Raw genomic sequence first — 226,658 nt, 5'->3', positions numbered from 1 at the left:
GGCGGTCAGGCAGTCCTGTACTTCGGTGCCGTCATCGCGGCGGTGATCCAGTTCCTGCTCGTCGCCGTGGTCGTCTACTTCGCGCTCATCGTTCCGATCAACTACCTGAAGCGCCGCGCGTTCCGCAAGAAGGACGAGGCCAAGGCCGACCCTGCTCCCCCGACGGAGCTCGAACTTCTCGCGGAGATCCGCGATCTCCTCGCCACCAGGAACCCGGGCGGCGGCACGTCGGCTCGGTAGTACGGCGGCTCAGTAGTGCGGCGGCACGTCGCGTCGTAGCTGCTCGTCGTTCTCGTTCGACCGGTGCTTGGGCGGCTCGGGCATGGGGTTCGGGTCAGAGCCAGCTGGCGGTTCCGTTCGCACGCGACGGGGCTTGCGCTGTGCGCTCTCCCGGTCGATCGGGTCGTCGGAGCGGTGCTCAGCCACCGTGTCCTCAGCCAGCGGAGACAACTGTGACGGGCTCCGTGATGGGAGCAGGATTACCCCCGAGCATCGTCACCACCCGGGCAGCGACGCCATCCGGGTCGCTGAACAGTTCGAAGGCGTGCACGCGGAGGTAGTGCCATCCGAGTCGGCGAAGGATCTCGGGGCGCAGGCGCAGCGACTCGCGCAGGCTCGACTTGAGCAGCACCTCGTCAGTCTCGATCGCCACGCAGATACCGCCGCGGGATGCCACGAGCCCCAGCTTTCCGCGGTGCCCGAGCGCGACCCGCAGGCCGTGCGCCTCGAGGCGACGAGCCAGGTCCACGAGCATCGGATCACTGTCGTCGGGAATCGGCTCCTCGCTCTGGCGTGCACCGATCTCCGCGAGGATCTCGGCGAGGGCCACGGCGCCGTGCTTCATGCGGCCGTCATCGAGGTCGGCCGGCTTGAAGGAGCTGACGATCGCCATTGAGCGGCGCGCACGGGTCATCGCGACGGCGAGCAGCCGTTCACCGCCCGGGTGCCCGAGCGCACCGAAGTCGCTCAGCACACGACCGTGCGGGGTGCGTCCGAAGCCGATCGAGAAGATCACGCGGTCGCGACTCTGAGCGACGGCCTGGTCGATCGTGTACACCGCGAAGGGCTCAGCACGGTCGCCGATCACGTAGTCGACGAGCTCCGGGCGAGTGGTGAGCGCGGCGAGCACTGCCTGCATGACCTTCACGGCGTGCTTGTCACTCGCCGTGATGACCATGAGGGACTCGTGCGGCTTGCGCTCGGCGTGGTCGAGAACAAGATCGACGACGCGGTCGACCTCGGCCTGGGGGCTCTCCACGGCGCCGGAGTCCGGGTCGGGCATCCCCTGGCCGTCGGCGACATAGTCGAGCGCGATGCTGCCGTGCCCGAGGAAGCTGCCAGCCCACGGGAGCGACTGGATGCGACCACCGTAGAACCGGCGGTTGACGAGCTCCGCGAGGTCCTCGCCGCCGGGGCGGTAGCTGCGCGTGAGGGTGAGGGTCGGTACGAGTTCGCCGAGCTGCGCGAGAACTGATGCCCCGTGCGCCTCATCAACGTCGAAGTCCGGCACCACGGCGTTCTCGCCGACGGCGATCTCGAACGGCGCGGGAGTCTGGGTCACGGCGTCACCGACGGCGACCACCTGGCGGGCTCGGCGGATGCCACCGATGGCCTCCGCGACCGTCATCGCACCGGCATCCACGAGGAACACGGCGTCGAACGGCATGGTGTCGACGATCTGCGGGACCTCGTAGGGCGACGCGAGCCACACGGGCGCGATGGGACGCGAGAGGTGCGGGGCCGTCGTCTGGAGATCGAAGGAGGTGACATCCTGACGCTGCAGGAGGCGCTTGAGCAGGCTCGCCTCCTCCGGCCAGTCCACGAGCCCGATGCGCCACGTCTCGGCGAGCTGCCAGCCGAGCACCTGTGCGCTGCTCGCAGCGTGGGCCTCGTCCACGAGGCGGTAGTCGGCCTCGAGCCGGTCGAGCACGGAGGTGTTGGCGCCGAGCAGCGCGCGCTCGGACGCGAGCAGGCTCTCGAGTGCCGACTTCCACCAGGAGAGTTCGAGTTCGAGGGCGACGCGGTCCTCGGGGACGTGCCGACGGGCGAGGTCCTCAATGAGCGGGTCGAGGTCCAGTTCGCGCAGGGCACCCATGAGGGCGGTGCGGTCCTGGAGATTGTGGAGCACGTCGGACTCTGCGGCGAGGCCCTCGATGGTGCCGAGCAGGTCCACGATCGGGGCATCCTCGAGCTTCGTCTCGAGCCCGAGCGGGCCCTCGAGCGTCTCGAGGTCGTGCGTCACCTGCTGGTAGGCGGCCTGAACCTCGGCGAGGCCGACAGGAACCGCGGGGATGGCGCCCTCGGCAACATAGCGGTGCCAGAGCACGCGCTGCTGCTGGATACGGATGAGCGCGCTGTGCAGGTCGCCGATGCGCACACCGGGGCGCACGTACTCGAGCGCGAGCTTCTTGAGCCTGCGCCGGTTGCCACCACTCATGTCGGGGTGGTCCTTGCGGGGTGACGTCGCGGCGATGAGCTCGGTGAGCGGACGGTCGAAGACCATCGGCAGGAACTTGTCGAGAGTCTCGCGCAGGTCGACCAGCAGTCGGAGGTAGACGCCGAGCTCGGCGATCGTCTTGAACGGCCGCAGGTGCGTACCGGCGACCAGCCGGTTGCCGCTGTCGATGAGGTGCGGCAGCGCCTCAGTGTGGAGCCGCTTCGCGACGTCGTGGGCGCGAAGGGCGTCGTCGCCGCTGGAGAACTGCGCGCCGTACCAGGGTGAATCGCCCGGTCCGTAGCGGAACTCGCCGAGGGATGCCGCGGTCACCATGATCTCGGCAGCGCGAGCCCGACCGGCCGCGAGCCGCTCAACAGCCTTGCGGCTGAGCCGTGCGGTGGTGGTGGGAGACGTGGGGAGCAGGGCGAGACGGCTGAGCTCGGCAACGCAGTCGAGCACGGAGACGCCGATGCCGGGGTCCTTGCGCGAGAGCGCGGAGCGGTAGTCGATGAGCACCTTGCGCAGGCGCGTGAGGGCCTCGTCGATCTCCGCGACGGCCGGTTGCGTGGCCTTCTCACTGCGGGCGATGGAGCGGATCAGGTCACGACGCAGGCTGCCGGGCGACACGGCCACCCCGCCGAGCCCCACATCGCCGAAGCGCTGGCCGATGGCCTGGAGCGACGCCCGGCGCGGGCTCACGACGAGAACACGCTTGTTCTTGCCGACCAGGGCGCCGATCGCGTTCACGATCGTCTGGGTTCCGCCGGTTCCCGGCAGTGTCTTGAGCACGAGCGAGTTGCCCGCGGCAACCTGCGCGATGACGTTCTCCTGCTCGGCGTCCGCGTCCAGCAGCAGGGCGTCGGTCTCCGGCGTGCGCTGGTCGGCGGGGACGGCCTCGACCGGCGCGTAGGCCTCGCCGAGCATCCGTGCCGCCGTCTCGTTGCCGGCCAGCGCATCGAGCACCGGATGCTCGAGGTCGTGGGCGTCGGCGAGCATCGCCGTGGCGACCTCGGCGAACGACGAGACCACGAGTCGCGGGCTGACCTCGAAGTCCTTGAGGTGCGAGGTGAGCCCGCGGAGTCGATCGATGATGGCGTTGGGCTTGAACGTTCCGTCGTTGTCGGAGAGTGCCGCGAAGGCGTCCGGGTCGAGGACAACCTGGAACTGCTCAGCCAGGATGCGCGCGAGCGCGGGGTTCAGCTGGGCGCTGCCGCGCAGCTTGACCTCGAAGTCGGTGCCATGGCGACGGATGGCGAGCGGACGCAGGAGGATCGGGGCACGGTAGCTCCTACCCACCCAGGTCCATTCGGCGATGCCGATGCCGAGATGCACGGAGTCGATACCGCGCGCCGTCGCGAGGTCGAGGCTTCGGGCGGCGACGGCCGCAGCCGCGAGACGCGCACCGCGAAGGGCGATCTCGTCGCGGATGAGATTGGAGAGGAGAGTCGTCTTGCCCGTGATGAACTGTGCGAGACCACCCGGGTGGGTCGCGGAGAGTTCGATTCGCGAGCGGGGCGAATCGTCGAAGTGCAGGAGAGGGTTCGTGCCACCGATCTTCGCGAGATCGGTGCGCCACTCCAGCCAGATCGGCTCGGCGGCATTGCCGAGCGTGAGCCGCGGGTCACCGAGGCTCAGAACGTGGGGCGCCGTGACCTGCGTCTCGGCGCGCCCGAGCCCGTTGCCCTCGTCGGGCTCCTCGAGGTCCGGGATCGTCCGGTAGTCCTCGGAATGCTTATCGGCACGCCACACCCTGCCACTGTAGGAGGGCGTTCTCGCATTTCCCGGGAGATAAGCCCGAGTTTCGCGAAGCCGGGCGAGCTTAGGATGGGGCACCATGGACCTGCTCGCGGGCGCTTCCCTGGCGATCGGTACGTTCCTGGTGCTGGCGCTCATCATCGGAGTCGTCGCTTTCGCGGTACTTTTCGTGCGGCGCGGCGACAGTCGCACGGCTCGCGCCGGCTCGGGCATCGCCGAGCTCAGCAGGCGCGCCGGCACCCTTCTGGTGCGTCTCGATGACGCCGTGCGCGAGGCTGAGGACGAGGTGGGCTACGCCGTCGCGCAGTTCGGCACGGACCGGGCTCAGCCGTTCGCCGACTCCCTCGACGATGCGCAGCGCAAACTCGCCGAGGCCTTCCGGCTGCGCCAGGCGCTCGACGACGCGGTCCCGGATTCCGACCGCGAGCGCCGGGAGTGGACGCTGCAGATCATCGCGCTCTGCGAGCAGGCCGAAGAGCTACTCGCACGCCAGGACGACGCCTTCCGGCGGCTGCGTTCGGTCGAGGCGAATGCGGCCGGCAGCCTCGAGGACCTCCGCCGTCGCATCCGGGACTCCTCGGCGCGCGTGGTGGAGGCCCGCACTACGATCGCGACACTGCGCGACGGGTACGCCGATCGGGTGGTGCGGGATGTCGCAGGCAACGCCGAACGCGCGGAGCGACTCCTGGCGCTGGCCGCGGAGCACGCGGATGCCACGGCAGCCGACATCCACGAGTCCGGCGTGAACTCGGTCTCGGGCCGTCTCACCGAAGCCGCGCAGGCGGCACGGGAGGCGGACGGCCTCCTGGACGCGGTGGACCGGCGAGCGCGCGAACTCGAGGCCGCGGCATCCGCCCTCGCCGACCGGCGAACGACTGCGGCGGCGGATGTCGCCGAGGCCCGCCGCGAACTGGACAGCGCCCCGGATCCCGACTCGGGCGCGCGCATCCTCTCCGCCATCGAGCGAGTCACGGCCTTCGAGCCGCGCTCCCCCGCCGACCCGGTCGCCGACCTCGACGAACTCGGCGAGTCGATCGAGGACCTCGACCTCGCCCTCGCGAGCTCACGCAACCAGGCGCAGCGGCTCGCTCACGCCCGTGCCGCATACGAGGGCACCCTGGTCTCGGCACGCAGCCAGATCGCCGTCGCCCGCGACCTCGTGGCCCGAGGCCACACCGGTGTCGCCGCCCGAACGCGGCTCGCCGAGGCAGAGCGGCAGTTCGAGATCGCGCAGGCGGAGACTGATCCAGTCGAGGCGCTCGACGCCATCAGGCGGGCGGTCACCCACGCGCGCGACGCCGACGCTCTCGCACGCTACGACTCCCGATAGGACGCACCGCCATGACCGATCCCGATGGCCCCGACACGACCGGCTCCCTCACCCGCCACACGGACTACGGGCAGACCCCCCTCCTGGAGGCGGACATCGATCGCGACCCGATCGCCCAGTTCTCCCGTTGGCTCTCCGAGGCGGAACTCGCGGGTGTCTACGAACCGAACGCCATGGTGCTCTCCACGATCGACGCCGACCGTCGCCCGAGTAGCCGCACAGTGCTGCTGCGCACTGTCGACGAGAACGGATTCGAGTTCTTCACCAACTACGAGTCGGCCAAAGGCCAGGCGCTGATGGTCAACCCGGACGTCTCCGTGGTGTTCCCCTGGTACCTCATCCACCGCCAGGTGATCGTGCACGGCACCGCGGTGCCGACGAGCGCCGAGGTCTCCGACGCCTACTTCGCGAGTCGGCCGCACGGGTCGCAGGTCGCGGCGGTCGCGAGCGAGCAGTCCCGCGCGATCGCGAGCCGCGACATCCTGGAGCAGCGCGTGCGGGAGCTCGAGGAGCAGTATGCGGGCGTCGAGGTGCCCCGCCCGGCGAACTGGGGAGGGTTCCGCATCACTCCGAGGTACTTCGAGTTCTGGCAGGGACGCAGTTCGCGGATGCACGACCGCCTGGTGTTCGCGCGTGCGGCGGGCGGCGGCTGGAGCCTCGAGCGGCTCCAGCCCTAGCATCCGCCCCCGTGACTTGCCCACTTCGGACAGTGTTTAGCGCTCTGCACCGTCCGAAGTCGGCAACTCACGGGAGGGGCGCTCAGTACGCAGCGACTCCCCCGGGGCGGGCCGCGATGCGCTTGGGCGTCTTGCGCTGGCTCCGCGCGTACGTCGTCGCGCTGTGGCTCGAGAGGGCGAGCAGCAGCAGGATGTCGAGAGCGACCGGGATCAGGCTCGTGTCGATCGTGATGGCCGGGCCGCCGGATTCGAGGCTCACCACCTGGAGCGCGAGCCCGATCGCGTTGGCGGAGAGCGCAACGACCCTGGCCCAGTTGCTGCCGAGGAACACCTGCCAGGCGAGGAAGAGCTCCGCGAGCGCGACCAGCGCGAGGAAGGCGAACACGAACCAGAGCACCCATTCACCATCGTCGCCGTCGACATCGAGGGTCTTGAGCAGCTCCGGCCAGGCCGCGGCCACCGCGGCAGCGATGATCGCCGTCGAGAGCGCACCGAACACCATGAGCAGGGAGCCGACGATGATCGGCGCGGGGCGCTTCTCCCGGCTGTCGGTCGGCACCTCGCCGAGGGCGCCGGGTGGAGTCGGCAGCGCCCGCAGGTTGAGGATCGGCAGGTCGCCATCCGTCATGATCGAGTCGCCCCCGCCATTGCGCGAGTGGTAGCCGGTCGAGAAGTCCTTGATGACGCTCACGGATGCCGCGGGGTTCGCCCCGCGCACGGTCTCCACGATGTGGTCCCGCTCGTCGTCGGTGTGCTCGTCGATCTTGTGGGTGACCTGCAGGGTGAAGAGCGAGAATCCGACGCTCTTGTCGTAGGTGCCCGCGGCGAGCCATTCCGCACGATGGCCGCCGGGCAGCATCCATCCGGGTGGACACCGCCAGAAGCGCACGTGATGGCGCTTGCCCGGCGTGCCGTTGACCTCCTGCTGGTAGGCGAAGTCCTGCTTGCGCCCGAAGAGCATGAGCGGGCTGACGGGAGCCTCGTTGTAGCTGCGGCGCAGCACGGTCGACTTGACGATGGTGACGCCGGTCTGGAGCGAGAGGTCATCGGCGAGTGTCCAGCCTGCCCTGTTCATCGCCTCGTGGATCTGGGTCTCGTCGCCCAGGAGCGCGAGGTTGATCGGGTCGCCGAGGAGCCCGTCACTCGTCCGCGCTCGCCCGATGAAGTAGTCGGGAACGTAGATGCGCGTGAGGATGCGATGAAGTCGTGGAAGCACGAGGTAGGCGAGGAGCACCCAGTAGACCACCGCGAAGGCGATCTGCCACCATCCGAGCGTGAAGCTCTCACGCAGGAGGAGGTACGCGAGCCATACGGCCGCCACTCCCCCGAAGACGAAAAACACCCAGTCGAGCGCCCGGTCCACCTCGGGTTTGGGAACGAACTCCGGCAGCGGCACGGTGGGGATCGTGCGGCGCGCCATCAGTCCAGCTCCACGACGTAATGCGGTTGGAGGTCCACGGTCAGTCCTTTCGCCGGACGCGCTCGCTGAGGTACGAGACCACGATCGCCGAGGTTGTGCCGATGATGACGATGCCCCCGGCCATGAGAACGACGGCCCAGAATCGGCCGAGAACGGTCACCGGGTAGGTGTCGCCGTAGCCCACCGTGAAGAGCGTCACGCAGGCCCACCAGACGGCATTCCCGAAGCTCGTGATCGTCGCCCCCGGTGCGTAGCGCTCCGCCTGAAGAGTGGCCAGCGCGATGAAGTAGACGAAGAGGATGGCGTAGCCGGCCGCGTAGATGACCACGCGCGATCGGACCGCTGTTCCGCTCCTGCCCTGGAAGTACGGGATGCGGCCGAGCAGGCTCACGAGACGGAACGTGCGGAACAACGGGAAGAGCACCGAGAGCAGGTCGATCACGTTCTTGCGCACGAAGGCCCAGCGGAACCCGCTGGGAGTGATGATCAGCCTCGCGACGTAGTCGATGAAGAACAGGATCCAGATGAGAACGAGCACAACGAAGATCCCAGCGCGTACCTCGGGCGGGAACTCCACGAAGATCACGTAAGCCGAGTACGAGACGATGAACAGCCCACTCACGATGATGAGCGGGATCGTGCTCGCGGATTCCCACCGGTCGCGGAGTGCGAGCCGGTGCTGCACCCGCTGCTGCGCCGAGTCATCCATGCGCACAGCATAAAGGTGCGCCGCGCCACGGCCACGTAATGCGGGGTGCAGAGTAGGAGCATGATGTTCGAGAGTTACGTGGCAGTGGGCGACAGCTTCACGGAGGGCGTGGGCGACGAGACACCGGACGGCGGCGTGCGGGGATGGGCTGACCTCGTGGCGCTCGGCCTCGCGCTCGCGTCATCCGTTCCCGTGAGCTACGCCAACCTCGCGATCCGCGGCAGGCTGCTCTCCCCGATCGCGAACGAGCAGATGGATGCCGCGATCGCGCTGCGCCCCCAACTCATCAGCATCAACGGCGGGGGAAACGACATCATGCGGCCCCGGGTGTCGATCAACCGGATCGCCGACCAGCTTCTCGAATCGGTCGACCGGGCGGTCGCGGCTGGCAGCCACGTGCTGCTCGCGAGCGGCGCCAACCCGACGCGGCACATCCCGCTCGGAGCGCGCATCGAGGTGCGCGGCGATCACCTTGCCGCGGCCGTGCGCGGCCACCTCCCCCGCGAGAACGTCACATGGGTCGACAACTGGGGCGACAGCGAGCTGACCGATCTGCGCTACTGGTCACGGGACCAGCTGCATCTCGGACCGCTCGGGCACAGGAGGGTGGCATCCAACGTTCTCGCCGCGCTCGAGGTGCCCGTGCCGGACTTCGGCCCTGCGCCCGCCGACCCGGCACGCCCGCGCACCTCCGCCTACTGGCGTGAGTACGTGCTGCCGTGGATCGGGCGTCGACTGACCGGCCGGTCGTCTGGCGACAACCGTGAGCCGAAGATCGCCGAGCTGACCGTCGTCAGTGTTCCCGGATGACAGTGCGGACGCTTGTCAAGACCCCCGGAATCTCGACCGCATCGCCGCGGTCGATGACAGTATCTGTGTATGCGCTTCGCGGACTCGCCCCGATCCTCGGTGGGCATTGAGCTCGAGCTGTACTGCGCCGACCCGGAGACCTCGCTGCTCGTCGGCTCGGGGCCCGCGATCCTCGACCTCGCGAAGCACCCCGACATGCCGGAGCGCGCGCTGCAACGGGAGTACCTCACCAACACGGTGGAGATCACGAGTGAGCCCCGGATGCTCGTGAGCGAGGCGATCGACGACGTGCGCGCCCGAGCGGCCCTCCTCCTCGACGCCGCCGACTCCCTCGGACTCGAGCTCGGGACCTCCGGAACCCACCCCCTCGCCCACTGGCAGGACCAGGAGGTCGACGAGTCGGTCACCCACTACTCGGAACTCCTCGAGCGCACGGCCATGATCGGGCGGCAGATGCTCATCTGGGGCGTCCATGTTCACGTCGGCGTCGAGGACAGCGCGAAGGCGCTCCCGCTCATCTCACGACTGCAGCAGTACGTGCCGCTCTTCATCGCCCTGAGCGCCTCCAGCCCCTACTGGGCTGGCGAGGAGACGGGGTATGCGTCGTTCCGCACGCTCGTGTTCCAGCAGCTGCCCCAGGCGGGACCATCGCCGCACCTGAGCGAGTGGAGCGAGTTCGAGGCGCTCATCGCCTCCATGCAGCTTGCGGGGGTCATCGCAGAACCGAACGATCTCAAGTGGGACATCCGCCCGTCGCACCGCTACGGGACCATCGAGATCCGGGTCTGCGACTCGATGTCGCGCCTCGAGGAGGTCGCGGCGCTCACGGCTCTCATCCAGTGCACGGTCGAGTACCTCTCCCGTCAGCTGGACGAGGGGGTTCCATATTCCCCGCCGCCATCCTGGCTCTCCGACGAGAACCGCTGGAGTGCCGCGCGCTTCGGTCTCGGCGCGATCCTCCTGACACCCGACGGCACCGAGATGCGGGCGCTCACGGCCGAGCTCGATGACCTTATGGCCGTGGTGGGTCCGATAGCCGAGGAACTCGGGTGCTCCGAGGAACTCGCGGGGGTGGCATCCATCGTGCACAACGGTCCCGGCTACGTGCGGCAGCTCGCCGTCAACGACGCGCAGACCGCGGCCAGTCAGGTGCTGGGAGAATTCCGGGCAAGCCTCGGGCGAACCAACCGACTGAGTGAGGGGTAGGGAATGAGCGAATTCATCAATCCGACGGTGCCGCCGAGCGGACACACGTGCGTGGACTGCGACGCGATCGGCAGTTGGTGGGTGCACCTGCGGAGATGCGCGGAGTGCGGACACATCGGATGCTGCGACGACTCGCTCAACCATCATGCGACCGCGCACTGGAAGGAGACCGGGCATCGCGTCATCCGCAGTTTCGAGCCCGGCGAGGAGTGGTTCTGGGATTACGAGGCCGAGGAGACGATCGAGGGCCCGGAACTCGCGCCACCCCTCAGCTACTCACCGCCGCAGAAGTCCCCCGGGCCAGCCGACCGGCTGCCCACGGACTGGCGCGAGCAGCTCGCCTTCAGGGACTGAACCTCGCCGAGTGTTCCGAAAATGCCCTTGTGGCGCGCCGCATAACCGCATTTTCGGAATACTCGTCGTCAGGCAGGGGCAGGGAGGGCGTAGACGCGCTGGGCCGTGCCGCCCAGGATCGCGTCGCGTTCGTCCGCGGCGAGCGGCGCGAGGATGTCACTCATCGAGTCCCACGTGCGTGCGTAGCCGCCCGCCAGCACCGCGATCGGCCAATCCCCTCCGTACAGCAGGCGATCGGGGCCGAAGATCTCGAGCGCGTCCTCCACGAACGGCCGCACGAGGTCGATCGTCCACGAGTCGAGCGCTCCGGTCGCTGCGTACAGCCCGGATACCTTCGCAACCGTGCGGGGGTTGAGCGCGGCCGCCGAGATCAGCGACCGCCACTCGTCACGCTCATCGCGCGTTCCGCCGATCGGCGGCTTGCCGAGGTGATCGAGGACGATGCGCAGGTCGGGGTGGTGCGCACCGAGGCGCACCACGTCGGCGATCGCGTGGTGCGTGGCGGTCGGGAAGTCGAGCGGCAGCCCACTCGCGGCGAGCACGGCGAAACCCTCGCGAACCGCGGCGCGGTCGAGCCACTCGCGGGGGTGTTCGTGCACGAGATTGCGGATGCCAACGACCGGGAGCTCCGCGAAGCGCTCGAGGTCCGCAGCCAGCGTGGCCGCCTCGTCGAGGGGACTCCACGCGACGACACCCAGCACCTCGGGATGCTCGGCCGCGGCATCCAGCATCACCTGCGTGTCGGCCGCCTCATCGGAGGCCTGCACGAGCACCGCCCCGCCGATGCCTCGCTCCCGGAGCAGGGGCGCGACCTCCGCGAAGTCGATCGACCTGTCGAGCGGAGCCATGCCGGGCCCCAGCCAGGGGTACTCGGCCCGCGCCAGGTCCCAGATGTGGACATGGGAGTCGACGATCATGAGACGGGTCGGATGTAGCCGGACTCCTCGAGCTCGGCCCAGAGGTCTGCGGGTACCGTCGCCTCGTAGCGCTCGAGCCCCCCGACAGCCTGGCTCTCGTTGCGCGCGCCGAGCACGGCATTCACGACGGCGGGGTGTCGCAGGGGGAACTGCACGGCCACGTCGGGCAGCGTCACGCCGTAGCGCTCGCACGCCGCGGCGATCGCGCGGGCCCGCTCGACGAGCTCGCGCGGGGCGGCCCGGTAGTCGTAGTGCGCGTCATCCGGAACCACGGCACGGCTGAGCAGGCCGGAGTTGTAGACACCGGCCGCGACGATCCCGACGCCCCGCTCGAGCGCGAGGGGAAGCAGGTCGTCCTGCGCCGACTGGTCGAGCAGCGTGTAGCGTCCGGCCAGCATCATGAGGTCGACGTCGCACTCCGCGACGAAGCGCGCGAGCATCGCAGACTGGTTCATGCCTGCACCGATCGCCCTCACGACGCCCTGGTCGCGCAGTTCGATGAGGGTGGAGATGCCTGTCGTGGATGCCGCATCCCAGTGCTCGTCGGGGTCGTGCAGGTACAGCACATCCACCCGGTCGAGCCCGAGCCGCCCGAGGCTCTCCTCGACGGATCGGAGGATGCCGTCGCGGGAGAAGTCCCACTGCCTGCGGTACTCGGCTGGCACGACGAAGCCGTCGTCGTCGAGCTGCCCGGCGTTCTCGGGGGTGGGCACGAGCAGGCGCCCGACCTTGGTGGAGATCACGTACTCGTCGCGCGGTCGATCACGCAGGCCAGCACCGAGGCGCTTCTCGCCGAGGCCGAGGCCGTAGTGGGGCGCGGTGTCGAAGTAGCGAACCCCGCCATCCCAGGCGGCATCGACGGCAGCGGCGGTGTCCGCGTCCGTCGTTTCGCGGAAGAGGTTGCCGAACGGGGAGGTTCCCAATCCGATTTCGGTCAGTGCGGGCGCGCGGCCCAGGGTGCGAGTACGGATGACACAACCTCCTTGTCGGGACTACAATTCATCGTACATCACATGAATTCTGGAGCGATATGCGTACAGCGGCGTACACGGGAAACCATTCGATTGAAATCTCGGAGGCGGAGGTTCCCGCCCCCGGCCCCGGTGAGGTGCAGATAGCTGTCGCCTTCACGGGCCTGTGCGGCACCGACCTGCACATCCTCCACGGCAACATGGACGCGAGGGTGACCACCCCCCTCACGTTCGGCCACGAGATGAGCGGCACGATCGCCGCCCTCGGCGAGGGGGTCGCGGGCTGGGCGCCCGGCGATGCCGTCACCGTCATGCCGCTGGTGTGGGATGACACGTGCCCAGCCTGCCTCGCGGGCAACAACCACATCTGCCAGAACCTCGTGTTCGTGGGCATCGACTCCCCCGGCTCGCTCCAGGAGTACTGGAACGTGCCGGCCGAACTCCTCGTCGCGGTGCCGAGCGACCTCTCCCTCCGCACCGCCGCGCTCGCCGAGCCGGTCGCCGTCGCCGTGCACGACGTTCGCCGCTCCGAGCTGAAGAAGGGCGACAAGGTCGTTGTGCTCGGTGGCGGCCCCATCGGCGTCCTCATCGCGTCGGTCGCCCGTAGCGAAGGCGCGATCGTCGCGGTGAGCGAGCCCGAGCCCGAGCGCCGAGCCCAGATCGAGCGTCTCGGCTTCGAGGCCATCGACCCCCGCGCCGTGGATGCCACGGAGTGGGTCACCGAATGGACCGACGGCGCAGGCGCCGACGTAGTCTTCGAGGTCTCCGGTGCGCCCGCCGCGGTACTCGCGGCCACCGCGCTGGCCAAGGTGCGCGGCACCCTCGTGATCGTCGCGATCCACCCCACGCCGCGCGAGATCGACCTGCAGCGCGTGTTCTGGCGGGAGCTGCGCATCCTCGGGGCGCGGGTGTACCAGCGCACCGACTTCGAGCGTGCCGTCGAGCTGCTCCAGGACGGCACCATCCCCGTTGACGAGGTCATCAGCCGCGTCGTGCCGCTCGAGCAGATCAACGACGGCGTCTCCGACCTCGAGAATGGTCGGGCACTCAAGGTCCTCGTGGAGTTGGAGGCGGGCAAGTGAGCACCTCCTTCGACCTGACCGGACGCCTCGCCGTCGTCACCGGGGCCCGTCGTGGCATCGGCTACGCGATGGCGGATGCGCTCGCCGACGCGGGAGCGGACATCATCGGCGTGAGCGCCTCCCTCACCGACGAGAGCGAGATCGCCGCGGCAGTCCGAGCACGTGGACGCACCTTCGAGGCGATCTCGTGCGACTTCGCGGATGCCTCGGCCGTAGCATCCCTCGCCGACGAGCTCGCCGCCCGCCCCGTCGACATCCTCGTGAACAACGCGGGCACGATCCGGCGAGCGCCAGCGGTCGAGCACCCCCAGGAGTGGTGGGACGAAGTACTGCAGGTGGACCTGACGAGCCCCTTCGTGCTCACCCGCGCGATCGGTCGCGGAATGCTCGAGCGCGGCTACGGCAAGGTGATCTTCACGGCATCGCTCCTGTCGTTCCAGGGCGGCATCACGGTGCCAGGGTACGCAGCCGCGAAGTCGGGCATCGCCGGTCTGACGAAGGCCCTGGCCAACGAGTGGACGCAGGGCGGGGTGACCGTCAATGCGATCGCTCCCGGCTACATCGCCACCGACAACACGCAGGCGCTCCAGGACGACCCGGACCGCTCGCAGGCGATCCTCGCGCGCATCCCGGCCGGGCGGTGGGGCCAGGCGAGCGATCTTGCGGGAGCCACCGTGTTCCTCGCCTCCGCGGCATCCGACTACGTGTCGGGCATCACGCTGCCAGTCGACGGCGGATGGCTCGGCCGATGAGTTCGCTCGGGTCACTGGCCGGACACCGCATCGTGCCCGTCATCGTGATCGACGACGCGGCACAGGCGGCCGATCTGGCGCGTGCCCTCGCTGCGGGTGGCATCCTGTGCGCGGAGGTGACCTTCCGGACGCCTGCCGCCGCGGACGCGATCCGCGCGATGGCCGAGGTGGCGGGGTTCACGGTCGGCGCGGGAAGCGTTGTCCGGCCCGACCAGCTCGAGGCAGCGCACGACGCGGGGGCGAGCTTCATCGTGAGCCCCGGGTTCGACCGCGAGATCGTCGATCTCACGCGAGAGCGCGGCATGGGGTCGCTGCCGGGGATCGCCACCGCCACCGAGGCACTCGTGGCGATGCGGGCAGGTATCGACACCGTCAAGTTCTTCCCCGCCGACAAGCTCGGCGGCCTCGGGACGATCCGTGCACTTGCCGCACCGCTGCAGGGACTCGGGTTCGTGCCGAGCGGTGGCGTCACCGCACTCGATGCCCCCACCTACCTCGCGGATGCCGCCGTGCCCGCCGTCAGCGGATCCTGGATGGCCACGCGCTCCATGATCGCCTCGGGCGACTTCGCCACGATCGAGCGCGTGAGCACCGAATCCGTGCAGGCGATCGGCAGGGTCTGATGCCGGGCGTCGTCACACTCGGCGAGAGCATGGGCCTGTTCATCGCGAGCGCCGCTGGCCCACGACCCGAGACCTTCAGGCTCGGTTTCGGGGGCGCCGAGAGCAACGTGGCGATCGGCCTCGCGCGGCTCGGTTGCGAGGTCACCTGGATGGGACGGCTCGGCGCCGACAGCACCGGGGAGCTCATCCGGCGTGAGCTCCGGGCCGAGGGGGTACTCACCCGGATCGTGATCGATGATGGTGCGCCGACGGGTCTGATGGTGAAGTCACAGCCGCTCGCGGGAGTCACGCGCGTGGAGTACCACCGTGCCGGCAGCGCCGCCAGCCGGATGACCCCGGCAGACGTCGACGCCGAGGCGATCCGCAACGCGTCCGTGCTGCATGTCACGGGTATCACCCCGGCGATCTCGGAGTCGGCTGCGGCAACGATCGAACACGCACTCGACGTTGCGGAGGGGGCTGGCATCCCGATCTCCTTCGACGTCAACCACCGGCCCTCCCTGTGGCGCGGGAGAGATGGTGCGGAGGCGTACCGCGCTATCGCTCGCCGGGCATCCGTGGTCTTCGCCGGCCTCGATGAGGCGTCGCTCCTCGTCGAGGGCTCGACTCCCGGTGACCTTGCCGCGGCCATCGCAGAGCTCGGCCCAGCCCAGGTGCTCGTCAAGCTCGGCGGCGACGGATGCCTCGCGCTCATCGACAACGAGGTGCACCGTGTCGCTGCCCTCCCGATCATCCCGGCCGACACCGTGGGCGCGGGCGACGCGTTCGCGGCGGGGTACCTCGCCGAACTGCTCGCCGGGGAACCGGCTGCTGCGCGCCTCGCGACGGCCGTGCGCGCGGGTGCGTACGCGTGCCTCGGTCCGGGTGATTGGGAGAGTCTGCCGCGTCGATCGGATCTCGACCTGCTCGGCGGAAACGACCCCGTTCTCCGCTAGGGATTGATCCTACGTGTGATGTATGCTGTTTGAGCACGACTGATCGTCGTGTTCTCCGAGACCGTCAAGGGCGATGATGAAGATAACTGGATACCGCGCTCTCCGGACTTTCCGAGACTGGGGTCGGCCGGTTGGTGACGTGAACGGCTTCGTCAGCTCGGGAATCACCGAGGTCGCTATCGTCCTGCTCGACACCGACGAGGGCGTCACCGGCGTCGGCCTCGGCTCCCACCAGGACCTCGAGCAGCTGTTCCCCGCCCTCGAGGGCCAGGACCCGCGTGCCGTGGCGACCCTGTACGACAGGATGCTCGCCCGCGTGTTCAAGGCCGGCCATGCTGGCGCGACCTTCGCCGGCATCGGCACGTTCGACATGGCCCTGTGGGACATCAAGGCGAAACTCGCCGGCGAGCCCCTGTGGCGCCTCCTGGGCAGCGCAGACCGTTTTGTTGCCGGGTACGCATCGGGGCTCGACATCGCCCTCGATGACACCCAGCTCGCTGCCTTCTACACGACCATGGCCGAGCGCGGATTCAGTTCCGGCAAGCTCAAGGGCGGTCGCAGCGTCGACGACGACATCCGTCGCCTCGGTATCATCTCCGATTCCCTGCGACGCAATACACCGCACCCGGCGCTCATGCTCGACGCCAACGAATCCTGGAACCTCAAGCAGGCCGTGCGCCACATCGCCGCGGTCGAGGCCGTACACGACCTGACGTGGATCGAGGAGCCGCTGCGTCGCTGGGATGCCGCGGGCCACGCGCGCCTCACCCGCTCGATCCGCGCTGGCGTCGCGACGGGCGAGAATCTCACCGGGCTCGAGCAGTACACGCCGCTGTTCGACGCCGGCGCAGTCGACGTCGTGCAGGCCGGAAGCGTCTGGGGCATCACCCACTTCATCCGTGTCGCGCACGCGGCGAACAGTCGCGACCTGCCGATGAGCCCCGTTGGCCTCACCGCCAACCCCGCCGTCGCCCATGCGGCCGCAGCCATTCCCAACCATCTGTCCGCCGAGGTGCAGGATCTGGGTGCTCCGTTCGGCACCGCCATCGACGTCGAGTACGCGGACGGCGGCATCGTGCTCGGGGATGCTCCCGGCGTGGGCGTCTCCGTCGACGAGGAGGCCATCGCCCGCCGCGGCGATGCCGACGCGAGCTGGCTCATCAACGAAGGCCCCCACGTGCGTCCGGATCGCGCAGGTCTCCAACTCGTTGCAGAGCCCCCGTCGCTTCCCAGGGCCTGAGCCGTTCCGGCTCTACACTGAGACGCATGAGTGAGCACGCTTCCGATCCCGCACCGCTGAAGCGGTCGGTGCTGGCAGGCCCTCAGACCCGCATGCCCCCAGCTCGCTTGGGTGTCGCGGTCGTCGTTGATCTGGTTGCCGCGATCGTCACGGGCGAGCTCCAGCCGGGCGATGTGCTGCCGCCGGAAGGCACGCTCAGCCAGCGCTTCGGGGTGAGTCGCACGGTCATCCGTGAGTCCGTCAAACGCGTGGAGGAGAAGGGTCTCGTCGTGGTCGCCCAGGGGCGTGGCACGACCGTCAACCCGCCGAGCGCATGGAACGTGCTCGACCCCGTGGTGCTCTCGGCGCTCGTCGATCACGATGACACCCTCGGTGTGCTCGACGAGCTCACCATTGTTCGCGCGAGCCTTGAGGCGTCGATGGCCGCTGAGGCGGCTCGCCGCCAGAATCCTGAGTTCTCCGAGGAACTCCGCACGCTCTTCGAGCAGACCGAGCGTCACCTCGGCGACTTCGACTCGTACAACGACGCCGACGCCGCCTTCCACTACGCGATCATGGAGCAGTCGGGCATCCGCCTGGCCGCCAACATCACGCGCATCCTCTTCGCCCGGGCGCGGGAGAGCAGCCGCTTCACGGGCCACCACGGTGCCGACGCGATGGCGGTGACCCTCGAGGAGCATCGCTCGGTGCTCGACGCGATCACGCGCGGCGACGCCGATGCCGCCGCGAACGCCATGCACGACCACATCGCGAACGCCTGGGCTCGCCGTCGGCCGCAGGACCACGCGGGTCACTAGCCGGAGGTCCGCTCGAGAGCAGGGCGCGCCTCAGTCGAGGTGCCAGGCCTCGTCGAGCTCCTGCCAACGAGTGCCCTCCGGGGCATCCTCATCGAAACCGATCTGGCACGGGTCTGTGTAGGACCACCAGCGAACGGTCTCGGGATCCCTGGCCATCCTGGCCTGGTCTGCCTCGTAGTCGTCGCCCACGTACTCGTAGTAGCCGAAGAGGACGTCTCCACGGATGAAGATCGTGAAGTTGCGGATGCCGCATTCCGTGATCATCGCCTCGACCCCGGGCCACACAGCCGAGTGCAGCTCGAGGTACTCTGCGCGCTTCTCCGGGCGCACACGGCACACCATTCCGAACCTGCGAGTCATTCCTTCGTACCTCCTGCAGTCATTCCCGAGACCAGGAACCGCTGCGAGAAGAGGAAGATCAACAGCACGGGAGCTACTGCGAACAGCGTGGCGAGCGCCAGGGTGGGCAGGTCGATCGTCGTGGAGGACGCGTTCGTGGGATTGAACTGGGGCACGTTCGACAGCAGCTCCGCGATTCCCACCTGGATGGGCGCCTTACGACCCGGCACCATGACGTACGGCAGGAAGTAGTTGTTCCAGTTGCCCACGAAGCTGAAGAAGCCGACAAGAGCGATGACCGGGGTAGCCAGGGGCATTGCGACCTGCGCGAACACCCTGAATTCCCCCGCCCCGTCGATGCGTGCTGCGTTCAGCAGGTCACGTGACACCGTGGTCGAGAAGTAGATGTAGGTGAGGTAGACACCGAACGGGAAGAACGAGAAGGGAAGGATCACCGACAGCGGTGAACCCACGAGCTTCACGGCGCTCAACTCCAGGAAGATCGGAAGCACCAGCGCCGTGTTCGGGATGAGCATCACGATGAGCGTGATGGCCAACAGAAGCTGTCGACCCTTGAACTCGGTGAGTGCGAGCGCGTAGCCCGCAGGGATGCTGATCACCAGGGTGATCACGAGGGCCGCGAGCGAGTAGAACGCCGCATTGCCGAGCCAGACCCAGATCAGGCCGTTCTGGAAGCTCGTCAGGCTCTCCCAGTTGGCCGCGAACTGCTCGAACCCGCCGACCGAGAACGGTGCGTCGAGGAGCAGCTGGCGTGCATTCTTCGTGGGTGCGAGGAGGATCCAGAGGATGGGCGTGACGAAGAACAGCACGAACCCGACAACGATGATCCCTGCAACTCCGCGGCCCGTCCATTTCAGGGCGGTGCCGGCAGGACTAGTCGCGCTCAAAGAGACCTCCACGGAAGACGAAGAAGATGGACAGACCAAGGGCGACGACGAGCAGCACGAGCGAGATCGCCGCGGACCCGTTGAAGTCGTTCTGCTTGAACGCGTAGAGGAACGCGAGCTGGTTGAGCGAGTAGTCCTGCGGAACGACGCCGCGCGTGGCCTGGGAGAGCACGCGGGGTTCCACGAAAAGCTGCGTTCCCGCCGCAAGAGACAGAATGGCCATGTAGGCGATCCACTTGCGGAGCAGGGGAATCTGGATGTACCACGCCGTCGATACGGGTCCAGCGCCGTCGATGCGCGCGGCCTCCATGACATCCGTACTGATGTTGTTCAGGGCGCCGTACATGATGACGATCCATCCGCCGGCACCGGTCCAGAAGGCGATGATCGCGAGCACAACAGGAAGCTGGTCGAGTTGCACCGTGTCGACGAGTGTCTTGTTGCCGAGCGCTTCGAGGATGAAGGAGACGGGACTCACGGTCGGGTCGAGCACGAACAGCCAGAGCATGACGCTCGCGGCACCGGACAGCGCTCCCGGGATGTAGTAGATGAAGCGAGCCGTGTTGGACAACCAGCGCACTCGGATCGCATGGACGATCAGTGCGAGAAGCACGACGAAGAACAGCAATCCGATGAGCCAGACCACCACGTACAGGCCAACGTGGCCTACGGCGGGCCAGAAGCGGTAGTCGCTGAAGATCCTGACGAAGTTGTCGAACCCGACAAAGGCGTTCTGCTTGGTGAAGGCCAGGAAGATCGCGTACAGGGCGGGGAGGATCCCGAAGACGACGAGGAAAAGGGTGTAGCCACTCACGAAGACACGACCGATGGTGGCCTGCGTTCGGGTGACGCTGCCGGCGCGCTCGTGGCGAACGCCGGCTGGCTGCCGACCCGTCTCCGGATCGGCAGCCAGCTGGGTGTTTGTGCTCATGTGAGTTGTGTAATCAGTTTCGAGTAGGGAGTGTTACTGGATGGTGTAGCCGACGACCTGGGCTTCGTTCTCCATCTCGGTCTGCCACGCATCCGCGACATCCGCGATCGTCTGTCCGGCAGCGAGGGCCGGGATGACCACCTTGGAGTACGAGGTCTCAGCACTGAAGTTGGGGAAGCCCCAGCCACTCCACACGCTCGATGCCGCGGTGCCGATCGCTGTCTCGAAATCGCCGGCGAAGAATCCGCTGGACGCCTGGTCGGCGACCCACGTGTCTGCAGCTTCCTGGTACGCGGGGAGTCCACCGGTACCGGCGGTCTCCGGGTCGCTCACGATGTACTCGAGGAACGTCTTGACCGCCTCGAGGTTCTGCGAGTGGCTGGAGGCGAACCAGGTTCCACCACCGACGTTGCCGGTGACCTTCTCGTCACCGTCCCAGAACAGCGGCTCTGCCGAGCCCCACTGGCCCTCGGCGGCGTTGATGCTGTCGGGGTTCTGGAAGAGCGCACCCGCGTACCAGGCCGGACCGGGGATTCCGACGAGCTTGTCGGACTGGGCCACGAACTCGGCGCTGAAGACGCTGTCCTGGATGAGGCTGCCGTTGGCGACCATCGTGTCGAGCATGTCGGTCACACGCACCGAGTTGGGTGCGTTGACATCCGAGCTGAAGGTGTTGCCGTCGACCGTGAAGATCGGGGCAGCGCCCGCCCAGTAGTAGACGTACGGACCGACGAAGCTGTCACCGACGGAACCGAGGAAGTAGCCGGGGTGTTCCGTGGAGAGCTTCTCGCCGAGCGCCTCGTACTCCTCCCACGTGGTCGGAACCTCGTAGCCGAACTGGTCCATGAGCTCCTGGTTGTACCAGTAGAGGACCGGGGCCAGGTCGTTGCGCAGACCGTAGACGGTGCCGTCAACGGTCAGCGGGTCGAGGGCACCGGGGGTGAAGCCATCGAGGAAGTCCTCGTCGAAGTAGCCCTTGTTGAGCGGAGCTGCGAAGGCCTGGACACCATTGGCTTCCTTGGATGCCCACGAGGCGTCGTTGTTCTGCGTGGAGAACACGACGTCCGGCCATCCCTCGCCCGCCTGGTCGGCGAGGGCGATCTTGGTCTGGAAGGTCGCCGAGCCGCTGGCGGAGCCGTCGTCGACAACGAGGTTGACCTCGATCTCGGGATGCGCGGCCTGGAAGGCCTCGACGGCTGGCTGGCGCGTGGCATCCGCCCAGATGGTGATGGGGCTGTCCGCAACCTGCTCCGCGGTGGCGAAGCCGTAGTCGGAATTTACTTCGGAGGAACCGCCCGAGCACGCGGCAAGCAGACCAGCGACCGCTACAGCAGCGGTGGCGGCGAGAATGCGGCGGGATCGAATGAACGGTCGGCGATGCTGTGATGACATGTCGCGTGCCTTTCTGGGTCGACGTCGTTGACGACAAGCCCGCCGGTTGCGGCGGTATACGTAGTAGATCATACATGTGACGTATCCGCAATCGTCGAGAGCCAGTCTGGCACTTCAGGATCACTCCGCCCCTAGTCTGGGACCCCGTTCAGCAGCCAGTTGATGCCGAACCTGTCGACGAGCATCCCGAATCGATCACCCCACGGAGCGATCTCGAAGGGCGCGGTGATGGTCGCGCCGTCGGAGAGGCGATCCCAATAGCCGGTGAGTTCGGCATTGTCGTCGCCGTGGACGGAGACCGAAACGTTGTCCCCCGGGTTCAACTCCATGACGTTCGGCACGTCAGCAGCTTGCAGGATGAGTCCGGCAGGGGTCTCGAGCTGCGAGTGCATGACCTTCTCGAACTCCGCCGGATCCTCGCTCATCTGCATCTCCCCGAAGGTCATGATGCTGAGCTCTCCGCCGAATACGGTCTGGTAGAACTCCATCGCCTCGCGAGTGTTCTCGCGAAAGTTGAGGTAGGGGTTGAGGTGGGTTGCCATGGGAACTCCCTTGTTCGTGATGTCGGCTCGCACACTTGCTTGCCTCCAGAAAATACCGTGCCGGGGCGACACGGCAACCCCCGCAGACGAAACGAGCCCCGCCACACCGTGAGGTGGGCGGGGCTCGTCGCGCGCGGCGGGACGGCTACCGGATGGCGATCGTTCCTGCGCTGGTCTTGCTGACGGGGCTGTACCCGGTCTTACTTCCCGTCACGACGACGGTGATCAGCTTCCCGCGGTCGGCCGGTGTCACCTTGTACGTCTTCGCGGTAGCACCCGGGATGGAGACCCCGTCCCGCTTCCACTGGTAGGTGAAAGTGACGTTGGAGTCCCAGGTGCCGGGAACAACGGAGACTTTGGTGTCGACCTTGAACGTGCCGCTCGTGGTGGGTACGGGCGTCCTCACGAGTGAGGCGGGCGTGACGGCCACGCCGCCACTCGTCTTGGTGATCGTGGTGTAGCCCACTCGCGTCCCCGTCACGGTGACCTTGAGCGTCTGCCCCGCCTTCGCAAGGTCAGGCGTGTACGTGGCCGACGTGGCCCCGTTGATCGCAATACCGTTGGCGTACCAGCGGTACGTCAGCTGGGCGCCCGGATCCCACGCACCTGGCACAGCCGTGACGGGGACACCCACCTTGACGATTCCGCTGAACGTCGGGATGGAGGACGTGATGATGCCGGCCGCCACCTCCCGCGTCGCCGCGCTCCGCTTGGTGACCGGGACGTATCCCGCCTTCGTTCCCGTCACAGTGACCGTGAGGATGGCGCCCAGTCGTGAAGCCGTGGGCGTGTACGACGACTTGGTGGCTCCAACGATGGGGTCAGCGCCCGCGTACCACTGGTAGGCCAGTGCGGTGTTGGACGTCCACGTTCCGGGGACCGCAACGAGCTCCGAGCCCACCCGCACCACACCGGTGATGGTGGGGGCCGGGGTCAGCGCGAGAGTCGCCAGCGCTACAGCCACCGTGCTCTCACTCGTCTTGGTGATCGTCGTGTATCCGGTCTTCGTGCCGGTGACGGATACCGTGATCGTCGACCCCACCAGGGCAGCACCGGGCGTGAACGTCGAGCCTGTGGCGGATGCCACGGGCTGGCCGTTCGCGAACCACTGGTACGTGAGCACGGTCCCCTGGTCCCAGGTGCCGGGCACCGCAGTCAGCGGTGCGTCGACCTTCGGGGTGCCGGTGATCGTGGGCACAGGTGTCGTGGTCAGGTCGCCGGCGAGGACCGCCGCGGATCCTTCGCTCGTCTTCGTGACCGTCTCATACCCCGCCTTGGTGCCCGTGACCGAGACAGTCAGAACGGCCCCGTACTCTGCGGCGCCCGGCGTGAACTCCGCCGAGGTCGCAGAGGCGATCGGCTGGTCACCCGCGAACCATTGGTACGTGAGGGTGGTGTCGGCATCCCACGTTCCCGGGAGCGCCGAGAGCAGCACTCCCACCTGCGGTGTGCCGAGGATGGTCGGGACCGGGGTCGGGTTCAGGGTGCCAGCGATGACGGCTGCCGTCGCCTCGCTCGTCTTGGTGACGGGTGTGTACCCGGGCTTCGATCCCGTGACCGCGACCGTGATGACTGCACCCAGACGCGTCGGGCCGGGCGTGAACTCGGCGGCGATCGCGCCGTCGATGGCCTCGTCGTCCGCGTACCACTGGTAGGCGAGGTCGGTTCCCGAGTCCCACGTTCCCGAGGCCGCCGTCAGCGTGACGCCAACCTTCGCGGTGCCGGAGATCGTCGGAACGGGAGTCTCGGTCAGGTCACCAGCGGCGACCTCCTCCGTCGGCTCACTCGTCTTCGTCGTGGTGGCGTACCCCGTCTTCGTCGCGGTGGCCGAGAAGGTGATCTCGGTGCCGACCTCAGCCGCGCCGGGGGCGAAGGTGAGGGACGTGGCATCCGCAATCGGGGTTCCGTCGGCGTACCACTGGTAGGCCAGCGAAGTGCCAGAATCCCAGTCGCCGACGGTGGCCTCGAGCTCGAAGCCGACCTTCGGAGTACCCGAGACCGTGGGCACCGGAGCCAGCGTGAGGTCGCCTGCGGCGACCGCCGCCGTGGCAACACTGCTCTTCTTCACAGTGACGTAGTTCTCGCGAGTGCTCGTGACCTCTGCGGTGATGAAAGCACCGACGAGGCTCGGACCGGGCGTGAACGTCGTGCCCGTGACGCCCTCGAGGGGCTCATCGTTGGCGTACCACTGGTAGGTCTGGGCCGAGCCGGAATCCCACGTGCCGGGCACGAGGGTGAGCTCGTTGTCGACCTTGGCCGTGCCCGTGATCGTCGGCGTGGGCTGCAGCACCTGCGCGGCCTCGGTCACGGTGACCGGAGCGCTCGTCCTTGTTGTTGTCGGGAAACCGGCCTTGGTTCCGGTCACGGCAACAGTGATGGACGAGCCGATCTGGGCGATCGTCGGCGTGTACGTGGAGCTCGTGGCGCCCTGGATCGGGGTGCCGTTGGCCGACCACGCGTAGGTGAGGGCCGTTCCGTCATCCCACTGTCCGGGGACAGCGCCGAGCGCGGAGAGCGCGGAGAGCGTGCCGTTGATGGACGGGGTCGGAGTCAGCACGAACTCGCCAGCGGTGATCGCCTCAGTGGCCACACTCGTCTTGGAGACCGCGGTGGTACCGAACTTGTTACCGGTGACCGTCACGGTGACGGTCGTGCCGAGCTGGTTGGCCACGGCCGGCACGAAGGACGGACCGGTGCCGCCGTTGCCGGAACTCACGTTGGTGCTGACACCGCCGCTGACCGTCGCCCACTGGTAGGTGAGGTACGTGCCCGGCTCCCAGCCGGTGCTCACGGCTGTGAGGCGCTTGCCGAACTGCGGGGTTCCCGTGATCGTCGGGACCGCAGGATCCTGAACCCGACGCGTGACTGCGGCAGTTGCGGCGCTCACCGTCGTGACGGGTGAGAGGGCGCCGTTGGATCCGGTCACGGAGACCGAGATCGTGAGGCCCGCGCTGGCACCGTCGAGGGTGTAAGTGGAGGCGGTTGCGCCGGCGATGGGCGTGCCATCCGCGAGCCACTGGTACGCGAACGTCGTGCCAGAGGCCCAACCATCCGTGACGGCCGTCAGCGTCTGGCCGACGGTCGGCGTGCCCGTGATGGTCGGCAGGGCCGAGGGGCTGACCGGCTCGGAGCCGATGACGATGCTCGGGGCGCACATCACACATGTCGAACCGAGGGTGCTCGCCCTGGCGGTCGCGCTCAGCGTCGCGCCCGTCGTGCCCACGTTCGGAACGGCGGTGAAGGACACGGTGGAGGTAGCCGCGACCGCAGTGCTCGGCACCGTCCAGGTGAGCGTGTTGTCGGTGAGGACGAGCCCGGCCGGCAGGGTGCCCAGCACCGACTTGTCGAGGATGTTCGTGACATCCACGGTGACGATGCTTCCCGTCTGCGCGACCTTGCCCGTGTTGCGGCTCGTCAGCGTGAAGGTCGCAGTGTCACCCGGGTTGACCGGTGCGGTGGGGCCAGTCAACGAGAGGTTGAACTTGGCCGGCCACGGAGCCTTGGTGGTGCCGTAGAGCCAGGGCTGGAAGAACGCGGTCAGGCTGCGGCCGGAGATCTCCTCGGCGAGGGCGATGAAGTCGGCGGTGCGCTTGCTCGTGCCGCCGTAGCGGTGCTGCCACTCGTACATCACCTGGTTGAAGGCGGCGGAGCCGATGGCGGTGCGGAGCGCTTCGAGAGTCCACGAGCCGCGGGTGTACACCTGCTGGCCGAAGAGCTGCGATGCCTGCGTCATCCCTGCGGTCGGGGTCGTCCAGAGCGAGCCCGACCCGTTGCTGCTGTTCCACGAGGAGTAGTAGCTGTTCTCGTTGGTCGTGGTGCTGCTGCCGACGCTCTCGTACGCGACCAGGTTCTCGGCGTAGGTTGCGGGGCCCTCGTTGAGCCAGATGTCGTTCCAGTCGACGGGCGAGACGTTGTCACCCCACCACTGGTGCATGATCTCGTGGATGGTCGTGCCGCGGCTCGCGGAAGTCGGGAAGAACGAGCGATCCTGGGTCTCGAGTGCGTAGTTGATCGCGCTCGGAACCACGTCCGTGACGAGACCCGTGCTGTTGCCGGGGTAGGGCCCGAACTTGGACTCGAGGTAGTCGAGGATCTCCTTCATCTGGGCACGCGTGGTGAGAGTGGTGTTCTGGTTCGACGCCGAGATCGCCGGGTCGATGAACGTCCACTCCGGGATGGTGCGACCGCTGGCCAACGCGATCTGCGACTCGTACATGTCGTAGCGACCGATGGAGATGAGCGAGAGTTCGCTCGCCATGGGCTTGGCCTGGTTCCACACCCACGTGGTGCGCGTGCCGTCCTCGCTCGGGGTGCGGGAGACGAGTTCACCGTTGCTGACGGCCGCGGCATCCTTCAGTCCGGGGTTGGCCGAGACGGACTGATTCGAGGTCGTGAGCTTGCTCGGGATGTTGAGCTTGATCGTGTACGTCGCCTTGTCGCGCGGCGTGTTGTTGTTGGGGAACGCCGTCATCGCGCCGACGGGCTGGTTGACGAACGTCGCGCCGTCGGTCGTGGCGTTCCACCCCTCGGAGGAGCCGTCAGTGTCGGTGTGCGCGACCGGACGCCCGGAGTAGTTGACGACGGTGGTGAACTCACCCGACACCGGCACGGACGGCGTGACGATGAGCTTGTGCGAGTCAGTCGTCGCGTTGTTGGTCGTGGTGTTCTCGATGCGACTGAAGGTGGCTGGCTCGCCGTTGACCGTCACCGAGTTGACATTGAGCGTCGCGTTGGCGAGCGTGCTCGTCGACCCCTGGAAGTCGAACGAGTAGGACGAGAGGGGGGCGCCCGTGGTCTGGGCGAGGATCGTCGCGGTCGCTGCCGGGAACGTCGTCGTTGCCGCCGCGTTGTTGGTGCTCGACACCGCCACGTTGACGGTCAGGTCGATGTCGTAGTGGAGCGCGTCGTAGCCCGTGTTGCCCTGGTTGGGGAACAGGCTGTCGCCTGCACTGAGACCGCCGGCGATCGGAGCATCATCGGCGAGCGCCGCGGTGGCCAGCGGTATCTGCGCCGCGCCGAGCAGCGCGCTGATGGTGATCGCCGCGACGATGCGACTGGATCGCGCGTGCGTCTTCTTCGAACGCTGCGGCGCGACGGCGTGAGGGGGGAGTGACTCGTGCATGGCGTGGGGCTCCTGCTGTCCGGATACCTGAGAAGGGTGAGAGCTGGAGCATAGGGAGCGATTATTTCTTGCGTGTTTCCCCCAGGAGCTTGGTGGAAACTTGCACAAATCTTGCTAATCGAGCCACTTTTCGCTCATTTCACGAGCCAATTTCAAAGAACGTGCGTTGTGAAAGTGTCTATTCCTCAGCGACGAATCTGTCTACGGCGAGGCCATCCCCGACGATCCCATGACCCTCTCGACGTCCATGAGGATCGCCACTCGCTCGGGGTTCACCCGTGGCGGTCGGTAGCGCCCCGTGTACAGCTCGACCGCTTCGGCGACGGATGAGGCATCCCTCTCGATCCGCGCCGTGCCGACGAGCGTGATCCATCGCGCGCCCTCGACCTGGCTGATCGTGGCGTGGGAATTGCGTTCGATGTTCTTGACCTTCTGCGACCCACCACTGGTGATCACTCTGGCGACACCGTCGACCAGCGTGAAGCCGACGGGCACGACGTGAATGGTGCCATCCGGCCCGAACGTGGACAGGGTGGCGAGGTGGTAGTCGGTGACGAACTGCTGGGCTTCTGGAGTGAGGGTCACGCCGTCAAGCGTGCCACGACTCGGAGGGAACGCACGAACTAGCGATGTATCGTTAAGTATCGCTAGGTGTCGTCCGATGCTTGGCAGATATCGAGAAAGGGCACGGCATGCGCACTTCATCCTCTGCCGGATTCGACCTCTGGGAGGCCGTCGACGGGCTTCGCGAGGCCTTCGCACCACGCGTCGCCAGCCGTATGGGACGCGGCGACATCCGCACGGCGATCCTCGCCGTACTGACCGAGCAGCCCATGCACGGCTACCAGATCATCCAGGCCATCGAGACCCGCACCCGCGGCTCGTGGAAGCCGAGCCCCGGCTCGATCTACCCGACACTCCAGCTCCTGGCCGACGAAGGTCTCGTGAGCGCCGAGCAGGTCGGCGAGCGCAAGGTGTACTCGCTCACTGAGGCCGGCCGCGAGGCCGCGGCGGATGCGGCGAGCGGACCGCTCCCCTGGGAGTCGACCGGACGGTCGCACGACGCCGAAGCCAAGGTCGCGTTGCCCAAGGCGGGAGCCAAGCTCGCGCAGGCGGTGGCCCAGGTCGCCTCCAGCGGCAGCCCCGAGCAGGCGGAGCGCGCGGTCGCCGTCATCGACGAGGCTCGCCGCAAGGTCTACGCGATCCTCGCCGAGGACTGAGGGGATGCCGGATAACGGCACACGCCCCGAACCACCCGAGCGGATGCATCGCGCCCGCTACCGCCGCATCATGCGCTTCGCCTCGCGTGTGCTCGTGCAGTCGTGGTGGTTCGAGCTCGTGCTGCCGCGCTTCGGGCTGCGGGCCTTCGCCGCTCGTGGACGCATCAAGCGCCTCCAGAAACAGGCGCGACGCTTCCACACCCTCGCCGCCGACCTCGGTGGACTCATGATCAAGGTCGGGCAGTTCATGTCGTCCCGCCTCGACGTGCTGCCCCCCGAGATCACCCGCGAGCTCGAAGGACTCCAGGATGAGGTGGCGCCCGAGTCTTTCGAGAGGATTCGTGCGCAGACCGAAGCGGAACTGGGGATGCCACTTGAGCAGGCGTTCGCCGCGTTCGAGCCCGTACCCATTGCCGCGGCATCCCTCGGCCAGGCGCACCGCGCACGCCTCTCCCCCGGCATCGCCGCGGACATCGGCTTCGAGGACGTCGTCGTCAAGGTACAGCGACCCGGGATCGAGTCGATCGTCGCGGTGGACCTGGCCGCGCTGAGGCGGGTGGCCCGCTGGTTGTCGCGAGTGCGGATCGTGTCATCCCGCGCCGACGCGCCCGCTCTCGTGGAGGAGTTCGCCACGACGAGCCTCGAGGAGATCGACTACCTGCACGAAGGCGCCAGCGCCGAGCGTTTCGTCGCGGACTTCGGTGACGACGAGCGCGTACGCGCACCCGTCGTGGTCTGGGATCGCACCACCCTGCGAGTGCTCACCCTCTCGGATGTCACGGCCATCAAGATCACCGACACTGCGGGCCTTCTCGCTGCGGGCATCGAGCCGGCCGAGGTGGCGCAGGAACTCGCGCGTGCGACGTTCCAGCAGATCTTCGTCGCGGGGTTCTTCCACGCCGACCCGCATCCCGGCAACATCTTCGTGACGCCGGAGGCCGCGGGCGGCTGGCACCTCACCTATATCGACTTCGGGATGATGGGTGAGATCAGCGATTCGCTGCGTGCGGGGCTGCGCGACTTCATCCTCGCCGTCGTCTCGCGCGACTCCCGCGCGCTTGTCGCCTCACTCGAGCGCCTGGACGTGCTCCTGCCGACCACAGACACCGACGAGCTCGAACGCGCGATGGCCGCCCTGTTCGATCGCTTCGGCGGTATGGGTGTTGCGGAGCTGCAGACCATCGACCCGCGCGAACTCGAGGTCTTCGCGTCGCGCTTCGGTGAGACCATTCGCTCGCTGCCGTTCCAGCTCCCGGAGAACTTCCTGCTTCTGGTGCGCACGATCTCGCTCATCTCGGGTGTGACGAGCGCCCTCAACCGCGACTTCAACATGTGGGATGCCGTCGACCCGTTCGCGCGGACCGTGCTGAACAACAGCGGAGGGAACGCCCTCCGGGGCTTCGGCCAGCAGGCGCTGTCGCTCGCGAACACGGTAGCGCGACTTCCGAAGCGACTCGACGAGCTCACTGCGCGCTTGGATCGCGGGCAGGTGGCTGTGCGCACCCCCGAGCTGGATCTGCGCGTGCGACGGCTCGAACGTGCGGTCGGCAGGATCGGGTCGGCTGTGGTGTTCGCGGGGCTCCTGATTGCCGGGGTGCTGCTGCGGCCCACGGATGAGGTGCTGGGGTGGGTGCTCATGGGCGCGTCGGCGCTGCCACTGCTCCACGTGCTGCTGGGTGGGCGCGGGAGGTAGCTGCTGGCGCGGGTTGCGCGGGCCCTGCTTCGCCGAGTGTTCCGATATGGCTGTCATTTCAGTGGTTTTGGCAGCCATATCGGAACACTCGGGATGGCTGCACCGCGTCGAGTCAACGTTGCGGAGGATGGCGCGCCGCCGCGACCCGCGGACGCTCACGCGTTGCGGCGCGCCATCCTCCGCAACGTCAGCGCGCTCAGCCCTTCGCGAGCAGGGCGCGCAGCGTGTGCTCGACCCGCAGTGGTTCCCGCCCGGTGATGGACGCGAGTGCGGGATCGACGACGGTGAACTCGCCGCGGCGAGCGGCTTGGAACATCCCGAGGGAGAAGTCCGCGACGATGGGCGGCAGTCCTCGCCCGATCGCCGCTGCCCGCCACTCGTCGTCCCCGATCGTGACGCGCGTGATCGTGCGGCCGGTGAGTTCGCTCAGGATGCGCGACACCTCGCCGAGGTCGAGTGCGACAGAGGCGGTGAGGGGTGACGAGATGCCGGAGACCAGTGTCGGATCTGCGAGGACTCTGGCCGCGGCATCCGCGAGGTCCTCGTGCGCGGTCCAGGAGACCGGCCCGTCCTCGGGCACCACGATCTCGCCCGTGGCCAGCGCACTTTCGAGGTGGATGCCGAGAGCGTTGGCGTAGAAGCCGTTGCGCAGCGCGACGTAGGGCACCCCTGTGTTGGCCAAGTGCTGCTCCGTGGCCGCGTGAACTCGCTGGGGTGGAAACAGCGAGTCCGGCGAGGCAGCCTGATGGCTCGTGTACAGGATGCGCGAGGCTCCAGCCGCAACGGCTGCATCGATGGCCGCCGCATTCGCCTCGAAGGCTCCGCCTCCCCGAATCGCTGCGGACACCACGAGCACCTGGCCAGCTCCCTCGAAGGCGTGCTCAAGGGTCCCCGGGTCGGTGAAGTCGCCCGCGCGCACCCGCACCCCACGCGCGGCCAGCGGGGCTGCCTTGTCCACGTCCCGCACGCTGACTCCCACGGATGCCGCGGGCACAAGCTCCAGTAGGCGCTCGACGATCTGGCTCCCGAGGGTGCCCGTCGCTCCGGTCACAATTATCATCGATAACTCCTTTTTGTTTACGTTGATAACGCACGCTATCACAGTGTTTATCGGCGGTAACACAGTTCTGATATCGTCGTTTCATGGCTGAACCGAACGAAACGCGCGAGGACACCCGCACGCAGATCGTCGAGGCAGCAGCGGCACTACTCCGCGACCAGGGCGCCGCGGCGGTGACCACTCGCGGCGTGGCCGATGCCGCTGGAGTTCAAGCGCCGACGATCTACCGCCTCTTCGGCGACAAGGATGGGCTGCTCGACGCCGTAGCCGAGACCGTGATGGAACGGCACGTCCTTCTCAAGGAGAGCAGCACCGAGACGGACCCCATCGAGAGCCTGCGATCCGGATGGCGCGCGCAGATCGAGTTCAGTCTCGCCAACCCGGAGCTCATGAGGCTCCTCACGGCACGGGAGCACCGCTCCCCCGCGCTGGAGGCCGGCATCGAGGTTCTCCGTGACCGCATCCGAGGCATCGCTGCGGCAGGCCTGCTCACTGTGAGTCCCGAACGCGCACTCGGGATGATCCACGCCGCGGGAACGGGCGTGACGCAGACGCTGCTCGCCCTCCCGCCCGACGAGCGCGACTTCGGCATCTCCGACGCGCTGTTCGATGCGGTGATCGCAGCCATCACAGTCACGGATGCCACGCCACCAAGCTCCGCGATCCCACTCACCAACGCCCTCGCCGCCGCAGTACCCGACCTGCCCGGACTGAGCCAGAGCGAGCGCTCCCTCCTCGCGGAGTGGCTGAACCGTTCGGTGCGCAGCGCGGAGAGCTAGCGCGCAAGTACATCGCCGAGACTCCAGCCGTGGTGACTCTTGCCACGCGAGAACTCGCCACGCCTGGAGTCTCGAAGCGCCACCCTGTCGAATTCGCGCCACTTCGTTCGTCGTTCGTGCGAGGAGGCAACGATGGACGAAGAGCACAACACCGACGTGGAGACGCGGGAGCGCGACATCCGCTGGATCGACCAGATTCCGGCAGCGCTCGGAATTCGGGTGATGTGAGATGTCGAAAAGGCGTTCCCCCGTTCGTCGCCCTGTCGTAGCGTTTCACCGACGAAGGGACACCCCCGTGGAATACATGATGTTCGTGGCGACCGACCCCGAGGCCGAGGAGTACGACAAGGCCCAGGACAACATCGAGGAGTGGATCGCCGACGTGGTCGCCCGCGGCGCCCACCGCCACGGTGACCGCCTCCGGCCGGTCGAGGATGCCACGCTCGTGCGTGTGCGCGACGGCGAGGTTCTCGTCACCGACGGTCCCTTCACGGAGTCGAAGGAGTGGATCGCCGGCTACGACATCATCGAGGCGGCGGACCTCGACGAGGCGATCGAGATCGCGTCGAAGCATCCGATGGCGCGCTTCGGACGCATCGAGTTGCGGCCGGTGTGGCCGCTCTAGACGTTCGCGACGCGATCGCGGACGCGCACGGGTCGGAGTGGGCTCGCGTGGTGTCCACTTTGATCCGTGTCACCGGCGACTGGTCGCTCGCGGAGGATTGCACGGCGGAGGCGTTCGAGGCCGCACTCTCGACGTGGGAGCGCGACGGCATCCCCCGCAACACGGGCGCGTGGCTCACGACCGTGGCGAAGAATCGCGCACTCGACCGGTTGCGCCGCGCTGCTGTGCTCGACCGCAAGCTGGAGGAGGTGGCATCCATGACCGAGCTCGAGCACCTGGACCCGGAGCTGCCGGACTTTCCGGATGACCGCCTGCGCCTCATCTTCACGTGCTGCCATCCCGCCCTCCCCCTGGAGGCCCGTGTCGCGCTCACCCTGCGCACGGTCGGCGGACTCACGACGGAACAGATCGCGCGAGCGTTCCTCGTGCCCGAGGCGACTGTGGCGCAGCGCATCGTGCGCGCCAAACGCAAGATCACCGAGGCAGGCATCCCCTATCGGGTGCCCTCCCCCGACCTGCTGCCCGAGCGTCTTCCCGTCGTACTCGCCGTGCTCTACCTCGCCTTCAACGAGGGTTACACCGCGCGGAGTGAGGTCGCCGACGAGGCCGTTCGAGTGACCCGCTCACTGGCCCAGCTCATGCCCAACGAGCCGGAGGCCTCCGGGCTACTGGCGCTCGTGCTGCTGCAGCACTCCCGCCGCCACGCGCGCGAGCGTGACGGCGAACTGCTGACACTCGAAGAGCAGGACCGCTCACTCTGGGATGCCGACGCCATCGCCGAGGCCCGCGCGTTACTCGGTCGCCCCTCCCCCCTCGGCCGCTACCGCCTGCAGGCCGCCATCGCCGCCGTGCACGCGAGCGCACCGACCGCGGATGCCACGGACTGGCCCACCATCGTCGCCCTCTACGACCAGCTGCTTCTCGTGGCTCCCACGCCCGTCGTCTCGCTCAACCGCGCGATCGCCGTGGGCATGGACCGCGGTCCGGATGCCGGGCTCGCAGCCCTCGACGAGGTGGCGGGTTCGCTCGGCAGCTACCCGTTCCTGCCCGCAGCTCGTGCCGATCTGCTTCGGCGCAGCGGGAGGGTGGACGAGGCCGCGGAGCAGTACGCGGCGGCCCTTGCCGTGGCATCCGGGGACGCGGAGCGTCGCGCGCTCCAGCGAGCGCTCGACGGCCTTCCGCGCGGCGGGATTGTGTGATCGACTGTCAGCACAGCCGAAGGGATTGCGATGGACTGGACTCTGGAAGTCGTGCTGGTACCGGTGAGCGACGTCGATCGCGCGATCGCCTTCTACCGCGATGCCGTCGGCTTCGACCTCGACCACGAGACCACCATGGGCGAGATGCGGATGGCACAGCTGACGCCGCGCGGGTCCGGCTGCTCGATCGTCGTCGGCACTCTGCCAGCCCACCGCGAGATGGTGCCCGGCTCGCTGAGGGGCCTGCAACTCGTGGTCTCGGACGCATCGAAGGCCCGCGATGAGCTGATCTCCCGGGGCGTTGATGCAGCGCCGATCATGGTGCTGGACGAACGGGATGGCGGCACACTCTTCTCGTTCAGCGACCCGGACGGCAACACCTGGACGGTGCAGCAGCTCAAGGTTCGGGCCGAGAAGCCGCTCATCCCTCGGGGCTAGGCTCGCGCGGTCGAGGCGTCTACCCTCGGAGGCATGAGCAGGATCTTTCGTATGCCGGTCAGCAGGGTGTACCCGCTGTACATCGCGAAGCTCGAGCGCAAGGGTCGCACGCAGGCTGAGCTCGACGAGGTCATCCTCTGGCTCACCGGCTTCAGCGAGGCCGAACTGCAGAAGCACCTCGCGGAGGACACGACGTTCGAGGACTTCTTCGCCGCGGCTCATCTCAACCCTGCTGCGGGCCTCATCACCGGCGTGATCTGCGGCGTACGCGTCGAGGAGATCGAGGATCCCCTCATGCAGAAGATCCGCTACCTCGACAAGCTGGTCGACGAGCTCTACAAGGGCAAGGCGATGGAGAAAGTGCTGCGCGTGCCCATGGTGGGCACTGGGCTGTAGCGCGTCGTGTTCATCCCCAACAAGCGCTCGTCGTCCGGATCGGAACGAGGCTACCGCGGGCTCGTAGGTCAAAGAACAGTCGCCACGGCCGCTTGGTACGAGAGGTATCGCACGTAGTCCATCGGAATCCAGGCGAATCCGTCGATGCCCCAGTTCCGACCCCAGCTGTTCTTGAGCAGGAAGTACCTCATTCCGTTTGGGGCAGTGACCGCACCGGCGCAAACCACGGCGTGGACCCTCCCCTGGCGAATAGGCAAGAGAGGCAGATCAATTACCCCCTCCGTATCGGGGAAGTAGAACTCGTCGGTGACTTCGATCACGAGTAGGGGGGATCGACCGTTCTCAAGCGACTGTTCGAGGTCGTCCTCGACTCCGTCCCAATGGAGCAGGAGCGGCTCAAGGCTGGCGCGAAACCACGGATCGACCAAACTTCCGGCCGGAGGGAGCTGAGTGTTATCGCCCAGAGAGTCGTCGTAGGGCCAGCGCGACAGCGAAGGCTGACCAACATCGGAAAGAGCGATGTCGGCATCACTCACGCGCATCCCGTCCCCAGTAGCCACCCCTGCGGTTACGGCGTGTGCCCAGACTGCTTCCGGCGCCAGGTTCTCGACGAGCGCTCCTCCACTGGACCGCGCCGACTCGTGCGAGCCTGATGCAGCAAAAGCGACGCAAGTTGGCCGGTCACCCTGATCGAGCACGTCGGGACCCAATGAGTCGCGGAGATCAATATCCGCCCTAGGCACCGTCGAGGCTCTCCTCAAACTCTTCCAGGCGGAACTGCTCGAGCCGCCGACGCCTCTCCTCCTCGTCCGGCAGCGGACGGACGAGCGTATTCAACACGCGAGATGCAAGCACCTTCTCCGGGTCGAACGGGCGAACGTGCTTGAGCTCGACTTTCCAGCTCCCGGGATGTGCCGCGTTGAATCCAATTCGACGAACGCCCGATTGACCTACGGTCACAGGCGTTGCCACACTGCCATCGAAATCATCGGCCACGCGAGGCATCGGCTCGTCCACGGCGTGCACAAGCCGCTTGGCGCGCCTTGCCCAGTCAGGGTATCCCCCGGCCACCGGCAGAGGCGCCATCCGCGGCGGGAGGTGCGCAAGAAGTTCTGACTGCATCCAGCGATATCCGGTGCTCGGATTCTCAGCTAGCTCAAAGACAATCTCGTCGCCTCTGAATACCTCAAGTTGCTCGAGATCGTCCTGCTCCCCGATCACCCACACATCGCCCCTCGGATTCGAAGGCTTGCGTCCGTGCGTGAGTTCAATCTTTGACCTCTGCGGCGAGACTCGAAGAAGGGCTGTGCGCTCGGCGTCAGATATGAAGTGGCAATTGCCTAGCTGGTGGACTGCGGCGGTGTAGCTCACGTGCATATCCCGCGCCATGGAGTATGCGGTCACCGGATTGATCGCGCTGCCTTTGGTCACGCCGTGGTCTTCGGCAACGCGGTGGAGGAGGTCTAGCGGCATGAGGAAGTGTGAGGCGAAGGTCTGTGCGTTCCGCTCCCGCTGGGTCTTGGGCAGGCCTTCGACGGTCTCCTCTGTATCTAGCGCCAGATGATCCTGATCTAGATACCAGTGTCCGATTTCATGCGCGGCAGTGAACCGCTGTACAGATGCAGGGCGGAGACGATTGATCAGTACGCCCGACGGCGCGCCCGGAGCAATCACGCCGAGCAGATCGCCCAGGTCCCAGAAGAGAAGCTCGAGACCCAGGTTGTTGATGGCAAGGAAAGGATCGACCGGCTCACTCGGGTCAAACCCAAAGTCATCGAATGCTTCCGCTGCGGCCTGCGCAGCGGCAACTCGACCGATCCCCACTGCTTCTACTCTCCCGACTTCTCGGCCGATTGCGATCGCGTCATGCCGGCTGCCAGAAACTCGGCGAACCGAACTACTTGCTGACGATCTTCATCTGATAGCTCCCTTGTCGCTCGATGGAGCGCGCTGTCGGACTCGACTGGCTCCACGTCTTCTCCAAGCAACCACTCGATGTTTCGTCGGTACAAACGTGACAACCTTCGAAGTTCGAGAGCGGACACGCTGCGTTTCCCGGCTTCAAAGGCGTGCACGCTCGTTCTAGGAATACCTAGTGCGCCGCTGACTTCTTCTTGAGTGAAGCCGACCGCCTCTCTCGCGGCTTTCAGCCGACCTGCAACGATCTGGTTCTCGATAGGTTCGGCGTCCTGAGGCATTTCAATCTCCAAGCGTTGCAACGGCGACAGCCAGCGCCATGCCACCTTCATGGCTCATCGACACAGACCAACTCTCAACGTTCAATTCTGCCGCTCTTGCCTGTGCACTGCGCGACAGGAAGACAGAGGGCGCCCCTCGGTCGTCCACCCGTACCTCTATGTCGATTGGATCGACGGTGCCGATGCCCACGCCGAGTGCCTTCATCGTGGCTTCTTTCGCAGCCCACCTCGCCGCGAGACGGTCGGCGGCGTCCCCGCACGCAGTCCGCTCAGCGAGCGTCCATACGCTTTCAAGGAAGTCCCCGCCCGCATCCTCGATCATCAGAGCGAGGCGCCGCACATCGACTAGATCGACGCCAACTGCAGTCTTGCCCATTAGGACGCGACCGTCGCAGCCGCCACCGAAGGCTGAGATGCGAGTCGAGCCTTCGCGAGAAGACTATCGATGCCGCGCTTGCCTCCGTAGGTCTTCCGCTCCGCGTTTGCGTAACCCGCAATCACCACCAGCTCGCCGACCTCGGAACCCGTCTGCTGCGCCACGAAGGCGAGGAGCCTCGCCAAGCCCACGAGGTTTCCGTAGCCGCGAGTAACGAGATACCAATGGCGATAAATCGCCGTGAGGGAGAGCATCCCGTTGACGAGCGTGAAGTCGATGTGTACGAGACAGGGGAAACTGATTTGCCGGCGGTCGGTCGACGCATACTCCTGCAACCCGAAGGCAAGGTTCTCGTCCTGATCGATCTCCCCGTCTCCGGAGACTGTCATGTCATCCGCGTTGTGCGTCCGCTGACCAGCTAGGCGCGCCTTTCGCAGGTAATGGATTCGATCCGCCAGCTGATTCACTCCACCCGACTCCTTCCCAGGAAAGGTAACCATCCGCGAGAAGTAGGTACCTTGACGGTTGTCGCGGAACATCTTGAGCTCCGGCAGCATCTCGATGTACTCGGTATAGAGAGACTTGGCGGCCTCGTCCAGTTCGCGCGCCTTTTCGGGCGGCAGGTCGGGGCTCCAAGAGAAGCTCGGCGGCGTGTAAAGCGCCTCGGGAAAGATGGTGCTTGCGACAGTTCCAACTCCCCAACGCCCTTTGCCGACGAGGGTGTCGTCGACGCTCGCACGAACCTGGGCATCGTCGGCAGAGAGCGGGTCGGCCACGGTGACCATCACGTTCGTCAAGGTCCCGCTCGCGTCGGCCTGTACGACATCGAGAAGTGCGATCCACGCGTCGCTTATGGTTTCATGCGGTTGGATGAACGTACTCATGGCATCTCCGCAATGGCGTCGTGGACGAGAGCGCTGACGGCTCCGAGCGTGGACCACTGGCTGCGTGGGACGTTGGAGAGATCCAACACGGAGTGGCCGAAGGCGCGCTTCATCTTCGCGAGGAGCCAGATCACCTCGATCGAGTCGAGGGCCGACGTTCCGTCGGCGGATCCAGCCCCCCCTTTGAGCAACTCTGCAGGTGTCGTGCGCTTGAGATGGGCGAGGGCCTTACTCATAGCGGCCTGGAGGGTAGCGACGGGCATCATGCGTGCAGCATTTGGGGTAAGCGGCATGCCGAAGCGGTCGACGACTGGTGCGCCACCGTGTGAGGCATCGGGAGCTGCCTCTTCAAACTCGAGCTCTATTGCAGTAGCGCTCATTTTGATTTGCTGTGCCATACTCTGATTGTCGGATATTCCGACGTTCGGAGTCAAGAAAACAAACTTAGAGAATGCTGTTAAAACATCGGTTCTAGAACGCTGCGCCGAGGCTGACCAAGAACCTCCCCCTGCGGGAGTCGATGGTTGATCCCCCACTTCGGTGGGAAGAACAGCTGCATGGGGGTCGGCGACGACTCGAAGCGTGCCTTGATGCGCGACCGTGCGCTCGCGAGCTCGGGCACCGCTTCTCTGCAGTACTTGTCGGTCTCGCAGAAGAGCCCCTGTGCGTCGATGGCATGGAGTCGACGCCCCCAGAGTCCGTTGAACTCAAAGCCCAGGCGCTCAAACTCTCGCTCCTGGTTGTCGACCATCCACATGATGACCTCTTGCGGCGTGAGACCGCCCAGGTCCAAGAAGACCTTCTTGATGCCGCGAATGGCGCCGGGGCCTGGCTGCGTGAAGTCGTCCTCGGAGAAGTTGATGTGCGCGGAGTAGTTGAGGTCGATGGCCGTTTGGTACGACATGAAGTCGCCCATCAGCGGAAACGTATGCAGCAGGTCGTAGACCTCGCGGAGCGACTTCGCGGCCAGAATGTTTTCGGCGAGCCCTGACCGCACGAACATGTCACGGAACAGCTCGACGTGATTGAGGTGCTTGAACGAGCGACCATATGCATTCGTGGCGCACAGAATGAACGCTCCGGTGTACAAGCCGCCGTAGAGGTCCTTGGCCGCGTTGAGCGCCTCCTCGAATCGATCACTCTGGAGGTGATCGATTCGAGGAGAGCGCCCTAGGAATCGAGTCACTTCGTCCCAGGTACGGATATTGCTGAACGTCCTGAACGCGACAATCTGGAACATCCGATCAGCCGGCGTTGAGTCGTCGTCGCGATAGGCGACGTCACGAATCATGTATTGACTGACGCGATCCGCCGCGCGAAAGACGTTGCAAAACTTGAACTCTTGCAGGATTCGGTCCTGCGACCAGGGCCAAGGATGGCCTGCCAGCCGAGACTCGAAGGCTTTTTGTCGCTCCGCGGCGAACTTCCAGTACAACTCGTAGACGCCGGGCCGCGGGACGGGTGCCTTCATTCTGAATATTTCTCCGTTTACTTCTGTCTCAAGAATACGCCAGTCGCGTGGAGATTGAAGTACCGCACGTCCTCCACGAGAGGCCGTGCGGCCATACGCTCTCCAAGCGTGTACCGAAATCGGTCCACTCCTGTGTAATGGTCAAACACTATTGCGCCACCCACGACAGTTTCCTCAGCCACGACGGCCACCGCCGCTTGTGCCGACGAGAAGTTGTCGGTGTCGATGAAGGTCAGGACTAGCGGCGTGCCGGTCAGTCGGTTCGCCGTCTCAACGATGTCACCCTTAACGAGCTCGACGTTTACCGCCGACAGATAGCGTTCGACCGCCGCGAAGTCACGGAACTCAGCACCCGGGTGGTGATACATGTCGAGCGCGCTCCGCTTGGACGGGAAGCCGCCGAAGGTGTCGAACCCGATGAGTGGCCACTCCCTGCCGAGTTCGGCGGCAAGCCTCGCCAGGAACATTGTGGTACCGCCCTTGAAAACGCCGAACTCGGCGATGGAGCCCTCGAGTCCCAGCCTGTCTGCATTCACAAGGCACTGGTAGAGATGAACTAGCGTGTTCGGGTATCCGTTGGCAATTGAAGGAACCAACAGCTGCGAATGCAGATCCTCGAACCTATCGTCGCGGAAGTCGTAGTGCGCGTAGCCGGCAACGATGACCTTTGGAGCGTAAACGACGTGTGGAAGCGCGCGCTCGAGCACGCGCTCTTTCGACTCATCGACTGCAACTATCAAGACTGGCGGCTGGTCTACAGCGAGCGATGCGAGTGGTCGCTCACCCGGCGGCTCGTCGCCGTACACCGTCGCGATCGCCTGCGGCGCAGCCCACGAGAACCAGCGCTTAGCGCGACGCACCGTCGCCCCATTCCCGAGGAGACCGAAGTCGAACACGCCATGGTCGAGTTGCTCCTCGACATCTTCGACTAGCTTGGCGAAGTCCTCGTCTCGCATACCTAGAGCCCTTGACTCTCGATGAACTCGGCCGTCGTGAACGGTTCGACCTCAATGACAGCTAGAAGCAAATCCAATGCGTAACGAGTGAGCTGTTGCGCGAACGGGACTCGCGCGGACCAATCGTGCGGAAGTGCGGTTGGATAGTAAGCCTCGAGTTGGGCGAGACCATCAACCACCCTCATCGCAGCAGCAGCTACCGAGGGAACCTCCCCGTCGAGCGAGAACTCGAACTGCCCGATCGCCACTTCAAACCCGGAAGGTCCATCGCTGAACGGTGGGACTCCTCCACCAACCAGCGCAGGCGCGAGCGCTCCGTCCTGATCCGCCAAGTACGTCTGATACTTCAAGCAGTAGACGAAGAGGTCGATCGCCGTATCGAGAAGACTCTCGTCTCCAGGGTCGGCGCCGGCCGCGACGTGCTCGACCCGGTCAACTTTCCGCGCAATGTTGCTCGCGATACCCATCTGCTCACCGCGCTTCTTCCAGGCATTCTTGTAGCTCTCGTCCTTCGCCCGATGCAACCGGATGATCGCATCACGAAGCTTGGCACCGTTGATGACGGTAGCCTCTCCCCCGATACGCGGCAGATCGGCAGAGTTGCGGAAGACGTCTTCCGTCGCCGCAAACGCCAGGTCGGAGTGCCCAAGCCGATCGATTATCACCCGCAGATCAGCATCCGATGCGGCCGCCTTCTTGGCCCAATAGAGCTCGAGCATCTGGAGGAACTGGCGAAGAAGCGGATCGGGAAACTGGTCGATACGATCGCGCGGCGACTTGCCGGCGGCGATCTCAGCCTCAATCGCAAACCATTCATCGAACCGAGCTCCGAACTCATCCCATGCAGTCTGAAACGGAGTCTCGCACCAGCCCTTCTCGTAGCCGGTGCTCCCATTGGCGCCCTCGAGAATACGAATCGCCTGCTTATCACGGTCCGTGTACAGGTGGAGCGAGGAGATAAAGAAGGTTGCCTTTCCAACCTCCACGCCGAGCCAGAACGCCAGCATCTCGTGCAGCACGCTCCACTCGAACGTGTTGATGCCCGAGAAGCCCCAAATCACATCGTTGCTCCGAACGACGATGTTCAGGTCGAGCCGACCGTCCCGAATTAGAAAGTGCAACCAGTTGTTGCAGGGAACGTCGTTGGTGATCTCGATGAAGTCCTGTGCGGGGTCGAACAGCGCAATCACTGCACGGCGAGACGAGGGATCGCGGCGCAGCAGGTCGTACACCTCGCGAATCTGATCGACTGAATCTCCCGAGCTGGCGCCCCAGCGGCGCAGGCGAGGACCGTAGGCCGCCCGCCATGTCTTGCCTCCGTCGTCGGAGTAGTTAGGCGCCCGCTCCACGTAGCGGCTCAAGAATTCGAGGTCATTGCGACCCTGCAGCACCCACATCGTTTCCGCGATCGCGAGAGCGCAATCGTTGCGCCGCCCCGGAATCGTGATGCAGCGCTCAGTTGGCCTCGCAAGCGATACCGTACGGGCAAGCAACTCCCGAGTCGGCATGCCTCGTACCGTGACCTCGGCGCCGCGTCGCTTAATATCGCGAAGCTCCGCGATGAACGCCGTCGCAGCATTCCTGTAAGTCATTTCACTCCTAACGCTGTTATGAGTGAAATTCAAGTGCACGTTCGGCCCTGCGCATAGCCCAACTTTGAGGGTCAACAGCCATTTCACTCCGCACGGTCGATTGCTATCGCCCTGGAGTGGGCGAGACCGCTGAGTCTTTTCCGTGACAGAGGTCAAGCAGGCTGCTCGCGCAAGTAGACGCACACCTAGACAGCATCCTGACCACCGTTATCAGACGAACGAGACCTCCGGTTCTTCGCCGAATTGGCTGGGAAGCTGAGGATTCCCGAGAGGGCTTTCCTAAGTGAAAGAGGCCGGCCGCGGAACAAGTCGAGGATTGTAGTCACACTCGCTTGGTGCCCCTGGAGGGACTCGAACCCCCAACCTGCTCCTTAGGACGGAGTTGCTCTTCCATTGAGCTACAGAGGCGTGGTGCATCCAGTTTAGGGCCGGGACGCCACCCAAGGATGCGGCGAGTGTTCCGAAATGGCTGTCATATGGCGCGTTTTAGCAGCCATATCGGCACACTCGGCGCTGACGTGAAGAGAGTGGCGCCTATGTCGGCGGGTACAGGAACGACACCACGGACGACGCCGGGATCGTGCGCTGACTGTACATGCCGGGCACGTAGTTGTACTCCTCGAGCGTCACGGTGCCATCGTCGTTCACGCTCTTGACGTACGCAACGTGGTTGCCGCCCGTGTATGCGACGGAGCCAGCGATCGGGGTCTTGGAGACGGTGCGTCCCAGCGACTCCCAGTTGCTCTGCCACTGGCCACCGTTGCCGCCGAACGGGGTGAGGTTCGACCAGACCCACTTGAACGGTGCCTGGTAGTAGCCCTGGTCGCGGTTGATGCGCCACGCCACGAAGTCGACGCACTCGCGGTAGTAGTAGTTGAGGGGCGACAGCCCGCCGCCCTGGTCGTCGGTGAGCTCGTAGGGCCACGGGTAGTCGTCGCCCAGCTCACGTGCGCCCGACGCGAGATACGCCTCGTTGGCCGCTGCGCGAATCGCATCCTCGTTCGCCTCGGCCAGCTGCTCGGGCGTTGTGGCGTGGAAGCCGTCACGCACTGCGTCGACAGCCGAGACATCCGCCCCGACCTCGATGGTCTGGGAGAGGGGGGACGACAGGGACGTCGACGCGAGGGTGGCCGTGGTGGCGACCTCGTTCTCCTGGCTCGCATAGGCGGGCAGGGCTGCTACCGCAAACATGCCGCCGATGGCGAGCATGGTCGCGACCACGCTGATCGGGTTGCGCTTGTCAGACGCGGGGCGGGATGCCCGAACCAGAGCCACCTCGGAGGTCGTGAGCGACTTCTTCACAGCCGCAGCCTTCGGCCGGCGAACCGAGGCACGACGGCGCTCGGTGGCAGGTGCGGACGGGGTGAACGTGGGCACGGGCACGCTGGTCACGTTCGCCATCGCGGCTTCGCGAGCGGCGCGACGGGAGACGTGCTGGACCGGCTGGGGAGGGTTCGGGTCATCGACACCCCGCACTGAAGCGGGGTCGAACAGCGCATCCAAGTTGTTGGATGGCGTGCGGTCAACCACGAATGAAGTTCCCTCCGGGCCTAAGGACTCCTTCGAGGTTAGCGAGGTGCCTCGGCAAAGTCCATTTGTCGTAATGGATTCTCGGCTAAGCCGCAGGTGCGAGGTACTCTTCCCAATCCGGGAGAGCTCGCTCGACACCCCGAACCAACCACGACGTGCCGTGCGGCGGGCGGGGCTGCGTGCGCAGATTCCAGTTCATCTCGGCTGGGGTGCGGTCACCCTTGATGTTGTTGCACCGGAGGCAGCAGGCCACCAGGTTTTCCCAGCTGTCCTTGCCGCCGCGGGACCGCGGCATGACGTGGTCGATGGTGTTCGCAGATCCGCCGCAGTAGGCGCAGCGGTTGTTGTCGCGGCGGAGGACTCCGCGGCGCGACACGGGAACGTGGCGACCACTCGGGATTCGCACGTAGTTGCGGAGGATGATCACGGACGGCCTCTCCCACGCGCCATCCGCAGCCCAGACGGGGTGCTCCATATCGGCAGCAACGATGGTCGCCTTCTGATTCATGACGAGCACGATGGCCCGCTTGAAGGACACGACGGCGAGGGGCTCATAGCCCGCGTTCAGTACCAGGGTTCGCAACGCTCATCCTCTCGAAGGGCCTGCACGGCTTGCAGGCGAGTTCGACTACCCCGGACCAGCTACGCGCGGGGAGGATGTGCGGGCAACAAAAAAGGCACCGTCAACTAAGACGATGCCTCATTGGCGCGCGCGGCTGACCGCGCTCTGCCCGCTGTGCCGTATGTAGAAGCGGGCACGAGCATCCACGGTTTGGATGCTGGACCTGCTGCACATAGGGCTCTCCTCGTACGCAATTACTCCGAGGGCTACAGGCTAACGCAGAATCGCGAAACACCGGGTTCGCGACACAAACCGTGATCTTGCGGCGAAATGAACAACCGGAGAACGGCGGAACGAGCCAATCGTGCGCCGCAGGGGCGGCGGCGCACCAACCAGCTCAGATGCCGATACGAACGATGTAGTAGCCGCTGTCGTAGATCGGGCGGATGCGCACGACGTCACCGTAGTCCGGGGCGTCGATGAACATGCCGTTGCCGAGGTAGATGCCGTTGTGGCCCGGGAGCGTGACGATGTCACCGGGGAGGGCGGCGTCCGTCGAGATCGCGGTACCGCTCGCGGCGATGCCACTCACCGAGTGGGGCAGTGCGATGCCGAACTGCGCGTAGACGTAGGACACGAAGCCGGAGCAGTCGAAGCCCGCGGGGGTCGCGCCCCCGTAGACGTAGGGAACGCCCTGGTACTGCTGGGCCACCGCGGCGACGGCCGCGAGGTCGAAGTTCGGGTACGGCGGGTTGGCCAGAAGGTCGGAGATTGAGGGGCCGGATGCCGCGACTGCGGCAGCAGCGGCGGAGGCCGCTGCCTCCGCCTCGGCGGCGCGTGCGGCGGCGAGCTCCTCGGGCGTCGTGGCACTGAAGCCATCGCGCGAGGCGGTGAAGGACGATGAAGCACTCGCGACGGCGAGGTTCTGGGCATCCGTCGTCTTCATGGCCTGAAGCTGGGTGGTGGCTTCCTCGCCCGACTTGTCGACGGGGCTGATGGCGTAGGCCGGCAGCGCGACGGTGGCGAACAGGCCGGGCACGACGAGAGTCATGACGGCGGCGCTGAGAACGCTCGAGCGGAGCTTCGCCGACGACGGTCGGGCGAATCGGGAAGCGGGTGCGGGGAGGCTGGGGGTTGCCGTGGTCTGCACTACGAGTTCGGTACTGCGGTGGTTCTCGGGTCCTGCATTCGTCAAGAGATTTAGCCTCCTGGCGCCTCGGCAACTGTAGGTTGTTGCCCCATCCGTTTCGTATGTATCCACGTACCTGGATGAGACGGGCTAAAGCGAGGCGCTCAACTCAGGGTCCCGGGCCGGCATTTCTGGCCCCCGGGGACCTTGCGAGTGTACGCGAGGTTCGTTGGATTGTCACGGCGGGGTAACGCCGTCAAGCTGGGAAAACCCTGAGTCAGCTTCCGACGAAGATGTGCACGGCCACCTCGTTGGGCAGTTCCAGGCCGTCCTCGAAGCCGTCGACCTGCACGGCGACGTAGGAGCCAGCAGCGGAGAATGTGGCCGTCGCGCCCGGGAGGACTCCGGCGCTCTGGAGCTGCTGGAGGAGCTCCGGCTCGAACTGGACGGGCTCGCCGAGCCTGCGGATGACACCGCTGCGGACAGCCCCGTCGACCCCGATGAAGTCGACCAGGTTGATGACGCCGTCCATGAAGGCTGGGGCGGGTACTCCGCCGAGCTCCTCGAGCCCGGGGATCGGGTTGCCGTAGGGCGATTCAGTGGGATTGCCGAGCATGTCGAGGAGTCGGCGCTCGACCTGCTCGCTCATGACGTGCTCCCACCGGCACGCCTCGTCGTGCACGTAGGCCCAGTCGAGTCCGATGACATCCGCGAGCAGACGCTCGGCGAGACGATGCTTGCGCATCACGTGGATGGCGCGGGAGCGACCCTCGGCGGTGAGTTCCAGGTGACGGTCACCCTCGACGACGACGAGACCATCACGCTCCATGCGGGCGATCGTCTGGGACACCGTGGGGCCCGAGTGACCGAGGCGCTCGGAGATGCGGGCGCGCAGAGGCACGATGTGCTCCTCCTCGAGATCGAGGATTGTGCGCAGGTACATCTCGGTGGTGTCGACGAGGTCCGTCATGGAGTCAAGCCTAACGTTGCCGCGATCTAGGATTGTCCCCATGCCCAGCCTCACCATTCCCTTTGACCTGCTGCCCATCGACGGACGGTTCGGCTGCGGCCCCTCCAAGGTGCGCACTGAGCAACTCGAACATCTTGCGGCGAGCGCGACCATTCTCGGCACCTCGCACCGGCAGGCACCGGTCAAGAACCTGGTTGGTCGAGTGCGCGAGGGCCTCGGCGAGCTTTTCCGCATCCCGGACGGCTACGAGGTCGTGCTCGGCAACGGCGGATCGACGGCCTTCTGGGATGCCGCGGCCTACTCGCTCATCGCACAGCGCAGCGAGCACCTCACCTTCGGCGAGTTCGGTGCGAAGTTCGCGCAGGCCGCCACCGCGCCGCACCTCTCCGCTCCGCGCGTGATCAAGGCGGATGCCGGCACCCGCCCGTCGATCGAGATCGACGACGTGGATGTCTACGCGTGGCCGCAGAACGAGACATCCACGGGCGTCATGGCTCCCGTGACCCGTGTTCCCGGCGATGCGCTCACCGTGATCGACGCCACGTCGGCCGCTGGCGGCATCGACTTCGACGCCTCGCAGGCCGACGTCTACTACTTCGCCCCGCAGAAGAACTTCGCCTCCGATGGCGGCCTCTGGTTCGCCCTCTTCTCCCCCGCCGCCGTCGAGCGTGTGGAGACGATCGCAGCCTCGGACCGCTACATCCCCGAGTTCCTCTCGCTCAAGAACGCGATCGACAACTCGCGCCTCAACCAGACGCTCAACACCCCCGCGCTCAGCACGCTGCTGCTCCTCGAGGACCAGGTCAACTGGATCAACGCGAAGGGCGGCCTCGCGTGGGCCGACTCGCGCACGACCGAGTCGTCGTCGGCGCTGTACGAGTGGGCGGATGCATCCAGCTACGCGACCCCGTTCGTTGCAGACCCCGCCGACCGCTCGAAGGTCGTCGTCACCGTCGACTTCGATGAGTCGGTGGATGCCGCGGCCGTCGCCGCCACGCTCCGCGCCAACGGCATCGTCGACACCGAGCCCTACCGCAAGCTCGGACGCAACCAGCTGCGCGTGGCCACGTTCGTCGCGATCGACCCGTCCGACGTGCGTGCCCTCATCGCCTCGATCGAGTACGTGGTCGAGAACCTCTAGCCGTCATCGAACCCGGCGGGTGGTCGAAACGTGTTGACCTGCCTCACGAAACGGGTGATGCCGTGGCGCCCGCGACGGCGGAACGCTCCCGGGCCGAATACGTAGAACCACCACCGGGTGATGTCGCCGTTGCGGTCGAGCTCCAGTTCGGCGACGGGTTTGGGGGCACGGCCCGGCCGCAGGGCGACAACGTTGCTCCAGTCCACGACGAGGATCTCGCGCACCGCGTCATCCACGATCCGCATGCCGTGACCATCTACGATCAGGAACCCGGGTCCGAGCACAACGTCTGACGTACTTCCGACCGGCGTCCACAGTGGATCGAGCGTGATGCAGAACACCGCTTTGTCGTCCGCCGTCAGTTCGGCCACCCTCGCCCGAAGCGGCGCCCTGAAGAAGTAGAGCGTCAGGACCCACGAGCTGACGATCACGACCGTCCCGGCGTAGAGAATCGGGACGCCGACCAAGACCATCCACACGGCGGATGGACGGACTATCGTCCACGACACCAGCAGCCCGAAGCCCCAGGCAACGGTGGCGCAGAAGAACACGACACCGGCCACCCGGTACCTGCCGCGGAGCTTCGGCAGGTAGTCCCTCATCCAAGAAGCCTAGGCGCCCCTCATACCCCCGCGAAAAGCCACTTGTTGCGCTCAATCCGACCGAAATGGCGGATATGTGGCTTTTCGCGGGGGTTGGGCGGCGAGCGATACCCTGTACGCGTGCGACTGTGGCTGAAGGACTCCGAGCGGCGGCCCGATCCCGAGCCCGTGAAGACGGATGACCGCAAGGCTGTGCTCATCGGACTCGCACTGTGGCTCGTGGCGCTCGCCGTGCTGCTCCTGTTCCTCCCGCAGCTGACGGCATCAGGCATCGGTTGGTGGCTGTGGACCTGCGTCGCCGGTCTCGGCCTGGGCTTGATCGGCCTTCTCTACACCCACTGGCGAGGTAACCGCCGCTAGTCAGTAGGTACGCTCAGCGCCCTCGTCATCGGAATCGTCCGAATCATCGTCGGCATCGTCCGTGTCGTCGTCGTCTCCCTCGAGCGCGTCGATGTCGACGCCGTCGAGGTCACCGCCGTGGAGCACGTCGTTGCCGAGCACGTCGTCCTCGTCGAGTTCCTCATCGGACTCGTCGTCGTCGAGATCGTCATCCTCGGAGTCGCCGTCGACGTCGGAGTCCGTGGCATCCGCCTCGAGCGCCTCCTGCGCAGCCTTGTAGTCGGCAAGTCGCTCCGACCACGGCACCCAGTCGGGAGCGAGCAGTGCGCCATCGCCGGGCATGAGCTCGGCCTCGAGCACGGTCGCGGCCTCACCCTCGACCTCAGCGAGCGACACGGTCCACGCCCATCCGGGGTAGCCGGCGAGCGCGGAGGCGAAGCGGACCGTGATGGTGCCGTCGTCCTCGGTGACCTCACCCAGGGGCTCGCCGATCGTCTCGGCGCGCGTGATCTCGGTGAGGGCGGTGCGGGCGAGATCGGTGTGCTGGTCGGTCATTGCGGGGCGCTCAGGCATCCAGCTCGTCCGCGACCTTACGCAGCATGGCGGCGATCTTGGCGCCGTGAGCCTTGTCAGGGTAGCGGCCGCGCTTGAGGCCAGCGCCGATGCCATCCATGAGCTTGACGAGATCCTCGATGATGATCGCCATGTCGTCGGCAGGCTTGCGGTTGAGCTTCGTCATCGACGGAGGCGCGTCGAGCACTCGCACAGACAGAGCCTGCGCACCCTTCTTGCCGTCGGCGATGCCGAACTCGAGGCGGGCACCCGCCTTGATCGTGACGCCAGCGGGCAACGCCGACGCATGGAGGAAGACTTCTTGGCCATCATCGCTGGAGATGAAGCCGAAGCCCTTCTCTTCGTCGTAGAACTTGACCTTGCCGGTAGGCATGACGGAACTCCTTATGCTCGTGCCTCAAGACTAGAGGGTCTCGATCTGTCCCGTATCCTTAGCCCTGTGGCAAACGACATCCCGAACCCCCGTCCCGCGGAGCGCATCCTCGCCTACATGGTCGTGGCGGCGGTCGGGCTCTCGGTGCTCAGTTTCCTCGCACTCATCATCGCGACCGCCGTGGGCACGACGGGAGAGCAGTTCAGCGCCTTCCCATGGCCCACGATCATCGTGCTCCCGCTGGTCGGCCTGCCCATCGGGCTCGTGCTCATGATCGTTCTTCTCGTGCTCACTGCCGTTCGCCGGGGTCGTGAAGCGAAGGATGCCAGCAAGTAGCGACTCGGCGCTGCTGCTCGCGGGCCAGCTGCGATCGTCGAGCGACGACACCCTCCGCGAACTCCTGGATGCCAGGGGCGTGAAGCCCGCCGGAATCCGCGACTTCTTCGACCTCGCCGATGCCCTTCTTGACGCTGGTTCGGTGGAGGCAGCGCTCTCCCGCCTGGACCGCCCCACCCTCGCGACCCTCGCCGTGCTCGCCGAGCTCGGGTCAGCGACTCCCGAGGAGATCGCCCGCCGACTCGTCGAACTCGGCGGCCCCGGTGATCGCGTTCCGGCTGCGCTGGAGATTCTGGTCGCGCGAGGCCTGGCAGCGAGGTCGGAGGATGTCGCGACCAGCCTCACCCCGGTGAACGAGTACCTCGACTCCTGGCCAGCCCGCGGCCTGCCCGGACTCCGTGCCCTAGCAGCGGCACCGCGACCGGCGACCGTGATCCCCGTCGTGGGAGACGAGGTGTCCGCTGTGGACGCCCTCGCAGCAGAGCGTGCCTTCGAGACGACCTCCGCGATCGTCGAGCTCGTCATCTCGCTCCAGAACGAACCGGCTCATGAGCTGGCGCGCGGCGGCATTGCGCTGCCGGACAGCAAGCGCCTGGCGACGGCCGGCCGCGTGGAACTCACCGAAGTCCCCCGGCTCATCCAGATCGCGGATCGGGCAGGACTCATCGCGCGCCACAGCGGTCTCTGGACCCCCGAGGACGCCGCAACGCAGTGGCTCGCCGGGGGCCCGGGAGAGCGCTGGGCGAGACTGGCAGCGGCTTGGCTGGCGCAGGTGCCCGCCGACATCCGCGATGCCCTCGCAGCTCTTGCTCGCGCCCAGTGGGGCGAGCGCCTCGACGAGTACGTCTCGTGGCTCTACCCCGCTGGCGGAGACTGGATGCGGGAGCGGGTCGAGGCCTTCGAGTCTGATGCCGCCCTCCTCGGCATCACTGCGCGAGACCTGCCCAGCACCCCCGGCGCCGCCCTTCTCACGGACGGGATGGATGCCGCGGCCACCGCGATGACGTCGCTCTACCCGCCGATCGTGCGCCAGGTGTACCTCCAGCGTGACCTCACGATCGTCGCGCCCGGCCCGCTCGAACCCGCCGTCGAGCGACGGCTGCGGCTCATGGCCGACCTGGACGCACGCGCCCTCGCGACGACCTGGCGCATCTCGGCAGCCAGCCTCGACCGCGCCATGGCCGCGGGCGAGCACTCGGACGCGATCAGGGACTTCCTCACCGGCATCTCCCTGACGGGCATCCCGCAGCCGCTCGACTACCTCCTCCGCGAGACGGCGACGCGCTTCGGGCTCGTCCGGGTCGCTGCGTCCCCCAGCGGCGGGACTCGAGTGCATTCGGTGGATGCGTCGATACTGCGCGCTCTCGCGGTCGACCGGTCGGTGGCATCCCTCGGCCTCGCCTACGACGGGGGCGACCTCACGAGCCGTTTCGACCGCGACGTCGTGTTCTTCTCACTCGCCGACGCCCGCTACCCGGTGGCCGCGGAGGACGAGCACGGGGCGATCGTCGTGCCGACGCGACCGCGCCTGCGGTCCAGGCCGCCGGAGCACGCCGACACGACAGGAGAGTTCATCGCGCGCCTACGCACCACCGAAGTGCTGCCCGACGACTCCGGTGACGCGTGGATCGCGCGCCAGCTCGACATCGCGGCGCGCGGAAAGTTCCCGCTCGTGGTGAGCGTTCGGATGCCGAACGGCACCGTCGCGGACTACCTGCTCGAACCGGCCAGCGTCGCCGGAGGCAGGTTGCGTGCGCGCGACCGCGGCGCCGACCTGGAACGGACGCTCCCCCTCACGAGCATCGTCGCCGTCGCACCCGTCGCACAGTAACCGATCCTCCAGTGAACGCTGCCACCGGCAGTACTCTGGAGGGATGACTGATGGCCCCCTCATCGTGCAGAGCGACCGCACGGTGCTTCTCGAGGTGGCCCACCCGCAGGCTGAGGATGCCAGGCACGACCTCGCTGTCTTCGCCGAACTCGAGCGGGCTCCCGAGCACATCCACACCTATCGGATCACGCGGCTGGGGCTGTGGAACGCCCGGGCCGCCGGTCACGACGCCGCCGACATGCTCGCGACGCTCGAGCGGTACTCCAAGTTCCCGATCCCGCAGTCGGTGTCCGTGGACATCAGCGAGACCGTCGGTCGCTACGGTCGGCTCATCATCGAGCGCGACGAGCACGGCAACCTCGTGCTGACAGCGGTGGATGCCGCGGTGCTTAGCGAGATCACGCGAGCCCGCAAGGTCGCGGCACTGCTGCTCGACAAGGTCGGCGACCACTCCTACATCGTGCAGGCCTGGGCGCGGGGGCAGCTCAAGCAGGAACTCCTCAAGCTCGGCTGGCCCGCGGAGGACCACGCCGGCTACACCGACGGGTCTCCGCACGAGATCGATCTCGACGAGTCATCCTGGAATCTCCGCCCGTACCAGAATGCCGCGATCGAGGGCTTCGCCGCCCACGGCTCCGGCGTCGTGGTTCTGCCGTGTGGCGCGGGCAAGACGCTCGTGGGCCTGGGCGCGATGGCAGCCGAGAACCGCACGACGCTCATCCTCGTGACCAACACGGTCTCGGCGCGCCAGTGGAAGGCCGAGATCCTCAAGCGCACGACCCTCACCGACGACGAGGTCGGCGAGTACTCCGGGCAGGTCAAGGAGGTGCGTCCGGTCACGATCGCGACGTACCAGATCCTCACGGCCAAGCGGAAGGGCGAGTTCGCGCACCTCGCGCTGCTCGACGCGCTCGACTGGGGCCTCGTGATCTACGACGAGGTGCACCTGCTGCCCGCCCCCGTGTTCAAGCTCACCGCCGAACTGCAGGCACGTCGCCGCCTTGGCCTCACCGCGACCCTGGTGCGCGAGGACGGGCGGGAGGGCGACGTGTTCTCCCTCATCGGACCCAAGCGTTTCGACGCGCCGTGGAAGGAGATCGAGGCGCAGGGCTTCATCTCGCCCGCGGCCTGCTTCGAGGTGCGCGTGGACCTGCCGGAGCGCGAACGGCTCGAGTACGCGGCCTCTGCAGACGATGAGAGGTACCGGTTCGCGGCATCCGCACCCGAGAAGATCAAGGTCGTGCAGCAGCTCGTGGCACGGCACGAGGGCGAGCGCATCCTCGTGATCGGGCAGTACCTCGACCAGCTCGAGGGGCTCGCCGAAGTGCTCGGGGCGCCGTCGCTCACCGGGTCGACACCGATCGCCGAACGCGAGCGGCTGTACCAGGAGTTCCGGGATGGCACGACGAAAGTTCTCGTCGTCTCGAAGGTCGCGAACTTCTCCGTCGACCTGCCTGAGGCCACCGTCGCCATCCAGGTGTCTGGGTCGTTCGGCTCACGTCAGGAGGAGGCGCAGAGACTCGGACGCCTGTTGCGGCCCAAGGAGAGCGGCATCCCGGCGAGCTTCTACACGCTCGTAGCGCGCGACACCGTCGACCAGGACTTCGCCCAGAACCGCCAGCGCTTCCTCGCGGAGCAGGGCTACAGCTACACAATCCTCGATGCTGACGCGCTGGAGTCCGCTGCCGCGTAGTCGAAACTCCAGCTGTGGCGACTTCCTGACCTAGGGATCTCGCCACGAGTGGAGTCTCGAAGGCGAATGGATGCTAGGGCCGCCAGCCGCGCTGGACTAGTGCTGCGCGAACCAGCGCTACCGACCTTGCCTGCGAGTGCGTCTTGTTGAGGCGCACGACTCGCCATCCCGCCGCCATGATCGACTCGAGTCGGTCGATGTCGCGCTGGGATTGGTCTGCGGTGAAGTGGTGGTTTCCGTCGTACTCCGCGAGAACCCCGTGGTCGGGAAAGCTGAGGTCGCCAAAGCCAAGGAATGCGCCTCGTTCGTTCCTGATCGCGAGGTTGACGACCGGCTCAGGCAGTCCCGCCTTCACGAGCCATCGGCGCACTTGTGTCTCGCGCGCGGAGTCGGTGCGTGGCCGCACCTGCCGTAGCGCCTCGGCTAGGAGGCGGCACCCGCGGCGGCCACTGCTGGCCGCGACCGCCTGTTCGAGATCGGCCATGGTTGCCATCGGCTCCCACCGCCTCACGAGTCCATCCCCTAGGACGATCAGCGCTTCCAACGGCAGGTACTCGGCCAGCGCGACCCAGGTATCAACCGGTGAAGAAACAAGCAGTCCACCGATCTCAACTACGCGATCACGGCCCGCTGAGACCCGATGTCCGATAACACCGCGGGCGCGAGGCTCGCGCCTCGGCGCGATCGAGGTGACGTGCAGCTCGGCGGCCGGTTCGATCGGCAGTTCATGCAGATTGGCAGCGGTGTGATGGCTGAAGTACTGGTCCGGTGCCATCGTCGTTGCGTAGGCCTCACAGAGAGACCGCAGATCCCGAGAAGCGGCAGACATCCGCACGCCGCGAAACGGGCCGACAAGATCCTTCGCGCGCGTTCTGGATCGGGAGACGCCAGGTGCACCGTTCGCCGTGACGAGAAACGGCGCACCTCCGAAGGGCAGGGGTTCGGGCATCCGCACATGATGCCTCGCTCGCCGCGGCCAAGCCCTTCGCCGCTCACAGGGTGATCGAGACTCCAGAAATGGCGACTTGCCACCCGGTGAAAGTCACCACGCGTGGAGTCTCGAAGTGCTACCCCGCGAGGTCGAGGAGCTTGCGGATCGTGCGGAGGTTGCGGGCCGTGGCGGCCACGCCCAGGCGCTTCGCGAGCGCTTCCTGGCTCAGCACGGCCTGCCCGGCGCCATTCGCGTACCGCAGGTGGAGCTCGCGCCCGACGACCTGCCACTGGTCGTCGCCCGTGCGAACGGCGGATGCCGCGGCAACAGCCTCGGCGCTCGGCTCCCCCGACAACACCGAGACGTACGAGTACGCCTCATCGTCCACGTCGAACGGATGCGCATCGAGGGCAGCCTGCAACTCGGACGGGGTGCGCGTCATCACCTCGCGGAAGTACCCGTAGCGTTCCTGCACTGCGGCCTCCACGGCGCGCTCGAACGGCTCGGGCTCGCCATCGAGTTCGAGCACGGCGTTGCCTGACGCGATGTAAGTGCGCACATCCCGCGCGCCGAGCTCCTCGAGCAACGCCCGGAATTCGGCCATCGGAAGCTTCGCACCGCCGACATTGACGGCGCGAATGAGCAGGATGCGAGTGGTCACGGTGTCAGTATGGCGGTCCATACTGACGGTATGGCCGACATCATCCCGTTCACGATCGCCGTCCCGCAGGCCGACATCGACGACCTGCGGGCCCGCCTCCGCGCGACGCGGTGGACCGACGAGGTCACGGATGACTGGAGTCAGGGCACCCCGCAGGCTCCCCTGCGCCGCCTCGTCGACTACTGGGCGAACGACTACGACTGGCGCGCCGCGGAGGCACGCTGGAATGAGCGGGACCAGGTGATGGTCGACGGCGTGCACGCGGTTCGTGCGGGCACGAGGGGCGCGACGCCTCTGCTGCTGCTCCACGGCTGGCCCGACGGCATCGTGCGCTTCGAACGAGCGCTGCCGTTCCTCGCGCAACGGTTCGATCTGGTGATCCCGAGCATCCCCGGGTACGGGTTCAGCGCGCGGCCCACGGAGGTGTCCGGGCCCGCCGTGGTCGCAGACCAGATGGCCGGACTCATGGCGGCGTTGGGGTATGAGCGGTACGGGGTGCACGGCGCCGATATCGGCGCCCAGGTTGCCGAACAGGTTGTGCTGCGGCATCCCGAGCACGTGAGTGGCCTGCACCTCGGCAACGTGCCGCTACGTCGGATGCGCGGGCTCGACCCGTCCGAGATGAGCGATGCCGAACGCGCCTGGGCAGTGGCGGCTGCCGAGTGGGAGGCCGCCGAGGGTGCGTACGGTCACCAGCAGCGCACGAAACCGCAGACGATCGGGGCATCCCTCAACGACTCACCCACGGGTCTCGCCTCGTGGATGCTCGAGAAGTTCCACGCCTGGACCGACCTCGATGACGATGACGTGTTCGGGGTCTACACGCTCGACGAGATCGCGACCAACCTCTCCCTCTACTGGTTCACGCAGACGGCTGCCTCGGCCGCGCGGTACTACTTCTACTCGCGCAGCACTCCGCTGACCGACGGTTTCGTCGCAACGCCGACCGGCGTAGCGGAGTTCCCGCGGGAGATCCTGCACACTCCCCGCGAGTCAGCCGCCCGATGGTTCTCGATCGTGCGCTGGACGGACATGGAACACGGTGGCCACTTCGGTCCGTGGGAGGAGCCGGAGGCTTGGTCCAGCGAGATCTCGGCGTTCTTCAACCAGATCAGGGAGTGAGCAGGCATACTGCTGGCTCCAAAGTTTCACCCCAATTACTCCCAGACAACGTTCAGCCGACACGCAGATAATAGATTCATGACTGATGGACCGAAGATTCTGATCGTTGATGACGAGCCCAACATTCGCGACCTCCTCACCACGAGCCTGCGTTTCGCCGGATTCGCCGTGCGTGCCGTCGGCAACGGCGCCCAGGCGATCTCGGCCGTACTCGAGGAGGAGCCGGACCTCATCATCCTCGACGTCATGCTGCCCGACATGAACGGGTTCGGTGTCACCAAGCGCCTCCGCGCCTCCGGATACACCGCCCCCATCCTCTTCCTCACCGCGAAGGATGACACCGAGGACAAGATCACCGGTCTCACCGTCGGCGGCGACGACTACGTCACCAAGCCCTTCTCGCTCGACGAGATCGTGGCCCGCATCAAGGCGATCCTGCGTCGCACCATGCAGGACGACGAGGAGGCCATCATCCGTGCCGGCGAGCTCACCATGGACCAGGACACCCACGAGGTGACCGTGGGTGAGGATGCCGTCGAGCTCTCCCCCACCGAGTTCAAGCTGCTGCGCTACCTCATGCTGAACCCCAACCGCGTGCTGTCGAAGGCGCAGATCCTCGACCACGTGTGGGAGTACGACTTCAACGGTGACGCGGGAATCGTGGAGAGCTACATCTCCTACCTGCGTCGCAAGCTCGACCAGCTCACCCCCGAGCCCCTGATCCAGACCAAGCGCGGTTTCGGGTACATGCTCAAAGCTGGCAAGTAGTCTGTCGGGGTGCACGATCTCGCCGACTGGTGGAACAGGATCTCGCTGCGCACCAAGGTCACTGGTGTCACGGTCCTTCTGCTGACCGCTGGGCTGATCGTGGCCGGTGTTGGCACGATGGCTGTGCTCAGGGGGTTCCTGCAGGACGAGGTTGACGCGAAGATCGTGTCGGCCGCGTCGCAGCTCGGAGCCATCGAGCCGACAGGCTCGTCGAGCGATCCCCAGTGTCCCGTCTCGCAGCTCCCGAACGAGCTCTATCTCGCCGTTCTGGATGCGAACGGCCACATCGTCTGCAGCAACCGCCCCGCGGGATCGGCACGCCCCGAGGTCGAGAGCCTCGACCTCAAGACGGTCAGCCAGATCGAGGACGAGATCACGCTCCCGAGTACGGAGCCCGGTGGGGAGTGGCGTGTTGGGGCGTATCCCGCCACCGACAGCACCGGCATGGACTACTTCACGGTCGCCATCGCGCTCGACCTCAAGGACACCACGGTGATCGTGGCCCGTCTCGCCGCGATCTTCCTCTTCTTCGGGCTCACGGTGGTGATCGTCGGCGGTGCGTTGACGCGACTGCTCGTGACATCCACCTTCGCGCCGCTGCGGGATGTCGAGGCCACGGCGGCACGGTTCGCCGCTGGCGACTTCAACCAGCGCCTCTCCGGCGCCATCCCCAACACCGAGGTCGGACGCCTCAACGCCTCGCTCAACGCCATGCTGTCGCGCATCGATCGTGCCTTCGCCGATCGCGCACGCACCATCGACCAGATGCGGCGCTTCGTCGGCGACGCCAGCCACGAGCTGCGCACTCCCCTCGTGTCCGTGCGCGGCTACGCGGAGCTGTACCGCATGGGCGCATTGACGACCCCGGAGGATGTCGCGCAGGCCATGGAGCGCATCGAGAAGGAGGCGATCCGCATGGGCGGACTCGTCGAGGACCTTCTCGAACTCGCGCGCCTGGATGAGACGAAGCCGCTCGCCCTCACGGAGGTGGACCTCATCCCCCTCGCCAACGACGCGGCGCTCGATGCCATGGCGTCCTCGCCCGGACGCGTCGTCTCCGTCGTGGGACTCGATCTGGCACCCGCGGAGCCGTTCGTGGACGAGGCCGACCCGCCGACGAAGGCGCTCCCCCTGATCGATCCCGTGCCCCCCACCCCGTCGCGCGGCGTCACGGCGCTCGCGACGGGCCCGATTGCGTTCGCGAGCGCGCTCCGTCGCATCGCGCGCCGCACGGCGGCACCCAAGGCGACGACCCAGGAGATCGCGGTGCCCGAGCTGCCAAAGCCGTCGGCGGAGCTGCGGGCCGTCGTGATGGCCGAGGAGAACAAGATCCGGCAGGTGCTCACGAACCTCATCGGCAACGCCGTGCGCTTCACGCCAGACGGCAGCCCGATCGAGATCGGTGTGGGGGTGGATGCCACGAGCTCCCGCGCCGTCCTGGCCGTGATCGACCACGGCGAGGGCATTCCTCCCCAGGTGCGACAGAGGATCTTCGAACGCTTCTGGCGCGCGGACAACTCCCGCACCCGCGAGACCGGCGGTAGCGGGCTGGGACTCGCGATCGTGGCAGCCATCGTGGATGCGCACGGGGGCGAGGTCGAGGTTGTCGAGACGCCCGGAGGCGGAGCGACGTTCCGCGTGCTGCTTCCCCTCCTCCCCAGCGTGGCTCTGGATGCCGCGGCATCCACTCCCGCCTGAGCCGCCCCCACAGCGGCTCTCGCCGCCCTACCGTCGTGCCATGACTCGATACCAGGTAGACAGTGAAGCCGTCCTCAGTGCCACGGGCTCCGTGCGCAACACCATTGGCCGCATCCAGGCGGAAGTAGCGGGCCTCCACGGCCAGCTCACCAACCTCCAGGGCTCGTGGAGCGGTCAGGCCGCGACCGCGTTCGCCGGGGTGGTGACCGATTGGAAGGCCACCCAGCAACGGGTGGAGGAGAACCTCGCCTCGATCAACCAGGCGCTGACCCTCGCAGGCCAGCAGTACGCGGAGATCGAGAGCGCGAACACGCGGTTGTTCGTGCGGTAACGGTCGCTGAGGAGCGCCGAAGGCGCGTCTCGAAGCGCGGGATACACGAAAACGGCCGGCCCCGTGAGGGAGCCGGCCGTTTTACGTAGACCGGTGGTTGAGGAGCGTCCGCAGGTCGCGTCTCGAAACCTCCACCAACGAAACACGTTGGCGAGAGAGGCTTCGAGACGCGCCGCCTGGGCGGCGCTCCTCAGCCTTGATCCTTTGGTTGAGCCTTGACTGCGTCAAGCCTCAACCATCGGATCAACCTTTAGGTCAAAAATCCATGCCGCCGCTGGGGTCACCCATCGGAGCCGGGTTCTTCTCCGGCTTGTCCGCGACGACTGCCTCAGTCGTGAGGAACAGGCCAGCGATCGACGCGGCGTTCTGCAGCGCGGAGCGCGTGACCTTCACCGGGTCGTTGATGCCCGAGGCGAGCATGTCGACGTACTCGCCGGTGGCCGCGTTGAGGCCCTGGCCAGCAGGAAGGTTGCGCACCTTGTCGACGACAACACCGGGCTCGAGGCCCGCGTTGAGGGCGATCTGCTTGAGCGGGGCGTCGATCGCGACGCGCACGATGTTTGCACCCGTTGCCTCGTCACCGACCAGGCCCTGGACTGCCGAACCGTCGAAGGCGACCTTGCCAGCCTGGATGAGCGCGACGCCACCACCGGCGACGATGCCCTCCTCGACGGCTGCCTTGGCGTTGCGCACGGCGTCCTCGATGCGGTGCTTGCGCTCCTTGAGCTCGACCTCGGTCGCGGCACCCGCCTTGATGACGGCGACGCCACCGGCGAGCTTCGCGAGGCGCTCCTGGAGCTTCTCGCGGTCGTAGTCCGAGTCGGTGTTCTCGATCTCGGCGCGGATCTGCTTGACGCGACCGGCGATCGCCTCCTCGTCACCCGCACCCTCGATGATCGTGGTCTCGTCCTTGGTGATGACGACCTTGCGTGCGCGGCCGAGCAGGTCGAGCGTCGCGTTCTCGAGCTTGAGACCGACCTCCTCGGAGATCACCTGTCCGCCCGTGAGGATCGCGATGTCGGCGAGCTGTGCCTTGCGACGGTCACCGAAGCCGGGAGCCTTGACGGCAACCGACTTGAAGATGCCGCGGATCTTGTTGACGACGAGGGTCGCGAGGGCTTCGCCATCCACGTCCTCGGCGATGATGAGGAGCTGCTTGCCGCTCTGGATCACCTTGTCGACGATGGGCAGCAGGTCCTTGATGTTCGAGATCTTGCTGTTGGCGATGAGGATGTACGGGTCCTCGAAGACCGCCTCCTGGCGCTCCTGGTCGGTGACGAAGTACGCCGACAGGTAACCCTTGTCGAAGCGCATGCCCTCGGTCAGCTCGAGCTCGGTGCCGAAGGTGTTCGACTCCTCGACGGTGACGACACCCTCCTTGCCGACCTTGTCGATCGCCTCGGCGATCAGCGCGCCGATCTCGGGGTCACCAGCGGAGATGGATGCGGTTGCCGCGATCTCTTCCTTGGTCTCGATCTCCTTCGCACCAGCGACGAGGGCCTCGATGACGGCCGCGACGGCCTTCTCGATACCCTTCTTGAGGCTGATGGGGTCGGCGCCGGCCGCGACGTTGCGCAGTCCCTCGCGGACGAGTGCTTGGGCGAGGACGACAGAGGTGGTCGTACCGTCTCCGGCGACGTCATCCGTCTTCTTCGCGACCTCCTTGACGAGCTCGGCACCGATCTTCTCGTACGGGTCGTCCAGCTCGATCTCCTTGGCGATGGAGACACCATCGTTGGTGATCGTGGGGGCGCCCCACTTCTTCTCGAGGACGACGTTGCGTCCGCGCGGGCCGAGCGTGACCTTCACCGCGTCGGCCAGGATGTTGAGGCCGCGCTCGAGGCCGCGACGGGCCTCCTCATCGAAAGCAATGATCTTTGCCATGTGTGTTTCTCGTCCCTCCCGGACGTCGTACAAACGAATTCTCTAGCACTCGGAACATGCGAGTGCCAAAGGAGAAACTAGCACTCGACAGGGGTGAGTGCAAGCAAGGCGTGGCTAGCACGACGGCGGCGAAACCGAAATAACTAAGGCATACTCAATGTTCACCCGTAGCCTGAGACCATGACCGAGTCAACGCCGAGTCACAGCGACTCCCAGCCCTCCGGATCCTCCATCACAGAGTTCGCCATGAGCGCCGACGCCACAGCGCGCGTGCTGCGGATGAACCTCGTGTTCACTCTCGTTTCCATCGTGTTCTACATCGCCATATCGACGCTGCAGTTCCTCTCGGGGAACATCTGGGTCGGCTGGTTCATCGCGGGCTTGGGAGCGGCAGCGGTTCTCGGCGCTCCCCTCCTGTCGCGGCACACCACCAAACGGGCACGGCTCCGGTTCGGAGACGGTACGTACGAGATCCGCTCGGGCCTTGGGGTGCAACGCCTCACCGCAGCAGAGGTCGTTCAGGTGGTCAGAGTGGACAGCGTGCCGCTCGGCCTGACGCCCGCCGCCCCCCTCGTGATAATCGTGGGTGCCACGAAACGACTGGCCGTGGTGAGCGGCATTGTCTGGAACGCCGACCAGCTCGGCGCGCTGGCTCTCGACCTCGCGAATCGTGGGGTGCCTCTGCTCAGCTATTCCCAGAGGCTGACCCCCGCGGAGCTGCGCTCGATGGACCGACGATGGATGCACGTGTGGGAGGCGCATCCGATCGCCGTCGGCTTGATCCTGGGGTTCGCGGCGGTCCTGCTCGTGTCCGCCGTCGTGCTCGTCGCACTCGCCATCCTGCGCTGAGGCTCGAGCGCCGGCTGCCTCAGGGAGGCCGCGGATTGCCTAGGCCAGCTTGACCGATTCGGCCTGCGGGCCCTTCGAGCCGGTGCCGACCTCGAAGACGACCGCCTGGCCCTCCTCGAGGACCTTGTAGCCGGCCATGTCGATCGCCGAGTAGTGGACGAAGACGTCCTGGCCACCCTCGTCCATTGTGATGAATCCGTAGCCCTTTTCAGCGTTGAACCACTTGACGGTCCCGTTCGCCATGTCTTACTCCCTGCTGTGATTCCGCGGCCACCAACAGGGGCCACTGAGTCCAGATGGTAGCGGAGCACACGCGCCAGAATCAGGGCCAATATGGCCTAGAGCGACCGTGGGGCGAAAGTTAAACACACGCGTAACACGCCCGATACCGGGGGTGTAATTTCGCGCCGGATCAGCCCTCGGTGGAGGCGGGCTGGAAGTCGGCGCCGACGACGATGGTGATGGGCGCACCGGGGAACGATTCGGCGGGGACGAGCTCGATCTCGCCGAAGCCGAGCGCCGCCACGAGGCCGCGGGCAATGCCCTCGTCCTCGGGGTTGCTGTAGTACACGTGGGTTGTCTCGAGGTCGCTCGTGCTCGCGTTCGAGCGCGTGCCGACCGGCCAGCCTGCTCCGGCGAGCTGGTCGCCGATGGTGTTCTGTGCTCCCACGATCGGTGAGCCGTTGAGGACGGTGATGGTGAACGCGCGGGCCGGGTCGATCGTGGAGGGATCGGTCACGGCATCCATCGTCGGGGTGGGCGTCGGCGTGGGCGTCGGGGTCGATTCCTCACCGGCGACGAGGCCAAGCCCGAGGTCGATGTCAAGGATGCGGCTGATGCCGAAGAGACCGCCGAAGACGAGGATGCCCGTGGCGAGGGCCGCCCACGCGAAGATGATCCAGCCGCGACCCCGACGAGCCGGTGCACGGTGCGCGCCGACACGGGCGAGATCTTCGGGAAGCTGGTCGAAGCGATCCTTGGGGTATGAGGCCATTGCTAGTCGTTCGATTCCTGGTCGTGGGGAAGAGTCCTGAACTCTCTGGCGGCGCGGGCACTCGTTCGAGCATCCCGGGCCCTGAGCAGTCTCCTGACCAGCATGGGATCGTGGCGCACGGCAGCGGGCAGGTCGATCACGGCGTTCAGCAGTTGATAATAGCGGGCTGCGCTGAGTCCGAACTCCGAGCGGATCGCGTCCTCCTTGGCGCCCACGTGGCGCCACCACTGGCGTTCGAAGGCGAGGATTCGCTGCTCGCGCTCCGGGAGATCGTCACCCGGGGAGCTCGAGTACTGCGGTTGCGCGACCATATCCCCACCTCCAGACGCCTCATCCTAGAGCCGGGATGGCGGCGGGCGGCGGTGCAGCGCGCGGCGGCCCGGCATTCCCAGCATCCCCGGAACCTGCGCAGGTTAGGATTACCTAAGTGCGTTTCCCGACGATTGGCTTCCACCGTGCTGCGTAAGACCGTGCCCACCCTCGCGCTCGGAGTAGTCGCTCTTGTCGCGCTCGCGGGATGCGCGGCGTCCGCCCCGACCCCGCAGCAGACGCCGACGGTGACCGGCGACCCCTCGGTGCCGCTCGCGCAGCTCGACATCCTCGACGACCCCAGGTCGTACGAGGGTCCGTCCACTGCGGTGCTCGAGACGGAGGCCGTGGTGGCCGGGGCCACTCCGGAGCAGGAGCTGCCGGCATCCGTCGTCTCTCACGACCTGGGCGGCGACACGGATGTCACGGTCGACTCCACTGACCGCATCATCGCCATGGACATCGCGGGCTCGATCGCGTCGACGCTCGTCGCGCTCGGTCTCGGCGACAACCTCGTCGGCCGCGACATCTCGACGACCGTGCCAGAGCTCGCCGACCTCCCCGTGATCACCTCGAGCGGTCACACCGTCAACAATGAGGCGATTCTCGCCCTGCGACCCGACGTGCTCATCACGGATGGCACGGTCGGCCCGATCGACGTGGTGCTCCAGCTGCGCGAGGCGGGCGTGGACGTCGTGTTCGTGCAGAACACGCCGAGCCTCGACGGCATCGGCGAGCTCGCGCGTCAGGTGGGCGCCGCGGTGGGTGCGCCCGCCGCGGGCGAGGCACTCGCGGCATCCCTCGACGCGGAGGTGCAGGCCAAGGTCGACGAGATCGCCGCGGTCCTTCCGGATGGCGAGCCCGTGCGGATGCTGTTCCTCTACCTGCGCGGCAACTCCGGCATCTACTACCTCTTCGGCCCGGAGTCTGGTGCCGACGTGCTCATCGAGTCGCTGGGCGGGGTGGATGTCGCGGCCGAGCTCGGTCTCGTCGGCGAGCGCCCCATGACCGATGAGGCCATGGTGTCCGCCAATCCCGACCTGATCCTCGTCATGACCGACGGCCTGGCGAGCGTCGGCGGGGTCGACTCCCTGCTCGCGTCGAAGCCCGCCATCGCGCTCACCTCCGCCGGGCAGCACAAGCGTTTCGTGGACATGGCGGACGGTGACATCCTGAGCTTCGGGCCGCGCACCCCCGCCGTGCTCGACGCCCTCGCCCGCGCCATCTACGCGCCCGGGCAGTAAGCACAAAAACCCCCGCGAAAAGCCACTTGTCGTGGCTTTCGCGAGGGTTTTTGTGCCGGAGGTGGCTTCTCGCGGGGGTTCCGAGAGAGCTGCCCGCGCGGCTTACGCCCGGCGGCGGCGACCCAGCACGATCGCGATCACCGCGGCGATGATGGCGAGGATGAGGAGTGCACCGAGCACCCAGACCCACCAGGGCGCCGTGGCATCCGTCGACACGGGCGGCTGGCCGCCCGCGGTTGCTTCAGCCTCGGGGGTCGGTGCTGCCGATGCGCACTCAGGATCGAGCGCGAACTGCACGCTCACGGGGTCGAACTCCTCGCCCGTCTCGTAGGTGCCGAAGGCTGCGGCGCCCGCGGGGAGGAGCACCGCTGGTGCGTCGGTGATCGTGAGGATGTCGTCGGCGAGCACCGAGGTGCCGCTGAGGTCGAGCTCCACGAACTCCACGGCGGGTTCGTCGACGGGCTCACCCTCCTGCGTGGTTCCCGACACGTCGAGCAACAGGATGGCGGTGGTCGCATCCACGAACTGCAGAGTCGGGTTCGACACCGTGGTGTTGAGGATGCCGCCGTGGCCGGTGAACGTGATGGAACCCGGGAACGTCACCGTGCCCTCGGCGGTCTCGGCATCGTACGAGCCGTCACCGTCGCTCCAGCCGAACAGCGGCGTCTCGTACGTGGCTCCGCCGGCAACGGTCCATTCGCCGTTCGCGATCGATCCGCTGATGTAGCTGCGGAACGACTCCTTGAACCCCCACGAGAGCTGGGCGTCGGACACGGCGCATCCCGCTGCCGCCGCCGTGATGCGCGGAGCGATCTCGATCTCGGCACCCAGGTTGATGCTGCCCTGAAGGGTGATCGTGTGCTTGCCCGTCAGGTCGCCGGGCAGGCGACCGGTCCACGTCGCGAGTCCGTTGGCATCGGCCGAGGCATCCCGCGCGAGCACGAGCGGCTCGGAGTAGATCACCACAAGAATCTCCTCCTCATTGGACTCGAAGCCCTTGCCGCTCACGGTGATCTCGCCACCGGCCACGAGCTTCTCGGCGTTCAGCACGGTGAGACCGTCGGTCGCTGGCGGCGTGGATGCGGGCTGCCGCTCCCCCGCGTAGGCCGCGATCGTCGCGCCACTGCCGCCACTCGTGCCCGCGCTGCTCGGCGCACCGACGATGAAGGTGACCGGGTCGAGCTGCGTGCCGGGAGCGTAGAAGGTGGAGCCCTGGTACGAGAAGGCGGACGACCCGGCTGCAGTCAGCGTTGCCGGAACACCGGACCACGCCACCGCGTTGCCCGGAGTGCTGCGGACGCCAGCACTGAGGTCGAGCGTTGCGAAGGCCACCGGAGCGGAGCCGTTCACCGAGACCAACAGCACGCCGGAGGATGCGGAGTCCACCCGCACGATCGGGTTCGACAGGGCGAGCTCGAGCAGGCCGTCATGCCCCGAGAACCGAACGGAACCGGAGTAGTTCGAGGTTCCGACGCCCGTCTCGGCGCTGAAGGTGCCGCCGGTCGACTGGCCGAACACGAACTCACCGCCCTCGAAGCCAGCGCCGCTCGTGGTGATCGACCCCTTCGCGATGCCGCCCGTGATGTAGCTGCGGAACGAGTCCTTCACACCCCAGCGCAGGGCACCGGATGCCACGGTCGGAGGCGGGGGCGCCGTGATCGTGTACTCGACCGAGGCCGTCGACGGGAGGTACGCCGTCGACGCGGGAGCGAACTCCGCGCGCAGCGTGGTGGTACCAACGGCTCCCGCCGTGAACGACAGGCTCGCCGTGGCCGAGGAGGTGACGCTACGGCTCCCGAGCAGGGCCGAGCCGGAGTAGAACCGCACGGTGCCGGAATTCGCGGGCGCCACGGTCGCGGTGAGCGTGACGGTCGCACCCGAGACCGCTGTCGAGGGCGACGCAGCGAGGGAGAGAGTCGTCGCCTTCGGCGGATCCGGCACGACGGCCGAGATCACGAACGTGACGGGGTCGAGCGCGCTCCCGACCTCGTAGAACGGGCTGCCGCCGAGAGAGAACGCGCCCGCCCCCTGTTCGGTGAGGGATGCCGGAACCCCGGCCCACGTGAGCGTGCTGCTCGTGGTGCTCCGCGTGCCCGCCGCGAGGTTGAGGTTGGCAAACGGCACGTGCGGTTCACCGTCGATGCTCACGAGGAGCACGGCGGAGCTTGCGGACGTGACATCCACGATCGGGTCGGAGAGGGTCAGGTCGAGAATGCCGCCGTGACCCTGGAAGCGCACGCTTCCCGCGTACTTCGCGGTGCCCGTGCCCGTCGCGCCGTCGAAGGTTCCGCCTGCGCTGCTGCCGAAGACGAATCGTCCGCCCTCGCGACCCGCGCCCGCCGTCGTGATGGTGCCGTGCGCGATGGGCCCCTCGACGTACTCGCGGAAGCTCTGCTTGACGCCCCACGTCAGCGGGTTCGAGAGGTTCGGCGACGCGACGTCGACGACAAGTTCACCGGTCGACCCGGTGAAGGCGAGCGGGTTGGTGGGCGTGAACACGGCCTCGAACTGGTGCGTTCCCGACGAGAGGCCAGGAGTTTCGAGGGATGCAACACCCGACGCCACCGCGACGGTGCCGAGCTCGGTCGTGCCGTCCGAGAAGGTGACGCTTCCTGCAGCGGAGGCGGGACTGACCGTGGCGGTGAGCGTCGTCGTCTGCCCGTCGACGAGTCCGACGGCGGGTTCTGCGGTGAGGTCGATGGTCGTGGCGGACACCGCGAAGCTGATCGGGGTGTACGTCTCGAACGGTGCATAACTCGCGCCGCTGCCCGGGTACGTGTAGATGCCGTAGTTGCCGAGTTCAGGCTCCCCCGCGAAACCCTGTGAGACGGTGAGCTCGAGCGTGAACGTGCCATCCGGGTTGATCGGAACGCCAAGGCTCGACTGCGAGCCCAGGGACGCGATGCTCTCGGGGTTCACCACCCACTTCTGGGTGCCGACCTTGCGCTGCGACGAGGAGACTCCAGCGCTCGGCTTCCAGTTGTCCGGGAACTTGCCGAACACGACGTACGCACCACCGAACTGGTTCGCCAGCGGCGGGCGGGTGCCCGTTGTCGCGGGGGGCTGCGGGTCGAAGCCCGTGCCCGAGACAGTGATCGTCTCTCCACTGGTCAGACCCGCGGTCTTCGAGACGGTGACCTGAGGGGTCGGTGCGAAGCTGATCGGCGTGTAGGTCTCGAAGGGCGCGTACGCGGCCCCGGAACCCGGGTAGGTGTAGACGCCGTAGTTGCCCGTCTCGGGTTCACCGGCGTAGCCGGGCGTGACCGTCAGCTCCAGGGTGAACGACCCATCCGGGTTGATCGGCACTCCGAGGCTCGACTGCGAGCCGAGGGACGCGAGGCTCTCCGGGTTCACGACCCACTTCTGCGTGCCGACCTTGCGCTGCGACGAGGAGACTCCAGCGCTCGGCTTCCAGTTGTCGGGGAACTTACCGAAGACCACGTACGCGCCACCGAACTGGTTTGCCAGCGGCGGGCGGGTGCCCGTCGTCGCGGGCGGCTGCGGGTCGAAGCCCGTGCCCGAGACAGTGATGGTCTCACCGGCCGAAAGGCCGGTGGTCTTCGAGACCGAGATCGTGGGGACGGGCACGCCGACGGGCAACGCGAGAGTTCCCGTGGAGGTGGCCCACGCGAGCGGGTTGGTGGGCGTGAACACCGCGCTGAAGTTGTGTGTCGACTTCGAGAGTCCGTCCGCCACGACGGTGGCGATACCGGATGCCACGGGGCTCGTGCCGAGCACGGTCTCACCGTCCGCGAACGTCACCGAACCAGCCGCTGCGGGGCTGACCGTGGCGGTCAGCGTGACCGAGCCCCCGGTGGGGACGCTCGACGCCGGGTCGGACGTGAGGGTCGTGGTGGTCGCTGTCGGCGCAGCGAACGAGACGGGGGTGTAGGTCTCGAAGGGGGCGTAGGCCGCACCACTGCCCGGGTAGGTGTAGATGCCGTAGTTGCCCGTCGCGGGTTCACCGTTGTATCCGGGGGCGACCGTGAGCTCCAGCGTGAAGGAGCCGTCCGCGTTGATCGGCACTCCGAGGCTCGACTGCGAGCCGAGTGACGCAAGACTCGACTGCTCGACGACCCACTTCTGGGCGCCGACCTTGCGCAGGCTCGAGGAGACACCGGCGCTCGGCTTCCAGGTGTCCGGGAACTTACCGAACACAACGTAGGCGCCACCGAACTGGCCCGCCAGCGGCGGGCGGGTGCCCGTGGTCTCCGGGGCGTGCGGGGCGAAACCCGTTCCCGTGATCGTGACGGTCTCACCGGCGGGCGAGAGCCCCTCGGTCTTGGAGACGGCGATGGTGGGCTCGGACGGTACGGGGTCCGGGTCGGGCTCAGGCTGCGGGTCCGGATCGGGCTGCGGGTCCGGATCCGGCTGCGGCTCGGGGTCCGGGTCGGGCTGGGGCTCGGGATCGGGGGCCGGGGCAGCGAGAGTGATCGCCGTCGAGGTGTCGAGGGTGCGGTCGGTCTGCGAGAGCCCGTGGGCCGCGGAGGTCGCGATGACGTAGCTGCCCGTGGCATCCATCGACGCCGCCGGGGCGGTGATCGTGGTGGTGAATGCACCGTCGACGATCGACGGCACCCAGGTCTGGGCGATCCATCCGGTTCCGGGGAGCGGGGTGCCCGCCGTCCAGGTGGTCGCGGAGCCCAGCAGAACGTAGACGCCGTTGGCCGCGCCATCCCCGGTGAATCCGGTGCCGGACACCGTGAAGGTGTTCTCGATGGCCGGATCGACGTCCGCCGAGGGGGTGACCGTGACGACGGGCGCGGCGTCGGCGAACGCGGGTTGGACCTGCGTCGCGACAAGGCTGCCGCCGAGAACGAGTGCGAGGGACAGGGATGCTGCGAGCGTCCGGGAGCGGACGGAGGCGTGACTCACGAGGGTAGATCTCCTGGGGTGGGCGGCCCATCACTGGGCGACAGTCACTTAGCTAAGGCTAAGCTAACTTCGACCCTAGGCCGCGGGACACTCCCCTGTCAAAGCTTCGGTAAGGATTACCTTACTTGGCCCTCGCGGTACATCGAGAGGTGCTGGATGCCCGCCTCCTCGTACACCTCGCCGAACGCGACGAACCCGTGCTTGGCGTAGAGCGGTGCGATGTACTCCTGGGCGTGAAGGAGCATCGGATGCTCGCCGAAATCCTCGAGCGCCCGCTCCAGCAGTGCGCCCGCAAGTCCCCTGCCCCGGTAGTCGGCACGCACCACGACGCGACCCACGAGATGGCGGGCATCCCGATGTTCGGGCACCTCGTCGACGAGCACCCGCAGGCACGCGACGGCATCGCGACCGTCGAGGCTGAAGTAGTGCACGGTAGTCGGTTCGAGGTCGCGCCAGTCAAGCTCCTCCTCGTCGACGTGCTGCTCGAGGAAGAACACGTCAGTGCGGAGTTTGAGCACCGCGTAGAGTTCAGCGGTCGAGATTTCGTCGCTGCGTCTGACAATCACGGAACATTCGGCCACGCTCGCGAGTTTAATGGAGCACGATCTTTTCCCCGTTCTGGAGAACCAATGACCTACAACGTGAACAAGTCCGACGAAGAGTGGCGCGAGCAGCTCTCCCCCGAGGAGTACGCCATCCTTCGCCAGGCCGCGACGGAGCGCGCGTGGACGGGCGAACTGCTCGACGAGAACCGCGAGGGTGTGTACCGCTGCAAGGGCTGCGGCCAGGAGCTGTTCCGCAGCAACGCCAAGTTCGACTCGCACTGCGGCTGGCCGAGCTTCTACATTCCCTCCGAGCAGGACGCCGTCGAGCTCGTCAAGGACACGTCGCTCGGCATGGAGCGCGTCGAGGTGCGCTGCGCCAACTGCGGCTCGCACCTGGGCCACGTCTTCGATGACGCCCCCACCACCCCGACCGGTGACCGTTTCTGCATGAACTCGGTCTCGCTGACGTTCGAAGCTGCGGAGTAGTTTGACTTCCTCCGCCCGCGAGGCGATTCTGCGCCGTCGGTCGCACTCACGAGTGACCGAGGATGCGCCCACGCACGAGCAGCTGCTTCCGTTGGTGGCGGCCGCTGGCACCGTCGCGGACCATGGGTCGTTGCATCCGTGGCGCCTCATCGAGCTGCGCGGGGATGCCCGGTCGCGGCTGGGAGCCGCCTTCGTGGAGGCGAGTCGGCTGGAAGGTAAGGATGCCCGGTCGCTGGCCGAGAAGCCTCTGCGGGCGTCACTGCTCATCGCCGTCGTCGCGAGGCGCCAGCCGAGCTTCAAGGTTCCCGCGTGGGAGCAGGATGCCACGGCCGCCGGTGTCGCCCACGCGCTGAGCCTCCTGCTCGACGAGGCCGGCTGGGGTGTGCTCTGGCGCACCGGCGGGCACACCCGTTCGGAGCCGGTACGACGGATGCACGAGCTCGCCGACAACGAGGAACTACTCGGCTGGTTGTACGTCGGGGGTGTCATCCCGGGCAAGGACAAGCCGCGCAAGCCGTTCGATCCCGAGCCCTACCTGTCAGTGCTCTCCTGAGGTTGGCCCTCATCTACCCCGACCGTCTTCTGAGATTCTTCCTGAGGTAAGGGAATCGGCCCTTCCATGAGCCCCGGAAGGGGCCGTTCGGCTTACCTCAGCGTATCCGCTCGGCGTGCTGGGCTGAGAGGACCGCGAGCGAGACGGCGACGAGGGTCAGGAGCGTGCCGATCACCGTCGTGATCGAGAGGTGGTGGCCCGCGATCGGGATCGCGAGGTCGAGGAGTAGCGCGCCGACAAGCTGGCCCGCGATCGTGCCGAGACCCAGGAGCAACACGCCGATCGTGCGGACGACCGCGGCCGCTCCACCGATGAACAGCACGCCGATGGCACCACCCGTGTAGAGGAGCGGGTTGCTCGGGAAGGTCGCGACCCACCCCACGATGAGCGTGTGCACGATGACGGCGATGACGAGCACGCTCGCGCCCGTGAGGAAGTTCAGGAACGTCGCTGTCAGTGCGGACTCCGACACATAGCGCACCTGCCCGTTGATGCCCTGCTGGTAGCCCACGCCAACCCCCGCAAGGAGCGGAAGGATGAGCAGCGCGATTGGAACATCCACCCGCAACTCGGCGGCACCCGCGAAGCCGACCGCGACGAGCGCCAGCAGAGACGCGACGACGCGGAGCACAGTGACGGGACGCTTGGGTAGGTCGCCGAGCCCCACGCGGTCGATGACTGCACCCGTGATGGTCTGTGTCGCGACGACGGCGATCGTGAAGAGCGCGACCCCGACAACCGTCGCTGTGAGGCCCTGGCTCACGACGAAGAACGCGCCGAAGACGCCACCGATCAGGTACCACCAGGGCGTCTGCCTCGCTCGCACCGATCTGTTGAGGCGAGCGAGACCGTGGCGTCCGCTCGGCACGAGCAGCACGGCGACCGTGAGAATCAGCAGGCCACTGCCGAAAGAGATGAGGGACGAGAGGATGCCGTCGCCAAGCTCGATCGCAAGTTGGCTGTTCACTCGGGTCTGCAGTGCGGTGAGGGCTCCGCTGATCACGGCGACACCCACCGACGCGACCAGGACCAGTCGGGAGGGCTGCGGCGCCGGGGTGGAACTCACTTAGCTACTATGGACGATGTTCGCGCCCCCTTAGCTCAGTTGGCCAGAGCACCGCTCTTGTAAAGCGGGGGTCGTCGGTTCGAATCCGACAGGGGGCTCCACAGAAAATGCCGCTAGGCGGCATTTTCGCCGGAGCCCGTTTACCGAACAGTTGTCCCGCCGTTGGTGTCAGGTTCGGTCGGCAAACTCCAGATGCTCACTTGCGCCCACCGGGCGCAGCTGCTTCACAAGAAGTCCTGCTCTGGTCCATGTAGGGCTGGCAATGCGCCTCCCGCTCGACGAGTGCGCGGCCACCGGCACTTGCCGCCGGGCTCTCAGGGGACGATGTAGCAGGCGCTGCGGACAGTCACATCGACCCTCGTTCCTTCGGGGGTCACAGTGACCTGTGCACCCTGATCGCCATGCGAGGGCGCAGGGTGAAGACTGCGTGTGAATTGGCTTTGGCTGGCTGGAAGGATCTCCCCCGTTTCGTCCCCGGCGACTATCCAGCCGTCACGCTGTACGAAGCTCTCGGTTACCCGGTCGAGTACGGGAAGTCGCTCCGAGGGATCAAGCGCGTAATCAGTCGAAATGACCCAAGAAGCCCAGTTATCGAATGAGTGATCGATCGATGTGCATACGCCTTCGCGTTCGTTCGCCCACAACGGCTCAGAACCAACCTCGATCGCATCGATCACCTCCAATGAGGTGACACGCGCCCATTCGACTGCATCCGCCTTGCTAGGGCCGCCTCCACGCACCCACACGCAACCCGTGAAGAGCACAACGACGACAGTTGTCACCGCGCTCGCTCGGAAGACTCTCATCGTCTGCCAACCCTTACAGGGCATCACATACCTGTCGCTCCCAAGTTCGGGGGTCGGCGCCGTGCGATGTTCCACCGGAACAAAATCTGCTAACGTCGACAGCACTTCACGTTAGGACTCCTGTGTCGACTCTGCACCGCACCCTCACCGCCACGATGGCTGGCCTCGCCGTTGCCGCTGTTGCCCTCGCCGGCGCTACACCTGCGAGCGCCGCATCCGCCCCACCTACTCCGGTCATCGGCGCTCCGAGCAGCACGTCCGACTACTACGTGCACAACGGGCAACTCTTCCTTTCGGGTGTGGCCGAGGGCGACATCTACTCGAGCCTGTTCTCCTTCAATGGCACGACGTTCACGCAGGTGCCCGGCTCGCCTGTCGGGCCGACACAGTTTCACACCCTGGGCGACGAGCTGATCTTCGAGGCGATCGTCGACATCTCTGCAGTTCCCTACGCCTACGGCCTCTTCACCTACGACGGCACCACGATCACGCAGGTGCCCGGACCCTTCGAGTCCCCCAATGACTTCGTGAGCACCGGTGGCGTCGCGTACTTCCAGGCGACCGTGGGTGGAGTCGCGGAGCTCTGGCAGTACGACGGGTCCGCTGCATCCCCCGTAGCTGGCGGCACTGTCGGCCCCCGCTACCTGTCCACCTACAACGGCAAGCTCTACTTCGAGGGCGACACCGACCCGACGCCGGGCGAAGCTCGCACGTTGTTCTCGTACGACCCGGAGACGCCCGGCACCCCCGCCGCACCGGTCGCGGGCGCACCCGTCGGCGCGAGCGAACTCGTCGCCTACGACGGTCTCGCCTACTTCGGTGCCGATGGGTCGTTCTACTCGTTCGACGGGGCTTCGACCTTCACCGTCGTGGACCTGATGCCCGCGGCGTCCGCCAGCGCGCTCACCGTGTTCGACGGAGCGCTCTACTTCACCGGTGGCACTAGCGGGTTCGGCAACGTGTTCAGCTTCAAGGGCGGCACCGTCACTGAGGTGCCGGGTGCGGTTACCGAGACCGGCCGCTACACGGAGTACAACGGCAGCCTCTACTACCTCGGCTTCGCGAACGACCTGCCCGTCATGAACCTCATCACGGCGGGCCAGGTCAGCGTGCTCGAAGGCTCACCGCAGTACACGTTCAACATGACGGTGTTCCAGGGCAAGCTCTACTTCTCGGGCGACACGGATGACGCGTCCAACGTCATGTACGTCTACGAGACCGAGCCGCCGTCGCCGGCGCCGGCAGGGCCAGCGCTGGCATCCACGGGACTGGATTCCGGGATGCCCGCACTCGGCGCCCTCGTGCTGCTTCTCGCCGGGGCATCCGTCGTACTGCTCGCCCGGGCGCGACGCGCGTAGCCGCACCCCACTGCGGGAGGAGGGCTCTAGTCCTCGCCCTTCGGCCCCTTGCCGTTCTCGTTGCCCTTGCCCTTCTCGTCCTTGCCCTTCTCGTCCTTGCCCTTCTTGTCGTCCTCGGGCTCGACGGGCTGCACGGGCTCAGGTTCCGCGGCATCCACGACGGCCTGCAGGTCCTGGCGGACGAGCTCGATAGCCGCACCGATCTGGGTACTGCGTTCGCTACTCACCTGACCCCGTGACGTGGCCTCAAGCAGCTGAAGGTTCAGGGCGTCGAGTTGAGCGAGGGCTGCAGCAGCATCTCCGGCGGCAGCCGTGTTCGCGAGATCGACGACCTCCTGTTGGAGCTCGGCGCTGATCTCGCTGTCGATCGCCGGCTGGGCCGCGCATCCGACACACAGGCTGACGGATGCCACGGCAACGACAACCGCGCGAAGTACCCGCATCACGGGCTCACCGCCTCGAGCAACTGTTCCACGTGAGTGCCCAGAGGCTCTTCGAGGGCGGGAAGCTGCGGCGCCGTGGGTGCGGGCGCCGGGACAGATACCAGTACTGCGATCACGACCCCGGCGATAAGGAGCAGTACGGCTGCCGCACTGAGAGCCAGCCACTTTCGAGGGGACCGCCGAGCCTCAGTCGGCGCATCGCGATCCTGGCCGGGCGGCGGAGTGAGAACACGAGTGGGGCCGTCGTTGCCCGGCGCCGTGAGAACACGAGTCGGCTCATCCTGTTGCATCGCTGCCGTCTCCAACGTGGCCGATGGCGCCTCGTGCGCGACGTCGCGTTCAGCGCGAGCGGCCAGCTCTGCAATTCGCTCAGCGGTGGGTCGCGCTTGGGGGCTACGCGCCGTCATGGACGAGAGGAGTTCGCGCACGGCGACTGGAATCGACTCCGGAATGGGCGGATCGCCGACGATGCGTGAGGACGCCGATTGCGCCGCCGTCCCCGGGAAGGCTCGCTTGCCGGTCAGAGCCTCAAGGATGACGAGCCCGAGCGAGTAGACGTCCGCGCTCGGAGCCGGATCATCGCCGTTGAGCTGCTCGGGTGCCAGGTAGGCGGCCGTGCCCATGAACGAGCCCGGCATCGTCAGGCGGGTAGCGTCCGCAAGGTGCGCGATGCCGAAGTCGGCGAGCTTCGCACGTACGCGACCGCCTCGGGCAGACGTGAGAAGCACATTGGAGGGCTTGATGTCCCTGTGCACGATTCCCCCGCTGTGGACGACGTCGAGCCCCTCGCTCAATTCCTTGAGCATGCCCATCGCGTCGACCGCGGGCAGCGGGCCAGCCGCGAGGCGCTCGTGGAGAGTGGACCCGTCGACGAACTCCATGACGAGGTAGCCCGATGGCTCGGCCTCGAGATTCGCGTCGAAGACGGTCACCAACGCGGGATGGTTCAGCGACGCGAGAACTCGCACCTCCGACCGCTTCCGGGCGGCCTCGGCATGGCTGTCAGCTCCGTCGGCGAAGAACTTGATGGCGACGGTGCGACCCAGGAGCGTGTCATCCGCCCGATACACGCTCGACATGCCACCCCGACCCAGGAGCTCGCCGACGTCGTACCTGCCGCCGACCGTCGCCGCCGGGAATGAGCCCTGCGTCATCTCGTGCGTCACATCACCCTCCCTGAGCGTGGATGTACCCCAAAGAGGGGCCACCCTGATCGTAGAGCGCACGACTGGGAATCGGGCAAGGGTTTACGACCTGGGGCCGCAGTGTGTATGCGTATCCGCGGTCGTCACTTCAACGCGAACACGACCACCTCGTTGTTCGCCTGGTCGTACACGAACTGGAGACCGTAGCCCGGGTAGGCGTCGACCAGCTCCTCCGGGAAGCCGTCGAGGCCCGACGGGAATTGCGCGACGGCCGGGAATCCCCCAACCTGGCAGCCCCCAATGAGAGGCCCGCTGAACGAGCTCGAATCCGGGACGGTGATCGCCGCTTCCGGGTAGACCCCTAGGCAGGGCAGATCAGTCCCGGCACCGAAGAACCCGCTGCCCATCACGACGGGGCGCAGCCCGTTGAACTGCTGGAATCCCTGGGCAGGAATGTCGCCGTTGGACCCACCGCGAAACATGTCGGGGACCCGGAAGGATGTGTCGACCCCGAGTCGCGCAATCTGCGTGGCACCCGTGCCCAACGGATCGGGCTGGACTCGCTGCACGATCGTGAGCGCTGCCATGACGCCGGCAGTGAATACGACGACCGCGACTGCAACGACCACGGTCGAACGCCGGGCAGTCTTGAGCCGACGCAGGATCTCGCGGGAGAGTGGTTCTTGCGGTTCGACCGGATCAGGATGCTCGACAGGAGGAAGCGGTGCATCCGCCTCGCTCGGTTGCTCGACAAGGCGAGCCGGGCGAATCCGAGCCGCTTCGAGCTCCTGGAGACGCCGAACAGCGTCCGGGTGGCTATCGCCGTTCGGCCCGTACACGCGGACGCGAAGGGCGCTGAGTTCCTCTTCGTCAGTCACCACGTTGCATCACCTCGGGGACTCGAACACGACGACTTCGCTCGTCGAGCTGTCATAGACGAATTGGAGCGCCGACTCGGGAAAAGCCGCCCTGAGCTCGTCGGGAAGGCCGTCAACCTGAGCCGGGAACTGGGCCACCGCGGGGAACCCGCCAGCGCCGCATCCACTAAGAACGAACCCGCTGAAGAAGTCCTCGTCGGCATTGTTCGCTTCCGCGTCATTGAAGACGAGAAGGCAGGTCTGTTGCGTCCCGCTAGCGAACGCGGCTCCGTTACCCCCAGCGATCGCGCGAAGGCCGTGGAAGGACTCGAAGACCTGCACCTCACCCTCACCGGTGAACATCAGCGGCGCGTCGTAGGTGGGGTCGAGGGCCAGTCGCGCCACCTCCTGCGTCGACCCCACCAACGGCTCCGTCTGGAGCCTCTGCACGAGAATCACCGCCACAACGATCACCGTCACGAGCGCCGCCACCGCGAGGATGATCGGAATCATCAGGCGTGGCACCGTGTCGAGCCGGCGCAAGAGCTCGCGGGCCGCCGACTCCCACCAAGGTCGCGGGATCTCCTCGGGCGCTGAAGCCTCGGGAACCTCCGGAGGGCGCTCCATCATGTCGACCTCGACGCGACGCGGCACCGTCGGTCGCCGCGCCTCCTCCAGCTGTTGGAGCCGGCGTACCGCGGCCTCATCCGGCGCAAGCCCGCCGTTCGGCCCGTACACGCGCTCCCGCAGGGCCTCGAGCTCGCGCTCCTCTGCGGCCGTCACAGCTCGGCAACCACCCTGGGCTCCGGCGCGACGTGCGCGAATGCGCGGTGCACGGATGCCACGGCACTCGACCCCTCCCCGACCGCTGCGGCCACGCGCTTCATCGAGCCCTTCCGAACGTCCCCGGTCGCGAACACAAACGGCACGCTGGTCTCGAACGGAAGCGGATCCCGTCCGTGGATGCCGAGGCAGGCTGCGGCTTCGGCGAGGGGCACATCCGTTCCGGTGACGAGGAAGCCACGGTCATCCGTCGCAATTCCCTCGAGCCAGCTCGTGGCGGGTTCGGCCCCGATGAAGCAGAACAGCCCGGCGCAGTCGATGACCTCGCCGGTCGTCAGCGTGACTCGCTCCAGAGCATCCCCGCCCTCGAGTGCGCTCACCTGGGTCTGGGTGTGGACGGTGACCCGCGGGTCATCGGTGAGCCGATCGATGAGGTAGGCCGACATGCTCGCGTCGAGCTTGTCGCCACGGATGACGAGGTGCACGGAGCACGCATTCGACGCGAGGAACAGCGCCGCCTGCCCTGCCGAGTTCGCACCACCGACGACGACCACGGTGGACCCCGCCACCTGCTTGGCCTCGAGCGGGGTCGCCGAGTAGTAGATGCCGGCACCCTCCAGCTCGGCCCAGCGTTCGAGCGGCAGCGCACGGTACGAGGCCCCCGTGGAGACGATCACGGCCCTCGCGTGCACCTGCGCACCGTCGGTCAGCGACAGCGTGATGCCGTCGGCGGATGCCTCGAGCCCGGTCGCCTCACAGGGCGCGAAGACCCTCACACCGAACTTGAGGGCCTGCAGTTGCGCCTGACCGATGAGGTCCCCGCCGCTGACCCCGAACGGGAATCCGAGGTAGTTCTCGATGCGCGAGGTAGCGGAGGCCTGTCCACCGGGCGCGACACGGTCGAGCAACACGGTGGAGAGCCCCTCGGATGCGCCGTAGATGGCGGCGGCGAGCCCGGACGGCCCCGCACCGACGACGGCGAGGTCGACCGCGACATCCTCGGCCTCCTGGTAGGCGAGCCCGAGTTTCTCCGCGACGATGCCGGGGGTGGCATTGAGGATCGGTTCACCCTGCACCCAGACGACGGGCATGTCGGCGGCGCTGATGCCGTGATCCTGGAGCTCGTCCTCGTGTTCTGTGCCGTCGTGCCACGTGTGGGCGAGCCCGAGGCGGATCGCGTAGGAGCGGAGCGCGAGCACCTCGCGCGAACGTTCGGGGCCGACGATCTTCAGCGTGAGAGCGGCCGGGCCGTTGAGGAGTCCCTGCCTGCGCTTCCAGAGATCCCGCAGGAGCAGATCGGCGAGATCGTCGTGCTCGGCCATGACTCGACGGAACGCCGCGGTGTCGAGCGCGAACATCCGTCCCGCCTCACGAACGCGCCCGCTCAGGAACGCGCGTTGTCCACTCAGGACCCCCAGTTCGCCCGTGTACGACCGTTGGCCGACACTGGCCACCAGAATTTCGGGGAACCACGCGTTCGCCGGGCGCACGATGTCGACAACACCGGCGTCGACGAGCACGAGCGGGTACCACTGCTCACCCACGCGCAGCACAAGATCGTCGACACCTGCCTCGATCGGCTTGGCATAGGGCAGGATCCTGCCCCACTGCTCCTCGGTGAACGTGTTCGTCAGGATGTGCGGTTCGTCTGTCACCGTTTCATCTTCGCCGACGGATGTTACGGGCGGAAGTTTCCCGAGAGGATCCGCGCGTCAGGCCTTCCGCGTGAACACGTAGTGCACCACGCCGCTGGGGGAGGCGGTCACCTCGACGTCGAAGCGCTGCTCGAGGCCCTCCTGTCCATCCCAGATGCGCTGGCCCCTCCCGAGCACGATCGGCACGACCACCACGTGCAGGTAGTCGACGAGATCCGCCTCGAGGAACTCCCTCACGACGGTCGCACCTCCCCCGAGTCGCACGTCGAGGCCGTTCGCCAGTTCGGTCGCGAGGTCCAACGCCTCGCGCGGGGAGGCGTTGCGGAAGAGAAACGTCGTCTCCCCCACCGCGAGATCGGGGCGCTCGTGATGCGTGAGCACGACCACGGGCGAGTGGAAGGGGGGCTCCTCGCCCCACCATCCTCGCCAGGTTTCGTCCTCCCACGGGCCGACCTGCGGCCCGAACTTTCCGCGGCCCATGATCTCGGCGCCGATACCCACTCCCGTGGCGGCGGCGAAGGAGTCGTCGACGCCCGTCGTGCCGGCGCCGATCGCCTCGTCCTCGTGGCCGCTCATCGCAACGAAGGTCCGCGTGGGAAAGAACCACTCCGTGAGTCGCATGCCGGCATGACCGAAGGGGGCCTCGAACGTCCGATCCTCTCCGGCCGCGAAGCCGTCCAGCGAGATGGCCAGATTGTGCACGCGCAGTTTCGTCATGGCACGACGATAGCGGAGATGTTCACGTTGTACACATGCCGTGGCATCCTCGCCTCAGAACAGCGTGGGCTGCCCGACCTGCTCGAAGGCAGGCAGCCTTCTCGCGGGAGGCGCCCATGTCGCGCGGGAGTCGAAGCCGTACTCGGCCATGAGCGCACGCATCTTCTCGCCAAGCCATGCGCGGTACGCCTTCGGGGCATACGAGGAGTCCGCGTACATCGCCCGATATCGAGCCACCAGCTCGGGATGCTCGCGCTCGAGCCACAGCAGGAACCACTCCCGCGCACCCGGCCTCAGATGCAGCGCCCCGTACGTGAGCCGGGTCGCCCCCGCTTCCCGGATCGCGGAAAGCGCGGACTCGAGGTGCTGCTTCGTGTCGGTGAGGTAGGGCAGCACGGGCATGACGAACACGGACACGTCGAAGCCCGCATCCACCGCCGCCCGAACTGTCGCCAACCGCGCCGTGGTGGTCGGGGTGCCTGGCTCGAGCTGCTGCTGCAACTCATCGTCGTAGACGGCAATCGACATGGCCAGATGGATCGGCACCTTCTCCGCCGCGTCGACGAGCAGTCCGAGGTCGCGCCTGAGGAGCGTGCCCTTGGTGAGGATCGAGAAGGGGGTGCCGCTGTCGGCGAGCGCCCCGATGATGCCGGGCATCAGCCCGTATCGCCCCTCAGCCCGCTGGTACGGGTCGGTGTTCGTGCCGAGCGCCACCGGCTCGCGCTTCCACTTCGGCTTCGACAACTCCGCGCGAAGCACCTCGGCAACGTTGACCTTCACGACGACCTGCGTATCGAAGTCGATTCCGGCATCAAGGTCGAGGTAGAGGTGGGTGTTGCGCGCAAAGCAGTAGACGCAGGCGTGCGAACAGCCACGGTAGGGATTGACCGTCCAGTCGAACGGCATCGCACTCTGGCCGGGAACGCGATTGAGCGCGCTCTTGGCCATGACTTCGTGGAAGAGCATCCCCGCGAACTCCGGAGTGCGCACCGTTCGCACCAGGCCCGCGAGCCCAATGAGGCCCCCGGGGGCAGTTACCGATTGTCCGCTCCACCGCATTCCGATAGTAGAACATATGTTCGAAATTAAGACGAGCGCTGTCTCAGGTGATCGAGTCGGCCGCCGCCCGGATCGCCGCCAGCGTGACGTCGGGGTGCGAGATCATCGACACGTGCGATCCCGCCACCTCGGTCACGGTCGAGCCCGCGCGTTGAGCCATACTGCGTTGCGTGCCGATCGGGATCACGAGATCCTCGGTGCCGAGCACCGCCCAGCTGGGGATCGTCTTCCACGCGGGCGGGCCAGCGGGCGTGACGTTGGCGACGAGCGATATCGGGCGCTGCTGGGCGACGATGGTCCACCGATCCGCTTCGGGCAGATCCTGGGCGAAGGAGTTGTGGACTGTGTCCGGCTTGAGGAAGGCGTCAGCAGCACCTTCGGGTGCGCCGGGGTACCCCGCGACATCCAGGACCGTGGTCGGGTCCGCGACGGCGAGCGCAGACCCGGAGCCCTCGAGGATGCTGACCACCGACTCCCCCTCGTCGGGGATGAAGGCGTCGACATACACGAGCGCCCTGACGTCCCCGCCCTGGGCTCCGGCGTTGGTGATCACGGCTCCGCCGTAGGAGTGGCCGACGAGCACGACCGGACCGGTGGTGCGCTGCGCGAGGAAGGAGGCGATGTACGCGGCATCCCCCGTGAGCCCGCGCAGCTCGTTCGGCGGCGCGAACACCGTGTATCCCTCGGCCTGCAGCGGAACGCTCACCGCCGTCCAACTGGAGGCGTCGGCCCATGCTCCATGGACGAGCACGATCGTCGGTTTTGTCTCTGACATCCCTGTTCCCTCTCCCTGACGCCACGCGAGTGCAGGTGGCTGCTCTTTCGCGTCGTGCGTCGGGTTCGGGACGCTTGCGCCCACTGTAGAACTGGCACGTGAACCGGCGCCAGACCTCAGGTGAATATTCCTCCGAGCGGCCTACAGCGCGTGCACGATGACGTCGGCGAGTTCGTGCGGCTTCGTCAGCTGCGGCCAGTGGCCGGTCGGGAGGTCGATGAGCGTTCGATGCTTCATGGCCGCGAGCTCGGCGACGATCGGCACACCGCCGTTCAGCCACTGCTGCAGCTGCGCCGCAGGGAACTCACAACAGATCACCGTCACGGGCACGTCGTAGCGCCGCGGATCGCTGAGCACCTGCATGTCACTCGCAAGCCTCGCCGGGATGGGGATCGCGATCTGCCTGAAGTGCGCGCGTAGCTCGTCGGTCAGGTCGATGAGATCGGCATCCTCGAAGACGTCCCAGTCGGGCAGCGGTATCTCCCCGTCTACCACGGGCAACTCGTCGTTGATGGAGTCACCTTCGCCGAGCGGGCCAGAGTCGACGTAGATCACTCGGGAGATCGCATCCGGCCGAGCATCCACGACACCCGACGCGATCGCGCCCCCACCGCTGTGTCCCACGAGCACGACACCCGAAGGCAGCGAGTCGACGATCGCCATGACCGCGTCGATGTTGTCGCGCAGCGTGATGCCGGAGCGGTCGGCATCCACCGACTCCATGCCGGGGAGCGTCACGGGATGCGGCGTGTGCCCCGCCTCACGCAGGCGCTCCGTGACCACGCCCCACGAGTCGCCGTTGAGCCAGAAACCAGGAATGAGGATGACGTCCATGCGCCAACGCTAGGGCGGTCCACCGACAGGCTTAGGTCCTGACCACCGCTCACCCTCCCTCGATACAGTGACTGCATGGGCAGCGAGACTCTTTTCGTCGGAAGCATCATCACGGTGGATGACACCAACCCCCGCGCGGAGGCTGTGCTCGTGCGCGACGGGCGCATCGCGGCCGTCGGCAGTGCGGACGAGGTTCGGCAGCAGGCATCCGCCAACGCGGAGGTCATCGAGCTCGGGGACGGGGTGCTTCTACCCGGCTTCGTCGAAGCGCACGGGCATCCAACCGATTCGGCCATCGTGCTCAGTCACTACGTCGTGGACATCCGGCCCGTCGTGCTCGAGACGGCAGACGAGGTGATGGCCGCGATTCACGCCGGAGTGGCCGAGCACCCCGAAGGCGTCGCCTTCAGCGGGTGGGACGGCCTGCTGCAGAAGGGCCTCACCGACCCGACCATGGCCGAGCTCGACGAGATCGGCGGGAGCACGCCCATCGTGATCCTGCACAACTCCGGCCACGTGGTCTACTTCAACCGTGCTGCTGCCGACCGTGCGGGCGTCGACGAGAGCACTCCAGACCCCGTCGGCTCGAAGTGGGAGAAGGATGCCGCGGGGCACCTCACCGGCAAGGGCTTCGAGGTCGGCACGGTCTTCGCCCTCCTCGGCGGCACGCTCGCGACCGCAGGCAAGGAGTTGCCCGCCCTGCTGCGCGACTACCTCGGCGGCCTCAACGCGGTCGGCATCACGACCGTCAGCGACATGAGCTGGGACAACCAGAAGCGCCCGGCACTCGACGCAGCGCGTCAGGCGGGCGGAATCACCGCGCGGTTGCGACTCTATGAGATGTCGGCGCCCGCCAAAGCCACGTCGGTCGAGCCGGGCAACGGCGACGAGCTCGTGCGCCAGGTGGGCGTGAAGACGTGGGCCGACGGATCGCCGTGGGTGGGCAACATCCTTCTCTCGTTCCCCTACCTCGACACCGATGGCACGCGCTCGATCGGGGTCGAGCCCGGGTCGCATGGCTCGGCCAACTATGACCGCCAGCAGCTCGACACGATCGTGGAACAGTACTTTCCGCAGGGATGGCAGCTCGCGTGCCACGTGCACGGCGACCGCGCGGTCGACATGGTGCTCGACACGTGGGAGGCGCTGCTCGAGCGGCACCCGCGATCCGACCACCGGCTGCGTCTCGAGCACGTCGGGGCCATGACCCCGGCCCAGTTCGAGCGTGCACATTCGCTTGGCGTTACGGCGAGCATGCTGATCGATCACGTCTACTACTGGGGCGACGTGCTCGTCGACGACCTGTTCGGCGCCGAGCACGGCGGTCCCTGGGCGAACGCGCGGGCCGCGGTCGACGCGGGGCTCAAGATCTCGCTCCACAACGACGGCACCGTGACGCCAGCAGAACCGCTCCGCAACATCGCGGTGGCGATGACCCGCACGAGTCGCAGTGGCCGACACCTCCCCGGGGCGGAGGGGCTCACTCTCGACCAGGCGATCCGAGCCGAGACGCTGGATGCCGCGTGGCAGCTGTTCAGCGACCACGAGGTCGGCAGCATCGAGGTCGGCAAGTTCGCCGACCTGGTCGTGCTCGCGAAAGACCCGTACGCGGTGGAGACCACCGATATCCCGTCGATCGAGGTGCTGGCCACCTACCTCGCGGGCGAGAAGGTGCACGGGGCGTAGTCATGGGAGGTTGACATTGTTCCTCCTGGCGAGTACAAATTGTACTCATTGCCGGACACAATTGGAGCCTGATGTCGTATCTGTACCTACTTGACCCCCTCGTGTCGATCATCGTCACCGCGCTCCTGTTCGGTGTCGTGGTACTCCTGACGGCGCCCATCCGCGACGGCGCACGGCAGCGAGTCAGCGAGACAGCCAGGGCGACATGGATGACCACCCGATGGTTCGGGGTTGGGGCGAGCTCCGCGATCCTCGTCACCTTCGTGGCCGCGAGCCTTCCGCTGGCTACGGGAAACTGGCAGCCCTTCGTGTATCGCTGGTACCAGCATCCGCTGCCCCTCCTTGTCGCGGCCGTCGCCCTGGCCGCTGTCACGGTCGCGCTCCGAATCCGTCGACGCGCACCGGAGGCACCCACGCTCACCGCCGACCGGCGCACGTGGCGAAGCTTCAGCACACGAGGAGACCTCATTCTCGTCGTGGCTAGTGCAACGCTCACGGCTCTCCTCTGCGGTGGCGCACTCGCGCTGCAGCGGTGGATGTCGATCCCCGACCCCGATGGCAAACTCGTCGACTTCTTCGGCTGGCGGTACAGCCTCCCCGTGCTGGTGGGCACCCTGCTCGTGGTGGCGTTGTGGGCCCTCTCCCTGCACACTGTTGCCGCGCCGGCCTTCTCTCGCCCCGATGCGATGCGCGAGGAGTCGGCGGCACGACGAGCCCTTGCGACGTCGATGAGCCGGATCAGCATCGCGGCCATCGCCCTCTCCTTCGGGACTGCCCTTGCGTCCGCGGGGGCAGCCGCCACCGGGTACGGTCAGTTCGTGTTCCCCGTGATCGAGGTTGCGGGCCGCCTCGGATTCGGCTCGGTAGGCGACTTCCTCATCGTGCTCGGCCGCTGGGCCCAGATCCTCGGGGTCGTGCTGCTTCTCCTGTCGCTCCTCGGGGGCCGCCGCGTGCCGAGGTTCGGCAGCCGCGCACCGGGCCGGGCACCCGCGCTGGAGACACGATGACTCCCGAATCCGCTGTTCCCCCGACCTCCGCGGAGATCTACGACCAGTTCAGGGGCCTCGTCGCAGCCGGCCTCGTGGGTGCCGGCGAAAGGCTGCCAACCGTGCGCCAAGTGGCGCTCGACCTCGGGGTATCCCCAGGGACTGCGGCGAGAGCCTTCAAAATGCTCGAAGCAGACCATCTCGTGGTGACACGGGTCGGAGCGGGCACAACGGTCGCTCCCGGGGCCGCGAGAACCTCGGGTGCCACGATGACGCAGGCGCGAGGACTCGTCGAGGCGGCCAAGAGCAACGGCGACTCGCTCGAGGACGTGCTCAGCGTTGTGCGTTCCCTCTGGACCCACTAGCGAGTTCCGTGCGCGCGGCGCCCACCCGCCGATAGGGTCATGCCATGAGCGCGCCGTCCGTGTCGATCGTCATCCCCGCGTACAACGAGGAGTCGAGCATCCGCCACTGCCTCATGGCCTGCATCGACCAGACCGTACCCGCGGCCGAGATCATCGTCGTCAACAACAAGTCGACGGATGGCACGGTCAGGGCCGTCGAGGCGATGCAGGTTGCATTCCCCGAGGCGCATATTCGTCTCATCCACCAGAACGACGTGCAGGGAATCACGGCCACACGCAACGCCGGCTTCAACGCGGCAACGAGCGACATCATCGGCCGCATCGACTCTGACTCGGCGATCAAGCCCGACTGGGTCGAGCAGGTGCAGGTCGCCTTCGGGCCCGGCGACATCGACGCGGCGAGCGGCTCGGTCGACTACTACGACATGCCCATGCGCGCCTTCGGACACCGGGCCGATGACACCTACCGCAAGGTGCAGGCGAAGCTCGCGGGTGACTACGTCTTCCTCTTCGGCAGCAACATGGCTCTCCGCCGCGACGCGTGGGAGGCCGTGCGCGATACCGTGCACGACGACCGCGAGGACCTCATGCACGAGGATCTCGACCTGGCGATCCACCTCGCGATGGCGGGCAAGCGCATCGCCTACGTCTCGGCGATGGAGGCGGGAATGTCAGCTCGCCGCCTCGATTCGAGCCCCAGGGACTACCTCTTCTACGTGGAGCGCTTCAAGCGCACCTACGAGAAGCACGGCATCCACGACCCACGACTGCTCGCGCCCATGGTGGTGCTGCTCGGGGTCTACCCGGCGCTCCACGCGGAGCGCGCCATCACCGGACGGCGGGGGGCCACCCGGACCGAACACCAACCCATCGAGGAGACACCGTGAGCATCGAACTGATCGTCGGGGGCATCTACGTCGCTCTCTGGCTGTTCTTCATCTACGCGTTCCTCGGCGTCATCGCCGAGATGATCTACTGCTGGACCATCGAGTACCGCGGCGTGATCGAGTCGCGCCTGGGGCTCCTCTACCTTCCGTTCAACCTCCTTTACGGAGCAGGCGGTCTCATCATCACGCTCGCACTTCTGCCCTACTTCGACGATCCGTTCATCGTCTTCGGGCTCGGGCTCGTGGTCGGAACCGTGCTCGAGTACTTCACGAGCCTCTTCATGGAGAAGGCGTTCCACGCCGTGTACTGGGACTACAGCAAGGAGTTCCTCAACATCCAGGGCCGTGTCTGTCTCAAGTACGCGCTCATCTGGGGCGGCCTCTCACTCGTGCTCCTCTATGGCCTCGATGTGGTGAACGTGCAGCTTCTGCTGATGATCCCGCCAGCCATCGGACTGCCCATTCTGACCCTGCTCATCCTCGCCACACTCTTCTCCACCGTGCTCACCCTTCTCGCGTACCGCCGCACAGCGCAGAAGAACGTCTACCTCCGCGCCAAGCGCGACGGCAAGGATGCCACCCTGCCGAACCCCGCGTGGGCGCGCTTCGTCGACCGGCTCGTCCCCGACTCCGTGCTCATCAACACGTTCCCGCGTATGAGTCTCGTGACCGAGTACCAGGAGCTGAGCGGACACCACCGCAAGCTCATCGTGTGGCTCCCCAAGATCGGGAAGCCATCCGAGAGGACGCTCGAGGCGGGCGAGCGAGCTCGCAGCCAGGAGACGAACCGGCTCCTGGCCTCCGGCTTCTGACCTACGCCGCGCTGAACGCGCCCGGGGGTGCACCCAGGAACCTGCGGAAGTGGCGGCTCATGTGCGCCTGGTCGTGGAACCCGACCTCGGATGCGACCGCGGCAGCGGGGCGCCCCTGGCCGAGGAGTCGGCGAGCGCGGTCGACGCGTCGCGCGGTGACGTAGCGGTGCGGCGATATGCCGTAGGCGGCCGAGAACACCCGCACGAGGTGACTCGGGTGCACTCCGAGGTGCTGTGCCGCCTGCGCGAGCGTGAAGGTCTCGGCGATGTGGTCGTCGAGCATGGCACGCAGACGCCGGGCGAGGGGTGCATCCCCAGCGGTCTCCACCCCGCCACCGAGGTACTCCCGTGCGAGTGCGCCGAGAGCGAGGATGTCACCTTCCGCCGCCAGTTCGTCCCCCGGCGATTGCAGCGCCCTGTGGATCCGGGTCAGCGTGCGCGTGGCCTGCGGGTGGGCCATGAGCGGTCGCGCCACTGCCGCGCCGATCGACTCCTGAGGGAGCCAGGACTCCTCGAGGTAGAGCACGCGCTTGCGGAAGGCACGGCCGCTCACCGCGGTACGGCCGTCGTGGGGCACGTGCGGGGGCAGAAGCGTGATCGTGGCGGGCACGGCCTGGCGCGACGTTCGGTCGAGCGTGTACGCGACCGCTCCCTCGCTGATGAAGAGCACCGTCCACGCGTCATGGGTGTGGGCCGGGTAGGCATGCCGCTCGAAGGTCGCCGTGAGGACTTCGCGCACAAGAGGGACACCGGGATGCCACGCCCGCACCGTCTCCTCCATGCAAGAAACGTACAAGACGACGCCGTCACTCCACCGGGAAACTCGAGGGGTGACTGACACTCCTGAGACTGAACCCGTCCGCTTCGACACCAAGATCGTCGTCGTGCTTCGCGAGGGGCTTCTGCCGTGGCAGGAGCTGAACGTCACGGCCTTCCTCACGAGTGGCATCGCGACGAGCGAGCCCGGCATCGTCGGCGATCCCTACAGGGACGCCGACGGCAACGAGTATCTCCCCATGAGCAGGCAGCCGATCGTGGTGCTGACCGGGCCAGGTGAGGTGCTCGCGGCGGTCCGCACGAGAGCACTCGGGCGCGGCCTGCGCCCCAGTATCTACACCCGCGAGCTCTTCGCCTCAGGGCACGATGCGGCCAATCGCGCCGTCGTCGCCGCTGTGGGCGCGGACGACCTCGACCTCGTGGGCATCGCCCTCCGCGGCCCGCGCAATGCCGTCGACCGCGTCGTCAAGGGCGCACGGATGCACGACTGAGGTTCAGCCGCCCCTACTCGTAGCAGGTCTCGCCCTTAGCTGTGGGCCCTTCGAGGCCGAAGAAGCAGTCGTAGTCGTCGCCGGTGAGTGGCGCGCCGAACTGGATGCTGTCGCCGACGTTCAGGGTCGGGTGGTCGCCAAGGCGCTCACCCTGCTCGTCGATGAGCTGCTCGAGACCCACGGCAAACCTCGCGGCGATGTCGGACGCGGTGTCGCCCTCAGCGACGACGTAGGTCATCTCGGCAGTTCCTGCCCCCGTCACCGAGCCCGATGCTCCTGCGCGCTCCCCCGAGTCGCTCACTGCGCGAGGGGTGGACTGCCAGGGCGGCAACCCCGCATCTGCCGGCGCGGCACCGTCGGATGCTGTGACCCTCACGCGCACGTTCTCGGAGAGTACGAGCCATCCGTCCTCCTCGGGCATAGGCGCGGGACGCACCTGGTACGTGCCTGTGCGCGACTGAACAGTGAGCCCACCCTCGCCCCCGGAACAGGACAATCCGTACTGCCTCTCGTTGCCCTTGACCTCCAGGCAGATGCCGCCGAGGCGCTGCCGCATCAAGTACAAATCGATGTCGCCATCGCTCGCCACCCAGCGGACCGAGTCGAGGTCGATGTTCTCGAGATCGTCCGGGTACCTCTCCGCGAATCCCTCGGAGACGTCGTCGGGCCCCGCCTCACGATCCAGGTCCGGATACGCGGACGGCAGGGAGCACCCTGCCAGCACCATCGTCGTGAGACCGATCATGAACAACAGAGCGAGTCGACGTTCCCTCATCTCCCTACCGTACCCGGGGCAGGGCCGCACGGCTACGACGTGAGGGCGAGCACGACCGTCGCCGCCACGACTGTGAGCGGCGCGACAAGCAGGCCCAGCAGCATGTACCGCGACCAGCGGATCTCGACGCCGAGCGAATTGAGCCGCGAATGCCAGAGCAGGGTCGCGAGCGACGCCCATGGCGTGATGAGCGCACCAGCGTTGACGCCGATGAGCAGGGCCGCGACTCGCACCGGCTCCCCCGCCACGGGCTCGAGCGCCAGGTAGGCGGGGAGGTTGTTGACGATGTTGGAGCCGACGAGTCCCGACAGCGAGAGCCGGAGGAGGCTGCCGAGGTCAGTGCCAGTTCCCGCGACCTGGGCGAGGGCCGCCGTCATCCCGAGCGAGTGCCCGGCCTCCACGACCAGGAACAGCCCTGACGCGAACACCACGAGCTGCCAGGGGATCAGCGAGAACCTCACAGTGCGGCTGCGCCGGATCGCGAAGGCCACCACGAGCACGAGCGCTGCGACCGACGAAGGAATCCATACGGGGATGCCCGTGACCAGAAGCGGCAGCAGGGCGACGAGCACCACGGCACTCAGCCAGAACAGCACCGGGTCGGCGGGCGGGGCGGACTGCTGCGGCTCGAATTTCGTGGCGAGGTCGCGACGGAAGATCACCAGCAACAGCAGGCACGGCACGACGATCGCCACGACTGCGGGCACGAGGAGCAGCGCGAAGAAGCGATACGGGTCGCTGAACCCGAGCACGTCGAGCGACAGCAGATTGGTGAGATTCGAGACGGGGAGCACAAGGGATGCCGTGTTCGCGAGCCACACCGTCGTGAGCGCGAAGGGCAGCGGCGGAAGCCCGTGGGCCGTGGCAACCAGCACGACCACGGGCGTGAGAAGCACAGCCGTGGTGTCGAGACTGAGGAACGCGGTGCTCACGACAGCGATCACGATCACGAAGAGCCACAACACCCACGCCCGGCCTCGGGCAGCGCGCGCGGTCCGTTCGGCCACGACGCTGAAAACGCCCGCCTCCGACGCGAGTTCGGCCACCACGGTGATGGCCACAGCGAAGAGCAGGATCGGCCACACACGGTCGGCGACGGCGAGCGCGTCCTGCGGGGGAAGGATGCCGGTGACCATCGCAATGCCACCGAGGACCAGTAGCACCGCCCCGAGAAGTGCAAGACGCATCGCACTATTCTCCGCGCTCGGCGCCGCGTTCCCGACCACGCTGGCGATCGAGTCGACCTGAGAGTTGGCCTCGCACGCTTGTCCTCATTAAGGAGGACATGTTACGGTTACGACCACCCGAAGCCGGACCCGACCCGGTGAGCTCGACAACGAGCCCCTCCCGAGAAGGTGATACCCACACCGAAACGCCGCCCCACCGCGGGCGAGCCCACAGTTCTCCGCGCTCCCCCCAGCGCGCGAGTCGCTGCATCGCCTTGGGCGATTGTGGCGCGAGGGCCCTTGCGCTTCCCCCACGCGAGGGCCCTCTTCCCTTCCTGCCGTCGCTAGGCGTTCACCATCAGGCGGCGCAACCGCGCCTTGCTGAGGTTCGACCGAACGATCCACTCGACGTCGGGATCAGCGGATGCCCGGAGCCGCTCGAACTGGGAGATCCCACGGTCCGGCGCAGCGGCTACCACGACGCTCCAGCAGTAGCCGAGCGCCTGGCGGAGGTTCCGCAGGCCAGCGTCCCTTCGCGCGGCCAGCGGAGTATTCGTGATCGACGCGGTCGCCACGATGCACGACATCATCGCGCACTGCCAGATCGCCTCAGTCACGAGCAGACGAGGCTCGCACAGGGCGGCGACTGCGGCGCGGCGCACATACGGGTCAGCGTCCCGCATCCAGCGCGCGGCGATGAAGCACAGGAGTTCCGGGCGGGCGTCCCCGACGAACTGCAGCCCACGAGCCGAAGCTTCGCGCACTCGCCAGTTCTCGTCGCTCGCACGCTCCCGAAGGATCGCGATGAGTTCTGCGTCGTGCGGCTCAGCGGCCAGTGCCATCCCCAGTGCCTGAGTGCCACAGAAGCGCAGGTACTCGTCGCTCGAGTTCGCGTGGGCGACGATCGACTCGCGGCTCGCGACCGTCGCGAAAGCGTCGGCCAGTGCAAGGTTCGCGCGCGGGCCCGGCAAGCCGGAGTTCTCCGTCAGGTAGGCGTCCCAGCGCTCCGGCGGGAGGCCGGAGAGCACGGCGAGGTAGCGGTTCACCCCACCATCAGAAGACGATCGGATGCCTCACCACAGTGCCGTAGGTCCCGTGGTGTTCCGCGGCCGAGGCCACGGCCCAGTGTCAGTCCCAGTCCCAGTGCCAGTCTCAGTCTCAGCCCGCGGGCGTCGGGGTGGGGGTCGGCGTGCTCGACTCGTCGTTGAAGGTCTCGCCTGCGGCACTCACGACGAACGCCTGGAACGACGCAAGATCATCGACGGCACCCTCGTACTTGAGTCCGTTGACGATGACCGTGGGCGTGCCCTCGACCTTGTCGACGTTCGAGTTCGGGATCGGGCCGTTGAGCGCGCGATCCGTGGATGCCACGACGAAGGGCCGGAACTCCTGGCTCTTGATGCAGTTCGCAATCTTGCCATCGTCCTCGACGCCGGCGTCCCCGAGCAGCGCGATCAGCTCGTCGTCGCTCAGCCCCGGGGTGTTCTCGGCGGGCTGTCGCACGAAGAGCTGCAGGTGGTAGTCGTAGAAGCTGTTGGGCTGGTAGTTCGCGACACACGAGGCGGCGTTCGCTGCCCGCGTCGAGTACTTGGTGCCCTGGGAGAGTCGATCCAGGATCGTGATCGGGTGGATGTCGACCGTCGTTCCACCGTTCTCGAGCAGGCTCGAGATGTAGTCGGCGTTGGTCTCCTCGAACTGGCGGCAGATCGGGCAGAGGTAGTCGACGTACATCGTGATGTTGAGCTCACCCTCGGCGCGCTCGTTCGGCACGGGCTCCTCGCCCGGCGCGAGCGCCGGGGTCTGGGTGGCGACGTATCCCTCGCCGATCTGGATGCCATCGCTGGCCATGTTGAGGGGGCCGGGGCCCTCCGGCTTGACCGAGTTGACGATCACGAGCCCCACGATCGCGACGATCGCGAGCGCACCGACGACTACTCCGCCCTGGAGGAGGAAGCGATTGCGTCGCTCCTTCTTCTTCTGGTCCTCACGCATCTGGCGCGCTTTCTCGCGCGCGGCCTCGCGCTTGGCGTTCTTGGAGAGCTTGTCGTCGGCTGAGTCACTCACTCGGACCTCATTCATTCGGGATATGTCGCGTCTCGCGACTGGGCACCGCGAAGCACTCTCTTCACGCGCCTCCGGAATTCTAGGAGAGAAGGCTGGATGTTGGCTAACCGGTGACTGAGAGCAGGACAGTGCCATACTGGAGATGGTGGTTCAGGCCACCACTTCCATTCACTACGGATCGTCCGGCACGTACCTGCCGGTGAAGGAGTAATACAGTCATGGCATCTGTCACCTTTGACAAGGCATCCCGCATCTACCCGGGATCCACCCGCCCCGCAGTCGACAAGATCGACCTCGAGATCGCCGATGGCGAGTTCCTGGTTCTCGTCGGCCCCTCCGGTTGCGGTAAGTCCACCACCCTGCGCATGCTCGCCGGCCTCGAAGAGGTCAACGATGGTCGCATCCTCATCGGCGACCGCAACGTCACCGACGTGCCGCCGAAGGACCGCGACATCGCGATGGTGTTCCAGAACTACGCGCTCTACCCGCACATGACGGTCGCCGAGAACATGGGCTTCGCCCTGAAGATCGCCGGCGTCAACAAGGAGGAGCGTGCGACGCGCGTTCTCGAGGCCGCCAAGCTGCTCGACCTCGAGCCCTACCTCAGCCGCAAGCCCAAGGCCCTCTCCGGTGGTCAGCGTCAGCGCGTTGCCATGGGCCGCGCGATCGTGCGCCAGCCGCAGGTGTTCCTCATGGACGAGCCACTGTCGAACCTCGACGCGAAGCTCCGTGTGCAGACGCGCACGCAGATCGCGTCCCTGCAGCGCCGCCTGGGCGTCACCACGGTGTACGTCACCCACGACCAGACCGAGGCACTGACCATGGGTGACCGCATCGCGGTGCTCAAGGACGGCGTGCTCCAGCAGGTCGGAACCCCGCGCGACCTGTACGAGGCTCCGCAGAACGTCTTCGTCGCAGGCTTCATCGGAAGCCCCGCGATGAACCTGTTCGACGCTGAGGTCGTCGACGGTGGCCTCAAGTTCGGCACCGCGGTGGCCAAGGTCGACCGTGACACGCTCAGTGGCGCGACATCCAACCGCGTCACGATCGGCATCCGTCCCGAGGACGTCAAGGTATCGACGACCGGCGAAGGCCTGCCCGTCGATGTTGACCTTGTCGAGGAGCTCGGAGCCGACGGCTACCTCTACGGCCACACCGAGGTCGATGGCAACCGTGTCGACATCGTCGCGCGCGTCGACGGCCGCAACCACCCGAACGCTGGCGAGAAGGTCTTCATCACCCCGGAGCCCAACCACATCCACGTGTTCGAGTCCTCGACCGGCGAGCGCCTGAGCGCCAAGGTCGCGGCCTAGTCCGTTTTCTCTACAGCAGAGCGGGGCGCCACAGCGTCCCGCTCTGCTGGGTTAAGGAGTAGCTCGTGCCACTCAACATCACGTCGGCGACAGCCGACCCCGGTCTCCTCGACCTGCCGTGGAACATCCCTCTCGAGCTCTGGCCCGAGGACACGATCACGGCCCTGCCGAAGGGCATCTCCCGACACCTCGTGCGCTTCGTCACCCTGAGCGACTACGTGGTGGCGATCAAGGAGACCTCGTCCGAGCTGGCCAAGCGCGAGTACGAGCTGCTGCGCACGCTTCAGCGCCTCGACATCCCGAGCGTGGAGCCGGTGGCTGTCATCACCGACCGCGTGTCCGATTCCGGTGAGGAACTGGCATCCGTGCTCGTCACGCGGCACCTCCGGTTCTCGCTGCCGTATCGCGCGGTCTACTCCCAGTCCCTGCGACCCGAGACGGCAACGCGCCTCGTGGATGCCCTCGCCGTCCTCCTCGTGCGTCTCCACATCGTCGGCTTCTTCTGGGGGGATGTCTCGCTCTCCAACACCCTCTTCCGCCGGGATGCCGGTGCCTTCGCCGCCTACCTCGTCGATGCCGAGACCGGACAGCTCTACGACGGACTCTCCAACGGCCAGCGCGAGAACGATCTGGAGATCGCCCGCATCAACATCGCCGGCGAACTCCTCGACCTCCAGGCCGGCGGACGCCTCGACGAGGACATCGATCCCGTGGCCATCAGCGACGGGATCGTGGGTCGCTATCGCACCCTGTGGAAGGAACTCACGGGCCCCGAACAGTTCGACCAGTCAGAGCGCTGGCGCATCAACTCCCGCGTCGAGCGTCTCAACGACCTCGGCTTCGACATCGAGGAGCTCGCGATCGTCACCGACGAGACCGGCACTCAGGTGCGCATCCAGCCCAAGGTGGTGGATGCCGGGCACCACTCCCGTCGCCTGCTTCGGCTCACGGGCCTCGACGCCCAGGAGAACCAGGCACGTCGACTCCTCAACGACCTCGACGCGTTCCGTGCCCGCCGCGGAAAGCAGGACGCCGACGAGGAAGTGATCGCGCACGAGTGGACTGCGAAGGTGTTCGAGCCCGTCATCCGTGCCATCCCCAAGGAGCTCAAGGGCAAGTTGGAGCCCGCGGAGATCTTCCACCAGCTGCTCGACCACCGCTGGTACCTGTCGCAGAACGAGGCGCGCGACGTGCCCCTCGCCGAGGCGGTCTCGAGCTATGTCGACTCGGTGCTGCGCCACCGCCGCGACGAGGCGACGATCATCAACCCGCCGACGGGCACTTTCACGATCCCGCTCTCGGTGATCGACGAGTCCGACGCCGAGGACGACTGGCGCTCGAAGGTTTAGGTGTGACGGGCCGTTCCGTCACCTGCCAGCAGCGGAACGGCCCGTGTCTCAGACGAGCATCCCCAGGGGGTTCTCGATGTGCTTCACGAAGGCCGCGAGCCACTGTGCCGCGAGCGCTCCGTCCAGGACCCGGTGGTCGGCCGACAGCGTGACCGTCATGACCGTCCCCACCGCGAGCGCGCCGTCATCGACGACGGGCTGCTGGGTCGCCCTGCCGACAGCGAGGATCGCCGACTGCGGGGGGTTGATGATCGCCGAGAACTCGGTGACCCCGTACATGCCGAGGTTGGAGACAGAGAAGCTGCCGCCCTCCAGTTCGTGCTGTCGCAGCTGGCCGGTGCGGGCACGCTCGGCGAGGTCGGCGACGCTGCGCGCGATCTCGGTGAGCGTGGCCTTCTCCACCGAGCGCAGTACGGGAGTGACGAGACCCCCGTCGATCGCGACCGCGACGGACATGTCGACGGTCGAGTAGCGCGTGACCGCTTCCTCGCCCCAGGTCGCGTTCGCTTCGGGGACGTCGACGAAAGCCGCGGCAGCGGCCTTCAGCACGAAGTCGTTGACCGAGAGCTTCACGGGTGACGTCGCATTGGCCTCGGCCCGGAGAGCCAGCAGCTTGTCCACTCGGCAGTCGGCCACGAGGTAGAAGTGCGGCACAGTGGACTTGCTCTCGGTGAGCCGCCGCGCGATCGCCTTGCGCATGCGCGTGTGCGGAACCTCGGTGGCCTCAGCGGGGGCGGCCGACGGGACAGGAGCGGGAGCAGCCGCGGGCGGGGCGGATGCCACGGCGGCCGGCAGTGCGTCGAGATCACGCCGAACGATCCGCCCGCCTGGCCCCGAGCCGCGCACACCGCTGAGGTCGAGGCCGCGCTCGCGCGCGAGCCTCCGGACCAGCGGGCTGGCGAACTGGCGCTCGCCCGAGTCCGCGACGGCCGCCGCCGGGGCGGGAGCAGGCGCCGCGGGCGGGGCGGATGCCACGGCGGCAGCGGGTGCCGGGGTCGCAGCTTCGACTACTGCGGGCTCGGGAGTTGGCTCAGCCGCAGGGGCAGCTGGCGCGACATCCTCCACCGCCTCCCCCTCGGCACCGACAACGGCGATCGGGTCGCCGACGTTGAGCGAGACCCCCGCCTCCGCGAGCAGCTGGAGAACCGTGCCCGAGGTCTCGGCGGCGTACTCGACGACCGCCTTCTCGGTCTCGATCTCGGCGAGCGGCTGGCCCACCTCGAGGCTCTGGCCGGGCGAGACCAGCCAGGACTGAATCGCAGCCTCGCTTGCCCCGGCGAGCACCTCCGGCATCCGGATGACGGTGGCCATCAGCGGGCTCCCATCGCGCTACGGACGCGCTCGAGGCCGGCGACGACCTCCTCGGTGCGGGCAATGGCTGCCCGCTCGAGCACCTTCGAGATGCTCGGGCTCGCCTCCGCGCCCGTCACGCGCTCGATCGGCTGGTCGAGCCAGTCGAAGAACCGGCGCTGGATCTCATCGGAGAGCCACGCACCGTACGACGTGCCCTGGGCTCCCTGTTCGACGATGAGTACGGCGTTGGTCTTGCGGATGCTCGCCCCGATGGTCTCCCAATCGATGGATGCACGATCGAGCCAGCGGAGGTCGATGAGTTCCGCGTCGATTCCGGTCTGTTCGATGGCCTCGGCCGCGTGACGCACCATCGAGAGGTACGAGATGACTGTGACATCCTCACCGTGACGGCGCACCGCGGCGCGGCCCGGGGGGAGGATGTAGTCGAGGTCACCGACGGGCACGCGGTCGGCGGTGCCGTAGAGGTCGACGTGCTCGATGACGAGCACCGGATCCTGGAGCGCGAGCGCCGCGTTCATGAGGCCCACGTAGTCGGCGGCAGTAGACGGGGCGATGATGCGCCAGCCGGGGCTCGTCGCGAAGATGCCTGCGGGGTCCATGAGGTGCTGTGAGCCGTAGCCAGAACCCATCGCGACCTTCGTACGCAGCACGAGCGGCACCGGATTGTCGCCGCCGAACATGTGGCGCGCCTTGCCGATCTGGTTGAAGACCTGGTCGGCGGCGACCCACATGAAGTCCGGGTACATGAACTCGACGACCGGGCGGAACCGGCCGTCGAGAGCCAGACCCTCGGCGAGACCCGTGAAGGCGTTCTCGCTGATGGGAGTGCCGAGCACACGCTCGTCGCCGTACTTCTTCGCAAGACCCTTGGTTGCGCCGTTGGTGCCGCCGCCGAGACGGTGCACGTCCTCGCCGAGCACGACGATGCGGTTGTCGCGTTCCATCCGCCGATCCATGACACCGGCCACGGCGTCGACGAACTTGGTGTCGCGCCACTCCCCGGTGTAATCGAGGGGGTCGGATGCTCCGAGGCCGGCGAGCTCGCTGGCATCCCCTCGAACGCCCACGTTGACGAAGCCAGGGTCGGGCCAGAGGGTCGGGCGGATGCGACGCTTCCCCTCGGCCTCGGGGTCGGACTCGAGCAGCTCGGCCGCTGCCGCCGTCATCGCCGCCTGGGCATTCGCGCGCAGCTCGGCGACCGCTTCGGGCGTCGTGAGGCCGAGGGCGATCATCTCCTGCGCCTGCCGGTCGAGGGGGTCACGGGCACGCCACGACGCCTCCTCCTCCTTCGTGCGGTAGCCGAACGCGCTGCCCGGGTACGGGCCGTTCTGGTGGAAGAAGCGGTAGACCTCGGCCTCGATGATGGTGGGGCCCTCGCCCGCGCGCATGCGCTCGGCCGCTGCCTCCATCGCGAGGTGCACGGCGAGCGGGTTCATGCCGTCCACGCGCCAGGCGGGGATGCTGAAGCCTTGGCCCCGCACGGAGAACCGGCCGTCGGCGCTGATCTCGGAGGCGTTCGTGGAGACCGCGTAGAGGTTGTTCTCGATGAAGAAGCAGACCGGCAGTTTCCACGTGGCCGCGAGGTTCATCGACTCGAGCACGGAACCGATCTGGCTCGCACCATCCCCGAAGTAGTTGATGGTGAGGTCTGTGGTGCCCGCGTGCTTCTGCGCCCAGGCGTTGCCGGTCGCGGCCGGCGCGCCGCCACCGACGATGGCGTTGGTGCCGAGGGCGCCCGCCTCGAACCACTGGAGGTGCATCGATCCACCGCGACCGCGGCAATAGCCCTGCGCGAGACCGAGGATCTCGGCGAGGCTGCGCTGGAGGACCTCCTGCACCTTGTCGCCGACCGGCGCGGTCGGGTCGAGCACCCCGCCGCTCACGTGGGTGAGGGCTTTGGCGAGGAACTGGTGGTGTCCGCGGTGCGAGCCGTTGACGGCATCCGTGGACCGCAGTCCGGCGATCGAGCCCACCGCGCCGCCCTCCTGGCCGATGCTGGAGTGTGCCGGCCCGTGGACGAGTCCCTCACCCGCGAGTTCGAGCACGGTCTCCTCGAAGGCACGGATGAGGTGCAGCTGGGTGAGCATCGTGCCGAGGAGAGCGGGGTCCGCCGCTTTCCAGTCGGAGGCTGTGGTGGTCAGTTCGATCCAGTCCACGCCGGTGGAGAGACGTCTTTGTCGTGCCATGTCGAGCACGATACCCCTAGATTGTTTCCAATTCAATCCCCATCGACCACACTTTGCTGGATTTCGTTGCAGATATGGGGCACACTGTTTCCAATAACGCCAAGACGAAGGAGTCGCCATGAGCAACGGGATCCCCGGTATGCGCGGCATGGACCACGTCGGCATCACCGTTCCCGACCTCGATGAGGCAGAGCGTTTCCTGGTCGATGTACTCGGGGCCGTGCACGTGTACACCCTCGGCGCGAAGCAGTCGGATGACGAGTGGATGAGCATCCACCTCGGCGTTCACCCGCGCACGGTCATCCGCGAGATCCGCTTCTACCGGCTCGGCAACGGCAGCAACATCGAGACGTTCAAGTACGAGTCCGCGGACGGGCAGGCGCCGCAGCCGCGCAACAGCGATATCGGTGGGCACCACTTCGCGATCTACGTCGACGACATGGATGCCGCGCTCGCGCACCTGCGTGCACACGGCGTCGAGATCATGGGCGAACCCACGGCAAGCGCGGGGCCCGCGTTCGGGCAGCGCTGGGTGTACTTCCTCAGCCCGTGGGGCATGCAGTTCGAGCTCGTGAGCTACCCGGGCGGCAAGGCCTATGAGGCCGAGGCTCCCGTGAAGCTGTGGCACCCGGGCGGAGCCGCACAATAGTGAGCATGACCGTCACCCCTGCACAGCACGGCTCCCCCGCACCGCACGGCGCCGCCGGAACACGCATCGCCGACGACCTCCGGCAGTCGATCCTCGCGGGCGAGTACGAGCCCGGTGCGCGCATCCGCCAGGAGGACCTCGCCGACCGGCACGGCGCGAGCCGCCTCCCGGTGCGCGAGGCGCTGCGTGTGCTCGAGGGCGAGGGGCTCGTGACGCTCGTCGCCAACACGGGTGCGTGGGTATCGAGCCTGAGCCTCGCCGAGTGCGAGGAGATGTACCAGATCCGCGAGCGCATCGAGCCGCTGCTGCTGCGCTACAACGTTCCCCTGCTGTCGGTCGAGCAGGTCGACGATCTGGATCGGCTCGCCGCCGCCATGGAGCACACTGACGATCTCGAGGAGTTCATCGCGCTCGACCGCGAGTTCCACCTCGCGAGCTATGCGGTCGCCCAGACAAGCGTGCTCGGCGAGACGGTGCTCCAGCTGTGGAACCGTACCCAGCACTACCGTCGCGCGTTCATGCGTGTTCGAGGTGCCGACGATCGCAGCGTGCACCACGAACACCATCTGCTCGTGTCCGCGCTGCGCCGCCACGACCTGGAGGATGCCGAGCGCATTCTCGCGGGTCACATCCGCCGCACGCGACTGGAGCTTGCGCGGCATCCCGAAGTCTTCGCCTGAACCGACATCCCCCTGACTCGACACCCCCGACCGACTAGCCGCACCGAGGAGCACCATGGCCATCGCCACCATCAACCCAGCCACCGGCGAGACCGTTGCGACCTTCGAACCACACGACTCCGCCGAGGTCGACCGTCGCATCACCCAGTCGCACGAGGCGTTCCTCGGGCTGCGCGGCACGACATTCGCCCAGCGCGCCGAGTGGATGCGCGCTGCCGCCGACCTCATGGACGCGGAGGTCGAGGAGACCGCAGCCCTCCTCACGCTCGAGATGGGCAAGACGCTCGCCCAGGCCCGCGCCGAGGTGCGCAAGTCGGCCACAAACCTGCGGTTCTACGCAGACCACGCCGAGGAGTACCTCACCGGGCGCGAGCTGGATGCCCCGGCCGTCGGTGCCACGCGCGCGTACACGGTCTACGAACCGATCGGCGTCGTACTCGCGGTCATGCCGTGGAACTACCCGCTATGGCAGGTCATCCGTTTCGCCGCACCCGCTCTCATGGCCGGCAACACGGTGGTGCTCAAGCACGCCTCGAACGTGCCGCAGGCCGCGCTCTACCTCGACACGATCTTCGAGCGGGGTGGGTTCCCCGCCGGCTCGTTCAACACCCTCCTGATCGGTGCACGCGAGGTGGAGCCGGTGCTGCGCGATCGCCGAGTTGTGGCCGTGACACTCACGGGATCCGAGCCGGCCGGGCGGTCGGTGGCATCCATCGCGGGGTCCGAGGTCAAGCACGTCGTGCTCGAGCTGGGCGGTTCCGACCCGTTCCTGGTGATGCCGAGCGCCGACCTCGAGAAGGCGGTCGCGACGGCCGTCACCGCACGCACCTCAAACAACGGCCAGGCGTGCATCAACGCCAAGCGGTTCATCGTTCACGAGGACATCTACGACGCGTTCGTCGAGAAGTTCACGGCGGCGATGGCGACTCTCGTCGTGGGCGACCCGACGGCGGATGCCACGGACATCGGCCCGCTCGCCACGAGCTCCGGTCGCGACGAGGTCGCCGAGCTCGTCGCCGACGCGCTCGCGCAGGGTGCTGTCGCGACGACGGGTGGCGCCATTCCGGACGGCCCCGGCTGGTTCTACCCGCCGACCGTCGTCACGGGCGTCACGAAGAGCATGCGGCTCTACGCGGAGGAGGCCTTTGGGCCGGTCGCCACGGTGTTCCGTGCGGCATCGCTCGACGAGGCTCTCGAGATCGCCAACGACACGACCTTCGGGCTGAGCTCCGCGGTGTGGACCGAGGATGCCGAGGAGGAGCGCCGCGCGATCGCGGGACTCGTCGTGGGTGCCGTGTTCGTCAACGGCATGTCGATCTCGTACCCGCAGGTGCCCTTCGGAGGAACGAAGGACTCCGGCATCGGCCGCGAGCTCTCGGTAGAGGGCATCCGCGAGTTCGTCAACGCGAAGAGCGTCTGGAAGGCATAGGGCACTCGCGCGCTCTGCGCGGTGCCGACCGTTGCGGAGGATGACGCGCCGCAGCAAGCCCTGCCTGGGCTAGTTGCGCGGCGCGTCGTCCTCCGCAACGGTGGGAGGCATAGCCCTAGGTGATACGCCAGCCGCGGTCCACCGCGATGCTTGTGCCCGAGACGCCGCGGTTGCGCAGCAGGAACTGGGTGGCATCCACGACGTCCGCCATGGTCGCGAGTTCGCCCCCCGGCGTGCGCGACTTGTAGCCGTCGAGCACTCCCTCGGGCTTGCCTGCCCAGAACGGGCTGTCGCCGATGATGCCGGGGTGCAGCGCGTTCACCCGGATGGGCGCGAGCTCGAGCGCGAGCGTCATGGTGAGACCCTCGACACCGCCGTTGATGGTGGAGACCGTCGTCGAGCCCGGGTACGGCATGTCCTTGGCTCGGCCGCCGAACAGCACGATGCCGGAATCTCCGGATGCCTCGAGCCTGTCGAGCATCGTATGGATCACCTCGGTGTACCCGACGAGCTTCAACGTCACGAGGCGCCGCGCACGCTCGACGCTGTACTCGCGCACACTGTTGGCGTCGCGCTCAATCGCCGCGAGGACGATGCCGTGCACCTGGCCGACGCCGGCGAGGTGACCGGCGATGGCCTCGGGCTCGGAGATGTCGAGGGCGACGCCTGTCGCGCGATCGCCGAGCGAACGTGCCACCTCGTCGGCACGCTCCTGGTCGCGACCCGTGAGCACAACGCGGTCGCCGCGTGCGATGGTGTCGCGCGCCAGCTCGAGCCCGATGCCCGAGGTGCCGCCGACGATGAGGATGGTGCGGTCAGTCATGTCTGCCTCCTTGCAGGTCTGCGAAAAAGTGGGAGCTCAGTGCAGGTCGCGCCTGGCGACCTCGGCGATCGCGGCCCAGTCGGCCTCGGCGAGGTCGGGTTCGGCGAGCGTGCGCTCGAAGACGGCCCGAAGCGCGGGGGCCGTCGGCAGGGTGACACCACCGTCGTCGGCGATCTCCTCCGCGAGTGCCAGGTCCTTGAGGCCGAGCGTCACCGTGAAGCCCGGCGGTACGTAATTCTGCTGGGCGATGATGGCGCCGTAGCCCTGGTACACGACACCCGTGAAGAGTGTGCTCGAGAGTAGTTCCGTGAACTCGGCAGGATCGATGCCCTGGCGCTCCACGAGCGCCACCGATTCCCCGATCGCCTCGAGCGCGTGGATGATGTTGTAGTTCACCGCGATCTTGACGGCGTTGGCCATGGGCGGCTTCTCGCCCAGGCGCCAGACGCGAACGCCGAGCGCCTCGAGGTACTCGAGTACTGCATCCAGGTCGTCCGGCGCGCCTGCGGCGAGGATGTTGAGCTTGCCCGCCGCCGCGACGGGCGGCCGCCCCAGCACCGGTGCCGCGACGTAGCGCACGCCGGCCGCCTCGAACCGCTGCTGTAGAACACCAGCAAGGTTCATGCTGATCGATGCCGTGTTGACGTGGATGCGCCCCGGCGTATCGCCGATGTTCTCCACCGACAGCACGGCATCGGCCGCCTCGTCGTTGGCGAGCATCGAGAACGACACCGGCTGCGCGAGGGCCTCCGCAGCGGAGGATGCCACGGCGGCGCCCGCGAGCGACTCCGCGGGCCCTGCGCTGCGGTTCCACGCGAGCACGTCGTGACCGGTCTCGATGAGCCGCCCGGCCATCGCCGTGCCCATCGAGCCGAGTCCGAGGAAGCCGATCACACTCACGCCTCCCCGCGACCCCAGGTCGTGTTGAGGTGGGACTGGGAATCACGGTTCAGGTCGAGCGGCCCGTCGATCGTGTAGTACCGCTTGCCAGCCACGATGAGATCCTCGGCCGGGAACTTGGTGATGACCTCGCATCCGTCGGCGGTCACGACGACCTCCTCCTCGATGCGTGCGGCGCCCCAGCCGTCGGCCGACGGCCAATACGTCTCCAGTGCGAACACCATGCCCTCCTTGAGCTCCTCGGGGTGGTCGAGCGAGACGAGCCGCGAGAAGATCGGCTTCTCCCAGATCGACAGGCCCACACCGTGACCGTACTGGAGGGCGAAGGCGGCTTCCTCGTCGGCGAAGCCGAACTCCTGGGCGGTGGGCCACACCTTCACGATGTCGGCCGTGGTCGCCCCAGGCTTCACGAGGGCGATGGCACGGTCCATGTACTCGCGGGCGCGGGTGTACGCGTCGCGCTGTGCCGAGCTCGCCGAGCCCACCGCGAACGTGCGGTAGTAGCACGTGCGGTAGCCGTTGAAGCTGTGCAGGATGTCGAAGAAGGCCGGGTCGCCCGGGCGGATGAGACGGTCCGAGAAGACGTGCGGATGCGGCGAGCAGCGCTCACCGGAGATCGCGTTGACCCCCTCGACGTACTCCGATCCGAGGTCGTACAGGGTCTTCGCGACGACGCCGACCGCCTCGTTCTCGCGGACGCCCGGCCGGAGGAACCGGTAGAGCTCCTCGTACGCGGCATCCACCATCGATGCGGCTTGCGTGAGCAGTCGGATCTCGTCGTAGGTCTTGATGCGGCGCGCTTCCATGAAGAGCTGCTGGCCGTCGACCACCTGGATGCCGAGCTTCTGCAGAGCGAAGAGCACGGGGAGCTCGATCACGTCGACACCGAGCGGCTGGTCGGCGACGCCGAACTTCTCGAGCTCGCGCTTGATCTTGCGGGCGACGCCGTCGGCGATCTCCGCGTCCGGCGAGAATGCTCCACGCAGCGTCGAGATCCCGGCGCGTGCACCGGACTCGAGGCGGGGGCGCACCGCACCCTCGTGGGGCGAGTTGGGGTCGGCATCCATCTCCATGCTCGTCACGTCGAGCCACGGGTTGTAGAGCTTGTGGTGCTTTGCGGCAGAGCCGAAGTCCCACGAGATCGGGTCGCTCTGTCGCGTCAGCAGGCTGAAGCGGATGAGCTTGTCCATGGCCCACGTACCGATGTGGGTGGACGTCATGTAGCGGATGTTGGAGAAGTCGAATGCGAGAACGGCGCCGAGCTCGGAGATCTCGAGTTCTGCGCGGAGACGCGCGAGGCGCTCGGTGCGCAGTCGCTCGAAGTCGACCCGCTCCTCCCAGTCCACGCCGTTCGTGCCTGTGGTTCCGGTGCTCCTCATGAGATACCTCCTCCGATGCCGCGATGCGCATCGTTAAGTAATACAGAATGGTGTGTAGCGGATATAAACGTGTGTGCCGGAGTCGCCCCGCCAATGCGAGGGTTCTGTACGCCGGTGCTGGATACTGAAAGAACGTTCGGGTCGAGGGAGACCCCACGATGGTGGGAGAAGCAATGAAGGCGGAAGACATCGGCGCACGTCTGCGCGATGCGCGGATGCAGCGCGGGCTCAGCCTGCGCAGTGTGGCCCAGGCCCTGGGCGTGTCCGCGAGCCTCATCTCGCAGGTCGAGACGGGCAAGACGCAGCCCTCGGTGTCCACGCTCTACGCGATGGTCAACCACCTCGGTGTCTCCATGGACGAGCTGCTCGGCGTCACGCCGTCCACCCAGCCCACCCCGGTCGTCGGCCGCACCGGACCGGTGCTGCCCGCCGTGCAGCGCTCCTCCGAGAACCCCGTCCTCGAGATGGAGAACGGCGTGCACTGGCAGCGACTGGCCGTCGGCGAGGGCGGCCCCGCGGATGCTCTCCTCGTGAGCTACGACCCGGGAGCTTCGAGCTCCATCGAGGGCAAGCTCATGCGCCACTCTGGCATCGAGTACGCGTACATCCTCGAGGGCGAGCTCACGCTGCAGCTCGACTTCGACACCCACGTGCTGGGCCCGGGCGACTCGCTGCAGTTCGACTCGGTGCGACCGCACCTCTATTCCAACAACGGCACGGCGGTCGCCCGCGGCATCTGGTTCGTGGTGGGTCGCCGTCAGCAGAACCAGGCGATGCCGACCGCGCCGGGCGGCGAGGCCACCAAGGGTGCCCCGCTCTCCTCTGCGGTGGACGTGCTTCGTGCCATGGACGAGCTGACCGGCTGAGACCGGGCCCATCACGAGCCCTCCGCAGCTCGGCGCTGGTAGCGCGCGACCATCGGGATGATGGCGGCCACGAGCACGAACGCGCCCTGCAGCCAGTACTGCCACGAGAGGCTCAGCCCGAGGTAGGACAGCGAGTTGGTGATCGTCTGCAGCAGGAGCGCGGCTGCTGCGACGGCGATGGCCGAACCCGACCCGCCGAAGATGCTGGCGCCAGCGATGACGATGGCCGTCACGGACGTGAGCGTGAGCGCCTGGCCCGTGTTGGCGTCACCGATGCCCGTGCGCGAGTACAGCACGAGTCCGGCGAGAGCCGCGAGCACGCCGGCCGCGAGCGCCGCGTAGAGGCGCATGCGCGGCACGCTCACACCCATGCGGTTGGCCTTGATCGGGTCGGAGCCCGCGGCGCGGAAGCCACGACCGAGTCCCGTGCGCTGGATGATGTACCAGATCGCGACAGTGACGACGAGCGAGACGATGAGCACGAGCGGGATGCCGCCGATGGTTGTGCCGATGGCGGTCATGATGTCGCCCGTGGCCGAGCCGCCGGGGCTCGGGCGCAGCACCTGCGCGACACCGACGATGGCGATGGATGTCACGAGCGTGGCGATCACGGGAGGCAGCGACAACCTCGTCACGAGCAGGCCGTTCACGAGCCCCACGACGAGGCCCATACCGATCGTGAGTGCGACGCCGAGCGCGAAGAATCCCGGACCGCCCTGACCGAAGAACGAGATGACGACGGCGGAGAGTGCGATGACCGAGCCGACGCTCAGGTCGATACCGCCGGTCATGACGACGAGTAGCTGTGCGAGTCCCACGAGCACAATGACGGCAGCACCGGCGAGAAGCTGGCTGATGTTGAGCGGGCTCACGAACGCCGACGACACGAACGTCGTGGCGATGCCGAGACCGATCGTGAGAACCACGAGGACCGCAGCCTGCACCTCACCACGGAGGGAGGCCGGGATGCGCAGCCGTCGCGACGGCACCGCGTCGACGGTCGCGATGGAGCCGGTCGTGGAGAGGACGGCAGCACCCGTGATCGCGCGCTCCGTCACCTCGTCGCCCGAAAGGGTCGCCTGGGCTTGACCTCGCGAGAACACGATGACCCGGTCGCAGAGGCCCTCGAGTTCCACGGCATCCGTCGAGAGCACAACGATCGCGACGCCGGAGTCGGCAAGGGCGCGGAGGAATGCATAGATCTCGACGCGAGCCCCGGCATCCACTCCCTGAGTGGGGTCCTCGACGAGCAGGACCTTGGGGTCGCCGAGCCTGGCGCGGGCGAGAAGTACCTTCTGCTGGCTGCCGCCCGAGAGCGCCATGACAGGGGTCTCGAGTGTCGGGGTCTTCACGGCGAGGCCCTCGATGGCCTGCCGGGTGAGGCGGTACTCGCGACCGCGGTCGGCGAAGCCCGTGGGCATGGCCTCGTCGATCGACGGGGCGATGATGTTCTCGCGCACCGACATCTTGCCGAACATGGCCTTGCCGATGCGGTCGCCGGGCAGGAAGGCGACGCCTGCTCGGTTGGTGCTGCGGGGTGAGCGCAGCGAGATCTCGGAGCCCCGCACGAGCATGCGACCGGAGGTCGAACCGTGTCCACCGAGTGCACGCAGGAACTCCCGCTGCCCGTTGCCCTCGACGCCCGCGAGGCCGATGATCTGGCCGGGGAGCACCGAGAGCGAGATGTCCGAGAAGCCGGGGCCGCTGAGTTCGAGCACCTCGAGGAGGGGCTCGTCGTCGACGGCAGCATGGGCCTTGTCGGGGAAGGTCGTCTCGAGCGACCGTCCGACGATGAGCTCGACGATCTGGTCCTCGGTGTAGTCGGCGACGACGCCGCGACCGACGACGCGACCGTCGCGCAGCACGGTCAGGTCCGTCGCGATCTCCACGACCTCGGGGATGCGGTGGGTGATGTAGACGATCGCGACATCCTTGGCCAGGAGCTCCTGGATCCTCTCGAAGAGCCAGTTGGTCTCCTCGGGGCCGAGCGCCTCGGTCGGCTCGTCGAGCACCAGAACCGAGGGGTCGGATGCCAGGGCAGCCGCGATCTCGATCAGGTGGGCCTCGCGCAGTGACAGCGACGAGATCGTCGCGGACGGGTCGATGCGCAGGCCCAGCCTGTCGAAGAGGTCGGTGAGCCACTCGCCGGCACCCCGACGCTTCGGCCGCTTGGACTCCGGGAGGAGCAGCAGCACGGCGTCGAGGACCGAGAGCGACGGGGCGAGCGCGGGGATCTGGTAGACGATCGCCAGCCCGCGCTCGCGTGCCGCGCGGGTCTGGATCCGCGCGAACTCTGCGTCGCCGAGGCCGATCGTGCCGGAATCCGGCACGACCGACCCAGCGGCAACCCCGACGAGTGTGGACTTGCCAGCACCGTTCTCGCCGAGGATCGCGTGGACCTTCCCACGCGCCACCGTGACGCTCACGTCATCGAGGGCACGCACACCCGGGTAGGTCTTCGTGATCCCGGTCAGGGTGAGAGCAGCATCCATCATCGTCGGGTCTCCGTTCATCAGCCGAAGAGAGCGGAGATCTCTTCGGGGGTGAGCAGCGTCGACGGCGTGGCGTCAGCCGGCGCGTCGGCGAGGCAGGCCTCCTCAGGGGTGACCGTGCCGGGTGTGGCGCCGGTCGAGTCCTCGAAGAGGGCCAGGTTGTAGATCGACGGCTCCTGGTCGGAACCACCGAGGTAGGCGGCGACGGCCTTGCGCAGGGCTACGCGACCGATCCACGTGCGCGACGACACGGTCGCCAGCTCGTAGTCGGGGTTGGCTGCCTTGAGGTCGGCGAAGCCACAGCTCAGCGAGTTGTCATCCGTCGTCGTGATGAGCGGGAGCGGGATGCCCGCCGCCTCGTACGCACGGATCACACCCGACGCCGATGCGCCGTAGTCGGCGATGACCGCGTCGATCTTCTCGCCCTGGGAGAGGAGTCCGGCCATGGCCTGCTGTGCCTGTGCGGGGTCCCAGTTGGTGGCGATGGGCTCACTCGAGAGGAGGTTGATCTGCGGGTTGTCCGCGAAGACCTCCTGAGCGCCCTCGAACTCCTGCGTCGACACGAGCGCGCCAGCCGGTCCACCGAAGAACACGACGTTGCCACCGGCGTCGCCGAGCTGCTCCACGAGCCACTCGGCCTTCGTCTTACCGACGAACTTGGGGCTCTGGTCCGTGTAGTCGAGGTAGTCGGTACCGGCCTTGCCCTGCGGGTCGGAGGCGAAGTTGATGACGATCGAGCCGGCCTGGGTGGCTTGGCGGATCGCCGGGAGGTGCGCCTCACCGGGGCCTGCGTCCGGGATGACGAGGATGATGTCGGTGCCCTTGGCCGCGAGGCTTGTGATGCCCGACGTCGTCGTCTCCAGGTCGAAGCTGCCCGCGACGTAGTCGACCTTCGAGATCGCGGGGCACTGGGCCGCCTCGCTCTCGATCTCGGCGAGAACCGTCTTGGACCAGCTGTTGGTGCCACCGCCGTCGACGACGCCCAGCGTGATGCTGCCGGGCTCCGCGTCGGTGACACAGATGTCGGTCATGTCTGCGAACTGGTCGACGGTGCCGACCGAGCCCGCCGCGATGTCGGCTGTCAGGTTGTTGCCGCCCGTCTCTCCGCCGCCGGCGTTGGTGGACGAACAGCCTGCGAGCGCGACCGCGCCCAGGGCGACCGTGGCGGCCACGAAGGCCAACCTGCGGTGCTGCATGATTCGGATCACTTCTCACTCCTCATTGAGTCACTTGGTTGGGGTACTGCGTTCCTCCGCATGAGGCCCTTGAGCCTCCCGGAGGAGCCGCCCAGCTGAAGCTGGGCGACGATCCCGACGCCGATGATGAGCGCCTGGACGATGTTCTGCACGGCCGAAGCCTGTGTAAAGGTTTGGACGAGCTGGCTCAGCTGGGCCAGGAACAGCGCGCCGAGGGCTGTGCCCACGATGCTTCCCTTGCCTCCCGTGAGGGCCGTGCCACCGAGCACGACCGCTGCGATCGACGGCAGCAGGTAGTCGTTGCCCGCCGTCAGCGTGGGCAGACGAAGGAGCCCCGCGAGGAGCACACCCGTCGTCGCGCCCAGCATGGTCGCGAGCCAGTACGACGAGATGACGTAGCCGCGGGTGCTGATGCCGATGTTCGCGGCGCTTCGAGGGTTCTCACCGACGAGCTCGAACCGGCGCCCGAGGCGCGTGAGCTTGAGCACGACGTGCACGATGAGCACGATGCCGACCGCGAAGAACGCGAGAACGGGGATGCCCCAGAACCTGCTGAGCGCGAAGTCACTGAGTGCCTTGGCGCTCTGCTCGCTGAACCCGCCGGAGATCGCCTGGACGGCGCCGATCATGAGCGCGTTGCTCGCGATCGTGACGACGAGCGGCGGAAGACCGAAGTAGGCGATGATGATGCCGCTCAGCAGACCGAACAGCGACGTGCCGATGATGGCCACGATGATCGCCGTCGCGAGATCCCACTCCGTGCCGAACTTGGCGGCGATGAGTGCACCGAGCGTGACGGCTCCCGGAATCGACAGGTCGAGTCCACCCTGCTGGATCACGAGTGTCTGTCCCACCGCAACGATCGCGATGAGGGCCGCGAAGGGCAGCATCGACACGATCGCGGTGGGGCTCACGCTCCCGATCGCGATGAGCGGGCTCACGGCGAACAGCGCGACCACGGCGATGAGCGCGCGCGTGCCCGGCCAGGACAGGATCTCGGAGGCGCGCGACCGGCGGTCGGTCGGGGCCGTCCGCTCGGGTGCGGTCTGCTCGGTCATCGTCGTCATGCCGTCTGGGTCGCGAGGTCCGGGTGCCACGAGCCGTCGAGATGCGCCTCGGGCATCTCGCCCACGATGTAGTCGCGAGAGGCGATCGCCTGCGCCCTGAGCTTGTCGAAGTCGACTCCCACGAGAACGCCGTCCTTCTTCACGCGGTTGCCCTGCACGAACACGTCGCGGACGAGGCCCGGGTGAGAGTTGTAGACGACGGCACCGATCGGGTTGTTGAGCGGCGTGAGCGCGAGTGAACGGTCGTCGAGGACGACGATGTCCGCCGCCTTGCCCACCGCGAGTGATCCCGTCACGGTGTCGAGGCCGGCAGCGTGCGCTCCGTCGATCGTCGCGAACTGGATCACGTCGTTGACGCTCAGCCCGATGCGCTCGATCGTCTCACCGGTCTCAACTGCCGGCGCGTTGTCGAGCACCCGCTGCATGCCGATAGCGGTGCGCATGGTGCCGAACATGTCGCCACCGTTGGAGCTGCACACGTCGATGGAGAAGGTGGGACGAATGCCGTGCTTCAGCAGTCGCCCGGTCGCCGGGTAGCCGTGACCCATCTGCATCTCCACGTCGGGGGCGACGGATGCCGTTCCGCCCGAGTCCGCGATCATCTGCAACTCGTCCTCGCCAAGGGTGCAGCAGTGCACGTAGGTGATGCGGTCGGAGAGGAGGCCGTCGTCGTTCATCTTGCGAATGGGACCCGACTTGCCCCAGTAGCCGTCGCCGACGTGCACGGTCACGCGCAGGTCGAGGTCATTGGCGAGGGCGAAGTCGTGCCGGTTCACCTCGGGGAGAGTGAACTGCGGACCGCGGAGGGCGAGCGCCATGGTCACGAGCCCGGTGTTGTCGCTGAAGTACTCGTCGCGGATGCGGCGTGCATCCTCTGGGTGGTTGTTCGGCGAGGGCAGTGGGGCACCCCACTGCTTCGAGCCGCCGCCATGGGCGAAGACGGCGCGCATCCCGGTGTCCTTGAGGGCCTGGATCGCGGCATCCGCGTGGGCGGGGGTCGCGAGGTTGTGCGACCAGTCGACGAGCGTCGTGATTCCGGAGTCGAGGGCCTCGAGGGCGCCGAGGTAGTTGCCCGTGTAGGTGTCCTCGGGGCGGAAGTACTTCGACAGACCCGTGTGGAGACCGGCCAGGTACTCGGTGAGCGACCAGTCGGAGGCCACGTTGCGCACGACCGACTGCCACGTGTGGCGGTGGGTGTCGACGAAGCCCGGCAGGACGATGCGGCCGGTGACGTCGATGACCTCGGCGTCGGCCGCCGAGAGGTCGGGGCCGATGGCTTCGATGGTGCCGTCGGTGCCGATGAGGATGTCGGTGGCGGGAAGGACCTCGCCGGTCTTGGCCGAGGTGATGACGGTTCCGCCACGGAGCAGAGTGCGTGTGCTCATAGTCGTCGTTGACTCCAGAAAGTGGGCGACGCGTAGGTCGACCGACCGCCACGTCGCGTTGGGTGTGTGAGGCAAAGCTAGTAGCGAGACTGCACGACTGTCAAGTCACAGTTACCAGATTGTTTACTGTGAATGAACAAGGTGCCGAGGCATCCGTTCAGGCGCGCTCGCGGTACAGCGGGATGTCGATGGGGGGCTGCGGAATGAAGCCCCCGTTGTCCGCCATCTCGCGCTGCAGGTAGTCGTGGGACTCCCCCAGTGTGCGCAGGGCGGATGCCACGTCGACATGCACGAGCTCGCCTCCGCGCTTGACGACCCGGCCCTCCACGAGCACCGTGTCGACACAGCCGGCATGGGCCTGCGCGATGATCGCGCCAGCCGGATCGTGTCGGTTCCAGCCGGCCTGACTCACGCCGCCCATCTCGAGCAGCACGACGTCCGCCCGCTTGCCCGGCGTCAGGGAACCGATCTCGTCGCCCATGCCCGCCGCTGCCGCGCCGTTGACGGTGAGCCACCGGAGGGCGTCGCGGGTGGTCCACGCCATGGTCTGCGGGGCCTTCCACTCCTTGTACCCGGGTTCATCGGCGCGGTAGCGCGTGGCCTGGAGCACGAATCGGCTGTGCGAGATCATGTCGCCGCCGCATCCGCTCACGCAGTCGATGCCGAGGCTCGGGCCGCGGGTGTACTCGGTGACCTCGGCGATGGCGGGATACCCCATGCCCATCTGCATCTCGGTCTCCGCGCACACCGAGATCATGGTGCCGGTGTCGCGAAGCAGCTCCCACTCCTCCGCGGTGTTGAACGTGCCATGCACGAGCAGGAGGTCGTCGCCGAGGAGGCCGTTCTCGGCGAGCACCTCGACGTCCTTGAAGAGCTGCCGCACCATCACCTGGTTCGCGTGCATGGTGATACGCGCTCCGAGCTCCCGCGCTAGTGCGAACTCGAGGTTCACCGTCGCCGCCGGTGCGATCGCGAGCTCCTGGGGTGCGATGCCGAAGCGCAGCAGACCCGTGTCCGTGGGGAAGTACTCGTCGCGGATCTCCCGTGCCAGTCGCGCCCGCGTCGCGAGGTCCGCCGGATCGGCGTTCGTCTCCTGGCCGCCCTTGCTCTCACTCCACGTGTTCGTGGTGATGGGTGTGAGTCCATGCCCGTAGAGCGCACGGATGCCGGCATCCCGGAGTCCCGAGACGGCCGCGTGCGCACCATCCGGATCGAGGATGTTGTGGCAGTAATCGACGAGCGTCGTCACGCCCGAGTTGAGGGCGTCGAGCGCGCCGACGTAGTTGCCCGCGTACATGTCGGCAGCCCGATAGCGCGGAGCCATCTGCAGGCGGACCCCACGCAGGTAGTCGGGGATGTTGCCGTCGGCGAGCATCCCCCGCAACGCGGTCTGCCAGGTGTGGCGGTGGGTGTCGACCATGCCTGGCATCGCGATCATCGTGGAGCCGTCGATGCGCTCGGCATCAGCCTCGAGGCCGGGCTGCACAGCGGCAATCCTGCCGTCCTCGATGAGGATGTTCGCTCGCTCGAAGTCTCCGAGCTCCGGGTCCATGGTGACGACCGCGGCGTCGGTGATGAGGGTGCGGGAGGTCATGCTCTACCTTTCGTGGGTCGCGGGGCGCGCCTCGGCGATCCACGGGTCTATCAGTGTCTTGATCTGGGTGGCGCCGCCGCCGAGCAGCGGGCGCAGGCCACGTTCGACGACCTCGTCGAGCGGCAGCACCTCGGACGCGATGTCGGTCCAGTCGTCTCTTGTGCCGAGCAGGCGAACTGCCTCGGGGATGTCCTCGGCCATGACGTGCGCGACCGTGCCGACGATCGTGTACTCGCGGAGCGTCCACGACCCGAGCGGCACCGCCACGTCGGCCTTCTGGATGCCGATGGGCACGATCGTCGCTCCTGGTCGGGCAGCATCGAGGACCGAGGCGAGGCCCGGAGCTGAGCCGCTGACCTCGAAGAGCACGTCGGCGTCCATCCCGACCGACTCGAGCTGTTCGGCGAGCGTGCCGTCCCCCGACCGGAAGGTCGCCGTCGCGCCGAGGCGCCTGGCGAGTTCGAGCCGTTCGCCGCTCAGGTCGACGACGAGTACGCGAGCGCCCGTAGCCGCGGCCGCGAAGGTCACGAAGGCGCCGATCCCGCCGACTCCGATGATGACGGCATCCTGTCCGGCAGTCAGCCCGCTCCTGCGCACCGCGTGGACCGCGATGGCCATGGGCTGGGTGAGGCCGAGGGTGTCGAGGGGAAGACCTGTTGCCGTGACATCCAACAGGATGCCCTCGGGCACGATCGTGTAGCCCGCGAGTCCGCCGTCGACCTGCAGGCCAGCCGTCCGATAGGAGCGGCAGAGGTTCGTGCGGCCTTGACGGCACGGCTTGCACTCGCCGCACGAGATGCCTGCGCCAGAGACGACGACGGCACCGGGCGTGAGGGAGGTGACACCCTCGCCTATCGCCTCGACCACTCCCGCGAACTCGTGCCCGAGCGTCACGGGGAGCTCAGTCAGCACAGGGCCGCGGTCGAACTCCGTCGCATCCGATCCGCACACGCCGCACACGGCGACGCGCACGAGCACCTCGCCGGGCCCTGGCTGGGGAACGGGGCGCTCCTCCACGCGGAGGTCACCCGCCGCGTGGAGGACACCCGCGCGCATCACAGCCACGCGCTCGACTCGACCGGGAGCTGCACCGCCGCGCGCTCGGCGATCATCCGGCCGAGCAGCCGCTCGTACACCGCAGCGTGCGCCGGCGAATCGAGGTACGCCGAGAGGGCGGGCTCGTCCGCGACGATCGCGGCGACACCGAAGTCGGCACCGCCGGGACGCAGGCCGAGGCTCTCGCCGCAGACATAGGAACTCAGTTCTGGGATGCCCACCGCCATGTCGCGCAGTGCTTCGGTCAGATCGGCCACATCGGCCGCGGTCACGTCATCCTTCCAACGGAAGGTCGCGAGGTGCAGGATCATCGGTGCTCAGTCGTCCTCGGTGTACTGGTAGGGGTTGTCGATGGGCTCGTCGGGGTTGAGGGGCGGATGCATCCCCTCCTCCCAGGCCTGTTCGCCGAGCTGGCTGCGCACGTACTCGACGGACTTCGCGACCGTGTCCCGCACGGGAGCGAGGTCGAGTCCGATGCGCTTGCCGTCGTACTTGACGACGCGGCCGTCGATCACGACGGTGTGGATGTCGGCGGTTCCCGCCTGGTACACCACGTGGGCGGTCGGGTTCAGGATGGGCGTCATGGCTGGTGACTCGTCGTTCTTGATCAGGAGGAGATCGGCCTTCTTGCCCGGCGTGATCGAACCGATCTTGTCCTCCATGCCGAGGGACTTGGCACCGCCCATGGTCGCCATCCAGATCACGTCCTCCGCACGCATGCGGTTGACGTTGACCGTCTCCCCCACGCGGTGCGCCTCGAGGTGGTCGCGGGACCGGTCGGAGCTCAGCGTCGCGCGCATCGCCGAGAAGTAGTCGGCACTCCACCACACGCTCGTGTCCATCGAGAGGGATGCCGGGATGCCGTACTTGCGGATCTCCCACGTCGAGGGGTAGCCCTGGCCAGCGCTCTGCTCGCTCTCGGTCGCGACGGAGACAGTCCCGCCGGTCGCCGCGATCTTGTGATAACTGTCAGCGCTGAGACTCGCGGAGTGCACGTACGTGAGCTGGTCGGTCATGACGCCCGCCCTGTACATGTTGTCGAGACCGACGTCGGTCGTCGCGCCCCACACTCCGGCGTGGGTCGTGACGCGGATGCCGTTGTCCCGTGCGTACTGGAAGGCCGCGAGCTCGGGGAAGTCCTCCGAGTCGGGCACGTCGAAGGCGATCTGGAGCCCCACGCGATCGGTGCGGGGGAACTTCTCGATCCACGCGCGGAACGCCGGGTCCGCGGTCCACTCCCACGGTGCTCCGAGGTAGTTGCCGTAGCCGAGCACGAAACGGCCCGGGATCTCGTCGAAGGCCTGGAGCGCGGCATCCGCGTACTCCGGCGTTCGAAGCGCGTGCGACCAGTCGAGGGTCGTCGTGACGCCCGTGTCGACCGACTCGAGGGCGCTCAGGAGGTTGCCGGCGTAGATGTCCTCCGGACGGAAGACCTCGCCGTGCTGCAGGTAGTAGAAGACGAAGTACTGGCTGAGGGCCCAGTCGCCGCCGTAGCCGCGCAGTGCCGTCTGCCACATGTGGCGGTGGGTGTCGATCATGCCGGGCATCAGGATGCCGCCGGATGCATCGACCTCGAGTGTGCCCTCTGGCACGGCGAGATCGGGCCCGACCGCTTCGATCGTGTCTCCGACGACCAGAACATCGGCCTTCGGGAGGACGCCTGGGGTGTCGACGGTGATGACGATGCCGTTTCGGAAGACGACGGGCCTGCCGGGCGTGAAGTCCTCCGGCGTTGGCGTGATAGCGCTCATCTGTTCTCCTCGTTGAGAATGTTCAGTGACGATTCACACTCTGCCGCTGAAATGGCAGAATGACAAGTCCTAGAGCACAAAGTGTTCATCTAGGCTGTAGTTCCGTACATCCAGAACGAAGGAGTTGGGATGCGAATCGCTGTACTCGGTTCCGGGGCCAATGGAGCCTCGATCGGCGCCGACCTCACGCACGCGGGAGCCGACGTGACTCTCATCGAGCAGTGGCCGGCCCACGTCGAGGCGATGCGCACCGACGGACTCACCATCCGGATGCCCGACAGCGAGCTGCACGTGCGCCCGCGCACGATGCACCTCTGTGAGGTCGCCACGCTCAAGCAGAAGTTCGACATCGTGCTCCTGCTCATGAAGGCCTACGACTCGCGGTGGGCCACCCAGCTCATCGAGCCCTACCTCGCCGACGACGGCATCGTGGCCGGTGTCCAGAACGGGATGTCGACGCAGGCCATCGCCGATGTTGTGGGTGTCGACCGCACCATGGGCACCGTCATCGAGATCTCGTCCACGATGACCGACCCTGGTCGCGTGACCCGGCACTCCGGCCCCGATCGCTCCTGGTTCGCCGTGGGTGCTCTCCCCGGCGGACCCGTCGACCGCCAGGAGGATGTCGCGACCCTGCTGCGCCACTCCGGCACCGTGTCCATCGTCGACGACATCCAGGCGACCAAGTGGATGAAGCTCGTGAGCAACGCGACCGTGCTCGTGCCCACCGCGAGTCTCGGCCTTCCCATGGCAGACGCGATCGGCGTGGACGGCATGCGCGAGATCATGCTCGCGGCCGGGCAGGAAGCACTCGACGTGGGGCGGGCGCTCGGGCATCCCGTGCTCCCCATCTTCGGGCTCACCGCCGACGACGTCTCACGGCCCGATGAGGTCGTCGAGACACTGCTCGACACCCTCTATCGCGCCTTCGTGCTGCCGGGCGCCACCACCACCGTTCTGCAGGACTGGACGAAATCGCGTCACAGCGAGGTCGACGACATCAACGGCACCGTCGTGTCGGAGGGCGCTCGACTCGGCGTCCCGACCCCGATGAACGCAGCGGTCGTCGCCCTCGCCCACCGCATCGAACAGGGCGAGGTCACCCCCTCGCCCGAGAACATCGCCGACCTGCGCCGCGCGCTCGGCTGACCCCAGGAGAGACATGACCAGGATCGCATTCGTCGGAACGGGCGCCCAGGGCGCAGGCATCGGCGCAGACCTCACTCGGGCAGGGCTCGACGTGACCTTCATCGAGCAGTGGCCGGCGCACGTCGAGGCCATGCGAGAGCGCGGCATCGAGGTGCGGTTCCCGAGCCACACCGAGGTGACACCGGTGCGGGCCTTCCACCTGGCCGAGGTCGCGACGCTGCGTGACCCTTTCGACCTCGTGTTCCTCCTCGTCAAGGCCTACGACACCCGCTGGGCCGTCGAACTCATCAAGCCGCTCCTCGCGCCGGACGGCCTGGTTGTCGGACTGCAGAACGGCATGTCCATCGACGACGTCGCCTCCATCGTGGGGCCTGAGCGCACCATCGGCGCCGTCATCGAGATGGCCTCGAACATGTTCGAGCCCGGCATCGTCAACCGGCAGACCGAGGTGGCCAACTCGTGGTTCGCGGTGGGTGCCTACGATGACGCCGCTCGGGGCCGAGAGCTCGAGGTGCAGGCGGCACTGGGACACGCGGGAACCGTCGAGATCTCCGCGGACATCCGCTCCTCCAAGTGGATGAAGCTCGTCGCCAACGCCGGTGAGCTCGTGCCCTCCGCCATCCTCGATGTTCCCCTCGCCGAGGCGGTGCGGATGCCGGGTGTCCACGAGTTCATGATCGAGTGCGGCAAGGAGGCGGCTCGTGCCGCCATTGCCGACGGCTCCCGGCTCGTGCCCATCTTCGGACTCACGGAGACCCAAGTGACCGGCCCGGAGCAGTACGCCCAGGACCTCCTCGGCGAGGTGCTCGACAAGTACTCGCTGCCCGACACTCGGACGACAGTTCTCCAGGACTGGATGAAGGGCCGTCGCGGTGAGGTCGACGAGGTCAACGGCCTCGTCGTGGAGGTGCTTGCGCGGGTGGGCGAGACCGCCCCGCACAATGCGCACACGGTCGCCCTCGCCCGGCAGATCGAGGCGGGCACGCTCGAGCGCAGCCCACGCAACCTCGACCTGCTGCTCGGGCTGTAGTCACGACTGGGCTCTAGCCCACCCCCGCAGACCACGCACTTTTCTCCGGAGCTTTCGGCCTCCAGTCACACTGGTAACCCAAAAGCAGGGAGCTGGGCGCCGAACCTCCGGAGAAGAGCACAAAGCTCCGGAGAAGCGAGAAGAAACCCGGATGCGGGGCCGCACTGCGACCTAGTTGCCGGCGCGGAGCTTCGCGATCTCGTAGAGGGTCACGCTCGCCGCGATACCGGCGTTGAGCGACTCCGTGGACGCGCTGATCGGGATCGAGACGACCGCGTCGCAGTTCTCGGTGACGAGGCGCGAAAGACCCTTGCCCTCGCTGCCGACAACGATGAGCACGGGCTCCTTCGCGAGGGCCAGCTGCGGCAGCGAGACATCCCCACCGCCATCGAGGCCGAGCACAAACACGCCGCGCTCCTTGAAGGCCTTGATGGTCTGGTTGAGGTTCGCGGCCATGGCAACGGGTGTACGCGCTGCTGCACCCGCGGAGGTCTTCCACGCCGAGGCGGTCATACCCACCGAGCGGCGCTGCGGCACGATCACGCCCTGGCCACCGAAGGCAGCCGTCGAGCGGATGATCGCCCCAAGGTTGCGCGGGTCGGTGATGCCGTCCAGCGCGACAAACAACGGCACCTTGCCGCGCGAGATCGTCTTCTCGAGCAGGTCGACGGGGTGCGCGTACTCGTACGCGGGCACCTTGAGCGCGAGGCCCTGGTGCACCGAGTCGGCACCCGTGAGGCGGTCGAGCTCCGGTCGCATGACCTCGAGCACGGGGATGCCACGACCCGTGGCCATGCTCAGGATCTCCTTCACGCGGTCATCGAACTCGATGCGGGCCGCGATGTAGAGGGTGGACGCGGGGATCCGCGCGCGCAGCGCCTCAAGGATCGAGTTGCGGCCGGTCACGAGCTCCGAGTCGTCGGTATTGCTCCGCTTGGGCGTGCGGTTGGCCTGCTGGGGCGCCTTGCCTGTGCGCTTTCCGCCTGCTGCCTCGTAGCGCTCCTGGGCTGCCTTGCGCTTGCCAGCGGGATGGTACGGCCGATCCTCCGCCTTGGGCGTGGGCTTGCGCCCCTCCAGTGCTTGTCGGCCCTGGCCGCCGGAACCGACCTGTGGTCCCTTTCGGCTCTTGCGGACTGCGCCGGCACGCGGCTTGTTTCCGGGGTTCTTCATGTGAGGCTCCATTGGGTCGCGCCGGCGCCGTCCTCGACCGAGATGCCGGCCGCGGCGAGTTCGTCACGGATGCGATCCGCCGTGGCAAAGTCCTTGGCCGACCGCGCTGCGTTGCGGTCGGCGATGAGGGAGTCGACGAGGCTGGCGAGCGCGCGCTCGGCGGGAGCCGAGGCATCCCCTCGCCACATCGGAGACAGGGGGTTGATACCGAGGATCTCGGTCATCGCGAGGACTGCACCGCGAGCGGATGCCGCGGCCGCGAGGTCCTCGCCGTCGAGGGCGGTGTTTCCGGCCCGAATCGTGTCGTGCAGCACGGCGATCGCCTGCGGCACGGAGAGGTCGTCGTCCATGGCGTCGGCGAACTCGGCCGGCACCTGCTCGACGCCGGACCCGGAGTAGCGCGTGCCCTCGAGGCGGCGATCGACGCGGGTCAGGAACGCCTCGATGCGATCGACCGCGGCCTCCGCCTCGAGCAGTGCGCCGTCGTGGTAGTCGATCGTCGAGCGGTAGTGTGCGGTGCCCAGGTAGTAGCGCACCGCGATCGGGCGGGCCATGCCGAGGAACTCCGCTGCGAAGAGCGAGTTGCCGAGCGACTTCGACATCTTCTGGCCGTTCACATTCACGAGACCGTTGTGCACCCAGTAGCTCGCGAAGGCGTCACCGGCTGCGGTCGTCTGGGCCAGCTCGTTCTCGTGGTGCGGGAACCGCAGGTCGAGGCCGCCGCCGTGGATGTCGAATGCCGGGCCGAGGTAGCGTCTCGACATGGCGGAGCATTCGATGTGCCACCCGGGTCGGCCATCGCCCCAGGGGGATGCCCAGCTCGCTGTCGACGGTTCGCCCGGCTTCGTACCCTTCCAGAGCGCGAAGTCGCGCGGATCCTTCTTGCCACGTGGGTCCGCGTCGGTGGCGGCGACCATGTCGTCGGGCTTCTGTCGCGTGAGCTCACCGTAGGACGGCCAGGATGCAGTGTCGAAGTACACGTCGCCCGAGGCATCCGGGGCGGGGTAGGCGTGACCGCGCTCGATGAGGCACTCAATCATGGCCACCATCTGCGGAACACTCGCCGTCGCCCGCGGTTCGTAGGTGGGGGGAAGGATGCCGAGTGCCGCATAGCCCGCGGAGAACTCGAGCTCGATCCGGTAGGCCAGGGCCCACCACGGTTCGGACTCTGTCGCGTTGACGAGCACCTTGTCGTCGATGTCGGTGACGTTGCGCACGAGCGTGACGTCGTACGAGCGGTAGTTCAGCCAGCGGCGCCAGAGGTCGTAGACGAGGGCCGAGCGCAGGTGGCCGATGTGCGGCGAGGACTGCACGGTGGGACCGCACACGTAGAGGCTCGCCTTTCCGGGCTCGAGGGGAACGAAGTCCACCACGGCCTGGGCGCGGGAATCATAGAGGCGTACGGTCACCGGGTAATTCTAGTCAGGGCGCGGTGCCGGCACCCTTGACGGGGTGCTTGTGGGTAGCGGACCGTGTACCACGTCGGTGAGGTTTCGATACGCCCGCGTCGCGGGCTACTCAACCCCCAGAGACCAGCCCCCCACCTTGTTGGTTGAGTAGCGCCGCAGGCGCGTATCGAAACCCCGCCCCCTCGGCGCAGCGGACGGCGTACCACGTCGGTGAGGTTTCGATACGCCCGCGTCGCGGGCTACTCAACCACCAGAGACCAGCCCCGCCCACCTTGTTGGTTGAGTAGCGCCGCAGGCGCGTATCGAAACCCCCGCCCCCTCGGCGCAGCGGACCGTGTACCACGTCGGTGAGGTTTCGATACGCCCGCTTCGCAGGCTACTCAACCCCCAGAGACCAGCCCCGCCCACCCTGTTGGTTGAGTAGCGCCGCAGGCGCGTATCGAAACCCCGCCCCGTCGGCGTAGCGGACCGTGTACCACGTCGGTGAGGTTTCGATACGCCCGCGTCGCGGGCTACTCAACCCCCAGAGACCAGCCCCGCCCACCCTGTTGGTTGAGTAGCGCCGCAGGCGCGTATCGAAACCCCGGCCGTGCTACTGCGCAACTTTGGCGATGAGGGCGTTCGCGATGACCGCGACGCCCTCGCCCTTGCCCGTGAAGCCGAGGCCGTCCGACGTGGTGGCGGAGACACTCACCGGTGCGCCGACGAGGCTCGTGAGGTGCGACTCGATCTCGGTGCGTCGTGCTCCGAGCCGCGGGCCGTTCGCGATGAGCTGCACGGCGACGTTGTTGACGGTGAACCCCGCACCCTCGACGAAGGCGATGGTCTCGCGGATGAACACGTCACCGTGAGCACCGTCGAAGCGCGGGTCGTCGGTGCCGAACTTGCCTCCGATGTCGCCGAGGCCCGCAGCGGAGAGCAGCGCGTCGCAGATGGCGTGGCACATCGCATCGCCGTCGGAGTGACCGGAGAGCCCGACCTCGTCTGGCCAGTACAGTCCGCCGAGCCAGAGGGGCTCGGCCGCGTCGTAGGCGTGGACGTCAATTCCGACGCCCGTCCGCAGTTCACTGGACACGGCATCCCCCTGTTCGTTCTCCGCCCGCTGCAGGTCGGCGGGCGTCGTGATCTTGAACGACCGCGCGTCGCCCGCGACTGTGGTGACTGCTCCCCCGGCGCGAGCGAACAGTGCTGCGTCGTCGGTGTGGTCGTCGGTTGCTGCTGCGTACGCGAGCTCGAGCTCGACGCGCGGGAAGCCCTGGGGTGTCTGCACCTGGGCGAGCGAACTGCGGTCGACCGTCTCCAGCACGGTTGACCCGTCGACACGCTTGATCGTGTCGACGACGGGAAGCACCGGGATGACGCCAGCCCCCGTCACCTCGACGGCGTCGACGACGCGGTCGAACACCTCCGCGGGCGTGAATGCTCGTGCTGCGTCATGGACAAGGACCGTACGGATGCCCGGCTCGAGAACCGCAAGGCCTGCAGCCACAGATCCCTGACGTGTCTCCGCCCCTGGCACCACGGTGGCCGTGGGCGCGATGGATCGCGCGGTATCAACGTGGCTTGCCGGCGCGACGATGACGAGTTGCGCGTCGGCAGGCACCGTGGTGACGGCATGCGCGAGCATGGTTCTGCCCGCGACATCCACGAACGCCTTGGGTTCAGACGCACCGAGCCGCGTGCCCGAGCCTGCGGCAACGATGATCACGGCAACGGACGTCATACGACCACGTTATAGGTACGTGGTCATCGAGAACGATGGCGCTTAGGAGGCCAGTACCTCGTCGAGCACGCTCGACGCCTTGTCCTCGTCGGTCTTCTCGGCGAGCGCGAGCTCGGAGATGAGGATCTGGCGGGCCTTGGCGAGCATGCGCTTCTCGCCAGCGGAAAGACCGCGGTCCTGGTCGCGGCGCCACAGGTCGCGGACGACCTCAGAAACCTTGATGACATCGCCCGAGGCGAGCTTCTCGAGGTTCGCCTTGTAGCGACGGCTCCAGTTGGTGGGCTCCTCGGTGAAGGGAGCGCGCAGAACTTCGAAGACCTTGTCGAGACCCTCGCGACCGATGACGTCGCGAACGCCGACCAGGTCGACGTTCTCGGCGGGAACCTCGATGGTGAGATCGCCCTGCGTCACGTTCAATTTGAGGTACAGCTTCTCCTCACCCTTGATGATGCGCTTCTTCACTTCAGTGATAGTTGCAGCACCGTGGTGGGGATAAACGACAGTCTCGCCGACCTCAAACAACATGTAAGGGGGTCCTTTCGAAGACACCTAGTTTATCACAGGCGACTCTCGGTAAGGCTGGCCTAACCCAGCAGGGGCCGCAGCATCGCTAAGCTGGTGGGGTGTCCACTCGCTCTCGCGCCGCCCGGATTGCGGCAACCGTCGTCCTCGCCGGAGGCCTCCTCGTGGGCACGTCCGGATGCGTCTTCATCACGCCGACCGCAACGCTGAACTACTACGACCCCAGCGATGGTGTCGGGGCGACGCTCGATCAGGTCCGCGTGCTCAACATGCTCGGCATCATCAATGAGGCCGGCGACGAGATCAACCTCATCACGATCCTCCACAACGATGGTCCGATCACCAACGTGAACATCCAGTTCGAGTCGGACGGCGAGAAGACCACGGTCGTCCAGCCGGTCCGCGGTGGAGAGACCGTGAACCTCGGCATCTCGCCCGAGGATGACGCCATCACCGTGAGGGACTCCGGCGTTCAGGCTGGCGGACTCCTCGAGGTGTACGTGCAGCACGGTGACACCGAGGGCAAGGTGCTCATGGTGCCCGTGCTCGACGCGGTCGGGGACTACGCGGATCTCGCGCCCGGTTCGCTCGTCTCCGAGTAGGCATTTTCCCTATCGCGAGAGCGGTTCAGTAACTCCTACACTGGACGCCGGTGCCGGATTCTCCATCCGGTGAATGGCTGACCCGTGGAGGAAGAATGACCCGCACGACCGCGCCCAGAATCGCCGTGGCATCCGTCGCCCTGCTGGCGATCGGGGCCTTGTTCGCCGCACCCCTTGCGGCGAGCGCCTACGGCACGACCGACCTCATCGCCGTCGGCGAGGGAAGCCAGATGGTGGCGTTCAGTCCGGACGGCAGCACTGCCTACGTGACCAACCGCGACAGTAACTCCGTATCGGTGATCGATGTCGCCACGTCCGCGGAGACCGATGAGATCCCGGTGGGAACGGAACCCAAGGGGTTGGCGATCTCGCCGGACGGATCCGAAGTCTGGGTTGCGGTGCTGGGCTCCATCACGGAGACCGACATCACGATCATTGAGACCAGCGACCTGAGCACGACGGCGATCAGCTCCGGAGGCAACGGCCCATACGCGGTCGAGTTCGATGCCGCCGGCGCCTATGCCTACGTGAGCAACTACCTTTCGAGCAGTGTCGCCAAGATCGACGCGGCAACCCGCTCGGTCGTGGACACCGTCTCCCTGCCGGACACCTACCCCGAGGACATCGCACTGGGCGTCGAAGAGCAGACTCTCTACGTGACGCTGAGCGCCGTCGACGGGGTCGCTCGAGTCTCGACCAGCACGCTCGACGAGATCGGCTCGCCCATCGCGGTCGGCGACTTTCCCGTCGGTATCGAGCTGTCCCCCTCTGAAAGCGAACTGTGGGTGACGAACAACTCCGCCTCGAGCGTCTCGGTCATCTCCACCACGAGCAACACGGTCGTCGGCACGATCAGCACCAATCCGGCTCCGACGGATGTCGTCTTCGATAGCGACGGGTACGGGTGGATCTCGTCGAACGCATCCGACGTCCTCCAGCGCATCGACCCGGTCTCGCGCACGATCGTGTCGACGATCCCGCTGCTCGACTCTCCGTTCGGGCTCGCCGTGCACCCCACAGAACGACTCATTTACACGGCTACGGGAACTGACGTGACGGTGGTCGAACTCACCTCAGAGCGTGTCGCCGGAGCCGACCGATACGCGACCGCCGTCAGGGCCTCCGAGGCGGCGTTCGAGCCGGGCGTCGAGACGGTGTACATCGCGACCGGACTCAACTACCCCGACGCTCTTGCCGCTGGCGCCGTCGCGGCCAAGTCGGCGTCTCCGATCCTCCTGACCCGCCCCGACGCTCTTCCCACCGTGGTGGCGAACGAACTCACGCGACTGGACCCGGACAACATCGTCGTGCTCGGAGGCACCGGGACGGTCACGAGCAGCGTCCAGAACGCCCTGAGCGCTTACGGTACCGTCAGCCGCATCGCCGGTACGAACCGCTACGACACCGCTCGCCAGCTGGTGCAGTCCGCACAGTTCACTCAGGTCGACCAGGTCTACATCGCGACCGGCAACAACTTCCCGGACGCGCTCGCCGCCGGTGCCGCGGCTGCGTCCGGCGGGGACCCGGTGATCCTCGTCAACGGAACCGCGTCGAGCCTGGATTCCGCGACGCTGTCCCTCATCCAGAGCACGGGAGCCCCCAAGGCGGTCATCCTCGGCCAAACGAATGCCGTGTCATCCGGAATCGAAGACCAGCTCGGCCAGAGCTACGAGGTGGAGCGACTCGCCGGTACGACGCGCTACGAGACGGCTGTCCTCGTGAACCAGTACGCGTTCGGCGGCGCGAGCACAGCGCTGCTCGCCACTGGCGCGAACTTCCCGGACGCCCTGGCGGGGACCCCGTTGGCCAACGCAACGAGCGCGCCGCTCTACGTGGTGCGCACGGACTGCGTACCCGCGGGCGTGCTCAGCGAGTTCGATCGGTTGGGCACGAGTCGTGTCATCCTGCTCGGTGGCACTCCGACGCTGAGCGTGGAAGTCGAGGACCTCACGCCCTGTGCCTCGTGACCGCGGTGACTGCGTAACGAGAACTGCTCATAACTCGTAGACTTCTGAGGGTGCTGGACCTTCTCCCAGCGACGCTGAGCTGCGGGGAGTGAACGATGAGGCGCACGACGGTACGTGGCTGGGGCATGCTTGCGGTGCCCGTGATGGTCGCCGTAGGCCTGCTGGTGGCACCCGCCCCGGCCCAGGCCTACGGGCCGGGCACCGCAATCGCCACCGGTGAGCTCAGCCAACAGGTCGTCTTCAGCCACGACGGCACCACGGCGTGGGTGTCCAACCGTCTGAGTGGAACCGTCTCGGTCATCGACGTGGCCTCTGGCACCGAGACCCACGAGATCGTCGTCGGGGATGAACCACACGGGATCGCCATCTCCCCCGACGATTCTGAGGTCTGGGTGGCTCTCCTGGCGTCGCCGACGGCCACCGATCTCGTGGTCATCGACACGGCCGATCTCAGCACGACCCCCATCAGCTCCGGGGGAAACGGCGCCTGGATCGTGATCTTCGACGCAGCCGGCGATTTCGCCTACGTGAGCAACTACCACACGAACAACGTGGCGAAGATCAGCACGAGCACGCGTGCGGTCGTGGACAGCGTCACTATGGGATTCGCCTTTCCGATCGGTCTCGAACTGAGCGCCAACGGCCAGACCCTGTACGTGGCGCAGTCGGCCATGAACCGAATCGCGCGGCTCTCGACGAGCTCACTCGATCCCGTCGGAGCTCCGATCGCCCTCCCCGCGCGCCCGGGACTGCTCAAGCTGACACCGGACGGCTCTCAGCTCTGGGCTACAACCAACGCAGGTCAGATCTCGGTCGTCTCCACGTCAACCCATTCCATCGTTCGCTACATCGATTCGGGCTGGGATTCGGTCGGCCTCGCATTCGACAGCGAGGGTTTTGCGTGGGTTACGGCCGACGGCACCAAGTGGGTGCGGCGAGTCAACCCAGCGACGGGCGACTACCAGACGATCACCTACCTCGACGACGCGCCGATGGGCGTCGCAGCGCATCCGACGAAGCGCCTGGTCTACGTGACGGCCGGGAACAGCGTCCTGCCCTTCGATCTGGGGGTCTCGCGACTTGCTGGGCCCGACCGCTACGCGACAGCCGTGGAGATATCCCAGAGCGCCTTCCCGTCGGGCGCGAGCACCGTGTACATCGCGACAGGAGCCAACTATCCGGATGCGCTCGCGGCGGGTCCCGTCGCAGCGAGGGTGGATGCCCCGATCCTGCTGACCCGCGGGGAGGAGCTTCCCGCCGTCGTCGCCGAGGAACTCGTGCGACTCGACCCCGACAACATCGTCGTCATCGGCGGTCCGACCACCGTCTCACCGGACGTGGAGAGCGCGCTTGCCGCCTTCGGCAGTGTCACTCGCATCGCCGGTGCGAATCGCTTCGAGACGGCTCGCATGCTCGTGGCATCCGTCGATTTCACCTACACGTGGGAGGCGTACATCGCCACCGGCCAGAACTTCCCCGATGCCCTCTCCGGAGGTGCTGCCGCGGGAGTGCAGAGGCTCCCCCTGCTGCTGGTCAACGGTTCGGCTGGCTCGGTGGATGCTGCGACCCTCGATCTCCTGAAGTGGATGGGCGCGCAGAAGGTGACCATTCTCGGCAGCACGAGCAGCGTCTCGGCGGGCATTGCGACGTCGCTCTCCCAAGCCGGCCTCGAAGTCGCCCGCGAGGGTGGTGCCGACCGCTATGAGACGTCACTCCTGATCAACCAGAACAGTCAGTCAACCGGTGAGACAGTCGTGCTCGCCACGGGAACCAACTTCCCTGATGCCCTGGCTGGTACGCCCCTGGCTTCAGCGCTCAGCGCGCCGCTGTTCGTCGTGCGATCGGACTGCCTGCCGAGAGCGGTGCTCGACCAGTTCGACCGCGGTGGCACACGAAGGGTGATCCTCCTCGGGGGTGAGCCGACCCTCAGCGTCGCGGTAGAGGACCTCACGCCCTGCCCGTAGTGAGCTACGCCTCGAAGCGGTAGCCGAGCCCGCGCACGGTGACGAGCATCGTCGGCTCGGATGGCACCTTCTCGATCTTCGAGCGGATGCGCTTGATGTGCACGTCGAGAGTCTTCGTGTCACCGAAGTAGTCGGAGCCCCACACCCGGTCGATCAGCTGTCCTCGTGTGAGAACACGACCGGTGTTGCGCAGGAGCAGCTCGAGCAGTTCGAACTCCTTGAGGGGCATCGCGACATCCTTGCCGTCCACCGACACGGCGTGACGCTCCACGTCCATGCGCACGGTTCCGGCCTCGAGCACGAGATTGTCGTCGACGTCCGCGTCGGTGCGACGACGAAGTACCGCCCGGATGCGGGCGAGCAGCTCGCGGGTCGAGTACGGCTTGGTGACGTAGTCATCCGCCCCCAGCTCGAGACCCACAACGATGTCCACCTCGCTGTCCTTGGCGGTGAGCATGATGATGGGCACGCTCGAGACGGCACGGATCTCCCGGCACACCTCGGTTCCCGGCAGTCCGGGCAGCATGAGGTCGAGCAGCACGAGGTCGGCCCCTGCTCGACCGAACTCGGCGAGCGCTGCCGGCCCGTCCGGTGCGATGGCCGTCTCGTAGCCCTCACGCTCCAGGAGGAAGGCGAGGGGTTCGCTCAACGAGGACTCGTCCTCGACGATCAGAATGCGGGTCATGGTTATGCTCCCAGGGCTGCACCCGGGGCGCTGTTCGCCTCGGGAAGTCGGATGGTGAAAGTGGAACCCTTGCCGGTCTGCGACCAGACACGGATGTCGCCACCGTGGTTCTGAATGACGTGCTTGACGATCGACAGACCGAGGCCGGTTCCGCCCGTGTTGCGGCTGCGCGCCGGATCGCTGCGGAAGAAACGCTCGAAGACGCGGTCGAGTTCATCTTCTGGGATGCCGACACCCTGGTCGGTCACGGCAACCTCCACGATGCCGTCACCCTGGCTCACACCGATGCCGATACGCGAGCCGTCCGGTGAGTACTGGATCGCGTTCGCGATGAGGTTGTGCAGGGCAGTCACGAGAAGAGCCTCATCGCCGTAGACCTCGGCGTGCCGATCGCCGCCGCTGACAAGAGCGATGTTTCGTGCATCCGCCACGACCCTGTTCTGGTCGACGGCCACAGCGACGAGCTGGTCGACGTCGACCACATCCGCACGGGTGAGGGCGTCGGCTGCCTGCAGGCGGGAGAGTTCGATGATCTCCTGCGTGATGTGGCCGAGGCGCTCCGCCTCCTTGGTGAGGCGCTTGGCGAAACGCTTGACCTGGTCCGGCTCGTCGGAGGCACTGACAAGGGCCTCCGCGAGCAGTCCGATTGCGCCGATCGGCGTCTTGAGCTCGTGGCTGATGTTGGCGACGAAGTCGCGGCGCACCTCGTCGAGACGGTACGACTCCGTGCGATCCTCGGCGAGAAGGAGTATGTAGCGGGTGCCGAGGCGAGCAACACGGACGAAGAGGTAGATCGCGGCATCCCCGAAGGGTCCACGCGAGAGGTGCAGCTCCTCGGTGAGGGGTTCACCCGTCTTGCGAACCTTGTCGACAAGAGCGACGAGCTCGGGATGCACGAGCGCATGGTTCCACACGAGGCCGAACGCCATCGCACCAGGGGAAGCCTTCACGACGTTGTTCGACGGGTCGATCACGACACCGGCGGACTCGAGAGCCTCGATCACCTGGTCGACGCCGTCGGGCACCGTTGCGGTCGCCACCTGGATGGCGCGATGGCCGCGCCTGGCCGAGACGAGGATGATGCCGAAGACTCCGGCGCCCAAGAGCACGCCGAATGCCAGAGCGGCTGGCACCAGCCACGCGGAGTCCATAGCGACTAGATTAGTTACATCCAGCAGTGCTGCGAGGGGTGTTTGTTCACCTGACGGAGCACTTTGGGTGATGTTCAGGCCATGGGCACCAACCGTTAACCTGAGGCGGGCAGGGTGGGCCTGAACCGTGCGGGCTTCGTCGTGTCCGTCGCGAAGGGACTAACGTGCGCGAAGTATTCCAGCAGGAACTGCGAGAAGTGCAGGACCGGCTTGTCGAGATCTCGACCCTTGTGGCCACCTCCATCGAGAACGCCACGCGAGCCTTCAACGAGTCGAATGTGTCGCTCGCTGAAGCAGTGATCGCGGACGACGACCAGATCGACGCGGCAGCGGCCGAGCTCGACGAGCTCGCCATCAACATCCTTGCTCGCCAGCAGCCGGTGGCCCGCGATCTTCGTATCGTCGTCTCCGCTCTTCGCATCTCCGCTTCTCTCGAGCGCATGGGCGACATGTCGGAGCACATCGCGCAGCTGGCGCGGTACCGCTTCCCGGACAAGGTCGTTCCGAAGTCGCTTCGCCCGACCTTCGCCGAGATGGGTGCGCTCGACGTGCAGATCGCGAAGAAGCTCGTCGAGCTGCTCAAGACGGAGGACCTCAAGATCGCCGAGGACATCCGCAACGAGGACGACAAGATCGACGCTCTTCACCTCTCGGTCTTCGACAAGGTGCTCGGCGAGACCTGGAAGGGTGCCGCCGTCGACACGGTGGATGCCACTCTTGCTTCGCGCTACCACGAGCGCTTCGCCGACCACGCCGTCTCGATCGCCAAGAAGGTTCAGTACCTGGCAACCGGCGACTGGATCCCGGCGGACTAGTCCTCGCGACCTCGTGTCTCGTTGGTGAGGTTTCGAGACGCTCGCTTCGCGAGCTCCTCAACCCACAGAGACTTGCAGGTTGAGTAGCCGCGGCGCAGCCCGGCGTCATCGAAACCTCACCCACGCGGTACCGTAGGCCCGTGGCATCCGAACCCGAACTCGACGCTCTTCAGCGCGCTGCGGAACAGCGTCTCTTCGAGGTCTACGGCCTGAGCTACACGGAGCGCTTCGTCGAGGCTGTCGGCACGAGCATCCGCGTCGTCGAGGTCGCTGGTGACCCCTCCAAGACGCCGGTTCTTCTCCTCCACGGAATTGCCGCCGTGACCGCTGCAGCTGTGCCTCTTATTCCCGCTTTCGACGGTGCGCCGGTAATCGCCATCGACTGGCCAGGGCACGGGCTGTCCGGTCCGTTCCCCTTCACGCGTCACACCGATCTGCGCGCGTTCGCGGTCGAGATCATCGACACAGTTATGGCGGATGTCACGGAGCCCTTCGACATCGTCGCCCACTCGCTCGGCGGCCAGTTCGCGCTCTACTACTGCCTCACGCGCCAGGAGCGGGTGCAGCGGCTCGTTCTGCTTGGTGCGCCTGGCGCTGCCTTCCCCGAGCTCAAGCCGCCGGCGAGCATGCGGCTTCTTGCCTTCCCGGGGTTTGGTGCCGGCATCCTCTCTCGCGTCGTTCCGCTCGAGCAGTATCGTGCGAACAGTGGGATGACCCTCGGCAAGGGGACTGTGGACGCGTGGCCCGTCGAGCTTGTGGAGGTGGGCTGGTACGCGTCGCAACGCAAGGCCTTCGCCGAGACGCTTCCAGGTTTGTTCAGCTCCATTGCTTCGGTGTTCGGGGTTCGGAGGTCGGCTGTCATCAGTCACGCGGAGCTTGCGACGATCACCATCCCCGTACTGCTCGTGTGGGGAACGGAGGACGTGTTCATGTCGCCTGAGACGGGTCGTCCATCGTGGTCGCGGATGCCGCGTGCCCAGCTCGTGGAACTGCGGGACGCCAACCATGCCCCCTGGCTGAACAAGCCCGATGAGGCGGCGGCTGCGGTGCGTGCGTTCCTCACCCCGCCGGCTTCATCGCAGGTTGAGTAGCGCTGGAGCTAAAAGCGAAGGCCATTTCTGGCCTTCGCCGCGACGCCAGCGCTGACGGCCGTCTCGGCCGTCAGGTTCCGCGGCGAAGCCCGGCGTTATCGAAACCCGGTGGGTTGAGTAGCCGCGGCGAAGCCCGGCGTTATCGAAACCTCACCAACGAACAACACCGGTCACGTAGGTGAGGTTTCGATAACGGCCGCTTCGCGGGCCTACTCAACCAGCGGGGTTTCCGCCGCTTCGCGGGCCTACTCAACCAGCAGGGTTTCGGCCGCTTCGCGGGCCTACTCAACCAGCGGGAGCGGACGCTCCGGTCCCAGCAGGCGCAGGAAGCGGCTCAGCTCGGCCACACCCTCGGGCTTGAGCGGGAGGTAGCGCGTGAGGCCCGGCGAGTAGAGCAGGTAGGCCGCCCACTGCGCCCGGGAGATCGCGACGTTGAGTCGGTTGCGGTTGATGATGAAGTCGATGCCCCGCGGCACGTCGTCAGCGCTCGATGCAGCAAGACTCACGATCGAGATCACCGCCTCCTGGCCCTGAAACTTGTCCACCGTGCCCACCCGAACGTCCGGGTAAAGCGCGTCGTCGAGGGCAGCACGAATGGTGTCGACCTGCGCGTTGTAGGGGGTTACGACGATGATGTCGGGCTGCGCGAGTGGTCGGGTCGCGGCATCCCCGTCGGTCCAGACGCGTCCGAGGTGCTCGGCGACGAGCAGTACAACTCGAGCTGCCTCCTCCGGGGAGTGCGTCGCATTGCCCTCGTGGTCGACCGGTACGGGATGCACGCCCGGTGCTATGTCGGCAAGGTGCCTCTCGGCCGCAACGGGGTGGCTGCGGAGTTGTCCGTTGTAGGCGAGCTGCGAGATGGGGCGGGCGACCGCGGCATCCATTCGTCTGCTCTGCTCGAGGAAGTAGCCGAATTCCTGGGGCAGGACTGCGTGATCCCCCGCGATGAACCCCAGTGCTGACTGGTCGACGGGCGCTGGATGGGTGCCCTGGCTCACCTGCGGCAGCTGCTGCGGGTCGCCAAGAAGTAGTAGTCGCTTCGCAGCGACGCTCACGGCAATCGTCGCCGCGAGCGAGAACTGCCCTGCCTCGTCGATCACGAGCAGGTCGAGCTGCTCGCGCCTGAACCGTTTGGGGTTCGTAAAGTCCCACGAGCTTCCGCCGATCACGTAGCCCTGACGTGCCGCGGCGAAGGCGAGCTGCTGGTCTTTGGCAATCGTCGTGAAGAACTCGTCGGAGTAGTCGCTGCCCTCCCCCGGCGCCTTTCCCACGAGGTACGGGTCGAGCCCGATCTCGGGCGAGACGAGCTTGCGCAGCACGTTCTCCACGACCTTGTGGGACTGTGCGACCACTCCGATGCGCCACTGGTGCTTCTCGACGAGCTCCTTGATGACGGATGCCGCGAGGTGGGTCTTGCCCGTACCCGGCGGGCCCTGCACCGCGAGGTAGCTGGCCTCCACGATGCTCTCGGCAACAGTCCGCGGACTCTCGATCGCTGGCTGTCGCCACAGGATGTCGGCGATCGCCGAGCCGTCCGGACCGTTCACCGACAACCGCGAGGCCACCTCCTCGATGGCGGACTTGAGGTTGTTGGTTCGTGGTGGTGACCCGGGAGCGACCGCGATGGGGAGTTCGGCCCAGGTGTCTTGTGTGGCTGGGCAGCGCTCGACCAGGGTCACCGTTCCGTCGTCCTCAGTAACCAGTTCGTTTGCCCCCACCGCGAGGCGATAGCCGTCGGGTGTTCGCGGGTCGGCATAGGGGGCTGGGGCGTCGTAGATGGTGAAGGCTTCGCGGCCGGAACCGCGGCTGCCCGGTGACCACGCACCCGTCAACGAGAGCGTTCGCCGCGGGCTCGTGCTGCGGGGCCCCTCGAGCTGCCAGTCACTCGCGACCTCGGCGCGCTCCACGATGAAGACGTCCCGGTCGTTCTCCCACTCGTCCACCGGGTACTCGAGGCGCGCGTAGTGCGCCCACCAGAAGCTCTTCTCCTCCCGCCGGTAGTAGTCGACGGCCGCTGAGGCGAGGTCGTAGGCGGTGGCTCCCGTGAGGTCGCCATTGTGTCGGGCTGAGATGGCCCGCTCAGCCAGCGAATCGGCGAGCGGGCTCGGTTCGAAAGGGGCGCGATCGAGCACCTCGCTCGCCTGCCCGGGCAGTACGCCGCGTTCCTCGCCCAGACCGAGGAGCCAGTCGTGCAGCCTCAGGGTGGAGACGCAGTCGTAGCGGTTGTAGTCGGCGATGTCGTCGAGGATTCGGGATGCTGCATCCGCATTGCCCACCAGCAGCTCCTCCTGGGCGGAGTTGTACTGGACTATCGAGTCGACTGCTGTACTGACTCCATCGTCGGCTCGGAGTTCGTCGCCCATGTAGAGGGGTTCGAGCTTCTTGATCGAGTACGAGCGGCCGCCGACCCGCACCGTCTTCTTGACGACCGGGTAGAGGTCAACGAGAACTCCCTCTCGGAGTAGATCGTCGACGATGTGCTCGCCGATGCCGTGCCGTGCGGCGAGACTCAGCAGGTGCGTTCGCTCGTACGAGGCGTAGTGGTACACGTGCATGCCGGGGTACTGGGCTCGGCGTTCGACGAGCTGCTCGAGGAAGGTCTGCAGCGCTACCTTCTCCTCGGCGAGGTCGTGCGCCCAGATCGGGGTGAACTGCTCGTCGCGATCCACCCAGCCGAAGAGGTAGTCGATGCCCCAGATCGTCTCTCCGTCGCGGCGCTCGCTGTAGAGCGGGTCGCCCTCGAAGTCGAAGAAGATGTCCCCTGCATTCGGCTCGGGAAGATCGGCGATGGGTCGCGTGTCGAAGACGACGAAGGGGGGTGGCTCGCCCTCCGTTGCGCCCAGCTGGAGTGCGGCCTGCGTTCGTAGCGCCTCAAATGTTCGTTGCGGGATGCCCGACTCGTTGTCGTGTGCGGCTGCGAGTTGCTCGATCGTCTCGATGCCCGCGGCACGCAGCTTCGCCCGTTGTGTGAGGCGGAGCCCTGCCGTCAGGAGCACGTCGCGGCTCTCCGCTGCGAGTGGTTCGCAGATCTCGCAGCGTCCGTCGATCGCGTATCGTTCGTCACCCCAACGCACATAGTCGGGGTCGGCGAGGCGTTCGCTGGCGATCTCGACGAGTCGTGCTCTTCTTGCTGCATACACCGGGGCGATGTCGGCGATGTTGTGGGCGGAATGCTCGTCGGTCCCGAGGATCAGTTCGACCGTGTCATCCACCGGGATTCCGAGGCGTGCGATCTGCTCGTGGTACGCCGCGAGTTGCAGGAGTGCCGGCACCTTCACGCTGCGGGCGAGTTTCGTGTCCTGTACTCGGTAGCGGCCGTCCGGTTGGCGCACGAGAAAGTCTGCGAAACCGATGAGTGGTGTTGGTCCGTCATCGAAGAAGGTCGCCTGGAAGACGACGGATGCACCCGCCCGAAGCGCTTCTGCTGTGGCATCCGCTGCCGCCCTGAGCCCGTCGCGGCTGATCGCCGGACGTTCCAGTTCTACGACCCCCTCGCCGTAGCGAGAGCGGTACAGGGCGAGGTGACGGTTCTCGTGGACGTCGCCGAGGTCGGCCGCACGCTGCTCGATGGGATCGCGTTCGACCTTCTCGAGGCGGACCTTGCCGAGCTTGGCATCCAGTTGGAGTGCGAAAGCGAACTCGCATCGAGATGCGAGGCTGAGATCGCTGGGCGAGGTGACGAGGGTTCCGTCGAGCAGAAACACGCACCCTCCCCTGCTAACTGGCCTGCGGCAAGGCTAGCGGGATCGTACGACACGTAGCCCCAAGACGAACGTCGCCGACCGAGCGTGCTCTCCTACGCTCGGTCGGCGACGTGTCTGCGTCAGCCTGTGCTTGCTACCTCAGTGCTAGCTCTTCGCTGCCAGGCGACGACGGGTGACCACGAGTGCGCCACCGAGCAGCAGGATGAGTGCTGCTCCGAGGGCGATGCCCGGGGCCGTTTCAGAACCGGTCGCTGCGAGCGACGCGGCAGGTGTGACTCCCGGCGTACCTGCTGTCGGGAAGGTGAACGTCCACTCGGTGGTGGCGCCTTCTGCAATCACGTAGCCGACGATGGCCTGAGCTGTAATCGTCACGGTTCCGGCGCCGGTGTAGCTGCCGGCTGCAAGCACCTCGCCGTCGTGCACGTACTCGACGCCCTCGGTGCTCGGAATGTGGACGGTCGTGCCGTCGAAGGTGACGGGAGCGGGCGTTACCTCGGTCCACGGCCCTGCGGGCAGACCCGTCAGGTACTCGAAGCCCTCGGTCGCGAAGCTGTTGCCGTCGGCAGCGAAGTCGTACTCCATCACGTAGTAGGCGATTCCGGCAGCCTTGGCGGAAGCCAGAATGTCCTGCAGCGGCACGTCACCCTCGCCGAGGTTGACGAACGTGGGGTTGCCCGAGCCACCCAGGTTGACGGCGTCCTTGATGTGCAGCAGCTGGATACGGTCCGCGTACTCGGTGATGAGGGCAGCAACATCCACGCCAGCGTGTGTTGCCCATCCGACGTCGAGCTGGAAGGTAACGAGGTCGGGGTTGGTCTCGGCGACGAGGATCTCCCACGCTGGCGTCATCACGCCGTTGTAGTCGTACATCGTCGTGAACTCGCGAGCGTGGTTGTGGCCGAAGAACTTGCCGACACCGGCGTCGACCGAACGCTGTCCCAGACGATTCATGGTCGCGGCTGTCTCGAGCACGTCGGCGAGGCTGTTGATGCCGGGGGAAGCGAATCCGCCAGAGCCCGAGAACTCCTGGCCGAGAGTCTTTTCGAAGAGGAGCGTGCTGTCGTAGGTGGCCTCGTCGACGTTGTAGTGCGAACTCGGAATGCTCAGACCCTTGCTGTCAGTCATGGCACGGAACTCCGCGGCGGTGTAGCCGGTGAAGTTCGAGCCGAACGGCTCGATGTTCTTGAGCCCGATTTCGCTGAGGCGGTCGAGTACGACAGGAAGGGTGTCGGCGTTCACCCACGGGATGAGGGAGAACATCTGGATCGACACCTGCTCTGCGGGAATGAGAACCCGGTCCCCCTCGTCAGCAGCCGAGGCTGCCGTTGCTGCCTGTGGGACCAGCAGAGCGGCGACCGCTCCTGCGACCATCGCCGCGGTGAGTCGTCTACGTATCACTGTGTGCACTTCCTTCGTCATTGAACGTTGTGGCTCGAAGTTCGATGCAGACGCACCGATTACCCCCCGAACGGAGGCCACTCAAGGCCTCTTATGTTCGAGGGTAGGCAGGCATTCAGCACCCTGTCAACAAAAGATGCGATGCGTGAAGCACTTATGGACGCAAGTTTCGTCTGATCAAGTGTCGTTCTGGAAGTTCCAGAACTCGTCACCCCACAGCTCATCACCCTACAAAGAGTGCGGGGCCGACCGGATTCCCTGTCGGCCCCGCACCGTTACATCACGCGCACGGCGTGAGGGCGAAGACGTTCTCGCTCAGTGACGGCGTTCCACCGAGCAGGACGACCTCGCTGACCCCGAGAGCGATGAGGTCATCGAGCACCCCCTGCGGCACACAGTCCTGGCGGACCGTGAACAGCGGCGCACCCTCCGAGCCGGCCCAGGCCGAACCCGCGAGCGCGTCAGGGAAGTTCTCACCGGTCGAGAGGAACGCTCGGTCGGCCGAGTCGAACGCGTCGGCGTTGATCACTCGCGCCGTCTGGAACCGGTTGGCGCCGGCGAGACGAACCGAGTTGGTGACCTCATTCGCGTCCTCGAAGATGCCCTCCGAGATCGAGTTCGTGTCACCGAGTACGCGGCTGTCGGTCGTGCCGAGCGAGTCGAGCAGCGCCCGAGTGGCCGAGTCGAGGGAGAAAGCCGATCCGTTCACGAGGATCACCGGGGCATCCTGCGCACCAGCGGCACCACCCGCGGCGAGCGCATCCGGGAACTTCGTGCCAGTCGCGAGGTAGGCCATCGACGCGCCGGCGTCACCGAACGCGTAATCGGCGACCATGCGGGATGTCTCGTACCGGTTGGCACCACCCAGTCGCGTGATCTCATCAGCCATCGTGTCGAGCTGGGCGTACACGTCGGCACTTACCGACGGCGTTCCTCCCACGACGACGATTCGCTGCGGAGCGAGTCGCTCGATCTCCGCGGCCACGAAGCCGGGAATCGCCGAAGGCTCAACGAGCAGCAGTGGACCACCCTCGAAGGCCGCAGCGGGGCCAGCGGACAGTGCGTCGGGGTACTTCGTGCCATCCGCGATGTAGACAACAGGCGCCGTGTCCGGGTACGACTGCTGCGAGATCTTCACGGCGGTGTCGTAGCGGTTCGCGCCAGCGATGCGACCCTTCGAGAGGTCAGCGATCGAGAAGGAGACGGCGATCGCCTCCGACTCGCGAGCGCCGAGACCCTGCACGACGCTCAGAGCGGCATCACCCGAGTGGAAGCCCGCGACCTCAACCGACCACGTGCCATCCTCGGCGACCATAGTGGATGCCACCTGCTCAGCCTTGGCGTCACGAACACGCACCTCGGCTCCTGCGAACCCGGTGCCCGAGATCTCGACCGAGTCGGTGTTCCACGAGAGCTCGCCAGTCGGAGCCTGCGTGACTGCAAGGCCCGTGAGGTCCGCGCGCTGCGTGAGCCACTGGTCGGGCGTGGTTGCGTGGTCGATGATGCGGGTTTCGCCGATGCATCCGTTCCAGCCGTTCTTGGCTGCGTTGTCGACCCAGTCTGCTCCGAGGATCCAGGGCATGTTGGGGTTCTCAGCGAGGCCGAGAGCGTTGACCGCGTTGCGCAGCACCGGGGCGCCGTCGACGTACATCGTGTAGGTGCTGTTGCTGGGATCCCCCACCACTGCGACGTGTGACCAGGCGCCCGTCATGATCTCGCCGGACCAGTTGGTCTTGTCACCCTTGGTCGGGTCACCGGGAACTGCAGTCCACTGGAACTCACGCAGGTTCGAGATACCGAGTGCTGTGGGCGATGCCGTCCAGTCCCACTGCGTGCGGGCGAACCCGGGGATCTGCGAACGGTTGCCCGTGTGCACAACTGCCTTCGACCAGCCGTTGGCCGTGGCATCCCAGTTCTCGTCCATCTTGACGAACGTCTCGATGGTGAAGCCGCCGGTGAGTGCCGAGTTGTTGACCGCCGCGTCTGCCGCTGTGCTCAAGTAGCTGAAACGGTTGGTGGTCTGGTTGGAGTCGGCGAAGCACACCGCAGCCCCATCGGACGAGTAGCCGTGTACGTCGTCGCTCTCCACGGTGACGTCGCCCCACGTGGAGCCGACCGCGTTGGTGGTCGCGGGGTCGACTCGGTGCATGTCGTTGTCGCCGTAGACGTCCGGGATCACGGTGTCGCCGTCAACAACACCATCGAGACCGTTGAAGCGCCAGTGCGCGAGGGTTCCGTCCACCTCCGGGTAGTCGAGCTCGTTGCCCGGGAACTCTGTCGTGATCGCGTCGGGGCCCTCGAACCCGTCGAGCAGGATGTCACGAGCCTTCTTCGTGAGCGAGGGGCTGTCCGCCGGACCCGCGGTGAACGTCGACGTGAAGCCGGCGAAACGCTCAGCGAAGTTGAACGGGATCGTGTACTTCTGCATCGAATTCTCGAGGAACGGCTGGTCGTAAGCGGTGAGCGTCTCCTGAGGCTTCCAGGTGACCCACGGCGACGCAGTCTGCACATCGATGAGGTTGTTGGTCAGGTCGAACTCGAAGAGACCGAGGTAACCGTTACCGCCCTCGTACGCCATCTGGTAGTCCATGAGGATCTCGTAGACGGGGTGGCCTGCATCGTTCGTCTTCACCAGCTGGGTGGCACCGTGGAAGTGACCGTTGAGCGTCATGAAGATCTGGTCGTTGCTGCGGATGAGCTTGTCCCAGAGTTCGAGGCCGTACTCCGTCTCGAGCGGCGAGATGCCGTCGGGTGCGATGTTGAGCAGGGAGTGGGTGGTGAGGATGACGGGAAGCGTCGGGTGAGCCGCCATCGCTGCATCCGCCCACGCCATCGTCGCGTCGGATGCACGCCACGGGAGAGCGAGCACCATGAACTGCTGGCCCTCGGCCTCGAAGATGTGGTACTGGCTGAAGCCCGTGGGATCGCTTCCCTCGTAGGTGGAGAGATTCTCTCGGCGGTTCACTCCGAACCACGTGAGGAACGGCTCGTTGGACAGGTTGTAGCTGGTGTCGTCGAGCTGGTCGTTGCTGTTACGCACGTCGTGGTTGCCAGCAAGAATCGAGTACGGCACGTTCGCGTTCTCGAGGTTCTTCATGGCTGTGTCTGCGGCCACCCATTCGTGATTGGTGCCGACGCGGTCGACGATGTCACCGAGGTGGGCGACGAAGGGGATGTCGAGGTCGTCTGCGTGGTCGGCGAGCCACTGCGTCTGCACCTCATAGGGGTCAGCGCCATAGCGAGGGTGGAACTGGTCGGGGGAATAGCGCGAGTAGAACTGCGTGTCGGGCAACACCGCGAAGGTGAAGCGCGACGCGAGATCTTCGTCTTCTGCGGCTGTTGCCGAGAGTGGTGTTGCGACGAGAGCGCCCGTCGCCACGGAGGCGACGAGAGCTGTGCCGAGGATCCGGCGGAAGCGATGCGACAAGGGCACGAGAAGGTCCTTAGGGGATCGAGGGTTTTGTACCCCGGAGCGGGGGACAAGCTCCAGCCTCCCCGCGCTCGGTGTCCGCAGGGTGAAGCGCTGGTTACCGTTGCAGGATGAAAGTACTTCCATTGCCTCTAGCTTGGAGAGGGCACCGTGTCCAGCCCTTCACGGATGCCCGTCCGCTGGTTTTACTGGGTTCATGTCCGACACGATCTCGTCAGCAGACCCCGACCCCATCCGTCGCTCCGCGCCGTCGGCCGGTGGCGAAGTGCCCGCCTCTTCGCAGGACTCGGACCCCAAGACTGCCGGCGGCGGACCGGTGTCGACACCGCCGCCGGCACCCACTCCCCCCGAGGGCGCTCCCGAGGACCCCACACCGCCTGATGCACCTGTCGGCGATGCCGCCGGTGAGGCGCTCCCGGATGGCGTGATTCCCGAGGTCGACGGCGGCCTCATCGAGACGGATGCCGCGATGGGTGGCGAGGACACCGTCGACGCCAACGACCTCCTCGACGACGGAGAAGTCGATCGCGGAGACTGACGATGTCGTGCAGCCCAGGCGTACCCTCGGACACATGACCGCGTACGTCTCGGCGTTCGAGTTGTTCTCCGTCGGTGTGGGGCCTTCGAGTTCTCATACCGTCGGTCCGATGCGCGCTGCGCTCGACTTCGCTGGGCGGGCGGTGGATGCTCGTCCCGCTCGCATCACCTGTGATCTCTACGGTTCGCTCGGCGCAACTGGTCTTGGTCACGGCACCCCCGATGCCATCGTTGCGGGGCTTCAAGGGCACGCTCCCGAGACCGTGGACCCTGCCGACGTCCGCGGGGTCTGGTCAGACTGGGTGGACGGGTCACCGCTCCTGCTTGATGGGCTGTGGCCGGTGACGTTTGCTCGGGGCGATGCGCAGTTGCAGCCTCGAGTTCGACTGCCGGGGCATCCGAATGCTCTCATGGTCACTGCTCTCGGGGCGGGTGGCGAGGTGCTCCTGCAGGAGACCTACTTCTCGATCGGGGGCGGGTTCATCCGTCGCGATGGTGAGCCGAGGGGTTCGGCGGTCGAGTACCCGATGGCGTACGGAACTGCGGTAAGTCTTCTTGCGCTGTGCTCTCTCGAGGGGGTCACTATCGCGGATGTCGCTCGTCGCAACGAGGAGTCCCGACGCTCTCCGGCCGAGGTGGATGGCGCGCTCGATGCGATCTGGCGTGCGATGGACGATTGCATTACTGCTGGCCTCCACGCGAGCGGCACTCTGCCGGGTGCGCTCGGTGTGCGTCGTCGCGCGGGTGCGATTCGGGAGCAGCTCGAGTCGGATGCCCGGACTGGCCGCGTTCTGCCTGGTGAGTGGCTCGCGACTTTCGCTCTTGCGGTGAACGAGGAGAACGCGTCGGGTGGTCGCGTTGTGACTGCTCCGACGAACGGTGCGGCTGGCATCCTTCCGGCGGTTGCGCGGTATTGGGCTCAGTTCGTGTGCCCGACGGATGACCCGGCCCCGGGTATGCGGGAGTTTCTTCTTACAGCGACTGCTCTCGGTTCTCTCTTCAAGGCGAACGCGTCGATTTCTGGTGCCGAGGGCGGCTGTCAGGCGGAGGTCGGTTCGGCGTGTGCGATGGCGGCTGGTGGTCTCACCGCTGTGATGGGTGGAACCCCCGAGCAGGTGGAGAACGCTGCGGAGATCGCTATTGAGCACCACCTTGGGTTGACGTGTGACCCGGTGGGTGGGCTGGTGCAGATTCCCTGCATTGAGCGGAATGCGATTGCAGCCTCGACTGCTGTTACTGCAGCTCGGCTTGCATTGCGTGGTGATGGTTCGCACTTTGTGTCGCTCGACACCGTTGTGGAGACCATGCGCCAGACGGGTGCGGACATGTCGACGAAGTACAAGGAGACGAGCGAGGGTGGGCTCGCAGTGAACGTCGTGGAGTGCTGAGTTGCGCGGCTAGGGCACGCTCAGATCAGCGAGCGGGGAACGAGACGTTGCGGATCGGCTTTGCCCGGATGGTCCGGCGGAGGCACGAGCCAGTACTCGCTTCCGCGTCGCTCGATCGTCCAGTGGTTGGCGTGTATCTCGACGTGGTGGAACTTGCAGAAGGGTATGGCGTTCTTGAGCGTCGTATTGTGGCCGTTCCAGGGCTCGGGATGGTGGATCTCGGTCATGCTCGGGGGTCGATCACAGCCGGGCATGGGGCATCCGTTCCACTGGGCGGCGAGCGCCACACGCTGTCGAGCCGAGTGCAGCCTGTGAGTGTTTCCTACGTCGATGGCCTTCGCTCCGGCGAAGAGGATGGGGATGATCCCGGAAACGCAGACGTGACGGGCGGCGGTCTCAGCGCTCACGAGTGCGGTCTGACCCTCGAAGTAGCCGGCACCCTCTCCGGTCTCGAGAGCCTCGAGCGGCACGTGCACACGCACGGCGGGTGAGCGGGTTCCGAAGAGCGACGCGGGGTCGATGTCCGTGCCGGATGCCCGCACTGCAAGCTCCACGATGTCGACGAGAGTGTCGACGGCGAGCTGCGGCGTGGTGCGCGTGTCCGCGACTAGCTCGTCGGCCCGCTCCTGCTCGTCGGGGTCGACGAATCGCGGCCCGCCGCGCCGCGGTGACAGCACGGTGTCGATGGCACCAGTGATGACGGCCGCCGATTCGGGGTCGAGGAGTGCGTTGAGTCGAGTCATCCCGTCGGGCTGCTGATGCCACGTGAGGCTCCGGCGCGAGCGGCGGTGCGCTTCGAGGTCAGCGATGTTCGCGGCCGCCAGTTGCTCACGGAGGATCCGGGCCGACTTGCCGACCGACTCGGGCGTTGCGGTGGCCGCGAGATCCACGAGCTGGTCTGCAGCATCGAGGAGGTCGTCGGCCGCGACATCCGCATCCGGTGTGCCGAGCCCTGTGGCGATGGCGGCCGCTGAGGCGACGGAGAGGGAACCGTCGGCGACGCCACTGCGCACGGGTGAGAGCCAGGGCGAGTCATCCCCCACCGAGGTCGCGACGGTCGCGAGCGCCCTGGCCTCCGCGAAGCTCACGCCCGTGAGCGCTTGGATGGCTTTCTCCGGGCTCGCCGCCCCGAGTCGCGCAGAGAGACCGGCATGGCCGAGCGAACTGTCAGAACGCCGCACGATCTCCGAGGTGATTGCGATGGTCACAGCATCCACCTGTCGGCGGGCGGCGGTAGCCTGCCGCTCCAGCTCGAGAAGTCGCTCGTCGGTGACGTGCGCGATGCCCTCCACGGCAGGCAGCGTCACGACGGACGGTGCGGCGGTCGAGGTGGTGGGCATGCAGCAAGTTTACCAAACATTAGAACTGGTGTTCTAATAATTTCTCCCTTGTGGAAAACTTCTCGGCGCAGTGCTTGAGTCCCCCGACATGCCGATTTCCAGGGTCCGCGCCATGGCCGCCGGGTCCGCGTCGGCAGCCTCAGCATCGACGCCCTGCTGGAACAGCAGTCCGTCGAGCATGGCGGTGATGATCGCGGCGTGGAGGTCGGCCTGGTCACCGGATTCCGGCAGTAGCCACTCCGCGATGCGCACTCGGAGCGCGGCAACGGAATCCGCGGTCTGCTCGCGAAGCGCGGCATCCCGAGTCGAGGCGAGAGCCGACTCGAACAGGAGGCGCACGGACTCGCCTTGGCGATCGAGGGCAGCGAGCCCGGCCAGGAGCGACGTCAGCCCTTCTGCACGCGTGGGGCTGGCGAGCATGGCCTCGACAGGCGGACCGAACACCTGCTCGGATGCACTAGCCGCGGCCGCGCGCAGCACGGCGCTCACCGACTCGAAGTGATAGTGAACCACCCCGGATCGCACGCCAGCCTCGGCCGCGAGAGCTCGCGCACTCACGCCTTCCCATCCGAGTCTCGGGATCAGTCGCCGTGCGGCCGCAATCAGGGCTTCGCGCGTCTCTCCTGCACCTGCCACTACTGAATCATGCCTCCCACTGCCACAACCACAACGATGCCGCCCACAACAAGGTCGGCGACTTCGAGCAGGAGCAGCGGCGAGCTCATCTCGTCGGGTGTGGCCGGGAAGATCTTCGCAAGGTCGAGAGCGAAGACGAGTACGTAGCCGACCCCGATCACAAGAGCCGCGATCGGTGCCCACGCAGCTCCAAGTATCGCGCCGCCAGCAACCACGAAACTCGCGATTCCGAGGGAGATGAGAAACAGGTTGAAACCCCAGAAGACCGCCCGGGGCAGGTGGGCAAACGAGCGTGTCTCCAGTGGGCCACCGGGCACCATGACGATGAGCAGGAGCACTGCCGCGACGAGAGTTGACGAGAGAAGGATGTCGTACATGGCAAGGTGCCTTTCTAAGTTTTGGACGTTCGTCCAAAACCAGTGTACGTGACCCGTGGTGCGCCATTCTCGACCAGAAGTGTGGAGCGTTCGGCTTCGAGTGTGTATGCTCGCAAGTCCGTGCCATCCGGCACATCCCGTTTCATGGAGGTAGAAGTGTTCGATATCGAGCGCAAAAGCGAGCAGGGGCGTCTGATCAACGCGCTCTATTCGCGTACCCTCCAGCAGCCCATCTAGGGGCAACGGACATCCTGTCCCGCGCCTCCGATGGCCCGGGACTCCTTCTTTCGACTGTGCACGGTCGTGGTCTGTCCCGGTTTACGGACAAACACAACACACAGAATCGAAAGGACCATGGAGAAGATCAACGACCGGCTGATCAGCTGGGCGAGCATCCTGGGCGACAACGCCCTGGAGCAGGCTCGCACCACCTCGACCATGCCGTTCATCTACCCGCACGTCGCACTCATGCCGGACGCCCACCTGGGCCTCGGCGCGACGGTCGGGTCGGTGATCCCCACCCTGCGTTCCGTCATGCCGGCGGCCGTGGGTGTGGACATCGGATGCGGCATGATCGCGGTCAAGACACAGTTCACGCGCGACGAGCTCCCGGAGGACCGCAAGTCCCTCCGCGAGCAGATCGAGCGTGCCATCCCCCTCTCTGCTGGTGCGCGCAACAGCAAGATCGTTGCGACTGCAGAGCCGCGCATCCAGGAGCTCACCGAGCTCGCGGAGCAGGCGGGCTTCGACCCGGCACAGTACGTCGGCCGGTGGGACCTGCAGCTTGGCACTCTCGGCTCGGGCAACCACTTCATCGAGGTGTCGGTGGACGAGACGGATGCCGTCTGGCTCTTCCTGCACTCCGGCTCCCGCGGTGTCGGCAACAGGATCGCGCAGACGCACATCAAGATCGCGAAGGCCCAGATGGAGAAGTGGTGGATCACTCTGCCCGACCCGGACCTCGCCTACCTCGTGGAGGGCACACCCGAGTTCTCGCGGTACATCGCGGAGCTCAGGTGGGCACAGCACTTCGCTCTTCTCAACCGTGAGGAGATGATGGACCGCGTTGTTCGCCAGGTGAGCGAGTGGATGGGCGAGCCTGTCATCGAGCAGGAGCGCATCAACTGCCACCACAACTTCACACAGAAGGAGGAGCACTTCGGCAAGAGCGTGTGGCTCTCCCGCAAGGGAGCCATTTCTGCTCGCGAGGGAGAGCTCGGCCTGATCCCCGGATCGATGGGCACCGCGTCCTACGTCGTGGAGGGCCTCGGCAACCCCGTGGCCCTGCACTCGTCACCGCACGGTGCTGGGCGTGAGTACTCGCGTACTGCGGCACGTAAGACGTTCACCGGCGCTGACCTTCGGGCAGCAATGGAGGGCATCGAGTACCGCGACACCGACGCCTTCATCGACGAGATCCCCGCGGCCTACAAGGACATCGACCAGGTGATGGCGGATGCCGCGACCCTCGTTCGTGTCAGGCACACGTTGAGGCAGCTCGTCAACGTGAAGGGGGACTGAGCACGGGTGCCCGTCTCGAGAGATCGAGGCGGGCACTTCACCCCTCACTAGGGACGACCCAGCCCTCGACGTACGCGAGTTTTTTCTTCGCCGCGCCTGGCTTCGGCCCACCCAGTAGGGCAACCATGTCGATACCTAATGCCGAGCCCGCATCAGGCGTAGGCCGCTTTTGCTGTGCTGGACGACTGCCGGTGCCACGCGGATCGTCGTGTCTCCGCCTGGGTCTGACCGGTGGCCTTGTCGGGGGGCGAGGGGGGCGAAGACCCCGCATTTCTCGTCAGTCTTTGGGTTCGGTCTCGAACCCCTTGGGCCAAACCGTGCTCTCGTCCCAGGACGCCGCAGAATGCAGACTCTTCACATCACACCGTTTCGCCGACGCTTGATTCATGTTCCTGCGGAACCGGGCTCCCTCAAGCCGCGACCTATGAAAAATCGCATTGTGAAGGTCTGCCTTGAAAAACACCGAGCGTCGCAGGTCCGCGCCTACAAAGCGCGCGTGTTCGAGGTTCGCTTCGTAGAAATCCGAGTCGCTCAGGATCGCGCCGTCAAAGTTGACATTTCGGAGGATCGCGCCTGTGAAATCCAGGCCCGAAAAGTCTGATCGTCGCAGGTCGGCATTGACCAAGTAGGCACCACGGAGGTTGATCTCCGAAACCGATCCGCCGAGTTTGGACACCTCGCGTAGCACCCCAGCCGCAACCAAGACGGAAGGAGACGCGGGAAGGCTCCCATCCGCCGGTCGAGCGTCGGATGACTCAAGAGGGGGAGTCCGGATGTACGAAGCGACCACCTTCGAAATCATGGCACGGTCCTTCTCGGAGTCTCGTGCAATGCGTTCCAATGCGTAGAGACCGCCGATTCGAACCGATTCACTAGTGTTTGCCAACTGAGTAACCGCTTCTGTATACCTAGTTGTCCAGTCCGAATCCTGATCCAGTTGATGGCGCTTGAAGGTAAACCAGAGCGTGATAGAGCCGATCAATCCCCCGAGTGACCAGAGAACGGCTAGCCGGAGAGACTCTTCGTCAGCAGAGATACCAAGGCACGGAAAACCGACGGCGCAGGGTTTGACCAGAATTGCTGGCAGCGCGACGACGAGAACGGTCCACGCCACGAATCCAGCAACTCCAAGAATGAGCGCTCTTCTAGATAAACCCAACCACGGTCCTGATAGCGAACGGCCAGCATTCCTAGGCCCGCTCTTGGCTCTAGCCCGCATTTTCGTTCTCCCTCCGCATAATGTCGGTGTAGCTACAGGGTCTCAGCTCCTGCGCGCTGGTTAGTCCAGCACGACCAAGGTGGGGAGAGATCTCACGATCTTCACTGTCTCGACGCTGACCGTGACGATCCGAGCGAGGAGGTCAAGGATGTAGCGCGGTTTGCTCTGCTCCTCGGCCCAGTCATTAGGGTCGTTGACGATGCCGGAGGCCTTGTCGGTCTTGACCTGGTAGCGCTCGATGATCCAGTCGATTGCGGAGCGGGAACCGAGCATGTACTCGTGAGCCTCCTCGGGGATGCCCGACACAGTGATGCAGCTGTTGTAGATGACCGTGGACTTATCGGCCACGCGACCCGTCTTGGCGTACTTCATCTTCTCGACGCGGTAGCTGGCGTTGACGCTGCGTTGCTCGTCGAGCGGGTACGGCTCCACGGTCTCGTAGCCAATATGAAGCTCTGAGAGTTTGCGACCTGCATTGCTGAATGCTCTAAAGTCCCTAGCCTTCGGGATGCGCGGGAGCATCTTTTTCAGGTCGCTCTCGAACTGCTCGCGGTAGTCGGGCGAGTGAAGGATGCCGTAGAGGTAAAAGAAGATGTCGTCCTTCGAGACCTCTGGACCAAAGCTCGTCTGGTAGTCAGCGAGGATTCCATCTGTCACGTTGTCGATGCGGCGATACGGCGTTCCGTCGTCATCCAGCTCAGCGAGAAGGTCGCCTTCCGGGTCACGCTCCTCAAACGTGTACCTCGGGAAGAACTGACCGCTGCCGGACCCCCAAAGTGCAAGGTCAGGAACTGCCTTCGCTGCGAGCGACGAGAACTTGTGACCCGCACCAGGAGCAGTCGTGTAAAAGCCCCAGTTCTCTGATTCGGCAGCAGGGAAGAACTTCGGGGTCTGCGAACGCTCGTGGTTGAGCCGAGAATCGAAATACACGTGCTGTTTGGTGAACGGGCGATACAACGCAATGTAGCTTGCGTGACTCTCGTCGAAGTGGATCTCTCGCTCCCTGCTCAGGTGCCCTCGCAGGCTACGTGACCAACTGAGTTTCTTGGGATCAGGGTCGATGAAGTCCTCAACTGGGCTTGGCCGACCGCCGTCTTTCCACCTCTGCAACTCGCTCTCGTAACTCTCAACCGTGCGGATAACATTAGAGACGAGACGTTCATGGGAGAAGTTGTAGACCCAGGCATCGCGGTTCGTTTGAAGTCCAGGCGAGTAGACGCCGAGGAACCGCTGCCTGTTGCTCTCCGCCTTGTCTTTTGACGCGAGGAGCGTGAACGACTCGAATTCGGCGTTTCGCTGATTGACCCAGTCGCCTTCGGTGTTGGGCGTGATGGGCGTCCAATCTATACCGGTGTAGCTGCCCGCGGTTCGGATAGCTTCGAGCTTTTGTTCGCGAGTGAGGTAGTCGCCAATATCTCGATAGAACACCTTGCCGAGGCTCGTGTCGTCAGGGTTCTTGATGAGCAAGTAAATCGCTGCGGTGGTGCGAGTGCCCTGCCCGAAGACGTTATCCTTCTCCTTGCGGCGTTGCTCACCAGAGGTGCGGGCGTTCCCTCGGAGGTTGAAGACGTAGATGCTATTGAACTCTGCGGCGAAGGTCTTCCGGAGACCGTCGGCAGTATTGCCGTCGATGAAGCCACCGTTGGAGACAAACGAGACGATGCCTCGGTCGCCGACGCGGTCTGACGCCCAGCGGATTGCACGAATGTAGGAGTCGTAGAGGTTGTTCTTGTTCTGCGCCGTGGATCGGGCGGCATAGGTCGCCGCGATCTTCGCGTCCAGAGTCGGGTACTTCAGGTTCTGATTGTTGTCGTTGCCTGACTCTTGACCCTTCGAATATGGAGGGTTACCGATCACCACGCGGATGTCGAGTGCTTTCTGCGCCTCGGCCCGCTCGTTGTTTTCCGGAAAGACGCCGTGGTTGTCGAGTTCATCGTCAGCCTCGTTCATCTGGAACGTGTCGGTGAGCACGATGCCCTCGAACGGCACATAGTCGCCACCTGCGAGGTCGTGGTAAGTCTCTTCGATGTTGACGGCAGCCACGTAATAGGCGAGCAGCACGAGTTCGTTCGCGTGCAGCTCGTGTTGGTACTTGTAGGAGAGGTCTTCGGGCTTGATGAGGCCCGACTGGAGCAGGCGAACGATGAACGTGCCGGTGCCAGTGAAAGGGTCGAGTACATGGACGCCTTGGTCGGAGAGGCTGGCTCCGAACTCGGCCTTCAAGGCGTCATCGACGGAGTGGATGATGAAGTCCACGATCTCGTTGGGCGTGTAGACGATGCCCAGCCGGTCGCTCGTTCCGGAGAAGGCCGTCTGGAAGAACTTCTCGTACAGCTCTTTCACGATCTGCTGCTTCGCGGCGGCATCCGTGATTCCAGATGCACGGGTCCGCACGGATTCGTAGAACTTGTCGAGCTTCTCGGTTTCCTTCTCAAGGCGCTGCTCTTCGAGCGCGTCGATCATGTGCTGCATGACCTGGGAGACTGGGTTGTGGTCGCTGAAGGCGTAGCCCTCAAAGAGGGCGTCGAATACCGGCTTGGTGATGAGGTGCTGGGAGAGCATCTCGATCGCGTCGCGTTCGGTGATGAAAGGGTTGAGGTTGTCTTGGAGGCCCTTCAAGAACCTGGCGAACTCGTCGTTAAGTGTGGCGTCTGATCCCTCGACTAGGCCCCTGATGCGGGTCATGTGGTTGGAGGCGATGCTCGCGACATCCTTGGCCCAGTTTTCCCAGTAGCGCTTCTCGCCGACCTTCTGGACGATCTTGGCGAGGATGGCATCGCGCCACTGGTCGAGGGCAGGGAAGTCGAGGGTGACAGCGGTGTTCCCGGTCTCAGTCTTGTCGCCGTCATTGCCACCATCGCCGACACCTATGACGGAGAGCTTGCCCTCGGTGGACTTCGTGAGGTCGATCTTGTTGACCATGGCGTCGAAGCGCTCGTCGTGAGCGCGGAGAGCCTGGAGCACCTGCCAGACAACCTTGTACTTCTTGTTGTCGTTCAGCGCGGTGGCCGGGTCCATGTCGGCGGGCACGCCAATGGGAAGGATGACGTAGCCGTACTTCTTGCCTTCGAGCTTGCGCATGACTCGGCCCACGGACTGAACTACGTCTACGACAGAGTCACGGGGGTTGAGGAACATCACCGCATCGAGGGCGGGAACATCCACTCCTTCGGAGAGCACCTTTGCGTTGGTGAGGATGCGGGCACTACCTGCGCCTGGGTCTTGCTTCAGCCAGTCGAGTTCCTTGTTCCGGTCGAGTACGTTGAACGTGCCATCGACGTGGTGGACCTCGACGTCCAACAGATCTGCAGCACTCTCGTCGCTCTCACGGTCGATCGCCTCAATCTCCGCTTCGACGACACCCTCGAACAGAGCCGCGATCTTCTTCGACTCGTTGATGTTCTTCGCGAATGCCACGGCACGCTTCATCGGCTCAGGGTCAAGGGCGAACTCTTCCGGCGACAGCGAACGTTTGGAGAGACCATTCCAGCAACCCACGATCTTGGCTGCGTCATCGAGCGTTAGTTCGTTGTTGTCGTCTGCAAGGAGGCGCTGGAAGCGTGTGGAGATGTAGGACTCATCCACCGCGAGCACGAGCACCTTGTAGTCGGTGAGGCGGCCCATAGAGACGGCCTCGCCGAATCCGAGACGGTGAAACTCCTCGCCGTAGTACTCGGGGCTATCCATGTCGGTGAGCACGGCTCCGGCCTCTTCGGCCTTCGAGCGGCTCGCGTCTGCATAGATACGGGGAGTGGCTGTCATGTAGAGCCGTCGCTTGCCCTTGATGTAGTTCTGGTTGTGAACCTTCACGAACGCAGATTCTTCTTCGCCCGCCAGGGTGACACCGGTGGTGCGATGCGCCTCGTCGCACACGATGAGATCGAACTCAGGGATGCCCTTGCCTTGCGCCTGAGCGACTACGTCGATCGACTGATAGGTCGAGAACACGACGGTGATCCCATCAAAGCCGGCGGGGATCTCCGAGAACTTGTGAACGAGCTTTGTGGTGTTCGTCGTCGCTGGGTAGGCGAGGTCAGTGACCGGGATGTCCTCGTCGGACTTGCGCTTGCCGACGCTCACATCCGAGCACACCGCGAACGAGCGCAGCGGTATGGCGGACTCGATGGTCCACTCCTTCAGCGTTTGTGAAAGCAGCGAGATAGAAGGAACGAGAAACAACACCGTGCCGCCGCGGGGCACGACTTGCTCGACTAGCTTGAGGCTCGTGAACGTCTTACCGGTGCCACAGGCCATGATGAGCTTGCCGCGGTCGGCGGTCTCGAAGCCAGTGACGACCTTGGAGATTGCCAACTCTTGATGCGGGAACGGCTGCTTCGCGGCCTTCTTCGTCAGCTCCTCAGGAGTGTTGAGCGAGAACTGGCCCCAGTCGATAGAGGAGTCATCGAGATCCTGCACGCGAAGGCGCTGGACAGGCGGGTTCTGGTTCTCGACGGCATCCTCGGCGTTGCTGCCCCAGTTGTCACTCGTCGAGATCACGAGCCGAGCAGAGAACTCCGGCTTGTCATCCAGATTCTTGCTGGAGGCTGCCAAGAACGAGTCCAACATCGGCTTGGTGACGGTCGTTGAGGGGTCGAAAAACTTACACTGGATCGCCGTAAGCTCGCCGGTGTCGCGAGCACGGGCGACGAGATCGATACCCGTGTCCTTGCGGTTGCCGCGCTGTGGGTAGTCAGTCCACATCCACACCGCGTCGTACAGCTGGGCATACTGCGGCTCGATGGCCAGGTAGGACTGCATAAGCCGCTCGAAGCGGTCGCCCTTGTCACGCTCGTCGTAAGCGACAGACCTCAGTTCGTTGAGGATGTCGTGAATGCTCCCGGCCATGAGTATTCCTTGCTGTGCGGTGCGGACGTTTTGACAGTACCGGTCAGCGGTGGCACTTCTCCTCAACAGCGCGCACTCGGACTGGGTATCCGGATGATCCGATACCGCAGACATCTGCCGGTGTTGCGCTGTCGTCAAATGTAGAGGTGAAGAAGTGGGCAGTCCGGACGAGCGAGGGTTTCGAGACGGTTGCAGGTGCTCGCGTAACACTGGAGGACATCACACTCGAGTCACCGACATGGGAGGACATGCCCTCGGCGGCCCTCGCACTATCCCAAGCGACAAATGGATGGATTAGGTGTGGTGACACGTTTCGGCAGGAAGAAGACGTGAGCGCCCGCCCGGAATTCTTGACGGCTGGGGTCAGAATGATCTGGAGAGAGGTTGTCATTGTGCCGATCACTTCTCACCACCGCTAGGCAACCAGGCGCTGCGGACTACGTAAACCACGGCTCCCAAGATTGCCGCACCTCCAAATGCGGTGAGGAACTGACTCCACCCCTGTGAGATGTAGCGCCTGATCTTGACCTTCTTCGGGACAGCAAAGTCCTTGAGGAATGGATTCGACTTGTTCTGCTTTCGGAACCATGCGGTCTTGGTCCGCCCACTTCGCCATGCGGCAAGCTTCACGCTTGTATCGATCGCTATGTTCGCCGCGGCGCGGTCACTTGTAGTCATCGACATTTCTTGCAATCGACGAGCAACCCATACTGCGATGTCTTCGTCTTCTTTCGGCAGTTCAGCAACAAGGTGTGGCAGCAATAGTGCGAACTCGAGATATGAATTCGACGATCGCCACGGGTTTCTGAGGTTGCGCGCTGAGGCCTCCGCGACGGCAAGCACCCGAGCCACCCCTTTCCCGCGCCGATCGGCTACCGATGCCCTCCACTCGAGAACCCGCGTGACGGTGAACGTTCCAGCCCCAATCACGATGCCGGCCGCCGCAACGAGTACGCCCCAGGTGGCTGCGTCAAACACCCAACAACCGCCTCAGCGCGTCCTCGCCCACCACTGGAATCCCGTAGTCGCGAGCCTTCTGGGCCTTACCCGAGAGGGAGTCCGGGTCGGCGGCCACGAGCAGCTTCACCTTCTTCGTGACTCCGCTCCACGGCACGAAGCCGCGAGCGATCAGGTCCGCTTCGATCTGCTCGCGCGGCCGGCGCATTTCGCCGGTTAGCACGACGAGGTCGCCGGGCGAGAGGGTGAAGTCGCCAATGCCTGGGGTGGGCGGGGCCTCGGTGATGCGGGGTGCCGTGGCATCCGCGATTCGGTCAGTGCGGATGTCGATGAGGACGGCTACGGCTACAAGGTCGGCGAGTTCGGCATCCGTGAGCACGCCATCAGCCCACGCGACGGCCGTGAGGGCATCGAAGTACTCGGCGTGGAGGCCGATGATCGTCGTGCGGCTGATCCCGAGGGTCTCCGCGAGATCGACGAGGGCGTTGGTCTCGTGCACCGAGAGGTGACGGTCAAGGAGGGCGCGATCGAGGAGCGCGAGGTAGTCGGTGTGTTCGGCGGGGCCGGCGTGTTCCGGGAGCTTGAGAGTGATGCGTTCGAGGAAGCTCGCGGCGGTCGAGTCGGGTGAATACTCGGGGCGGGGCTTCCACGCGCGGGTGGCGTCCACCGTCGGAGCAAGTGGCCACGTGAAGTCGAGGGCAGCATCGATGTGCGAGTACCAGAACTCGCGCTCGACCGCGCCCATGTAGGCGGAGAGTAGCTGGGCGGTGGCGACGGCATCCACGCACGCGCGGTGGGCGCCGACGAGCTCGATGTCGTAGGCGGCGCAGCAGTCCGCGAGCGAGCGTCCCGAACCGGGGATGCACTGCCGGGCCAATTGCATCGTGCAGAGCCAGTTCGGCTGCTGCCAGAGGGGCACCCCTGAGCGTTCGAACTCGGAGTAGAGGAAGCGCGAGTCGAAGCTCGCGTTGTGCGCTACGAGCACCCTGCCTTGCAGCAGCTCGATGACGTCGCCGACGATATCGGCGAAGGCGGGGGCATCCAGGATGTCCGCCGAGCGGATGCCGTGGATGTGCTGCGGTCCGAGGTCGCGGGCGGGGTTGATCAGGGTTTCCCATCGCTCGGTGGTGTTGCCGTACTCGTCGACGTGCACGATGGCGAGCTCGACGACGCGGTCGTGGGTGTGGGGGTTGAGCCCCGTGGTCTCTAGGTCGATCACGGCGAATCCGGGCATGTTGTGAGAGTAACTCACCGGGGTACAGTCTCGCGGCCCCGGGTTCGGGGGTCAGTGCCGGAGGTTCGCGAACGGCAGTCGACCGTGGTCTTGCACGAAATCGGCGATGAGCTGCGACTCCAGTTCGTGAGGAGAATCAGATTCCTTCCATGCCACGAGCAGAGAACGCGAATCGGCGAGCTGCCAGATGAGACGTCCACCCCAGTGGCCGACCGGCTCCCCCGCCCCAAACCGACGGTACTCATCGAGGCGCTTACGAAGACCGTCTGCTCGTGTCTTTCGTGCCGATGCCTTCCCTATATAGATGACCTCGGTGGCGTGGAGCCATTCTCTTTCGAGGCGATCCGTTGAGACGGAAGGCTCCCTGGCCTTGAATCGACCAGCAGGGCTGAGCGGGAGAAAGATCGGCGGAAGAGCAGGGCGAAGGACGAGGTAGACACCGGGCCGAGGCGGTACATCTGCCGTTGCCAATTGTTCGAAGGTCACGAAACCCTCGAACCCGGCGTGCGCCGCGCCCGCGACATCCCACGTTGGAAGCGCGATCACGAGATGTCCGCGCGTACGGCGAGCGCGTACTTGCTGCCGAGAAGCTCGGACCCTCGGGCTTCGAACTGCTGCATCTCGCTCTCCTCCCGGGCTGCGTCAGCGCTGGACCGTATGCTGACGATCATGCCCGAAACTCCCGACAAAGTTTCACACCGAATGATGCGTTATGAATGGTTTCGAGACGAACAGAAGGCACGTCTTCACGAGCCACACATCTCGCCAATCACTCGACTCGTCGATGAGCTCCGGCAGCAAGGCCGCGGATGGGTGCCGTACGTCGCGCCAATGCATGGCGGAGTTTCCTCCCGCCTCCTCACTGTGCTTCGGGATCCCGGCCCTGGCACACTCGATGGATCCGGCTCGGGAATGCTCTGCGTTGAGAATGATGACCCCGCGGCCGAAAACCAAGCGAACATGATGGATGCGGCAGGCATTCACCCTTCCGACGTTCTGCCTTGGAACGCCTACCCCTGGTACATCAACCGTCACCCTCGAGTTTCGGAGATCAAAGCAGGGCTTGAGGCACTGTTCGGAGTCCTGGATATGCTCCCTGACCTCGAAATTGTCCTTCTTCAAGGAGCGTCCGCTCAGGATTCTTGGCGGCGAGCGGTCATCGCCAGGCCCGACCTGCTTACGCGTGGGTTGACAGTGGTCTCGAGCTTTCATCCTGCCCGACAAGCGCTGTTCCACCGCGACCCAGAAGTTCGTGAAGCTCGCCGGGCCGACCGCATCGAGAAGATGCGTTTGGTGGGGGAGCTCCTGGCGAAGCGAACTTATGCCTAACTACTTCGGTATCGACCTCGCTTGGGGTGAAGGCTCCGCCGAAAAGGCAGCCAAAGAGACCGGCGTCGCCATGGTTCGCGAGGACGGCTCGGTAGCAGATGTTGGGTGGACGACCGGCATCGAGGAGACGACCCGCTGGATCGCCGACCGTATCGGAGAGGGCGACACCATCGCTATCGACGCTCCGCTTGTCGTGGTAAACCCGACGGGCATGCGCGAGTGTGAGCGCGAGGTGGGCCAGCGCTATGGCCGTTGGAAGGTCGCCGCGAACTCGACGAACCTCACTCGCGCCTGGCTCGGCGGCGTGACACTCCGCCAAAGCCTCGAGGCGAGCGGCGTGCAGTACGACGACGGGGTGCATCGGCCCGACCCCGGGGCGACCACCATGTTCGAGTGCTACCCCTACACGACTCTCGTCGGCGCTCATGAGCTCGGCTATGAGGTCGAGCGCCCGCGCTATAAGCGCCCGAACACCAGCCTCCCGTCGACCGAGCGCCGGTCCGCACGCGCAGCAGTGTTCGACGATCTCGTTTCAAGGATGTTGGCCCTAAGGGATGCCTCGGTGCCACTCGACTTGCTCAGTCACGCATCCACAGCCGACCTCTCCATCACGCTCTCGCCCACCACCGATCGGGACTACAAGCATCGCGAAGATCTCCTCGACGCGCTGCTGTGCGCGTGGACGGCCGCGGTATGGGCTGAAGAAGGGCTCGATCGCTGCCAGGTGCTCGGAGCCTTGAGCGAGCCAGATGAAGCTGGGCGTCGAGCGACAATAATCGCCCTCGCGCGATCGGAACAACGGCAGAGCACCCGTCCCAAGCGAATCCTGACCGTCGAGGATGAATCAGCGAGTGACCTTTCGCGATCGGTGACAGTAAGCCGCGAAACTGACATTCTGCTCACCGAAGCATCGAATCTCATGGCGCGCTCGAAGTCAGATATTGTCGAGGCCGCTGTGGTTGCCTACGTCGACGCGCACCGCAACGAGATCAGCCCTCCGACTCGAGGGTAGTGTCGCCCGTGACTTCTTTAGAGGCCGCTCGCTTGTCCCGCTTGAACATCCCGGAGACTGCACCGGCTGCATTTGACGCAACACCCCCGACGGCTTTCGCAGCTCCCCCAGCGGCAGTCCCAACTGCAGCGCCCGCTCCCTTGACCGCAGTAAGTGCCTTCGCCTCATCTGGGACGCCATCGCCGTCGAGGTCGATGCTTCGGAACGTATCCGTTGCATCCACAACGCGCCCCCACATGCTCTCGCCGAAGTCTTTAGCAGAAGACGATGCCGCTCGCATCGCAACCACGGCTCGAGAGGGTTCGCGCGGCTCGTCGTCGGCGTCGTCGAGCTCTAGCCAGGTCGGCCACGTCTCGACCGGCGCGGAGAATCCCGCGCGACACGACTTCACGACACTACTGCCGAAGTAGAAGCTGGTTGCCCCTCCAGCGACCGCGCCGATTACGGGGATCGCTTTCGAGCTGATCTTCACGACACCCATCACCGAACCTTGAGCGATCGCCTGCTTCGCCAGCACAATCGACACCGGAACGAGTGCAGAGTCCGGAAGCTGCTGAGACAAGAGATCTCCCCATTTCGGAGCAGCTCCACTCAGCGTCGCTCCGACTACGCCCTGCGCACCCGCGATCGTCGCTCCGGCCGGCAGAGCGCCCATCACAATCTGAGTGACCGGACTTTTCCTCTTCTCACCAAGTAGTGCGCCAAGAACGACGACCTTCGCGCGATCGGGGTCGTCGATCGGAATTCCGCGCAGCTCGGTCATACACAGCGCGAAGAGAGCTGTCGTCTCGTAGAAGAACAGAAGATCTGCGACGCCGAGACCTATCGCGATGGGAACCCCTACGGCCGGGATGGCCGCCGAGGCGCCGATCGCTGCGCTGGCTGTCGTTGTCGTTGCTACGTATTGCGCCTCGATCTTCTTCATCACGTCAGCTGGGCTCGCAGCCGGATTCTTGCGCCGAATCTCCTTGATATATGCGGCCGCTGCAGGGCGCTGGACGGCGATGGCCTTGAATACCCGGTCTTGGAAGTCCGGCGGTAGAGCGCCAGACTTGGCTTCCGCTGGTGTGGCACTACCTGCACTGGTGCTCATGTGAACCTCGTTCGATGAAATCTCAATTAGCCAAGTATGGCGGCTGGCGCCTCGCCTTAGCGTCACCCGATCGTGGGCTGTTCGCGAGTCCACCTCAGCAATACACTCGCGGAATGAGTTATCCGAACCAAGTCATCTATCAGCAGGTCGTCCGCCCTCCCGGGAACGGGAACGCGGTTGCGGCCCTCGTGCTCGGGATCGTTGCCATCGCTCTCGGTGTCTGGGTCATCATCCCGTTTGTCGGGTTGGTATTCGCGTTCCTCGCGTTCCTGCCCGGTGCTCTCGCGGTGATCTTCGGGCACATCGGAGTCCGACGAGCGGCGTCGGTCGGTGGAGTCGGGCGCGGCCAGGCCATCGCGGGGCTGGCGCTGGGGTACGTCACAGTAGGACTGATCGCGGTGACGACCATCTTCTGGATGCTCGCGATCGCCGGGTCTGCGGCGACCTCTCAGTACAGCTAGCGCCGCGCCTCGAGCGGCAGCACGATCACGTTGCCGTTGTCGTAGGTCTGGCGGTGTCCGGGCTGGATGATGATCGTGGCATCCGTGGGCTTAGGGGCGCGACCGCGGCCCGTGACGGCGCGCACGACGAAGCGGGCCAGGAAGTAGACGGCCGCGGCAGCGATCACGGCCAGGGCGATCCAGAAGGCCACCACGAGAAGCACCACGACTCCGGCCGCGACCAGGAGGGCCCGGATGACGGAGAAGACGCTGACTGATTCGCGCATGCCCTCACGCTACGCCCGGATGCTGGGAGGCCGCTCGTCGTTTGCCGTGCTTTCAGAGATAGATCGGGGGTTACCCCGATAGTGCGGCGGCGATGGCATCCGTACGCTCGAGAGCATGACAAACGCAGGTAGTGGAGTGCTCATTCGTCCGAGGCAGGGTCGCGTGCTCGCGGGGGTCGCGCTCGCGATCGCCAACCGTTTCGGGTGGGATGTCACGCTCGTGCGAGTGCTGACCGCGATCGCGATCCTCTTCACGGGCGTCGGGTTGATCCTGTACGTCGCGCTGTGGATCGTGGTGCCGTCGGGGGTGTAGCCCTACTTCTTGCCCTGCGCGGCAACCGCCGCGGCACCAGCGGCAGCAGCCTCGGGGTCGAGGTACGCGGCGGGGCCGGTCGGGATGAAGTTCTCGTCAAGCTCGTAGACCAGCGGGATGCCCGTCGGGATGTTCAGCTCGGCGATGTCCTCGTCCGAGATGCCGTCGAGGTGCTTCACGAGGGCGCGGAGGCTGTTGCCGTGCGCGGTGACCAGCACGGTCTTGCCTGCGGCGAGGTCGACGGTGATGTCCGAGAACCAGTAGGGGAGCATCCGCTCGATCACGATCTTGAGGCTCTCGGTGCGGGGGATCTCGCCGTCGATGCCCTGGTAGCGCTCCTCGTGCACCTGGCTGTACTCGGCGTCGTCGTCGAGCACGGGCGGCGGGGTGTCGAAGCTGCGACGCCAGGTCTGGAAGAGCTCGGGGCCGTACTTCTCGAGGGTTTCCGCCTTGTCGAGGCCCTGCAGCGCACCGTAGTGACGCTCGTTGAGGCGCCAGCTGCGCTTGACCGGGATCCAGAGGCGGTCGGCCTCCTCGAGGGCGAGGTTGGCGGTCTGGATCGCGCGGGTGAGGAGGCTCGTGTAGAGCACCTCGGGCTTGAGTCCGGACTCGGCCAGCAGCTGGCCGGCACGCTTGGCCTCGCCGACGCCCTGCTCGCTGAGCCTGACATCCACCCAACCGGTGAAGAGGTTCTTCTGGTTCCAGTCGGAGTTGCCGTGGCGGAGGAGGATCAGGGTGTGCGTCATGGGGTTAAGCGTAGCGAAGGGCGGGGGTGCCTCGCGGCCCGCTACGGTGCGGAGGATGACACGCCGGGCCGGGCACGGATGCCGCGGCTCTCGCGGCGCGTCATCCTCCGCATCGTCGCGCCGAAGCAGCAGCTACGGCAGCACGACCCCGCGCAGGTGGTGCCCGATCGAGATGCTCTCCCCCGAAATGTTCGCGAGCGGCGACAGCAGGAACGCGGTGAGGTCGGCGATCTGCGTCGGGGAGGACTGGCCCGGGCGCGCCAGTGCAACGTCGGTGCTCGGGTCATCCGTCACCAGGCCCGGGTTGATCACGTTGACGGCGACGCCCGTTCCGGCGAACTCGTCGGCGAGGCTCTTCGCCGCGATGCTCAGCACGGTGTTGCGCACGGTCGCCGTGATATTCCCGGTGAGGAATGCGTTCTGGCCGCTGATTCCGATGACGCGGCCGAAACCCTGGTCGACCATGTGCGGGATCGCGGCGCTTGCCACCCTCAAGAAACTCATGGCCTTGGCATCCATCGCCTGGGTGATCTGCTCGGGGTCGGAGAGGCGCTTCGGGTCGAGCAGATGCGCGGGCGGGGCGGCGGTGATGACGACCCCGTCGAGGCGGCCATGGTCTGCGAGGACGCTCGCGATCGCCTTCTCCACCGACGGCTGGTCGGATGCATCAAGCTCGATGCCCTCCTCTTCCTCCGGATGCCGCGACGCAACCACCACCGTCGCGCCCTCCTGACGCGCCCGGCGTGCAATCACGGAACCGATGTAGCCCGTTCCGCCGACGACGAGCACCACACGACCGCTGAGCTGAAGATCCATGGGGTCCACGTTAGCCGCGAGGCTTGCCTCTCGTTGTTTGCGCCAATCCGTCGTTCGGTGCACCGCGTTTCGACGGGATGCCGCAAACAGTGCCGCAACAGGTGGAGGTCTAGCGGCTGGGCATCTTCGCGAGGGCGGTGATGGCAGCTACCGCAGCTAGGGCTGCGGCCACACCGGCCGTGATCGCGATCGCGGTGAGCGGGACGGGGTCCCACTGGAGGAGCGCCGGAATCGTCGCGCTGGCCGCACCTGCGAAGGCAGCGCTGAGAACCACAATGAAGCGCGCCGCAAGGCCAGGGGCTGGCTCCGGCGCCCGAGCATCTGGCTGCAGCCCAGCCCGGAGGACGAGCGCTCCGAGCACGATAACGGCGAACCCGACGACAGTGCCGACCGCACCAGCGGCGACAACTGCTGGCCTGGCTTGGCCCTCAAGGACCGTTGCCGAGATGACGAGAGTGACGAGAGCCCCCGAAGACCCGAGCACACCGCACAGTAGTAGGCCTATTGCGATTTTCTTCACAGTGTTCCTCCCGGGAAATTTGTCAGTCGAACAACCGTGGAATGAGCACGACCAGGGACAGTGCAACTGCCGCCAGGGCTACCGCGACGGAGAGGCCCCACCACTTCGGTCGGCGTTTCTGGAGTAGCGACACAACGAGCAGCGACACTCCGCCGACAAGGAGCACGACTCCGCCGATGAGAAAGAGTGACGAGCCCGCGGATGGGTCTGTCATCGCGCTCCCCCTCGTTTCGTCCGGTTCCGCTCAGGCTATGCCGAGCATCGCTCACGAGAAAAGGGGTTGACGCGCGCCGCTATTTCAGCGACTCCACCACGCCCTCGAGGGTGTCGAAGAAGGCGTTGTAGCCGGCGATCGTGGCTGCGACCTGCTCGTCGCTGAAGCCGTGGCGCGGCTGGGTGAGTGCAACCTCAGTGCCGCCATCCACCTCGTCGAAGGTCACGACGATGGGGTCGCCCGGGTCGGTGCCGGGCTGGTCGGTGAGCGTGAAGACGAGGCGTGCGGGGCGGTCGACCTCCACGTACTCCCCCTCCCAGTCGATGCGCGGGCCGTCCGGGATGAGCATGGTCGCCTTGAGCACGCCGCCGGGGCGCACGTCGAGCGTGACAGTGTCGAGCGGAATCGGCACGGCATCAGTGCCGAACCACACCGCGAAATGCTCGGGCTTGGTGAAGGCATCCCACACCAGCTCGCGCGGCGCGGCGAACGTGCGGGTGACGGTGAAGCTGTCGGTCATGGGGTCTCTCCTTGGTCGTTCTGTGGGGGTTCTTCTTGAAGGGTGGCGAGCAGGGCGCCGAGCGAGTCGAAGCTGCCCTGCCAGAGCTGCTCGTAGTCCTCGAACCAGGCGGATGCCACGGCCAAAGGCCGCGCGTCGATGCGGGCCGGGCGGTACCGGGCGTCGCGTCCGCGGCTCACGAGCCCCGCCTGCTCGAGCACCCCGAGGTGCTTGGACACCGCGGCGAACGTGAGCGGGAACGGCTCCGCCAGCTGGCCGACCGTTGCCTCACCCTGCGCCAGGCGCGCGAGCATGGCGCGGCGCGTGGGGTCGGCGAGAGCCGCGAAGGTGCGGCTGAGGTGGTCTGTGGGCATGGGGTTATTCAACTATATGGTTGAATAATGCGCAAGGGGTGGATACTGGGGCGCTGGCTGCCCGTTGGTGAGGTTTCGATAACGGCCGCTTCGCGGGCCTACTCAACCCTCAGTGCGCACTGAGCGGGAGAATGGGTGCATGCCCATCGGCCAGGTCACCCGCGGAACGACCGGGCACAACCGGCTCCGCCGCATCGACCGGTGGATCGCGCACCTTCCCGAGTTGCGGAGGGCCGAGCATCCGCTCGTGGTCGACCTCGGGTACGGGGCATCCGCGACCACTCCCCTCGAACTGCACGAACGACTCAGCCGGGTGCGGGGCGACGTCGAGGTCGTCGGCATCGAGATCGAGCCAGCGCGAGTGGCGGCGGCGAAGCCGTTCGAGAAGCCGGGCGTGAGCTTTCGCGTCGGCGGGTTCGAGGTGCCGGGCGAGCGGCCGACGATCATCCGTGCGCTCAACGTGCTGCGCCAGTACGACGAGAGCGAGGTCGCCAGCGCGTGGCAGCTCATGGTCGGGCGCCTGCAGCCCGGCGGCGTGCTCGTCGAGGGCACGTGCAACGAGGTCGGACGCGTCGCCAGCTGGGTGGATGTCACGGCCAACGGCCCGCAACGCTTCACCATCTCCCTCCACCTGCCGTCGCTGGAGGCGCCGAGCGTGGTCGCGGAACGGCTACCGAAAGTGCTCATCCACCGAAACGTCCCCGGCGAGCGTATCCACGATCTCCTGAAAGACCTCGACCGCCAGTGGGCCACTCATGCGGGGCTCGGCGTGTACTCGCCGGTGCAGCGGTGGGTGGCATCCGTCGCGGGGTTGAAGGACGGCGGGTGGCCCGTGCTCGGCGGTAAGAACCGCTGGCGCCTCGGGGAGATCACGCTCGCCTGGAACGCGGTCGCCCCGCGCTGAGTGCCCTCGCCTGCTGCTGAAACTACCTGCCAATCCGCGCGCTGGTTGACGACCTGCGGTGAAATTTCGCCGCAGGTTGCTCATCAGCGCGCTCTTTTGCAAGAGGAGAAGCTCTTTGGCGAGAGGAGAAGCTCTTTGGCGAGAGGAGAAGCTCTTTGGCAGGAGGAGTAGCTCTTTGGCGAGAGGAGAAGACGAGAGGATGCCGGGACGCTACCGTGAGCGGAGTGCGTCGATCGTGACGCCCAGCACGCGCTCGCGCTGGGCGTCGTCCGAGTAGACGACCGCGGAGACACCCGCGAGCATGCGCACGGCGTCCTCGATGGTGACATCGTCGCGGGCGACACCGGCTGCCTGGGCTCGGGCGAGCACCGGTCCGCCGGCCTCGTACATCGCGGTGCGGCAGACCGTCATCACCTCGGACGTCTTGTTGAGCCCCTCCACGAGGGCGCGCTTGGTGCGGAGGTACTCGAGAAAGCGGTACAGCCACGTCTCGAGAGCGTCCCAGGGCTCCAGGTCGAGCACACCATCGGCGGCACGACCGAGTGCCTGCACCTCTTCGACGTAGACGGCTTCGAGCAATGCCTCGCGCGTCGGGAAGTTGCGGTACAGCGTTCCAATGCCGACTCCCGCCCTGCGCGCGATCTCCTCGAGGGATGCGTTGGACCCGTCATCAGAGAACACCTCGCGCGCGGCAGCAATCAGGGCGTCGAAGTTGCGCCGGGCATCCGCTCGCTGGGGTCTGCGCACGACGTCGTTGATCGTGGTCATCGCATTCCTTTCCGGATCAGTTGCAAACCGGAGGCACCCTCCGGTACAGTAACCGGAGGCGCCCTCCGTAAGAGCTCGTCACCATCATACGACCCGGAACCGGGTCATCCCCCCAGTGGAAAAGAACACTATGTCGACCACTCTCGCTCCCGAGCGCACAACCGCTCGCATCATCAACCCCTGGCGCACGTTCTTCGTGCTCTCCCTCTGCGTCGGCGCCTTCGCCACGCTGCAGAATCTCGTCGTACCCGTGCTGCCCGTCATCCAGGACGACTTCAACACGTCGACCGCAGGCGTCACCTGGACGGTGACCGCGTGGCTCATCGCCGCTGCCGTCGCCACGCCGCTCCTCGGTCGTGTCGGTGACATGGTCGGCCGTCGCCGGGTGCTGCTCATCTCGCTGGCTGGGGTGATGGTCGGCAGCGTGCTCGCCGCCTTCGCACCGAACCTCGAGGTGCTCATCGCCGCACGCATCATCCAGGGGATGGGTGGCGCGATGTTCCCGCTCGCGTTCGGTCTCCTCCGCGACGTCTTCCCCCGCGACCGCGTGCCCTCCGCGATCGGCGCCATGTCGGCGATCATCGCCATCGGCGGTGGCATCGGCGCGGTCCTGGCCGGCCCGCTCTCCTCCGTGATCGGATGGCGCGGCCTCTTCCTTGTGCCGCTCGTGCTCTCCGTTCCCGGCCTGATCCTGGCGCGGATGCTCGTGCCAGAGTCCCCGGAACGCTCCCCCGGCCGCCTCAACATCCCCGCGGCCTTCCTGCTCTCCGGCTGGCTGGTCGCGCTCCTCCTTCCGCTCAGCGACGGCAACGTCTGGGGATGGAACTCCCCGCTGGTCATCGGACTCTTCGCCCTCGCGGCCGTGCTGCTCGCCGCCTGGATCGTGGTCGAGTGGCGGGCCGAGCAGCCGCTCGTCGACATCCGCACCATGATCAGCCCTGCCATCTGGCCGATGAACGTGGCTGCTGTGCTCATTGGCGCCGTGATGTTCTCGGTGTTCGCGTACTTCCCACGGTTCGTGCAGGTGCCGACGTCGACGGGCTACGGCCTGGGCGCGACCGTCGCCGAGTCCGGACTGCTGACGCTTCCCATGCTTGCGACGATGGCGATCGCCGGGTTCCTGAGCGGGCCGCTGGGGCGAGTCATCGGGTTCCGTGCACAGATCGCCGGGGCATCCGGGCTCATCGTGCTCTCGACGATCGCGCTCGCCTTCATCCACGCGACCACGTGGCAGGTCGCGATCGCCGGCGCGGTCTTCGGCTTCGGGCTGGGACTCGTCTACTCGGCGATCACGAGTGTGGTCGTGCAGTCGGTCAAGCCGACAGAGACGGGTGTCGCGAGCGGCATGAACGCGAACCTGCGCACCATCGGCAGCTCGCTCGGCGTGACGATCATGACCGCGATCGTGGCCGGGTCGTCGATGGGCAACGAGCTGCCGACCGAACAGGCCTACGAGACCGGTTTCCTCACCGTCGCCATCATCGGAAGCGGCGCGATCCTCGTGACCATCGTCGGCTCGATCCTCGCGTCGCGCCGCGTCGTGGACGACACGGCCGCGATCGAGGTGCCGGCGGCGTCCTAGCTCGCTGGTTGCACGCGGCGAAGCCCGGCGTCCCGTCCGTGGGTGAGCGCGCTGGAGCTGGGAGCGAAGGCCATTTCTGGCCTTCGCCGCGACGCCAGCGCTGACGGCCGTCTCGGCCGTCAGGTTCCGCGGCGAAGCCCGGCGTCCCGTCCGTGGGTTGAGTAGCCGCGGCGAAGCCCGGCGTATCGAAACCTCACCCGCGTACTACGTCGGTGAGGTTTCGATACGCGCCTGCGGCGCTACTCAACCCACAAAGGGGCGCGACCTCCGGGCGCTACTCAACCCACAAGGGGGCGCACCTCCGGGCGCTACTCAACCCACGAGGGGGCGCACCTCCGGGCGCTACTCAACCCACAAGGGGGCGCGACCTTCGGTCGCTACTCCCACTAGGAGGGGGCACCCAGGGGGTGCTCCTCCGAGCCCGGGTGGTCCTCCACGGGGGGCAGCAGGTCGCGCGCTGCCTGGGCGTCCATACCGGATGCCACGAGCAGGTCCACCACGAAGGGCCGAAGCAGCACCACGATGACGGACTCCCGCAGCGCCCCATCCGGCACGATGAGTGCGGGGTCGAGCCGGCGGGCGAGATCCTCGAACACCGAGCGGGACGCGCCAACCAGGCTGCGATCCTCAACCTGCTGGCCGAGCAGGTCGACCCCGTGAGAAAGCTCGGCGATCATCGCCGCGAGTTCCGGCCGTTTCACCCCGTCGGACACGAGCACCGCGATGCGTCGAGCAACCACGCGCAGGTGCCGGGCGGTGAGGTCGGCCCCGGCGAGGATGCGCTCCTGGGTCTCGAGCTCAGGCTTGTGACGCCGCAGCCACGGCGAGATGCTCGCGATCGACTGGGCGTTGTCGAGGGAGGTGGCCCAGTCATCCACGAGCACCTGGGTTCGGCGCAGCCGGTCGAGAGCGAGCTCCGCCGCCGGTGCGTCGGCGTTGCTCAGGGAGTCGGCGAGGCCGCCGAGACCCTCATGGAAGACGGAGAAGAGAAGCCGGGCATCCCTCTTGGTCTCGCGCCGTGGGTCGCGCGGGATGAGCGCGGTGGCGGCGAGCGCCACGAGACCGGCGATCACACCGTCGAGGCTTCGCGTGAAGACACCGCCGGCCGGGTCGGGCAGCAGCACCACAATCATGCCCTGCACCGCTGCGGCGATCGCGAACGCGGGGTTCGACGAGAATGCCCGCGCGACGACGATCGTCGCGAACAGCACCACGCCGAGCTGCCAGCCGCCCTTGCCGATCAGGAGCACGATCGCCTCGCTGAGGGCGATGCCCACCGTGATGCCGAGTGCAGTCTCGAGCACAGCACGCGGCTTCGCGTTGCGCGCGAGGCCAAGGGTGCTGATGGTGGCGGTCACCGCGATGAGCGGCGTCGCGTGGCCGAAAACGAAGTGCGCGATCGAGTAGGAGGCGATCACCGCGAGGGTCAGCTGGAGCGCCGCGGGCAGGCTATCGACGGCCCTGCGCCATCCGGCGGCGAAGTGCGCACGCATTCGCACGCGACGCGCGAGGCGCCGAAGCGGAGGGCTGTCGCTCATCGCTGCCCCGTGACTGCACGAGTGCTCCGCGCAGTCATCGCTGCCTCGTGACTGCTCCCAAACGCGGGATCCTCGGTACGTTGGCCTCAGCCCCGGCATCAGTCGGAACGATCGTCTCCTGGGCGGCCGCGACATCCACCTCACCGCGCACGATCAGGTCGGCCGCAGGGTCGACGGAACGCTTGATCACGGCAAGCGCGATCGGCCCGAACTCGTGGTGCAGGGCGACGGATGTCACGCGCCCAACAACCGCGTCACCGAGAAGCACCTCTGACCCGGGTGCCGGCAGCAGCCCCTCCGATCCGTCGAGGTGCAACATCACGAGGCGCCGCGGAGGGTGCCCCAGGTTGTGCACCTTCGCTACCGTCTCCTGCCCGCGGTAGCACCCCTTGTTCAGGTGCACGGCCGACCGCAGCCAGTCGAGTTCGTGCGGGATGCTGCGCTCATCGACCTCGGTCGTGAGCCGCGGGCGCCATGCAGCAATACGCAGGGCCTCCAGCGCGAGCGAACCCGCGGCCGGGAACGCGGAGAGGTCGGCGTCGCGGGGCACGAGCACTTCGCGGTAGGTCCACTCGGCACCGGGATGCTCGGTGGTCGTCGAGTACTGGTGCCCGCCGGTTACGACCTCGCGCCACGGGTCGACCCAGACCAGCGGGACGCCGTTGGGGGCGGCCGCTTGTTGCTCGATGGCGCCCTTCGAGACGCCGCTGCGCGGCTCCTCAGGGAGCGAGGTGCCGCCGCTGCGCGGCTCCTCAGGGAGCGGGGTGAACGCCCCCACCGTCACGTAGTCCTCGGGCACGGCAACCTCGACGCGCAGCATGAAGCGCATCCGGTCGAGCCAGGCGGAGAGCTTCTCCACCTGCTCGCCGTCGACGAGCAGCCACGCGGTCACACCGTCGTCGACGATGCGCATCGAGTGCTCCACGCGGCCGGTCGGGTCGAGCAGGAGAGTCTCGGCGGATTCCCCCGGCTGCAGCTTCGCGAGCGCCTGCGACGTGAGCGAGTCGAGCCAGGTGAGGCGATCGGGGCCGGTCACGGTGATGATGCCACGGTCGGAGAGGTCGACGATGGCGGTGCCTGCGGCGAGCGCCTTCTGCTCGCCGAGCGGGTTGCCGTAGTGCTGGGGCGGAGTGCCGACGGCACCCTCACGGTCAGTGAAATCAATCAACTTTGGCCAGCCGTCCGCTTGCGTGGGTGGCGAGGGGTCGGCCCAGGGCCGCGACATCCCACGCCCAGAGCAGGTGCCCCTCGACGAGACCGTAGAGCCGGGTGGCGGCCGCGTACTCCTTCGCGCCCGCGGTGCGCACGACGGCGTCCGTCGCGAGGTCGATACGCGCCTGCCGCACCTGGCCGAGGTAGAGCTCGGTCACCCCCTCGGGGTGGACGATGGATGCCTCGATATCGAAGCCGTCGGCGTCGTTGCGGAGCTCCTCCACCTGCGACGCGGTCGTGTACGGGCGGTCACCGACCGGTCCGAGCATCCCCGGGCCGGCATCGCCGGGAGTCGCGGGGCGACTCAATCGCCAGTAGCCCATCTCGGAGACGTGCGGTAGCCCGTCGGACAGGCGCCAGGTCGTCGACGAGTAGTTGAGGTGCGGAAGCCCGTCGTGCGAGAAGCTCACCCGCTGGCCGAACTCGAGCGTCTCGGTGGACTCGCCATGGTCGAAGCTGACCACGCCGGTACCCTCCCACACGCCAATCAGCCAGGAGAGGGGGGCGAGTTCTGCCGGGATGTCGGCATCGAGCTCGATCACGCGAGATCCGCCTTAATCGCGGCGCGCTAGCGCTGGCCGCGGAAGAGGTTGTAGAGCACCACGATGGACACGTAACCGATCGCGAGCACCGCAAGGCCGAGGAGTCCGACGAAGAACAGTTCCAGGGCGAGAAGCATGGCTTCAGCCTACCCGAACGTGTCGACCACACCACCCGGCGCGGCGCGTCGTCAAAGGAGCGCGAGGATGCCCGTGGCTGCAGCCAACACGAGGAGCGAACCGCCGATACTCGCCATGGCCCGCACCACGAAACCCTCCTTGCGCTGGATGGCCAGCTGGATGGTGAAGGTTGCGATCACGGCGCCCGCGAAGGCGATGGCGATCCAGGTGATGGCCTTGTCGGGCACGCTCACCAGGGCGATCACAATGGCAGCAGCGAGGGATGCCACCCACACGGGAAGCACGCTGAACAGTTGCCAGGTCACCCCCTGAGTGTACCGACGGTTACCGGGGGCCGAACTCCGGGAAACCGTGATGCCCAGTCACACGCATAGACTGTGGGCACGCACTTTGGAGGACTATTGGCGCAGCTGTTAATACTGACCTCTGCAGTCGACAATGAAGTCTTTCCTGCACTGGGGCTCCTGAGCCACACGACGAAGCAGATACCCGCATCCCCTGCTTCGCTCATTTCAGCGCCCACGTGCGACCTCATCTTCGTGGATGCCCGCCAGGACCTGGCCAGCGCGAAGTCCCTCTGCAAGATCCTCAACACCACGGGCGTGACCGTTCCGCTCATCCTGATCCTCACCGAGGGTGGCCTCACGGCGGTGTCCGCCGACTGGGGCGTCGACGATGTCATCCTCGCGACGGCGGGGCCCGCCGAGGCCGATGCACGCATACGGCTTGCGCTCGGTCGACAGGCGCAGGATGCCTCGAGCAGCAAGATCCAGGCATCCGGCGTGATCATCGACGAGGCCTCCTACTCTGCGAAGGTGCACGGGCGACCCCTCGACCTGACGTTCAAGGAGTTCGAGCTGCTGCGGTTCCTCGCGACGCACCCGTCGCGCGTCTTCACCCGCGAGCAGCTGCTGAGCGAGGTGTGGGGCTACGACTACTTCGGTGGCACCCGCACCGTCGACGTGCACGTGCGGCGCCTGCGCGCGAAGCTCGGCGACCTCGAGTCCCTCATCGGCACCGTGCGCAACGTGGGCTACCGCTTCAACGTCTACGACGACGAGGCCGAGCGCCTCACGGCGGACTCCGCCTCCAGCTGACGGAGGGACCTTCCGCTGGTTGAGTAGGCCGCGAAGCGGCCGTATCGAAGCCTCACCAACGAACTACACCGACCACGTTGGGTGAGGTTTCGATAACGCCGGGCTGCGCCGCGGCTACTCAACCCCCGGAATGAGCACAGGCCCGCAGGCTCCTTCTTAACCCGGAGTTCATGCAGCGGTGGCAGGATGGCGGGATGGACAGCTCAGACCTCGCCGACCCTGGAGCAGCGACCGATTCGCTCGACGAATACGATCTCGACGAGTCATCCAGCGTCGATGACGGCAGCCTGCCCGTCGATCGCTACCTCGACCGCGAGCTGAGCTGGCTCGCCTTCAACCAGCGCGTGCTCGAGCTCGCCGAGGACGACCAGCTGCCCCTTCTCGAGCGCACCAACTTCTTGGCGATCTTCTCGAGCAACCTCGACGAGTTCTTCATGGTGCGCGTTGCTGGCCTCAAGCGCCGCATCGAGACGGGCATCGCCGTGCCCACCAACACGGGTCGCGCCCCCGGCGACGTGCTCGCCGACGTGAGTGCCAAGGCCCACGAGCTGCAGAACCGTCACGCGCGCGTCTTCCGCGAAATGGTCAAGCCCGCCCTCGACGAGGCCGGCATCCACATCGAGACCTGGGCCGACCTCGACGAGGCCGACCGCACGCGCATCGACGAGATCTTCGCCACGCAGATCTTCCCCGTGCTCATGCCGCTGGCCGTCGACCCCGCGCACCCGTTCCCGTACATCTCGGGGCTCTCGCTCAACATCGGGGTGCGCGTGCGCAACCCGAAGACGGGCAAGGAGGAGTTCGCGCGCCTCAAGGTGCCGACGAACCTGCCCCGGTTCGTGGAACTGCCAGACGACCTGAGCGGCCAGACCCGTTTCATCCCCCTCGAGGACCTCATCTCCAACCACCTCGAGGAGCTGTTCCCGGGTATGGAGATCATCGCGCACCACGAGTTCCGGGTCACCCGCAACGAGGATGTCGAGATCGAGGAAGACCCGAACGAGAACCTCCTGCAGGCCCTCGAGAAGCAGCTGCTCAACCGCCGCTTCGGCCCGCCCATCCGTCTCGAGATCACCGATGACATGGATGCCGTGACCCTCGCCCTTCTCATGGACGAGCTCGACATCACCGAGCAGGAGGTCTACCGCCTCCCCGCGCCCCTGGACCTCGGCGGCCTCTTCCAGCTGCGCATCAACCGCCCGGCGCTCAAGTACCCCCGCCACGTGCCGACCACTGCGGTGAGCCTGCTGCCGAAGGACTCCAACCAGGCGCCGAACATCTTCGCGTCGATCGCCAAGCAGGACATCCTGCTGCACCACCCGTACGAGTCCTTCTCGACGAGCGTGCAGGCGTTCCTCGAGCAGGCCGCGGCCGACCCCAACGTGCTCGCCATCAAGCAGACGCTCTACCGCACGAGCGGTGACAGCCCCATCGTTGAGGCGCTCATCGCCGCCGCCGAGGCTGGCAAGGCCGTGCTGGCGCTCGTCGAGATCAAGGCACGCTTCGACGAGACGGCGAACATCTCGTGGGCGCGCAAGCTCGAGAAGGCCGGCGTGCATGTCGTGTACGGCCTCGTCGGGCTCAAGACCCACTGCAAGCTCGCGCTGGTCGTGCGCCAGGAGGGCGGCGTACTGCGCCACTACTCCCACATCGGCACGGGCAACTACAACCCGAAGACGAGCCGCATCTACGAGGACCTCGGCCTGCTCACCGCGAGCGACACAGTCGGCAAGGACCTGACGCGTCTCTTCAACGAGCTGTCGGGCTACGCGATCGAGAAGAAGTTCAAGCGGCTGCTCGTGGCTCCGCTGCACCTGCGCAAGGGCCTGCTCAAGTGCATCCAGACCGAGACCGCCAACGCGAAGGCGGGACTGCCGTCGGGCATCCGCATCAAGGTCAACTCGATCGTGGATGAAGCGATCATCGACGCCCTCTACGAGGCGAGCAACGCGGGGGTCCCCGTCGACCTCGTCGTGCGCGGCATCTGCAGCGTGCGCCCGGGAATCGAGGGACTCAGCGAGAACATCACCGTCCGCTCCATCCTCGGGCGATACCTCGAGCACGCGCGCGTGTTCTCGTTCCACAACAACGGCGACCCGCAGGTCTACATCGGCAGCGCCGACATGATGCACCGCAATCTCGACCGCCGCGTGGAGGCCCTCGTGCGCATCACCGACCCGGACCACCTCAAGGAACTTGCCGACATCTTCGACCTCGCGATGTCCGACGAGACCTCGTCGTGGTGGCTCGAACCCGACGGTGAATGGGTGCGCCACTCCCGCACAGGGGATGGCGCACTGCTGCAGGACATGCAGAATGTCCTCATGACTCGAATCGCGTCACGCAAGCGTTCGGCATCCCTGCGGTGACGGAAACGGTTCTCGCCGCTGGTGTCGTGTGCTGGCGCCTCGTCGGCAAGCAGGCCAAGGTGCTCCTCGTGCATCGCACGCAGCACAAGGATGTCTCGCTCCCCAAGGGCAAGCTCGACCCGGGCGAGCTCCTCCCCCAGACCGCCCAGCGCGAGCTGCTCGAGGAGACCGGACTCGCGGTGCACCTGGGTGCCCCCCTCGGCGAGGTGCACTACACGCTGCCGAACGGGCGCCCCAAGACCGTGTACTACTGGTCGGCCGAGATCGACGACCACACCCTTGAACTCGCCAAGTTCCGCCCCAACGGCGAGATCTCGGGCCTCGAGTGGCTGCCCATCGACAAGGCGATCAAGAAGGTCAGCTACAGCCACGACGTGGAGATGATCGAGGCGCTCGCCGCCCGCATCAAGAACAAGACGGCCCGCACATTCCCGATCGTCGTCGCGCGCCACGGCAAGGCCGTGCCCCCCGGCACGTGGGACGGCCCGGATGCCACACGCCCCCTCATGCAACGGGGCGTCGACCAGTCCGCCACCATCGCGCCCTCCATGGCCGCCTTCGCCCCCGAGAAGATCATCACGAGCACGGCGGTGCGCTGCGTCTCCACGATCGCGCCGCTCGCCGGCCTCACGGGCGTGCCCGTCAAGGAGACGACGGCGATCAGCCAGGAGGCCTACGAGGAGGGCCAGTCGCGGGTGCCGGAGCTTGTGGCCAAGCAGCTCAAGCGCAAGACCGCCGTCGCCCTGTGCAGCCATGGTCCTGTCATCCCGCAGATCATTCGCGAGGTTGCGCTGCTCACGGGCGCTGGCGACACCGCGAGCCTGCGCCACGCCGCCTACCCGGGCACGGGCGACTTCTCGGTGCTGCACGTCTCGCTCGGCAAGACGCCCCAGCTCGTCGCCGTGGAGAGCCACACCCCCTCCTGACCCGAACTTCCGTGAGTTGCCGACTTCGGACAGTTCGACTCGCTCGGCACTGGCGGAAGTCGGCAACTCACGAGGGTGACGGCGGGATGTTAGCGACGCGTTTACGTCCTGTTCACCTTCCGGGACGACGGTAGTTAACCGCGCTACCTAGGTTCATTCAGTGGGTCGCACCAGGCCCCGTCTCGTAATCAAAAATTCCGAAGGGAAAACTGTGAACTTCAAGCGTCTTGGCACCATAGGTGCCATTGCTATCGCAGGCACCATCCTCCTCTCCTCCTGTGCAGCCAACGAGGGTGGAACAACCCCCGACGCAGCAGAGGGCCTTTCCGGCACGATCGACGGCGCGGGCGCGTCGTCGCAGGGCGCAGCGCAGGAGGCGTGGATCGCCGCGTTCCAGGGCGAGAACCCCGACCTGACCATCAACTACGACCCCTCCGGTTCGGGTGCTGGCCGTGAGGCCTTCATCGCCGGTGGTGTTTCGTTCGCCGGTACCGACTCCGCCCTCAAGCAGGAGGAGATCGACGGAGGCTTCGCCGCGTGCGTGCCCGACACCGGTTACCTCCAGGTTCCCGCCTACATCTCGCCGATCGCGGTCATCTTCAACGTCGAGGGCGTTGACGAGCTCAACCTCGACGCGACCACGCTCGCCAAGATCTTCAAGGGCGACATCACCACGTGGAACGACCCGGCCATCGCGGCACTGAACGAGGGCACCACGCTCCCGTCCGCCCCGATCACCGCCGTTCACCGCTCCGACGACTCGGGCACCACCAAGAACTTCGCGGACTACCTCTTCAAGGTCGCCCCGGATGTCTGGGACGCCGAGCCGGCCGACGCCTTCCCCTACACCTCGGGTGAGGCCGCTCAGGGCACCTCCGGTGTTGTCGACGCTGTCACCAACGGCACCAACACCATCGGTTACGCCGACGCCTCCAAGGCTGGCGACCTCGGCACCGCCGCGATCAAGGTCGGCGACGAGTTCGTGAACTACAGCCCCGAGGCCGCAGCGGCCGTCGTCGACGGCTCGCCCGCCGGTGACACCAACAACGGTGAGACCGACCTCGCGATCAAGCTCGACCGCGAGACCACCGACCCGACGCACTACCCGCTCGTTCTGGTGAGCTACATCATCACCTGCGTCGAGTTCGAGGACGCCGAGGTCGCACCGCTCGTCAAGGGCTACGTGAGCTACATCACGAGCGAGGCCGGCCAGGCTGAGGCAGCATCCGCCGCCGGTGCCGCGCCGCTCTCGGCTGAGCTCTCGGCCAAGGTTGCAACCGCCCTCGAGGCGATCAAGTAACACCCCATGATCGGTCGGGCTGCGTCCGGTGCTCCGTGCACGAGACGCAGCCCGACTGACATGATTACCCTCAACGACATCCCCCAACGCCAGGTTGCAGGAAGACAGGTATGACGACAGTAGCCAGGTCACCCCGGGCGAAGCTCAGGCCCGCTGACCGCATCTTCTCCGGCGCGACAGTCGTCGCCGGAAGCCTGATCCTTGCGGCCCTCGCGGCTGTCGCGGTCTTCCTGATCGCACAGAGCATCCCGGCCCTGGTCGCAGACCCGGCCGACCTCAAGGGTTCACCCTCCAGCTTCTGGGCCTACGTCGCCCCGCTCGCCTTCGGAACGGTCTGGGCAGCGCTCCTCGCGCTCATCATGGCCCTCCCGGTCTCCCTGGGCATCGCGCTCTTCATCTCGCACTACGCCCCGCGCCGCGTCGCGCAGGGCCTCGGCTACATCATCGACCTGCTGGCCGCCGTGCCGTCGGTCGTCTTCGGCCTCTGGGGCATCAAGGTTCTCGCCCCCGCCGTCACCCCGCTCTACACCTGGCTGACGGAGAACCTCGGGTTCATCCCGTTCTTCGCTCCTCCGGTCTCCGGCACGGGACGCACCATCCTGACCGTCGCCATCGTGCTGGCGGTCATGATCATCCCGATCATCACCGCCATCTGCCGCGAGGTCTTCCTGCAGACCCCCGTGCTCCACGAGGAGGCCGCGCTCGCGCTCGGCGCCACCCGCTGGGAGATGATCCAGATGGCCGTTCTGCCGTTCGGTCGCCCCGGCATCATCTCCGCCGCGATGCTGGGCCTCGGCCGCGCGCTCGGCGAGACGATGGTGGTCGCCATGGTGCTGTCGGTCTCGCCGGGACTCATCACCTGGGTGCTCACGAGCTCGCAGAACTCCTCCACCATCGCAGGAAACATCGCACTGAACTTCCCCGAGGCCCACGGCGTTGACGTGAACCTGCTCATCGCCACCGGCCTCGTGCTCTTCGTCATCACGCTCGTGATCAACTCGATCGCGCGCATCGTCATCAACCGCCGCAAGGCGTTCTCCGGAGCCAACTGATGACCACGACAACGCCGACCGAAACCCGCGGCATCACGAACTCCCTCACCACGGGCCGCCTCCCCAAGTGGGCCCCCTGGGCGCTCCTCGCGGGCAGCTGGGCCGTGATGAGCATCATCTTCGCCCTGGTCGCCGCCGGCAGCGGTGGCGAGCTCAACATCGCACTCGCGATCTTCCTCGGAACGATCCTCTTCGACGTGCTGATCTTCGTGCTCGCCTACCTCGTGGAGGGCGCTCGCCAGGCTCGCAACCGCCTCGTCACCTCACTCGTGGCGACGGCGTTCATCATCGCGCTCCTGCCGCTCATCTCGTTGATCTTCACGGTGCTCACCGAGGGCCTGCACCGCTTCGACCTCCAGTTCTTCACGAGCTCGATGCGCAACGTCGTCGGTGAGGGTGGTGGAGCGCTCCACGCGATCACCGGAACGCTCCTCATCACCGGTATGGCCACGCTCATCTCGGTGCCCGTCGGTCTGCTCACGTCGATCTACCTTGTCGAGTACGGTCGCGGGCCCCTGGCTCGTGCAATCACGTTCTTCGTGGACGTGATGACGGGCATCCCGTCGATCGTCGCCGGCCTCTTCGCCTTCGCGTTCTTCGCGCTCATCTTTGACGACCCGGGCATCCGCTTCGGCTTCGGTGGCTCGATCGCCCTCTCGCTGCTCATGATCCCCGTGGTCGTGCGCTCGAGCGAGGAGATGCTGAAGCTCGTTCCCAACGAACTGCGCGAGGCCGCGTATGCACTCGGCGTGCCGAAGTGGCTCACGATTTTGAAGGTCGTGATCCCGACATCCATCGCCGGTATCGCCACAGGTGTGACGCTCGCCATCGCGCGCGTCATCGGTGAGACCGCACCGCTGCTCATCATCGCCGGCTTCACGGCGAGCATGAACTACGACCTCTTCGAGAACCGGATGATGACGCTCCCCGTCTTCGTCTACACCCAGTACGCCAACCCGGGCACCGACGTCAACGCGTACCTCGAGCGCGCGTGGGCAGGTGCGCTCACCCTCATTCTCATCGTGATGGCGCTCAACCTCATCGCTCGCCTGATCGCCCGCATCTTCTCCCCCAAGCTCGGCCGCTGAGCCAGAACCCAGAACAGGAACCCACGTGTCAAAGCGCATTGAGGTCAACGACCTGAACGTCTACTACGGCAAGTTCAAGGCCGTGGAGGATGTCTCGCTCACGATCGAGCCCCGCACCGTCACCGCCTTCATCGGCCCGTCCGGCTGCGGCAAGTCCACGTTCCTCCGCACGCTCAACCGCATGCACGAGGTCATCCCCGGCGCCTACGTCGAGGGTGAGGTGCTCATCGACGGCAACAACCTCTACGGTCCCGGCGTCGACCCCGTGCTCGTGCGCCGCCAGGTGGGTATGGTCTTCCAGCGCCCCAACCCGTTCCCGACGATGTCGATCCGCGACAACGTGCTCGCGGGCGTCAAGCTCAACAACACGCGCATGTCGAAGTCCGTCGGCGACGAGCTCGTCGAGAAGTCCCTCAAGGGCGCCAACCTCTGGAACGAGGTGAAGGACCGCCTGGACAAGCCTGGCTCGGGCCTCTCCGGCGGCCAGCAGCAGCGTCTCTGCATCGCCCGCGCGATCGCCGTCGAGCCCGAGGTCATCCTCATGGACGAGCCCTGCTCGGCCCTCGACCCGATCTCCACCCTCGCCATCGAGGACCTCATCGAGGAGCTCAAGAGCGACTACACGATCGTGATCGTCACGCACAACATGCAGCAGGCGTCGCGCGTCTCCGACAAGACCGCGTTCTTCAACATCGCGGGCACCGGCAAGCCGGGCAAGCTCATCGAGTACAGCGACACCACCACGATCTTCTCGAAGCCCACCATCCAGGCAACCGAGGACTACGTCTCCGGCAAGTTCGGATAGCCCCGATGCGACCGCTGCTCTCCGTCGCCACGGTCGTCTCGCCTCGTCACCAACCGACCGCCACTGTCATCGCGGAACTCGCGAACGTCGACATCGCCGTTCACGTGCACAATGATGGCGCCTCGTCGCTGTTGGCGATGGGGCGCGCCCTCCCCGACCTCGTCGTCGTTCCCACCGACGTGCAGGGGGTCGACCTGCTCGACTACATCGACGCGGTGCGCCGCGGTGGGATCCCCGTCATGGTGGGGCTTGCGCACGACGACGACAAGGCCGTAGCCGTTGCAGCTCTCGATCGGGGAGCTCGCTGCATCCTGGGCCTTCCGCTCGTCGCCCGCGAACTGGAGATGGAGGCGCGCGCCGCCGTGCCCCAGCCGCGCTCACCCACCACGCTGCACGCGGGCAACCTCACGATGGACCTGCTGTCGCACCGGGTGTCGGTCGACGGGCGGGACGTGTACCTCTCCGCGCGCGAGTTCGAGCTGCTGCAGCTGCTCCTGGCGGCCGATCGAGTCGTGAGCGCCGACGAGCTGGCCGAGATGGCGTCGGGGCTTCCGGATGCCTCGGTGCAGGGCATCCGCGTGATGATCGGGCGTATTCGCCGCAAACTCGAGGGACCCGCGCCGACCGGACCGGTGGCGCTGGAGACCATTCGGGGCGTCGGGTACCGCATCACACGCTAGTTCTCACGCCGAGTGTTCCGATATGGCCGTTATTTTGGCTGATTTAGCAGCCATATCGGAACACTCGACGGGATCCGGCCTAGCACGGTCATGCTCACCGTGTTCACCTTGCGTTTACCTAACGGCACGACAATGCTTAACTCGACGCTCACCTCGGGGCGGCAGGCTGGCGCCGAAGGGACTAGATGATCGAGCGTGGCCTTCTCGTGTGCACAGCGGGTGTGCTCGCGGCCCTGTTGCTGTCCGGGTGCGCGGTCAACGAGCAGGGCGACACCCCGAGTGATCTCGCCGGCACGATCGACGGCTCCGGCGCCAGCTCGCAGGGCTCCGCGCAGGAGGTGTGGGTCGCCGGCTTCCAGCGGGCCAACGCCGGCGTCAGCGTCAACTACGACCCCGTCGGCTCTGGCGCAGGGCGCCAGGCGTTCCTCGCCGGCGGCGCCGACTTCGCGGGCTCCGACACCCCGCTCAGCGAGGAGGAACTCGCCGGGGAACTGCCCGGTTGCGCTCCCGGCTCGGAAGCCATCGACCTGCCGTTGTACATCTCGCCCATCGCGGTGGTGTTCAGCATCGCCGGGGTTGACGAGCTGCGTCTGGACGCGGCATCCCTCGCCCGCATCTTCAGCGGCGAGATCACCCGGTGGGATGACGCGGCCCTCGTCGACCTGAACCCCGGGGTGTCGCTGCCCGCCGCCGAGATCACGGCGGTGCACCGCTCGGATGACTCGGGCACCACCACCAACTTCACCGAGTACCTGCACGCCGTCGCGCCGGAGGCGTGGCCGGCCGAGCCGAGCGGCACGTTCCCGTTCCGGTCGGGTGAGTCCGCGCTCGGCAACTCGGGCATCGTGGGTGCCGTCGATGGCGGGGTGGGCACGATCGGGTACGTGGATGCCTCGAAGGCCGGCGATCTCGCGATTGCGAGCATCCTCGTGGGAGACGAGTTCGTGCAACCGTCCGCGGCGGGCGCAGCAGCACTCGTGGACCTCTCGCCGCGCCTCCCGGGCCGCGGGGAACACGACATCGCGCTCGAGGTCGACCGCACCTCGACGGCGCAGGGCGTGTATCCGCTCGTGCTGATCAGCTACCTCATCGCCTGCCAGGAGTACGGCGACGCGAACACGGGCGAGATCGTGCGCGGCTACCTCGAGCACATCGCGAGCCCCGAGGGTCAGGCCGCTGCCGAGGAGATCGCGGGCTCCGCGCCGCTCGCGCCGGGCCTCCTTGCCGAGGTGCAGGCGGCGGTAGCCAGCATCCGTTAGCTGGTTGAGTAGGGCCGCGAAGCGGCCGTCATCGAAACCCGGTGGGTTGAGTAGGCCCGCGAAGCGGCCGTCATCGAAACCTCACACCCGAGGTTGTTCCGATGTGAGGTTTCGAGACGCGACCTGCGGTCGCTCCTCAACCAGCGGTTGCCACCAGCTCCTGCTCGAGCCTTGCGTAGCTGGCCTCCATGCCGTCGGTCATGCCCGTGGCGAGGATGAAGTCGCGCTGCTCCTTGTTGGGGTACGTGATGTACAGCGTGAGCAGGGTCACCCCGTCGGCCTCCGCGAAGCCCAGGTCGTTGACGTTCGCCGGGAAGTCGGCACCCGTCATGGCCTCGGTGGAGACGAGCCGCCGCTCGGGCTCGATGACCACGTTCTCGCCCTCGAAGCCGAACGGCTCCCCCGGTGTGCCCTCCTCGGGCGCCCACGCGTAGCGGTAGGCGCCGCCCGGCTTCAGGTCGGACTCGCACACCGTCATGACCCAGCCGTCAGGGCCGAGCAGCCACTTCTTCATGAGCTCCGGCTCGGTGTGGGCACGCCAGATGAGGTGGCGGGGAGCCTCGAAGGCCCGCGTGATCTTGACGTGCGTGTCATCCACGATCTCCGTCTGGGTGCCCTTGCCGAGCGCGTACTCGCGCAGGTCGGCGAGCACGGTGTCGAGCTGCGACATCGCCTGCGTCATGCCCTCGACCTGGCCCATCTCGATGACCTGCTGCAGCGCCTCGAGTGTCGGCGACGTCGACAGCACGGTGAGCCGGGATCCGGAGTCCGTGGGCTCGACGGTCACGGTCATCGTGCCGGCAGGGAGGGATGGGTCGGAGACACCGTTCTCGTCGGCGAAGGTGTCGGTGACCGTGAATGTGCGCGGGGCGTCGACGGCCGTGACATCCCACCGCCCATAGAACGTCTGACCCTCGGGCGACGTCATCCAGTAGTGGACGTAGCCGCCTGGGCGGAGGTCGTAGGTGCCGAAGGTTGCCGGGTACCCGGGCGGGCCCCAGAAGCGCTCGAGCTGGCGCGGGTCGGCGAACGCATCCCACAGCCGCTCCGCCGGCACGGGGAATTCGGCCACGAGGGTCATGCTGAGGGCCTCGGTGTCGGTGGTGACAGAGGTGACGGGCATTTCGTATCTCCTTGGTTTCGTGGGTGTTCAGTCTTCGGCGAGCAACGCATCGAGTCGGTCGATGCGGCTGCGCCACAGGTCGGCGTACGCGTCGAGCAGCTTCTGCGCCCGCGCGATCGTCGCGGGGTCGCCGCGCACGATGCGCTCCCGCCCCCGGGGTTCTTTGGTCACAAGTCCGGCTCCCTCCAGCACGGCGACGTGCTTCTGGACCGCGGCGAACGACATCTCGTAGGCGTCGGCGAGTTCGCTCACCGACGCCTCCCCGACGAGCGTGCGCCGAAGGATGTCACGTCGCGTCGCATCGGCGAGCGCATGGAAGATGCGGTCGACCTCCGCGTCACTGGGTTCTGTATGTACAACCATTTGGTTGTAGGTTACGGGGTGGGGTGCGGGGTGTCAAGGGATGCCCCCTCCCCGTGGGTTGAGTAGCGCACGAAGTGCGCGTATCGAAACCTCACCATCGTTGAACGTCGGTGAGGTTTCGATATCGCCGGGGCTTCGCCCGCGGCTACTCAACCAACAGATTTGTACTCCGGGGCTTCGCCCAACCAACTAGGTGGGACGCCGGACCTCGCCGCTTAAACGCAGACGCGAGGCGGGTCGGCATCCGAAGCCGACCGCGCCCCGCGTGGCCCTGCGGTTACCCGAAAGTGAAGGAGTATGCCTCCACACCGGGCGAAAGTGTGACCTCAAGGCTACCCTCGCGGGCATCCCCGAGGGGTACAAGCGAGTAGGAATTCGGCGTCCCGGATACCCCCAGTTCGGTTGTCACGCCGTCGATGGTGAGCTTCACCGTGCCCTCCCCGCCGAGCACCATGCGCACCTCGCGAGCGGTGTAGTTGAGACGGATGCTCCCCTCACCGCCGACCGGAGTGGCGTTCTGGAAGTCCAGCTCCCAGTCACCCTTGAGCGCGAACGTGTCGCGGGGCTGGTCGGCGGGATACGCGTAGGTGTTCACGCCGGACGCGTACTCCTCGTCCCCACCGAAGTTCACCATCTTGCCGAGGCTCAGGTAGGTCTCGGGGGTGGTGGAGCCGGCCTCGGGGGTGTCGTCCGCGACATCCGTCGCCGGGGGCAGCTGCGCGTCGGGGTTGGCGTCGAGCAGCAGCTCCCGTATGAGCTTCTCGGTGTTGGCGTAGCCGCCCTCGCCGAACTTCACATGACGCACGACACCCTCCGCGTCGATCAGGTAGTGCGCCGGCCAGTAGCGGTTGCGGTAGTTGGTCCAGGTGGAGAGGTTGTTGTCGAGAGCCACCGGGTAGGTGATGCCGAAGTTCTGCGCGCCAGCCTTCACGTTGCGCGGCTCCTTCTCGAAGGCGTACTCGGGCGAGTGGATGCCAATGACCTGGAGTCCGGCATCCTCATACGCCTCATTCCACGCAACGGTGTGGGGAATGCTGCGCTGGCAGTTGATGCACGAGTACGCCCAGAAGTCGATGAGCACAACCTGACCCTTGAGGTCGGCGAGGTCGATGGCCTCATTGTTCTCGGTGTTGAACCACTCCTGGATGCCCTTGATGTCGGGGGCGGTTCCGCAGGACTCGAGCTCGCTCGCACCGTTGGTGCAGAGGTCGAGGTCCTTGTTCTGGTCGTTCTCGAGACCGCCGAGGTCGAGCTGCTCGGCGATGGCCTCGTCGCTCGCGAACTGGTCCTGCAGCACGCTCGTGTAATCGGGCACGAGACGCTGCAGCAGCTGCGGGAGATTGAAGACGAGACCGACGGCGAGCGCGATCATCACGATGCCACCGATGGTGCGGATCTTGGCCTGATGCTTGCGGAACGTCTTGACCCGCTCGGCGACCCCACGGCCAGCGAGCGCGAAGATGAGCAGCGGGAGGGCAGCACCCACCGCGAAGCTCAGCGTGAGCACGATCGTCTCGACGCCGATGTTGCCCGTCGACCCCGCCACCGTGATCGCCGCGAGCACTGGACCGGCGCACGGCACGTAGACGGCACCGAGCGCGAGGCCGAGGACAAAGCCCCCGCGCTCGGTGCCGACGTTCTTCTGGGGTATCCAGGAGAACGGCTTCTCGAGGATGTGCTGGAAGGCCGGCACGATGAGCCCGACACCGATGAGCACCAGCACGACGATGCCAGCCCAGCGCAGGAAGTCCTGGGGCAGTCCGAGCAGCGCGAGGATGAGCGATCCAATCAGCGTGAAGAGGCTGAAGGCCACGACGAGGCCGGCGATGACCTGGAACGGGCGCCAGCGACTCACCTTCTGCGGGGCATCCGAATCTCGGGCGCTCATGGCGCCACCCGACAGGAAGATGACCGGTAGTACCGGCAGGATGCACGGCGATATGCCGGTGATGAGGCCTCCGAGGAAGCCGATGATGGCGAGGCTGAGCACGATGACCTCCGTGGTCGGGATGCGGTTGCTGGCCGCAGGTGCGGTCGGGGAGGTCTTCGGAGAGATGCGCGCTACGGCTTGGATGTCGCATCCGTCGAACTTTTTCGGGCTTGCCCCCAAACCGTTCTCGAGACGACCCCGAAGACCCCATGACGGTCGGCACAGATGCCTTCCAGGCTCAGTTGCGATCGAGCCGATCACTTTCACAAAGGAGCAACACATGCGCACCACACACCGCACCACCCTGGTGGCCCTCGCTATCGCCGCCACCGCCTTCGGCGTCTCGGCCTGTTCGCCGACCACCTCAATGGACGAGTCGAGCGAGCCGGCCCCCAGCGCGTCGGCCCCCGCCACCGAGATGGACTACACGGCCGACCTGGTCGGCTCCGGCTGCGCCGCCTACGCGGAAGCCGTGCCGGACGGCAGCGGCTCGATCGTCGGAATGGCCCAGGACCCGGTGGCGGTCGCGGCATCCAACAACCCGCTCCTCACCACGCTGGTCGCAGCGGTCTCCGGACAGCTGAACCCCGACGTCGACCTCGTCGACACCCTCAACGGCTCCGAGTTCACGGTGTTCGCACCGGTGGATGACGCGTTCGCCAAGCTGCCCGCCGACACCGTTGCCGCGCTGCAGATGCCGGAGAACGCGCAGATGCTGAGCGACATCCTCACGTACCACGTGGTGCCCGGCCAGATCCTGCCGAGCGACATCGATGGTGAGCTCACCACCGTCAACGGTGGCACCGTCACCGTCACCGGAAGCGGCGACAACCTCAAGGTCAACGACGCGACCGTGATCTGCGGTGGCGTGCACACCGCCAACGCGACCGTCTACCTCATCGACACGGTTCTCACGCCGCCCGCGATGTAAGTAGCGCCAGAGACTGGCCCGTGCCCCACCCAGAGGGGGACGGGCCTTCTGGATGGCCCGGCAACTGCTGGGGCACGCCCGGTCATCCCCCAAGGCCCGTCCTCCTCCCGGAGGGCGGGCCTTTGTGGTGCGCGGAGGTCGCGCTGCGAGCTACCCCTGCAGTGGGTTGAGGAACTCGCGCAGCGGGAACCCCCTTCTGTGGGTTGAGTAGCTCGCAAAGCGAGCGTTATCGAAACCCCACCGACGTATCACGTGGGCGTGGTTTCGATAACGCCGGGCTTCGCCCCGGCTACTCAACCAGCGGAAGGGTCCGCGAGGCGGGCCTCTAGGCAGGTCGAGTGGCTCGCGCAGCGAGCTACTCCTTTTCGTGGGTTGAGTAGCTCGCAAAGCGAGCGTTATCGAAACCCCACCCCACGTGACACGTTGGCGTGGTTTCGATAACGCCGGGGCTTCGCCCGATGCCCGAGACGGGCATCGGCGCTGGCGTCGCGGCGAAGGCCAGAAATGGCCTTCGCTCCAAGCTCCAGCGCGCTACTCAACCAGCGGAAGTGTGGGAGCTACGCCAGGGGACCCAGCGGGAGTGTAGGGGCTACGCGCTCTCGATCGCGATGATCGGGTCGGTCGTGGGCTGCTCGGATCCTCCGCGCGGCTCGACGGTCACGCCGATGGTGTCACCCGGCTCCTTCGAGCCCTCGAGTACGCGCCAGGTGCGCGAACCGTCGGCCGACAGAATGCCGGCGGAGCGGATGCCCGACTCCCCGATGTACCAGAGCTCGTAGTCCTTGTCCGAGGGCAGGGGCTCCAGCCCATCGACGATGAGCGCGGAGGCCTGGAGCTCGTCCGACCAGACCAGCGTCGCCGTGCCATCCGCCAACTCCACGGAGCGGCGCTGACTGTCGCTGGCCGCGTTGATGGCGGCGAACAGGTCGGCCTGCTCCTGGCGCTGGTTGTTCTGGAACACGGATGTCGCGACCACACCACCACCGGCGATGAGACCGATCACGGCGGCAGCGCTCGCGAGCGCCACAACCGGCCGCGAGGCCCAGCGTGCACGAGCGCGCGTTTCGGCGGGGCCGGCGAGGAGGGGCGGTGCGGGCGGAGCCTCCGCGGGAAGCTGCGGGGTGGCATCCAGCTGGTCCATGATGCTCGCCTTGAGCGAGGGCGGCGGCGCAACGGGCGGCACGGCGAGCCCGAGCAGCACCGCGGTGTCGCTCAGCTCGGTGGCCTCGTTGCGGGTCTCCGCGTGCTCGGCAAGGTGCTTCTCGAAGGCGGCAACCTCGCCGGCGTCGAGCGCACCAAGCGCGTACGAACCCGTCTGGGTGCTCGGGTCGACGTCGTCGCGCTTGTTGTCGGCACTGTTGTTGTCGGTCATGAGGTCACCCCCAGTTCGTCGCGGAGTCGGATCATCCCGTCACGGATGCGTGTCTTGACTGTACCGAGGGGCACGCTCAGGATGCCCGCCACCTCGCTGTTTGTGTAGCCGCCGTAGTACGACAGCTCGATGGCCTGCCGCTGCAGCTCGGTGAGGCGAGCCATCGCGCGGGCGACCCGCTCGTGCTCGATGCTCACCTCGACGTGCTCGGCGACACCATCGTGGCCGGGCTCGAAGTCGCGGATGCCGATGCGCAGGTCGCGGTCGCGTGACGACTGCGAGGCACGGATGCGGTCGATGGCCCGGCGATGGGTCATCGTAAGCATCCAGGTGATCGCGCTGCCCTTCGATGCGTCGAAGCGCGCGGCGTTCTGCCAGATTTCCAGGAACACCTCCTGCGTCACCTCCTCAGCCTGTGCGTGGTCGATAAGTACCCGTTTGACGAGACCGAACACGCGTGGCGCGATCTCGTCGTACAGCTCGCTGAACGCGTTCTTGTCGGCGGATGCCACCCTCTCAAGTAGCACCTGCAACCGACGCGCGACGGCCGCGGCAGAGTCATCCTGGCCGAGGCTGAAGTCATGGGACACGACATCAAGCATCGCAGGTAACGTGCCGGGCTGCGCGTTCATGCAGGTACTTCGGAGACGCGGGTGGGGGTGGATTGCTCAGCCGTCGGGTTCCGCGGCGAAGCCCTGCGTTATCGAAACCAAGCCAACGTTCAACGGTGGTGAGGTTTCGATACGGCCGCTGCGCGGCCTACTCAACCCACAGAGTTGGAACCGCTGCGCGGGCCGACAACCACCCGCTGGTTGAGTAGCGCGCTGGAGCTTGGAGCGAAGGCCATTTCTGGCCTTCGCCGCGACGCCAGCGCCGATGCCCGTCTCGGGCATCGGGCGAAGCCCGGCGTCATCGAAACCACGCCAACGTTCAACGGTGATGAGGTTTCGATACGGCCGCTGCGCGGCCTACTCAACCCACAGAGTTGGAACCGCTGCGCGGGCTGACAACCACCCGCTGGTTGAGTAGCCGCGGCGAAGCCCGGCGTTATCGAAACCACGCCAACGTTCAACGGTGGTGAGGTTTCGATGCGGCCGCTGCGCGGGCCTACTCAACCCGCAGGGTAGGGGCCGCTTCGCGGGCCCACTCAACCCACTAGAAAGGGTGCGAGCCTCGCGAGCTCCGCGCGCGCAAAGAGAATGCCGGGCCGCAGAACGCCTCTCGGCGCAAGGCCGCTCGAAGCGGCTATTAGTGGAGCCCGGGGTTACTGCGGCCCGGCGATACAAGTCTAAACACACCTCGGCGGGAGGCTATTCCGTTGACTCCCAGCTTCGCCTCTACTCGAGCGAGTCGCTGCGGTAGAGGCGCGCGCAGGCCGTGAGCTCCTCGGCCGTGATCGTGAAGCGGTCGGCGCGGGTGGTGAGCTCGGTGGCCCGGTCGGGGCTGGTGAGCTCTGCGGTGTCGGCCTCGTTCGAGCATCCGGCCGACAGGATGCGACAGAACGCAGCCGCGCGGTCGAGCGCTACCCCGAAGTCCCCGCGGAACAGTCCCCGCAGAATCTGGTCGGCGAGCTGCGTGATCTCCTCGGGGCCGGTCGGCGCCTGCGCCCCGGCAACCGCGGCGTCAATCGTGGCGAGCACCTCCGTGCCGCGCTGGAAGAGAAACGCCGTGCCCGCAGGGTCCTGCCGGATCACCACGCGCAGCAGGTAGATGCGCCACAGCGCGCCGGGCAGCGAGCGCGGGCTCGCACGCGCCCAGAGCTCGGCGATGGAGTCGATACCGTGGGCATCGGTGTACGCCACGAGGCGTTCGAGTACTGCCGGGTCATCCGTCTCCCGCGCGCGGTTCACGAGCGCGTGGGCGGTGTCGTGGGCGACACGCATGATCTGCGCTGGATCCTCGCCACCCTCGAAGGTGTCGAACTTGTCGCCGGAGTACTGCGTGGGTTTGTGGAAATCGTCGGCCATCGCCACCAGAGTACGCCGGTGGCGCCGGGGCACTCCGCGGGGGTGCACCTTGTGGGCCCCCTGCGCCGAGTGTTCCGAAAGTGCCCTTATGGATGCCCGCATAGCGGCACTTTCGGAACACTCGACGCCCGCAGGGTCACCCCAGCCAGTCAGCCAACCGCGTCGGGGCCAGCGTCGCATCCGGACCGGGCAGCAGGTCGCGCTCGTCGAGCTGCGTGCCGAAGTAGCGCGCGAGCGGGTCGGCGACCACCTCTCGCGTGTCGTTCTGCAGTGCGAGCTGTCGGCGGACGACCTCCTCCAACCGGAACTGCTCCGGCCCGCCGAACTCCACGATGCGCCCCTGCGGTGACGCCAGCGCGGTGCGCACCACAGCGTCAGCGACATCGTCCGCGGCCATTGGCTGGATGAGCGCACGCGAGAGCGTCACGATGCCGCTGCGGGTCGCGGCATCCGCGATGCTCGCGATGAACTCGAAGAACTGCGTCGCGTGAACGATCGAGTAAGGCATCGCGGATGTCTCGATGAGCTTCTCCTGCGCGAGCTTGGCCGCGAAGTAGCCACCCTCGTTGCGCGCAAGTCGATCGGTACCGACGACCGAGAGTGCGACGTGGTGCTTCACACCAGCGGCACGCCCGTAGTTCAACAGGTTGAGCGTTGACCCGTAGAAGAACTCGATCGCACCGGCCTCGTCGAGGTACGACGAGTTCGAGGTGTCGATCACGGTCTCGACCTCCCGTAGCGCCTCCTCGAGGCCCTCGCCCGTGAACGAGTTCACGCCGGTCGCGCGGGATGCCACGACCACGTCGTGTCCGTCGGTGCGGAGCCGCTGCACCACCCGCGTGCCGATCAGCCCCGTCCCGCCAATGACCGCGACTCTCATGAGCGGGCCAGCCACTCCGAGAACGTCGTGGTGGAGAGTTCGGCGTCGGGGCCCGGGATGAGCTCGTCGCCCGTGAGCACTGCGCCGAAGTAGGGGGCCGTGGCATCCGTCACCACCGTGCGCGGGTCACCGAAGGCGGCGAGGCCGGTGGCGATGAGTTCGTCCATGCCGAACTTCTCGGGTCCACCGATCTCGAGTGTTCCGTTGAGCGGGGCGCCGGCCGCCGTGCGTGCCACGACTGCCGCCACGTCGTCGGCGGCGATCGGCTGGATGCTCGCGTGCGAGAGGCGCACGGTGTCTCCCTCGGTCGCGGAATCCGCGATTCCCTTCACGAACTCGAAGAACTGGGTGGCGTGCACGAGGGAGTAGGGGATGCCCGACTCCGTGATCAGCTTCTCCTGGGCGACCTTCGCCCTCAGATACCCGCTCTCGGGCACACGGTCCGTGCCAACGACCGAGAGCGCCACGTGGTGCTTCACGCCCGCGTCCTTCTCCGCGGCGAGCAAGTTTGTGGTGGAGGTGACGAAGAAGTTCATCACGTCGTCGTCGGCGAACGACGGGGAGTTGGAGACGTCGATGACGACGTCGACGCCGGCCATGGCATCCGCGACCCCTTCGCCCGTGAGCGTGTTCACGCCCGAGCTCGGCGACGCGGAGATCGCCTTGTGCCCGTGCTCGATGAGGCGCTGGATGGCGCGCGAGCCGATGAGGCCGGTTCCGCCGATAACGAGGATCTTCATGGTGTGCCCTTCTGCCGAGCGCTCGTTCGGCGTCGGTCACCAGCTAGGACAAACGTGTCTCCCGATCTGTGACGGGTTCGTTCACACTCGCGTGAGCTTCTCCGGGTTCATGACCCACAGCAGCTGGTCGATACCGTCGTCGGATGCCACGACGCTCAGCACCGCGACCGTTTCACCGTCGCGGCTGAGCAGCGCTGCGGGGAGCCCGTTGGTCTCGGACTCGACGATCTCCATGCCGACCCAGAAGTGGCTGGAGAACGCGGCGATGAACTTCGCGACCTTCTCGCGCCCGATGATCGGGATGCGCGCGGCCTGCTTCGCTGCGCCTCCGCCGTCGGTGTAACTCACGACGTCGGCCGCGAAGAGGTGCTCGAGCTTCTGGATGTTGCCCGCTTGCGCCGCCTCCAGGAACGCGTTGAGCAGGCGCCGATGCTCGTCGCTGGCGACGGGCTTGCGCCGCGCGGTCGCGAGGTGCTTGCGGGCCCGGCTCACGAGCTGGCGTACGGCTGGCTCCTTCTGCTGCACTATCTCGCCGATCATCGGGTACGGGTAGTCGAATGCCTCGCGGAGAATATATGCCGCGCGCTCGGTCGGAGTGAGACGTTCGAGCAGCACCAGCACGGCGAGCTCGATCGCCTCGCCACGCTCGGCCCCCACCGCGGGATCCGCGGACGTGTCGATGGGCTCGGGCAGCCACGGGCCGATGTAGGTCTCCCGCGTGGAGTGGGCCGACTGTGCGGAGTTGATCGACAACCGCGTGGTGATCGTGGCGAGAAAGGCGGCGGGATTCTCGACCGAGCCGCGGTCATACTCCTGCCAGCGAATCCAGACCTCCTGCACGATCTCCTCGGCATCCGCCGCACTCCCGAGCATGCGGTAGGCGATCCCGAATAGACGCGGGCGCACTGCGGTGAACGACGCGAGGGCGTCGTTCGAGGGCTCTGCTGCGGCTGGAGTGTCGACGCATCCATTATGGGTGGGGTCCACACCCCCACCGTTGGCCCTGCCGCGTTGTCAGGTCGCCCGGATACGCTCGAGGGATGCACCACTCACTGCCCCTCGACCCCACTTCCGCCGCCGCCATCGCCGACACCGGGCTGCGCTACGCGCTCGTCGACCCGGGCGATGAGACGGGCGGCGTCGCGTGGGTGCGTGCGGATGTGCGCGGCTTCCACGCGGACGACGTGGACCACAAGGACGCTCTCGATTACCTGCGCGCCTTCACCGAGCGGCGGATGATCGGCGTCTACGACGACGCGGCTGCAAGCCCCGAGATCCCTGTCGCCACGGTCAGCTCCTGGGTCACGTCGCTGACGACCCCGGGCACCCCCGAGCAGACCCAGACTGTCGACGCCTGGGCGATCAGCTCGGTCACCGTCTCCCCCACCCACCGCCGCCGCGGTATCGCCCGTGCCCTCCTCGAGGGAGAGCTGCGCACGGCCGTCGCCGGTGGCCTCCCGCTCGCTGCGCTCACGGTGTCGGAGGCGACGATCTACCGCCGCTTCGGTTTCGCGTGTGCAGCGCTCGTGGCCGATATGACGATCGACACGCGTCGGGCGAAGTGGACAGGACCTGCCGCTCGCGGGCGGGTCCAGTTCGTCGAGAGGGCCACGTTGCGTGCGCAGGCTGACGACATCGAGCGGCGTGCGCGCCGTGGCATCCCGGGCGAGGTCGACCGCTGGGGTCGCCGCTGGGACGAGTTCTTCGGCCTCACCCCCGACACCGAGAAGGAGTCGAAGGGTCTGCGCGCCGTGCGCTACGACGACGAGAACGGCGAGCCCCAGGGCTTCGCGCTCTACAAGCTCAAGGGCGACGACAACGATTTCTCCGCCCACACGGTGACGGTGACCGAGTTCGTCGCTGTGACGGATGACGCGTACGCAGGCCTCTGGCGCTACCTGCTGGAGCTCGACCTGGTGACCGAGGTGCGGGCATCCCTGCGCTCGGTGGACGAGCCGCTGCGCTGGATGATCGCGGACGCCCGTGCCCTGCGCGAGACCCTCGTGAGCGACCACCTGTGGCTGCGTGTTCTCGATGTTCCCGCCACCCTGACCGCCCGCCGCTACGCCGCCGCAGGCTCTGTCGCCTTCACCGTGACCGACGACCTCGGCTTCGCCGCCGGCCGCTTCGTGCTGTCCACGGATGCCACGGGCTCCCCCACCTGCACGCGCAGCGACGCCCCCGCCGACGCGGAGGTGCACCTCAACGTCGCCGAGGTGGGCGCCCTCCTCCTGGGCGGCGTCTCCGCCACCACCCTCCGAGCCGCCGGCCGCCTCACCGCGACGAGGGATGCCGCCACTCTCGTCGACCGCCTCTTCCACTCCCCCGTCCCCCCGCGCCTGGGCATCTGGTTCTAATAGGGGTCCCCGCCCTCGGTACGCTTGAGGTGTAGGGCCTGTAGCTCAGTTGGCAGAGCATCGGACTTTTAATCCGCGGGTCGTGGGTTCGAGCCCCACCGGGCCCACGAGACGGCTGTATTACTTCGCCTGATGGGTGCCGTTTGGCATTCGGGTGATGGGTAACAGTGTTTCGCCTGATGGGTGACACTGGTTTCGGCTGATGGGTGACACTCCCGATATGAGGGAGTTATCTGTGACGGAGCAGCGGTATCAGGCTGTGTTGGCCGTGATTAGCGGGGGCGCGACGGTGACCGAGGTTGCTGCCCGATTCGGGGTGTCTCGCAAGACGATTCATGTGTGGCTTCGCCGTTATGAAGATGGCGGGCTTGAGGCGTTGGGCGATCGGTCGCATCGCCCGTTGTCGGTGCCGCATCAGATGCCGGCGGCTGTCGAGATCGAGTTGGCGTCGTTGCGGCGGGCGCATCCGTCGTGGGGCCCGAGACGGCTTGTGTATGAACTGCGCCGGAAGGGTGTTGAGCCGTTGCCCTCGGAGTCAGGAGCGTATCGGGCGTTGCTGCGGCTGGGGCTGATCGATCCGGCGGCCAGACGTCCCCGGGATCGGAAGTGGAAGCGGTGGGAGCGCGGCGCGGCGATGGAGCTGTGACAGATGGATGTTGTCGGCGGATTCCTTCTGGCTGATGGGCGTCGCGCCAAAGCGTTGACGGGCATCGATGATCACTCCCGGTTTTGTGTGTCGGCGTTTCTGATGGTGCGTGAGAGTGCTCGCAGCGTCGCTGATGGGCTGTTGTTGGCGTTCGAGCGTTATGGGTTACCTGGGCAGGTGCTGACGGACAACGGCAAGGTGTTCACCGGCAGGTTCAATCAACCTCCGGTGGAGATGTTGTTCGACCGGATCCTTCGGGAACAGGGCGTGGAGCACCTGTTGACGCAGCCGCGTTCGCCGACAACCACGGGCAAGGTAGAGCGGTTCCATCGGGCGTTGCGAACCGAGTTCCGCACTGATCGGGTGTTCGCCTCCCTCGAGGACGCCCAAGCCGAGCTCGACGTGTGGGTTGAGGATTACAACCATCGTCGACCGCATCAGGGGATCGGAATGGTGGCGCCGGTAACACGCTTCGAGACAGCCTCTCCGACAGTTCCGATCCCGATCCGGTCGACACCATCACACTCCAAACCCGGTAACGATCGACGTGACGGGACCTGGGTTGCCAGGCGAGCATCGGCGATCGGGGTGATCTGCGTGGCCTGGCAACAGATCGCACTCGGACGAGCAGCGGCAGGGCGAGACATTGACGTGTGGGTCACAGACGAAGTCATCCAAGCATTCGACGGAGACCAACTGCTGCGCACCACACTTCGCAAAAGCACCGGCGACATCCGAAAGAAGCGTGCCTCAATCCCGAGCGCGCAAGCTACAGTGCACACGAGTGTTACCACTCAACCGAAATAGTGATGTAACCCATCACCCGAAGCTCTACAGCCCCACGAGACGGCGTCGCCCGTCGGGCGGCGACGTCTCGTCGGCCCGGATGTAGAAGAACCATTCGTGGGGCCCCATCGCGCCGGTTCCGACGCGTCGCGCCTCGTATCCACGATGCACCCACCTACAACCGCGACGTGGCGGCCGTGCCGATGGGGAGTCGAGCCCCACCGCGCTTGTGACGCATCGCGTCACAAGCAACACTTGAGCCCGACCACGCCCTGCTACTTCGGTGGATCCTTGACGCTCCAAAAGCCCGATCAGCCCGCAGGCCTGGGTGCCGGCGCGCCGACTGAGGATTCAACTCCAGACACTGCTCGTCGCAAAAGACACTCGTCTTGGTCCATTCCTCGGCCTTGGTCGCCGAACAACTCAGTGCCCAACCGGGCTCCTCCGGGATCGGCTTGGGCGAGCCTCAAATTAACACGTCCACGCTCGCTAGGCGTGATGGCAACGCTACTTCCGACCTCGTCGCTCTGTTGTCGTCTCTTCGGCATGCTCGAGGTACTGGAATGCGGACGGCTCAACGTTCGGGGGAGGAACTGAGTCTGGGCCGTTGTCCTTGTCGTCGCTCACTTTTCGGCCTTCGGTTGGTTTGTCATTTGCGCGGTGCCCTTCTTCCGCGGCGCGAACTGCGCTTCCTTGAACGCCTTCTGGTCGACCTGCGGGGGAGGCACGTCGGCCGGGGGCGGTGCGTCGTCAGCCATTGAGCTTCTCGCCCGCGCCGTCACTCTTGGCGCTTTCGTCAACTATCGCCCACACGGAGTCATCGATGTCCTCGGGGGGAACACCATCTCTGTCCTGCATATCTACTCCTTACTGAATTGTGATGGTCAACTGAGCACGGGCCACAAGGGGGACGAACGCAAGGATGGAGATCACAAGGCAGACGTATCCACGGCGAAGCCAGCGTGCGCGGTGGCTCAACAGCTTCTCGATCTCGGCAAGCGCATCATTCTTGTGATCGATGAGGAAAAGAAGTGCCTCGTCATCGGTCTTACGGAAGAGCGTGTTGCGGACCATTTTCATGTCGAGCTCGCGTCTGGGCTTCGGTGTAACGGCAAGAATCCCACAGAGCGCTGCGAGGGCAGTTGCGGCAACCGCGATGATAAGCCAGCCGTTTCCGAAGAGGTCGGAGGCCTGCAGACTCCCCGCGATCGCAGCGGCACCGATGAGCACCGTGGCCCGGCCATTCATCGCGTCAGAGCGCCGAGCGGTGGACTCGCGCTGCCGGTTCACCTCCTCGTGGATGAGGTGCAGGGGCGGAGGTTGAACCTCTGGCTTCTTCTTCCTGCTGCGCATGAAACCAATTCTAGTTCTGGCCGGGGGATCGTCAGCTGGCGTCGATTAGAGTGGCGGTTGGGTGAGGATTTTGCCGCACGTCAACGACCGACAATCGGCTCGGTCGGCGAGAAACAGGCTCCCAGTATTCTGAAAAACTCATCGAAAGATCGTGCGTTCGTAGGCTGCGAGAAGGCTCTCTGTGAAGATCGGATGAGCTACCAAGAAGCTCGCGAGGCTGTCCCCTGATCCGTCCCCCCGAGCGAGCGCCCCAGACACGACGGACAGCTCCCGGGCTGCGTCGCCTGGCAAATCACTTGATCCAGGCGATGACTCCATCGTTACGTATCGGAGTCCGAGGCTGTTCATGATCGAAGGCTCAACGACCCAACTGCTGCCCGCGAGATAGTCAAGGAGATCAGTGTCGGCGCGATTGAGCACGTCCTGAAGCGAGCAGTCTCGCGCGGTGCCGTCCCAAACGATCGTGCCCCAAACAAGGTTGTTTCTCGAACCGAATTTCCGCCCGATAGCCAGAGCCGCGATGTATGAATCATCCGACGATCGTGCCAGTGCCTCCAAGCCGCTCAGCACGTTCGACGGTGAGTAGATTTGAACGTTGATCTCTGCATTAAGGTCTTCGGACTCGTCAAGCCAGGCGCCAATGACTTCGGGCCACGCACCGTCACCGTCGATTACGCGAGCGACTGTGCTGCGCATGCGGGACCAAGCTTGCGCATGGGCGGTGGACACGAGTGTCGTGTAGTTCACGGTGTGCGCGGAATCTGCACCTGCGATCAAACGAAGCAGGACGTTTTCCGGCCAAACGAGCGAGTTGCCATAGGCGCCGAATCCCCTAGCATTCGATTTTGTCCACTCAACCTCTGAAGCCAAACCGTCCGGAGAACTGTTCTCGATCTCCTCACTTTGGATTGATTCGGACAACTGAGTCTGAATTACTTGCTCGTGCCAGTAGTCCTCATCCTCATAGACGTCCTCGGTTTCCTCGGGGAACAGGGCGCAGACATGTTGTTCGACTGCAGGCGGGAACATCGCAAATGCAACGAAGATGCCAAACGGACTACTGACCCACCCAGAAGGCCCGGTGTGGTCGACATCGATCAAAATGTAGTCCTCGATCGAGAAGCTGGCTAGCTGCGCGACGATCTGCTCTGCTGCGTTATCGCGCGACTCGGGATTCCCAAAGAGCATCCCCATATACATCGGGCAAAGCTCGTTCCCGACCGAGCCCGCGTAACCGACAAATTCGTCACAATGACTCAACTCACCCTCGGTGTCCAGAAAAAGATGCAGTCCCTTTAGATAGAAGTCGGCGTGCTTCTTGTAGCGCGAAAACGGCAGCGCGAGCTCGTGCCAGGAGGTCGAGACGAGAATGCAGCGCATTTGGTCAGTTCGAAGACCGCTGACCTGCGACATGAGTCCCACGTACTTTTCGAGCTCGTGAAGAGCCTGCCTCGCTGACTTGTCATCACGTTTCAGTTCGATGATGACAAGATCACCCCTGGCATCGCGAACGAGGATGTCAACGAAGCCACTTGCACCGTCGGGGTTAGGCAGATAGTGCTCGACGGCGACAAGTTCGAGATTCGGCTCAATCAAGTCGAGCCGCTCCGCAAGTTTGTCGCGAATCACGGACTCTCTAGGAATGGCCGGCTCGCTGCGCATATCGGTCGTTGTCTTTCTGCTCGCCTCGGTGTGGAACTTCGCCTTGCACAGGACTTGATCGCACGTGGGAATGCGATTGTCTCGCATGACTCAACGGACGAAAGCTACGACAAAGAGAAAACGTGAAACTGCATGGACTTGGTCTCACCGCACTCATCGACGCTTTATCGCATCGTTGTTTGCAGGGGCGTCGTACCACCGGAGGCAATTACCGCGCCAACACTCTACGGAAACCGCCCACATTACCGCGCTGCATGGTGCCGTACACCGTCCGGACAAGAGTAGGGAACGCAAGGGATGTCTCAAATAGAAATAGAGTGAACGAACTTGCCCCCAAGCGTGACGGTGATTCCAAGCGTAGTGAAAGCCTGTACAGCCTGAAGAGCGTCGTTCGATCGAAGAAATGCCGCCCGGAGCTCATCGCTTACACCAAGGATGTCAAAGAGCTGCATCCGCACGATCAGCTCAGCGAGACGGGTGATCGCCGCGAGCTCGTCGGTCTCAGGATAGTCAGATCGGTCTGGGTGTTTGAGGTCATTGTTGACATTCGAAATCGCTTTCGCGATCCCTAGTCGAGGCCCAATCTCCGGCCAATCCAGTCCGGCCTGCTCGAGACACTTGTTGATGTGATCGTGCATTGGTCTTCGGTTGCCATCTTGGAACCGAAAGTAGCCGAAACGGTCGAGTGAGATCGCGAGCATCATCAGCTGCGGTTCCAAGAACCTCGTTGCGCCGTTGATAACCTCGACGGCCGGTTCGACTGCTCGGCGAAAGTCGTCATCTCGGCAAAGCTCAACCCAACTCGTCAGACCCTTCGGGCCGAGGTCGTTTAGTCCGAACGCAGAAAAAACGAAGTCGCTTGACGCTGGGACTTCTGCGCGATGCTGCCGAACCGTTGCCTCCAGGACCACCTCAACCGCAGATGGCTCACGGTCGCTACCGTCCAGCATCCACGTCGGGAACTCGTGGTCGCGAAGGCGATGTGATCTCCAGGCCAGTGCGCGTCCGTGCACCAAGGTCAACAGCGCTCGAATGGGTAGCTGCGCTTGATAATGGTCGTACACAGTCGCACCGCCCTCGGTTGTCGTCTGCAAGTAAGGCTGGTTGTCGTGGATGTCGAAGCTGACGCCATCTTGGCCAGACCATGAGACGTTTGCGTGAATCTCGTATTCAAAGCCGCACGCGCTCCAGTTCACGCTTTCGGATGCGTCCACAGTTACTTCAACGCGATGTCTGCCATCCTCCTCATACTGTGTACGAATTCTGACTGGCTCGAAATGCGCGAACGCCTCTAGACCATCGATCGTCGAGATGAACTGGGCAACTGGATACTCAGCCTTTACAGTTCGCGGCCGATTGAGTATCAGCGCTCGGGCTCTCACTCGACCCAGAGGGAGATTCCCAATCGATCTGCCACTGACGCGAGCACCCAGCAAAGTCACCCATCCATGGTTGTCCGCGAACAACAATGTCTCAGGCAGGTCGCCGTCGCTAAAACCGAACCAGGTAGTGGCTTGAAGAAATTGGCGCGACCCTTTGTCACTTGCCCTTGGTTCGTGGAGGTAAGCGACCCGGAGCTCGGCACCGCGATCGTCAAACGTGAGTGTGGCACCTTGGACGTAGTCGGAATGGACATAAGACGCTAGGACGTGACCGACTCTGACTTCACGAGAGCGAATAGTGTCACCCACGTTCACTTCGCCGCCTCACGTTCGAGCCTCAGCTCACCCTGTCTGCCACGCGCGTTGAAGTATCGACCCGTAAGTCGCCCACCCGGTTCGATTACGACGTCCGCGGTTCCATCGTGATCGCGCATGTCGTCGTCTGCGCTTGCGGGCATTATCTGGTTCTTGTACGTGTAAACAAGTTGAACATCATTGTGGCCGATGGGAGTTAGTGAGGCAGCGACTGATGTTGAGGACGAGGTGGCCGCCTCTGGAAGGTCAAGCCGCACTTGCATTCGACTCCAGGTCTGCTCGATCCGAACCCGAGCGCGAATCGCCTCGCCAGTGTGCTTTGAGTGCAGGAGCCCCACATACGTGCCGTCAACGACGGGAATGTCGATAAGCCCCAGGGCTCGCAGCCACTGGCAACGCCAAGCGACGATGTCCACGAATTTGTAGAGGAGCGCGAAGGAGGCAGCGACTGTCGGTGCGCTGACGAGCCAGTCATACTCGAACTCGATCTTCTGAAGAAGCGCGGACGTCACAATTGCGATGAGAACCGAGATACTGGCCAACGTGGAGAGCATCGGAATCCGATTGCCACCTGCATAGGCATGCATTAGAGGAAATCCCAGAGCGTATCCGCGATTCTCTTTGCGGTGTACTGGTTGTGTGCACCTGGGTCTTCAACGAATAAGTGATTGATCCTATCCACCGCCCAAAAAGCACTCGCCATCTGCTCGGCGCTCTGCTCGTGCATCCAAGTCACAACATTCACGAGGCGACGGGAGTCATCCCCAACGAAGAGATGGTCGGGAGCGTTATACACCATGCACTCCAGCAGATAGCCCGGCGCTACCCCTCTTTCAAGGACGCCCGCGTCCACGGCCGCCCTGCGTAGTCGTTTGACCTGGCGGACAGTAGTTTTGTACTCGCCCGCGCGTGCATTCTTAGCGTTTCCGTTCTTCAGATGCTCCTTCGGATAGTTGACAATTCTTGGCCCCTCTAGGGGCGAGATCGAGATCCCCTCTATGAATTTCGGGCTTCCGAACCTGGGGTAACTGGTGAACCTCTTCTCCTGTAGGGCTGGGACCACGTCGGCGTCCACGTACCCTTCACGCCTTGCGACTCGTAAGCATTTGTTCCGAGATTCGACCTCGCTAGCCCCGTAATAGCCGTTTAGCGCCGAATGCACACCCGCCCGAAGTTGTGCCGCCGTGGTCGTACCGGGAACCCTCATCTGCTCATGAACTTGCTTCTCCTCCGCGCTGAGGAGCGTGGTATTCGGCATGTACGTCCTCCGCATCATCACCACCACGTCAACGTCAGAGTCGCCGCGGGTGTTGGTTCCATTGGGGTAGGAACCTTGCAGGAATACATCGAGATTGAGAGCTGAGAGCTGTTCCGACGCCTTTATTGCGGCCTGGACTGACGCGAACGTCTTCTGCGCAGCATCCTGAGCACCGGGGGTAGTCCAAGATCTGTGATCAGAAAATAGAGTTGACATGTGAAATCCCTTCGGGTGGGGTTTTCACGTTACGCCAAGGCACCGACACTTCCCACAGCCGCTGCTCGTTTCCCGGGCGCCTCTCGCCAACCGGCGCCCTTTTTGCGAGAACGAACGACAGATGGCGATTCCACTCTGGTCTAGGCACCAGTGGCTTACCGACGATCCACTCGGCGTAACATCCCACCCATGACCACCCTCACCTTCACCCTCAACAACGGCGTCCAGATCCCCGCGATCGGCCTCGGTGTCTTCCAGAGCAAGCCCGAGGAGACCTCGGCGGCCGTCACATCCGCCCTCAAGGTCGGCTACCGCCACATCGACACGGCTGCGGTGTACGGCAACGAGCGTCAGGTGGGCGAGGGCATCCGGGCATCCGGTGTCGACCGTTCCGAGATCGTCATCGAGACGAAGGTCTGGGTGAGCGACTACGGCTACGACGAGACCCTGCACGCGTTCGAGAAGTCCACCCGCAAGCTCGGGTTCGACGAGCTGGACCTGCTGATCCTGCACCAGCCCGCCACGCAGCGATCGGTTGCCGAGACCTCGGCTTGACCCCAAGTTCGCCGGCGACGAGTATTGCCACCGATGCCAGCGCCCACTCTGACACCCGAGCTCGCCGAGCAGCTCTCTCGCGTTTCGACTAGCCACGACCGCTCAGTGGTCTACGCGCCGTGCCTCGTACGGCTGAAGTCAGGCGAAGTTCTGCCGCGCGTATACCTGGTCGAGGAGTCGACCTTTCTCGAGTACTGGGGCGAGGAGCAAAGACGACCCGTGCTGGACCCGAACGAGATTGAGTCGATCGAGGAAAGCCCGATGAGGATGCCCGCGGCGCTTGCCACTCAGATATACAACGCTCACGAGTCCGGTATGGGTTACTTCATCTTCACTGTACGTCTAAGGAATGGGTCCTCCGTTCCATTCCTGACGGGGAACGCGGTTGACTTCCCGGACTGGCCCGAAGGTATTCAACCGAGTGACGCAGTCGCCGTAGAGCCCCATGTCGGTCGGGAGCACTTTCAGACAGCGGAGGGGGGCCAACGATCCGCCAAGTACGTGTGGTGCCTGTACAGCCACGACTTACTCACGACAGTCACCTAGGTACTAGGCAGATTCCTCGGACGATAGATTCGTGACTGTGAGCGAACCCGCCAAGTCACCAGGCCAGCCGCCAGTTTTCTGGATCACCGTCGTCGCCTCGGTGATCACCCTTGGCGTTCTGATAGCAAGGATCGCGTGGGCAGGATCTCAGGCCGCCGCGATCGCGATCGGTTTAGCGACCGTGATCGTGATCGTGGGACTGGTCTTGGCGTTCGTCGCACTCAGCATGCGTCGCCGCCTTGGCGATCTCGCGAGTGCGTTCCCCGGGGCCATGATTATCCCGATCACCGTGGGGCACGAACTCGCAGACACGAGTAAGCGAATTGCGCAGGTACTCGGCGACGACAGGGTCGCGCTACGCCCAACCTCTTACGCGGCACTGGCGGTGGACGGGGACGGCTTGCATGTCGCATCCGATCACCCAGGTGGTTTCGGGCTCATCACTCGCGATCGGGTGACGGTGGACGGCTACGGACGATCGCTCCTGGGGGCGCGCGCGATGACGAGCCTGAGGCTCCGGATTTCAACGGACGAGGGTGACATCGAGTTCCCGTTTGTACCGATGTGGATCAGGGGCAATCCCGCGCGCCAGCTCACACCCGCGGAGTTCGCGGAACTGTCGGCGAACATTCTCAGGGCGCTGTCGGGAGAAGCAGTGCCATCGGGGTGGCCGCACTAGTCGACGACCGCCACAACCTCGTACTACTCAGTCGATCTCGAGTACATGGAAGTCGCGAGGGTCCCTCCACGGGACCCTCGCGGCGTCGCTTGGTTGCTCGAACACGAGAAGTTCCTCGTCGAGCCACCTCACCTGACCCTCGACAACGTCGCCGGCGACGATGAGCAGCGGTCGCCCCGCGATGGTCAGAAGAACTTCAACGCAGTAGCCGCTCCCGGATTCGAGATGGAGCTCAAGCCGCTCGACCAGTCCAGTGGGAAGTGACTCTAGGGAGGCATCAGGAACCAAGAGTTCGCCCTCATTGCTACTCAATCCTGGCTCAATGTAGAGACCGGACTCGATGTGCGCGAGAATCGCAAGTCGACCGCCGAAATGGCTTTCCGCAGTAAGCCAGTTCAGGTAGGTGAAGGGAGCACTCTGGAGGACCTCCGTTGACCACTCTTCGTCCCAAGGTTCGCCCACATGCCCTGACCAACCATCGATCCAGGAATAGCGCAGCGCTCGCCAGAGCGCCCGCTGCTTCTTGCCCCCGTGATCAGCCCGAGCGGCATGGTCATCGTCCATTCAGACAAGGTATCGCCCTCGTCCAGTCGGCTGAAGAAAACGATCGCCTAGTCGCTATCCGTTACGCACAAGACCGTGATCTCTGCGTGGCGCCTATCTGTGAGCACGTAGGTGGAGTCCCACGCAATGTCGCAGAACCATGGAGTCCACGCCTCGTAGGAGATATCGACCCGGAACTCTTCGAACCGACCTTCAAAGATCGATTCGACGGCAGAGGAAGCCAATTCCTTTGCTTCAAGTGCGCTTCCCTCGAACTTGTCGTACGCACCCCCCGACACCAACTGCCCGGCCCACAATCCGTCGAGAGTGAGCGACCCCAAGGGTTGTTCGACTAGACCGGCCGGCACCCGCGGGAGATCCTTCGGCACCTCTAAGCGGGACATGTGTTCGCGGAATGCCTGACTGTCGAAGAGCGTCCTGAATAGCTCGTAGTAGCTCAACTGGTTCATGGCAATGCACCATCGGGCGGCGTCAGGGAGTTGGACAGCTTTCCATCGGCCTATGAGGTACCCGCCATTTGTATGAGTTGAGGCGAGCGCGTCTAGATAACGGTCGAGCTCCGGCTCGTCAAGCTCCCGAGACTCCCACTTCAATTCGCTCCACGACTCGATGAGCTCCGTTAGGGACGGTCTCGGCAGCATTCGGTCAGCTTCATTCCACGCGCTCGTCACGGTGAGAGTCTCACAGGCGCAGGCGGCCTCAGCAATCGCAGGCGGTAGGAGGCGACCCCCTCACCCACCTCTGCTCGCCGGATCGCCGTCGTCCGAACCACGATTGCAGCGTCACCGCGTCGTCAGCGTCGTCAGATCGGCCCCGTCATCTCCACCTCGAGGCGCTGCGCGACGATTCGCAGTGATCCGACATCGCCAGCAAGCTGGTATTCCCTCCCCTGCAGTCTGAACACTTCGAGGCCGTCCCACGAACGTGAGCCGTCTGGTTCTCTTGCTGGGACCGATCGATCAGTCCATTCGAACTCAGTGACTCCGCTGAAGCGCAGCACGCCTTCTCGCACGTATGCCCACTCGCCCAGTCGCGGCGGGCGCAGTTCGGGATGGTCTTTCGCGTAAACGAGATCCATCCGGATTGAGACGGTGTCGCCGGACTCCAGAATTTCCAGGACGTAGCTGTCTTCGAGCACAAAGTGCCGCAAGGCAGGAAGCGCAACGTAGTCGACCACGCGCTCACGGTACCGACCTGTATGCCCCCGATCAATGCACTTGAGGCTATCGAGCAAGCTGGCTGACACATACCGCATGCCCTCCCGCTGAGGCCTGCCCGCCGACTACACTTCAGAACTCCGCCGGGTCTTCGAGGTGTTGGTCGCCCACATCGAGTCGAAGACTGGACCGGACGTCCCTCTCGCTGTCGACTACTTCTGGTCGGTCCCGGGCAAGGACCTTTTCGATGTGCGCTGCAGTCCTGAGCTGACCATCGGACAAGCCGCTGAGTCCTGGGACAACCTTGCGAGGCAGCGAACCGGCAACGGCGATTCCACCCTGGTTTACAACTCCGTGTGGCTTGCAGACGTGCTCAGAGCGACCCGCCCTTTGACGTCACGCACCCGGCGTACCATCCACCTATGACCACCCCCACCTTCACCCTCAACAACGGCGTCCAGATCCCCGCGATCGGCCTCGGCGTCTTCCAGAGCAAGCCCGAGGAGACCTCGGCGGCCGTCGCATCCGCTCTCAAGGTTGGCTACCGCCACATTGACACGGCTGCGGTGTACGGCAATGAGCGTCAGGTGGGCGAGGGCATCCGGGCATCCGGCATCGACCGTTCGGAGATCGTCATCGAGACGAAGGTCTGGGTGAGCGACTACGGCTACGACGAGACCCTGCACGCGTTCGAGAAGTCAACCCGCAAGCTCGGGTTCGACGAGCTGGACCTGCTCATCCTGCACCAGCCCGCCACGCACCGCCTCGAGCAAACGCTCGCCGCCTACAGGGCGCTAGAGACTCTCCTCGCCGACGGACGTGTGCGCGCCATCGGCGTCAGCAACTTCATGCCCGACCACCTCGCGCGGCTCCTCGCCGAGACCGAGGTCGTGCCCGCCCTCAACCAGGTGGAGCTGCACCCCTACTTCAGCCAGCCCACAGTTCAGGCGGCGGATGCCGCGGCCGGCGTTCTCACGCAGGCGTGGTCGCCCATCGGCGGAATCACGTTCTACCCGGGTTGGGGCGACCACCGCAGGAGCGTGATGGATGACCCCACCATCGCCGCCATCGCCGCCGCCCACGGCAAGAGCCCCGCGCAGGTGATGCTGCGCTGGGGCATCCAGGAGGGGCGCTCGGTGATACCGAAGTCGACCAACCCGACGCGCATCGCGGAGAACTTCGACGTGTTCGACTTTGAGCTCAGCGCCGAGGAGATGGCTCAACTCGACGCACTCGACACGGGCGTGCGCAGCGGGCCGGACCCGGACGAGGAGCGCACCGAGTTCTTCGATCGTGTCATCCCGGAGGAGTGATTCCACAACGCTCACGTATCCACAGATCTGGAATACGGCCGCGTCACGCCCGGAAGAGCGTATATAGAATGAAAGCCAGATCTATATAGGAGGAACCGTGGCCGTCACCAGCGTTGACATCGACACCGAGATGCTCCGGCTCGCCAAGAGCTCCTACGGTGTAAAGACGAACCGCGAGGCGATCAACCTTGCCCTCCGTGATGTCGTGATGCGCCGCCAGCAGATCGAGGCCATCGACGCGATCGCTCGGATCCCGGTCGATCATGACGCCACGACCATTGCCTATGGCGACTGAACACCGACGCGCCCGCTACCTGATCGACAACAGCGTCTGGGCGCGACTCTCCACCGACCCCGAGGTCGTTGCAGCGCTCAAGGCGTTCGTCGATTTCGCCGCCCCCGATGACGTGCTGATCTGCCCGCCCATCGCTGCCGAAGTGGGCTTCGGGGCGCGCACCCCCGCCGAGCACAGGGCATTGCGCGAGCATCTCTCGGCGTTCCCTGAGTGCAACGAGCACCCCACCGCCGACGAGACGATGAGCATTCAGACCCGGCTCTGCGAGGGTGGGCTGCTTCGCGCGGCAGGCGCAATGGACACCGTGATTGCCGCCTACGCGATCAAGAACGAGGCGACCCTGCTGCATTATGACCGAGACTTCGAGCACATCGGGTCAGTGGAACCGCAGTTCAGGCACGAGTGGATCGTGCCGCGCGGATCGCTTAGGTAGACGAGCGCTCGGCTGCCGTCGCGAACGGTCACGACCGCATCTACCCGACCGTGGACGCATCGAGGGCTCCGAGTGACGGGATGCCGCGCTGCGACTAAGTAGCCTCGGTTGGTGCTCCCGAGCCGATCGGTGCTCCGCCGCTCACCGATCGAGGCGCGGGGTCGGGATGCCGAGCCGCCGCGCTTCGCGCCGCGTGTCCTCGAGTACGGCGAGCGCCTCGGGCGCGTTCGGGTCGGTGTGCGCGGCGAGGCTCCGCTGCGCGATCGGCACGAGCCCAGTCGCCCAGCTCACGACCGTAGAAATCACGGTGGTCAGCCGGTACGGCAGCGTGCCACCGCGATGCTTGCTGAGGTCAACACCCCTAGCCTCGAGAAGAGGCAGCAGCTCTCTAGCGGTGAGGAACGCGTCGCGGAACGCCCGACGGTCTCCGATCATGTTCGCGAGTGATCCACTCCGTTGGGCCTGGTCGAACATGCCAGCGTCGGCGATGAAGTGGAGCCACAGCCATCCGCGCATGTCCTTCTCCTCGCGAATCGCGAGACCTGCCTGGCGGAAGGCGGTGAGCACCTTTTGCTCCCGCGGGCTCGGTGCGGCATCCGTCGTGCCGATGACGACCGCTGGCAACATGGCGCCCCACAACAGACCGTCGCTCGTGAATCCACCGCCTGCTTGCGGAAAGCCGAACATGACCTGGTCGGTTGGCAGCGGCGCAACCGCGTCGAGCGGCTCCTGCCAGAGGTTGCCGAAGACCAGTACGGTCGCCGAGCCCACGCGCGGAGCAAGAAACGCGGATGCCTCGGCCAGCCGGTGGTGTCCGACGCTGAGCACGATCAGATCGAAGCCGTCGCTCGGGTCAAGAGTCTCTCGCAAACGGGTGGGGAACGCCTCACGCACCCGCCGACCGAGCGGCTTGCGACGCCCGTCGATCCAGTCCAGTTGCACGTCGGGCCCGTACCCGGCGGCGCGCCCCGGACGCACGTAGAACTCGACGTCGTGCCCCGCCTCGCGCAGAACGCGGCCGTAGATTGTTGCGATTACTCCGCGACCGAACATCAGTATTCGCATGACAGGCTCCCGCCGTAAGATGGAGCTTGTCTCCACTTACGAGAATATGGAGATAGTCTCCACTTGTCAACGAGAGGACTCAGCGTGGCCGAGGCGCGAGCGCTGCGAGCGGATGCCCGCCGCAACCGCGAGGCGATTATTGCCGCCGCGCGGCAGGTCTTCGATCGCGACGAGCAGCTGCGCTTCGATGACTTCGCCGCTCGAGCGGGCGTGGGAGTGGGTACTCTCTACCGGCACTTCCCCACGCGAGAAGCCCTCGCTGCGGCCGTGTACGAGGGGGAGGTAGCCGCACTCTGCCAGGAGGCTCGCGACCCTGAACGATCGGCCGGCGAAAGCCTCGACGCGTTCCTGCGCGGGTTCGTGGAGTACATGGTCGCCAACGCCGGGCTTGCGCGGGCGCTCGCCGCAGTAGTAGACCCTGCGGTGCTGGCCGACGGCGGAATAGAACTCGAGAGCACGGTCGCCGACCTTCTCGCTCGTGCGGCCAGCGACGGAACGATCCGTAGCGACGTGCCGGTGGGGGCGGTCATGATCGTGCTGCACGGCATCGGGTCAGCAACCGATCGGCCGGACTGGGCATCAGAGTCGCGGGGAGCCGTGGAACTTCTGCTGGCGGGGTTGCGGAAGACCTGAGTGGGCGACGGCAACATCCGTCGAGCGGCGAAGCACCCCCAGAGGCTCGCGTCGGCCTCGGGCTAGTTCAACGCCGGCAGGTCAGCAGGGATGACGCCCGAGCCGTAGAGGTCCTTCGCGAGGTCCTGCAGCGCGAGCAGGGCGACGCGCTGCGTGAGCGGACCGTAGGAGATGCGCGCGATGCCGAGGGCCTCGTACTCGGCCGCGGTCAGGGCGCCGGGCAGTCCGATGACGCTGACTGTGTTGCGCCCCAGCTCGGCGACGACCTGCTCGACCGAGTCGCGATCCATGAGACCGGGGATGAAGACGAGGGATGCCCCGGCCTCCAGGAACGCCTTACCGCGCTTGATCGCTTCCGGAAGCCGCTCACTCAGCGGGCCGGTGCCGCGCGCGATCGCGTCGGTGCGCGCGTTCAGCTGGAACGGCACACCCTCCGCCTCGGCCGCGGCGACCATCGCGCGGACGTTCGCGACCGACTCGTCGAACGGCTTCAGCCGGTCCTCGACGTTCGCACCCACCACACCGATACCGATCGCGCGGCGGATGGTCTCGGCCGGGTCGGCGTAGCCGTCGTCGAGGTCCGCGGAGACGGGGAGCTCGGTGGCCCCCACGATGATCTCGACAGCATCGAGGGCGACCTGCAGTGGCATCCCGCCGTCGGGGTAGCCGTGGCTGGCGGCGATGGAGTGGCCGGCGGTCGCGATCGCGCGGGTCTCGGGCAGGTCGGCGACGACCTTGGCGGAGATCGCGTCCCAGACGTTGACGACCCGGAGAATCTCGGGCGCCTGGTGGAGGTCGCGGAGGGTGGTGGCTTTCTCGACGGTGTTCATGGGGTCCACGGTATCCCGCGGCGTCGCGGCGAAGCTGGGCCTAGCCTGCGCTAGCTCATACGACTCTGGACGCCCGCGGCAAGCGCAGGGAACCGATCACGAAGACCACCGCCAGCACGACGGTCGGCAGCACGAAGAGCGCCCATGCGGCGTCGAAGGACATCTCGACGACATTGAGTCCGCGATGCAGGTAGTAGGCACCCCGCACTGAGATGAACTGAAGGAGCAGGAAGCTCGTGGCCGCGAGGTAGATCGCTGCGGCGCTCGAGATCCATAGGCCCAGACGCATCCATTTGGTGCGAGCGAGCAGGAAGACGCCCACGGAAACGGCGATCAGGGCGAACGCAGGCTCCTGATAGAGCCACGGAACTAGAGTGTTGTGCGTGCCCGTGTTCGCGTCGATCAGTGTCATCACGATGCGGGTGAGAACGAACGCGGCAGCGATCCAGACGACCGCCGAGTATGCCAAGGCCGCCCGGTACCACTTCGCGGCGGACGGCTCGCTCAGCACGCCGAGTCTCCAGGCTCGCGTCATCCGCCGACGCTCTCGCCAGCTCCACGCGATGTCTGCCGCCATGCCACGGACAGCTCGGGATGTCACGGCACGGTCAATCTCGGAGGCCGCAACTCCTCGTGCCGCTGCATCCGCGTACTGCTCATGAATGTCGGAGTGCACCTCGTCTCGACGGGTCCGCGCCAGTTCAGGTGGCAGGCTTCGGGTGTAGATGTCGACCCAGCGCAGGACCCGATTCGTGACCGCGGCGCCCGTGCGACGCTTGCGCCCGATCACGAGGTCACCGCGCGGGCGATGAGCGCGGTTGACCGCGCAGCGGCTCGACTGGCGTCGAGCGCCTTCTGGCCTTCACCGGTGATTCGGTAGTGGCGGCGCCTCGGACGCTTGGCAGCTTCGGCGATCTCGGGGGTTTCCCATTCTGCGGTGACCAAGCCTCCCTCTGTGAGGCGGGCCAGCGCCTTGTAGAGGGTGCCGTGCGAGGTAAGAACCTGCTCACCGTCGGACAGGCTCTTGGCGAGCGCGAAGCCGTACAACTCGTCGGATTCGCTCTGCTGCGAGGCGATCTCGAGTATCTGCACCTCGAGAGGAATCAAGGATCCTGCTTTGCGTCTTCCCATGTGGAAAGAATAGGAAGATAGGTTCCTATTTGTCAATGGGCCGCGCTCGCCGCTTCTGACCCGTGCGGAGTAGCACCACAAAGAACACGACCGTCGCCAGGCTCGCGCTCGCCGCCGCCCACACCACGCCGAACAGCACGGGGTCATCCTGCTGAGCGAAGGCCGGGTTGAACGGGATGACGGCCTCAACCCCGAGCACGACGGACAACGGAACCGCCAGACTCCACGGCCCGGCGATGGCAGCACCGACGAAACCTCCCATGGAGGTTCTGGTGCGCGCCACAAGGTAGGTGATGAGGGCGGCGAAACCTCCCCAGCCAACTGCAAGAACCGCGATGAGCTGTGCGGGAGGGACGTAGGTGACGTCGAGGATCCGCTCGTTGCCCGCCCGCCACGCGAGATCAGGCCCGGTGCTGAGCACCCACTGCATGATGAAGGCCAGCACCGCCCCGGACGCGACGCCTGCGAGCACCAACGCCGGGAGCATGAGGCGCGACGTGTTCTCTGTCACGGGGCCTCCCCCTCGACTTCTCTGCAGGGCTCTTCCTCGACGTACCCGGCACGCCCGCAGGTGACCGCCAGCCGGATGGTCTCCGCCTCACCACATGTGACCATCTTCAGTTCGTTCCAACCCCAGGAGCCGAACTTGCCGGGAGCCGCCCAGACGATGACGTCCGAGTCCTCGAAGAACAGCTCCACCCCTTGCGGTGAGTAGACGCTCCAGGTGGCCTCGCCCGTGAACGTCTCGCCCGTGGCATCCCAGCAGATTCCTTCGCCGGTCTGAACCCACTGGCCGTGAGGCACATCCTCGAGTGCCGCGGTGCCGTCGGCTCGAAGGAGGATCGACGTTTCGGTACCCCACTGAACGGGAAGGTCGAAGTCGGGATGTGCAGGCTTGGGGACTGCGCCGCAACCTGCGAGGAGGAGAGCGACCGCTGCGATGGGGATGCCGCGAGCCCAGCTCAGGAGCGACTTCACGACGCGCACATCCCGACGGTGCGTGGGCTTGCTACCGGTTCCATAGCGCGAGCGTATTCGGGCGACGAGTCCGACGCGACTGGAGGTCGAGTTCGTGGAGGACCTCAAGGGATGTGCACTTCCCGGGAGCCGCTCGGCCAGATTTAGCGTGCTACACCGTGCTACGCTCGCCGCATGGACACTGTGTCGCACCGCGATATGCGCAACCACAGCGGCGAGATCCTGCGCCGGGTAGCTGCGGGCGAATCCGTGCAGATCAGTAACAACGGGCGCCTCGCGGCGATCATCGTGCCGCCAGCGAGCATCACACTCGACGGGCTTGTCGCCCGCGGCGAAGCCCGCGCGGCCCGCCAGGACACCTCGACGCTCACGTCGATCACACGATCACGATCGTCAATCAGCACCCGCGACCTCATCGAGGACAGTCGGGGCACCTGGTGACCGTCACCTACCTCGATACGTCCGCGGCGATGAAGCTTGTCGTGGAGGAGGTTGAGTCAGAAGCGCTCGTGGGCGAGCTGACGGCGGGCGCTCGGCGACTTGCGGCATCGTGGCTGCTGCACACGGAGTTGCATTGTGCCGCCGGGCGGCACCCCACCATCGTCGCCCCGGAGGCAATCGCCTCAGTGCTGGATGCCACGACCCTCGTCGACCTCACGCGCGGCGACCTCCTCTCGGCGGGCACTCACGCTCCCCTTCGCTCGAATGATGCAATCCATCTCGCGACCGCGCTGAGGATCGGGGCAGATGAGTTCGTCACCTACGACGATGAACTAGCCCGCGCCGCAGCATCCGCGGGGCTGCGTGTGGTCGCGCCGTCCTAAGCCACTGGGAGGCGCCGCCTCGCGCGGTCAGCTCCCCCGCAACCACTCCTCCAGGTACTGCGCGACCCCATCCTCGTGGTGGCCCGCAGTGACAACATCCGCGGCCTCGAGCACGGCATCCTGTGCGTTGGCGACAGCGATGGCCGTGCCCACTGCGGCGAACGCCGGCAGGTCGTTGTAGTTGTCGCCGAAGAAGTAGCACTCGCTCACCGCAACCCCGAGGTCGGCCTCGAGGTCGCGGATGCCCGTCCCCTTGTCACATCGCACGTTGCCGATCTCCAGGTAGGTCGCCTTCGAGCGGTACCCGACAGCGTCGGGGAGGCGAACTACGAGCTGCTCGATCAGGTCGATCAACGCCGGCTCGCCCATGCACATGATCTTGTGCGGCGGTGCGCTGTCGATCTCGCCGCTTGCCACGTAGTACTCGGCCGTCTCGGACCGCGGCGAGACACCGGTATTGCTGATCTCGCGCTCCGCCCACCGGTCGCGCTCCCAGGCGTACCAGTCGTCGCTCGCGTAGAAGCTCGCGTGCACCCCGAGGCCCGCGCACAGGTCGAAGATCTGGCGCGCGGCATCCGCGGGGATCGGGGTGCTGCTGACCACACGGCCTGCGGCGGAGAGCACCAGGCCTCCGTTGTAGGAGACGAGCGGGGCATCCGTCGCGTCGTAGAGCCGTTCGAGCGCCCTCAGCGATGCCGGCATGCGTGAGGAGCAGAGCACAAAGCTGTGTCCGGCGTCGCGCACAGCGGTGATCGCGCGGATGGTGCGATCGGAGATGGTGCGTTGCGAGTTGAGGAGGGTCCCGTCGATGTCGGAACAGAAAACGGCCATGCGACCAGTCTTGCCGGTGCGCGGGCCAGCAAGTGCCCACTGGCCCGCGACACGACGGATGCCGCGGCGTAGCCTCGCCGCATGCGCGAATCCCACGGTGAACAGTTCGAGGGCGCCCCGCTCTTCCTCAACTCGGCGACGTACGGGCTGCCCTCCCGGCGCACCTCTGAGGCACTCCGGCAGTCACTCCGCGCGTGGGAGCTCGGCGAGCTCGCACCCATGGACTTCGACGAGTCTGTGGCGCTCGCCCGTGCGGCCTTCGCGCGGATGGCGGGGTTCTCCGAGGGCGATGTGGCGATGGGCGGGAGCGTGTCGGCGTTGCTGGGGCTCGTGGCATCCGCGCTGCCCGACGGCACCAGCGTTGCCACCTTCACCCACGAGTTCACGAGCGTGACCGCACCGTTCGACGCGCAGGGCAGGGGCATCAGCGTCACGGCGCTCGAGCCGGGCGAGCTGGAGCGTCGGGCCGGCGAGTTCGATGTGGTGACCGTGAGTCTGGTGCAGTCGTCCGACGGGCGGATGCTCGATGTGGCCGTGCTGCGGGAGGCCATTGCCGGAACCTCCACCCGCGTCATCCTCGACGTGACCCAGGCCATGGGATGGATGAAGTTGGATGTCGCGTGGGCCGACGCCGTGGTCGGTGGCAGCTACAAGTGGCTGCTGTCGCCGCGCGGGGCAGCGTGGATGGCGGTGCAGCCGTCGCTCGCCGAGACGCTCGTGCCGCACGCGGCCAACTGGTACTCCTCCGAGACACCGTGGTCGAACACGTACGCGCTGCCCTCACTGCAGGCCCAGGACGCCCGCCGCTTCGACGCCTCCCCCGCGTGGTTCACCCTGCTGGGTGCTGGCATCGCGATGCCGTGGCTCGCCTCGCTGGATGCCACGGCAGTACACGCCCATTGTGTGGGCCTCGCGAACACTGTGCGCTCCTCACTCGGCCTCCCTCTGGCGGACTCCGCGATCCTCGCGCTGGACGTGCCCGACGCCGCCGCGCGGCTCGAGTCCGCGGGCATCCGTGCGGCGGTGCGCGCTGGCCGCGCGCGGGTGAGCTTCCACCTGTACAACGACGTGAGCGACGTGGAGGCGCTGCTGGGAGCTTTGCGGTAGGGCTGGGTGCCGCCCTGGCGCCGAGTGTTCCGATATGGCTCTCATTTGCGCAGTTTTAGCAGCCATATCGGAACACTCGGCGGTCACGCCTGCGCGGCCAGCACTCGCGCGCCACCGCGGCGCGCGGCACACCACCCCGACACTCGCAGGTCGTGCCACCCGAAGGCACCCGCCTCGGGTAGCGCCTCACGAATGTTCTCCTCGCTGAACGGATGCTTCGGCCGCACCTCGAGCGGCGGCTCCGGCACCCACGGCAGCGCCTCGTTCACACCCTCGTCGAGCATCCGCGCCTGGGCTTTTGCCACGAGCGGCACCTTCATCGTCCACTCGGTGACCTGGGCGAGCAGCTTGATCGCCCACACCGGCAGGGGCACGAACAGGGGCCGCTTTCCCGCGACCTTCGCCACCCGGCGCACGGCGTCGCTGAGGCTCAGTTCCTCCGCGCCCATCACGGCAACCGTCGGCTCGGCGATGCGCCCCTCGACAGCGGCCAGCACCACGTCAACGAAGTCCGCGATGGGCACTGGCCGTACCATCCGCTGCCCGAAGCCGACCGTGCCGAACACGGGCCACGACCGCACCGCGCGCGTGACGTGGTCGACCATGTGGTCGCCGGGGCCATAGATCATCGAGGCCTTGAGGATGGTGTGCGGGATGCCCGACCCACGGATCAGCTCCTCCGCTGCCCACTTCGTCTCGTGGTAGCCCGAGCCGCAGTCCGGGCGCGCGCGCAGGAAGCTCACCATGACGATGCGCTTCACCCCAGCTCTCTGAGCCGCTTCCACGACGGCGCGCGTGCCCTCGACGTGGACCCGCTGGAAGGTCTGGGTGCCGATCTCGCGGTTGATGCCGGCTGCGTGGATGACGGCGTCGCATCCCTCAAAGGCGGCGGCGAGCGCGTCCACGTCGTCGACGTCGATGCCCGTGCGGCGCGAGATGATCACGGGGCTGTCGAGGCGAGCGGCCACGTTCCTTCCGACGAAACCTGTTCCTCCGGTGATCGCGATGCGCATGATCGGCGTCCTTGTCTATTTCGCTAAATTGCTACCTAGCGACACTGTATATAGCAATGGTGCTAAAGTGCAAACATGACAGATACCGCGAGCGACGTCTTCTCAGCCCTCGCGCATCCCACCCGCCGACAGATCCTCCAGGACCTCAAGGGCGGGGAGATGGCGGCCGGCGAGATCGCGGCCCGCTTCAACACCTCGGGCCCGACCATCTCGCGACACCTCGCCGTGCTCCGCCAGGCCGGCCTCGTCACCGAGCGTCGCGATGCCAACCGCATCCTCTACTCGCTCGTCGGCGATCGCCTCGCGCTCTCCGTGGGCGACTTCCTGTCGACCGTGTGCCCGGAGCAGATCGTGCTCCGCGAGGTGCGCAAGCGCGGCAGTGCGGCGAAGTCTGAGCCCGCGACCGCGTAACTCACTCACCTCGAGCCGCGCGCATCACCACAACAAGCAAGTGGGCGGCTACATTGACCGGGTGGAGTCCGCCAAGCCCGGGTCGTATGACCGTGCAGATTGGTTTGGCGCAGTTGGGGTTCTTTTCGGCACGCTTGCTGCGTTGATCTCCCTGGTACCGGTCGTCGGAATTCAGATGTTCTGGGTGCCCGCATCCGCTGCCATCGCGCTCGGCTCGGTAGGACTCTGGCGCAGCAGAGATGGCCGCGGGGTAAGAAACCTCTCACCGTGGGCGCTCGGCCTAGGCGTGAGCGGCTTTGTGGTTTCGGCTGGATACCTTCTCGCATGGTTGGCGATCAGGACACTCGCCGACCAGTGCCTGGCCCCCTGCTAGGCACTGAGTACGACCAGCCAGTGCACCGTCACCCACTCAAACCCTCCCGTTGCGGCGGAATGGGACTCGGCGGCGAGTTGTCGTAGACCACTCCGTTCTCGTCACCAACGGTCAGGATCGTGTGAGCATCGAGGTTGAGAGTGTCCCCGACGAACAGCATCATTGCGCCGTGGCGTCGCACGCCGTTGATGTTGTTCAGGTAGCCGAGGTTCACGCAGAAGCGCTCCGAGACGACATGCGCAACGTCTCCTTCCGCCACGATGTAGGCAACGGGCACTCCCCCTTGGTCGAGGATCGGCTCACCCATCGCGAATTCGCGGGCACCACCATCAACCGCGATCTGCTGCTTCCAACCAGACACTGCCTCCGGGTCGTCGGGCGCCGCAAACTCCCACGGGTGACAGTCCTCGGGCGAGGTGATGACGCACTCGCTCCAGTCAGGGCCATCGCACTTGCCGTTATCAATGGAATTGCCCCGCATTGGGGAGGTCGGGGACGGAGTGGGGGTGGTTGTGGGCGTGAACTCCGCTGAACTCGTTGAGTCAACGATGGGGGTGCCGGTGCACGCCGTGAGCCCCGCCAGAATCAACGCGATCGCCAGAGCGTTTAGTGCTCGTCCCACACGCACTCCCCTCCTGCGACTTTTCCTCAAGTATTGTCGGCGCGGAACGGGCGGTCAATCTCATGCCACGAGCGCAGGCGGCACGATACTGAAAGCTGGCACCCAAAGGAGAACACCATGGACGATCTCACCGGCACCGCAGACGAGCGGATGCAGCAGCTACTCTCCCGCGAAGCATCCGGGCCCCTCACCGCCGAGTGGCTGCGCCGCCAGCTCGACCTCGCGCTCGAGGCCTGGGCCGACGAGGAGACCGAGCTCGACATCGAGCGGGAGTCGCACACCGACTTCTGACGCGAGTGTTCCGATTTGGCTGCTAAACCCCGCCAAATAACAGCCATATCGGAACAGTCAGCGAAAGCACCCCGCGCAGGCAGCACCAACGCCTCGCGCAACCAGCACCATCGCGCTGCGGGAGAATGAGTCACCATGAGTGCGCTCACCGACGCCGCGAAGGCGTTCTTCGCCAAGAAGGCGACCATCATCGTGCAGTTGAACGCGCGACTTCAGCCCATCCACCGCGGGGACCTCGAGGACGCCATCGTCGAGAAGCTGGGCGCGAGCATCCCGAGCTTGACGGTCGTCGGCGGCGGCTCGGCTGTGGACAAAGACGGACGCATCACCAGCTGCGGCATCGAGTTGATGCTGCTCAAGTCCTCACTCGAGCTGGCGCTCACCGAACTGGCATCCGCACTGGTCGAGTTCGGCGTGCCACGCGGCTCGATCCTCGTCACTCCGCCGAAGCGCACCATCAAGGTCGGGCAGTCCGAGGGCCTCGCCGTCACCTTCCCGCGCATCAGCAGGGTGGACTTCGAGGATGCCCGTGCCCTCCAGCACAACGAGGAACTCGACCGCGCCATGGAGCTACTGAAGCCCGCCCTCCGCGCACACGGGAGGGTCTGGTCGTGGCAGATCCTGCGCGACGAAGCGGACCTCGTGATCTACGGCGACGACTCGGAGGCACTGCGCGACATCATCCGTGACACGCTCCCGCGCGAGGGCGCGTTCGCGGGCTACAGGATCACGGCCATCACCTAGCGCGAGTGTTCCGATATGGCTGCTAAAACGCGCAGAATGACAGCCATATCGGAACACTCGGCGCCATGGGGGCGCAACTAGCACCAGCGCGCAACTAGGGGCCGCTACCCCAAGGTCGCGCCGAAGGCGATGCCCAGCAGGTACGTGGCGGCGGCGGCGCCGAAGCCGATCGCGAGTTGGCGCAGCGCGCGCTTGAGGGGGGATGCCCCGCTCAGCAGTCCCACGACGGTTCCCGTGAGCAGCAGCGCGAGGCCGACCAGCACGGACGCCACCACGACGGCGGTCAGCCCCGTCGCGCCGAAGATGTACGGAAGCACCGGGATGAGCGCGCCGGAGGCGAAGAAGCAGAAGCTGGAGATCGCCGCACCCCACGCGGTCCCGATGGTGTCGACATCCTGATCCGTGTCGACGGCGACGGGGTCAGCCTCGAGGTGGAGTGTGTCGAGCACTTCCGCGGCGTGCGCCGCAGCATCCGACTCCGACATTCCGCGGGCGCGATAGACGAGGGCGAGCTCGTTGGCGTCGACGTCGAGGTCCGGCAGCACCGCACGCGCCGACGGGTCGGGGCGCGCGGCGTCGATCAGTTCGATCTGCGAGCGCACCGACACGTACTCGCCTGCTCCCATCGAGAGCGCGCCAGCCAGCAAGCCCGCGATTCCCGTGAAGAGGATCGTTGCTGGCGGCACACCCGTCGCACCGATGCCCAGCACGAGCGCGAGGTTGGAGACGAGACCGTCGTTCGCGCCGAACACGGCGGCCCGGAAGGTGCCGGAGATGCGCAACCGCCCACGAATCGCAAGCCCACGAACGACCTCCCCGTGAATGCGCTCGTCGGCGGCCATGGCCTCCGTCGCGTCCACATCGGTCTCGTAGGGCGAGCGGGCCTCGGCGCGCTGGGCGAGCGCCAAGACGAACACGGAGCCGAAGCTCCTGGCGAGCCATCCGAGCGCCCGCGTGCGCAGGTCGGGCCGCAGCGGCGTGCCGACGTCAGCTCCGAGCAGGTCGACCCAGTGCTGCTCGTGGCGACCCTCCGCCTCGGCGAGCGCGAGCAGGATCTCGCGCTCCTGGCCCTCGCGACGCGACGCCAGGTCGCGGTAGACGGATGCCTCGGCCCGCTCTGCCGCAAGGTAACGGCGCCACCGCCGGATGTCGGCTTTGGTGCGAGCGCGCTCGGGAAGGGGTGTGGTCATGGGGATCTCCATCTCAGGGATCCGGCACGAAGATCGGGGGTCGACGACTTCGGCCAGACAGTCTTCTGGCCGAAGGTCTCGTTCGCCGGCTGTGCCGGTGGAGCACCGGGCAGGTCCACGTGACCCGCCAGTATGTCGATGGCTCCTCCGCCCGAGTCACCTCGCGCGGGAACTACTCCCCTTCGATCTAGCTAGAGTACTGGACTCCCCAGCCCGCGGTCCACGTCTCGCCCGGCTCGATCCAGCGGAGGCCGAGGCCGGAGTTGAACGCGTTCGGCGGCGCTGTCATCGGCTCGATGGCGACCGCGAGACGGAAGTCCTTGTTCTCGGGCGGCCCGTCGGGCGAGGGGAACTCGCGCGTCGTGAAGACCTGAACGTAGCCATGGTTCTCGTCCTGCAGCACGCGCAGCTCGCGGCCGTCGGGGGCGCGGAGCACGGCCACGGCGCCGTCCACCGTGGTGACACCACCGAAGGCTGTGTCCAGGTGGAGCTCGCCCACGAGGCGGCCGGAGCGCAAATCGAAGTCGCCGTCGACGGGCACCTCCGCGAGCGGGTTGAGGCGAGCATCCACGTCGAAGCGGGTGGAGGCGTGCAGGGTGAGTTCGAGCTCCTCCGTGGGCACGCCGCCGATGCAGAAGAACGGGTGCGTTCCGAGAGCGAAGGGGGCTGCGGCATCCGCGTGGTTGGTGGCCGTGTGCGTGACACTCAGCCCGTCGTCGCCGAGCGCGTACGTGACCGTCGTCTCGACCGTGAAGCGGTACCCGTGCTGCGGGAAGATCGTGGCGGCCAGCGTGACGGATGACGCGTCCCGCTCCACGAGACGGTACGGCGAGTACCGCAGCAGGCCGTGGATCGCGTTGTTGCGCGCAACCTCGGTGATGTCGAGCTGCTGCGTCACACCGTCGTGGGTCCACACGCCGTCCTCGACGCGGTTCGGCCAGGGCGCGAGCACGATCCCGGCGCCCCAGGGCGGGGTCGCCTCCGCGGGGTAGCCGGGCGTGAGCGCGGTGCCCTCGAAGGAGAGCTCGCGGAGGGCAGCAGCCACCTGCGTGATGACGGCGCGGAAGCCACCGTGAGTGAGTTCGTACTGGTCGCCGGTCGGCAGGATGCGGGGAGAGTTCTCGGTCACGCGGCAAGCCTAACGTCGAGCGGGAGGGCGTCGATCACGGCCGTGTCGGCCTCGCCCGCGGTCACGAGGGTGTCGAAGTCGGCGACGGGCGCGATCACGGCAAGGTCGGTGCGGCCGAGCTTGGTGGCATCCGCGAGCAGCACGTTCCGGCGGGAGACGCCCATCACGAGGCGCTTGATCTCGGCGTCGGGGAGGTTGAGGTTGGTCACGCCATCGGTCGGGTGGATGCCGTTGCATCCGATGAACGCGGTGTCGAGCCGCAGCGACCCGATCATCGGGGCCGCGAAGGGGTTCACGAGGGAGTGCTGGAGCGGCCGGAGTGTGCCGCCCGTGACGATCACGGTGAACCGCGGCAGCGCCTGCTCCAGCGCGAGCGCGATCGTGAGTCCGCTCGTGACGACCACGAGGTCGCTGAGGTCGCGGCGCTCCACGAGAGCCTCGGCGAGCGCCATGCACGTGCTGCCGGCGTCGACGAAGAGACTCTCGCCACTGCTGACCATGGCCGCGGCATCCCGCCCGATTGCACGCTTGGCTGCCGCATCGCGGTCGAGGGATGCCTCGAGGCTCGACTCCCGGATGGCCGTGCTCGGCATCGCCCCACCGTGAACCCGCACGATGCCCCCGCGCTTCTCGAGTGCGCTCAGGTCGCCGCGGACGGTGACCTCGCTCACTCCGAGCTCGTCCGCCGCGTCCGTCACCCGCACAAACCCCCGGGATGCGACGAGCTGCGACAGCTGCCTGCGTCGTGCCTCGCTCATGCTCGCCCTTTCGAAACTCTCCGCATTCGTAAGTTGTTCTTTCGATATCGTAATGGGATGCTCACGGGCGGAATCACCAAGACCCACACCCTCCTCGCCGACGGTCGCGAACTCATCTACTACGACGACCCGGGCAGCACCCTGCCGGCGGAGCGGACCGTGGATGCCCGCACCCTCGATCCACGGCCTGCGACCGCCACGATGCGCCAGGACCCGCTGACGGGTGACTGGATCTCCATCGCTGCCGCGCGGCAGAACCGCGTCTTCCTGCCCCCGGCAGACCTCGACCCCCTCGCGCCGCAGACCCCGACCAACCCCTCTGAGGTGCCGAGCACCTACGACGTCGCGGTGTTCGAGAACCGCTCCCCCTCCTTCGGCCCAGAACTCGGCCCCCTCGATCTCGAAGGGCTGGGCCTGGGCCGCACCGCGCCCTCCCACGGACGCTGCGAGGTCGTGTGCTTCAGCCCCGAGCGTGAGGGTTCGTTCGGCTCGCTGAGCGAGGTGCGTGCGCGCACGGTCATCGAGGCGTGGGCCGACCGCACCGAGTTCCTGAGCGCGCTGCCCGGCGTCGAGCAGGTCTTCCCGTTTGAGAACCGCGGCGAGGCCATCGGCGTCACGCTCCACCACCCGCACGGCCAGATCTACTCCTACCCCTACGTCACGCCGCGCACCCAACGCCTCGTGCAGTCCATCGCCGACTTCGGGCCGAACCTCTTCGAGAGCATCCTCGACTTCGAGCGGAACTCCGAGCGCGTCGTGCTGCACGGCGAGCACTGGACGGCGTTCGTGCCGTTCGCGGCCCGCTGGCCCCTCGAGGTGCACATGTTGCCCCACCGCCACGTCCCCGACTTCGCGGCCACGTCCGTCGCCGAGCGCGACGAGCTCGCACCGCTCTACCTGCGCCTGCTGCGTGGTCTTGACGCCCTGTACGACACCCCCACCCCGTACATCGCGGCGTGGCACCAGGCGCCCGTGCGAGTGGCGAGGGGTGACATCCGTCTTATGCTGCAGGTGACGAGCCCGCGTCGCGCCGCCGACCGGCTCAAGTACCTCGCAGGCTCCGAGGCCGCGATGGGTGCGTGGATCGGCGACGTTCCCCCGGAGGCGCAGGCGGCATTCATCAGGGACGGCATCGAACGAGTGAGCGGGCAGCAGGCATGAGCGACATCAGGGACGACGTGGTCGAGGGCTTCGAGGAGACCTACGGGTACTCCCCCTCCGGCATCTGGTCGGCGCCCGGGCGCGTGAACCTCATCGGCGAGCACACCGACTACAACCTCGGTTTCGTGCTGCCGTTCGCGATCAACCGGCGCACGATCGTGGCGCTCGGACTGAGGGATGACGGCATCCTCCGTGTCGCGTCCGCCTTCGCCGACGAGGTCGCCGAAGTGGAGATCGCCGACCTCTCGCCCGAGCGGCTGCAGGGCTGGCCCGCCTACCCGTTGGGTGTGGCCTGGGCCCTCGCGCAGTACGGCGCGGATCTTGCTGGCGTGCCCGGCGTGGACCTCTTCATCGAGTCGACGGTGCCCGTGGGCGCCGGCCTCTCGTCGTCGGCCGCGATCGAGAGCGCGGTCGCCGTGGCGCTCAACGACGTGTGGCAGCTCGGCTTCGACCGCGCAACACTCGCCAAGGTCGGCCAGCTCGCCGAGAACAAGGCCGTCGGCGTCCCCACGGGAATCATGGACCAGTCGGCCTCGCTGCTCGGACGCGGCGACCACGCCGTGTTCCTCGACTGCCGGTCGCTCGAGTCCTCACTCGTCCCGCTCGGGTTCGAGGAGGCCGGGTTGCAGGTGCTCATCATCGACACGGGGGTGTCGCACTCGCACGCCACCGGCGGATACGCAGCGCGCCGGGCATCCTGCGAACTGGGTGCACGGACGCTCGGTGTGCCATCCCTGCGCGACCTCACGGTCGACGACCTACCGCGGGCTCAGCAAATCCTCGACGACGAGACGTTCCGCCGCGTGCGGCACATCATCACGGAGAACCAGCGCGTGCTCGACACGGTCATCGCGCTCCGGGAGACCGGCCCGCACGCGATCGGCGACCTGCTGGATGCCTCGCACATCTCCATGCGCGATGACTTCGAGATCTCCATTCCCGAGCTCGACCTCGCCGTGGAGACCGCTCAGCTGAATGGAGCGATCGGAGCACGGATGACCGGCGGCGGCTTCGGCGGAGCTGCGATCGCCCTCGTCCCCACCGAGGGCATCTCGCGCATCCAGGTGGCCATCGACGGTGCGTTCGCCGAGCACGGCTTCGGCCAGCCCACCATGTTCACAGTCGTGCCGTCGGATGGTGCGGCCCGGGACTAGATCAGGACGCGCTGCACCGTGACGCTGTAGCTCGTCGTTCCCCCGGGGCCCTGAAACGTGAGGGTGAAGTCACGCTCGCTGTAGCGGCACTCGTACGAGATCTCGCCCCACCCCTCCGCGGACGTCGGGATCTCGGCCGTCGGCTCCAGTGAGGCATCGCTCACTCCCTCGCCGATCCAGCCCCGGTCTGCGCCGGACGTGGTCCACGAGAAGGAGAGCGGCACGGTCGCCGTGCGATCGTCCTCGCACTCGGCAACCTCGGGGGTGAGGACGAACGTCTCGACCACCGGGACAGGCGGGCGATCGGGCTCGGTCTCGGTCGTGTCGCCAGCGCCAGCGCCGTTCTCGGCATCGGTGCCGCCCTCCGTCGCGCCAGGCGTGGTCGCGGCGGGCGACGAGTTGGGGGGTGCGATCGGTCCGCCGGCGTCCGACGTGGGCTGCGGGGCGAACCACCCCAGCGTGATCGAGCTCACGACCAGGGCTGCGATGACGACCGCCGCACCGCCACCGATCAGCCAGCCGAGCATCCGCCGCTTCTTCTTGCCCTCGCGCTCGGACTTGCGCGTGGCGACGAGCTCGGATGCCTCGCGCGTGACCAGTTCGGTCGAAGGATTCTCGTCGCTTGGCGTGGTCATGGTGACTCCTGGATCTGTGGAACGGGTGGCTCGAGTGGTGCTGTGACAGAGGTGGCCGTGGGGTTCGCTGATGGTGCGAGCCCCACGGCCACCGTCTAGTCGTTCATGCTGTCGTTACGGGCAGGGAGTCAGGCTCTCCACCTCGACGGACAGCGACGGGGTGCCACCGAGGAGGGTGACGGTCGACGGCGCGAAGCCCGCGATATCGTCCAGGACGGCCTGCGGAACACAGGTGGCCGGGATGACGTAGAGCGGTGCGCCGAGGGTCGCTGCTGCCGCAGAACCCGCGAGGGCGTCGGGGAAGTTCGTGCCCGTGGACAGGAACACCCTGGTTGCCTCGTCGAACGCGTCGGCGTTGATCTTCTGCGACGTCTCGTACCGGTTGGCACCGGCGATCCGCTTGGTCGATGCAATCGCCCCGAGGTCCTCGTAGATTCCGGATGACACGGAGTCCTTCGCACCGAGCACCTTCACCGACTCGACGCCGAGGCCATCGAGGAGGGCAACGGTTCCGGCATCCAGATCGGAAGCGGTTCCGTCGACGAGAACAACGGGAGCGCCGTTCACGCCGGCCGCAGCACCCGCCGACAGCGCGTCGGGGAACTTCTGCCCGGTGGCGATGTACGCCAGCTCGGCATCCCCGAACGCTGCCTGCGCGATCTTGCGCGACGTCTCGTAGCGGTTCGCACCAGCGATGCGGTCGATGTCCTCCGTCATGTCCTCGAGCTCCTCGAAGACTGCCGAGGAGACCGACGGCGTGCCACCGACGACAACGATGCGCTCAGGCTGGAGCCGCTCGATCTCGGCTGCAACAGCAGCAGGGACCTCGGTCGGCTTCACCAGGAGCAGCGGACCACCCTCGAACGCCGCGGCAGGGCCTGCCGACAGTGCGTCGGGATAGGTCGCACCGGTTGCGATGTAGACCACGGGTGCGGTCTCCGGGAAGGCCGCCTTCGAAACCTCGACGGCCGTCGTGTAGCGGCTGTCGCCTGCAAGCCTCTCGATGTCCGGGCCGGGTGCGACAACACCCGTCGCGGCAGGAACCGAGGCCCAGTACATGGCGCGGGCGATGTCGCTGAAGGCACCGATCGGGTGGTTGCGGTAGACAACGGACGTACCGAACAGGAACGCCTTGCTGCCCGACGGACCCACTGCGGAGACCGCGGCGGGCTGACCTTCGAACGCCGTACGCGTCGCCGTCGGCCACCAGCCGGAGACGAACAGGTCCTCGGCCGGGTACGTCTGCTCGACGACCGCGTTCTCACCGAGACCCGTGTACCGCACGGCGGGCGAGACGAATGCGGTGTCCTGCGGCCATGAGCCCAGGACGCCGTCCTCGTTGGTCGTCACGTTGACGATTCCGTTCGACGATCCGGATGCCGACGACGAACCAACCGTCGTGATGCCGAAGGTGTTGACGAAGCTCGCGATCGACGATCCGCGACCCACCACGGGCTTGCCAGCGGCGATGTACTCGGTGACGGCAGCGGTACCAGCAGCCTGCTGTCCGCTGAAGCTCAACGAGGAACCGATCCACAGCAGGTTGTAGTCGGCAAGGTTCACCGCACCTGAGGTGATCGTGGTTGCGGAGACCTGCGTCGCCGTGAAGCCGAGCTTTGCGAGCATGTCGCGGTCCTCGTTGCTGCCGGTGTAGGCAACCTTCAGCGCTCCCAGAGCCTTGCTCGGGCCGTCGCGGAGCGCCTTGCCGTCGTTGGCCATGAAGTCGACGCCGAAGACGTCGGCCACTGCGGCCGCGGCAGCGTAGCTCGCCTCGTCCGGTCCCAGGAGGATCGTGCCATCGGGCAGCTGGGAGAGCGGGATGCCCTCGGCCAACAGCTCGTTGACGGCCTGCCACTCGGCGACACCACGCGGCTCGAAGGCCAGGTAGGTGCCTGCGGCGGGGAGGTCACCGATCGGGTCGAGCGACGTGACATCCTCGGACGGAATGCCGAGCGCGGGGTCCGTGGTGCTCCCGACCGAGACGACATCGGCACCCCACGTGAGCGAGAGGCTCCACGCGGAGATGTCGTACATGTCGCCGACGCGCTCACTGATGTCCGAGCCCTCGTCGAGCAGGACGTTCGCGAGACCACGCAGAGGCTGGTGCATGTCGACCAGGTAGGAACCGGCAGGGTACTCGGTGCCGCCCGCGGTGAACGGAACGGTCGCGCGGTCCACCTGGATGTCGTGCACGAGGAGCTGCTGCACGAGACGCTCAGCGTCCGTCTCCGAACGCTGGCCACCGCCGACCGGGATCACGTAGGAACGCGGGTAGTCGGCGTTGTACACGTCGGTCTCGTCCCAGATCTCGGTCCACTCGGTGGGAACGCCCTCTGGCAGGTCCTCAGCCGAGATGTCCGCGGGGATGACGACGGAGGGCTCGCCCGCCAGACCGCGGCGGAAGATCTCCATCTGGTTCGTCAGCAGTGCGTCACGGTGCTCCGTGACGTAGCCGACGATCGACTTGATCACTACATCGGCGACCTGGATGTTCACGGCCGCACGCTCCTTGTTGACCGGGTTGGTCGCAGGGTTGGCGCGTCCGAGCGGAAGCTCGACAGTGTTGGTGATTCCACCCTGGTACGCGATGTACTGCGGGGTGAAGATCGGGGGCCAGTCGTCCCAACCCTGGCGGATGTCACGGTAAGGGATCTTGATCTTGCCCGTGTTCTCCGTGGTGGTGCCACCCGTCGACGACAGGTACGTGTTGCCCGGGATGTTGGCGGCAACGACCGCCTCCTCGACCGCGAGCGCCGCGGCGTAGGCGTGGGGGAGGAACAGGTCGTACTCGTAGTTCTCACCGTGCGGCGGACCACAGGGCTCAACCTGGAGCACGTTGGTGTAGCCGTGCAGGTCGATGAAGTACGTCGGCTGGATGATGCTCGACAGGTCGCGGATGATCGCCGTCTCCGACGTGGCACCCGTGATCATGTCGCGGTTGGGGTCGTAGCCCGCTGCGACCGCGCGCTGACCGAGGGCGCGACCGTCGGGGTTGTTGACCACCGTGAAGTAGAGGCGCGACGATTCGACGAGCTCCTCGACCTCTGGCGCGGTGCTCGTGGCGAGCTCACGGATGTAGTTGAGCGTGGCGTCGGTGCCCTCCCACTCGTTTCCGTGGATGTTGCCGTTGAACCAGATCGGGACCTTGTAGCCCGCCTGCAGCTCGGCGTCTGCCGCAGCCGCGGTCGGGTCGTACTTGACCTTGTCGCGCCAGACGAGCTGCTGTGCGGTCTCCTCGGGCGTCTCGCGACCGGTCACGGTCACGAGGTAGATGTCACGACCGAGTCCGGACTTGCCCACGACCTGCGCGGAGACCCGGTTGCTGAAGTCCATGAGGTTGTTGATGAACGGCGCAATCTCGTCATAGGGAATGACGCCGCGGTTGATGGACGCGTCGGTGGGGTCATCGGGGAACAGCGGAAGCGGCTGCTGGACCGGGTAGGACGTCGGCATGTCGATCAGCTCGGACGTCGGACGAACAATCGGGAGCGCTGGCGGCTCGATGGCCGCCGTGGCGGGTAGGGCTGGGACCAGGAGGGAAGCGACGAGGACGGCGCCTCCTACCCCGGCGAGAACGCGACTGTGCACGTGCTTCTCCGTTTCTAGTGCGGGTGGAGCAGGTGGAAATGTGAGTTTCGTAAGGGCGGCGACATCCGGCGGAGCTGGATCGCAGCCCGGGACCTGTGCCTGTGAATTCGATCAGAATGCACGATTCATCCATTCTGCAAGTGTTTTCGAGCAGATATGGGGCTTGGCACGCAATATTCGTGCAAGTTTGGTCACAGATACGCAACATTATTGCGAAGAGAATTTTGTCTGGACACGACAGAGAGCGCCTTGTCGCCAGGCGCTTCGTTCCAAGGCCTTTCACGTTACGGAACCCGTGTTACGGGCATGTGACGACACTGTCAAAGGGTTATGTCGTTATCAAGCACAAAGCATCGGCTGAATGGACGTCAGGTCTAGCATCGGATCACGGCACGCTGACGTACCCGAGGAGCCACCGATGCTGAGCGAGTTCGTGCACCAGATAGGAAAACTCTCCTATCCGCTCTTCGAGCGCTTCTCCGCCTCGGCATGGGACAACGCGCCGCGGCCGGCACCCCGGGCGGTCTCCCGCGGCGCGGGGCACGACCCGGACCGCGTCCTGCTCACGGGGGGCTCGAGCGCGGTGGGGTGGGGTGTGATCAGTCACGACCTCGGTCTTGCGGGTCACCTCGCGCGCGCGACATCCGCCATCACAGGACGAGGAACGGATGTCGAGGTCCACGCCTATCCGCGCTTGGACATCCCCGCACTGCAGGAGAGCCTCACCCAGACCGTCATCTCGCGGTGCGACGCGATCGTGCTCACCCTCGGCGGACGCGAATCGTTTGAACTCATGCCCGTCCGACGATGGCGCGAGCAGATCACATCGCTGCTCGATCACATCACGGCGGGCAGGGAGGCTGGACCCGGCGTGCTCGTTGTGGGGGCGGAGGAGATCTCGCCCGTTCCCCTCGGCCGGATCGTGACCTCGATCGCTATGCGGCGTGCCCGCGCGTTCAATGCCGCCACCCGCGAGATCATCGCGACCAGGCCGAGAGTGGGATACCTACTCTCGCGGTTCGTGCCGCCCGCCGGTGCCGGGCGCCGTGGTGTGCTCGACTCGGACCTCACGATGGTTTACGACACCGCGGCGAGGGCGATAGCTCCCACCCTCGCCGGAATGCTCGATGCCGCGCCGGATCGAGTGCGTCGGCACGTCGACGACGACGCTCGGCATGATGCGATCGTTCAGATCCGCGCCCACGTCAACGCCGACGATCCGCGGGTGATGGCGCTCCTCTCGGCGCTGCGCGAGGTGCTGGGGGTCTACGGCACTGCCGTGTACCTCGTAGACCGCGAGGTGGTTTACCGGCTCGCCTCCACGCTGGCGAGTGTGCCGGAGTTCGACCGCGACCACTCCATCAGTGGGGAGGCAATACGACACCCGGCTGGCTTCGTCGTCCGCGATCTCCGGGAGGAGCCGCGCTTCGCCGATCGTCTCGAGGTGGTGCGCCCTCCGCACCTGCGTTTCTACGCGGGACATCCGGTCGAGTCGCCGGACGGGCATCCCGTCGCGGTGCTCGCGGTCGTCGATCCCGAGCCTCGCGACATCACACCCACCGAGCTGGCGATCGTGCGCACCTACGCGCATCGGGTGGGCGAGGTGCTGTTCAGCGGTTCCTAGCCGGTTACCCAGACGCCGAGGTACTGCAGCGCGAAACCGACGGCCAGTGCCACGGCGAGCACCGTCGCGAGGCTCAACCAGACCCGTCCCCAGGGAATTCTCACGAGCCAATCCTCTCCGCAGCGTCAACAACGTTCTTCAGCAGCATCGCACGCGTCATGGGGCCAACGCCACCCGGCACGGGCGACAGGTAGCCAGCGACCTCGCCGACGGCAGGGCTCACGTCACCGACGAGCCGCGCCTTGCCGGTCTGCTCGTCGACGACTCGCGTGATCCCGACGTCGAGCACCGCGGCACCCGGCTTGACCCACTCCGGCTGGATGAGACCCGCCACGCCGACAGCCGCCACGAGGATGTCAGCCCGGCGCACGTAGGACTCGAGCTCAGCGGTGCGCGAGTGCGTGAGGGTGACCGTAGCATCCAGGCCCTTGCGGGTGAGCAGCAGCCCGAGGGGGCGACCGACCGTGAGACCGCGACCGACCACGACAACGTGGCGCCCCGAGATAGGAACCTCGTAGCGCTGCAGCATCTCGACGATGCCGGCAGGCGTGCACGGCAGGGGAAAAGAATCCCCGGTCCCTGAGGCTCTCGAAGGGCCACCGACGCCCAGCACGAGGCGACCGAGGTTCGTCGGGTGGAGGCCGTCGGCATCCTTGTCCGGATCCATGAGCTCGAGCATCGCGTTCTCGTCGATGCCCTTCGGGAGCGGGAGCTGGATGATGTAGCCCGTGACATCCGGGTTCTCGTTGAGGCTCGCGATGGCGGCCTCGATCTCGAGTGGGGATGCCGTGGCCGGCAGGTCGAGACGGATCGACTCGATGCCCACCTCGGCGCAGTCGCGATGCTTGCCTGCAACGTACGAGAGGGACCCAGGGTCCTCCCCCACCAGCAGAGTGCCGAGTCCGGGGCGGATGCCACGAGCCTTCAGTGCAGCGATGCGCTCGCGCAGCTCCTCCTTGACGGCGGCCGCGGTGGCGACCCCGTCGAGCGTGACGGCCGTCACGCCCAGGAACCCGGGGACGTGAGGCCCTCGTAGAGCGGGAACGAGTCGGCGAGCGTCGAGACGCGCGCACGGAGAGCCGCGACATCCGGAGTCGGCTTGAGGGCCGTCGCGATGATGTCGGCGACCTCGGCGAACTCGGCATCGCCGAATCCACGCGTCGCGAGCGCCGGCGTCCCGATGCGCACACCCGACGGCGTCATGGGCGGCCGCGGGTCGTTCGGCACCGCGTTGCGGTTCACGGTGATGCCGACGGAGTGCAGGATGTCCTCGGCATCCTGGCCGTGGATGGCCGCGTTGCGGAGGTCGACGAGCACCAGGTGAACGTCGGTGCCGCCGGTGAGCACGTCGATGCCAGCCTCCTTCACGTCAGCGGAGGTGAGACGGTCCGCGAGGATCTGCGCTCCACGGACGGTGCGCTCCTGGCGCTCCTTGAACTCGGGCTCTGCGGCAAGCTTGAACGCCGTCGCCTTCGCCGCGATCACGTGCATGAGCGGTCCGCCCTGTTGGCCGGGGAACACGTTCGAGTTGAGCTTCTTCTGCGTCTCGAGGTCGTTCGTGAGGATGAAGCCCGA

218 protein-coding genes, 3 tRNA genes and 2 pseudogenes (2 of these 223 cut by a window edge) are annotated in these 226,658 nt (G+C 66.3%); 91 read left to right on the top strand and 132 right to left on the bottom strand.

Annotated features, from left to right (window positions below; all coding sequences use genetic code 11):
- On the top strand, positions 1 to 240 hold the 3' portion of the coding sequence (gene mscL, locus HDC94_RS05595; RefSeq protein ID WP_179495664.1) for a large conductance mechanosensitive channel protein MscL. The gene continues 192 nt to the left of window position 1, outside the view; only the last 240 of its 432 coding nucleotides appear in the window; its start codon lies beyond the left edge, outside the window; the stop codon is at positions 238 to 240.
- 9 nt (positions 241 to 249) lie between these two features.
- Here mscL and HDC94_RS05590 read toward each other — a convergent pair whose 3' ends face one another.
- Positions 250 to 426, bottom strand: a complete 177-nt coding sequence (locus tag HDC94_RS05590) for a hypothetical protein (RefSeq protein WP_179495662.1) — start codon at positions 424 to 426, stop codon at positions 250 to 252.
- A 7-nt stretch (positions 427 to 433) separates the two neighbouring features.
- Positions 434 to 4,186, bottom strand: a complete 3,753-nt coding sequence (locus HDC94_RS05585) for an AAA family ATPase (RefSeq protein ID WP_179495660.1) — start codon at positions 4,184 to 4,186, stop codon at positions 434 to 436.
- An 85-nt stretch (positions 4,187 to 4,271) separates the two neighbouring features.
- Between HDC94_RS05585 and HDC94_RS05580 the strand changes: the two genes are divergently transcribed.
- Both HDC94_RS05580 and pdxH read left to right on the top strand, forming a co-directional pair.
- The gene (locus HDC94_RS05580) at positions 4,272 to 5,522 is read left to right on the top strand and encodes a hypothetical protein (protein ID WP_179495658.1); all 1,251 of its coding nucleotides are present in this window, start codon (positions 4,272 to 4,274) and stop codon (positions 5,520 to 5,522) included.
- A gap of 11 nt (positions 5,523 to 5,533) precedes the next feature.
- Positions 5,534 to 6,199: a pyridoxamine 5'-phosphate oxidase gene (gene pdxH / locus HDC94_RS05575; RefSeq protein WP_179495656.1), complete on the top strand. Its 666-nt coding sequence runs from the start codon at positions 5,534 to 5,536 to the stop codon at positions 6,197 to 6,199.
- Between the two features lie 82 nt (positions 6,200 to 6,281).
- Here pdxH and HDC94_RS05570 read toward each other — a convergent pair whose 3' ends face one another.
- Positions 6,282 to 7,619: an LssY C-terminal domain-containing protein gene (locus HDC94_RS05570; protein WP_179495654.1), complete on the bottom strand. Its 1,338-nt coding sequence runs from the start codon at positions 7,617 to 7,619 to the stop codon at positions 6,282 to 6,284.
- A gap of 40 nt (positions 7,620 to 7,659) precedes the next feature.
- Positions 7,660 to 8,328, bottom strand: coding sequence for a potassium channel family protein (locus tag HDC94_RS05565; RefSeq protein WP_179495652.1), 669 nt, complete (start codon positions 8,326 to 8,328; stop codon positions 7,660 to 7,662).
- A 60-nt stretch (positions 8,329 to 8,388) separates the two neighbouring features.
- Between HDC94_RS05565 and HDC94_RS05560 the strand changes: the two genes are divergently transcribed.
- From HDC94_RS05560 to HDC94_RS05550, 3 genes are all read left to right on the top strand, one after another.
- Complete coding sequence (locus tag HDC94_RS05560; RefSeq protein WP_179495650.1) at positions 8,389 to 9,138, top strand: SGNH/GDSL hydrolase family protein; 750 nt, start codon at positions 8,389 to 8,391, stop codon at positions 9,136 to 9,138.
- Between the two features lie 69 nt (positions 9,139 to 9,207).
- Positions 9,208 to 10,344, top strand: a complete 1,137-nt coding sequence (locus HDC94_RS05555; RefSeq protein WP_179495648.1) for a YbdK family carboxylate-amine ligase — start codon at positions 9,208 to 9,210, stop codon at positions 10,342 to 10,344.
- Positions 10,345 to 10,347: 3 nt separating this feature from the next.
- Entirely contained in the window at positions 10,348 to 10,698 is a 351-nt protein-coding gene (locus tag HDC94_RS05550) for a UBP-type zinc finger domain-containing protein (RefSeq protein WP_179495646.1), read from the top strand.
- A gap of 68 nt (positions 10,699 to 10,766) precedes the next feature.
- On the opposite strand, the gene HDC94_RS05545 is transcribed toward HDC94_RS05550, so the two are convergent.
- Complete coding sequence (locus HDC94_RS05545; RefSeq protein ID WP_179495644.1) at positions 10,767 to 11,615, bottom strand: amidohydrolase; 849 nt, start codon at positions 11,613 to 11,615, stop codon at positions 10,767 to 10,769.
- Positions 11,612 to 12,538, bottom strand: a complete 927-nt coding sequence (locus tag HDC94_RS05540) for an aldo/keto reductase (RefSeq protein WP_257021630.1) — start codon at positions 12,536 to 12,538, stop codon at positions 11,612 to 11,614. Before HDC94_RS05540 ends, HDC94_RS05545 begins: the two co-directional genes overlap by 4 nt.
- Positions 12,539 to 12,645: 107 nt before the next feature.
- On the opposite strand from HDC94_RS05540, the gene HDC94_RS05535 reads away from it, so the two are divergent.
- The 6 genes from HDC94_RS05535 to HDC94_RS05510 all read left to right on the top strand — a co-directional run bounded on the left by HDC94_RS05535 (position 12,646) and on the right by HDC94_RS05510 (position 18,015).
- Positions 12,646 to 13,668 (top strand): zinc-binding dehydrogenase, encoded by a 1,023-nt coding sequence (locus tag HDC94_RS05535; protein WP_179495642.1) that lies wholly within the window; start codon positions 12,646 to 12,648, stop codon positions 13,666 to 13,668.
- Positions 13,665 to 14,420 (top strand): SDR family oxidoreductase, encoded by a 756-nt coding sequence (locus tag HDC94_RS05530; protein ID WP_179495640.1) that lies wholly within the window; start codon positions 13,665 to 13,667, stop codon positions 14,418 to 14,420. Before HDC94_RS05535 ends, HDC94_RS05530 begins: the two co-directional genes overlap by 4 nt.
- Positions 14,417 to 15,043, top strand: a complete 627-nt coding sequence (locus HDC94_RS05525) for a bifunctional 4-hydroxy-2-oxoglutarate aldolase/2-dehydro-3-deoxy-phosphogluconate aldolase (protein WP_218870464.1) — start codon at positions 14,417 to 14,419, stop codon at positions 15,041 to 15,043. The genes HDC94_RS05530 and HDC94_RS05525 overlap by 4 nt, the downstream gene beginning before the upstream one ends.
- Entirely contained in the window at positions 15,043 to 15,978 is a 936-nt protein-coding gene (locus HDC94_RS05520) for a sugar kinase (RefSeq protein WP_179495636.1), read from the top strand. The genes HDC94_RS05525 and HDC94_RS05520 overlap by 1 nt, the downstream gene beginning before the upstream one ends.
- Before the next feature lie 139 nt (positions 15,979 to 16,117).
- Positions 16,118 to 17,218, top strand: coding sequence for a mandelate racemase/muconate lactonizing enzyme family protein (locus HDC94_RS05515; RefSeq protein WP_308495635.1), 1,101 nt, complete (start codon positions 16,118 to 16,120; stop codon positions 17,216 to 17,218).
- A 26-nt stretch (positions 17,219 to 17,244) separates the two neighbouring features.
- Entirely contained in the window at positions 17,245 to 18,015 is a 771-nt protein-coding gene (locus HDC94_RS05510) for a FadR/GntR family transcriptional regulator (protein WP_179495634.1), read from the top strand.
- 30 nt (positions 18,016 to 18,045) lie between these two features.
- On the opposite strand, the gene HDC94_RS05505 is transcribed toward HDC94_RS05510, so the two are convergent.
- From HDC94_RS05505 to HDC94_RS05480, 7 genes are all read right to left on the bottom strand, one after another.
- Positions 18,046 to 18,375 (bottom strand): L-rhamnose mutarotase, encoded by a 330-nt coding sequence (locus HDC94_RS05505; protein WP_179495632.1) that lies wholly within the window; start codon positions 18,373 to 18,375, stop codon positions 18,046 to 18,048.
- On the bottom strand, positions 18,372 to 19,262 hold the full coding sequence (locus HDC94_RS05500) for a carbohydrate ABC transporter permease (RefSeq protein WP_218870462.1): 891 nt from the start codon (positions 19,260 to 19,262) through the stop codon (positions 18,372 to 18,374). The genes HDC94_RS05505 and HDC94_RS05500 overlap by 4 nt, the downstream gene beginning before the upstream one ends.
- Positions 19,249 to 20,193 (bottom strand): carbohydrate ABC transporter permease, encoded by a 945-nt coding sequence (locus tag HDC94_RS14430; RefSeq protein ID WP_218870460.1) that lies wholly within the window; start codon positions 20,191 to 20,193, stop codon positions 19,249 to 19,251. The genes HDC94_RS05500 and HDC94_RS14430 overlap by 14 nt, the downstream gene beginning before the upstream one ends.
- Before the next feature lie 33 nt (positions 20,194 to 20,226).
- Positions 20,227 to 21,585, bottom strand: coding sequence for an ABC transporter substrate-binding protein (locus tag HDC94_RS05495; protein WP_179495628.1), 1,359 nt, complete (start codon positions 21,583 to 21,585; stop codon positions 20,227 to 20,229).
- 131 nt (positions 21,586 to 21,716) lie between these two features.
- Positions 21,717 to 22,127 (bottom strand): VOC family protein, encoded by a 411-nt coding sequence (locus tag HDC94_RS05490; RefSeq protein ID WP_179495626.1) that lies wholly within the window; start codon positions 22,125 to 22,127, stop codon positions 21,717 to 21,719.
- Between the two features lie 145 nt (positions 22,128 to 22,272).
- Positions 22,273 to 27,249 carry a M1 family aminopeptidase gene (locus HDC94_RS05485; protein WP_179495624.1) on the bottom strand — a complete coding sequence of 1,659 codons (4,977 nt, stop codon included), beginning with the start codon at positions 27,247 to 27,249 and terminating at the stop codon, positions 22,273 to 22,275.
- A gap of 201 nt (positions 27,250 to 27,450) precedes the next feature.
- Entirely contained in the window at positions 27,451 to 27,834 is a 384-nt protein-coding gene (locus HDC94_RS05480) for a TIGR03618 family F420-dependent PPOX class oxidoreductase (protein WP_308495634.1), read from the bottom strand.
- A gap of 107 nt (positions 27,835 to 27,941) precedes the next feature.
- On the opposite strand from HDC94_RS05480, the gene HDC94_RS05475 reads away from it, so the two are divergent.
- Positions 27,942 to 28,469 carry a PadR family transcriptional regulator gene (locus HDC94_RS05475; protein ID WP_179495620.1) on the top strand — a complete coding sequence of 176 codons (528 nt, stop codon included), beginning with the start codon at positions 27,942 to 27,944 and terminating at the stop codon, positions 28,467 to 28,469.
- 4 nt (positions 28,470 to 28,473) lie between these two features.
- Positions 28,474 to 30,162, top strand: a complete 1,689-nt coding sequence (locus HDC94_RS05470) for an AarF/ABC1/UbiB kinase family protein (RefSeq protein WP_179495618.1) — start codon at positions 28,474 to 28,476, stop codon at positions 30,160 to 30,162.
- Between the two features lie 196 nt (positions 30,163 to 30,358).
- On the opposite strand, the gene HDC94_RS05465 is transcribed toward HDC94_RS05470, so the two are convergent.
- Complete coding sequence (locus tag HDC94_RS05465) at positions 30,359 to 31,222, bottom strand: NAD(P)H-binding protein (protein ID WP_179495616.1); 864 nt, start codon at positions 31,220 to 31,222, stop codon at positions 30,359 to 30,361.
- Between the two features lie 83 nt (positions 31,223 to 31,305).
- Between HDC94_RS05465 and HDC94_RS05460 the strand changes: the two genes are divergently transcribed.
- From HDC94_RS05460 to HDC94_RS05440, 5 genes are all read left to right on the top strand, one after another.
- Positions 31,306 to 32,001, top strand: coding sequence for a TetR/AcrR family transcriptional regulator (locus tag HDC94_RS05460; RefSeq protein ID WP_179495614.1), 696 nt, complete (start codon positions 31,306 to 31,308; stop codon positions 31,999 to 32,001).
- Between the two features lie 295 nt (positions 32,002 to 32,296).
- The gene (locus HDC94_RS05455; RefSeq protein WP_179495612.1) at positions 32,297 to 32,626 is read left to right on the top strand and encodes a YciI family protein; all 330 of its coding nucleotides are present in this window, start codon (positions 32,297 to 32,299) and stop codon (positions 32,624 to 32,626) included.
- 50 nt (positions 32,627 to 32,676) lie between these two features.
- Positions 32,677 to 33,825 carry a sigma-70 family RNA polymerase sigma factor gene (locus HDC94_RS14875; protein ID WP_308495633.1) on the top strand — a complete coding sequence of 383 codons (1,149 nt, stop codon included), beginning with the start codon at positions 32,677 to 32,679 and terminating at the stop codon, positions 33,823 to 33,825.
- Positions 33,826 to 33,855: 30 nt separating this feature from the next.
- A complete protein-coding gene (locus HDC94_RS05445) occupies positions 33,856 to 34,263 on the top strand; it encodes a VOC family protein (RefSeq protein ID WP_179495608.1) in 408 nt (135 codons plus the stop codon).
- Positions 34,264 to 34,296: 33 nt separating this feature from the next.
- Positions 34,297 to 34,659, top strand: coding sequence for a DUF2200 domain-containing protein (locus HDC94_RS05440; RefSeq protein ID WP_179495606.1), 363 nt, complete (start codon positions 34,297 to 34,299; stop codon positions 34,657 to 34,659).
- A gap of 68 nt (positions 34,660 to 34,727) precedes the next feature.
- Here HDC94_RS05440 and HDC94_RS05435 read toward each other — a convergent pair whose 3' ends face one another.
- From HDC94_RS05435 to HDC94_RS05370, 14 genes are all read right to left on the bottom strand, one after another.
- Complete coding sequence (locus HDC94_RS05435; protein ID WP_179495604.1) at positions 34,728 to 35,195, bottom strand: C1 family peptidase; 468 nt, start codon at positions 35,193 to 35,195, stop codon at positions 34,728 to 34,730.
- 199 nt (positions 35,196 to 35,394) lie between these two features.
- On the bottom strand, positions 35,395 to 36,483 hold the full coding sequence (locus tag HDC94_RS05430) for an ImmA/IrrE family metallo-endopeptidase (protein WP_179495602.1): 1,089 nt from the start codon (positions 36,481 to 36,483) through the stop codon (positions 35,395 to 35,397).
- A gap of 5 nt (positions 36,484 to 36,488) precedes the next feature.
- Positions 36,489 to 36,908 (bottom strand): helix-turn-helix domain-containing protein, encoded by a 420-nt coding sequence (locus HDC94_RS05425; RefSeq protein WP_179495600.1) that lies wholly within the window; start codon positions 36,906 to 36,908, stop codon positions 36,489 to 36,491.
- Positions 36,859 to 37,233 (bottom strand): holo-ACP synthase, encoded by a 375-nt coding sequence (gene acpS / locus HDC94_RS05420; protein WP_179495598.1) that lies wholly within the window; start codon positions 37,231 to 37,233, stop codon positions 36,859 to 36,861. The genes HDC94_RS05425 and acpS overlap by 50 nt, the downstream gene beginning before the upstream one ends.
- Positions 37,233 to 38,117, bottom strand: coding sequence for a hypothetical protein (locus HDC94_RS05415; protein WP_179495596.1), 885 nt, complete (start codon positions 38,115 to 38,117; stop codon positions 37,233 to 37,235). The genes acpS and HDC94_RS05415 overlap by 1 nt, the downstream gene beginning before the upstream one ends.
- Entirely contained in the window at positions 38,114 to 38,383 is a 270-nt protein-coding gene (locus HDC94_RS05410; RefSeq protein ID WP_179495594.1) for a hypothetical protein, read from the bottom strand. The genes HDC94_RS05415 and HDC94_RS05410 overlap by 4 nt, the downstream gene beginning before the upstream one ends.
- A 191-nt stretch (positions 38,384 to 38,574) precedes the next feature.
- Positions 38,575 to 39,588, bottom strand: a complete 1,014-nt coding sequence (locus tag HDC94_RS05405) for a nucleotide kinase domain-containing protein (protein ID WP_179495592.1) — start codon at positions 39,586 to 39,588, stop codon at positions 38,575 to 38,577.
- Positions 39,589 to 39,605: 17 nt separating this feature from the next.
- Entirely contained in the window at positions 39,606 to 40,544 is a 939-nt protein-coding gene (locus HDC94_RS05400; protein ID WP_179495590.1) for a TylF/MycF/NovP-related O-methyltransferase, read from the bottom strand.
- A gap of 2 nt (positions 40,545 to 40,546) precedes the next feature.
- Positions 40,547 to 42,136 carry a thymidylate synthase gene (locus HDC94_RS05395; RefSeq protein ID WP_179495588.1) on the bottom strand — a complete coding sequence of 530 codons (1,590 nt, stop codon included), beginning with the start codon at positions 42,134 to 42,136 and terminating at the stop codon, positions 40,547 to 40,549.
- 333 nt (positions 42,137 to 42,469) lie between these two features.
- Positions 42,470 to 42,544 (bottom strand) — tRNA-Arg (locus tag HDC94_RS05390).
- 126 nt (positions 42,545 to 42,670) lie between these two features.
- Entirely contained in the window at positions 42,671 to 43,666 is a 996-nt protein-coding gene (locus tag HDC94_RS05385; RefSeq protein ID WP_179495586.1) for a CHAP domain-containing protein, read from the bottom strand.
- An 85-nt stretch (positions 43,667 to 43,751) separates the two neighbouring features.
- Positions 43,752 to 44,249: an HNH endonuclease gene (locus HDC94_RS05380; RefSeq protein WP_179495578.1), complete on the bottom strand. Its 498-nt coding sequence runs from the start codon at positions 44,247 to 44,249 to the stop codon at positions 43,752 to 43,754.
- Between the two features lie 376 nt (positions 44,250 to 44,625).
- A complete protein-coding gene (locus HDC94_RS05375; RefSeq protein WP_218870456.1) occupies positions 44,626 to 45,423 on the bottom strand; it encodes a C40 family peptidase in 798 nt (265 codons plus the stop codon).
- A 211-nt stretch (positions 45,424 to 45,634) separates the two neighbouring features.
- Entirely contained in the window at positions 45,635 to 46,327 is a 693-nt protein-coding gene (locus HDC94_RS05370; RefSeq protein WP_179495576.1) for a metal-dependent transcriptional regulator, read from the bottom strand.
- A gap of 40 nt (positions 46,328 to 46,367) precedes the next feature.
- Here HDC94_RS05370 and serC point away from each other — a divergent pair, with 40 nt between their 5' ends.
- Complete coding sequence (serC, locus tag HDC94_RS05365; RefSeq protein ID WP_179495574.1) at positions 46,368 to 47,468, top strand: phosphoserine transaminase; 1,101 nt, start codon at positions 46,368 to 46,370, stop codon at positions 47,466 to 47,468.
- On the opposite strand, the gene HDC94_RS05360 is transcribed toward serC, so the two are convergent.
- The gene (locus HDC94_RS05360) at positions 47,465 to 48,070 is read right to left on the bottom strand and encodes a hypothetical protein (protein ID WP_179495572.1); all 606 of its coding nucleotides are present in this window, start codon (positions 48,068 to 48,070) and stop codon (positions 47,465 to 47,467) included. The two genes, serC and HDC94_RS05360, sit on opposite strands and share 4 nt — an antisense overlap.
- A 120-nt stretch (positions 48,071 to 48,190) precedes the next feature.
- Here HDC94_RS05360 and HDC94_RS05355 point away from each other — a divergent pair, with 120 nt between their 5' ends.
- Positions 48,191 to 48,430 carry a DUF2530 domain-containing protein gene (locus tag HDC94_RS05355; protein ID WP_179495570.1) on the top strand — a complete coding sequence of 80 codons (240 nt, stop codon included), beginning with the start codon at positions 48,191 to 48,193 and terminating at the stop codon, positions 48,428 to 48,430.
- On the opposite strand, the gene HDC94_RS05350 is transcribed toward HDC94_RS05355, so the two are convergent.
- On the bottom strand, positions 48,431 to 48,982 hold the full coding sequence (locus HDC94_RS05350) for a DUF3027 domain-containing protein (protein WP_179495568.1): 552 nt from the start codon (positions 48,980 to 48,982) through the stop codon (positions 48,431 to 48,433). It abuts the gene before it with no gap.
- Positions 48,975 to 49,355, bottom strand: coding sequence for a cold-shock protein (locus HDC94_RS05345; RefSeq protein ID WP_179495566.1), 381 nt, complete (start codon positions 49,353 to 49,355; stop codon positions 48,975 to 48,977). The genes HDC94_RS05350 and HDC94_RS05345 overlap by 8 nt, the downstream gene beginning before the upstream one ends.
- A 66-nt stretch (positions 49,356 to 49,421) precedes the next feature.
- On the opposite strand from HDC94_RS05345, the gene HDC94_RS05340 reads away from it, so the two are divergent.
- From HDC94_RS05340 to HDC94_RS05330, 3 genes are read left to right on the top strand one after another with little or no spacing between them, the layout of a single operon-like run.
- Positions 49,422 to 49,691 carry a hypothetical protein gene (locus HDC94_RS05340; protein WP_179495564.1) on the top strand — a complete coding sequence of 90 codons (270 nt, stop codon included), beginning with the start codon at positions 49,422 to 49,424 and terminating at the stop codon, positions 49,689 to 49,691.
- Entirely contained in the window at positions 49,678 to 51,522 is a 1,845-nt protein-coding gene (locus HDC94_RS05335) for a helicase-associated domain-containing protein (RefSeq protein WP_179495562.1), read from the top strand. The genes HDC94_RS05340 and HDC94_RS05335 overlap by 14 nt, the downstream gene beginning before the upstream one ends.
- Before the next feature lie 43 nt (positions 51,523 to 51,565).
- Positions 51,566 to 53,215, top strand: coding sequence for a DNA repair helicase XPB (locus HDC94_RS05330; protein WP_179495560.1), 1,650 nt, complete (start codon positions 51,566 to 51,568; stop codon positions 53,213 to 53,215).
- A gap of 73 nt (positions 53,216 to 53,288) precedes the next feature.
- On the opposite strand, the gene HDC94_RS05325 is transcribed toward HDC94_RS05330, so the two are convergent.
- Both HDC94_RS05325 and HDC94_RS05320 read right to left on the bottom strand, forming a co-directional pair.
- Positions 53,289 to 53,990 carry a hypothetical protein gene (locus HDC94_RS05325; protein WP_179495558.1) on the bottom strand — a complete coding sequence of 234 codons (702 nt, stop codon included), beginning with the start codon at positions 53,988 to 53,990 and terminating at the stop codon, positions 53,289 to 53,291.
- Between the two features lie 292 nt (positions 53,991 to 54,282).
- Positions 54,283 to 54,807, bottom strand: coding sequence for a DUF1697 domain-containing protein (locus HDC94_RS05320; RefSeq protein WP_179495556.1), 525 nt, complete (start codon positions 54,805 to 54,807; stop codon positions 54,283 to 54,285).
- A gap of 30 nt (positions 54,808 to 54,837) precedes the next feature.
- Between HDC94_RS05320 and HDC94_RS05315 the strand changes: the two genes are divergently transcribed.
- From HDC94_RS05315 to HDC94_RS05300, 4 genes are all read left to right on the top strand, one after another.
- A complete protein-coding gene (locus HDC94_RS05315; RefSeq protein ID WP_179495555.1) occupies positions 54,838 to 55,929 on the top strand; it encodes an epoxide hydrolase family protein in 1,092 nt (363 codons plus the stop codon).
- Between the two features lie 78 nt (positions 55,930 to 56,007).
- A complete protein-coding gene (locus tag HDC94_RS05310; RefSeq protein ID WP_179495554.1) occupies positions 56,008 to 56,697 on the top strand; it encodes a response regulator transcription factor in 690 nt (229 codons plus the stop codon).
- Between the two features lie 9 nt (positions 56,698 to 56,706).
- Positions 56,707 to 58,395: a cell wall metabolism sensor histidine kinase WalK gene (locus HDC94_RS05305; protein WP_179495553.1), complete on the top strand. Its 1,689-nt coding sequence runs from the start codon at positions 56,707 to 56,709 to the stop codon at positions 58,393 to 58,395.
- A 40-nt stretch (positions 58,396 to 58,435) separates the two neighbouring features.
- The gene (locus tag HDC94_RS05300; protein WP_179495552.1) at positions 58,436 to 58,726 is read left to right on the top strand and encodes a WXG100 family type VII secretion target; all 291 of its coding nucleotides are present in this window, start codon (positions 58,436 to 58,438) and stop codon (positions 58,724 to 58,726) included.
- Between the two features lie 255 nt (positions 58,727 to 58,981).
- Here the strand turns inward: HDC94_RS05300 and groL are convergent, their stop codons facing one another.
- Positions 58,982 to 60,610: a chaperonin GroEL gene (gene groL / locus HDC94_RS05295; protein ID WP_179495551.1), complete on the bottom strand. Its 1,629-nt coding sequence runs from the start codon at positions 60,608 to 60,610 to the stop codon at positions 58,982 to 58,984.
- A gap of 180 nt (positions 60,611 to 60,790) precedes the next feature.
- Between groL and HDC94_RS05290 the strand changes: the two genes are divergently transcribed.
- The gene (locus HDC94_RS05290; protein ID WP_179495550.1) at positions 60,791 to 61,459 is read left to right on the top strand and encodes a hypothetical protein; all 669 of its coding nucleotides are present in this window, start codon (positions 60,791 to 60,793) and stop codon (positions 61,457 to 61,459) included.
- 39 nt (positions 61,460 to 61,498) lie between these two features.
- Here HDC94_RS05290 and HDC94_RS05285 read toward each other — a convergent pair whose 3' ends face one another.
- The 3 genes from HDC94_RS05285 to HDC94_RS05275 all read right to left on the bottom strand — a co-directional run bounded on the left by HDC94_RS05285 (position 61,499) and on the right by HDC94_RS05275 (position 62,764).
- A complete protein-coding gene (locus HDC94_RS05285; protein WP_179495549.1) occupies positions 61,499 to 61,702 on the bottom strand; it encodes a cold-shock protein in 204 nt (67 codons plus the stop codon).
- 169 nt (positions 61,703 to 61,871) lie between these two features.
- Complete coding sequence (locus HDC94_RS05280; protein WP_179495547.1) at positions 61,872 to 62,453, bottom strand: LytR C-terminal domain-containing protein; 582 nt, start codon at positions 62,451 to 62,453, stop codon at positions 61,872 to 61,874.
- Between the two features lie 2 nt (positions 62,454 to 62,455).
- On the bottom strand, positions 62,456 to 62,764 hold the full coding sequence (locus HDC94_RS05275; RefSeq protein ID WP_179495545.1) for a DUF3263 domain-containing protein: 309 nt from the start codon (positions 62,762 to 62,764) through the stop codon (positions 62,456 to 62,458).
- Positions 62,765 to 62,908: 144 nt separating this feature from the next.
- On the opposite strand from HDC94_RS05275, the gene HDC94_RS05270 reads away from it, so the two are divergent.
- A complete protein-coding gene (locus tag HDC94_RS05270) occupies positions 62,909 to 64,006 on the top strand; it encodes an ABC transporter substrate-binding protein (protein WP_308495632.1) in 1,098 nt (365 codons plus the stop codon).
- Positions 64,007 to 64,108: 102 nt separating this feature from the next.
- Here HDC94_RS05270 and HDC94_RS05265 read toward each other — a convergent pair whose 3' ends face one another.
- Together HDC94_RS05265 and HDC94_RS05260 are read right to left on the bottom strand one after the other, a co-directional pair.
- Positions 64,109 to 68,881, bottom strand: coding sequence for an HtaA domain-containing protein (locus tag HDC94_RS05265; RefSeq protein WP_179495543.1), 4,773 nt, complete (start codon positions 68,879 to 68,881; stop codon positions 64,109 to 64,111).
- A gap of 116 nt (positions 68,882 to 68,997) precedes the next feature.
- The gene (locus HDC94_RS05260) at positions 68,998 to 69,447 is read right to left on the bottom strand and encodes a GNAT family N-acetyltransferase (RefSeq protein WP_179495541.1); all 450 of its coding nucleotides are present in this window, start codon (positions 69,445 to 69,447) and stop codon (positions 68,998 to 69,000) included.
- A 63-nt stretch (positions 69,448 to 69,510) separates the two neighbouring features.
- On the opposite strand from HDC94_RS05260, the gene msrB reads away from it, so the two are divergent.
- Together msrB and HDC94_RS05250 are read left to right on the top strand one after the other, a co-directional pair.
- A complete protein-coding gene (gene msrB / locus HDC94_RS05255) occupies positions 69,511 to 69,912 on the top strand; it encodes a peptide-methionine (R)-S-oxide reductase MsrB (RefSeq protein ID WP_179495539.1) in 402 nt (133 codons plus the stop codon).
- A complete protein-coding gene (locus tag HDC94_RS05250; protein WP_218870742.1) occupies positions 69,902 to 70,465 on the top strand; it encodes a nitroreductase in 564 nt (187 codons plus the stop codon). The genes msrB and HDC94_RS05250 overlap by 11 nt, the downstream gene beginning before the upstream one ends.
- Before the next feature lie 97 nt (positions 70,466 to 70,562).
- On the opposite strand, the gene HDC94_RS05245 is transcribed toward HDC94_RS05250, so the two are convergent.
- Entirely contained in the window at positions 70,563 to 71,531 is a 969-nt protein-coding gene (locus tag HDC94_RS05245) for a DMT family transporter (protein WP_308495631.1), read from the bottom strand.
- Between the two features lie 24 nt (positions 71,532 to 71,555).
- Here HDC94_RS05245 and HDC94_RS05240 point away from each other — a divergent pair.
- A tRNA-Thr gene (locus HDC94_RS05240) sits at positions 71,556 to 71,632 on the top strand.
- An 827-nt stretch (positions 71,633 to 72,459) separates the two neighbouring features.
- The gene (locus HDC94_RS05235; protein ID WP_179495537.1) at positions 72,460 to 73,695 is read left to right on the top strand and encodes a hypothetical protein; all 1,236 of its coding nucleotides are present in this window, start codon (positions 72,460 to 72,462) and stop codon (positions 73,693 to 73,695) included.
- Between the two features lie 26 nt (positions 73,696 to 73,721).
- Here HDC94_RS05235 and HDC94_RS05230 read toward each other — a convergent pair whose 3' ends face one another.
- The 9 genes from HDC94_RS05230 to HDC94_RS05190 all read right to left on the bottom strand — a co-directional run bounded on the left by HDC94_RS05230 (position 73,722) and on the right by HDC94_RS05190 (position 81,963).
- Positions 73,722 to 74,141, bottom strand: coding sequence for a hypothetical protein (locus HDC94_RS05230; RefSeq protein ID WP_179495535.1), 420 nt, complete (start codon positions 74,139 to 74,141; stop codon positions 73,722 to 73,724).
- Positions 74,138 to 75,304, bottom strand: a complete 1,167-nt coding sequence (locus HDC94_RS05225; protein ID WP_179495533.1) for a serine/threonine-protein kinase — start codon at positions 75,302 to 75,304, stop codon at positions 74,138 to 74,140. Before HDC94_RS05225 ends, HDC94_RS05230 begins: the two co-directional genes overlap by 4 nt.
- A gap of 122 nt (positions 75,305 to 75,426) precedes the next feature.
- Positions 75,427 to 76,161, bottom strand: a complete 735-nt coding sequence (locus HDC94_RS05220) for a hypothetical protein (protein WP_179495531.1) — start codon at positions 76,159 to 76,161, stop codon at positions 75,427 to 75,429.
- A 9-nt stretch (positions 76,162 to 76,170) separates the two neighbouring features.
- Positions 76,171 to 76,923 (bottom strand): hypothetical protein, encoded by a 753-nt coding sequence (locus HDC94_RS05215; protein ID WP_179495530.1) that lies wholly within the window; start codon positions 76,921 to 76,923, stop codon positions 76,171 to 76,173.
- The gene (locus HDC94_RS05210; protein ID WP_179495528.1) at positions 76,920 to 78,578 is read right to left on the bottom strand and encodes an FAD-dependent oxidoreductase; all 1,659 of its coding nucleotides are present in this window, start codon (positions 78,576 to 78,578) and stop codon (positions 76,920 to 76,922) included. The genes HDC94_RS05215 and HDC94_RS05210 overlap by 4 nt, the downstream gene beginning before the upstream one ends.
- A gap of 57 nt (positions 78,579 to 78,635) precedes the next feature.
- The gene (locus tag HDC94_RS05205) at positions 78,636 to 79,295 is read right to left on the bottom strand and encodes a dihydrofolate reductase family protein (protein WP_179495526.1); all 660 of its coding nucleotides are present in this window, start codon (positions 79,293 to 79,295) and stop codon (positions 78,636 to 78,638) included.
- 54 nt (positions 79,296 to 79,349) lie between these two features.
- On the bottom strand, positions 79,350 to 80,354 hold the full coding sequence (locus HDC94_RS05200) for an Rv2578c family radical SAM protein (protein WP_179495524.1): 1,005 nt from the start codon (positions 80,352 to 80,354) through the stop codon (positions 79,350 to 79,352).
- Positions 80,355 to 80,397: 43 nt separating this feature from the next.
- Positions 80,398 to 81,129 (bottom strand): alpha/beta fold hydrolase, encoded by a 732-nt coding sequence (locus HDC94_RS05195; RefSeq protein ID WP_179495522.1) that lies wholly within the window; start codon positions 81,127 to 81,129, stop codon positions 80,398 to 80,400.
- A 141-nt stretch (positions 81,130 to 81,270) separates the two neighbouring features.
- A complete protein-coding gene (locus tag HDC94_RS05190; protein ID WP_179495520.1) occupies positions 81,271 to 81,963 on the bottom strand; it encodes an alpha/beta fold hydrolase in 693 nt (230 codons plus the stop codon).
- Between the two features lie 75 nt (positions 81,964 to 82,038).
- Here HDC94_RS05190 and HDC94_RS05185 point away from each other — a divergent pair, with 75 nt between their 5' ends.
- The 5 genes from HDC94_RS05185 to HDC94_RS05165 all read left to right on the top strand — a co-directional run bounded on the left by HDC94_RS05185 (position 82,039) and on the right by HDC94_RS05165 (position 86,699).
- The gene (locus HDC94_RS05185; protein WP_179495518.1) at positions 82,039 to 83,649 is read left to right on the top strand and encodes an amidohydrolase; all 1,611 of its coding nucleotides are present in this window, start codon (positions 82,039 to 82,041) and stop codon (positions 83,647 to 83,649) included.
- A gap of 71 nt (positions 83,650 to 83,720) precedes the next feature.
- Complete coding sequence (locus tag HDC94_RS05180) at positions 83,721 to 84,656, top strand: hypothetical protein (RefSeq protein ID WP_179495516.1); 936 nt, start codon at positions 83,721 to 83,723, stop codon at positions 84,654 to 84,656.
- On the top strand, positions 84,653 to 85,000 hold the full coding sequence (locus HDC94_RS05175; protein ID WP_179495514.1) for a GntR family transcriptional regulator: 348 nt from the start codon (positions 84,653 to 84,655) through the stop codon (positions 84,998 to 85,000). Before HDC94_RS05180 ends, HDC94_RS05175 begins: the two co-directional genes overlap by 4 nt.
- Positions 85,001 to 85,044: 44 nt before the next feature.
- Positions 85,045 to 85,887, top strand: coding sequence for a glycosyltransferase family 2 protein (locus HDC94_RS05170; protein WP_179495513.1), 843 nt, complete (start codon positions 85,045 to 85,047; stop codon positions 85,885 to 85,887).
- Positions 85,884 to 86,699: a putative ABC transporter permease gene (locus HDC94_RS05165; protein WP_179495511.1), complete on the top strand. Its 816-nt coding sequence runs from the start codon at positions 85,884 to 85,886 to the stop codon at positions 86,697 to 86,699. The genes HDC94_RS05170 and HDC94_RS05165 overlap by 4 nt, the downstream gene beginning before the upstream one ends.
- Position 86,700: 1 nt before the next feature.
- On the opposite strand, the gene HDC94_RS05160 is transcribed toward HDC94_RS05165, so the two are convergent.
- A complete protein-coding gene (locus HDC94_RS05160; RefSeq protein WP_179495509.1) occupies positions 86,701 to 87,480 on the bottom strand; it encodes an AraC family transcriptional regulator in 780 nt (259 codons plus the stop codon).
- Between the two features lie 49 nt (positions 87,481 to 87,529).
- Between HDC94_RS05160 and HDC94_RS05155 the strand changes: the two genes are divergently transcribed.
- Positions 87,530 to 87,967: a DUF2000 family protein gene (locus HDC94_RS05155; protein WP_308495630.1), complete on the top strand. Its 438-nt coding sequence runs from the start codon at positions 87,530 to 87,532 to the stop codon at positions 87,965 to 87,967.
- Positions 87,968 to 87,980: 13 nt separating this feature from the next.
- On the opposite strand, the gene HDC94_RS05150 is transcribed toward HDC94_RS05155, so the two are convergent.
- The 4 genes from HDC94_RS05150 to HDC94_RS05135 all read right to left on the bottom strand — a co-directional run bounded on the left by HDC94_RS05150 (position 87,981) and on the right by HDC94_RS05135 (position 91,972).
- The gene (locus HDC94_RS05150) at positions 87,981 to 88,742 is read right to left on the bottom strand and encodes a LysM peptidoglycan-binding domain-containing protein (RefSeq protein WP_179495505.1); all 762 of its coding nucleotides are present in this window, start codon (positions 88,740 to 88,742) and stop codon (positions 87,981 to 87,983) included.
- Positions 88,743 to 88,774: 32 nt separating this feature from the next.
- On the bottom strand, positions 88,775 to 89,929 hold the full coding sequence (locus tag HDC94_RS05145; RefSeq protein WP_179495503.1) for an SLC13 family permease: 1,155 nt from the start codon (positions 89,927 to 89,929) through the stop codon (positions 88,775 to 88,777).
- 323 nt (positions 89,930 to 90,252) lie between these two features.
- A complete protein-coding gene (locus HDC94_RS05140; protein ID WP_179495501.1) occupies positions 90,253 to 90,954 on the bottom strand; it encodes a HEAT repeat domain-containing protein in 702 nt (233 codons plus the stop codon).
- A 112-nt stretch (positions 90,955 to 91,066) separates the two neighbouring features.
- Entirely contained in the window at positions 91,067 to 91,972 is a 906-nt protein-coding gene (locus HDC94_RS05135) for a thioredoxin domain-containing protein (protein WP_308495629.1), read from the bottom strand.
- Positions 91,973 to 92,190: 218 nt separating this feature from the next.
- Between HDC94_RS05135 and HDC94_RS05130 the strand changes: the two genes are divergently transcribed.
- Both HDC94_RS05130 and HDC94_RS05125 read left to right on the top strand, forming a co-directional pair.
- Complete coding sequence (locus HDC94_RS05130) at positions 92,191 to 93,285, top strand: ABC transporter ATP-binding protein (protein WP_179495498.1); 1,095 nt, start codon at positions 92,191 to 92,193, stop codon at positions 93,283 to 93,285.
- 65 nt (positions 93,286 to 93,350) lie between these two features.
- Positions 93,351 to 94,634, top strand: a complete 1,284-nt coding sequence (locus HDC94_RS05125) for a DUF4032 domain-containing protein (protein ID WP_179495496.1) — start codon at positions 93,351 to 93,353, stop codon at positions 94,632 to 94,634.
- 48 nt (positions 94,635 to 94,682) lie between these two features.
- Here the strand turns inward: HDC94_RS05125 and HDC94_RS05120 are convergent, their stop codons facing one another.
- Both HDC94_RS05120 and HDC94_RS05115 read right to left on the bottom strand, forming a co-directional pair.
- Positions 94,683 to 95,945, bottom strand: coding sequence for a dihydrolipoamide acetyltransferase family protein (locus tag HDC94_RS05120; protein ID WP_179495494.1), 1,263 nt, complete (start codon positions 95,943 to 95,945; stop codon positions 94,683 to 94,685).
- Positions 95,945 to 98,134 carry a thiamine pyrophosphate-dependent enzyme gene (locus HDC94_RS05115; RefSeq protein ID WP_179495493.1) on the bottom strand — a complete coding sequence of 730 codons (2,190 nt, stop codon included), beginning with the start codon at positions 98,132 to 98,134 and terminating at the stop codon, positions 95,945 to 95,947. The genes HDC94_RS05120 and HDC94_RS05115 overlap by 1 nt, the downstream gene beginning before the upstream one ends.
- A 118-nt stretch (positions 98,135 to 98,252) precedes the next feature.
- Here HDC94_RS05115 and HDC94_RS05110 point away from each other — a divergent pair, with 118 nt between their 5' ends.
- Genes HDC94_RS05110 through HDC94_RS05100 form a run of 3 tightly spaced genes read left to right on the top strand, consistent with a single transcriptional unit; the run spans position 98,253 to position 100,892 of the window.
- Complete coding sequence (locus HDC94_RS05110; protein WP_257021628.1) at positions 98,253 to 98,783, top strand: VOC family protein; 531 nt, start codon at positions 98,253 to 98,255, stop codon at positions 98,781 to 98,783.
- 5 nt (positions 98,784 to 98,788) lie between these two features.
- Complete coding sequence (locus HDC94_RS05105) at positions 98,789 to 99,463, top strand: GntR family transcriptional regulator (protein WP_179495491.1); 675 nt, start codon at positions 98,789 to 98,791, stop codon at positions 99,461 to 99,463.
- A 55-nt stretch (positions 99,464 to 99,518) separates the two neighbouring features.
- Positions 99,519 to 100,892 carry an NADP-dependent succinic semialdehyde dehydrogenase gene (locus HDC94_RS05100; protein ID WP_179495489.1) on the top strand — a complete coding sequence of 458 codons (1,374 nt, stop codon included), beginning with the start codon at positions 99,519 to 99,521 and terminating at the stop codon, positions 100,890 to 100,892.
- A 115-nt stretch (positions 100,893 to 101,007) separates the two neighbouring features.
- Here HDC94_RS05100 and HDC94_RS05095 read toward each other — a convergent pair whose 3' ends face one another.
- Genes HDC94_RS05095 through HDC94_RS05085 form a run of 3 tightly spaced genes read right to left on the bottom strand, consistent with a single transcriptional unit; the run spans position 101,008 to position 103,994 of the window.
- Complete coding sequence (locus tag HDC94_RS05095) at positions 101,008 to 101,715, bottom strand: SDR family NAD(P)-dependent oxidoreductase (RefSeq protein ID WP_179495487.1); 708 nt, start codon at positions 101,713 to 101,715, stop codon at positions 101,008 to 101,010.
- 36 nt (positions 101,716 to 101,751) lie between these two features.
- Positions 101,752 to 102,609 (bottom strand): NAD(P)-dependent oxidoreductase, encoded by an 858-nt coding sequence (locus tag HDC94_RS05090; protein WP_308495628.1) that lies wholly within the window; start codon positions 102,607 to 102,609, stop codon positions 101,752 to 101,754.
- Between the two features lie 2 nt (positions 102,610 to 102,611).
- Positions 102,612 to 103,994, bottom strand: a complete 1,383-nt coding sequence (locus HDC94_RS05085) for a Xaa-Pro peptidase family protein (RefSeq protein WP_179495483.1) — start codon at positions 103,992 to 103,994, stop codon at positions 102,612 to 102,614.
- A gap of 173 nt (positions 103,995 to 104,167) precedes the next feature.
- Here HDC94_RS05085 and HDC94_RS05080 point away from each other — a divergent pair, with 173 nt between their 5' ends.
- Positions 104,168 to 104,860 (top strand): helix-turn-helix domain-containing protein, encoded by a 693-nt coding sequence (locus HDC94_RS05080; protein WP_257021627.1) that lies wholly within the window; start codon positions 104,168 to 104,170, stop codon positions 104,858 to 104,860.
- Between the two features lie 11 nt (positions 104,861 to 104,871).
- On the opposite strand, the gene HDC94_RS05075 is transcribed toward HDC94_RS05080, so the two are convergent.
- The 8 genes from HDC94_RS05075 to HDC94_RS05040 all read right to left on the bottom strand — a co-directional run bounded on the left by HDC94_RS05075 (position 104,872) and on the right by HDC94_RS05040 (position 115,401).
- Complete coding sequence (locus HDC94_RS05075) at positions 104,872 to 107,373, bottom strand: ATP-binding cassette domain-containing protein (protein WP_179495479.1); 2,502 nt, start codon at positions 107,371 to 107,373, stop codon at positions 104,872 to 104,874.
- Entirely contained in the window at positions 107,373 to 108,560 is a 1,188-nt protein-coding gene (locus tag HDC94_RS05070; protein ID WP_179495470.1) for a substrate-binding domain-containing protein, read from the bottom strand. Before HDC94_RS05070 ends, HDC94_RS05075 begins: the two co-directional genes overlap by 1 nt.
- Positions 108,557 to 109,615, bottom strand: a complete 1,059-nt coding sequence (locus tag HDC94_RS05065) for an ABC transporter permease (protein WP_179495468.1) — start codon at positions 109,613 to 109,615, stop codon at positions 108,557 to 108,559. Before HDC94_RS05065 ends, HDC94_RS05070 begins: the two co-directional genes overlap by 4 nt.
- Positions 109,612 to 111,000, bottom strand: a complete 1,389-nt coding sequence (locus tag HDC94_RS05060; protein ID WP_179495466.1) for an amidohydrolase family protein — start codon at positions 110,998 to 111,000, stop codon at positions 109,612 to 109,614. The genes HDC94_RS05065 and HDC94_RS05060 overlap by 4 nt, the downstream gene beginning before the upstream one ends.
- Positions 111,001 to 111,157: 157 nt before the next feature.
- Complete coding sequence (locus HDC94_RS05055) at positions 111,158 to 112,594, bottom strand: amidohydrolase family protein (RefSeq protein WP_179495461.1); 1,437 nt, start codon at positions 112,592 to 112,594, stop codon at positions 111,158 to 111,160.
- Positions 112,595 to 112,597: 3 nt separating this feature from the next.
- Positions 112,598 to 113,650: a zinc-binding dehydrogenase gene (locus HDC94_RS05050; RefSeq protein ID WP_257021752.1), complete on the bottom strand. Its 1,053-nt coding sequence runs from the start codon at positions 113,648 to 113,650 to the stop codon at positions 112,598 to 112,600.
- Positions 113,650 to 113,961 carry a Dabb family protein gene (locus tag HDC94_RS05045; protein ID WP_179495455.1) on the bottom strand — a complete coding sequence of 104 codons (312 nt, stop codon included), beginning with the start codon at positions 113,959 to 113,961 and terminating at the stop codon, positions 113,650 to 113,652. The genes HDC94_RS05050 and HDC94_RS05045 overlap by 1 nt, the downstream gene beginning before the upstream one ends.
- A gap of 6 nt (positions 113,962 to 113,967) precedes the next feature.
- Positions 113,968 to 115,401 (bottom strand): amidohydrolase family protein, encoded by a 1,434-nt coding sequence (locus HDC94_RS05040; RefSeq protein ID WP_179495453.1) that lies wholly within the window; start codon positions 115,399 to 115,401, stop codon positions 113,968 to 113,970.
- Positions 115,402 to 115,530: 129 nt separating this feature from the next.
- Here HDC94_RS05040 and HDC94_RS05035 point away from each other — a divergent pair, with 129 nt between their 5' ends.
- Positions 115,531 to 116,550, top strand: a complete 1,020-nt coding sequence (locus tag HDC94_RS05035) for a ketopantoate reductase family protein (protein WP_179495445.1) — start codon at positions 115,531 to 115,533, stop codon at positions 116,548 to 116,550.
- Between the two features lie 13 nt (positions 116,551 to 116,563).
- Positions 116,564 to 117,580, top strand: coding sequence for a ketopantoate reductase family protein (locus HDC94_RS05030; RefSeq protein ID WP_179495443.1), 1,017 nt, complete (start codon positions 116,564 to 116,566; stop codon positions 117,578 to 117,580).
- Positions 117,581 to 117,751: 171 nt separating this feature from the next.
- Here the strand turns inward: HDC94_RS05030 and rlmB are convergent, their stop codons facing one another.
- From rlmB to HDC94_RS05010, 4 genes are all read right to left on the bottom strand, one after another.
- The gene (gene rlmB, locus HDC94_RS05025) at positions 117,752 to 118,750 is read right to left on the bottom strand and encodes a 23S rRNA (guanosine(2251)-2'-O)-methyltransferase RlmB (protein ID WP_179495441.1); all 999 of its coding nucleotides are present in this window, start codon (positions 118,748 to 118,750) and stop codon (positions 117,752 to 117,754) included.
- Positions 118,747 to 120,159 carry a cysteine--tRNA ligase gene (cysS, locus tag HDC94_RS05020; RefSeq protein ID WP_179495439.1) on the bottom strand — a complete coding sequence of 471 codons (1,413 nt, stop codon included), beginning with the start codon at positions 120,157 to 120,159 and terminating at the stop codon, positions 118,747 to 118,749. Before cysS ends, rlmB begins: the two co-directional genes overlap by 4 nt.
- A gap of 592 nt (positions 120,160 to 120,751) precedes the next feature.
- Positions 120,752 to 121,882, bottom strand: coding sequence for a 2-C-methyl-D-erythritol 4-phosphate cytidylyltransferase (ispD, locus tag HDC94_RS05015; protein WP_179495437.1), 1,131 nt, complete (start codon positions 121,880 to 121,882; stop codon positions 120,752 to 120,754).
- Between the two features lie 42 nt (positions 121,883 to 121,924).
- Positions 121,925 to 122,407 carry a CarD family transcriptional regulator gene (locus HDC94_RS05010; protein ID WP_179495435.1) on the bottom strand — a complete coding sequence of 161 codons (483 nt, stop codon included), beginning with the start codon at positions 122,405 to 122,407 and terminating at the stop codon, positions 121,925 to 121,927.
- 98 nt (positions 122,408 to 122,505) lie between these two features.
- Between HDC94_RS05010 and HDC94_RS05005 the strand changes: the two genes are divergently transcribed.
- The 3 genes from HDC94_RS05005 (at position 122,506) to HDC94_RS04995 (ending at position 126,937) form a co-directional block, all read left to right on the top strand.
- Positions 122,506 to 123,006 (top strand): hypothetical protein, encoded by a 501-nt coding sequence (locus tag HDC94_RS05005; RefSeq protein WP_179495433.1) that lies wholly within the window; start codon positions 122,506 to 122,508, stop codon positions 123,004 to 123,006.
- A gap of 95 nt (positions 123,007 to 123,101) precedes the next feature.
- Positions 123,102 to 124,973, top strand: a complete 1,872-nt coding sequence (locus HDC94_RS05000; protein WP_179495431.1) for a cell wall-binding repeat-containing protein — start codon at positions 123,102 to 123,104, stop codon at positions 124,971 to 124,973.
- 95 nt (positions 124,974 to 125,068) lie between these two features.
- On the top strand, positions 125,069 to 126,937 hold the full coding sequence (locus HDC94_RS04995; RefSeq protein ID WP_179495429.1) for a cell wall-binding repeat-containing protein: 1,869 nt from the start codon (positions 125,069 to 125,071) through the stop codon (positions 126,935 to 126,937).
- A gap of 4 nt (positions 126,938 to 126,941) precedes the next feature.
- Here HDC94_RS04995 and HDC94_RS04990 read toward each other — a convergent pair whose 3' ends face one another.
- Positions 126,942 to 127,622, bottom strand: coding sequence for a response regulator transcription factor (locus HDC94_RS04990; RefSeq protein WP_179495427.1), 681 nt, complete (start codon positions 127,620 to 127,622; stop codon positions 126,942 to 126,944).
- A 2-nt stretch (positions 127,623 to 127,624) separates the two neighbouring features.
- A complete protein-coding gene (locus HDC94_RS04985) occupies positions 127,625 to 128,773 on the bottom strand; it encodes a cell wall metabolism sensor histidine kinase WalK (RefSeq protein ID WP_179495425.1) in 1,149 nt (382 codons plus the stop codon).
- 164 nt (positions 128,774 to 128,937) lie between these two features.
- Here HDC94_RS04985 and phoU point away from each other — a divergent pair, with 164 nt between their 5' ends.
- On the top strand, positions 128,938 to 129,588 hold the full coding sequence (gene phoU, locus HDC94_RS04980) for a phosphate signaling complex protein PhoU (protein ID WP_179495422.1): 651 nt from the start codon (positions 128,938 to 128,940) through the stop codon (positions 129,586 to 129,588).
- 140 nt (positions 129,589 to 129,728) lie between these two features.
- The gene (locus HDC94_RS04975) at positions 129,729 to 130,679 is read left to right on the top strand and encodes an alpha/beta fold hydrolase (protein WP_179495420.1); all 951 of its coding nucleotides are present in this window, start codon (positions 129,729 to 129,731) and stop codon (positions 130,677 to 130,679) included.
- Between the two features lie 281 nt (positions 130,680 to 130,960).
- Here the strand turns inward: HDC94_RS04975 and HDC94_RS04970 are convergent, their stop codons facing one another.
- The 3 genes from HDC94_RS04970 to HDC94_RS04960 form a co-directional block, all read right to left on the bottom strand.
- Positions 130,961 to 134,383 (bottom strand): bifunctional RecB family nuclease/DEAD/DEAH box helicase, encoded by a 3,423-nt coding sequence (locus tag HDC94_RS04970; protein ID WP_179495419.1) that lies wholly within the window; start codon positions 134,381 to 134,383, stop codon positions 130,961 to 130,963.
- 144 nt (positions 134,384 to 134,527) lie between these two features.
- Positions 134,528 to 135,781 (bottom strand): sugar phosphate isomerase/epimerase, encoded by a 1,254-nt coding sequence (locus HDC94_RS04965; protein WP_179495417.1) that lies wholly within the window; start codon positions 135,779 to 135,781, stop codon positions 134,528 to 134,530.
- 280 nt (positions 135,782 to 136,061) lie between these two features.
- Entirely contained in the window at positions 136,062 to 139,214 is a 3,153-nt protein-coding gene (locus tag HDC94_RS04960; RefSeq protein WP_218870452.1) for a cell wall-binding repeat-containing protein, read from the bottom strand.
- A gap of 193 nt (positions 139,215 to 139,407) precedes the next feature.
- On the opposite strand from HDC94_RS04960, the gene HDC94_RS04955 reads away from it, so the two are divergent.
- Positions 139,408 to 139,749, top strand: coding sequence for a hypothetical protein (locus tag HDC94_RS04955; protein ID WP_179495413.1), 342 nt, complete (start codon positions 139,408 to 139,410; stop codon positions 139,747 to 139,749).
- Between the two features lie 34 nt (positions 139,750 to 139,783).
- Complete coding sequence (locus HDC94_RS04950; RefSeq protein WP_179495411.1) at positions 139,784 to 141,136, top strand: L-serine ammonia-lyase; 1,353 nt, start codon at positions 139,784 to 139,786, stop codon at positions 141,134 to 141,136.
- 20 nt (positions 141,137 to 141,156) lie between these two features.
- Here the strand turns inward: HDC94_RS04950 and HDC94_RS04945 are convergent, their stop codons facing one another.
- The 3 genes from HDC94_RS04945 to HDC94_RS04935 are packed head-to-tail and all read right to left on the bottom strand — an operon-like array spanning position 141,157 to position 143,489.
- Positions 141,157 to 142,476: an HNH endonuclease signature motif containing protein gene (locus HDC94_RS04945; RefSeq protein ID WP_179495409.1), complete on the bottom strand. Its 1,320-nt coding sequence runs from the start codon at positions 142,474 to 142,476 to the stop codon at positions 141,157 to 141,159.
- Positions 142,477 to 142,509: 33 nt separating this feature from the next.
- The gene (locus tag HDC94_RS04940) at positions 142,510 to 143,112 is read right to left on the bottom strand and encodes a TetR/AcrR family transcriptional regulator (protein WP_179495408.1); all 603 of its coding nucleotides are present in this window, start codon (positions 143,110 to 143,112) and stop codon (positions 142,510 to 142,512) included.
- Positions 143,112 to 143,489: a hypothetical protein gene (locus HDC94_RS04935; protein ID WP_179495407.1), complete on the bottom strand. Its 378-nt coding sequence runs from the start codon at positions 143,487 to 143,489 to the stop codon at positions 143,112 to 143,114. The genes HDC94_RS04940 and HDC94_RS04935 overlap by 1 nt, the downstream gene beginning before the upstream one ends.
- A 354-nt stretch (positions 143,490 to 143,843) precedes the next feature.
- Here HDC94_RS04935 and HDC94_RS04930 point away from each other — a divergent pair, with 354 nt between their 5' ends.
- Entirely contained in the window at positions 143,844 to 145,010 is a 1,167-nt protein-coding gene (locus HDC94_RS04930) for an RtcB family protein (RefSeq protein ID WP_179495406.1), read from the top strand.
- Between the two features lie 277 nt (positions 145,011 to 145,287).
- Here the strand turns inward: HDC94_RS04930 and HDC94_RS14870 are convergent, their stop codons facing one another.
- The 6 genes from HDC94_RS14870 to HDC94_RS14560 all read right to left on the bottom strand — a co-directional run bounded on the left by HDC94_RS14870 (position 145,288) and on the right by HDC94_RS14560 (position 153,936).
- On the bottom strand, positions 145,288 to 146,124 hold the full coding sequence (locus HDC94_RS14870; RefSeq protein WP_179495405.1) for a pentapeptide repeat-containing protein: 837 nt from the start codon (positions 146,122 to 146,124) through the stop codon (positions 145,288 to 145,290).
- 165 nt (positions 146,125 to 146,289) lie between these two features.
- Positions 146,290 to 151,188, bottom strand: a complete 4,899-nt coding sequence (locus tag HDC94_RS04920; RefSeq protein ID WP_257021626.1) for a type ISP restriction/modification enzyme — start codon at positions 151,186 to 151,188, stop codon at positions 146,290 to 146,292.
- Positions 151,189 to 151,473: 285 nt separating this feature from the next.
- Positions 151,474 to 152,052 carry a hypothetical protein gene (locus tag HDC94_RS04915; RefSeq protein ID WP_179495404.1) on the bottom strand — a complete coding sequence of 193 codons (579 nt, stop codon included), beginning with the start codon at positions 152,050 to 152,052 and terminating at the stop codon, positions 151,474 to 151,476.
- Entirely contained in the window at positions 152,045 to 153,265 is a 1,221-nt protein-coding gene (locus tag HDC94_RS04910) for an exonuclease domain-containing protein (protein ID WP_179495403.1), read from the bottom strand. Before HDC94_RS04910 ends, HDC94_RS04915 begins: the two co-directional genes overlap by 8 nt.
- 51 nt (positions 153,266 to 153,316) lie before the next feature.
- Positions 153,317 to 153,811, bottom strand: coding sequence for a hypothetical protein (locus HDC94_RS04905; protein WP_308495627.1), 495 nt, complete (start codon positions 153,809 to 153,811; stop codon positions 153,317 to 153,319).
- Positions 153,808 to 153,936: a hypothetical protein gene (locus tag HDC94_RS14560; protein ID WP_257021625.1), complete on the bottom strand. Its 129-nt coding sequence runs from the start codon at positions 153,934 to 153,936 to the stop codon at positions 153,808 to 153,810. The genes HDC94_RS04905 and HDC94_RS14560 overlap by 4 nt, the downstream gene beginning before the upstream one ends.
- Here HDC94_RS14560 and HDC94_RS04900 point away from each other — a divergent pair.
- Both HDC94_RS04900 and HDC94_RS04895 read left to right on the top strand, forming a co-directional pair.
- On the top strand, positions 153,935 to 154,594 hold the full coding sequence (locus HDC94_RS04900; protein ID WP_218870450.1) for a uracil-DNA glycosylase: 660 nt from the start codon (positions 153,935 to 153,937) through the stop codon (positions 154,592 to 154,594). The two genes, HDC94_RS14560 and HDC94_RS04900, sit on opposite strands and share 2 nt — an antisense overlap.
- The gene (locus HDC94_RS04895) at positions 154,587 to 155,606 is read left to right on the top strand and encodes a DUF429 domain-containing protein (RefSeq protein WP_218870448.1); all 1,020 of its coding nucleotides are present in this window, start codon (positions 154,587 to 154,589) and stop codon (positions 155,604 to 155,606) included. The genes HDC94_RS04900 and HDC94_RS04895 overlap by 8 nt, the downstream gene beginning before the upstream one ends.
- On the opposite strand, the gene HDC94_RS04890 is transcribed toward HDC94_RS04895, so the two are convergent.
- Positions 155,584 to 156,699, bottom strand: coding sequence for a hypothetical protein (locus HDC94_RS04890; protein ID WP_179495402.1), 1,116 nt, complete (start codon positions 156,697 to 156,699; stop codon positions 155,584 to 155,586). The genes HDC94_RS04895 and HDC94_RS04890 overlap by 23 nt on opposite strands.
- A 113-nt stretch (positions 156,700 to 156,812) precedes the next feature.
- Between HDC94_RS04890 and HDC94_RS04885 the strand changes: the two genes are divergently transcribed.
- A complete protein-coding gene (locus HDC94_RS04885) occupies positions 156,813 to 157,160 on the top strand; it encodes a DUF4190 domain-containing protein (protein WP_179495401.1) in 348 nt (115 codons plus the stop codon).
- On the opposite strand, the gene HDC94_RS04880 is transcribed toward HDC94_RS04885, so the two are convergent.
- Positions 157,157 to 157,426: a hypothetical protein gene (locus tag HDC94_RS04880; RefSeq protein WP_179495400.1), complete on the bottom strand. Its 270-nt coding sequence runs from the start codon at positions 157,424 to 157,426 to the stop codon at positions 157,157 to 157,159. The genes HDC94_RS04885 and HDC94_RS04880 overlap by 4 nt on opposite strands.
- A gap of 115 nt (positions 157,427 to 157,541) precedes the next feature.
- Between HDC94_RS04880 and HDC94_RS04875 the strand changes: the two genes are divergently transcribed.
- Positions 157,542 to 157,739, top strand: a complete 198-nt coding sequence (locus HDC94_RS04875) for a PspC domain-containing protein (protein WP_179495398.1) — start codon at positions 157,542 to 157,544, stop codon at positions 157,737 to 157,739.
- Between the two features lie 2 nt (positions 157,740 to 157,741).
- Here the strand turns inward: HDC94_RS04875 and HDC94_RS04870 are convergent, their stop codons facing one another.
- The 6 genes from HDC94_RS04870 to HDC94_RS04845 form a co-directional block, all read right to left on the bottom strand.
- On the bottom strand, positions 157,742 to 158,485 hold the full coding sequence (locus HDC94_RS04870) for a phosphoglyceromutase (RefSeq protein WP_179495395.1): 744 nt from the start codon (positions 158,483 to 158,485) through the stop codon (positions 157,742 to 157,744).
- 132 nt (positions 158,486 to 158,617) lie between these two features.
- The gene (locus tag HDC94_RS04865; RefSeq protein WP_179495393.1) at positions 158,618 to 159,301 is read right to left on the bottom strand and encodes an SDR family NAD(P)-dependent oxidoreductase; all 684 of its coding nucleotides are present in this window, start codon (positions 159,299 to 159,301) and stop codon (positions 158,618 to 158,620) included.
- 109 nt (positions 159,302 to 159,410) lie between these two features.
- Positions 159,411 to 159,821, bottom strand: coding sequence for a hypothetical protein (locus HDC94_RS04860; RefSeq protein ID WP_179495392.1), 411 nt, complete (start codon positions 159,819 to 159,821; stop codon positions 159,411 to 159,413).
- Positions 159,822 to 159,843: 22 nt separating this feature from the next.
- Positions 159,844 to 160,035 carry a hypothetical protein gene (locus HDC94_RS04855; protein WP_179495390.1) on the bottom strand — a complete coding sequence of 64 codons (192 nt, stop codon included), beginning with the start codon at positions 160,033 to 160,035 and terminating at the stop codon, positions 159,844 to 159,846.
- Between the two features lie 79 nt (positions 160,036 to 160,114).
- Positions 160,115 to 160,555 carry an SRPBCC domain-containing protein gene (locus tag HDC94_RS04850; protein WP_179495388.1) on the bottom strand — a complete coding sequence of 147 codons (441 nt, stop codon included), beginning with the start codon at positions 160,553 to 160,555 and terminating at the stop codon, positions 160,115 to 160,117.
- On the bottom strand, positions 160,552 to 160,908 hold the full coding sequence (locus HDC94_RS04845) for a helix-turn-helix transcriptional regulator (RefSeq protein WP_179495386.1): 357 nt from the start codon (positions 160,906 to 160,908) through the stop codon (positions 160,552 to 160,554). Before HDC94_RS04845 ends, HDC94_RS04850 begins: the two co-directional genes overlap by 4 nt.
- A gap of 139 nt (positions 160,909 to 161,047) precedes the next feature.
- On the opposite strand from HDC94_RS04845, the gene HDC94_RS04840 reads away from it, so the two are divergent.
- A complete protein-coding gene (locus HDC94_RS04840) occupies positions 161,048 to 161,812 on the top strand; it encodes a class I SAM-dependent methyltransferase (protein ID WP_179495384.1) in 765 nt (254 codons plus the stop codon).
- A 210-nt stretch (positions 161,813 to 162,022) separates the two neighbouring features.
- On the opposite strand, the gene HDC94_RS04835 is transcribed toward HDC94_RS04840, so the two are convergent.
- Positions 162,023 to 162,580: a TetR/AcrR family transcriptional regulator gene (locus HDC94_RS04835; protein ID WP_179495382.1), complete on the bottom strand. Its 558-nt coding sequence runs from the start codon at positions 162,578 to 162,580 to the stop codon at positions 162,023 to 162,025.
- A gap of 130 nt (positions 162,581 to 162,710) precedes the next feature.
- Here HDC94_RS04835 and HDC94_RS04830 point away from each other — a divergent pair, with 130 nt between their 5' ends.
- Positions 162,711 to 164,162: an MFS transporter gene (locus tag HDC94_RS04830; RefSeq protein WP_179495380.1), complete on the top strand. Its 1,452-nt coding sequence runs from the start codon at positions 162,711 to 162,713 to the stop codon at positions 164,160 to 164,162.
- A gap of 386 nt (positions 164,163 to 164,548) precedes the next feature.
- Here the strand turns inward: HDC94_RS04830 and HDC94_RS04825 are convergent, their stop codons facing one another.
- From HDC94_RS04825 to HDC94_RS04810, 4 genes are all read right to left on the bottom strand, one after another.
- Positions 164,549 to 165,700 (bottom strand): aromatic acid exporter family protein, encoded by a 1,152-nt coding sequence (locus HDC94_RS04825; RefSeq protein ID WP_179495378.1) that lies wholly within the window; start codon positions 165,698 to 165,700, stop codon positions 164,549 to 164,551.
- Positions 165,701 to 165,734: 34 nt separating this feature from the next.
- Positions 165,735 to 166,925, bottom strand: a complete 1,191-nt coding sequence (locus HDC94_RS04820; protein WP_179495372.1) for a folate-binding protein YgfZ — start codon at positions 166,923 to 166,925, stop codon at positions 165,735 to 165,737.
- On the bottom strand, positions 166,861 to 167,454 hold the full coding sequence (locus HDC94_RS04815) for an FABP family protein (protein WP_179495371.1): 594 nt from the start codon (positions 167,452 to 167,454) through the stop codon (positions 166,861 to 166,863). The genes HDC94_RS04820 and HDC94_RS04815 overlap by 65 nt, the downstream gene beginning before the upstream one ends.
- Positions 167,455 to 167,642: 188 nt before the next feature.
- Entirely contained in the window at positions 167,643 to 167,897 is a 255-nt protein-coding gene (locus tag HDC94_RS04810; protein WP_179495369.1) for a hypothetical protein, read from the bottom strand.
- Between the two features lie 96 nt (positions 167,898 to 167,993).
- On the opposite strand from HDC94_RS04810, the gene HDC94_RS04805 reads away from it, so the two are divergent.
- The 9 genes from HDC94_RS04805 to HDC94_RS04765 all read left to right on the top strand — a co-directional run bounded on the left by HDC94_RS04805 (position 167,994) and on the right by HDC94_RS04765 (position 178,168).
- Complete coding sequence (locus HDC94_RS04805) at positions 167,994 to 168,689, top strand: response regulator transcription factor (protein WP_179495367.1); 696 nt, start codon at positions 167,994 to 167,996, stop codon at positions 168,687 to 168,689.
- Between the two features lie 194 nt (positions 168,690 to 168,883).
- The gene (locus HDC94_RS04800) at positions 168,884 to 171,058 is read left to right on the top strand and encodes an RNA degradosome polyphosphate kinase (protein WP_179495366.1); all 2,175 of its coding nucleotides are present in this window, start codon (positions 168,884 to 168,886) and stop codon (positions 171,056 to 171,058) included.
- On the top strand, positions 171,055 to 171,984 hold the full coding sequence (locus HDC94_RS04795; RefSeq protein ID WP_308495626.1) for an NUDIX domain-containing protein: 930 nt from the start codon (positions 171,055 to 171,057) through the stop codon (positions 171,982 to 171,984). The genes HDC94_RS04800 and HDC94_RS04795 overlap by 4 nt, the downstream gene beginning before the upstream one ends.
- 211 nt (positions 171,985 to 172,195) lie before the next feature.
- On the top strand, positions 172,196 to 173,284 hold the full coding sequence (locus HDC94_RS04790) for a phosphate ABC transporter substrate-binding protein PstS (protein ID WP_179495364.1): 1,089 nt from the start codon (positions 172,196 to 172,198) through the stop codon (positions 173,282 to 173,284).
- 110 nt (positions 173,285 to 173,394) lie between these two features.
- A complete protein-coding gene (gene pstC / locus HDC94_RS04785; protein WP_179495363.1) occupies positions 173,395 to 174,336 on the top strand; it encodes a phosphate ABC transporter permease subunit PstC in 942 nt (313 codons plus the stop codon).
- A complete protein-coding gene (gene pstA / locus HDC94_RS04780; RefSeq protein WP_179495362.1) occupies positions 174,336 to 175,424 on the top strand; it encodes a phosphate ABC transporter permease PstA in 1,089 nt (362 codons plus the stop codon). The genes pstC and pstA overlap by 1 nt, the downstream gene beginning before the upstream one ends.
- Positions 175,425 to 175,449: 25 nt before the next feature.
- Positions 175,450 to 176,229 carry a phosphate ABC transporter ATP-binding protein PstB gene (gene pstB, locus HDC94_RS04775; RefSeq protein ID WP_179495361.1) on the top strand — a complete coding sequence of 260 codons (780 nt, stop codon included), beginning with the start codon at positions 175,450 to 175,452 and terminating at the stop codon, positions 176,227 to 176,229.
- 5 nt (positions 176,230 to 176,234) lie between these two features.
- Complete coding sequence (locus tag HDC94_RS04770) at positions 176,235 to 176,909, top strand: winged helix-turn-helix domain-containing protein (RefSeq protein WP_179495359.1); 675 nt, start codon at positions 176,235 to 176,237, stop codon at positions 176,907 to 176,909.
- Positions 176,910 to 177,094: 185 nt separating this feature from the next.
- Positions 177,095 to 178,168 carry a phosphate ABC transporter substrate-binding protein PstS gene (locus tag HDC94_RS04765; RefSeq protein ID WP_179495357.1) on the top strand — a complete coding sequence of 358 codons (1,074 nt, stop codon included), beginning with the start codon at positions 177,095 to 177,097 and terminating at the stop codon, positions 178,166 to 178,168.
- A gap of 136 nt (positions 178,169 to 178,304) precedes the next feature.
- Here HDC94_RS04765 and HDC94_RS04760 read toward each other — a convergent pair whose 3' ends face one another.
- From HDC94_RS04760 to HDC94_RS04750, 3 genes are all read right to left on the bottom strand, one after another.
- Positions 178,305 to 179,291, bottom strand: coding sequence for an SRPBCC family protein (locus HDC94_RS04760; RefSeq protein WP_179495355.1), 987 nt, complete (start codon positions 179,289 to 179,291; stop codon positions 178,305 to 178,307).
- A gap of 27 nt (positions 179,292 to 179,318) precedes the next feature.
- Complete coding sequence (locus tag HDC94_RS04755) at positions 179,319 to 179,654, bottom strand: helix-turn-helix transcriptional regulator (protein WP_179495353.1); 336 nt, start codon at positions 179,652 to 179,654, stop codon at positions 179,319 to 179,321.
- Between the two features lie 277 nt (positions 179,655 to 179,931).
- Positions 179,932 to 181,764, bottom strand: coding sequence for a cytochrome c biogenesis protein DipZ (locus HDC94_RS04750; protein ID WP_257021623.1), 1,833 nt, complete (start codon positions 181,762 to 181,764; stop codon positions 179,932 to 179,934).
- Positions 181,765 to 181,864: 100 nt separating this feature from the next.
- Between HDC94_RS04750 and HDC94_RS04745 the strand changes: the two genes are divergently transcribed.
- Positions 181,865 to 182,515 (top strand): fasciclin domain-containing protein, encoded by a 651-nt coding sequence (locus HDC94_RS04745; protein ID WP_179495351.1) that lies wholly within the window; start codon positions 181,865 to 181,867, stop codon positions 182,513 to 182,515.
- 589 nt (positions 182,516 to 183,104) lie between these two features.
- On the opposite strand, the gene HDC94_RS04740 is transcribed toward HDC94_RS04745, so the two are convergent.
- The 6 genes from HDC94_RS04740 to HDC94_RS04715 form a co-directional block, all read right to left on the bottom strand.
- The gene (locus HDC94_RS04740; RefSeq protein ID WP_179495349.1) at positions 183,105 to 183,887 is read right to left on the bottom strand and encodes an anti-sigma factor domain-containing protein; all 783 of its coding nucleotides are present in this window, start codon (positions 183,885 to 183,887) and stop codon (positions 183,105 to 183,107) included.
- Complete coding sequence (gene sigK / locus HDC94_RS04735; protein ID WP_179495347.1) at positions 183,884 to 184,489, bottom strand: ECF RNA polymerase sigma factor SigK; 606 nt, start codon at positions 184,487 to 184,489, stop codon at positions 183,884 to 183,886. The genes HDC94_RS04740 and sigK overlap by 4 nt, the downstream gene beginning before the upstream one ends.
- 735 nt (positions 184,490 to 185,224) lie before the next feature.
- The gene (locus HDC94_RS04730) at positions 185,225 to 185,854 is read right to left on the bottom strand and encodes a DNA-directed RNA polymerase subunit beta (protein ID WP_179495345.1); all 630 of its coding nucleotides are present in this window, start codon (positions 185,852 to 185,854) and stop codon (positions 185,225 to 185,227) included.
- Positions 185,855 to 185,990: 136 nt separating this feature from the next.
- Positions 185,991 to 186,749 carry an SDR family oxidoreductase gene (locus tag HDC94_RS04725; RefSeq protein ID WP_218870446.1) on the bottom strand — a complete coding sequence of 253 codons (759 nt, stop codon included), beginning with the start codon at positions 186,747 to 186,749 and terminating at the stop codon, positions 185,991 to 185,993.
- Positions 186,731 to 187,474 (bottom strand): SDR family oxidoreductase, encoded by a 744-nt coding sequence (locus HDC94_RS04720; protein ID WP_179495344.1) that lies wholly within the window; start codon positions 187,472 to 187,474, stop codon positions 186,731 to 186,733. Before HDC94_RS04720 ends, HDC94_RS04725 begins: the two co-directional genes overlap by 19 nt.
- An 81-nt stretch (positions 187,475 to 187,555) precedes the next feature.
- Entirely contained in the window at positions 187,556 to 188,461 is a 906-nt protein-coding gene (locus tag HDC94_RS04715; protein ID WP_179495342.1) for an RNA polymerase sigma-70 factor, read from the bottom strand.
- 53 nt (positions 188,462 to 188,514) lie between these two features.
- Here HDC94_RS04715 and HDC94_RS04710 point away from each other — a divergent pair, with 53 nt between their 5' ends.
- From HDC94_RS04710 to HDC94_RS04700, 3 genes and pseudogenes are all read left to right on the top strand, one after another.
- Positions 188,515 to 189,831, top strand: coding sequence for a GNAT family N-acetyltransferase (locus tag HDC94_RS04710; RefSeq protein ID WP_179495340.1), 1,317 nt, complete (start codon positions 188,515 to 188,517; stop codon positions 189,829 to 189,831).
- A 34-nt stretch (positions 189,832 to 189,865) separates the two neighbouring features.
- Positions 189,866 to 189,938 (top strand) — tRNA-Lys (locus tag HDC94_RS04705).
- A 113-nt stretch (positions 189,939 to 190,051) separates the two neighbouring features.
- Positions 190,052 to 191,284 (top strand): annotated as a pseudogene (locus HDC94_RS04700) (IS481 family transposase).
- 602 nt (positions 191,285 to 191,886) lie between these two features.
- Here HDC94_RS04700 and HDC94_RS14555 read toward each other — a convergent pair.
- The 6 genes from HDC94_RS14555 to HDC94_RS04675 form a co-directional block, all read right to left on the bottom strand.
- Positions 191,887 to 192,021, bottom strand: coding sequence for a hypothetical protein (locus HDC94_RS14555; RefSeq protein WP_257021622.1), 135 nt, complete (start codon positions 192,019 to 192,021; stop codon positions 191,887 to 191,889).
- A 109-nt stretch (positions 192,022 to 192,130) separates the two neighbouring features.
- On the bottom strand, positions 192,131 to 192,616 hold the full coding sequence (locus HDC94_RS04695; RefSeq protein WP_179495338.1) for a hypothetical protein: 486 nt from the start codon (positions 192,614 to 192,616) through the stop codon (positions 192,131 to 192,133).
- 138 nt (positions 192,617 to 192,754) lie between these two features.
- Complete coding sequence (locus tag HDC94_RS04690) at positions 192,755 to 194,365, bottom strand: endonuclease NucS domain-containing protein (protein WP_179495336.1); 1,611 nt, start codon at positions 194,363 to 194,365, stop codon at positions 192,755 to 192,757.
- Between the two features lie 215 nt (positions 194,366 to 194,580).
- Complete coding sequence (locus tag HDC94_RS04685; RefSeq protein ID WP_179495334.1) at positions 194,581 to 195,492, bottom strand: hypothetical protein; 912 nt, start codon at positions 195,490 to 195,492, stop codon at positions 194,581 to 194,583.
- A gap of 479 nt (positions 195,493 to 195,971) precedes the next feature.
- Entirely contained in the window at positions 195,972 to 196,529 is a 558-nt protein-coding gene (locus HDC94_RS04680) for a hypothetical protein (protein ID WP_179495332.1), read from the bottom strand.
- A gap of 32 nt (positions 196,530 to 196,561) precedes the next feature.
- The gene (locus HDC94_RS04675) at positions 196,562 to 197,449 is read right to left on the bottom strand and encodes a nucleotidyltransferase (RefSeq protein WP_179495330.1); all 888 of its coding nucleotides are present in this window, start codon (positions 197,447 to 197,449) and stop codon (positions 196,562 to 196,564) included.
- A gap of 189 nt (positions 197,450 to 197,638) precedes the next feature.
- Between HDC94_RS04675 and HDC94_RS04670 the strand changes: the two are divergent.
- The 3 genes and pseudogenes from HDC94_RS04670 to HDC94_RS04660 all read left to right on the top strand — a co-directional run.
- Positions 197,639 to 197,995, top strand: a pseudogene (locus tag HDC94_RS04670) (aldo/keto reductase); the annotation flags it as partial.
- 42 nt (positions 197,996 to 198,037) lie between these two features.
- A complete protein-coding gene (locus tag HDC94_RS04665; RefSeq protein WP_179495328.1) occupies positions 198,038 to 198,550 on the top strand; it encodes a hypothetical protein in 513 nt (170 codons plus the stop codon).
- A gap of 37 nt (positions 198,551 to 198,587) precedes the next feature.
- On the top strand, positions 198,588 to 199,229 hold the full coding sequence (locus HDC94_RS04660) for a hypothetical protein (RefSeq protein ID WP_179495326.1): 642 nt from the start codon (positions 198,588 to 198,590) through the stop codon (positions 199,227 to 199,229).
- Between the two features lie 27 nt (positions 199,230 to 199,256).
- Here the strand turns inward: HDC94_RS04660 and HDC94_RS04655 are convergent, their stop codons facing one another.
- The 3 genes from HDC94_RS04655 to HDC94_RS04645 form a co-directional block, all read right to left on the bottom strand.
- Positions 199,257 to 199,793 carry a hypothetical protein gene (locus tag HDC94_RS04655; protein ID WP_179495324.1) on the bottom strand — a complete coding sequence of 179 codons (537 nt, stop codon included), beginning with the start codon at positions 199,791 to 199,793 and terminating at the stop codon, positions 199,257 to 199,259.
- A 47-nt stretch (positions 199,794 to 199,840) separates the two neighbouring features.
- A complete protein-coding gene (locus HDC94_RS04650) occupies positions 199,841 to 200,464 on the bottom strand; it encodes a hypothetical protein (protein WP_179495322.1) in 624 nt (207 codons plus the stop codon).
- A gap of 131 nt (positions 200,465 to 200,595) precedes the next feature.
- Positions 200,596 to 200,970 (bottom strand): hypothetical protein, encoded by a 375-nt coding sequence (locus tag HDC94_RS04645; protein WP_179495320.1) that lies wholly within the window; start codon positions 200,968 to 200,970, stop codon positions 200,596 to 200,598.
- A 402-nt stretch (positions 200,971 to 201,372) separates the two neighbouring features.
- Between HDC94_RS04645 and HDC94_RS04640 the strand changes: the two genes are divergently transcribed.
- From HDC94_RS04640 to HDC94_RS04630, 3 genes are all read left to right on the top strand, one after another.
- Positions 201,373 to 202,263, top strand: a complete 891-nt coding sequence (locus HDC94_RS04640) for an aldo/keto reductase (protein ID WP_179495318.1) — start codon at positions 201,373 to 201,375, stop codon at positions 202,261 to 202,263.
- Between the two features lie 97 nt (positions 202,264 to 202,360).
- Positions 202,361 to 202,558, top strand: a complete 198-nt coding sequence (locus HDC94_RS04635; RefSeq protein ID WP_179495316.1) for a type II toxin-antitoxin system VapB family antitoxin — start codon at positions 202,361 to 202,363, stop codon at positions 202,556 to 202,558.
- Positions 202,548 to 202,991 carry a PIN domain-containing protein gene (locus tag HDC94_RS04630; RefSeq protein ID WP_179495314.1) on the top strand — a complete coding sequence of 148 codons (444 nt, stop codon included), beginning with the start codon at positions 202,548 to 202,550 and terminating at the stop codon, positions 202,989 to 202,991. The genes HDC94_RS04635 and HDC94_RS04630 overlap by 11 nt, the downstream gene beginning before the upstream one ends.
- A gap of 141 nt (positions 202,992 to 203,132) precedes the next feature.
- Here the strand turns inward: HDC94_RS04630 and HDC94_RS04625 are convergent, their stop codons facing one another.
- Entirely contained in the window at positions 203,133 to 204,056 is a 924-nt protein-coding gene (locus HDC94_RS04625) for a ketopantoate reductase family protein (RefSeq protein WP_179495305.1), read from the bottom strand.
- A 63-nt stretch (positions 204,057 to 204,119) separates the two neighbouring features.
- Here HDC94_RS04625 and HDC94_RS04620 point away from each other — a divergent pair, with 63 nt between their 5' ends.
- Complete coding sequence (locus HDC94_RS04620) at positions 204,120 to 204,689, top strand: TetR/AcrR family transcriptional regulator (protein ID WP_218870442.1); 570 nt, start codon at positions 204,120 to 204,122, stop codon at positions 204,687 to 204,689.
- A 62-nt stretch (positions 204,690 to 204,751) separates the two neighbouring features.
- Here the strand turns inward: HDC94_RS04620 and HDC94_RS04615 are convergent, their stop codons facing one another.
- From HDC94_RS04615 to HDC94_RS04595, 5 genes are read right to left on the bottom strand one after another with little or no spacing between them, the layout of a single operon-like run.
- Positions 204,752 to 205,519: an isocitrate lyase/phosphoenolpyruvate mutase family protein gene (locus HDC94_RS04615; RefSeq protein WP_179495303.1), complete on the bottom strand. Its 768-nt coding sequence runs from the start codon at positions 205,517 to 205,519 to the stop codon at positions 204,752 to 204,754.
- 55 nt (positions 205,520 to 205,574) lie between these two features.
- On the bottom strand, positions 205,575 to 206,309 hold the full coding sequence (locus tag HDC94_RS04610; protein WP_179495301.1) for a hypothetical protein: 735 nt from the start codon (positions 206,307 to 206,309) through the stop codon (positions 205,575 to 205,577).
- A complete protein-coding gene (locus HDC94_RS04605; protein ID WP_179495299.1) occupies positions 206,306 to 206,650 on the bottom strand; it encodes a PadR family transcriptional regulator in 345 nt (114 codons plus the stop codon). Before HDC94_RS04605 ends, HDC94_RS04610 begins: the two co-directional genes overlap by 4 nt.
- 25 nt (positions 206,651 to 206,675) lie before the next feature.
- Positions 206,676 to 207,161, bottom strand: a complete 486-nt coding sequence (locus HDC94_RS04600; protein ID WP_179495297.1) for a hypothetical protein — start codon at positions 207,159 to 207,161, stop codon at positions 206,676 to 206,678.
- Positions 207,158 to 207,637 carry a hypothetical protein gene (locus HDC94_RS04595; protein ID WP_179495295.1) on the bottom strand — a complete coding sequence of 160 codons (480 nt, stop codon included), beginning with the start codon at positions 207,635 to 207,637 and terminating at the stop codon, positions 207,158 to 207,160. The genes HDC94_RS04600 and HDC94_RS04595 overlap by 4 nt, the downstream gene beginning before the upstream one ends.
- A gap of 165 nt (positions 207,638 to 207,802) precedes the next feature.
- Between HDC94_RS04595 and HDC94_RS04590 the strand changes: the two genes are divergently transcribed.
- Complete coding sequence (locus tag HDC94_RS04590) at positions 207,803 to 208,069, top strand: type II toxin-antitoxin system Phd/YefM family antitoxin (RefSeq protein WP_179495293.1); 267 nt, start codon at positions 207,803 to 207,805, stop codon at positions 208,067 to 208,069.
- Entirely contained in the window at positions 208,066 to 208,452 is a 387-nt protein-coding gene (locus HDC94_RS04585; protein ID WP_179495291.1) for a type II toxin-antitoxin system VapC family toxin, read from the top strand. Before HDC94_RS04590 ends, HDC94_RS04585 begins: the two co-directional genes overlap by 4 nt.
- Before the next feature lie 27 nt (positions 208,453 to 208,479).
- On the opposite strand, the gene HDC94_RS04580 is transcribed toward HDC94_RS04585, so the two are convergent.
- Positions 208,480 to 209,283, bottom strand: coding sequence for a Cof-type HAD-IIB family hydrolase (locus HDC94_RS04580; protein ID WP_179495289.1), 804 nt, complete (start codon positions 209,281 to 209,283; stop codon positions 208,480 to 208,482).
- A gap of 81 nt (positions 209,284 to 209,364) precedes the next feature.
- Between HDC94_RS04580 and HDC94_RS04575 the strand changes: the two genes are divergently transcribed.
- Positions 209,365 to 210,390, top strand: coding sequence for an aminotransferase class V-fold PLP-dependent enzyme (locus tag HDC94_RS04575; protein ID WP_179495287.1), 1,026 nt, complete (start codon positions 209,365 to 209,367; stop codon positions 210,388 to 210,390).
- Between the two features lie 83 nt (positions 210,391 to 210,473).
- Here HDC94_RS04575 and HDC94_RS04570 read toward each other — a convergent pair whose 3' ends face one another.
- On the bottom strand, positions 210,474 to 211,403 hold the full coding sequence (locus tag HDC94_RS04570) for an NAD(P)H-binding protein (protein WP_179495285.1): 930 nt from the start codon (positions 211,401 to 211,403) through the stop codon (positions 210,474 to 210,476).
- Positions 211,404 to 211,478: 75 nt separating this feature from the next.
- Here HDC94_RS04570 and HDC94_RS04565 point away from each other — a divergent pair, with 75 nt between their 5' ends.
- Positions 211,479 to 211,814 (top strand): metalloregulator ArsR/SmtB family transcription factor, encoded by a 336-nt coding sequence (locus tag HDC94_RS04565; protein WP_179495283.1) that lies wholly within the window; start codon positions 211,479 to 211,481, stop codon positions 211,812 to 211,814.
- Between the two features lie 401 nt (positions 211,815 to 212,215).
- Here the strand turns inward: HDC94_RS04565 and HDC94_RS04560 are convergent, their stop codons facing one another.
- On the bottom strand, positions 212,216 to 212,809 hold the full coding sequence (locus HDC94_RS04560; RefSeq protein ID WP_179495281.1) for a hypothetical protein: 594 nt from the start codon (positions 212,807 to 212,809) through the stop codon (positions 212,216 to 212,218).
- A gap of 117 nt (positions 212,810 to 212,926) precedes the next feature.
- Here HDC94_RS04560 and HDC94_RS04555 point away from each other — a divergent pair, with 117 nt between their 5' ends.
- Both HDC94_RS04555 and HDC94_RS04550 read left to right on the top strand, forming a co-directional pair.
- Complete coding sequence (locus tag HDC94_RS04555; protein ID WP_179495279.1) at positions 212,927 to 213,100, top strand: hypothetical protein; 174 nt, start codon at positions 212,927 to 212,929, stop codon at positions 213,098 to 213,100.
- A gap of 135 nt (positions 213,101 to 213,235) precedes the next feature.
- Positions 213,236 to 213,844: a hypothetical protein gene (locus tag HDC94_RS04550; protein WP_179495277.1), complete on the top strand. Its 609-nt coding sequence runs from the start codon at positions 213,236 to 213,238 to the stop codon at positions 213,842 to 213,844.
- A gap of 104 nt (positions 213,845 to 213,948) precedes the next feature.
- Here HDC94_RS04550 and HDC94_RS04545 read toward each other — a convergent pair whose 3' ends face one another.
- From HDC94_RS04545 to HDC94_RS04535, 3 genes are all read right to left on the bottom strand, one after another.
- Positions 213,949 to 215,034, bottom strand: coding sequence for a VIT1/CCC1 transporter family protein (locus HDC94_RS04545; RefSeq protein WP_179495275.1), 1,086 nt, complete (start codon positions 215,032 to 215,034; stop codon positions 213,949 to 213,951).
- Between the two features lie 187 nt (positions 215,035 to 215,221).
- Positions 215,222 to 216,163, bottom strand: a complete 942-nt coding sequence (locus tag HDC94_RS04540) for an aldose 1-epimerase family protein (protein ID WP_308495625.1) — start codon at positions 216,161 to 216,163, stop codon at positions 215,222 to 215,224.
- On the bottom strand, positions 216,160 to 216,921 hold the full coding sequence (locus HDC94_RS04535; protein ID WP_179495273.1) for a DeoR/GlpR family DNA-binding transcription regulator: 762 nt from the start codon (positions 216,919 to 216,921) through the stop codon (positions 216,160 to 216,162). The genes HDC94_RS04540 and HDC94_RS04535 overlap by 4 nt, the downstream gene beginning before the upstream one ends.
- Positions 216,922 to 216,978: 57 nt before the next feature.
- On the opposite strand from HDC94_RS04535, the gene HDC94_RS04530 reads away from it, so the two are divergent.
- Positions 216,979 to 218,082, top strand: a complete 1,104-nt coding sequence (locus tag HDC94_RS04530; RefSeq protein ID WP_179495271.1) for a galactose-1-phosphate uridylyltransferase — start codon at positions 216,979 to 216,981, stop codon at positions 218,080 to 218,082.
- Positions 218,079 to 219,236 (top strand): galactokinase, encoded by a 1,158-nt coding sequence (gene galK, locus HDC94_RS04525; RefSeq protein WP_179495269.1) that lies wholly within the window; start codon positions 218,079 to 218,081, stop codon positions 219,234 to 219,236. Before HDC94_RS04530 ends, galK begins: the two co-directional genes overlap by 4 nt.
- On the opposite strand, the gene HDC94_RS04520 is transcribed toward galK, so the two are convergent.
- A complete protein-coding gene (locus HDC94_RS04520; RefSeq protein ID WP_179495267.1) occupies positions 219,233 to 219,871 on the bottom strand; it encodes a hypothetical protein in 639 nt (212 codons plus the stop codon). The genes galK and HDC94_RS04520 overlap by 4 nt on opposite strands.
- A gap of 114 nt (positions 219,872 to 219,985) precedes the next feature.
- Positions 219,986 to 223,459, bottom strand: a complete 3,474-nt coding sequence (locus tag HDC94_RS04515; RefSeq protein ID WP_179495265.1) for a cell wall-binding repeat-containing protein — start codon at positions 223,457 to 223,459, stop codon at positions 219,986 to 219,988.
- Positions 223,460 to 223,877: 418 nt separating this feature from the next.
- On the opposite strand from HDC94_RS04515, the gene HDC94_RS04510 reads away from it, so the two are divergent.
- The gene (locus HDC94_RS04510; RefSeq protein WP_179495263.1) at positions 223,878 to 225,083 is read left to right on the top strand and encodes a GAF domain-containing protein; all 1,206 of its coding nucleotides are present in this window, start codon (positions 223,878 to 223,880) and stop codon (positions 225,081 to 225,083) included.
- A gap of 100 nt (positions 225,084 to 225,183) precedes the next feature.
- Here HDC94_RS04510 and HDC94_RS04505 read toward each other — a convergent pair whose 3' ends face one another.
- Positions 225,184 to 226,086, bottom strand: a complete 903-nt coding sequence (locus HDC94_RS04505; protein WP_179495254.1) for a bifunctional methylenetetrahydrofolate dehydrogenase/methenyltetrahydrofolate cyclohydrolase — start codon at positions 226,084 to 226,086, stop codon at positions 225,184 to 225,186.
- Positions 226,083 to 226,658 carry the final stretch of a serine hydroxymethyltransferase gene (gene glyA / locus HDC94_RS04500; RefSeq protein ID WP_179495252.1) on the bottom strand. It continues 705 nt past the right edge of the window, so 576 of the gene's 1,281 nt are visible here — the last part of the coding sequence; the start codon falls outside the window, past its right edge — the gene reads right to left on this strand; the stop codon is at positions 226,083 to 226,085. The genes HDC94_RS04505 and glyA overlap by 4 nt, the downstream gene beginning before the upstream one ends.

This window comes from Leifsonia sp. AK011, assembly GCF_013410945.1.
In the GTDB taxonomy this organism is placed as follows: domain Bacteria; phylum Actinomycetota; class Actinomycetes; order Actinomycetales; family Microbacteriaceae; genus Rhodoglobus.
This window is presented reverse-complemented; position numbering and strand designations above follow the sequence as displayed.

Excerpts from the sequence above, each read along its gene's own strand:
- HDC94_RS05580 (WP_179495658.1), top strand. The coding sequence starts at position 4,272 with ATGGACCTGCTCGCGGGCGCTTCCCTGGCGATCGGTACGTTCCTGGTG.
- pdxH (WP_179495656.1), top strand. The coding sequence starts at position 5,534 with ATGACCGATCCCGATGGCCCCGACACGACCGGCTCCCTCACCCGCCAC.
- HDC94_RS05570 (WP_179495654.1), bottom strand. The coding sequence starts at position 7,619 with ATGGCGCGCCGCACGATCCCCACCGTGCCGCTGCCGGAGTTCGTTCCC.
- HDC94_RS05565 (WP_179495652.1), bottom strand. The coding sequence starts at position 8,328 with ATGGATGACTCGGCGCAGCAGCGGGTGCAGCACCGGCTCGCACTCCGC.
- HDC94_RS05560 (WP_179495650.1), top strand. The coding sequence starts at position 8,389 with ATGATGTTCGAGAGTTACGTGGCAGTGGGCGACAGCTTCACGGAGGGC.
- HDC94_RS05555 (WP_179495648.1), top strand. The coding sequence starts at position 9,208 with ATGCGCTTCGCGGACTCGCCCCGATCCTCGGTGGGCATTGAGCTCGAG.
- HDC94_RS05550 (WP_179495646.1), top strand. The coding sequence starts at position 10,348 with ATGAGCGAATTCATCAATCCGACGGTGCCGCCGAGCGGACACACGTGC.
- HDC94_RS05545 (WP_179495644.1), bottom strand. The coding sequence starts at position 11,615 with ATGATCGTCGACTCCCATGTCCACATCTGGGACCTGGCGCGGGCCGAG.
- HDC94_RS05535 (WP_179495642.1), top strand. The coding sequence starts at position 12,646 with ATGCGTACAGCGGCGTACACGGGAAACCATTCGATTGAAATCTCGGAG.
- HDC94_RS05525 (WP_218870464.1), top strand. The coding sequence starts at position 14,417 with ATGAGTTCGCTCGGGTCACTGGCCGGACACCGCATCGTGCCCGTCATC.
- HDC94_RS05520 (WP_179495636.1), top strand. The coding sequence starts at position 15,043 with ATGCCGGGCGTCGTCACACTCGGCGAGAGCATGGGCCTGTTCATCGCG.
- HDC94_RS05510 (WP_179495634.1), top strand. The coding sequence starts at position 17,245 with ATGAGTGAGCACGCTTCCGATCCCGCACCGCTGAAGCGGTCGGTGCTG.
- HDC94_RS05505 (WP_179495632.1), bottom strand. The coding sequence starts at position 18,375 with ATGACTCGCAGGTTCGGAATGGTGTGCCGTGTGCGCCCGGAGAAGCGC.
- HDC94_RS14430 (WP_218870460.1), bottom strand. The coding sequence starts at position 20,193 with ATGAGCACAAACACCCAGCTGGCTGCCGATCCGGAGACGGGTCGGCAG.
- HDC94_RS05495 (WP_179495628.1), bottom strand. The coding sequence starts at position 21,585 with ATGTCATCACAGCATCGCCGACCGTTCATTCGATCCCGCCGCATTCTC.
- HDC94_RS05490 (WP_179495626.1), bottom strand. The coding sequence starts at position 22,127 with ATGGCAACCCACCTCAACCCCTACCTCAACTTTCGCGAGAACACTCGC.
- HDC94_RS05485 (WP_179495624.1), bottom strand. The coding sequence starts at position 27,249 with ATGCACGAGTCACTCCCCCCTCACGCCGTCGCGCCGCAGCGTTCGAAG.
- HDC94_RS05475 (WP_179495620.1), top strand. The coding sequence starts at position 27,942 with ATGCGCACTTCATCCTCTGCCGGATTCGACCTCTGGGAGGCCGTCGAC.
- HDC94_RS05470 (WP_179495618.1), top strand. The coding sequence starts at position 28,474 with ATGCCGGATAACGGCACACGCCCCGAACCACCCGAGCGGATGCATCGC.
- HDC94_RS05465 (WP_179495616.1), bottom strand. The coding sequence starts at position 31,222 with ATGATAATTGTGACCGGAGCGACGGGCACCCTCGGGAGCCAGATCGTC.
- HDC94_RS05460 (WP_179495614.1), top strand. The coding sequence starts at position 31,306 with ATGGCTGAACCGAACGAAACGCGCGAGGACACCCGCACGCAGATCGTC.
- HDC94_RS05445 (WP_179495608.1), top strand. The coding sequence starts at position 33,856 with ATGGACTGGACTCTGGAAGTCGTGCTGGTACCGGTGAGCGACGTCGAT.
- HDC94_RS05440 (WP_179495606.1), top strand. The coding sequence starts at position 34,297 with ATGAGCAGGATCTTTCGTATGCCGGTCAGCAGGGTGTACCCGCTGTAC.
- HDC94_RS05425 (WP_179495600.1), bottom strand. The coding sequence starts at position 36,908 with ATGAAGGTGGCATGGCGCTGGCTGTCGCCGTTGCAACGCTTGGAGATT.
- acpS (WP_179495598.1), bottom strand. The coding sequence starts at position 37,233 with ATGGGCAAGACTGCAGTTGGCGTCGATCTAGTCGATGTGCGGCGCCTC.
- HDC94_RS05415 (WP_179495596.1), bottom strand. The coding sequence starts at position 38,117 with ATGAGTACGTTCATCCAACCGCATGAAACCATAAGCGACGCGTGGATC.
- HDC94_RS05410 (WP_179495594.1), bottom strand. The coding sequence starts at position 38,383 with ATGATGCCCGTCGCTACCCTCCAGGCCGCTATGAGTAAGGCCCTCGCC.
- HDC94_RS05405 (WP_179495592.1), bottom strand. The coding sequence starts at position 39,588 with ATGAAGGCACCCGTCCCGCGGCCCGGCGTCTACGAGTTGTACTGGAAG.
- HDC94_RS05400 (WP_179495590.1), bottom strand. The coding sequence starts at position 40,544 with ATGCGAGACGAGGACTTCGCCAAGCTAGTCGAAGATGTCGAGGAGCAA.
- HDC94_RS05395 (WP_179495588.1), bottom strand. The coding sequence starts at position 42,136 with ATGACTTACAGGAATGCTGCGACGGCGTTCATCGCGGAGCTTCGCGAT.
- HDC94_RS05370 (WP_179495576.1), bottom strand. The coding sequence starts at position 46,327 with ATGACGGACCTCGTCGACACCACCGAGATGTACCTGCGCACAATCCTC.
- serC (WP_179495574.1), top strand. The coding sequence starts at position 46,368 with ATGCCCAGCCTCACCATTCCCTTTGACCTGCTGCCCATCGACGGACGG.
- HDC94_RS05360 (WP_179495572.1), bottom strand. The coding sequence starts at position 48,070 with ATGAGGGACTACCTGCCGAAGCTCCGCGGCAGGTACCGGGTGGCCGGT.
- HDC94_RS05350 (WP_179495568.1), bottom strand. The coding sequence starts at position 48,982 with ATGCCTGAGCGCCCCGCAATGACCGACCAGCACACCGATCTCGCCCGC.
- HDC94_RS05345 (WP_179495566.1), bottom strand. The coding sequence starts at position 49,355 with ATGCCTACCGGCAAGGTCAAGTTCTACGACGAAGAGAAGGGCTTCGGC.
- HDC94_RS05335 (WP_179495562.1), top strand. The coding sequence starts at position 49,678 with ATGCCAGCAAGTAGCGACTCGGCGCTGCTGCTCGCGGGCCAGCTGCGA.
- HDC94_RS05330 (WP_179495560.1), top strand. The coding sequence starts at position 51,566 with ATGACTGATGGCCCCCTCATCGTGCAGAGCGACCGCACGGTGCTTCTC.
- HDC94_RS05325 (WP_179495558.1), bottom strand. The coding sequence starts at position 53,990 with ATGGCACCGGACCAGTACTTCAGCCATCACACCGCTGCCAATCTGCAT.
- HDC94_RS05315 (WP_179495555.1), top strand. The coding sequence starts at position 54,838 with ATGGCCGACATCATCCCGTTCACGATCGCCGTCCCGCAGGCCGACATC.
- HDC94_RS05310 (WP_179495554.1), top strand. The coding sequence starts at position 56,008 with ATGACTGATGGACCGAAGATTCTGATCGTTGATGACGAGCCCAACATT.
- HDC94_RS05300 (WP_179495552.1), top strand. The coding sequence starts at position 58,436 with ATGACTCGATACCAGGTAGACAGTGAAGCCGTCCTCAGTGCCACGGGC.
- groL (WP_179495551.1), bottom strand. The coding sequence starts at position 60,610 with ATGGCAAAGATCATTGCTTTCGATGAGGAGGCCCGTCGCGGCCTCGAG.
- HDC94_RS05290 (WP_179495550.1), top strand. The coding sequence starts at position 60,791 with ATGACCGAGTCAACGCCGAGTCACAGCGACTCCCAGCCCTCCGGATCC.
- HDC94_RS05285 (WP_179495549.1), bottom strand. The coding sequence starts at position 61,702 with ATGGCGAACGGGACCGTCAAGTGGTTCAACGCTGAAAAGGGCTACGGA.
- HDC94_RS05280 (WP_179495547.1), bottom strand. The coding sequence starts at position 62,453 with ATGGCCTCATACCCCAAGGATCGCTTCGACCAGCTTCCCGAAGATCTC.
- HDC94_RS05275 (WP_179495545.1), bottom strand. The coding sequence starts at position 62,764 with ATGGTCGCGCAACCGCAGTACTCGAGCTCCCCGGGTGACGATCTCCCG.
- msrB (WP_179495539.1), top strand. The coding sequence starts at position 69,511 with ATGACCTACAACGTGAACAAGTCCGACGAAGAGTGGCGCGAGCAGCTC.
- HDC94_RS05205 (WP_179495526.1), bottom strand. The coding sequence starts at position 79,295 with ATGACGAAACTGCGCGTGCACAATCTGGCCATCTCGCTGGACGGCTTC.
- HDC94_RS05200 (WP_179495524.1), bottom strand. The coding sequence starts at position 80,354 with ATGCGGTGGAGCGGACAATCGGTAACTGCCCCCGGGGGCCTCATTGGG.
- HDC94_RS05195 (WP_179495522.1), bottom strand. The coding sequence starts at position 81,129 with ATGTCAGAGACAAAACCGACGATCGTGCTCGTCCATGGAGCATGGGCC.
- HDC94_RS05190 (WP_179495520.1), bottom strand. The coding sequence starts at position 81,963 with ATGGACGTCATCCTCATTCCTGGTTTCTGGCTCAACGGCGACTCGTGG.
- HDC94_RS05185 (WP_179495518.1), top strand. The coding sequence starts at position 82,039 with ATGGGCAGCGAGACTCTTTTCGTCGGAAGCATCATCACGGTGGATGAC.
- HDC94_RS05180 (WP_179495516.1), top strand. The coding sequence starts at position 83,721 with ATGTCGTATCTGTACCTACTTGACCCCCTCGTGTCGATCATCGTCACC.
- HDC94_RS05175 (WP_179495514.1), top strand. The coding sequence starts at position 84,653 with ATGACTCCCGAATCCGCTGTTCCCCCGACCTCCGCGGAGATCTACGAC.
- HDC94_RS05170 (WP_179495513.1), top strand. The coding sequence starts at position 85,045 with ATGAGCGCGCCGTCCGTGTCGATCGTCATCCCCGCGTACAACGAGGAG.
- HDC94_RS05160 (WP_179495509.1), bottom strand. The coding sequence starts at position 87,480 with ATGGAGGAGACGGTGCGGGCGTGGCATCCCGGTGTCCCTCTTGTGCGC.
- HDC94_RS05150 (WP_179495505.1), bottom strand. The coding sequence starts at position 88,742 with ATGAGGGAACGTCGACTCGCTCTGTTGTTCATGATCGGTCTCACGACG.
- HDC94_RS05145 (WP_179495503.1), bottom strand. The coding sequence starts at position 89,929 with ATGCGTCTTGCACTTCTCGGGGCGGTGCTACTGGTCCTCGGTGGCATT.
- HDC94_RS05130 (WP_179495498.1), top strand. The coding sequence starts at position 92,191 with ATGGCATCTGTCACCTTTGACAAGGCATCCCGCATCTACCCGGGATCC.
- HDC94_RS05120 (WP_179495494.1), bottom strand. The coding sequence starts at position 95,945 with ATGGCCACCGTCATCCGGATGCCGGAGGTGCTCGCCGGGGCAAGCGAG.
- HDC94_RS05115 (WP_179495493.1), bottom strand. The coding sequence starts at position 98,134 with ATGGCACGACAAAGACGTCTCTCCACCGGCGTGGACTGGATCGAACTG.
- HDC94_RS05110 (WP_257021628.1), top strand. The coding sequence starts at position 98,253 with ATGAGCAACGGGATCCCCGGTATGCGCGGCATGGACCACGTCGGCATC.
- HDC94_RS05105 (WP_179495491.1), top strand. The coding sequence starts at position 98,789 with ATGACCGTCACCCCTGCACAGCACGGCTCCCCCGCACCGCACGGCGCC.
- HDC94_RS05100 (WP_179495489.1), top strand. The coding sequence starts at position 99,519 with ATGGCCATCGCCACCATCAACCCAGCCACCGGCGAGACCGTTGCGACC.
- HDC94_RS05095 (WP_179495487.1), bottom strand. The coding sequence starts at position 101,715 with ATGACTGACCGCACCATCCTCATCGTCGGCGGCACCTCGGGCATCGGG.
- HDC94_RS05085 (WP_179495483.1), bottom strand. The coding sequence starts at position 103,994 with ATGAGGAGCACCGGAACCACAGGCACGAACGGCGTGGACTGGGAGGAG.
- HDC94_RS05080 (WP_257021627.1), top strand. The coding sequence starts at position 104,168 with ATGAAGGCGGAAGACATCGGCGCACGTCTGCGCGATGCGCGGATGCAG.
- HDC94_RS05075 (WP_179495479.1), bottom strand. The coding sequence starts at position 107,373 with ATGAACGGAGACCCGACGATGATGGATGCTGCTCTCACCCTGACCGGG.
- HDC94_RS05065 (WP_179495468.1), bottom strand. The coding sequence starts at position 109,615 with ATGACGACGATGACCGAGCAGACCGCACCCGAGCGGACGGCCCCGACC.
- HDC94_RS05060 (WP_179495466.1), bottom strand. The coding sequence starts at position 111,000 with ATGAGCACACGCACTCTGCTCCGTGGCGGAACCGTCATCACCTCGGCC.
- HDC94_RS05055 (WP_179495461.1), bottom strand. The coding sequence starts at position 112,594 with ATGACCTCCCGCACCCTCATCACCGACGCCGCGGTCGTCACCATGGAC.
- HDC94_RS05050 (WP_257021752.1), bottom strand. The coding sequence starts at position 113,650 with ATGCGCGCGGGTGTCCTCCACGCGGCGGGTGACCTCCGCGTGGAGGAG.
- HDC94_RS05045 (WP_179495455.1), bottom strand. The coding sequence starts at position 113,961 with ATGATCCTGCACCTCGCGACCTTCCGTTGGAAGGATGACGTGACCGCG.
- HDC94_RS05040 (WP_179495453.1), bottom strand. The coding sequence starts at position 115,401 with ATGAGCGCTATCACGCCAACGCCGGAGGACTTCACGCCCGGCAGGCCC.
- HDC94_RS05035 (WP_179495445.1), top strand. The coding sequence starts at position 115,531 with ATGCGAATCGCTGTACTCGGTTCCGGGGCCAATGGAGCCTCGATCGGC.
- HDC94_RS05030 (WP_179495443.1), top strand. The coding sequence starts at position 116,564 with ATGACCAGGATCGCATTCGTCGGAACGGGCGCCCAGGGCGCAGGCATC.
- rlmB (WP_179495441.1), bottom strand. The coding sequence starts at position 118,750 with ATGAAGAACCCCGGAAACAAGCCGCGTGCCGGCGCAGTCCGCAAGAGC.
- ispD (WP_179495437.1), bottom strand. The coding sequence starts at position 121,882 with ATGACGTCCGTTGCCGTGATCATCGTTGCCGCAGGCTCGGGCACGCGG.
- HDC94_RS05010 (WP_179495435.1), bottom strand. The coding sequence starts at position 122,407 with ATGTTGTTTGAGGTCGGCGAGACTGTCGTTTATCCCCACCACGGTGCT.
- HDC94_RS05000 (WP_179495431.1), top strand. The coding sequence starts at position 123,102 with ATGACCCGCACGACCGCGCCCAGAATCGCCGTGGCATCCGTCGCCCTG.
- HDC94_RS04995 (WP_179495429.1), top strand. The coding sequence starts at position 125,069 with ATGAGGCGCACGACGGTACGTGGCTGGGGCATGCTTGCGGTGCCCGTG.
- HDC94_RS04990 (WP_179495427.1), bottom strand. The coding sequence starts at position 127,622 with ATGACCCGCATTCTGATCGTCGAGGACGAGTCCTCGTTGAGCGAACCC.
- HDC94_RS04985 (WP_179495425.1), bottom strand. The coding sequence starts at position 128,773 with ATGGACTCCGCGTGGCTGGTGCCAGCCGCTCTGGCATTCGGCGTGCTC.
- HDC94_RS04955 (WP_179495413.1), top strand. The coding sequence starts at position 139,408 with ATGTCCGACACGATCTCGTCAGCAGACCCCGACCCCATCCGTCGCTCC.
- HDC94_RS04950 (WP_179495411.1), top strand. The coding sequence starts at position 139,784 with ATGACCGCGTACGTCTCGGCGTTCGAGTTGTTCTCCGTCGGTGTGGGG.
- HDC94_RS04945 (WP_179495409.1), bottom strand. The coding sequence starts at position 142,476 with ATGCCCACCACCTCGACCGCCGCACCGTCCGTCGTGACGCTGCCTGCC.
- HDC94_RS04935 (WP_179495407.1), bottom strand. The coding sequence starts at position 143,489 with ATGTACGACATCCTTCTCTCGTCAACTCTCGTCGCGGCAGTGCTCCTG.
- HDC94_RS04930 (WP_179495406.1), top strand. The coding sequence starts at position 143,844 with ATGGAGAAGATCAACGACCGGCTGATCAGCTGGGCGAGCATCCTGGGC.
- HDC94_RS04920 (WP_257021626.1), bottom strand. The coding sequence starts at position 151,188 with ATGTCTGCGGTATCGGATCATCCGGATACCCAGTCCGAGTGCGCGCTG.
- HDC94_RS04910 (WP_179495403.1), bottom strand. The coding sequence starts at position 153,265 with ATGCCCGGATTCGCCGTGATCGACCTAGAGACCACGGGGCTCAACCCC.
- HDC94_RS04900 (WP_218870450.1), top strand. The coding sequence starts at position 153,935 with ATGCCCGAAACTCCCGACAAAGTTTCACACCGAATGATGCGTTATGAA.
- HDC94_RS14560 (WP_257021625.1), bottom strand. The coding sequence starts at position 153,936 with ATGATCGTCAGCATACGGTCCAGCGCTGACGCAGCCCGGGAGGAGAGC.
- HDC94_RS04895 (WP_218870448.1), top strand. The coding sequence starts at position 154,587 with ATGCCTAACTACTTCGGTATCGACCTCGCTTGGGGTGAAGGCTCCGCC.
- HDC94_RS04890 (WP_179495402.1), bottom strand. The coding sequence starts at position 156,699 with ATGAGCACCAGTGCAGGTAGTGCCACACCAGCGGAAGCCAAGTCTGGC.
- HDC94_RS04885 (WP_179495401.1), top strand. The coding sequence starts at position 156,813 with ATGAGTTATCCGAACCAAGTCATCTATCAGCAGGTCGTCCGCCCTCCC.
- HDC94_RS04880 (WP_179495400.1), bottom strand. The coding sequence starts at position 157,426 with ATGCGCGAATCAGTCAGCGTCTTCTCCGTCATCCGGGCCCTCCTGGTC.
- HDC94_RS04875 (WP_179495398.1), top strand. The coding sequence starts at position 157,542 with ATGACAAACGCAGGTAGTGGAGTGCTCATTCGTCCGAGGCAGGGTCGC.
- HDC94_RS04870 (WP_179495395.1), bottom strand. The coding sequence starts at position 158,485 with ATGACGCACACCCTGATCCTCCTCCGCCACGGCAACTCCGACTGGAAC.
- HDC94_RS04865 (WP_179495393.1), bottom strand. The coding sequence starts at position 159,301 with ATGGATCTTCAGCTCAGCGGTCGTGTGGTGCTCGTCGTCGGCGGAACG.
- HDC94_RS04855 (WP_179495390.1), bottom strand. The coding sequence starts at position 160,035 with ATGACAGACCCATCCGCGGGCTCGTCACTCTTTCTCATCGGCGGAGTC.
- HDC94_RS04850 (WP_179495388.1), bottom strand. The coding sequence starts at position 160,555 with ATGACCGACAGCTTCACCGTCACCCGCACGTTCGCCGCGCCGCGCGAG.
- HDC94_RS04845 (WP_179495386.1), bottom strand. The coding sequence starts at position 160,908 with ATGCCCACAGACCACCTCAGCCGCACCTTCGCGGCTCTCGCCGACCCC.
- HDC94_RS04840 (WP_179495384.1), top strand. The coding sequence starts at position 161,048 with ATGCCCATCGGCCAGGTCACCCGCGGAACGACCGGGCACAACCGGCTC.
- HDC94_RS04835 (WP_179495382.1), bottom strand. The coding sequence starts at position 162,580 with ATGACCACGATCAACGACGTCGTGCGCAGACCCCAGCGAGCGGATGCC.
- HDC94_RS04830 (WP_179495380.1), top strand. The coding sequence starts at position 162,711 with ATGTCGACCACTCTCGCTCCCGAGCGCACAACCGCTCGCATCATCAAC.
- HDC94_RS04825 (WP_179495378.1), bottom strand. The coding sequence starts at position 165,700 with ATGAGCGACAGCCCTCCGCTTCGGCGCCTCGCGCGTCGCGTGCGAATG.
- HDC94_RS04820 (WP_179495372.1), bottom strand. The coding sequence starts at position 166,925 with ATGTCGCGGCCCTGGGCCGACCCCTCGCCACCCACGCAAGCGGACGGC.
- HDC94_RS04800 (WP_179495366.1), top strand. The coding sequence starts at position 168,884 with ATGGACAGCTCAGACCTCGCCGACCCTGGAGCAGCGACCGATTCGCTC.
- pstC (WP_179495363.1), top strand. The coding sequence starts at position 173,395 with ATGACGACAGTAGCCAGGTCACCCCGGGCGAAGCTCAGGCCCGCTGAC.
- pstA (WP_179495362.1), top strand. The coding sequence starts at position 174,336 with ATGACCACGACAACGCCGACCGAAACCCGCGGCATCACGAACTCCCTC.
- HDC94_RS04770 (WP_179495359.1), top strand. The coding sequence starts at position 176,235 with ATGCGACCGCTGCTCTCCGTCGCCACGGTCGTCTCGCCTCGTCACCAA.
- HDC94_RS04765 (WP_179495357.1), top strand. The coding sequence starts at position 177,095 with ATGATCGAGCGTGGCCTTCTCGTGTGCACAGCGGGTGTGCTCGCGGCC.
- HDC94_RS04760 (WP_179495355.1), bottom strand. The coding sequence starts at position 179,291 with ATGCCCGTCACCTCTGTCACCACCGACACCGAGGCCCTCAGCATGACC.
- HDC94_RS04755 (WP_179495353.1), bottom strand. The coding sequence starts at position 179,654 with ATGGTTGTACATACAGAACCCAGTGACGCGGAGGTCGACCGCATCTTC.
- HDC94_RS04745 (WP_179495351.1), top strand. The coding sequence starts at position 181,865 with ATGCGCACCACACACCGCACCACCCTGGTGGCCCTCGCTATCGCCGCC.
- HDC94_RS04740 (WP_179495349.1), bottom strand. The coding sequence starts at position 183,887 with ATGACCGACAACAACAGTGCCGACAACAAGCGCGACGACGTCGACCCG.
- sigK (WP_179495347.1), bottom strand. The coding sequence starts at position 184,489 with ATGCTTGATGTCGTGTCCCATGACTTCAGCCTCGGCCAGGATGACTCT.
- HDC94_RS04730 (WP_179495345.1), bottom strand. The coding sequence starts at position 185,854 with ATGGCCGACGATTTCCACAAACCCACGCAGTACTCCGGCGACAAGTTC.
- HDC94_RS04720 (WP_179495344.1), bottom strand. The coding sequence starts at position 187,474 with ATGAAGATCCTCGTTATCGGCGGAACCGGCCTCATCGGCTCGCGCGCC.
- HDC94_RS04710 (WP_179495340.1), top strand. The coding sequence starts at position 188,515 with ATGCACCACTCACTGCCCCTCGACCCCACTTCCGCCGCCGCCATCGCC.
- HDC94_RS14555 (WP_257021622.1), bottom strand. The coding sequence starts at position 192,021 with ATGGCTGACGACGCACCGCCCCCGGCCGACGTGCCTCCCCCGCAGGTC.
- HDC94_RS04695 (WP_179495338.1), bottom strand. The coding sequence starts at position 192,616 with ATGCGCAGCAGGAAGAAGAAGCCAGAGGTTCAACCTCCGCCCCTGCAC.
- HDC94_RS04690 (WP_179495336.1), bottom strand. The coding sequence starts at position 194,365 with ATGCGAGACAATCGCATTCCCACGTGCGATCAAGTCCTGTGCAAGGCG.
- HDC94_RS04680 (WP_179495332.1), bottom strand. The coding sequence starts at position 196,529 with ATGCTCTCCACGTTGGCCAGTATCTCGGTTCTCATCGCAATTGTGACG.
- HDC94_RS04675 (WP_179495330.1), bottom strand. The coding sequence starts at position 197,449 with ATGTCAACTCTATTTTCTGATCACAGATCTTGGACTACCCCCGGTGCT.
- HDC94_RS04665 (WP_179495328.1), top strand. The coding sequence starts at position 198,038 with ATGCCAGCGCCCACTCTGACACCCGAGCTCGCCGAGCAGCTCTCTCGC.
- HDC94_RS04655 (WP_179495324.1), bottom strand. The coding sequence starts at position 199,793 with ATGGACGATGACCATGCCGCTCGGGCTGATCACGGGGGCAAGAAGCAG.
- HDC94_RS04640 (WP_179495318.1), top strand. The coding sequence starts at position 201,373 with ATGACCACCCCCACCTTCACCCTCAACAACGGCGTCCAGATCCCCGCG.
- HDC94_RS04630 (WP_179495314.1), top strand. The coding sequence starts at position 202,548 with ATGGCGACTGAACACCGACGCGCCCGCTACCTGATCGACAACAGCGTC.
- HDC94_RS04625 (WP_179495305.1), bottom strand. The coding sequence starts at position 204,056 with ATGCGAATACTGATGTTCGGTCGCGGAGTAATCGCAACAATCTACGGC.
- HDC94_RS04615 (WP_179495303.1), bottom strand. The coding sequence starts at position 205,519 with ATGAACACCGTCGAGAAAGCCACCACCCTCCGCGACCTCCACCAGGCG.
- HDC94_RS04605 (WP_179495299.1), bottom strand. The coding sequence starts at position 206,650 with ATGGGAAGACGCAAAGCAGGATCCTTGATTCCTCTCGAGGTGCAGATA.
- HDC94_RS04590 (WP_179495293.1), top strand. The coding sequence starts at position 207,803 with ATGGACACTGTGTCGCACCGCGATATGCGCAACCACAGCGGCGAGATC.
- HDC94_RS04580 (WP_179495289.1), bottom strand. The coding sequence starts at position 209,283 with ATGGCCGTTTTCTGTTCCGACATCGACGGGACCCTCCTCAACTCGCAA.
- HDC94_RS04575 (WP_179495287.1), top strand. The coding sequence starts at position 209,365 with ATGCGCGAATCCCACGGTGAACAGTTCGAGGGCGCCCCGCTCTTCCTC.
- HDC94_RS04570 (WP_179495285.1), bottom strand. The coding sequence starts at position 211,403 with ATGCGCATCGCGATCACCGGAGGAACAGGTTTCGTCGGAAGGAACGTG.
- HDC94_RS04565 (WP_179495283.1), top strand. The coding sequence starts at position 211,479 with ATGACAGATACCGCGAGCGACGTCTTCTCAGCCCTCGCGCATCCCACC.
- HDC94_RS04555 (WP_179495279.1), top strand. The coding sequence starts at position 212,927 with ATGGACGATCTCACCGGCACCGCAGACGAGCGGATGCAGCAGCTACTC.
- HDC94_RS04550 (WP_179495277.1), top strand. The coding sequence starts at position 213,236 with ATGAGTGCGCTCACCGACGCCGCGAAGGCGTTCTTCGCCAAGAAGGCG.
- HDC94_RS04545 (WP_179495275.1), bottom strand. The coding sequence starts at position 215,034 with ATGACCACACCCCTTCCCGAGCGCGCTCGCACCAAAGCCGACATCCGG.
- HDC94_RS04535 (WP_179495273.1), bottom strand. The coding sequence starts at position 216,921 with ATGAGCGAGGCACGACGCAGGCAGCTGTCGCAGCTCGTCGCATCCCGG.
- HDC94_RS04530 (WP_179495271.1), top strand. The coding sequence starts at position 216,979 with ATGCTCACGGGCGGAATCACCAAGACCCACACCCTCCTCGCCGACGGT.
- galK (WP_179495269.1), top strand. The coding sequence starts at position 218,079 with ATGAGCGACATCAGGGACGACGTGGTCGAGGGCTTCGAGGAGACCTAC.
- HDC94_RS04520 (WP_179495267.1), bottom strand. The coding sequence starts at position 219,871 with ATGACCACGCCAAGCGACGAGAATCCTTCGACCGAACTGGTCACGCGC.
- HDC94_RS04510 (WP_179495263.1), top strand. The coding sequence starts at position 223,878 with ATGCTGAGCGAGTTCGTGCACCAGATAGGAAAACTCTCCTATCCGCTC.